The organism is Fictibacillus halophilus (genome assembly GCF_042680145.1).
Lineage (GTDB): Bacteria > Bacillota > Bacilli > Bacillales > Fictibacillaceae > Fictibacillus > Fictibacillus halophilus_A.
Genome location: NZ_JBHTNQ010000001.1, coordinates 519044 through 743679, shown reverse-complemented (window position 1 = coordinate 743679; position 224636 = coordinate 519044). Strand labels below are relative to the sequence as shown.

At 39.0% G+C, this 224636-nt stretch carries 253 protein-coding genes, 3 pseudogenes, 2 riboswitches and 1 other annotated feature (2 of these 259 running past the window's edge); of the genes and pseudogenes, 83 read left to right on the top strand and 173 right to left on the bottom strand.

The genetic code is table 11. The features are described from left to right. Positions 1-100, bottom strand: the 5' end (the start) of a protein-coding gene (locus tag ACFQ4X_RS03925; RefSeq protein WP_379833253.1) for a S8 family peptidase. Its footprint begins 1061 nt before the window's first position; 100 of the gene's 1161 nt are visible here — the first part of the coding sequence; its start codon is at positions 98-100; the stop codon falls past the left edge of the window. 516 nt (positions 101-616) lie between these two features. Here ACFQ4X_RS03925 and ACFQ4X_RS03920 point away from each other — a divergent pair. After that, positions 617-1114, top strand: coding sequence for a peroxiredoxin family protein (locus ACFQ4X_RS03920; RefSeq protein WP_379833252.1), 498 nt, complete (start codon positions 617-619; stop codon positions 1112-1114). Positions 1115-1284: 170 nt separating this feature from the next. Here ACFQ4X_RS03920 and paaI read toward each other — a convergent pair whose 3' ends face one another. After that, positions 1285-1737: a hydroxyphenylacetyl-CoA thioesterase PaaI gene (gene paaI / locus ACFQ4X_RS03915; RefSeq protein ID WP_379833251.1), complete on the bottom strand. Its 453-nt coding sequence runs from the start codon at positions 1735-1737 to the stop codon at positions 1285-1287. A 137-nt stretch (positions 1738-1874) separates the two neighbouring features. Between paaI and ACFQ4X_RS03910 the strand changes: the two genes are divergently transcribed. Then, positions 1875-2303, top strand: a complete 429-nt coding sequence (locus ACFQ4X_RS03910; protein ID WP_379833250.1) for a DUF4395 domain-containing protein — start codon at positions 1875-1877, stop codon at positions 2301-2303. 52 nt (positions 2304-2355) lie between these two features. On the opposite strand, the gene ACFQ4X_RS03905 is transcribed toward ACFQ4X_RS03910, so the two are convergent. Continuing rightward, positions 2356-3120, bottom strand: coding sequence for a class I SAM-dependent methyltransferase (locus tag ACFQ4X_RS03905; protein ID WP_379833249.1), 765 nt, complete (start codon positions 3118-3120; stop codon positions 2356-2358). Between the two features lie 505 nt (positions 3121-3625). Between ACFQ4X_RS03905 and ACFQ4X_RS03900 the strand changes: the two genes are divergently transcribed. From ACFQ4X_RS03900 to ACFQ4X_RS03885, 4 genes are all read left to right on the top strand, one after another. Beyond that, on the top strand, positions 3626-4066 hold the full coding sequence (locus ACFQ4X_RS03900) for a universal stress protein (protein ID WP_379833248.1): 441 nt from the start codon (positions 3626-3628) through the stop codon (positions 4064-4066). A 180-nt stretch (positions 4067-4246) separates the two neighbouring features. Then, positions 4247-4975, top strand: a complete 729-nt coding sequence (locus ACFQ4X_RS03895) for an ABC transporter ATP-binding protein (RefSeq protein ID WP_379833247.1) — start codon at positions 4247-4249, stop codon at positions 4973-4975. Further along, the gene (locus tag ACFQ4X_RS03890; RefSeq protein ID WP_379833246.1) at positions 4965-6002 is read left to right on the top strand and encodes an ABC transporter permease; all 1038 of its coding nucleotides are present in this window, start codon (positions 4965-4967) and stop codon (positions 6000-6002) included. The genes ACFQ4X_RS03895 and ACFQ4X_RS03890 overlap by 11 nt, the downstream gene beginning before the upstream one ends. A 66-nt stretch (positions 6003-6068) precedes the next feature. Then, positions 6069-6725 (top strand): TetR/AcrR family transcriptional regulator, encoded by a 657-nt coding sequence (locus ACFQ4X_RS03885; RefSeq protein WP_379833245.1) that lies wholly within the window; start codon positions 6069-6071, stop codon positions 6723-6725. A gap of 46 nt (positions 6726-6771) precedes the next feature. On the opposite strand, the gene ACFQ4X_RS03880 is transcribed toward ACFQ4X_RS03885, so the two are convergent. The 3 genes from ACFQ4X_RS03880 to ACFQ4X_RS03870 all read right to left on the bottom strand — a co-directional run bounded on the left by ACFQ4X_RS03880 (position 6772) and on the right by ACFQ4X_RS03870 (position 7750). Continuing rightward, positions 6772-6927: a hypothetical protein gene (locus ACFQ4X_RS03880; protein WP_379833244.1), complete on the bottom strand. Its 156-nt coding sequence runs from the start codon at positions 6925-6927 to the stop codon at positions 6772-6774. Between the two features lie 104 nt (positions 6928-7031). Continuing rightward, positions 7032-7319 carry a hypothetical protein gene (locus tag ACFQ4X_RS03875; protein WP_379833243.1) on the bottom strand — a complete coding sequence of 96 codons (288 nt, stop codon included), beginning with the start codon at positions 7317-7319 and terminating at the stop codon, positions 7032-7034. Positions 7320-7321: 2 nt separating this feature from the next. Continuing rightward, positions 7322-7750, bottom strand: a complete 429-nt coding sequence (locus ACFQ4X_RS03870) for a VOC family protein (RefSeq protein WP_379833242.1) — start codon at positions 7748-7750, stop codon at positions 7322-7324. 195 nt (positions 7751-7945) lie between these two features. Between ACFQ4X_RS03870 and ACFQ4X_RS03865 the strand changes: the two genes are divergently transcribed. Continuing rightward, positions 7946-8887, top strand: coding sequence for an MBL fold metallo-hydrolase (locus ACFQ4X_RS03865; RefSeq protein WP_379833241.1), 942 nt, complete (start codon positions 7946-7948; stop codon positions 8885-8887). Further along, complete coding sequence (locus ACFQ4X_RS03860; RefSeq protein ID WP_379833240.1) at positions 8880-9248, top strand: glyoxalase superfamily protein; 369 nt, start codon at positions 8880-8882, stop codon at positions 9246-9248. Before ACFQ4X_RS03865 ends, ACFQ4X_RS03860 begins: the two co-directional genes overlap by 8 nt. 447 nt (positions 9249-9695) lie before the next feature. On the opposite strand, the gene ACFQ4X_RS03855 is transcribed toward ACFQ4X_RS03860, so the two are convergent. Then, entirely contained in the window at positions 9696-10856 is a 1161-nt protein-coding gene (locus ACFQ4X_RS03855; RefSeq protein WP_379833239.1) for an acyl-CoA dehydrogenase family protein, read from the bottom strand. Positions 10857-11178: 322 nt separating this feature from the next. Here ACFQ4X_RS03855 and ACFQ4X_RS03850 point away from each other — a divergent pair, with 322 nt between their 5' ends. The 3 genes from ACFQ4X_RS03850 to ACFQ4X_RS03840 all read left to right on the top strand — a co-directional run bounded on the left by ACFQ4X_RS03850 (position 11179) and on the right by ACFQ4X_RS03840 (position 14395). After that, positions 11179-12234, top strand: coding sequence for a hypothetical protein (locus ACFQ4X_RS03850; protein ID WP_379833238.1), 1056 nt, complete (start codon positions 11179-11181; stop codon positions 12232-12234). A 72-nt stretch (positions 12235-12306) separates the two neighbouring features. Beyond that, on the top strand, positions 12307-12993 hold the full coding sequence (locus ACFQ4X_RS03845; protein ID WP_379833237.1) for a response regulator transcription factor: 687 nt from the start codon (positions 12307-12309) through the stop codon (positions 12991-12993). Continuing rightward, positions 12983-14395 (top strand): sensor histidine kinase, encoded by a 1413-nt coding sequence (locus tag ACFQ4X_RS03840; protein ID WP_379837026.1) that lies wholly within the window; start codon positions 12983-12985, stop codon positions 14393-14395. The genes ACFQ4X_RS03845 and ACFQ4X_RS03840 overlap by 11 nt, the downstream gene beginning before the upstream one ends. Positions 14396-14785: 390 nt before the next feature. Here the strand turns inward: ACFQ4X_RS03840 and ACFQ4X_RS03835 are convergent, their stop codons facing one another. Together ACFQ4X_RS03835 and ACFQ4X_RS03830 are read right to left on the bottom strand one after the other, a co-directional pair. After that, positions 14786-15031 carry a hypothetical protein gene (locus ACFQ4X_RS03835; RefSeq protein WP_379833236.1) on the bottom strand — a complete coding sequence of 82 codons (246 nt, stop codon included), beginning with the start codon at positions 15029-15031 and terminating at the stop codon, positions 14786-14788. Positions 15032-15082: 51 nt separating this feature from the next. Then, positions 15083-16369 carry an MFS transporter gene (locus ACFQ4X_RS03830; protein WP_379833235.1) on the bottom strand — a complete coding sequence of 429 codons (1287 nt, stop codon included), beginning with the start codon at positions 16367-16369 and terminating at the stop codon, positions 15083-15085. Positions 16370-16510: 141 nt separating this feature from the next. Here ACFQ4X_RS03830 and ACFQ4X_RS03825 point away from each other — a divergent pair, with 141 nt between their 5' ends. The 3 genes from ACFQ4X_RS03825 to ACFQ4X_RS03815 all read left to right on the top strand — a co-directional run bounded on the left by ACFQ4X_RS03825 (position 16511) and on the right by ACFQ4X_RS03815 (position 19236). Beyond that, positions 16511-17692 carry a DHH family phosphoesterase gene (locus ACFQ4X_RS03825; protein ID WP_379833234.1) on the top strand — a complete coding sequence of 394 codons (1182 nt, stop codon included), beginning with the start codon at positions 16511-16513 and terminating at the stop codon, positions 17690-17692. Between the two features lie 123 nt (positions 17693-17815). Further along, the gene (locus ACFQ4X_RS03820) at positions 17816-18466 is read left to right on the top strand and encodes a spore coat protein (RefSeq protein ID WP_379833233.1); all 651 of its coding nucleotides are present in this window, start codon (positions 17816-17818) and stop codon (positions 18464-18466) included. 2 nt (positions 18467-18468) lie between these two features. Beyond that, positions 18469-19236, top strand: a complete 768-nt coding sequence (locus ACFQ4X_RS03815; RefSeq protein ID WP_379833232.1) for an alpha/beta fold hydrolase — start codon at positions 18469-18471, stop codon at positions 19234-19236. A 43-nt stretch (positions 19237-19279) separates the two neighbouring features. Here ACFQ4X_RS03815 and ACFQ4X_RS03810 read toward each other — a convergent pair whose 3' ends face one another. From ACFQ4X_RS03810 to ACFQ4X_RS03800, 3 genes are read right to left on the bottom strand one after another with little or no spacing between them, the layout of a single operon-like run. Beyond that, on the bottom strand, positions 19280-20365 hold the full coding sequence (locus ACFQ4X_RS03810) for a Ger(x)C family spore germination protein (protein ID WP_379833231.1): 1086 nt from the start codon (positions 20363-20365) through the stop codon (positions 19280-19282). Then, the gene (locus ACFQ4X_RS03805) at positions 20362-21447 is read right to left on the bottom strand and encodes a GerAB/ArcD/ProY family transporter (protein WP_379833230.1); all 1086 of its coding nucleotides are present in this window, start codon (positions 21445-21447) and stop codon (positions 20362-20364) included. Before ACFQ4X_RS03805 ends, ACFQ4X_RS03810 begins: the two co-directional genes overlap by 4 nt. A gap of 18 nt (positions 21448-21465) precedes the next feature. Further along, positions 21466-22989, bottom strand: a complete 1524-nt coding sequence (locus ACFQ4X_RS03800) for a spore germination protein (protein ID WP_379833229.1) — start codon at positions 22987-22989, stop codon at positions 21466-21468. A 206-nt stretch (positions 22990-23195) separates the two neighbouring features. Between ACFQ4X_RS03800 and ACFQ4X_RS03795 the strand changes: the two genes are divergently transcribed. The 3 genes from ACFQ4X_RS03795 to ACFQ4X_RS03785 all read left to right on the top strand — a co-directional run bounded on the left by ACFQ4X_RS03795 (position 23196) and on the right by ACFQ4X_RS03785 (position 27477). Next, entirely contained in the window at positions 23196-24572 is a 1377-nt protein-coding gene (locus ACFQ4X_RS03795; RefSeq protein ID WP_379833228.1) for a sigma-54 interaction domain-containing protein, read from the top strand. A gap of 81 nt (positions 24573-24653) precedes the next feature. Further along, the gene (locus ACFQ4X_RS03790; protein ID WP_379833227.1) at positions 24654-25994 is read left to right on the top strand and encodes an aspartate aminotransferase family protein; all 1341 of its coding nucleotides are present in this window, start codon (positions 24654-24656) and stop codon (positions 25992-25994) included. A gap of 40 nt (positions 25995-26034) precedes the next feature. Then, positions 26035-27477 (top strand): sodium:solute symporter, encoded by a 1443-nt coding sequence (locus ACFQ4X_RS03785; protein ID WP_379833226.1) that lies wholly within the window; start codon positions 26035-26037, stop codon positions 27475-27477. Positions 27478-27512: 35 nt separating this feature from the next. Here the strand turns inward: ACFQ4X_RS03785 and ACFQ4X_RS03780 are convergent, their stop codons facing one another. The 3 genes from ACFQ4X_RS03780 to ACFQ4X_RS03770 all read right to left on the bottom strand — a co-directional run bounded on the left by ACFQ4X_RS03780 (position 27513) and on the right by ACFQ4X_RS03770 (position 28866). Further along, complete coding sequence (locus tag ACFQ4X_RS03780) at positions 27513-27899, bottom strand: hypothetical protein (protein ID WP_379833225.1); 387 nt, start codon at positions 27897-27899, stop codon at positions 27513-27515. Between the two features lie 56 nt (positions 27900-27955). Next, positions 27956-28276, bottom strand: a complete 321-nt coding sequence (locus ACFQ4X_RS03775; RefSeq protein WP_379833224.1) for a hypothetical protein — start codon at positions 28274-28276, stop codon at positions 27956-27958. A 95-nt stretch (positions 28277-28371) separates the two neighbouring features. Next, entirely contained in the window at positions 28372-28866 is a 495-nt protein-coding gene (locus ACFQ4X_RS03770) for a competence protein ComK (RefSeq protein WP_379833223.1), read from the bottom strand. A gap of 271 nt (positions 28867-29137) precedes the next feature. Here ACFQ4X_RS03770 and ACFQ4X_RS03765 point away from each other — a divergent pair, with 271 nt between their 5' ends. Further along, positions 29138-29932 carry a cyanophycinase gene (locus tag ACFQ4X_RS03765; protein ID WP_379833222.1) on the top strand — a complete coding sequence of 265 codons (795 nt, stop codon included), beginning with the start codon at positions 29138-29140 and terminating at the stop codon, positions 29930-29932. Between the two features lie 16 nt (positions 29933-29948). Beyond that, the gene (gene cphA / locus ACFQ4X_RS03760; RefSeq protein WP_379833221.1) at positions 29949-32579 is read left to right on the top strand and encodes a cyanophycin synthetase; all 2631 of its coding nucleotides are present in this window, start codon (positions 29949-29951) and stop codon (positions 32577-32579) included. 62 nt (positions 32580-32641) lie between these two features. Here cphA and ACFQ4X_RS03755 read toward each other — a convergent pair whose 3' ends face one another. The 12 genes from ACFQ4X_RS03755 to ACFQ4X_RS03700 all read right to left on the bottom strand — a co-directional run bounded on the left by ACFQ4X_RS03755 (position 32642) and on the right by ACFQ4X_RS03700 (position 38830). Further along, positions 32642-33382 carry a hypothetical protein gene (locus ACFQ4X_RS03755; protein ID WP_379833220.1) on the bottom strand — a complete coding sequence of 247 codons (741 nt, stop codon included), beginning with the start codon at positions 33380-33382 and terminating at the stop codon, positions 32642-32644. Continuing rightward, positions 33382-34050 carry a hypothetical protein gene (locus tag ACFQ4X_RS03750; protein ID WP_379833219.1) on the bottom strand — a complete coding sequence of 223 codons (669 nt, stop codon included), beginning with the start codon at positions 34048-34050 and terminating at the stop codon, positions 33382-33384. Before ACFQ4X_RS03750 ends, ACFQ4X_RS03755 begins: the two co-directional genes overlap by 1 nt. A gap of 157 nt (positions 34051-34207) precedes the next feature. Continuing rightward, complete coding sequence (galE, locus tag ACFQ4X_RS03745) at positions 34208-35236, bottom strand: UDP-glucose 4-epimerase GalE (RefSeq protein ID WP_379833218.1); 1029 nt, start codon at positions 35234-35236, stop codon at positions 34208-34210. A gap of 57 nt (positions 35237-35293) precedes the next feature. Next, positions 35294-35695, bottom strand: a complete 402-nt coding sequence (locus tag ACFQ4X_RS03740; protein ID WP_379833217.1) for a hypothetical protein — start codon at positions 35693-35695, stop codon at positions 35294-35296. A gap of 105 nt (positions 35696-35800) precedes the next feature. Beyond that, positions 35801-35965 carry a DUF3934 family protein gene (locus ACFQ4X_RS03735; RefSeq protein ID WP_379833216.1) on the bottom strand — a complete coding sequence of 55 codons (165 nt, stop codon included), beginning with the start codon at positions 35963-35965 and terminating at the stop codon, positions 35801-35803. Between the two features lie 63 nt (positions 35966-36028). After that, on the bottom strand, positions 36029-36430 hold the full coding sequence (locus tag ACFQ4X_RS03730; RefSeq protein WP_379833215.1) for an NUDIX hydrolase: 402 nt from the start codon (positions 36428-36430) through the stop codon (positions 36029-36031). Positions 36431-36476: 46 nt separating this feature from the next. Next, positions 36477-36842 (bottom strand): hypothetical protein, encoded by a 366-nt coding sequence (locus ACFQ4X_RS03725; protein ID WP_379833214.1) that lies wholly within the window; start codon positions 36840-36842, stop codon positions 36477-36479. 21 nt (positions 36843-36863) lie between these two features. Beyond that, positions 36864-37427, bottom strand: coding sequence for a GNAT family N-acetyltransferase (locus tag ACFQ4X_RS03720; RefSeq protein WP_379833213.1), 564 nt, complete (start codon positions 37425-37427; stop codon positions 36864-36866). Beyond that, positions 37411-37629, bottom strand: coding sequence for a DUF3951 domain-containing protein (locus ACFQ4X_RS03715; protein ID WP_379833212.1), 219 nt, complete (start codon positions 37627-37629; stop codon positions 37411-37413). Before ACFQ4X_RS03715 ends, ACFQ4X_RS03720 begins: the two co-directional genes overlap by 17 nt. A 12-nt stretch (positions 37630-37641) precedes the next feature. Then, positions 37642-37884, bottom strand: coding sequence for a hypothetical protein (locus tag ACFQ4X_RS03710; protein ID WP_379833211.1), 243 nt, complete (start codon positions 37882-37884; stop codon positions 37642-37644). Positions 37885-37907: 23 nt separating this feature from the next. Continuing rightward, entirely contained in the window at positions 37908-38327 is a 420-nt protein-coding gene (locus ACFQ4X_RS03705; RefSeq protein WP_379833210.1) for a GNAT family N-acetyltransferase, read from the bottom strand. 107 nt (positions 38328-38434) lie between these two features. Then, complete coding sequence (locus tag ACFQ4X_RS03700) at positions 38435-38830, bottom strand: DUF4362 domain-containing protein (protein WP_379833209.1); 396 nt, start codon at positions 38828-38830, stop codon at positions 38435-38437. A 133-nt stretch (positions 38831-38963) separates the two neighbouring features. On the opposite strand from ACFQ4X_RS03700, the gene ACFQ4X_RS03695 reads away from it, so the two are divergent. Then, positions 38964-39335, top strand: coding sequence for a cyclic-phosphate processing receiver domain-containing protein (locus ACFQ4X_RS03695; protein ID WP_379833208.1), 372 nt, complete (start codon positions 38964-38966; stop codon positions 39333-39335). 65 nt (positions 39336-39400) lie between these two features. On the opposite strand, the gene ACFQ4X_RS03690 is transcribed toward ACFQ4X_RS03695, so the two are convergent. From ACFQ4X_RS03690 to ACFQ4X_RS03660, 7 genes are all read right to left on the bottom strand, one after another. After that, positions 39401-40198: a protein phosphatase 2C domain-containing protein gene (locus ACFQ4X_RS03690; protein ID WP_379833207.1), complete on the bottom strand. Its 798-nt coding sequence runs from the start codon at positions 40196-40198 to the stop codon at positions 39401-39403. Next, complete coding sequence (locus ACFQ4X_RS03685) at positions 40191-40646, bottom strand: HIT family protein (RefSeq protein WP_379833206.1); 456 nt, start codon at positions 40644-40646, stop codon at positions 40191-40193. The genes ACFQ4X_RS03690 and ACFQ4X_RS03685 overlap by 8 nt, the downstream gene beginning before the upstream one ends. 45 nt (positions 40647-40691) lie before the next feature. Then, positions 40692-40912, bottom strand: a binding site (T-box leader). A 163-nt stretch (positions 40913-41075) separates the two neighbouring features. Beyond that, on the bottom strand, positions 41076-41330 hold the full coding sequence (locus ACFQ4X_RS03680; RefSeq protein ID WP_379833205.1) for a hypothetical protein: 255 nt from the start codon (positions 41328-41330) through the stop codon (positions 41076-41078). Between the two features lie 74 nt (positions 41331-41404). Beyond that, positions 41405-42034: a pyridoxamine 5'-phosphate oxidase family protein gene (locus ACFQ4X_RS03675; RefSeq protein WP_379833204.1), complete on the bottom strand. Its 630-nt coding sequence runs from the start codon at positions 42032-42034 to the stop codon at positions 41405-41407. A 21-nt stretch (positions 42035-42055) separates the two neighbouring features. Next, the gene (locus tag ACFQ4X_RS03670; protein WP_379833203.1) at positions 42056-42331 is read right to left on the bottom strand and encodes a hypothetical protein; all 276 of its coding nucleotides are present in this window, start codon (positions 42329-42331) and stop codon (positions 42056-42058) included. A gap of 20 nt (positions 42332-42351) precedes the next feature. Then, a complete protein-coding gene (locus tag ACFQ4X_RS03665; protein WP_379833202.1) occupies positions 42352-43077 on the bottom strand; it encodes a hypothetical protein in 726 nt (241 codons plus the stop codon). Positions 43078-43092: 15 nt separating this feature from the next. Continuing rightward, positions 43093-43542, bottom strand: coding sequence for a GNAT family N-acetyltransferase (locus tag ACFQ4X_RS03660; RefSeq protein WP_379833201.1), 450 nt, complete (start codon positions 43540-43542; stop codon positions 43093-43095). Between the two features lie 164 nt (positions 43543-43706). On the opposite strand from ACFQ4X_RS03660, the gene ACFQ4X_RS03655 reads away from it, so the two are divergent. After that, entirely contained in the window at positions 43707-44033 is a 327-nt protein-coding gene (locus ACFQ4X_RS03655; RefSeq protein ID WP_066288040.1) for a hypothetical protein, read from the top strand. 107 nt (positions 44034-44140) lie between these two features. Here the strand turns inward: ACFQ4X_RS03655 and ACFQ4X_RS03650 are convergent, their stop codons facing one another. The 6 genes from ACFQ4X_RS03650 to ACFQ4X_RS03625 form a co-directional block, all read right to left on the bottom strand. Further along, positions 44141-44665 (bottom strand): DUF3189 family protein, encoded by a 525-nt coding sequence (locus tag ACFQ4X_RS03650; RefSeq protein WP_379833200.1) that lies wholly within the window; start codon positions 44663-44665, stop codon positions 44141-44143. Between the two features lie 209 nt (positions 44666-44874). After that, the gene (locus tag ACFQ4X_RS03645; protein WP_379837024.1) at positions 44875-45258 is read right to left on the bottom strand and encodes a YkvA family protein; all 384 of its coding nucleotides are present in this window, start codon (positions 45256-45258) and stop codon (positions 44875-44877) included. A 167-nt stretch (positions 45259-45425) separates the two neighbouring features. Beyond that, positions 45426-46181 carry an anti-sigma factor domain-containing protein gene (locus ACFQ4X_RS03640; RefSeq protein ID WP_379833199.1) on the bottom strand — a complete coding sequence of 252 codons (756 nt, stop codon included), beginning with the start codon at positions 46179-46181 and terminating at the stop codon, positions 45426-45428. 2 nt (positions 46182-46183) lie between these two features. Then, a complete protein-coding gene (locus ACFQ4X_RS03635; protein WP_379833198.1) occupies positions 46184-46732 on the bottom strand; it encodes an RNA polymerase sigma factor in 549 nt (182 codons plus the stop codon). Positions 46733-46909: 177 nt separating this feature from the next. Beyond that, complete coding sequence (locus ACFQ4X_RS03630; RefSeq protein ID WP_379837022.1) at positions 46910-47533, bottom strand: class F sortase; 624 nt, start codon at positions 47531-47533, stop codon at positions 46910-46912. A 94-nt stretch (positions 47534-47627) separates the two neighbouring features. Next, on the bottom strand, positions 47628-48995 hold the full coding sequence (locus ACFQ4X_RS03625) for a copper amine oxidase (RefSeq protein ID WP_379833197.1): 1368 nt from the start codon (positions 48993-48995) through the stop codon (positions 47628-47630). A 677-nt stretch (positions 48996-49672) separates the two neighbouring features. On the opposite strand from ACFQ4X_RS03625, the gene ACFQ4X_RS03620 reads away from it, so the two are divergent. Next, positions 49673-51415 (top strand): ABC transporter ATP-binding protein, encoded by a 1743-nt coding sequence (locus ACFQ4X_RS03620; protein ID WP_379833196.1) that lies wholly within the window; start codon positions 49673-49675, stop codon positions 51413-51415. 43 nt (positions 51416-51458) lie between these two features. Here the strand turns inward: ACFQ4X_RS03620 and pheA are convergent, their stop codons facing one another. From pheA to ACFQ4X_RS03605, 3 genes are all read right to left on the bottom strand, one after another. Further along, the gene (pheA, locus tag ACFQ4X_RS03615; protein ID WP_379833195.1) at positions 51459-52283 is read right to left on the bottom strand and encodes a prephenate dehydratase; all 825 of its coding nucleotides are present in this window, start codon (positions 52281-52283) and stop codon (positions 51459-51461) included. Between the two features lie 200 nt (positions 52284-52483). Then, positions 52484-52627: a hypothetical protein gene (locus ACFQ4X_RS03610; RefSeq protein ID WP_379833194.1), complete on the bottom strand. Its 144-nt coding sequence runs from the start codon at positions 52625-52627 to the stop codon at positions 52484-52486. An 89-nt stretch (positions 52628-52716) separates the two neighbouring features. Further along, entirely contained in the window at positions 52717-53613 is an 897-nt protein-coding gene (locus ACFQ4X_RS03605; RefSeq protein ID WP_379833193.1) for a DMT family transporter, read from the bottom strand. A 123-nt stretch (positions 53614-53736) separates the two neighbouring features. On the opposite strand from ACFQ4X_RS03605, the gene ACFQ4X_RS03600 reads away from it, so the two are divergent. Beyond that, complete coding sequence (locus ACFQ4X_RS03600; protein ID WP_379833192.1) at positions 53737-54597, top strand: LysR family transcriptional regulator; 861 nt, start codon at positions 53737-53739, stop codon at positions 54595-54597. Between the two features lie 61 nt (positions 54598-54658). On the opposite strand, the gene ACFQ4X_RS03595 is transcribed toward ACFQ4X_RS03600, so the two are convergent. The 4 genes from ACFQ4X_RS03595 to ACFQ4X_RS03580 all read right to left on the bottom strand — a co-directional run bounded on the left by ACFQ4X_RS03595 (position 54659) and on the right by ACFQ4X_RS03580 (position 57968). Then, positions 54659-55102: an SRPBCC family protein gene (locus ACFQ4X_RS03595; RefSeq protein ID WP_379833191.1), complete on the bottom strand. Its 444-nt coding sequence runs from the start codon at positions 55100-55102 to the stop codon at positions 54659-54661. A 111-nt stretch (positions 55103-55213) separates the two neighbouring features. Continuing rightward, a complete protein-coding gene (locus tag ACFQ4X_RS03590; protein WP_379833190.1) occupies positions 55214-56560 on the bottom strand; it encodes a S8 family serine peptidase in 1347 nt (448 codons plus the stop codon). Positions 56561-56824: 264 nt separating this feature from the next. After that, complete coding sequence (locus ACFQ4X_RS03585; protein WP_379833189.1) at positions 56825-56998, bottom strand: hypothetical protein; 174 nt, start codon at positions 56996-56998, stop codon at positions 56825-56827. 91 nt (positions 56999-57089) lie between these two features. Next, the gene (locus ACFQ4X_RS03580; RefSeq protein WP_379833188.1) at positions 57090-57968 is read right to left on the bottom strand and encodes a LysR family transcriptional regulator; all 879 of its coding nucleotides are present in this window, start codon (positions 57966-57968) and stop codon (positions 57090-57092) included. A gap of 111 nt (positions 57969-58079) precedes the next feature. Between ACFQ4X_RS03580 and ACFQ4X_RS03575 the strand changes: the two genes are divergently transcribed. Further along, on the top strand, positions 58080-59171 hold the full coding sequence (locus tag ACFQ4X_RS03575; RefSeq protein ID WP_379833187.1) for a citrate/2-methylcitrate synthase: 1092 nt from the start codon (positions 58080-58082) through the stop codon (positions 59169-59171). A 47-nt stretch (positions 59172-59218) separates the two neighbouring features. Here ACFQ4X_RS03575 and ACFQ4X_RS03570 read toward each other — a convergent pair whose 3' ends face one another. The 4 genes from ACFQ4X_RS03570 to ACFQ4X_RS03555 all read right to left on the bottom strand — a co-directional run bounded on the left by ACFQ4X_RS03570 (position 59219) and on the right by ACFQ4X_RS03555 (position 61902). Next, entirely contained in the window at positions 59219-59725 is a 507-nt protein-coding gene (locus ACFQ4X_RS03570; RefSeq protein ID WP_379833186.1) for an SRPBCC domain-containing protein, read from the bottom strand. Positions 59726-59822: 97 nt separating this feature from the next. Beyond that, the gene (locus ACFQ4X_RS03565; RefSeq protein ID WP_379833185.1) at positions 59823-60155 is read right to left on the bottom strand and encodes an ArsR/SmtB family transcription factor; all 333 of its coding nucleotides are present in this window, start codon (positions 60153-60155) and stop codon (positions 59823-59825) included. A gap of 312 nt (positions 60156-60467) precedes the next feature. Beyond that, positions 60468-61376, bottom strand: coding sequence for an aminoglycoside phosphotransferase family protein (locus ACFQ4X_RS03560; RefSeq protein ID WP_379833184.1), 909 nt, complete (start codon positions 61374-61376; stop codon positions 60468-60470). Further along, entirely contained in the window at positions 61360-61902 is a 543-nt protein-coding gene (locus ACFQ4X_RS03555; protein WP_379833183.1) for an AAA family ATPase, read from the bottom strand. Before ACFQ4X_RS03555 ends, ACFQ4X_RS03560 begins: the two co-directional genes overlap by 17 nt. Positions 61903-62019: 117 nt before the next feature. Between ACFQ4X_RS03555 and ACFQ4X_RS03550 the strand changes: the two genes are divergently transcribed. Further along, the gene (locus ACFQ4X_RS03550; protein WP_379833182.1) at positions 62020-62667 is read left to right on the top strand and encodes a metallophosphoesterase family protein; all 648 of its coding nucleotides are present in this window, start codon (positions 62020-62022) and stop codon (positions 62665-62667) included. A 90-nt stretch (positions 62668-62757) separates the two neighbouring features. Next, the gene (locus ACFQ4X_RS03545) at positions 62758-63690 is read left to right on the top strand and encodes a sigma-70 family RNA polymerase sigma factor (protein ID WP_379833181.1); all 933 of its coding nucleotides are present in this window, start codon (positions 62758-62760) and stop codon (positions 63688-63690) included. Positions 63691-63736: 46 nt separating this feature from the next. On the opposite strand, the gene ACFQ4X_RS03540 is transcribed toward ACFQ4X_RS03545, so the two are convergent. The 5 genes from ACFQ4X_RS03540 to ACFQ4X_RS03520 form a co-directional block, all read right to left on the bottom strand. Then, positions 63737-64444, bottom strand: a complete 708-nt coding sequence (locus ACFQ4X_RS03540; RefSeq protein WP_379833180.1) for an alpha/beta hydrolase family protein — start codon at positions 64442-64444, stop codon at positions 63737-63739. A 13-nt stretch (positions 64445-64457) separates the two neighbouring features. Then, positions 64458-65018 (bottom strand): shikimate kinase, encoded by a 561-nt coding sequence (locus ACFQ4X_RS03535; protein WP_379833179.1) that lies wholly within the window; start codon positions 65016-65018, stop codon positions 64458-64460. A gap of 108 nt (positions 65019-65126) precedes the next feature. Further along, a complete protein-coding gene (locus ACFQ4X_RS03530; RefSeq protein ID WP_379833178.1) occupies positions 65127-65381 on the bottom strand; it encodes a hypothetical protein in 255 nt (84 codons plus the stop codon). Positions 65382-65412: 31 nt separating this feature from the next. Beyond that, positions 65413-65616: a DNA-directed RNA polymerase subunit alpha C-terminal domain-containing protein gene (locus ACFQ4X_RS03525; protein ID WP_379833177.1), complete on the bottom strand. Its 204-nt coding sequence runs from the start codon at positions 65614-65616 to the stop codon at positions 65413-65415. 22 nt (positions 65617-65638) lie between these two features. Further along, positions 65639-65884: a hypothetical protein gene (locus ACFQ4X_RS03520; RefSeq protein ID WP_379833176.1), complete on the bottom strand. Its 246-nt coding sequence runs from the start codon at positions 65882-65884 to the stop codon at positions 65639-65641. A 373-nt stretch (positions 65885-66257) separates the two neighbouring features. On the opposite strand from ACFQ4X_RS03520, the gene cyoE reads away from it, so the two are divergent. Continuing rightward, positions 66258-67166 carry a heme o synthase gene (cyoE, locus tag ACFQ4X_RS03515; RefSeq protein WP_379833175.1) on the top strand — a complete coding sequence of 303 codons (909 nt, stop codon included), beginning with the start codon at positions 66258-66260 and terminating at the stop codon, positions 67164-67166. 48 nt (positions 67167-67214) lie between these two features. On the opposite strand, the gene ACFQ4X_RS03510 is transcribed toward cyoE, so the two are convergent. The 4 genes from ACFQ4X_RS03510 to ACFQ4X_RS03495 form a co-directional block, all read right to left on the bottom strand. Beyond that, complete coding sequence (locus ACFQ4X_RS03510; protein WP_379833174.1) at positions 67215-68012, bottom strand: DUF817 domain-containing protein; 798 nt, start codon at positions 68010-68012, stop codon at positions 67215-67217. A gap of 41 nt (positions 68013-68053) precedes the next feature. After that, complete coding sequence (locus ACFQ4X_RS03505) at positions 68054-68272, bottom strand: helix-turn-helix domain-containing protein (protein ID WP_379833173.1); 219 nt, start codon at positions 68270-68272, stop codon at positions 68054-68056. A gap of 10 nt (positions 68273-68282) precedes the next feature. Then, complete coding sequence (locus ACFQ4X_RS03500; protein ID WP_379833172.1) at positions 68283-68762, bottom strand: DUF2975 domain-containing protein; 480 nt, start codon at positions 68760-68762, stop codon at positions 68283-68285. A gap of 245 nt (positions 68763-69007) precedes the next feature. After that, complete coding sequence (locus ACFQ4X_RS03495) at positions 69008-69373, bottom strand: group I truncated hemoglobin (protein ID WP_379833171.1); 366 nt, start codon at positions 69371-69373, stop codon at positions 69008-69010. 161 nt (positions 69374-69534) lie between these two features. Between ACFQ4X_RS03495 and ACFQ4X_RS03490 the strand changes: the two are divergent. Beyond that, positions 69535-70247 (top strand): annotated as a pseudogene (locus tag ACFQ4X_RS03490) (AAA family ATPase). A 264-nt stretch (positions 70248-70511) separates the two neighbouring features. On the opposite strand, the pseudogene ACFQ4X_RS03485 reads toward ACFQ4X_RS03490, so the two are convergent. The 3 genes and pseudogenes from ACFQ4X_RS03485 to ACFQ4X_RS03475 all read right to left on the bottom strand — a co-directional run. Continuing rightward, positions 70512-71267, bottom strand: a pseudogene (locus ACFQ4X_RS03485) (5'-methylthioadenosine/S-adenosylhomocysteine nucleosidase); the annotation flags it as partial. Positions 71268-71521: 254 nt separating this feature from the next. Further along, positions 71522-71625: riboswitch (purine riboswitch) on the bottom strand. A 92-nt stretch (positions 71626-71717) separates the two neighbouring features. Beyond that, the gene (locus ACFQ4X_RS03480; protein ID WP_379833170.1) at positions 71718-71918 is read right to left on the bottom strand and encodes a hypothetical protein; all 201 of its coding nucleotides are present in this window, start codon (positions 71916-71918) and stop codon (positions 71718-71720) included. A gap of 12 nt (positions 71919-71930) precedes the next feature. After that, positions 71931-72479 carry a GNAT family N-acetyltransferase gene (locus tag ACFQ4X_RS03475; RefSeq protein WP_379833169.1) on the bottom strand — a complete coding sequence of 183 codons (549 nt, stop codon included), beginning with the start codon at positions 72477-72479 and terminating at the stop codon, positions 71931-71933. A 159-nt stretch (positions 72480-72638) separates the two neighbouring features. On the opposite strand from ACFQ4X_RS03475, the gene ACFQ4X_RS03470 reads away from it, so the two are divergent. Continuing rightward, positions 72639-73718, top strand: coding sequence for a nitric oxide synthase oxygenase (locus ACFQ4X_RS03470; RefSeq protein ID WP_379833168.1), 1080 nt, complete (start codon positions 72639-72641; stop codon positions 73716-73718). Between the two features lie 72 nt (positions 73719-73790). On the opposite strand, the gene ACFQ4X_RS03465 is transcribed toward ACFQ4X_RS03470, so the two are convergent. The 4 genes from ACFQ4X_RS03465 to ACFQ4X_RS03450 form a co-directional block, all read right to left on the bottom strand. After that, positions 73791-74423 (bottom strand): LysE family translocator, encoded by a 633-nt coding sequence (locus ACFQ4X_RS03465; RefSeq protein WP_379833167.1) that lies wholly within the window; start codon positions 74421-74423, stop codon positions 73791-73793. Positions 74424-74767: 344 nt separating this feature from the next. Next, positions 74768-76009, bottom strand: coding sequence for a cation:proton antiporter (locus ACFQ4X_RS03460; RefSeq protein ID WP_379833166.1), 1242 nt, complete (start codon positions 76007-76009; stop codon positions 74768-74770). Next, positions 76006-76506 carry a cation:proton antiporter regulatory subunit gene (locus ACFQ4X_RS03455; RefSeq protein WP_379833165.1) on the bottom strand — a complete coding sequence of 167 codons (501 nt, stop codon included), beginning with the start codon at positions 76504-76506 and terminating at the stop codon, positions 76006-76008. Before ACFQ4X_RS03455 ends, ACFQ4X_RS03460 begins: the two co-directional genes overlap by 4 nt. A gap of 143 nt (positions 76507-76649) precedes the next feature. After that, on the bottom strand, positions 76650-76970 hold the full coding sequence (locus ACFQ4X_RS03450; RefSeq protein ID WP_379833164.1) for a hypothetical protein: 321 nt from the start codon (positions 76968-76970) through the stop codon (positions 76650-76652). Between the two features lie 236 nt (positions 76971-77206). Between ACFQ4X_RS03450 and gltP the strand changes: the two genes are divergently transcribed. Beyond that, the gene (gene gltP / locus ACFQ4X_RS03445) at positions 77207-78469 is read left to right on the top strand and encodes a glutamate/aspartate:proton symporter GltP (protein ID WP_379833163.1); all 1263 of its coding nucleotides are present in this window, start codon (positions 77207-77209) and stop codon (positions 78467-78469) included. 310 nt (positions 78470-78779) lie between these two features. Here gltP and ACFQ4X_RS03440 read toward each other — a convergent pair whose 3' ends face one another. Continuing rightward, positions 78780-80606 (bottom strand): APC family permease, encoded by a 1827-nt coding sequence (locus ACFQ4X_RS03440; protein WP_379833162.1) that lies wholly within the window; start codon positions 80604-80606, stop codon positions 78780-78782. 138 nt (positions 80607-80744) lie between these two features. Further along, positions 80745-80884, bottom strand: a riboswitch (cyclic di-AMP (ydaO/yuaA leader). A gap of 139 nt (positions 80885-81023) precedes the next feature. Here ACFQ4X_RS03440 and ACFQ4X_RS03435 point away from each other — a divergent pair. Then, positions 81024-81158, top strand: coding sequence for a hypothetical protein (locus ACFQ4X_RS03435; protein WP_379833161.1), 135 nt, complete (start codon positions 81024-81026; stop codon positions 81156-81158). Between the two features lie 128 nt (positions 81159-81286). Further along, a complete protein-coding gene (locus tag ACFQ4X_RS03430) occupies positions 81287-81949 on the top strand; it encodes an AraC family transcriptional regulator (RefSeq protein WP_379833160.1) in 663 nt (220 codons plus the stop codon). 24 nt (positions 81950-81973) lie between these two features. On the opposite strand, the gene ACFQ4X_RS03425 is transcribed toward ACFQ4X_RS03430, so the two are convergent. Continuing rightward, positions 81974-83461 (bottom strand): DHA2 family efflux MFS transporter permease subunit, encoded by a 1488-nt coding sequence (locus ACFQ4X_RS03425; protein WP_379833159.1) that lies wholly within the window; start codon positions 83459-83461, stop codon positions 81974-81976. Positions 83462-83874: 413 nt separating this feature from the next. On the opposite strand from ACFQ4X_RS03425, the gene ACFQ4X_RS03420 reads away from it, so the two are divergent. Further along, on the top strand, positions 83875-84315 hold the full coding sequence (locus ACFQ4X_RS03420) for a GNAT family N-acetyltransferase (RefSeq protein ID WP_379837020.1): 441 nt from the start codon (positions 83875-83877) through the stop codon (positions 84313-84315). Positions 84316-84435: 120 nt separating this feature from the next. Here the strand turns inward: ACFQ4X_RS03420 and ACFQ4X_RS03415 are convergent, their stop codons facing one another. After that, the gene (locus ACFQ4X_RS03415) at positions 84436-84756 is read right to left on the bottom strand and encodes an antibiotic biosynthesis monooxygenase family protein (protein WP_379833158.1); all 321 of its coding nucleotides are present in this window, start codon (positions 84754-84756) and stop codon (positions 84436-84438) included. 77 nt (positions 84757-84833) lie between these two features. On the opposite strand from ACFQ4X_RS03415, the gene ACFQ4X_RS03410 reads away from it, so the two are divergent. Beyond that, positions 84834-84977 carry a hypothetical protein gene (locus ACFQ4X_RS03410; RefSeq protein ID WP_379833157.1) on the top strand — a complete coding sequence of 48 codons (144 nt, stop codon included), beginning with the start codon at positions 84834-84836 and terminating at the stop codon, positions 84975-84977. Positions 84978-85060: 83 nt separating this feature from the next. On the opposite strand, the gene ACFQ4X_RS03405 is transcribed toward ACFQ4X_RS03410, so the two are convergent. Then, entirely contained in the window at positions 85061-85618 is a 558-nt protein-coding gene (locus tag ACFQ4X_RS03405; RefSeq protein ID WP_379833156.1) for a class I SAM-dependent methyltransferase, read from the bottom strand. A gap of 123 nt (positions 85619-85741) precedes the next feature. On the opposite strand from ACFQ4X_RS03405, the gene ACFQ4X_RS03400 reads away from it, so the two are divergent. The 4 genes from ACFQ4X_RS03400 (at position 85742) to ACFQ4X_RS03385 (ending at position 88123) form a co-directional block, all read left to right on the top strand. After that, positions 85742-86614, top strand: a complete 873-nt coding sequence (locus ACFQ4X_RS03400) for a phosphotransferase (RefSeq protein ID WP_379833155.1) — start codon at positions 85742-85744, stop codon at positions 86612-86614. A gap of 15 nt (positions 86615-86629) precedes the next feature. Next, on the top strand, positions 86630-87175 hold the full coding sequence (locus ACFQ4X_RS03395) for a GNAT family N-acetyltransferase (protein WP_379833154.1): 546 nt from the start codon (positions 86630-86632) through the stop codon (positions 87173-87175). Continuing rightward, on the top strand, positions 87166-87693 hold the full coding sequence (locus tag ACFQ4X_RS03390) for a GNAT family N-acetyltransferase (protein WP_379833153.1): 528 nt from the start codon (positions 87166-87168) through the stop codon (positions 87691-87693). The genes ACFQ4X_RS03395 and ACFQ4X_RS03390 overlap by 10 nt, the downstream gene beginning before the upstream one ends. Before the next feature lie 82 nt (positions 87694-87775). Continuing rightward, positions 87776-88123 carry a VOC family protein gene (locus tag ACFQ4X_RS03385; RefSeq protein ID WP_379833152.1) on the top strand — a complete coding sequence of 116 codons (348 nt, stop codon included), beginning with the start codon at positions 87776-87778 and terminating at the stop codon, positions 88121-88123. A gap of 107 nt (positions 88124-88230) precedes the next feature. On the opposite strand, the gene ACFQ4X_RS03380 is transcribed toward ACFQ4X_RS03385, so the two are convergent. After that, on the bottom strand, positions 88231-88761 hold the full coding sequence (locus tag ACFQ4X_RS03380) for a competence protein ComK (protein WP_379833151.1): 531 nt from the start codon (positions 88759-88761) through the stop codon (positions 88231-88233). Between the two features lie 248 nt (positions 88762-89009). Further along, positions 89010-90212 carry a metallophosphoesterase family protein gene (locus tag ACFQ4X_RS03375; RefSeq protein ID WP_379833150.1) on the bottom strand — a complete coding sequence of 401 codons (1203 nt, stop codon included), beginning with the start codon at positions 90210-90212 and terminating at the stop codon, positions 89010-89012. Between the two features lie 287 nt (positions 90213-90499). Between ACFQ4X_RS03375 and ACFQ4X_RS03370 the strand changes: the two genes are divergently transcribed. Then, positions 90500-91375 (top strand): STAS domain-containing protein, encoded by an 876-nt coding sequence (locus ACFQ4X_RS03370; protein WP_379833149.1) that lies wholly within the window; start codon positions 90500-90502, stop codon positions 91373-91375. 42 nt (positions 91376-91417) lie between these two features. On the opposite strand, the gene ACFQ4X_RS03365 is transcribed toward ACFQ4X_RS03370, so the two are convergent. After that, positions 91418-92137, bottom strand: coding sequence for a hypothetical protein (locus ACFQ4X_RS03365; protein WP_379833148.1), 720 nt, complete (start codon positions 92135-92137; stop codon positions 91418-91420). A gap of 138 nt (positions 92138-92275) precedes the next feature. Between ACFQ4X_RS03365 and ACFQ4X_RS03360 the strand changes: the two genes are divergently transcribed. The 3 genes from ACFQ4X_RS03360 to ACFQ4X_RS03350 all read left to right on the top strand — a co-directional run bounded on the left by ACFQ4X_RS03360 (position 92276) and on the right by ACFQ4X_RS03350 (position 93778). After that, positions 92276-92695 (top strand): SRPBCC family protein, encoded by a 420-nt coding sequence (locus ACFQ4X_RS03360; RefSeq protein ID WP_379833147.1) that lies wholly within the window; start codon positions 92276-92278, stop codon positions 92693-92695. Further along, the gene (locus tag ACFQ4X_RS03355) at positions 92696-93019 is read left to right on the top strand and encodes an ArsR/SmtB family transcription factor (RefSeq protein WP_379833146.1); all 324 of its coding nucleotides are present in this window, start codon (positions 92696-92698) and stop codon (positions 93017-93019) included. A gap of 252 nt (positions 93020-93271) precedes the next feature. Further along, positions 93272-93778 carry a DUF3231 family protein gene (locus tag ACFQ4X_RS03350; protein WP_379837018.1) on the top strand — a complete coding sequence of 169 codons (507 nt, stop codon included), beginning with the start codon at positions 93272-93274 and terminating at the stop codon, positions 93776-93778. 75 nt (positions 93779-93853) lie between these two features. On the opposite strand, the gene ACFQ4X_RS03345 is transcribed toward ACFQ4X_RS03350, so the two are convergent. From ACFQ4X_RS03345 to ACFQ4X_RS03295, 11 genes are all read right to left on the bottom strand, one after another. After that, complete coding sequence (locus tag ACFQ4X_RS03345; protein WP_379833145.1) at positions 93854-94003, bottom strand: DinB family protein; 150 nt, start codon at positions 94001-94003, stop codon at positions 93854-93856. A gap of 54 nt (positions 94004-94057) precedes the next feature. Then, on the bottom strand, positions 94058-94663 hold the full coding sequence (locus ACFQ4X_RS03340; RefSeq protein WP_379833144.1) for a GNAT family N-acetyltransferase: 606 nt from the start codon (positions 94661-94663) through the stop codon (positions 94058-94060). 165 nt (positions 94664-94828) lie between these two features. Beyond that, complete coding sequence (locus tag ACFQ4X_RS03335; protein ID WP_379833143.1) at positions 94829-95323, bottom strand: DinB family protein; 495 nt, start codon at positions 95321-95323, stop codon at positions 94829-94831. Between the two features lie 57 nt (positions 95324-95380). Beyond that, complete coding sequence (locus ACFQ4X_RS03330; RefSeq protein ID WP_379833142.1) at positions 95381-95962, bottom strand: MEDS domain-containing protein; 582 nt, start codon at positions 95960-95962, stop codon at positions 95381-95383. Between the two features lie 137 nt (positions 95963-96099). After that, a complete protein-coding gene (locus ACFQ4X_RS03325) occupies positions 96100-96696 on the bottom strand; it encodes a flavin reductase family protein (protein ID WP_379833141.1) in 597 nt (198 codons plus the stop codon). Next, complete coding sequence (locus tag ACFQ4X_RS03320) at positions 96686-97948, bottom strand: MFS transporter (protein ID WP_379833140.1); 1263 nt, start codon at positions 97946-97948, stop codon at positions 96686-96688. Before ACFQ4X_RS03320 ends, ACFQ4X_RS03325 begins: the two co-directional genes overlap by 11 nt. 30 nt (positions 97949-97978) lie before the next feature. Next, positions 97979-99487 (bottom strand): sodium:solute symporter family protein, encoded by a 1509-nt coding sequence (locus tag ACFQ4X_RS03315; RefSeq protein ID WP_379833139.1) that lies wholly within the window; start codon positions 99485-99487, stop codon positions 97979-97981. Beyond that, positions 99480-99746, bottom strand: coding sequence for a hypothetical protein (locus ACFQ4X_RS03310; RefSeq protein ID WP_066287847.1), 267 nt, complete (start codon positions 99744-99746; stop codon positions 99480-99482). The genes ACFQ4X_RS03315 and ACFQ4X_RS03310 overlap by 8 nt, the downstream gene beginning before the upstream one ends. Before the next feature lie 62 nt (positions 99747-99808). After that, a complete protein-coding gene (gene leuD / locus ACFQ4X_RS03305) occupies positions 99809-100432 on the bottom strand; it encodes a 3-isopropylmalate dehydratase small subunit (RefSeq protein WP_379837016.1) in 624 nt (207 codons plus the stop codon). Beyond that, positions 100432-101856, bottom strand: coding sequence for a 3-isopropylmalate dehydratase large subunit (gene leuC, locus ACFQ4X_RS03300; protein ID WP_379833138.1), 1425 nt, complete (start codon positions 101854-101856; stop codon positions 100432-100434). Before leuC ends, leuD begins: the two co-directional genes overlap by 1 nt. 18 nt (positions 101857-101874) lie before the next feature. Next, on the bottom strand, positions 101875-103074 hold the full coding sequence (locus ACFQ4X_RS03295) for a CaiB/BaiF CoA transferase family protein (RefSeq protein ID WP_379833137.1): 1200 nt from the start codon (positions 103072-103074) through the stop codon (positions 101875-101877). Positions 103075-103292: 218 nt separating this feature from the next. Between ACFQ4X_RS03295 and ACFQ4X_RS03290 the strand changes: the two genes are divergently transcribed. Next, the gene (locus ACFQ4X_RS03290; RefSeq protein ID WP_379833136.1) at positions 103293-103967 is read left to right on the top strand and encodes a GntR family transcriptional regulator; all 675 of its coding nucleotides are present in this window, start codon (positions 103293-103295) and stop codon (positions 103965-103967) included. After that, a complete protein-coding gene (locus tag ACFQ4X_RS03285; protein ID WP_379833135.1) occupies positions 103960-104841 on the top strand; it encodes a hydroxymethylglutaryl-CoA lyase in 882 nt (293 codons plus the stop codon). The genes ACFQ4X_RS03290 and ACFQ4X_RS03285 overlap by 8 nt, the downstream gene beginning before the upstream one ends. Positions 104842-105171: 330 nt before the next feature. On the opposite strand, the gene ACFQ4X_RS03280 is transcribed toward ACFQ4X_RS03285, so the two are convergent. The 9 genes from ACFQ4X_RS03280 to ACFQ4X_RS03240 form a co-directional block, all read right to left on the bottom strand. Then, the gene (locus tag ACFQ4X_RS03280) at positions 105172-105975 is read right to left on the bottom strand and encodes a hypothetical protein (protein ID WP_379833134.1); all 804 of its coding nucleotides are present in this window, start codon (positions 105973-105975) and stop codon (positions 105172-105174) included. Between the two features lie 16 nt (positions 105976-105991). Further along, positions 105992-109411: a hypothetical protein gene (locus tag ACFQ4X_RS03275; protein ID WP_379833133.1), complete on the bottom strand. Its 3420-nt coding sequence runs from the start codon at positions 109409-109411 to the stop codon at positions 105992-105994. Next, complete coding sequence (locus ACFQ4X_RS03270; protein ID WP_379833132.1) at positions 109408-110286, bottom strand: DUF4007 family protein; 879 nt, start codon at positions 110284-110286, stop codon at positions 109408-109410. The genes ACFQ4X_RS03275 and ACFQ4X_RS03270 overlap by 4 nt, the downstream gene beginning before the upstream one ends. Before the next feature lie 94 nt (positions 110287-110380). Further along, complete coding sequence (locus ACFQ4X_RS03265; protein WP_379833131.1) at positions 110381-115495, bottom strand: FtsK/SpoIIIE domain-containing protein; 5115 nt, start codon at positions 115493-115495, stop codon at positions 110381-110383. Beyond that, entirely contained in the window at positions 115492-117036 is a 1545-nt protein-coding gene (locus ACFQ4X_RS03260) for a hypothetical protein (protein ID WP_379833130.1), read from the bottom strand. Before ACFQ4X_RS03260 ends, ACFQ4X_RS03265 begins: the two co-directional genes overlap by 4 nt. Positions 117037-117048: 12 nt before the next feature. Next, positions 117049-118734: a hypothetical protein gene (locus ACFQ4X_RS03255; RefSeq protein ID WP_379833129.1), complete on the bottom strand. Its 1686-nt coding sequence runs from the start codon at positions 118732-118734 to the stop codon at positions 117049-117051. A gap of 203 nt (positions 118735-118937) precedes the next feature. Further along, the gene (locus tag ACFQ4X_RS03250) at positions 118938-119552 is read right to left on the bottom strand and encodes a PH domain-containing protein (protein ID WP_379833128.1); all 615 of its coding nucleotides are present in this window, start codon (positions 119550-119552) and stop codon (positions 118938-118940) included. Between the two features lie 12 nt (positions 119553-119564). Continuing rightward, entirely contained in the window at positions 119565-120770 is a 1206-nt protein-coding gene (locus tag ACFQ4X_RS03245; RefSeq protein WP_379833127.1) for a YHYH domain-containing protein, read from the bottom strand. 160 nt (positions 120771-120930) lie between these two features. After that, complete coding sequence (locus ACFQ4X_RS03240) at positions 120931-121755, bottom strand: alpha/beta fold hydrolase (RefSeq protein ID WP_379833126.1); 825 nt, start codon at positions 121753-121755, stop codon at positions 120931-120933. 114 nt (positions 121756-121869) lie between these two features. On the opposite strand from ACFQ4X_RS03240, the gene ACFQ4X_RS03235 reads away from it, so the two are divergent. Further along, entirely contained in the window at positions 121870-122061 is a 192-nt protein-coding gene (locus ACFQ4X_RS03235; protein WP_379833125.1) for a hypothetical protein, read from the top strand. Between the two features lie 68 nt (positions 122062-122129). Here the strand turns inward: ACFQ4X_RS03235 and ACFQ4X_RS03230 are convergent, their stop codons facing one another. Then, positions 122130-122513 carry a hotdog domain-containing protein gene (locus ACFQ4X_RS03230; RefSeq protein ID WP_379833124.1) on the bottom strand — a complete coding sequence of 128 codons (384 nt, stop codon included), beginning with the start codon at positions 122511-122513 and terminating at the stop codon, positions 122130-122132. A gap of 32 nt (positions 122514-122545) precedes the next feature. Next, positions 122546-122791, bottom strand: a complete 246-nt coding sequence (locus ACFQ4X_RS03225) for a hypothetical protein (RefSeq protein ID WP_379837014.1) — start codon at positions 122789-122791, stop codon at positions 122546-122548. A 129-nt stretch (positions 122792-122920) separates the two neighbouring features. Between ACFQ4X_RS03225 and ACFQ4X_RS03220 the strand changes: the two genes are divergently transcribed. Continuing rightward, positions 122921-123049 (top strand): hypothetical protein, encoded by a 129-nt coding sequence (locus ACFQ4X_RS03220; protein WP_379833123.1) that lies wholly within the window; start codon positions 122921-122923, stop codon positions 123047-123049. A 52-nt stretch (positions 123050-123101) separates the two neighbouring features. On the opposite strand, the gene ACFQ4X_RS03215 is transcribed toward ACFQ4X_RS03220, so the two are convergent. Further along, positions 123102-123245 carry a hypothetical protein gene (locus ACFQ4X_RS03215; RefSeq protein ID WP_379833122.1) on the bottom strand — a complete coding sequence of 48 codons (144 nt, stop codon included), beginning with the start codon at positions 123243-123245 and terminating at the stop codon, positions 123102-123104. Positions 123246-123424: 179 nt separating this feature from the next. On the opposite strand from ACFQ4X_RS03215, the gene ACFQ4X_RS03210 reads away from it, so the two are divergent. Further along, a complete protein-coding gene (locus ACFQ4X_RS03210; RefSeq protein ID WP_379833121.1) occupies positions 123425-124417 on the top strand; it encodes a Gfo/Idh/MocA family protein in 993 nt (330 codons plus the stop codon). Between the two features lie 198 nt (positions 124418-124615). Here ACFQ4X_RS03210 and ACFQ4X_RS03205 read toward each other — a convergent pair whose 3' ends face one another. From ACFQ4X_RS03205 to ACFQ4X_RS03120, 18 genes and pseudogenes are all read right to left on the bottom strand, one after another. Next, positions 124616-125002: a GNAT family N-acetyltransferase gene (locus tag ACFQ4X_RS03205; RefSeq protein ID WP_379837012.1), complete on the bottom strand. Its 387-nt coding sequence runs from the start codon at positions 125000-125002 to the stop codon at positions 124616-124618. 198 nt (positions 125003-125200) lie between these two features. Beyond that, positions 125201-125491, bottom strand: a complete 291-nt coding sequence (locus ACFQ4X_RS03200) for a hypothetical protein (protein ID WP_379833120.1) — start codon at positions 125489-125491, stop codon at positions 125201-125203. A 169-nt stretch (positions 125492-125660) separates the two neighbouring features. Then, a complete protein-coding gene (locus tag ACFQ4X_RS03195) occupies positions 125661-126005 on the bottom strand; it encodes a n-acetylglutamate synthase (protein ID WP_379833119.1) in 345 nt (114 codons plus the stop codon). Between the two features lie 164 nt (positions 126006-126169). Beyond that, the gene (locus ACFQ4X_RS03190) at positions 126170-127114 is read right to left on the bottom strand and encodes an NAD-dependent epimerase/dehydratase family protein (RefSeq protein ID WP_379833118.1); all 945 of its coding nucleotides are present in this window, start codon (positions 127112-127114) and stop codon (positions 126170-126172) included. 55 nt (positions 127115-127169) lie between these two features. Next, entirely contained in the window at positions 127170-127742 is a 573-nt protein-coding gene (locus tag ACFQ4X_RS03185; protein WP_379833117.1) for a TetR/AcrR family transcriptional regulator, read from the bottom strand. Between the two features lie 146 nt (positions 127743-127888). After that, positions 127889-128272 (bottom strand): annotated as a pseudogene (locus ACFQ4X_RS03180) (DUF4181 domain-containing protein). Between the two features lie 93 nt (positions 128273-128365). Beyond that, positions 128366-128932 (bottom strand): AAA family ATPase, encoded by a 567-nt coding sequence (locus ACFQ4X_RS03175; protein WP_379833116.1) that lies wholly within the window; start codon positions 128930-128932, stop codon positions 128366-128368. 17 nt (positions 128933-128949) lie between these two features. Beyond that, entirely contained in the window at positions 128950-129399 is a 450-nt protein-coding gene (locus ACFQ4X_RS03170; RefSeq protein ID WP_379833115.1) for a hypothetical protein, read from the bottom strand. Positions 129400-129464: 65 nt separating this feature from the next. Continuing rightward, the gene (locus ACFQ4X_RS03165) at positions 129465-129821 is read right to left on the bottom strand and encodes a YunG family protein (RefSeq protein WP_379837010.1); all 357 of its coding nucleotides are present in this window, start codon (positions 129819-129821) and stop codon (positions 129465-129467) included. Positions 129822-129917: 96 nt separating this feature from the next. Further along, a complete protein-coding gene (locus ACFQ4X_RS03160) occupies positions 129918-130370 on the bottom strand; it encodes a hypothetical protein (protein WP_379833114.1) in 453 nt (150 codons plus the stop codon). A gap of 256 nt (positions 130371-130626) precedes the next feature. Continuing rightward, positions 130627-131220 (bottom strand): GNAT family N-acetyltransferase, encoded by a 594-nt coding sequence (locus ACFQ4X_RS03155; RefSeq protein ID WP_379833113.1) that lies wholly within the window; start codon positions 131218-131220, stop codon positions 130627-130629. Between the two features lie 72 nt (positions 131221-131292). Further along, entirely contained in the window at positions 131293-131937 is a 645-nt protein-coding gene (locus ACFQ4X_RS03150) for an HAD family hydrolase (RefSeq protein ID WP_379833112.1), read from the bottom strand. A gap of 33 nt (positions 131938-131970) precedes the next feature. Beyond that, a complete protein-coding gene (locus ACFQ4X_RS03145) occupies positions 131971-132282 on the bottom strand; it encodes a hypothetical protein (protein WP_379833111.1) in 312 nt (103 codons plus the stop codon). 9 nt (positions 132283-132291) lie between these two features. Beyond that, a complete protein-coding gene (locus tag ACFQ4X_RS03140) occupies positions 132292-132777 on the bottom strand; it encodes an NUDIX hydrolase (RefSeq protein WP_379833110.1) in 486 nt (161 codons plus the stop codon). A gap of 108 nt (positions 132778-132885) precedes the next feature. Further along, positions 132886-133473, bottom strand: coding sequence for a GNAT family N-acetyltransferase (locus ACFQ4X_RS03135; protein WP_379833109.1), 588 nt, complete (start codon positions 133471-133473; stop codon positions 132886-132888). Between the two features lie 39 nt (positions 133474-133512). Continuing rightward, positions 133513-134268: a hypothetical protein gene (locus ACFQ4X_RS03130; RefSeq protein ID WP_379833108.1), complete on the bottom strand. Its 756-nt coding sequence runs from the start codon at positions 134266-134268 to the stop codon at positions 133513-133515. A gap of 82 nt (positions 134269-134350) precedes the next feature. Further along, the gene (locus ACFQ4X_RS03125) at positions 134351-134710 is read right to left on the bottom strand and encodes a VOC family protein (protein ID WP_379833107.1); all 360 of its coding nucleotides are present in this window, start codon (positions 134708-134710) and stop codon (positions 134351-134353) included. 153 nt (positions 134711-134863) lie between these two features. Further along, positions 134864-135658: a DUF2935 domain-containing protein gene (locus ACFQ4X_RS03120; RefSeq protein ID WP_379833106.1), complete on the bottom strand. Its 795-nt coding sequence runs from the start codon at positions 135656-135658 to the stop codon at positions 134864-134866. A gap of 194 nt (positions 135659-135852) precedes the next feature. On the opposite strand from ACFQ4X_RS03120, the gene ACFQ4X_RS03115 reads away from it, so the two are divergent. Continuing rightward, a complete protein-coding gene (locus ACFQ4X_RS03115) occupies positions 135853-136200 on the top strand; it encodes a hypothetical protein (protein ID WP_379833105.1) in 348 nt (115 codons plus the stop codon). A 63-nt stretch (positions 136201-136263) separates the two neighbouring features. Here ACFQ4X_RS03115 and ACFQ4X_RS03110 read toward each other — a convergent pair whose 3' ends face one another. Both ACFQ4X_RS03110 and ACFQ4X_RS03105 read right to left on the bottom strand, forming a co-directional pair. Further along, positions 136264-137724, bottom strand: a complete 1461-nt coding sequence (locus ACFQ4X_RS03110) for a protein adenylyltransferase SelO (protein WP_379833104.1) — start codon at positions 137722-137724, stop codon at positions 136264-136266. A gap of 164 nt (positions 137725-137888) precedes the next feature. Beyond that, a complete protein-coding gene (locus tag ACFQ4X_RS03105) occupies positions 137889-138353 on the bottom strand; it encodes a DinB family protein (RefSeq protein WP_379833103.1) in 465 nt (154 codons plus the stop codon). Between the two features lie 170 nt (positions 138354-138523). On the opposite strand from ACFQ4X_RS03105, the gene ACFQ4X_RS03100 reads away from it, so the two are divergent. After that, positions 138524-139447 carry a S66 peptidase family protein gene (locus tag ACFQ4X_RS03100; RefSeq protein ID WP_379833102.1) on the top strand — a complete coding sequence of 308 codons (924 nt, stop codon included), beginning with the start codon at positions 138524-138526 and terminating at the stop codon, positions 139445-139447. 181 nt (positions 139448-139628) lie between these two features. Here ACFQ4X_RS03100 and ACFQ4X_RS03095 read toward each other — a convergent pair whose 3' ends face one another. The 5 genes from ACFQ4X_RS03095 to ACFQ4X_RS03075 form a co-directional block, all read right to left on the bottom strand. Further along, complete coding sequence (locus tag ACFQ4X_RS03095; RefSeq protein ID WP_379837008.1) at positions 139629-140282, bottom strand: DsbA family oxidoreductase; 654 nt, start codon at positions 140280-140282, stop codon at positions 139629-139631. Positions 140283-140474: 192 nt separating this feature from the next. Then, positions 140475-141587 (bottom strand): hypothetical protein, encoded by a 1113-nt coding sequence (locus tag ACFQ4X_RS03090; protein WP_379833101.1) that lies wholly within the window; start codon positions 141585-141587, stop codon positions 140475-140477. After that, complete coding sequence (locus ACFQ4X_RS03085; RefSeq protein WP_379833100.1) at positions 141584-142456, bottom strand: ABC transporter ATP-binding protein; 873 nt, start codon at positions 142454-142456, stop codon at positions 141584-141586. Before ACFQ4X_RS03085 ends, ACFQ4X_RS03090 begins: the two co-directional genes overlap by 4 nt. Beyond that, complete coding sequence (locus ACFQ4X_RS03080; RefSeq protein ID WP_379833099.1) at positions 142440-143255, bottom strand: hypothetical protein; 816 nt, start codon at positions 143253-143255, stop codon at positions 142440-142442. The genes ACFQ4X_RS03085 and ACFQ4X_RS03080 overlap by 17 nt, the downstream gene beginning before the upstream one ends. Beyond that, positions 143224-143799: an RNA polymerase sigma factor gene (locus ACFQ4X_RS03075; protein WP_379833098.1), complete on the bottom strand. Its 576-nt coding sequence runs from the start codon at positions 143797-143799 to the stop codon at positions 143224-143226. The genes ACFQ4X_RS03080 and ACFQ4X_RS03075 overlap by 32 nt, the downstream gene beginning before the upstream one ends. A gap of 485 nt (positions 143800-144284) precedes the next feature. Here ACFQ4X_RS03075 and ACFQ4X_RS03070 point away from each other — a divergent pair, with 485 nt between their 5' ends. From ACFQ4X_RS03070 to ACFQ4X_RS03055, 4 genes are all read left to right on the top strand, one after another. Further along, the gene (locus ACFQ4X_RS03070) at positions 144285-144455 is read left to right on the top strand and encodes a hypothetical protein (protein WP_379833097.1); all 171 of its coding nucleotides are present in this window, start codon (positions 144285-144287) and stop codon (positions 144453-144455) included. 369 nt (positions 144456-144824) lie between these two features. Next, positions 144825-146660 (top strand): bacteriocin maturation protein, encoded by a 1836-nt coding sequence (locus ACFQ4X_RS03065; protein WP_379833096.1) that lies wholly within the window; start codon positions 144825-144827, stop codon positions 146658-146660. Continuing rightward, entirely contained in the window at positions 146657-148597 is a 1941-nt protein-coding gene (locus ACFQ4X_RS03060) for a TOMM precursor leader peptide-binding protein (RefSeq protein ID WP_379833095.1), read from the top strand. The genes ACFQ4X_RS03065 and ACFQ4X_RS03060 overlap by 4 nt, the downstream gene beginning before the upstream one ends. Before the next feature lie 21 nt (positions 148598-148618). After that, positions 148619-150172: a SagB family peptide dehydrogenase gene (locus ACFQ4X_RS03055; protein ID WP_379833094.1), complete on the top strand. Its 1554-nt coding sequence runs from the start codon at positions 148619-148621 to the stop codon at positions 150170-150172. 60 nt (positions 150173-150232) lie between these two features. Here the strand turns inward: ACFQ4X_RS03055 and ACFQ4X_RS03050 are convergent, their stop codons facing one another. From ACFQ4X_RS03050 to ACFQ4X_RS03005, 10 genes are all read right to left on the bottom strand, one after another. Further along, complete coding sequence (locus ACFQ4X_RS03050; protein ID WP_379833093.1) at positions 150233-150604, bottom strand: VOC family protein; 372 nt, start codon at positions 150602-150604, stop codon at positions 150233-150235. An 81-nt stretch (positions 150605-150685) separates the two neighbouring features. After that, positions 150686-151294, bottom strand: a complete 609-nt coding sequence (locus ACFQ4X_RS03045; protein ID WP_379833092.1) for a DedA family protein — start codon at positions 151292-151294, stop codon at positions 150686-150688. A 302-nt stretch (positions 151295-151596) separates the two neighbouring features. Next, entirely contained in the window at positions 151597-151740 is a 144-nt protein-coding gene (locus ACFQ4X_RS03040) for a hypothetical protein (protein WP_379833091.1), read from the bottom strand. Between the two features lie 89 nt (positions 151741-151829). Beyond that, positions 151830-152060, bottom strand: coding sequence for a hypothetical protein (locus ACFQ4X_RS03035; RefSeq protein WP_379833090.1), 231 nt, complete (start codon positions 152058-152060; stop codon positions 151830-151832). Positions 152061-152154: 94 nt separating this feature from the next. Beyond that, on the bottom strand, positions 152155-152457 hold the full coding sequence (locus ACFQ4X_RS03030; RefSeq protein ID WP_379833089.1) for a hypothetical protein: 303 nt from the start codon (positions 152455-152457) through the stop codon (positions 152155-152157). Positions 152458-152748: 291 nt separating this feature from the next. Next, positions 152749-153123 carry a YciI family protein gene (locus tag ACFQ4X_RS03025; RefSeq protein WP_379833088.1) on the bottom strand — a complete coding sequence of 125 codons (375 nt, stop codon included), beginning with the start codon at positions 153121-153123 and terminating at the stop codon, positions 152749-152751. A gap of 90 nt (positions 153124-153213) precedes the next feature. Beyond that, the gene (locus ACFQ4X_RS03020; protein WP_379833087.1) at positions 153214-154464 is read right to left on the bottom strand and encodes an RNA polymerase sigma factor; all 1251 of its coding nucleotides are present in this window, start codon (positions 154462-154464) and stop codon (positions 153214-153216) included. Continuing rightward, positions 154464-154874 carry a YciI family protein gene (locus ACFQ4X_RS03015; RefSeq protein ID WP_379833086.1) on the bottom strand — a complete coding sequence of 137 codons (411 nt, stop codon included), beginning with the start codon at positions 154872-154874 and terminating at the stop codon, positions 154464-154466. Before ACFQ4X_RS03015 ends, ACFQ4X_RS03020 begins: the two co-directional genes overlap by 1 nt. Positions 154875-155390: 516 nt before the next feature. Next, entirely contained in the window at positions 155391-156347 is a 957-nt protein-coding gene (locus ACFQ4X_RS03010) for a phosphotransferase (RefSeq protein WP_379833085.1), read from the bottom strand. A 133-nt stretch (positions 156348-156480) separates the two neighbouring features. Next, complete coding sequence (locus ACFQ4X_RS03005) at positions 156481-156918, bottom strand: nuclear transport factor 2 family protein (protein WP_379833084.1); 438 nt, start codon at positions 156916-156918, stop codon at positions 156481-156483. A gap of 381 nt (positions 156919-157299) precedes the next feature. Here ACFQ4X_RS03005 and ACFQ4X_RS03000 point away from each other — a divergent pair, with 381 nt between their 5' ends. After that, positions 157300-157950: a FusB/FusC family EF-G-binding protein gene (locus tag ACFQ4X_RS03000; RefSeq protein WP_379833083.1), complete on the top strand. Its 651-nt coding sequence runs from the start codon at positions 157300-157302 to the stop codon at positions 157948-157950. A 228-nt stretch (positions 157951-158178) separates the two neighbouring features. Here the strand turns inward: ACFQ4X_RS03000 and ACFQ4X_RS02995 are convergent, their stop codons facing one another. From ACFQ4X_RS02995 to ACFQ4X_RS02980, 4 genes are all read right to left on the bottom strand, one after another. Continuing rightward, complete coding sequence (locus ACFQ4X_RS02995) at positions 158179-158565, bottom strand: DUF1259 domain-containing protein (RefSeq protein ID WP_379833082.1); 387 nt, start codon at positions 158563-158565, stop codon at positions 158179-158181. Positions 158566-158983: 418 nt separating this feature from the next. Beyond that, the gene (locus tag ACFQ4X_RS02990) at positions 158984-159523 is read right to left on the bottom strand and encodes a GNAT family N-acetyltransferase (protein ID WP_379833081.1); all 540 of its coding nucleotides are present in this window, start codon (positions 159521-159523) and stop codon (positions 158984-158986) included. A gap of 234 nt (positions 159524-159757) precedes the next feature. Beyond that, positions 159758-159925 (bottom strand): imidazoleglycerol-phosphate dehydratase, encoded by a 168-nt coding sequence (locus tag ACFQ4X_RS02985; protein ID WP_379833080.1) that lies wholly within the window; start codon positions 159923-159925, stop codon positions 159758-159760. Positions 159926-160060: 135 nt separating this feature from the next. Beyond that, complete coding sequence (locus ACFQ4X_RS02980) at positions 160061-161581, bottom strand: MDR family MFS transporter (protein WP_379833079.1); 1521 nt, start codon at positions 161579-161581, stop codon at positions 160061-160063. Positions 161582-161747: 166 nt separating this feature from the next. Between ACFQ4X_RS02980 and ACFQ4X_RS02975 the strand changes: the two genes are divergently transcribed. The 6 genes from ACFQ4X_RS02975 to ACFQ4X_RS02950 all read left to right on the top strand — a co-directional run bounded on the left by ACFQ4X_RS02975 (position 161748) and on the right by ACFQ4X_RS02950 (position 167860). Then, positions 161748-162617, top strand: a complete 870-nt coding sequence (locus ACFQ4X_RS02975; RefSeq protein ID WP_379833078.1) for a TetR/AcrR family transcriptional regulator — start codon at positions 161748-161750, stop codon at positions 162615-162617. A gap of 113 nt (positions 162618-162730) precedes the next feature. Then, positions 162731-162871, top strand: coding sequence for a hypothetical protein (locus tag ACFQ4X_RS02970; RefSeq protein WP_379833077.1), 141 nt, complete (start codon positions 162731-162733; stop codon positions 162869-162871). Positions 162872-163040: 169 nt separating this feature from the next. Continuing rightward, entirely contained in the window at positions 163041-164090 is a 1050-nt protein-coding gene (locus ACFQ4X_RS02965) for an NAD(P)/FAD-dependent oxidoreductase (protein WP_379833076.1), read from the top strand. A gap of 339 nt (positions 164091-164429) precedes the next feature. Then, on the top strand, positions 164430-165740 hold the full coding sequence (locus ACFQ4X_RS02960; protein WP_379833075.1) for a spore germination protein: 1311 nt from the start codon (positions 164430-164432) through the stop codon (positions 165738-165740). Between the two features lies 1 nt (position 165741). Beyond that, complete coding sequence (locus ACFQ4X_RS02955; RefSeq protein ID WP_379833074.1) at positions 165742-166821, top strand: GerAB/ArcD/ProY family transporter; 1080 nt, start codon at positions 165742-165744, stop codon at positions 166819-166821. Further along, a complete protein-coding gene (locus ACFQ4X_RS02950; RefSeq protein ID WP_379833073.1) occupies positions 166811-167860 on the top strand; it encodes a Ger(x)C family spore germination protein in 1050 nt (349 codons plus the stop codon). The genes ACFQ4X_RS02955 and ACFQ4X_RS02950 overlap by 11 nt, the downstream gene beginning before the upstream one ends. A 155-nt stretch (positions 167861-168015) precedes the next feature. Here the strand turns inward: ACFQ4X_RS02950 and ACFQ4X_RS02945 are convergent, their stop codons facing one another. The 10 genes from ACFQ4X_RS02945 to ACFQ4X_RS02900 all read right to left on the bottom strand — a co-directional run bounded on the left by ACFQ4X_RS02945 (position 168016) and on the right by ACFQ4X_RS02900 (position 175978). Beyond that, positions 168016-169023 carry a FecCD family ABC transporter permease gene (locus ACFQ4X_RS02945; protein ID WP_379833072.1) on the bottom strand — a complete coding sequence of 336 codons (1008 nt, stop codon included), beginning with the start codon at positions 169021-169023 and terminating at the stop codon, positions 168016-168018. Then, positions 169020-170063 carry a FecCD family ABC transporter permease gene (locus ACFQ4X_RS02940; RefSeq protein WP_379833071.1) on the bottom strand — a complete coding sequence of 348 codons (1044 nt, stop codon included), beginning with the start codon at positions 170061-170063 and terminating at the stop codon, positions 169020-169022. The genes ACFQ4X_RS02945 and ACFQ4X_RS02940 overlap by 4 nt, the downstream gene beginning before the upstream one ends. Before the next feature lie 225 nt (positions 170064-170288). After that, the gene (locus tag ACFQ4X_RS02935) at positions 170289-171233 is read right to left on the bottom strand and encodes an iron-hydroxamate ABC transporter substrate-binding protein (RefSeq protein ID WP_379833070.1); all 945 of its coding nucleotides are present in this window, start codon (positions 171231-171233) and stop codon (positions 170289-170291) included. Positions 171234-171302: 69 nt separating this feature from the next. Beyond that, positions 171303-172115, bottom strand: coding sequence for an ABC transporter ATP-binding protein (locus ACFQ4X_RS02930; RefSeq protein ID WP_379833069.1), 813 nt, complete (start codon positions 172113-172115; stop codon positions 171303-171305). Between the two features lie 449 nt (positions 172116-172564). Then, positions 172565-173410, bottom strand: a complete 846-nt coding sequence (locus tag ACFQ4X_RS02925; protein WP_379833068.1) for a cupin domain-containing protein — start codon at positions 173408-173410, stop codon at positions 172565-172567. 209 nt (positions 173411-173619) lie between these two features. Then, on the bottom strand, positions 173620-174255 hold the full coding sequence (locus tag ACFQ4X_RS02920; protein WP_379833067.1) for a pentapeptide repeat-containing protein: 636 nt from the start codon (positions 174253-174255) through the stop codon (positions 173620-173622). 200 nt (positions 174256-174455) lie between these two features. Then, complete coding sequence (locus tag ACFQ4X_RS02915) at positions 174456-174593, bottom strand: hypothetical protein (RefSeq protein WP_379833066.1); 138 nt, start codon at positions 174591-174593, stop codon at positions 174456-174458. A gap of 76 nt (positions 174594-174669) precedes the next feature. Beyond that, positions 174670-174876, bottom strand: a complete 207-nt coding sequence (locus tag ACFQ4X_RS02910; RefSeq protein WP_379833065.1) for a hypothetical protein — start codon at positions 174874-174876, stop codon at positions 174670-174672. Between the two features lie 64 nt (positions 174877-174940). Continuing rightward, positions 174941-175450 carry a hypothetical protein gene (locus tag ACFQ4X_RS02905; protein ID WP_379833064.1) on the bottom strand — a complete coding sequence of 170 codons (510 nt, stop codon included), beginning with the start codon at positions 175448-175450 and terminating at the stop codon, positions 174941-174943. A gap of 18 nt (positions 175451-175468) precedes the next feature. Further along, on the bottom strand, positions 175469-175978 hold the full coding sequence (locus tag ACFQ4X_RS02900) for a hypothetical protein (RefSeq protein WP_379833063.1): 510 nt from the start codon (positions 175976-175978) through the stop codon (positions 175469-175471). Positions 175979-176114: 136 nt separating this feature from the next. On the opposite strand from ACFQ4X_RS02900, the gene ACFQ4X_RS02895 reads away from it, so the two are divergent. From ACFQ4X_RS02895 to ACFQ4X_RS02885, 3 genes are all read left to right on the top strand, one after another. Next, positions 176115-178331 carry an FUSC family protein gene (locus tag ACFQ4X_RS02895; protein WP_379833062.1) on the top strand — a complete coding sequence of 739 codons (2217 nt, stop codon included), beginning with the start codon at positions 176115-176117 and terminating at the stop codon, positions 178329-178331. 448 nt (positions 178332-178779) lie between these two features. Further along, positions 178780-182505: a S8 family peptidase gene (locus tag ACFQ4X_RS02890; RefSeq protein WP_379833061.1), complete on the top strand. Its 3726-nt coding sequence runs from the start codon at positions 178780-178782 to the stop codon at positions 182503-182505. 151 nt (positions 182506-182656) lie between these two features. Beyond that, complete coding sequence (locus ACFQ4X_RS02885; protein WP_379833060.1) at positions 182657-182851, top strand: YfhD family protein; 195 nt, start codon at positions 182657-182659, stop codon at positions 182849-182851. Between the two features lie 85 nt (positions 182852-182936). Here ACFQ4X_RS02885 and mngB read toward each other — a convergent pair whose 3' ends face one another. The 3 genes from mngB to ACFQ4X_RS02870 all read right to left on the bottom strand — a co-directional run bounded on the left by mngB (position 182937) and on the right by ACFQ4X_RS02870 (position 188338). Continuing rightward, positions 182937-185537 (bottom strand): mannosylglycerate hydrolase, encoded by a 2601-nt coding sequence (gene mngB / locus ACFQ4X_RS02880; RefSeq protein ID WP_379833059.1) that lies wholly within the window; start codon positions 185535-185537, stop codon positions 182937-182939. A 15-nt stretch (positions 185538-185552) separates the two neighbouring features. Next, a complete protein-coding gene (gene mngA, locus ACFQ4X_RS02875) occupies positions 185553-187472 on the bottom strand; it encodes a PTS 2-O-a-mannosyl-D-glycerate transporter subunit IIABC (RefSeq protein WP_379833058.1) in 1920 nt (639 codons plus the stop codon). 131 nt (positions 187473-187603) lie between these two features. Next, a complete protein-coding gene (locus tag ACFQ4X_RS02870; protein ID WP_379833057.1) occupies positions 187604-188338 on the bottom strand; it encodes a MurR/RpiR family transcriptional regulator in 735 nt (244 codons plus the stop codon). A gap of 481 nt (positions 188339-188819) precedes the next feature. Here ACFQ4X_RS02870 and ACFQ4X_RS02865 point away from each other — a divergent pair, with 481 nt between their 5' ends. Beyond that, positions 188820-190280, top strand: coding sequence for an MDR family MFS transporter (locus tag ACFQ4X_RS02865; RefSeq protein WP_379833056.1), 1461 nt, complete (start codon positions 188820-188822; stop codon positions 190278-190280). A gap of 242 nt (positions 190281-190522) precedes the next feature. Next, positions 190523-191308 (top strand): lipase family protein, encoded by a 786-nt coding sequence (locus tag ACFQ4X_RS02860; protein ID WP_379833055.1) that lies wholly within the window; start codon positions 190523-190525, stop codon positions 191306-191308. 54 nt (positions 191309-191362) lie between these two features. Here ACFQ4X_RS02860 and ACFQ4X_RS02855 read toward each other — a convergent pair whose 3' ends face one another. Beyond that, a complete protein-coding gene (locus ACFQ4X_RS02855) occupies positions 191363-191491 on the bottom strand; it encodes a DUF4023 domain-containing protein (RefSeq protein ID WP_077362638.1) in 129 nt (42 codons plus the stop codon). 276 nt (positions 191492-191767) lie between these two features. Between ACFQ4X_RS02855 and ACFQ4X_RS02850 the strand changes: the two genes are divergently transcribed. Continuing rightward, positions 191768-192388 carry a cell wall hydrolase gene (locus ACFQ4X_RS02850; RefSeq protein WP_379833054.1) on the top strand — a complete coding sequence of 207 codons (621 nt, stop codon included), beginning with the start codon at positions 191768-191770 and terminating at the stop codon, positions 192386-192388. Positions 192389-192430: 42 nt separating this feature from the next. Here ACFQ4X_RS02850 and ACFQ4X_RS02845 read toward each other — a convergent pair whose 3' ends face one another. Then, positions 192431-192934 carry a DinB family protein gene (locus ACFQ4X_RS02845; RefSeq protein WP_379833053.1) on the bottom strand — a complete coding sequence of 168 codons (504 nt, stop codon included), beginning with the start codon at positions 192932-192934 and terminating at the stop codon, positions 192431-192433. A gap of 91 nt (positions 192935-193025) precedes the next feature. Beyond that, complete coding sequence (locus ACFQ4X_RS02840) at positions 193026-193916, bottom strand: hypothetical protein (protein ID WP_379833052.1); 891 nt, start codon at positions 193914-193916, stop codon at positions 193026-193028. A 203-nt stretch (positions 193917-194119) separates the two neighbouring features. Between ACFQ4X_RS02840 and ACFQ4X_RS02835 the strand changes: the two genes are divergently transcribed. The 3 genes from ACFQ4X_RS02835 to ACFQ4X_RS02825 are packed head-to-tail and all read left to right on the top strand — an operon-like array spanning position 194120 to position 195812. Beyond that, entirely contained in the window at positions 194120-194545 is a 426-nt protein-coding gene (locus ACFQ4X_RS02835) for a DMT family transporter (RefSeq protein ID WP_379833051.1), read from the top strand. 52 nt (positions 194546-194597) lie between these two features. Next, positions 194598-195302 (top strand): Crp/Fnr family transcriptional regulator, encoded by a 705-nt coding sequence (locus ACFQ4X_RS02830; RefSeq protein WP_379833050.1) that lies wholly within the window; start codon positions 194598-194600, stop codon positions 195300-195302. Between the two features lie 15 nt (positions 195303-195317). Beyond that, positions 195318-195812 (top strand): DMT family transporter, encoded by a 495-nt coding sequence (locus tag ACFQ4X_RS02825; protein WP_379833049.1) that lies wholly within the window; start codon positions 195318-195320, stop codon positions 195810-195812. A 71-nt stretch (positions 195813-195883) separates the two neighbouring features. Here ACFQ4X_RS02825 and ACFQ4X_RS02820 read toward each other — a convergent pair whose 3' ends face one another. From ACFQ4X_RS02820 to ACFQ4X_RS02810, 3 genes are all read right to left on the bottom strand, one after another. After that, positions 195884-197209 carry a gluconate:H+ symporter gene (locus ACFQ4X_RS02820; RefSeq protein ID WP_379833048.1) on the bottom strand — a complete coding sequence of 442 codons (1326 nt, stop codon included), beginning with the start codon at positions 197207-197209 and terminating at the stop codon, positions 195884-195886. A 208-nt stretch (positions 197210-197417) separates the two neighbouring features. Further along, on the bottom strand, positions 197418-197984 hold the full coding sequence (locus tag ACFQ4X_RS02815; protein WP_379833047.1) for a GNAT family N-acetyltransferase: 567 nt from the start codon (positions 197982-197984) through the stop codon (positions 197418-197420). A 618-nt stretch (positions 197985-198602) separates the two neighbouring features. Continuing rightward, positions 198603-199259, bottom strand: coding sequence for a C40 family peptidase (locus ACFQ4X_RS02810; protein WP_379833046.1), 657 nt, complete (start codon positions 199257-199259; stop codon positions 198603-198605). A 273-nt stretch (positions 199260-199532) separates the two neighbouring features. Here ACFQ4X_RS02810 and ACFQ4X_RS02805 point away from each other — a divergent pair, with 273 nt between their 5' ends. Further along, the gene (locus tag ACFQ4X_RS02805; RefSeq protein ID WP_379833045.1) at positions 199533-199817 is read left to right on the top strand and encodes a hypothetical protein; all 285 of its coding nucleotides are present in this window, start codon (positions 199533-199535) and stop codon (positions 199815-199817) included. A gap of 50 nt (positions 199818-199867) precedes the next feature. Beyond that, on the top strand, positions 199868-200161 hold the full coding sequence (locus ACFQ4X_RS02800) for a hypothetical protein (protein WP_379833044.1): 294 nt from the start codon (positions 199868-199870) through the stop codon (positions 200159-200161). A 10-nt stretch (positions 200162-200171) separates the two neighbouring features. On the opposite strand, the gene ACFQ4X_RS02795 is transcribed toward ACFQ4X_RS02800, so the two are convergent. Next, positions 200172-201221: an alkene reductase gene (locus tag ACFQ4X_RS02795; RefSeq protein ID WP_379833043.1), complete on the bottom strand. Its 1050-nt coding sequence runs from the start codon at positions 201219-201221 to the stop codon at positions 200172-200174. A gap of 139 nt (positions 201222-201360) precedes the next feature. On the opposite strand from ACFQ4X_RS02795, the gene ACFQ4X_RS02790 reads away from it, so the two are divergent. After that, positions 201361-201801 (top strand): Lrp/AsnC family transcriptional regulator, encoded by a 441-nt coding sequence (locus ACFQ4X_RS02790; RefSeq protein ID WP_379833042.1) that lies wholly within the window; start codon positions 201361-201363, stop codon positions 201799-201801. 8 nt (positions 201802-201809) lie between these two features. Further along, entirely contained in the window at positions 201810-202649 is an 840-nt protein-coding gene (locus ACFQ4X_RS02785) for an SDR family oxidoreductase (RefSeq protein ID WP_379833041.1), read from the top strand. 35 nt (positions 202650-202684) lie between these two features. On the opposite strand, the gene ACFQ4X_RS02780 is transcribed toward ACFQ4X_RS02785, so the two are convergent. Next, a complete protein-coding gene (locus ACFQ4X_RS02780) occupies positions 202685-203503 on the bottom strand; it encodes an STAS domain-containing protein (RefSeq protein WP_379833040.1) in 819 nt (272 codons plus the stop codon). Positions 203504-203689: 186 nt separating this feature from the next. On the opposite strand from ACFQ4X_RS02780, the gene ACFQ4X_RS02775 reads away from it, so the two are divergent. After that, entirely contained in the window at positions 203690-204481 is a 792-nt protein-coding gene (locus ACFQ4X_RS02775; protein ID WP_379833039.1) for a TIGR00266 family protein, read from the top strand. Between the two features lie 316 nt (positions 204482-204797). On the opposite strand, the gene ACFQ4X_RS02770 is transcribed toward ACFQ4X_RS02775, so the two are convergent. Then, entirely contained in the window at positions 204798-205817 is a 1020-nt protein-coding gene (locus ACFQ4X_RS02770) for a S66 family peptidase (RefSeq protein ID WP_379833038.1), read from the bottom strand. Positions 205818-205949: 132 nt separating this feature from the next. Between ACFQ4X_RS02770 and ACFQ4X_RS02765 the strand changes: the two genes are divergently transcribed. After that, complete coding sequence (locus ACFQ4X_RS02765; protein ID WP_379833037.1) at positions 205950-206321, top strand: hypothetical protein; 372 nt, start codon at positions 205950-205952, stop codon at positions 206319-206321. A gap of 24 nt (positions 206322-206345) precedes the next feature. Here the strand turns inward: ACFQ4X_RS02765 and ACFQ4X_RS02760 are convergent, their stop codons facing one another. From ACFQ4X_RS02760 to ACFQ4X_RS02750, 3 genes are all read right to left on the bottom strand, one after another. Further along, the gene (locus ACFQ4X_RS02760) at positions 206346-206738 is read right to left on the bottom strand and encodes a VOC family protein (protein ID WP_379833036.1); all 393 of its coding nucleotides are present in this window, start codon (positions 206736-206738) and stop codon (positions 206346-206348) included. 316 nt (positions 206739-207054) lie between these two features. Beyond that, positions 207055-208371: an amino acid permease gene (locus ACFQ4X_RS02755; protein ID WP_379837006.1), complete on the bottom strand. Its 1317-nt coding sequence runs from the start codon at positions 208369-208371 to the stop codon at positions 207055-207057. A 140-nt stretch (positions 208372-208511) separates the two neighbouring features. Continuing rightward, positions 208512-209138, bottom strand: coding sequence for a LysE family transporter (locus ACFQ4X_RS02750; RefSeq protein WP_379833035.1), 627 nt, complete (start codon positions 209136-209138; stop codon positions 208512-208514). Between the two features lie 109 nt (positions 209139-209247). On the opposite strand from ACFQ4X_RS02750, the gene ACFQ4X_RS02745 reads away from it, so the two are divergent. Further along, positions 209248-209511: a hypothetical protein gene (locus ACFQ4X_RS02745; RefSeq protein WP_379833034.1), complete on the top strand. Its 264-nt coding sequence runs from the start codon at positions 209248-209250 to the stop codon at positions 209509-209511. A 107-nt stretch (positions 209512-209618) separates the two neighbouring features. On the opposite strand, the gene ACFQ4X_RS02740 is transcribed toward ACFQ4X_RS02745, so the two are convergent. Continuing rightward, the gene (locus ACFQ4X_RS02740; protein ID WP_379833033.1) at positions 209619-209846 is read right to left on the bottom strand and encodes a hypothetical protein; all 228 of its coding nucleotides are present in this window, start codon (positions 209844-209846) and stop codon (positions 209619-209621) included. A gap of 143 nt (positions 209847-209989) precedes the next feature. Here ACFQ4X_RS02740 and ACFQ4X_RS02735 point away from each other — a divergent pair, with 143 nt between their 5' ends. Further along, positions 209990-210826, top strand: a complete 837-nt coding sequence (locus tag ACFQ4X_RS02735) for a deoxyribonuclease IV (RefSeq protein WP_379833032.1) — start codon at positions 209990-209992, stop codon at positions 210824-210826. A 1-nt stretch (position 210827) separates the two neighbouring features. Beyond that, complete coding sequence (locus tag ACFQ4X_RS02730; protein ID WP_379833031.1) at positions 210828-211103, top strand: hypothetical protein; 276 nt, start codon at positions 210828-210830, stop codon at positions 211101-211103. A gap of 87 nt (positions 211104-211190) precedes the next feature. Here ACFQ4X_RS02730 and ACFQ4X_RS02725 read toward each other — a convergent pair whose 3' ends face one another. Then, positions 211191-211643: an SRPBCC family protein gene (locus tag ACFQ4X_RS02725; RefSeq protein ID WP_379833030.1), complete on the bottom strand. Its 453-nt coding sequence runs from the start codon at positions 211641-211643 to the stop codon at positions 211191-211193. A gap of 18 nt (positions 211644-211661) precedes the next feature. Next, positions 211662-212147, bottom strand: coding sequence for a DinB family protein (locus ACFQ4X_RS02720; RefSeq protein ID WP_379833029.1), 486 nt, complete (start codon positions 212145-212147; stop codon positions 211662-211664). 166 nt (positions 212148-212313) lie between these two features. Here ACFQ4X_RS02720 and ACFQ4X_RS02715 point away from each other — a divergent pair, with 166 nt between their 5' ends. The 4 genes from ACFQ4X_RS02715 to ACFQ4X_RS02700 are packed head-to-tail and all read left to right on the top strand — an operon-like array spanning position 212314 to position 216460. Then, complete coding sequence (locus tag ACFQ4X_RS02715) at positions 212314-213903, top strand: spore germination protein (protein ID WP_379833028.1); 1590 nt, start codon at positions 212314-212316, stop codon at positions 213901-213903. A 15-nt stretch (positions 213904-213918) separates the two neighbouring features. Then, positions 213919-215124, top strand: coding sequence for a Ger(x)C family spore germination protein (locus tag ACFQ4X_RS02710; protein WP_379833027.1), 1206 nt, complete (start codon positions 213919-213921; stop codon positions 215122-215124). A 4-nt stretch (positions 215125-215128) separates the two neighbouring features. Beyond that, positions 215129-215350, top strand: a complete 222-nt coding sequence (locus tag ACFQ4X_RS02705; RefSeq protein WP_379833026.1) for a hypothetical protein — start codon at positions 215129-215131, stop codon at positions 215348-215350. Between the two features lie 21 nt (positions 215351-215371). After that, complete coding sequence (locus ACFQ4X_RS02700) at positions 215372-216460, top strand: GerAB/ArcD/ProY family transporter (protein ID WP_379833025.1); 1089 nt, start codon at positions 215372-215374, stop codon at positions 216458-216460. 169 nt (positions 216461-216629) lie between these two features. Here ACFQ4X_RS02700 and ACFQ4X_RS02695 read toward each other — a convergent pair whose 3' ends face one another. From ACFQ4X_RS02695 to ACFQ4X_RS02665, 7 genes are all read right to left on the bottom strand, one after another. Further along, positions 216630-217646 (bottom strand): Gfo/Idh/MocA family protein, encoded by a 1017-nt coding sequence (locus ACFQ4X_RS02695; protein ID WP_379833024.1) that lies wholly within the window; start codon positions 217644-217646, stop codon positions 216630-216632. Between the two features lie 543 nt (positions 217647-218189). Then, positions 218190-219029 carry a KPN_02809 family neutral zinc metallopeptidase gene (gene ypfJ / locus ACFQ4X_RS02690; RefSeq protein WP_379833023.1) on the bottom strand — a complete coding sequence of 280 codons (840 nt, stop codon included), beginning with the start codon at positions 219027-219029 and terminating at the stop codon, positions 218190-218192. A gap of 100 nt (positions 219030-219129) precedes the next feature. After that, the gene (locus ACFQ4X_RS02685; RefSeq protein ID WP_379833022.1) at positions 219130-220374 is read right to left on the bottom strand and encodes an erythromycin esterase family protein; all 1245 of its coding nucleotides are present in this window, start codon (positions 220372-220374) and stop codon (positions 219130-219132) included. Positions 220375-220472: 98 nt separating this feature from the next. Beyond that, complete coding sequence (locus ACFQ4X_RS02680) at positions 220473-220769, bottom strand: rhodanese-like domain-containing protein (RefSeq protein ID WP_379833021.1); 297 nt, start codon at positions 220767-220769, stop codon at positions 220473-220475. A gap of 16 nt (positions 220770-220785) precedes the next feature. Continuing rightward, positions 220786-221145 (bottom strand): rhodanese-like domain-containing protein, encoded by a 360-nt coding sequence (locus ACFQ4X_RS02675; protein WP_379833020.1) that lies wholly within the window; start codon positions 221143-221145, stop codon positions 220786-220788. 124 nt (positions 221146-221269) lie between these two features. After that, the gene (locus tag ACFQ4X_RS02670) at positions 221270-221776 is read right to left on the bottom strand and encodes a GNAT family N-acetyltransferase (RefSeq protein WP_379833019.1); all 507 of its coding nucleotides are present in this window, start codon (positions 221774-221776) and stop codon (positions 221270-221272) included. 412 nt (positions 221777-222188) lie between these two features. After that, positions 222189-223271, bottom strand: coding sequence for a GGDEF domain-containing protein (locus ACFQ4X_RS02665; RefSeq protein ID WP_379833018.1), 1083 nt, complete (start codon positions 223269-223271; stop codon positions 222189-222191). Positions 223272-223453: 182 nt separating this feature from the next. Between ACFQ4X_RS02665 and ACFQ4X_RS02660 the strand changes: the two genes are divergently transcribed. Then, entirely contained in the window at positions 223454-224002 is a 549-nt protein-coding gene (locus tag ACFQ4X_RS02660) for a hypothetical protein (RefSeq protein WP_379833017.1), read from the top strand. Positions 224003-224046: 44 nt separating this feature from the next. Here the strand turns inward: ACFQ4X_RS02660 and ACFQ4X_RS02655 are convergent, their stop codons facing one another. Both ACFQ4X_RS02655 and ACFQ4X_RS02650 read right to left on the bottom strand, forming a co-directional pair. Further along, positions 224047-224628 carry a TetR family transcriptional regulator gene (locus tag ACFQ4X_RS02655; protein ID WP_379833016.1) on the bottom strand — a complete coding sequence of 194 codons (582 nt, stop codon included), beginning with the start codon at positions 224626-224628 and terminating at the stop codon, positions 224047-224049. A 3-nt stretch (positions 224629-224631) separates the two neighbouring features. Then, a protein-coding gene (locus ACFQ4X_RS02650; protein ID WP_379833015.1) for an aldo/keto reductase crosses the window boundary here: on the bottom strand, positions 224632-224636 show its final stretch. Its footprint extends 985 nt past the window's final position; 5 of the gene's 990 nt are visible here — the last part of the coding sequence; its start codon lies off the right edge, out of view — the gene reads right to left on this strand; it ends in the stop codon at positions 224632-224634.

The window sequence follows — 224636 nt, the reverse complement described above, 5'->3', positions numbered from 1 at the left end:
CATTCGCCTTTACTTCGGTACTTTTCGCCGCTGAAGCCGGTGATGCAAGAGATACAACTAATGGTAGTACTGCTGCCATAGTGGCAATCTTCTTAAACATTTACTTCACTCCTTAAAATTTTGTTGTCGTCGACAATTTCTAATATAGGGGTGAAATAACTGAAAATAAAGAAAAATTTTACTATTCTAGCAAAAACAAATAGATACTACTAATTTTTAAAAGTTTTAACTTAAAATAGGAATAAAGTCATTGTAATTACTTTTCATTTTTTGAATCTTTTTACATAGAGACGTAGAATATACCTAGAGTCGGGGACTATTTTTATTAATCCAAAAGTTTAACGATACCCTAATTCTATTAGCTTTTTTTTACAAGTTTTACGAAAAAATTGTTTATTCAAGTTGGTGAATTCCTTATAAGCTTGCAGCAAAAGCTGAGTACCGCTTTTAGGAATACTGTTTACTTGAAATGGAATTTTTTTTAAATGTTTCATTTTCTTTCAATGGTATTTTCACAGTACTATTACTCATAATACAGGTTGTTTGGACAAATGGTTTAAATCTCATGATTAGAGGTATACCTAAAGAAGAGTCTAATGATTTGGAGGGATGTTATATGTTAAAAGCAGGCGATAAGGCACCAGATTTTACTCTAAAGAGCGAGACTGGAGAACCGTTTTCTTTTCATCAGCACCTGGAGAAAGATGATCGTTTCCATCTGCTCGTTTTCTTTCGGGGAGAATGGTGTCCGGTATGTAACGATCAGTTAAAAGAGCTTGAGCAGAACATCGACACCTTTAATGAATTAAACACACACATACTAGCGATTTCGACCGATGAATCGAAAAATTTGAATAAAATGAAGGAAACTCATTCTCTCTCTTTCCCTGTATTCAGTGATCCTGAGAGAGCGGCTGCAGAACCCTATGGTGTCCAATATCATACAGGTCAGCTGTATGAAGATCACGGCGAACACGGTGAACCGGCACTGTTTTTAGTTGATGACCAAAAACGTGTGCTTTACTTCGATATTCAGACGGGACCTTTTGGCCGGCCGACTGCCGAGGATTTAAGAAAGACGATCAAATATATCAAGAAAACTTTGCAGAAATAAAAAAACGGAGTGAAGGCGAAAGTGCCTCACTCCGTTTTCTGTTTCTTAAAATGGTAAAACAAACCAAATTATGTGATGATAGCGAATTTTTATGTGATGAGCAGCGTTTTTTATGTGATTAAACTAGATTTTTATGTGATCATCACAACTTTTTATGTGATTATTCCCCGCTACTCCTCTTCGCTTCCTACAAAATAGTCATTCTTCCTGTAGGAAAGCGCACTCAGATGTGCTACTATCTCTTTTTCGTTCTCAACCGTCACTTCATACCAAGATGTGCGATGATTCCGCTTGATTTCCTTCGCTTTTGCCGTTATTTTATCCCCTTTTTGGCAAGCTGCTAAATAACCGATATTCACCGACAGCCCAACCGATGTTTTTCCATATGAATTACATGCCACTGCAAACACAAAATCGGCGATCGCAAAAAGCACTGCTCCATGCGCTGTTCCATGTGCGTTCAGCATGTTCTCCGTTATCGTCATCTCAGCCTCTGCACTCCCTGGCCCCATTTCTGTCAGTTCAATTCCAAGCCACTGGGCAAACGTGTCTTGATTCAGCTTTTCACGGATTTCCTCAGCATATTGAAAATGGACCTCTGTATCATCTCTTTTTATCTTCATCCGTATCACCTCTTATAAATGATTCTTTTTATCCGTTATAATCCCCTTCTTAAATTTAATAGTGCTTAACACTTCACATATCGACCGAATACACTTACACTATAATAACTAAACCTATAAGAAAGGTCGGAATTACTATGACAAACAGCCCCGCTTCTATCCCTAGACCTTTAGTCCGCACGAATCAATGGTTTATTTTTTTATCAGTTGCAGCCACATGGCTCACTGGTCAAGCTTGGATTCTTTTATTACCGCTTATCGCAGGATTACTTGGAATGTTCTTTAACTTTAATCCGGTGATGAGGTTTGCAGCATTATTTTTGAAAAAGAAACCATCTGAATATATACCTGAAGAAAAAGATCAGCAGCAATTTAACCAGCTTATCGCCATTACCCTATTAGCTATAGGATTCATCGGATACACACTGAATTGGACTGTGCTCGCTGTAGCAGCAACTGCAATGGTAGCAGCTGCATCATTCATCGCTATATTAGGATTTTGCGTTGGCTGCTTTATCCGTTTTAGATGGCAGCAGTATCGGTATCAGAAAACACAAAAACAGTAATAATTTTCGAATAAAAAACCATTCGCTCATAAAAGCAAATGGTTTTTCTTCTTTATTTTGTTGCTTCAAAAACAAAGCTTTGACGGGCGTGAGTCGGTTTCTTTCCATACTCGAAGTCAGCACTCACTGAAACATTTTTAAAACCAACGCTCTCCATAATCAGCTTTAGTTCTTCAATTCCGTACCAGCGAATTGCAAAACGCTGCAGTTCTGTCTGTATAAGACTTCCCTGACGCCATTTTTCGTATTTCAGATAGGATACTTTGTACTGTTCGAAGAAGTTCACTTCTACGAGCTTATCTTCCATTGTAATGATGTCCCCGTTCGGGCAGTCTACCGTTAATGTACGAAGCACTTTTCCAGCTTCGAAATTATCGGTCGGCAGGAAGATATCCAAGATCAAACGGCCGCCATCCTCAAGATTTTCATACATCTGCTCCAATGCCTGACGTGACTCTTCTCGCTTTTCAATCAGTAAAAATGAGCCTCCAGGTATTATGATATTCTTATATTTTTGAGGCAGATCGAGTATCTGAAGATTACTTTGATAAAGGTTAGCAGATAATCCTTTGGCGTCGATTCGCTTTTGACAAGAAGCCAGCATCTCAGCAGAATAGTCCATTCCATCAACGTGAAGTCCTGCTTCCAATAGCGGAATGATTACACGGCCGGATCCAACCATGGCCTCCAAGGTGCGTCCGCCGCTTTCCTTCAGTCTGCTCGTGTAGTACTCGATGTCCCCGCCAAAAGACTGTCCAACTTTTTTTGTAAGATCATAAACTTCTGTACAAAGCTCTCCATAATTGCTAAAAGACATAAATTAATTCCCCCATTAGTGTTTTTACACGGAGGGTCATTGTTAACAAAATTTAACCCTTCCGCACCATCATCATTTGAACATAGCTAATATTGTTTTTTAACATCTTTAACCCCTCATTTCTTGTAATATAGGTTAATTATGATTTTTCCAGAAATTTTCGTCAATATTATTTCAAGGTTGTTTTCTAAAATTGTTGCTTTTGGATATTTTTTCAATGTACATCTTTGAAGAGTTGATTGGAGCGCAAGGTGCGAGACTCCTGCGGGATCAGCGGGACAGGTGAGACCCCGGCAGGCTTGATTAGCCTAGGGGGGCTCACCGCACGCCCCGCGGAAAGCGAGCATCCTGGAGTGGAAATCAACGTCTCCTAATAGCATCAAAGACTCCAAAAAGGGACTCATTCAAATAGCAAAAGTTTGTGATATTTATCACATACAAATATCTTCTAACACCTTATGCTTAAATCAGTTCCAAAATATAAAAAGTGTAGGGAGGATTTAAGATGAATAACATACAAACCATCCTTGTTGCTTATGACGGATCACAGGAAAGCCAAAAAGCATTAGACTTTGCAGTGGAATTTGCGAACGAAAGAAAAGACGTTGAACTTCACCTTGTCACGGTTTACCAGCCTGTTTATACGATGGTATATACGTACGCAAACTATCCTGTTGAACAAGCATCCTACGAATTAAAAGAAAGAAACGAAGCGATCATCCAGAATGTCAAAACAGAAATCAGCCTAAAAACAGATCACCCAATCGTTGCAAAAGCGATTGAAGGACACCCAGGAAACGTACTTACCCACTATGCATCCTTAAATGGAATCGATTTAATAGTGATCGGCAGCCGCGGGTTAAGCGGTGTGAAAGAATTGTTCTTAGGAAGTGTCAGCCATTACGTGGTTCAAAAAGCTGAATGTCCAGTACTGGTTATTAAGTAACGTTTAGAACGATGAATACCCCCTCAAACATATGAAGATCCCTTATTTTCCGGGGATCTCTTTTTATGTCGAAAAAATGAGTGAGTACTCACTTGACAACTTTCTATCCCCTCACATATGCTAAAAATAGAAAATGAGTGATTACTCACTTCTTATAGTTACCCATTAAGGAGGTTCCATATGAACGCTGTTATACACGTATCCGATGTATCAAAAAACTATGGTTCACAGCAGGTTTTAGAAAATATTTCGTTTAACATTGAAAAGAATGAGATTTACGGATTACTAGGTCCATCCGGTGCCGGGAAAACGACTCTCGTTAAAATGATTGCAGGGATTGAAACTCCAACAAAAGGCAGCATTAAAGTACTCGACACACTCATGCCTAATCTTCATAACATGACGCACATTGGTTTTATGGCTCAATCTGACGCACTTTATGTTGAATTGAGCGGCAAAGAAAATCTGGAATTCTTCGCTTCCATTTACGGTTTAAAAGGACAAAAGCAAAAAGAACGTATCGAACACGCTGCTTCCCTAGTAAACCTTACTGAATTTTTAAAGAAGCCTGTTCATCAATACTCAGGAGGAATGAAAAGACGCTTATCACTAGCTGCAGCCCTTCTTCATGAACCCGAGATCTTAATACTAGATGAACCTACTGTTGGAATTGATCCTGTTCTTCGCCAGTCAATCTGGAACGAACTTTACAAACTAAGTGACGCTGGTACAACGATACTTGTCACGACACACGTGATGGATGAAGCAGAGAAATGCGGCCAGCTTGGTATGTTGCGTGATGGAAGATTAATAGCTTCAGGCTCGCCTCAGCAGCTGAAAGAATCCACAGCCAGTGCAACGATTGAAGATGCTTTTCTTTATTACGGAGGTGTCCGAAATGAGAACTAGAGCCTTAGTAAAACGGATTATCCGGCAGTTCATCCGGGATAAACGAACGCTTGCCATGATGTTCCTGGCACCATTACTCATCTTATCGCTTGTTAATCTCGTTTTTTCTGGAAATGATTATGACCCTGAGATCGCTGTAATAAGCAGTACAGAACAGATTGCTTCACAACTCGAGAAGGCTGATAATTCTTTTACAGCCTATGAAAATAAAAAACTAGCAGCCGAAGACTTAGAGAATGAAAAACTGGATGCAATCGTTGAGATCAACCCGCCATCAACGAAAATCACGCTGGAAGGCAGCAATCCAACAGCTAACAAAGCGGTTATGATGACTGTGGAAAAAACGCTGAAGTCATTGACTCCGCAAAGCAATCAGCAAAACTCGATGGAAACAGAAATCGACTACCTGCACGGATCGGCTGATATGGAATCCTTCGACTACATTGGACCGTTTCTAATCGGATTCTTCATATTCTTTTTCGTATTCCTGATCGCTGGTGTTTCATTTTTGCGCGAAAGAACGACAGGCACGCTGGAACGATTGCTTGCTACACCGATGCGCCGCTGGGAAATGGTTGCTGGATATGTTTTAGGTTTCGGGATTTTCACCATTATCCAATCAGCAATCATCGTCTCGTTCTCGATCTATGTTCTCGATATCATGATGGCAGGTTCCATCTGGTTCGTTATCTTGATCACACTCATGCTTGCTGTAACAGCTCTTTCACTTGGAACACTGCTATCAGCTTTTGCAAAAAACGAGCTGCAGATGATACAGTTCATACCGCTTGTCGTCGTTCCGCAAGTGTTCTTCTCAGGACTCTTTAACATCGAAACCATGGCTGACTGGCTCCAGCCGCTTAGCTATCTCATGCCATTAACTTACGGTGGTCAGGCGATTCGCGACGTAATGATCCAAGGCGGCGGATGGTCAGAGATCTATGATGAAGTTCTTGTTCTCGCCGGCTTTTCGTTGCTCTTTATGGTATTAAACGTTTTGGCGTTAAAAAAACACAGAAAGCTGTAACCGTTTGTCCACTGATGAAAAATGTGTCTATAATAAAAGAAACGTACGTTTAAAGGAGAAACACTCATGTCCGATCAAGAATGGATTAAAGAGCTGATGAATGACACCGAAGACACTGTCATTAGTGAAAAGCAGCAAAAAATATTAGCAGCGGCGATTGATACTTTTTCAGAAAAAGGATTTGCAGCATCATCCACAAGTGAAATCGCAAAGAAAGCAGGGGTTGCTGAAGGTACGATCTTCCGCCACTACAAAACGAAAAAGGAACTTCTTTTAGCGATCGTTACGCCGACAATGGCAAAGTTCGCAGCTCCTTTCTTTATAAAAACTTTTGCAAAAGAAGTCTTTGAGAAGGAGTATGAGCATTACGAGGATTTCTTAAGAATGATCGCGAAGAATCGTCTGGAGTTCGTAAAAAAACATTTCTCGGTATTAAAAATTTTCATTCAAGAGATTGCGTTTCACGACGAGCTTCGCGAACCCTATCAGAAGCTTTTCAATGAGCACGTATACGGGAAGTTTAAGAAAATCATTGAGCACTTTCAGGAAAAGGGAGAAATCATTGACTTGCCTCCTGAAACCATCATACGCATGTCAGCTTCAAGCATCATCGGTTACATTCTCCCCCGCTTCCTTCTTTTTCCTAACCAGGAGTGGGATGATGATAAAGAGATTGAACACATCGTTGAATTTGTGATGTACGGATTAAGCGGAAAACGATAAGTGCATACAGAAACCCGCTCATTTACTGGAGCGGGTTTTGTTTATCTTATAACACGTGTTCATTGCTGACGATTGTCGTGCTGATCGGAGTATAGTGAGACAGGTTCACAGCTTTATCACCGATTGTAGGAGACAATGCTATTGCGGAAGGACCAAGCAATAAATACCCGCAAATGAATACGAGCACAAGTCTCTTTTTCATACTCTCACCTCCTCAGCACATTTTTAGAAAGAAAAAAGAACCTTGAGACTTCATCCCTGGTTCCCCTATTTTCTTTCTATGAAATTTCCCTTTTCTCATAAAACTCAAGCATGATTTTTTCTTCGAATCGGTTTGAATGTGTTTTTTTCTTTTAGGAGGATAACAAATAGTGAGACAGCAAGAAGCAAAAGAATCGTGCCTGTTCCTAAAAAGCCATTAGCGTAAGTCGGTATATCGGCGGTTGCCACTTTATCATTGATTTCCATTCCTAAGAAATAAACGCCGATACCATCACCGTCTACGGTTTCCTCTCCAATCGCTCTTAGAGATAGACCTTGCGTCAACAACAGAACGCCTAAAAAAGAGAAGATAATGCCGGTCACCCATCTCATTTTTAAACCTCCTCATAAAAAGAAGCACGCATGTTTTTAAATACAGGACTTAATTCACTCCATACATCAAACTTGTTTCCGTCGGGATCGCTGAAAACAAAATTCTCCCCCGCATGACCGCGGTCCTCAATTTCACCAGTTTCTATGCCTTGACCTTTAAATTCCTCATGCAATTTATAAAGGATATCAATTCCGTCGACTTCAAACGTTAAACTAAACCTTTCATTGCCTTTGTAATCTGTGAAGTTAGTATTCTCGTTTTGCTTCGCCTTCACAAGAAAAAAGCTTTGATTAGCTAGATTAATTATTGCTTTGTCTTCATCCTGATAATTAATTTCAGCTCCCAGTTTCTCAGCATACCATTTAGCTGATAAGTTTGGATTCCGAACTGGCACATACGTAGTACCTACTCGTATTAGTTTTTCTTTCAATTGATTGCCCCTCCTTTAATAAACTATAAATTGAATCACAGCCGCCCAATGATCAGCATCCCATAAAGAACACCGCATAGTTTCATAGTGTCCTCCCTTTCCTTTACAATTCTTTTTTCTGGAATAAAAATCCTTCATAAACAGAAAGGGATCTGCAGGTTAGGAAGAGAAAATTTAATGTTAGGAGGTTATTACATGATTCTGACTGAAAATAAACATTTTGAACTTCATAAAGTAAAAGAAGGTATATATGCAGCGATTGCTAAGGATTGCGGCGGTGCCGTTGGAAATGCAGGTTTCATAGATTTGGGTGATAAAACTGTCGTATTTGACACATTCAATACACAGCAAGCAGCACTGGAATTAAAGAAGTGTGCAGAAGAGATGACAAATAGGTCTGTTTCCTGGGTTATGAACAGTCATTACCATGGAGACCACATTCGCGGAAATCAGGTTTTCCCGTCCAGTAACCTGATTTCAAGTGAGTTAACCTACAAAAAAATGAAGGACACTCAGCCTGAACGTATTAGGGGACAGAAGCAAGATATCGCTGGATTAGAAAATTACATACAAAAGTTACAAAACGAATATAACGAGACAAAAGTTCAAAAGACACTTACACAGATTCATTTTTTACAAGAAATCTTAGCGTCCTTGCCAACCTTGACGCTAACTCTCCCTTCTTGTACGTTCCTTGAAGCTTTTACCATTCATGGTACTGAACGGACAGCTCAGCTTTTTACAAGAGGTGCTGGTCATTCGCCTTGTGATGCGTTTTTATATATACCAGAAGATGAAGTCATTTTTATGGGAGATTTATTATTCGTCCAAACACATCCTTCGTTCTTTGATGAATCCAATCTGGATAACTGGATGCATACGCTGCAAGAATTGAGTACCTGGAATATTCAAACAGCCGTACCTGGACATGGTCCATTAGGTACAAAATCAGATTTTTATCAAATTATTCAATACATAAAAGACGTAAAGAGGCTAGCTGAGAGTGAAAAAGATGTGGAAGACATAATAATCCCTTCTCCCTATAAAGATTGGGCTCTGAAAGAACTCTTTGTAACAAACCTAAAACAATTAAAACAACTCTTAAAAAACAAAATGGAGGCCTCTTTACATGATTAAAGCAAAGAGCATTACTCCGGTCCTTCGAATATTTGACGTAGAAAAAGCAAAAGAATTTTATTTAGACTTTTTGGAGTTTCACCTAGACTGGGAGCACCGGTATGAAGAAGATTATCCTTTATATATGCAAGTGTCATCAGGTTCTTGCCAATTGCATCTCTCAGAACATTATGGTGATTCCAGCCCTGGCATCAAAATTCGAATACAAGTTGAAGAAATTGAAGAGCTGCACAATAAACTGCTTTCGAAAAAATACAAGTATGCAAGACCTGGATTAGAAACCGCTCATGGCCATTTGGAAATCAGGATTGGAGACCCCTTCGGAAATAACCTTTGCTTTTACGAGCCTCAACAGAGGTAGGGTATAATACTTCATAATGTGGATGTCCCTTCTGATTATTTTTAGAAGGGATATTTCAATTTCCACTCGGAAAATAAGCTGATTTCACAAAGAACTAATCAAGTCAGGTTGAACACATCGTAAAACGTTCAAATCAGGTGCAGTTTCGGGTGTCGAAACTGTTTTCAGATGATCCCTTAAGGGGTATTCAGTCTTATCCAAGAGTTTGATTCCAGAAAAAGCGGCATCAATCCAGAAATTCGGCCAGTTTATCCACGAGTTTTAGCCCTCAATCAAAAAGTTTCATCTGTTTATCCACGAGTCTACAATCCTCGACAAATCCTGCCCCTTTACATACCCCCTCCCCATTTTATCGAACAGCAAAAAAGCCCTCCAGCTCCATGATGAGCTGAAAGGCTTTGAAAATTGTCGATACGGTAGATTTGCACGTTTAAGTGCAAATTACAGCTATTTATTTAAAGCTCTCTTCGCCAGTGAACTGATTACCATATCATCCATCGGCGGGTTATGAAGTCCAGCACGCACATCTCGATAGTGCCGCTGCAACGGACTCGACATGGCCAAGCTTCTTGCTCCCACAATCCGCATCGCCAGATCTACTACTTTTGCAGCCGAATTCGTTGCCACATGCTTAACTGCCATGAGTGAAGGTCCCATTTCCATTCTCGATTCAGGCTCATTCACCCATTTTGCAGCCGTTGTATATAGAAGCTCTCTTGCCTTAAAGAGTTCGAGCTCCATTTCACCGATCTTGCGTTGAACTTCAGGAACCTCCGCAATAGCTCCCGGCAAACTATTCGGTTTATAGCTTTTTGCAAAGCTCACTGCTTCATTTCTTGCAGCAACTGCTACGCCAAGATAACAAGCCGGTATGTGGAGAAGCCACGCTTTTGGCAGATCCAGTTTCCCGCGTTCTTCTTCAACTAGAGCATCTCCCCTAACTTTTACATCCTTCATAACGAGGTCATCGCTTCTGGTTCCCCTCATTGCGACTGTATCCCACGTCTCTTCTATAGATACCCCTTCTTGCTTCATATCAATTAAGAAGTTTCCTTTTTTCCCCGTGCCACCAATTTGTGCAGAAACAATGGCATAATCTAATGCAGGCGCCATTGATGTGAAAGTCTTAGTACCATTGATCACCCAGTCATCACCTTGCCCGGCAGCTTTTGTTTGCGGCATCCCGCCGCGTGTCGGGCTGCCTGTCGCAGGTTCAGATGCCGCACGATTTACAAGGGCTTGATCGTTTACTACTTTTTCGCATAATAAACGGAACGTCTCTTCCTTCCACGTTCGCTCTTCGGCTAGTTCGAGAAAACAGCCAAGATGCCATCCGAGGCACAATGCTGTTGCTGCATCTCCAGCTGCGATTCTTTCTTGTAAAAGTACAAACTCATATAAACTCAGCCCTTCTCCGCCAAACTCTTTCGGTATCGTTAACGACAGGTATCCTGCCTTTTTAAGCTCATCTACATTTTCAAACGGAAAACTGCCATCACGGTCATGTTTATCAGCTCGCTCTGCAAACTTACTAGCCAAAATATCTATTTTGCTAAACCACTTCTGCTGCGTTTCATTTTTTATATATGCATCATATAAATAACTCACAAAACTACAATCCCTTCCTAACAAATCAGAATACTGTGTTTTAAAATATAGTGTATGCCTTTTACATAAAAATCGGCAAGGTATATGACCCATACTTCCCTTTTGACATCTTCCTGACACATTACTTCTTTATACTTTTAATGAAATTGTCCTTATTTGATTGGAAATGCTTGCTTCATTTTTGCTTTCAAAAAATGATTAATATATTTTTTTATTTTCTTTCTCCTGACATTGTGCTGACATCTTCAGTGGTTACATTAAATGTACAAGGTTCGAACCTTTAGAAAAAACTACTCAAAACCATCCAGGAGGAAAACATTTCATGAAAAAATCAGTAATCGGTTTTACAATCGCAGGCGCATTATTAGCAGGAGGCTATGCAACCACTTCCCTTGCAGCAGACAACGATCAGACTGCTTCTGCAGAGTCATCATCGAAAAAATGGGAGATGAAGATGAAAGGACACGGCCATTTTGGAGGTGGCTTCTTAAAAGGAGACTCAGAGGATTTACTTGCAAAAGCAAAAGAATTTGGAATCAGTACGAGTGGTAAAGACGCAGAAACGCTGATGAAAGAAATTCGTACAGAGCAAATCAAACAGGAAGCGAAAGAATTAGGAATTAAGACTTCCGGAAAAGATGTTGAAACTTTGGCTGAAGAAGTACAGCTCGCAAAACTTAAGAAAAAAGCGAAGAATCTAGGAATCTCTACAAGCAATAAGGATGCTAGTGAACTGCACGATGCGATTCACTTAGCTCAATTGAAAAAAGAAGCAAAGAAACTTGGTGTTTCAACAGATGGAAAAGATGCTGAAACATTGAGACAAGATATCAGACAAGCTTCACTTAACAAACAAGCGAAGGAACTTGGCATCTCAATAGACGGAAAAGACCTTCAAACCCTTCAACAGGAAGTGATGACTGCATCGATTAAGAAAGAAGCGAAAGAGTTAGGAATATCGACAGACGGTAAGGAAATGAGAGAACTGGCTCATGAGGTAATGTCTGCAAAAGTTAAAGCAGAAGCTAAAATACTGAATATCACAATCGACGGGAAAGCGATTCCTGAAATTGCGATAGAAGTGCAAGAGAAAAAAGTGCAGAACCTGGCAAAGGAACTAGGCATCACTACAAAAGACAAATCAACTCGCGAATTAATTGAAGCGATCCAAGAGAAAGATGCGGATAAGCTTGAAGCATTGCGCGGTGATGATATCTTCCTACCTTTTGGAAAAGGCGGGTTTGGCCCAGGTGGTCATCATGGTAAAGGAAAGCATCATGAAGGCGGAAAACGATTTGGTCCAGACGCTCCTCCATCAGCTGATGTACAGCCGCAACTAAACGAAGAAAGTCCTGCTGAAACCGGAAATGAAATTTAAATTTTCATCAAGTCCCCAGTCTATAAAACTGGGGATTTTTCAAGTATAGTATGGATAATAGGAGGAGCTGCCATGAGAACAATTTTGTTAGTTGAAGATGAAGAAACCATCTCAAGAGTTTTGACCGTGTACTTAAAACATGAAGGCTATGAAGTGCTTCAGGCATTTGATGGTAAATCGGCACTTCATATGTTTACTGAACATACTCCTAATCTCGTACTATTGGATGTAATGCTCCCAGATCGAGATGGCTGGAGCATACTGCAAGAAATACGCGAAAACAGCTCTTGTCCCGTTATCATGCTGACTGCTCTTGGAGACATCGATTACCGTTTAAAAGGATTGAACCAAGGCGCAGACGATTATATAACAAAGCCCTTCATCGGAGAAGAAGTCATTGCAAGGGTTAATGCAGTATTGCGCCGATCTGCAAATGTTTTAGAGACAGATAATATTAAGCAATATGGATCACTTAGCCTTAATCTGGATTCTCATGTTGTCAAAATAAATGGCGAACATGTAGTTCTTACACCGAAAGATCTTTCCCTGCTCTTCTTTTTAGCAGGAAGACCAAACCGGACATTTACGAGAGACAATTTGATCGAGCAAGTTTGGGGATTAGACTATGACGGCAGTGAACGCGCAGTAGACTTAGCGATAAAACGAATCAGACAAGCATTGGCATCATGGCCAGGTTCACAAGGAGAAATACGTACACTTAGGGGATTGGGGTATCAGTTCTGTGTCTATGAAAAATAAAGAGCGCACAACATTGTTAAGGTATTGGACAACAAGATATTTGTTTACCCTTTTCATCGGACTGCTGATCCTTGGCGTCTCTTCTTTATGGTGGATCAGACATACCACCCTTGAGAACCGATTAACCCTCATGGAATATGTGGCAGCTGAAACGGCAGACCGAATCGCATCAACAGACAGAAATAAAGACTACAACCTATTCAACAAGAAACTCGATGACAGAGCCAAAGTCCTTCAAATGGACAGACCGCCAGAGTTTTTTATAACAGATATGGATGGCAATGTCCTAAATTCAAAACCTCTTCATAAAGGACTTATGCCTAAAGAACATCAATTTCATAATCTCCAGAAGATCCCTTCTGACATTTTAGAAAATAATAAAACGGTACAAAAATTACAACTAAATGATACCCGTGTATATGCAGTGAAAAAGCCGATTGTCTATGAAAACAATCAAGCTGGCTGGGTTCTTGTCGTGCAAAACGCCTCAGAATTAACAGATGTTGAGCAAGAATACCGATTGCCAATTATCTTACTGATCGGGTTGGGATTGCTCGGATGGATCGTCATTTATCTATTGACTAACAAAATTTTAAAACCGATTCACAATGTGGCATTTGCTGCTTCCCAGATCAGAGATGGCAATTACGATATCAATTTAAACACGGATGATGCCAAAGAAAAGGAAATCCATGAATTATTAACATCTTTTGAAGAGATGACGAACAGGCTGACTCAGCTCGAAACTCTTCGCGCAGAACTGCTAGCAGGTGTTACTCATGACCTAAAAACACCTGTCACTTCAATCAGCGGCCTCGTTCAGGCTGTAAGGGACGAGATTGTTTCTGGCGATGAACAGAAAGAATTTTTAGAGATTACGATGAAAGAAGTTCACCGATTACAAAGAATGATTGAAGATCTCCTTGATTACAACTACCTTTCAGCCGGAGCGTTTTCTATCAGAACGGAAGAAACCAATATGAATGAACTTCTGAAAGAAATTGTACATCACTGGAAAATCACGTTGAATGAGGATTTTGAGATCATGCTGATCGTTCCCGAAGAAATTGTATACAGAGAAACTGACCCGCTTCGATTACAGCAGATCTTGATCAACCTTTTAAATAACGCTTATCAAGCACTTGGAAAGGATGGCTCAATTACTGTATCCCTATCAAAGAAAACAATCGATGTTCATGATACAGGATCAGGCATTCCTGAAGAAGAACAGCCATATATTTTCGAACGTTTCTTCCGAGGTGAAAAGAAAAAGTTAAAAGTCAGAGGACTTGGACTAGGGTTACCCTTTAGCAGAATGCTTGCAAAAGCCTTGGGTGCAGAACTCGTTATGAAGTCAAGTTCACCAAAAGGAACGACTTTTTCAATACTTTGGAAAAAATAGACTACAAAAAAGTTTACAAGAACACTTGTTCGTGTTATTCTGAATACAGGTTAGATATTCCAACGACTAACCTCCCCACCAGCGAGACCGGCCATCCCAGCCGGTCGTTTTTTAAAATTAAAGGGACTACTCTATAAGGCTTTTAAGTATTTTGATCTCTCTCTTCATTGACAAGTTGATTGGAGTGCAAGGTGCGAGACTCCTGCGGGATCAGTGGGACAGGTGAGACTCCTAATGACGCAGTCAAGGAGGCTCACCGCCCGCCCCGCGGCAAGCGAGCATCCTAGAGCGGAAATCAACTACTTACAATAGCAACAATGTTTACGAAAACAGCTTTCTAAATAAAAAAAAGGCTCTGCATACACTGAACTCTGCAGAAACCTTCTCATACTAATATCTAAAATCCATTCGCTGCCTTTTCACCCACAGCCAACCACCTGTGATGAGATGAATAACTATCACAACTAATACTGCACCATATCTTTCCGTAATCCAGCCTACAAACCAAACTAACGGCAATGTTAATAACAAGTTCACAAACATTAACACCCACGATGTCCTGGCGATGGCCACGATAAAAAGAACGATAGGCAAAATAATAAAAAACCAAAATAGAATACTTTGAAATAATGCCATAACTTCCCCTCCGCTTTTCATTATATAAGGGGTTCGTTACTTTCACCAGCTTTACACTGGTACTTTTTCTTTCAGATCCATATCAGTTGTTTCTTCTGTTTCTTCAACATCATATTTAGGCAATGTGAACATATAGAACAAGCCAACAATGAAAAGTGCTCCACCTACTACCCAGAATAGCGCTTCAACCGATAAAAATTTAGGAAAAAACGCTGCGATCAACGCAAGTGTGACCGTGTGTGAAAGCATAGTAATCGGTGTGATTGCACCTTGAACACGTCCCATCATCTTTGGATCCACGATTTTTGGCAGCCATCCGCCTAAACCAATGTTTACAAGCGGGATACCAAGCCCCATTAGAGCGGTAAAAATAAAGAAAACCCAAATGTTCTCAGCTAAGGCACAAAGACCAATTGCTAAACCACTTGCAAAAAGACCAATAATAATAGCCGTTGAGAGCTTTATCTTCTTAGCAAGCATCGAACAAATTACACTCCCAGCTAGGACTGACACACCAAACACAACACCCATCCACATCATCATTTGCTCATAATTTTCAGGTGCAAGTTTGTATTTCATGATAAATGCTGGCATGACCGATAATCCGCCATTTACTACACCAAACAAGAAAAAACCAAAAATTAAAGACATCAGCAATTTAGAGTTCTTTATATAGGAGAAGCCTGCACCGAAATCTTTCCATACCATCCCGATATTAATATCTTTAAACTTATGTTTTCCATTAGGCAAACGCACTTCTTCATTCACTTTCATGCTCATAATTAACAATGCTGATATCACATATGTAGCAAGGTCAAAAGCGATTGCTCCTTGAATACCGACACTCCAATAAATAAAGATCGCAAGCATATTTCCGAATAGCATGAACATACTTCCAACCATTTGATTTAATCCTGCAGCAATCGCATATTCATCTTTTGACAAAATCCCTTGTACCATGGCTTGATCCGCTGGGAAGAAGAACTTGCCGACGGCACTTCGCAAAAATAGAATCGCGAATATTAACGGCATCCAATCCAGCCATATTGCACCCATCAATACCAAACAAAGAACAGCACAAATCCAGTCACAATATAAAGCGATCTTCTGACGGTCCATCCTGTCGGCAAGCACACCAACAATAAAAAAGACTGCTAATGTAGGCAGTGAATACATCAACTCTGCCAGCGTCGCATAAAACGGCTGTTCGCTAAACTTATCCAGCAAATAAAACATAAATGCTGTAACACCGATAATGCTTCCCATCATTGATGTAAATCCAGCTAAAAAAAGCTTCCTGAAGTTCCGGTTCTGAAATATTTTCAGAAAATCCTTCATTTAAAAACCCCCAATTTGTATGTAACAATGTTCTACTACCATTTTCTACCTAATTCCATCTTTTGTAAATGTTTTTTTAGGTTGAACTTTCCGCATTATGACGATACTCTAGACAGAGAGCAAAATAGAGAGGATACTAACATGATTCATTTATTTTCACACAATGATTTAGACGGTAAATCGTGCGGCTACTTGGCACAGCTAGCATTTGGAGACAACTGCAAAATTTCTTATTGTTCACATGGAACGATCAACGACCGTGTGGAACAGCTTCTGGATAACCCAAAAGAACGAAAAACAGAAATTATTATTACAGATATCGCTGTAAACGAAGAATTAATGATGCGTCTCGACGAACGTTCCAATGCTGGTGGAAAAGTTAAACTGATCGACCACCATGCAACAGCACTTCACTTTAACGGATTTGACTGGGGACATGTTCAAGTTCGCTATGACGATGATCGCCTGACTTGCGCAACTTCACTTTTTTATGAGTATTTATTGGAGAACGGCAAGCTGAAAGACACAGGCGCTCTAAAAGAATATGTAGAGCTAGTCAGACTTTATGACACGTGGGAATGGTTTGATCAAAAGGTTGAAGCAAAACGTCTTAATGACCTATTCTTCATTCTTCCTCCGGATAAGTTTGAAGCACAGATCATGGAACGCCTAAAGGGTGACTCATTCGAGTTCTCTGAAACGGAAACAACGATCCTTGATTTAGAAGAAGAAAATATTGCTGATTACATTAAGAAAAAGCAGCGGCAAATGGTTGAGATCTGGGACACTTGGTCTTTAGGTGAAGGATCTGAAGAGAAGACTTACAAGATCGGTATTCTGCATGCTGAACGTTATCATTCAGAACTCGGCAACGAGATCAACCGTGAGAATCCTCACTTAGATCTAATCGTGATCTTGAACATCGCAAACAAACGTATTGGACTACGTACCATTCATGAAGAAGTGGATTGCTCGATTTACGCGAAGCAGTATGGAGGCGGCGGACATCCTAAAGCATCTGGAGGAACAATGACACCAGAAGCATTTGAGAAGTTTGTTGTAGCAGCTTTCCAAGAACAGGCGCGCAGAATTGATGCTCCGAAGAACGAACAAAACGTTAAAGAAAACCCAGATGGAACCATGTACGTGAATAAATACCAGGACGTTTCAAAGATCTACTCAGATGATAACGAAACTTGGCTGATCACACATAAAACACATCCAGTCGAAGAGACGTTTGATAGTTTTCAAGCAGCTGAAAACTATGTGAAACGCCATTTTGAAGGCTGGCTGATGCGTGATGACGAAGTAAACAATAATTAAAAAAGACTGGCTCAGAAAGGTTGTAACTGCAACCAAAATGAGCCAGTTTTTTTGATTTGTACACATGATTGATCTAAAACTAGGTATCCTAATGACGTAATAAAAATATTAGGAGGAAGCCATATGCCTAACCAAAATCAAAATCAAATGCAAAACAGGACTCAAATGCCGCAAAATATGATGGGAAATCAAGCTTTGAATAAAAACCATGGCGGCCATGAGTTGTTTGATGCACATGAAATCATTGCTGGCATTATTAGCATGCTTGATCAATATCAAATGTATGACCAGCACATTAAGGACCCGATTTTAAAAGATATTAATCATCGGCAGTCCGCATTTGTAACCCAAATGTACAATACAATCGTTGATTGCTTCAGTACTGGACAAGACCCGAAAGTTCCGACTCAGCAATATAAAATGAACCAAAACAATGATGTTGTTTATGGAATCAAACCGGGCCAGCCGAAAAAGCCAAATCAGTCTGTGAACGACCTTTCAGACAAAGGATTATCTGCGTACATGTTAGGAAACACAAAGTCATTAGCTACTCTTTTAGCAATGACAGCACTCGAGATGACAAACCCTGTATTACGCCGTGTTGTCGCAGATAGTGTTCCAAACTTCATTGAAATGAGCTACGAGATATTCCTTTATCAAAATAAACATGGATATTATCAGGTTCCTCAATTAAAAGATCAGGATATGACGGCGATGCTTCAAAGTTATGCTCAAGTTCCACAGCCAAACAACCAAGGGAATATGCCTCATTAAAGATGGCTTACTTTGAAACAGCAGATGGCGTTTCTTTATATTACCGTGTAAAAGGAGACGGGGTGCCTATCATCTTTATTCACCCTCCCCTCCTTACATCTGAAAATTTCACTTATCAGGTAGACGAATTATCCAAAAGCTACAAGGTGATCACTTTTGATATTAGAGGCCACGGTAAAAGTTATTATTCAAGCGTACCACTCACTTATCCCTTAATCTCAGAAGATATTCAGCAGCTCCTGGATCATCTCGGAATAGACAAAACCTACGTATGCGGTTACTCCACAGGCGGCTCAATTGTCTTGGAGTTTTTACTTACATTATCGGAACGTGCTCTTGGCGGAATTATCGTAAGCGGTATGTCTGAAGCATATGGTGTCTTAAAAGATAAAATAGAGTTGGGGAGATCTCTAGCTGCACAAGATGCCGTACCGCTCATTGCGTTATCTGTTTCCAAAACGAACTCAAATAATAACGAGATGTTTCAGCTGTTATTAACATCGTCATTAAAGGGCAACGCAATAAATATCGAGCAGTACTATGCGTACAGTTTAAAATACAATTGTACAAATCAGCTCCATACCATCAATCTCCCAGTTCTGCTCGTATACGGGAAAAAAGATCATCAGTTCCATCCGTATGCCAAACTGCTTCATAGAAAATTAGAGCACAATCAATTAAAAATCATTGATCATGTGAAACATCAAATTCCTACAAAAGCTGCGAATGAACTGAATCAATTCATAAAAGAATTCATTTCAAATCAATAAACTCATATAAAAAAGGACATTCCAAAACGGAAAGTCCTTTTATTTATTCCACAATCCCAGTATGGACAATGTTTAGTTTCACTTGAACGTTCACGGACACATCAGGATACATTTCCTCCCATTTCTTTAAGGTGAAATTCCGGTAGTGAGCTTCATATTGTGCCCCTAATCCTAATGGGTCTACACGATTCTCTTGGAAAGTTTTTATGATTCGTTCCGCATCTCTTTCAATACTCTTTGTAATTTCCTTTTCAAATTTTTTAACCCTTGGTACAACGGTAGTGTGCTTTTTACTTGTGTACTCCAGAACCCTAGCATTCATTTTGACTTGAATGAGAAATTCGGGAATGCTGTCTTTTACTGTTACCTTGTATTTTGGGGATGCTTTAACATTACTGATTACTACAAATTCATCATTATTCAACTTAAATTGATGGGCCCCCATAATAAATTTTTCTTTTATGATTTTAAAGATAAACATATCATTGACGGGAAGAGTTATTTTTAATTGATCTTTATCAAATACAGCTAACCCGTTTATTTTAATGTTATCTTTCACTTTTTTAATTAATGGTAAATAGGGATCGGTGCCGTCATCATAAAAATTGTAAGTAAAAACAGTATAATCTGATGAGGGCAACTCCCCATCTTCAATATTTTGTTCAAGCATTTCCTGCAGGTATAACGGTATATTCGCTTCACTTTCTGTTTTCATGGAAAGAAGTTCCGTAGCCTTTCCGTCCACGACAGCTAATTGAACCAGGTTTCCAATAGAAGGTGACCTGCCGAATGTATCAATTAGAGGATAAATACCTTCCTCCGCCATTTCCCTGCCGAATAAAACGGTACGCAGCTGTCCATTCACTAATGGGTATTCCACTTCATTTTTTGATTTGTCAATAATCTTACGAGCCGTTTCCCCTTCAGCTTTTAGCACTCGTATAGTTGATGATTCGTTCATTTTATATTCTGGGAAAAGAATAGTCCCAAGCATTTTATTCCCCTCTGCCTTATCAAATCCCAATCCTTGAACCATACTGATTTCATTAATATTTACGGATGGAACCACCTGACAGCCCGTTAAAAGGTAGACCATAATCAACCCCATAAAAAAATAATATATCCTCATCTCTCTTCCCTCCTCTTTTTCAGTATGAAAAGAATCCAGAGGAGAGGGATGTACAAATAAAATAATCCGATTGAAGCCTGTGCTATAGAATCGATATATCGGTTAAGCACATAACGGTCATTAATTAATTCAGAAAGTAAAAAAACGACTAACAAGAGGGGTATTAAGGTATTTCGTTGTTTTGTTTTCATGATCAATTTCATCCCTCTGCTCGAAGCCCAAAACAATAAGGTCAGGATAGCTACAATATTAATCAGATATAAGGAAATCAGAATATATTCAAACCTTTCTATAAAAGAAAAGCGGAGCAGTTTAATGATATAAAACCTTGCCCAAATGGTGTGATCCAATTGTTTTTCGCTAACAAAAAGGAATGTTGTTACTGCCGATATCGTATAAAGAATGGTTGTATAACCCAATCCAAGATGTGCAAATTTTTGCGATTTATTAACGTTTCTTATAAAAGGAAAAACCATAAGCAAGACCTCAAATCCTGCTAATGAATAACTTGATGCCCTCGCTGACTTTAATAAGTCAATGAAGGAATGATCAAATACGGGCAGCAGGTTATCCCAATGTGTATATGCATTAGGCAGATGAAAAATATATGTGTAAAAGCTTATGGAATAGATAACCGTTACAAAACAGATCCCTGCAATTACCCGGAATCCACCTGAAGTGATGTAATAAGTTAGCAACAGAATCAATGATGCCAAAATCCATGTTGGCAGTGTCGGGAACATCCAGACTTGAATAACCTCAATATAACCTCGAAGTACGGATACAGCAGCAAGGGTGTAATACACCATAATGATCCCGCTCAATCCCCCGCCAATTTTCTTACCAAACATTTGCTTATGAACTTCAACGATATCTCCACCTGCAGACTTTAAAAGATGAAACATGATCCAAACGATCAATTGTGTGACTGCGCCAGCTATTAAAACACTGATCCAAGCATCATAGCCGGCATACTTTGCAATAATTCTATGAAAACCCACTACCCCGATCCCTATTTGTGAAGCCACAATGATAAAGAAAAGGAGATAGGGAGATACCTGATGTCTAATGTTCACCTGCATAGAACGATTTCCTTTCCGTTATTCGTCAAAATCAGACGGTGGTCCTGGATTTTTAAGATTATTTGTAAAACGATTTACTCTTTGAGGACGAGCATTATCCGGGTTTGTTTTTTGCTTTGAAAACGGTAATCGCAGCCACAGGTCATTATTCATATTTCTACGAAAAGGATAAAAACCGACATACGGTCTGCCAAGGGAGGATAGACGCAATAAATGGGCCAGGACACAGATAAGTCCAAAGACAATTCCTAAAATCCCCAATAATTGTGCCAGGAAAATAATGGGGTATTTGATAATCCTTACGGTGTTATTAAATTTATAGATGGCAGAAGTATAGGCGGCCAGAGCGCCAAGTCCTACCAAAATCAACAAGATACTGCTTGTTAGCTTGGCTTCTACAACGGCTTGACCGATAACAATTCCTCCAACTACGCCAAGTGTGGAACCAACTTTTATTGGCAGGCGAAGTCCTGCCTCTTTTACAAGTTCCACACTTATTTCTAAGATCAACACTTCAATAATCGGCGGAAATGGAACAGCAGCTCTTGAAGATACTAAAGACTCAAGCAGCTTAGATGGAATCAGTTCATAGTGATAAGTCAAAACCGCAATGTATGCGGGTGTAAGAATGATGGATACAAAAAGCCCTGCCATCCTTAACAATCTAAAAAAATTAGCAATGATCCATGGTACATAATAATCTTCCATGGCGTTGACTGCTTCTCCCAATGTAATCGGGGCAATCAAAACGTCAGGTGACCCATCGACAACGATAATGATCTTTCCCTCCGTTAAAGCTGCCGCTGTACGGTCACTTCTCTCAGTCGGGATAATCTGTGGGAACAGGGAGTTGGAATTATCTTCTATCATGGATGCTAAATAAGCGCTGTCTGAAACATGATCATATTGGATATCTTGTATCCGTTGAAGGACGGTTTCAATGTTATCCTTGTTAGCTATAGAACCCATATACATGACGGCTACTTTTGTAGAAGAAATCTCTCCGACTTGCAGCTCTTTAATCTGAAGGTCTGATGTAGGCAATCTCTTTCGGATTAAATTTATATTTATATCGAGCTCTTCCACAAACCCCGCTTGTGATCCCAGGGCAGTAGCTTCCATGACAGGTGTGGATATATCCCTAAACTTTGTATTGGCAATATTGACTAGAAGGCATTCCTCATCATTCTTATGTAAACGAATAGCTGCGAATCCGCGCAGCAGCATTTTTTTTATGTGCTGGGCATCCGATGTTATGATGATTTGCTGAATTGGAATCTTACTTTTCAATTCAGAAAGTGATGAATGTCCCGCCAAGTAAGGCATGACATCTCTATGCAGGATTTCAGACATTACCAGTGTCCGATAATAAGAAACCCAGAAAGGCTCATACTCGTTGGTCGAAGTATGATCGTTTACGAAATCAGCGGATTGAGAAAGTTCTTCGAGCCAATTCATTTGCGCGGGAGATTCAATAGGCAGTGCTAGTTTCTCGTTCTTCTGCTCGTTTTCTCCTCGTTTCTTAAACCACTTCTTGAACATACTTATCCCTCAATTTGAGTTTTTTTATAGTGTTCATTAGGAATGGATTCAATATGCATATATAGCAAAAAAACGCTTAGAATCACTTAAAAAAATAAGCCGTTCTTCCAGTGTTCAGAAATGGTTATCTAAGCTATAATTATTCAAAAACAAATAATTATTCAGAATTGAATAATTATTGCAAGTACTTGAAAGGAGCGAAAGTTTTGAGCCCTTCTTCTGTATGGAACGAAAATGAACAGATCCTTCATTCTTTGAAAGATGATATTTTAGTAACAAATGTGGACGGAATTATTTTAAAGGTTAGCGAGGTTACAGGTAAGATTTACGGTGTAGATTCTGAGAGCCTGATCGGAAAATCAGTTTATGATTTAGAAGCACAAGGCTTATTTTCCCCCATTTTAACGCCAATGGTTGTGAAGGAAAATAAGAAAATCACATTTGTTCAAACAACGAATAAAGGGAAAAAACTTCTCGTTACCGGCATCCCGGTTTATAACGAAAATGGCGTTTTATACAGAGTCGTAAGTTATTCACATGACATTACCGAGTTAGTTAAATACAAAGATTTTCTTATGAATATGGAAGAAGAAATGGAACGTGTAAAAAGCGAACTTGGTCACTTGAGAAATAAGCAGCTTCATGATGCAGGAATCATTGCGAATAGTGAAGAGATGAAGAAAGTAATTAGTACCGCTCTCCAATTATCAGAAGTCGATGTTAATGCACTAATCCTTGGAGAGTCGGGTGTCGGGAAATCACTTCTGGCAAAATTTATACATAATAAAAGCCATCGCAAAAGCGGTCCTTTTATAGAAGTAAATTGTGGAGCAATACCTGATTCTTTATTTGAAGCAGAATTATTCGGTTACGAAGCTGGCGCATTTACAGGAGCTAATCAAAAAGGCAAACGCGGCCTGATCGAACTTTCTAATGGCGGCACGCTTTTTTTAGATGAAATTGGTGAACTCTCTCTCCCCCACCAGGTAAAAGTATTAAAGGTTATACAAGAAAAACAGTTTTACCGAGTTGGCGGAACAAAGCCGATCCATGTTGATTTCCGTTTAATTTCTGCCACCAACAAAGATTTATCGCAGGCTATAAGTGAAAAATTGTTCAGAGAAGATCTTTATTTTCGGTTGAACGTTGTCCCTGTTACGATCCCGCCACTCAGAAAAAGAACGGAAGATATTGTGCCATTAATACATCTTTTGTTGCAGAAATTTGGAGAAAAATACAACAGAGAACGAAAATTAGATGAGGCTGTTATCCATCACCTTCTTCATTACCAATGGAAAGGTAATGTTCGAGAACTAATAAATATTATGGAGCGTTTAGTGGTTATCTCACCTTCTACTCTGATAACAGTTGAACAGCTGCCTGAACATATTAAAGAAACTCTGCCCGCCACGACTTCCAACTTGACAGATTCACAAAACCTAAAAGAAATGATAGAAGAAACGGAGAAACAAATCTTGTTAAACGCACGAAAAAGATACAAAACAACCGTCCGAATGGCAGAAGCTCTTGGCATCAGCCAGCCTTCTATCGTAAGAAAAATGAAAAAGTATCAGATAATTTAAATAATTGGCACAGAACTTGCATGGAATTCATTATAAGAAGTTACAATACACCCAGATTGTAATATCCAAGGAGGTAATATTGTGTCAGCAAACTGGAATTACCTTGTACATGAAATGCCCGATTTATTAGCACCGAGTATGGCGAAGGATCACCCTAATCTGCCTGTCATAAAGGCTGAAGGCTGTTATTATTATGGATTGGATGGCAAACAGTATCTGGATTTCACTTCAGGAATTGCTACAGCCAATACCGGGCACCGTCACCCTAAAGTAGTACAAGCCATTAAAGATGCTGCAGATCACCTCATGCATGGTCCTTCAGGAGTGATTATGTATGAATCTATTTTAAAACTGGCAAAAGAACTATCGGATATCCTCCCTGGGGACCTGGATTGTTTCTTCTTTGCTAACAGTGGTACGGAAGCAATTGAAGGAGCGATCAAACTAGCCAAGCATGTAACAAAACGACCTTATGTTGTCTCATTCATAGGGTGTTTCCACGGACGGTCACTTGGTGCTTTAAGTGTGACGACATCTAAAGCCAAGTATCGTAAATTTCTTCAGCCAAATGGATTGGTGTACCAAGTCCCTTATGCAAATGCAAAAGGATGTCCGGATGGAATGGACGCTGAAGAGTATGTCGTTGAAAAGCTGGTCAATGATTTCGAAACCCTTTTCAATCACCAAGTTACACCTGAAGAAGTAGCTTGTGTGATTGTTGAACCGGTTCTTGGAGAAGGCGGCTATATTGTTCCTCCGAGCGGATGGTTGAAGAAAATCAGGGAAATTTGCAATCAGCACGGGATTCTTCTTATTTTTGATGAGGTTCAAACCGGTTTCGGAAGAACAGGAGAATGGTTTGCCGCCCAAGCTTTGGATGTCACACCAGACATTATGGCGATCGCAAAAGGAATTGCTTCAGGACTTCCTCTAAGTGCAACAGTAGCATCAAAAGAATTAATGAAACAATGGCCACTTGGAAGTCATGGAACGACATTTGGAGGAAACCCCATTGCATGTGAAGCAGCACTTGCTACGCTCAAGGTTTTAAAAGAAGAAAAATTGGTTGAGAATGCGAAAAAAATGGGAGCTTATGCCGCCGAGAAGCTAAAGCATATTCAAGAAAAATATCCTGTGATCGGAAGTGTGCGGTCTATTGGTCTAATGATTGGTATTGAAATCGTGGATCCGCTGACCGGAAAGGCTGATGGGAATGGATTAATAAACATACTTGATAAATGTCTGGAAAAAGGGGTTCTGTTTTACTTATGCGGAAACAGTGGTGAAGTTATTCGGATGATTCCTCCCCTTACTATTACAAAAGAACAAATTGATCAAGGTCTTGCCGTTCTTGAGACTGCCGTTGCAGAACACCTTAACGAACTTAAGTCAGAATTAAGCGTGCAGTACCAAAACGTATAAAATTGATAAAAGCTTTAAATAAAAAAGGAGGTAGTTAATCATGCAAGCCCTTGATACTGTTGTAATACTTTTGTATTTCGCAATTTTAATCGGTGCTGGAATCATCGGTTCAACGAAAGCAAAAACATCTGAGGATTTTGCACTTGCCGGACGAAATTTAGGTATGTTTATGTATTTGGGCTGTTTGTCTGCTGTTATTCTTGGCGGTGCTGCAACAATTGGAACGACGAAGCTAGGTTACCAGTTTGGTATATCTGGCATCTGGTTTGTCTCCATGATCGGTTTAGGCATTATCATTCTAGGTACTATTTTTATTAAAAAGATTGATTCTTTGCGAGTTACAACAATTAGTGAGCTTTTAGGAAAAAGGTATAAATCCGAGACACGTTTGCTTAGTGCGATCGTTGCCTCTATCTATACACTCATGATCGCGGTTACACAAGTGATTGGTATGGGAACCATTATCAATGTTCTCTTAGGTTGGAACTTAACTACTTCTATGCTTGTTGGCGGGGGAATTGTTCTTTTTTATACGATACTCGGCGGTATGTGGAGTGTTACGGTAACGGATATTATTCAATTTGTTATTATGACGATCGGTATTTTCTTTATCATGGTTCCTATGAGTCTTGCAGAAGTTGACGGGTTTAGCCAGTTAATATCTAAACTTCCAGAAGCCCACCTTAGCTTTACATCTATAGGTTATCAACAAATCTTTCAGTACTTCTTATTGTTTGCACTAGGAATGGTCGTTTCACAAGATATATGGCAAAGGGTATTTACGGCTAAATCAGGAAAAATTGCCAGAAACGGTTCTATTTTTGCTGGTGTCTACAGTTTTGCTTACGCTATTGCGGGAAGCATTATCGGGATGTGTGCGTTTATTGTAATCCCAAATTTGGAGAATCCACAAAACACATTTGCAACAATGGCTCTTACCATTTTACCGACTGGAATATTAGGTCTTGTCCTTGCCAGTGTTTGTTCTGCTTTAATGTCAACAGCTTCGGGATCGCTACTTGCTTCCTCAACTCTGATTACGAACGATATAATAAAGCAATATTTTCTTAAAAACATGTCAGATAAGCAGCTTTTGCTTGCATCAAGGGTTACTACGCTACTCGTAGGTTTGATCGCCATTACCTTTTCCATATGGATACAGGATGTCCTTGTCGCTCTTGACGTGGCTTATGCCATCTTATCGGGTGCTATTTTCATCCCATTGGTCATGACGTTCTTTTGGAAACGAGCTACACCAAATTCAGGATTTTACGCCATTTTAATTAGTACAATCGTTGTTATTGCCGGATTATTTCTAGAAGGATTAACTTCTACAAACCCTATTCTCTACGGCATGTCTGCAGGATTAATAAGTTTAGTAGGCATTTCGTTGTTTACAAGACCTGCTGATGATTCTGAGTTTGCCACTCCTTTTGACGAAGACTATGAAGAAGAAAGTGAAGATGCAAGAAAAGAAGCATAATAAACATGGCCTTCCTTTAATTTAGGAAGGCTTTTTTATCCTTCACCTATTCCTAAATACTTGGTTAGCTTTCCATCAATCTCGACAAGCAAAACATCTTGTCTTTCATTGGCTGTATATATTTTAGCACTGACCGGCAGTTTATTCGCCATACCATTTTTATACTCATAATCTTTTGGATTCATTGATATAGAAGTAATTTCACCTATCTCTCTATTTTTCGTTAAAGTTAATTCCTCCACCCAATCTATATTGGTTTGGTACACGGTGTTGTCCCATAAAAAAATGTCAGCTTCGGGATCTAGTGTTAATACTTCTTCAACATCTGGTTTACTTGTAGAATGGACTGTCACTTCATTTTCAACGCAGCCTGATAATAGGACCAGCATCGAAAGAAACACATTTATAAACATAAATTTCATATTCTTCACCTCATACTTACTGACGACAAAAGATGCATTATGGTTTCCCTCTTTTATTACATGAAATAATTTTTATAATAAATAAAAATACCGATCAACGAGGCAATAGTATATAGAAGGGCTGCGTAATAAGCGAAGGTCGGTTTGAATGTCTGCTTCTCTTCTTCAACCTTTATTCCTGTTACAGCTTGTGTTTGTATACGTACCATGTTAGATGACAAACCGCCAGTTGAAGTGAAAAAACGTATGATAATTGCAGAAGCTAATCCTACAAACAAAGCAAGGTCAATAAAGTTCCAGCCCACAATTCGAGCCAGCACATAATTAACTGCAGCCATCAGAATGAGTGTGACAATTGAAATGATGATATTTTTCATCACTATCTCCTCCTCTTATAACTAACTACGATTTAAAAGGAAGAAAGTTCATAAAATAACGCCCGTGCGATTCCATTCGCACCAGGCGTTATCTATTAATATCTCATATTTCTTTCACTCACTCGTTCACTTAATATATATCGGTATTGTGCGGTTCGGAAAAGTTTTGCCTCTAATGCATGTTTGGACTGGGGTAAGATCAAATTTGCGGTGTTCTTAAAGTGGACGCTGCACGTGTCAGAGTCTACGGATTCGATTCGTTGCACATGTGACTGTGATAACCAGATGCACGTTTCATTTTTAGGTGATTCTACAGGAAAAAAGAAAATGCCTAATTCGAGGTTGATCATGATTGGGGATAAACTCACATAGCCCATAGAGCGGCGGACAGCTTCTCGCCTGCCTTCATAACTGGAGCCGAAGAATAAACAGCTTTCATTAATGATTTTTATTGGACTGAGTGCGACTCTTTCATTCTTTTCTGATTCCAATATTTCGGTATGCACTACACCGAACTCATTGTAAAACGGCAAGAGTGCCATCGTGCTTGTGTTAATTTCGTAGGAACCTAGAAGCATTGTTTTTTCCATCTATACATCCTCCTATTTTCTATTTTGTTCTACCTTCTCTCCTTTTCATTATTTTGAAAGCAAAAAACTTCCAGTAGGTAAATTATACTAAGTCTTTAGACAGGAATCTAGCTATTTTTACAAAAATTTTAACAATTTAAATATTCAGTAAAAAATTCCCTCATTTTGGTTTGAACGAAGACGATTAGTGGTATACATAACAGGGCGAAATTGCTTGCTAATTTCGACCTATATTTCCAACTACTACATTTATCAAAGAGGCTGATGAAAGATGGCAAAAGGTGATCTGTTGATCATTGGTGGCAATGAAGACAAAAGCGATAAGAAAATGATCCTCTCCAGGTTCGCTGCATTATGTAAGAACCGTCCAGGTCCAATCGGGATTCTGACAACAGCATCCGGCTTTCCGGAAGAAGTGGGCAGCGAATATCATGAACTGTTTCACACTTTACATGGTACAAAGCCACTGCTTTTCCATTTGGATTCCCGTGAAAAAGCGGAGGATTCTGAATTGCCCGAGCAGCTCTCAACTCTGTCCGGTTTGTTCATGACAGGAGGAGATCAGCTGAGACTGACAAGTATTCTTGGCGGCACCACATTTTACAAACACCTTTTTCAGGAATGGAAGGGCGGATTAACCATCGGCGGAACGAGTGCTGGTGCAGCTGTTATGAGCAGATTGATGATTATCTCATCTAAGCTTTTTGAAAAAGAGGACGTTTCTGTTTTGGAAATGGGCTCTGGCTTTGGATTTTTAGAAGACGTGATCATTGATCAGCATTTTTCCCAACGCGACCGTTTCAGCAGGCTGATGCGCGCCATCGCGTTAAATCCTCAGATCATTGGCATCGGTATCGATGAAAACACGGCAATCTGGGTACATAACGATGGCGAACAGTTCGAAGTAATTGGCGAATACAACGTCAGCATCTTCGACGGCAAAACATCAACTTATGTAGATGTTGCTGAAAACAAAGGAAACATGACGATTTCCGATATCCGCTTCCATACATTGGGTGCGGGCGCGGTTTTTAATTTACACAAACGAGAATTAATCATCTCTTAAGGAGCGAGCGTAATAAATGAAAATCAATCGCGTGAATTATTTAACGGGACCTAATCTTTACAGCTTCAAACCAACCATCTGGATTGAGCTTGATATAGAAGAATTTGAAGAAAAACCGTCCAACCTATTACCGGGTTTTACAGATAAATTATTAAAAGTTATCCCTTCCCTTCATACTCACACGTGTTCGAGAGGCTATGCCGGCGGATTTGTGGAACGTCTTCATGAAGGCACGTGGATGGGACATATTTTAGAACATATTGCGTTAGAGATTCAGCATCTTGCTGGTATTAAAGTCAAACGAGGCAAGACGATTACTAGTGAGCGAAAAGGAATCTACTTTGTTACGTATGATTATGTAGAACCGAAGTCAGGCTATTATGCGTTTGAAGCAGCGATTGAAATCGTAACGGCTATTCTTGAAGGAAATGAGATCAGCGCTGAGTCCTATATAAAGCACACTTCTGACCTTTATCATCTGCATAAATTAGGTCCGAGTACAGAAGCGATCTACCATGCAGCTCGAAGCCGCAAAATCCCAGTGGAACGAATCGGAACAAACAGTTACTTAAGACTTGGAACCGGAAAAAAACAAAAATCCGTGCAAGCAACGATTTCTAGTCAGACCTCTTATTTAGCCGTTGAAAATTCGTGTGATAAAGATATGACGAAGACATTATTAAAAGGCGCGGGTCTTCCTGTTCCAGTGGGCGATGTTGTGTCCAATGAATATGAACTTCTTCAGGCAGCTGAGAAGATCGGTTATCCCCTTGTTATCAAACCGCTTAACGGGCGGCAAGGTCAAAATATCGTGACCGACATACAAAATGATGAAGATCTGTTAGCAGCCTTTCGTGTTGTGTACAGTGACGGAACACAGTACATTCTCGAACGTTATTATTCTGGCAACGACTACCGCTTTTTTGTAGTAAACGGTGAATTAGTTGCTGCGAGCCTGCGGCTTCCCCCGATCGTAACAGGAGACGGCTACAAAACAATCGGTGATTTAATTGATGAAGAAAATCTGGATCCATTGCGGGGCGATGGTCATGAAAAAGCGATGAGCAAGATTCCGCTGGATGAACGAACAGTCGTGCATTTAGAAAAATGCGGCTACTCTCTTCAATCCGTTTTGAAAAAAGGACAAGCCCTTGAAGTCCTTGGAAACGCGAATCTTTCAACAGGCGGATCTGCGATTGATGTAACGGATGAAGTTCACCCTTCTTACCGTAAAATGGCTATTGAAGCTGCAGCTGCTGTCGGTCTTGATATCGCTGGCATCGATATCCTTTCAACAGATATAACCGTTCCTTTTGTAGATGGTGAAGCTGCTATTTTAGAAGTGAACGCAGCTCCAGGTATCCGTATGCACCTCTACCCTTCAAAAGGGAAAAGCCGTGATGCCGGCGGAGCAATTGTTGATTACTTGTTCTCATCACGTGAAGAAGCCGCGATTCCCGTGGTGGCTGTAACAGGAACGAACGGCAAAACGACGACTTCCCGATTAGTTGCGCACCTTTTACAAAAAGAAAATGTAACAGTCGGTTTTACATGCTCTGATGGAGTATGGGTCGGCGATCAGCAGCTGGACTCAGGCGACTGCAGCGGACCGAGAAGTGCCCGCAAAGTGTTGTCACACCCAGCCGTTGATGTTGCGGTACTTGAAACAGCCCGCGGAGGCATGCTTCGTGAAGGTCTTGCTTTCCGTTATTGTGATGTTGGCATCGTAACAAACGTGAGTGAAGATCATCTTGGCTTAAATGGCGTCGAAACATTAGACGATCTGAAAAGATTAAAACAAACCGTGGCTGAAGTAGTACTGCCTGAAGGGACATGCGTGTTGAATGCCGATGATCCACGTTGTGTGGACATGGCACAGCACACGAACGGTGAAGTCGTCTTCTTCTCGCTGTCCGTCATGAATCCCGAGATCCAGAAGGGACTAAAGAACGGCGCAAAAGTATGGTATCTGGAAAATGACTGGGTAATGTTCAGTGAGAACGGCAAGGCAGAAAGATTCCTTCCTGTTTCTCATATCCCGTTAACGATTAATGGTGCAGCCCGCCATAATGTTGCGAACGTACTTGGAGCACTTGCTGCTGCTCATTCATTAGGACGTCCATTATCTGAACTGCGCAGCAAAGTGATTACGTTCCTTCCGACTGAGAACCAAAACCGCGGACGCTTTAACGTGGAGAACATCCATGACCGGACAATTGTGATAGATTATGCTCACAATCCAGCAGGTCTTAAAGCTTTGTTTGAAACCGTGGATCAGCTAAGAAATGGCGGTCGTGTGATTACGGTTGGATCAGCAGCGGGTGATAGACAGGACCATAACATTCAAGAGATGGGCCGCATCTTTGGCACCCATTCTGATATTTTAATCATTAAAGAAGATGTGAATTTAAGAGGACGCACACCTGGCGAAACGGTTCATCTTCTCTACACCGGTGTAAAGGAATCAAAAAATAAAACGGCTGTTCATGTTTATCCTAAAGAACCTGAAGCGATGCTCCAGGCATGGGAGCGATCACAGCCCGGCGATACACTCGTATTCTTGTACGACGAGTATCCATCCATTCAAGGCATTTTACAGAGAATCAAAGCCTCTGAATCTGTTTCCGTTTTACAGAAAGCAGAATAATAGAGTAGAAAAAGAAAACCAGTGCATGATCCCTGAGCAGGGAAATGCACTGGTTTTTTTGATTATTGAGATTCCAGGTCGTGATTATTCATCCATCGCACAAAATCCAATTCGATATCATCAACCGTAAATGAATAGCCGTTTACAGAATGCTCTATTATAGCTTCCTTACCTGTTTTATCATAAGGCATCCAAGCAAAATATAAGTGACGATCCAGATCAAAGTCATCGAATAAACTCTGCTTAACAGATGATTCTATTTTTACAAAAGAATCTACTACAGATATCCATTCATTTGGTAGCTTTTGAGAGCCGTAAGAAGCTGCAGTGATAGTTATTTTCTTTTCCATCTGAACTTTTGGATAATAGTATTCTATACCATTAGAAACTTGGAAACTTCTTTCTCTATTTAAATAAAATTTCATATGATCTACCTTATCATCCTTATGAAGATTCCAGACCAAACGATACGTAGAAGGATCATTTTTATTAATCTTCCATATCATTGGTTCACCAGTATTATCTATATTAAGCACTTTCCATTTCGTTCTTTGCCATTCCCAATAACTCGTTCCATAATCTCCATTTGTTGTGATAAAAGGTACAAAAAAGTGTTTATCATCTACAGCTACTTTATCTTGTATTTGTTTAACTTTCATATTGGATTGAGTATTGTTTATTTCTAACGCCAATTCTTTATCAGAAAGAAAAGCCGAAGGAGACTTAGGATAATACCAATAGGTAACGACTCCTAAAAGAACAATTAAACCTAATCCTATAATTAATTTCATTCTCTTCTTCATTACTTATCCCCTCCTTCTAAAATGGAGGTATATACCCTGTAAAAATGTTGTTTGTTTTGGGTCAATACTAACAATCCTTTTCCATCTTCTTGAACATAAATAATTGCGTTGGTGCCACTTCCCCATTTTGTTTTTGTACCTGTAAGCTGATAAGGGAATCGCTCTTTTCGGTCTTTAGGCTCTATCTCCACTACCGAATTGTAATACCAATCTTCACTGGGTATTGGCTCTTTTTTCATTGTATTCAGTTGATTTTTAAGCATTTTTTTGTTTAGTGTTTTTTCGCCTCCAGACGGATGAATGTTCACCAAATGAGCTTCTTCTACATCCGCTAAGTATGTCGTTATTTCATTTTCAGGATAAAGGGCATTCTGAATCGGAATAGATAAAAAAGAGGATGCAAGAAATATAAAATTTGCAAAGAATCCTAGCCACACAAAACGCCGGTACCTCACCCACTTTTCAATTTTGTTTCTGTAGATAAAATACAAAATCCAAACACCAAGCGGAAGGATTGGGATTTTAACAAAAGTATCAAATAAATTTAAATGAAATGAAAATGAAAAAAGACCAACGATTATAACAATAATTGCTTTCCACTTCTTCGGTTTTTCATCTTGTTTTTTATAGATGCGATAAGCAAGAACCCCAATCGCGATAATTGCCAAGATATCCATCAACATAGATGGAAAATGAAAATGAAAATAATACTCGATGATCAGCACCCCTTTTACTTAAAAAACTATCTATATACCAAACTATGTATGTAATTACAATTATTGCATATGTACCACTCTACTTCTATCCTTCCTATAAAAAAACAGCTCAATTGGCAGAAATGCCTTGAGCTGTTTTAGAATGCTGAACGACACTAAAAGACTCTGATTTGTTTTTATGCCAGTTCCAAGCATGAGTTACGATGGTTTTCAAATCAGGATATCTTGGATGCCACTTCAATTCATTCTGTGCCTTTCGTGAAGAGGCAACCAATACCGCTGGATCACCCGGTCTTCTTTGTGCTGTTTCTATCTTGATTTCATGCTGCGTAACTTTGCGGCACGTTTGTATTACTTCTTTTACTGAAAATCCTTTTCCGTTCCCAAGATTATAAATTCCGCTCTCTTTAGTATTTCTGATCTTTTGTAAGGCGCAATAATGAGCATTCGCCAGGTCCATGACATGAACATAATCCCGGACACATGTGCCATCTGGAGTAGGGTAATCATCACCAAACACAGTTACGTTCTCCCTTTGACCTAATGCCGCTTGCAATACAATCGGAATGAGATGCGTTTCTGGATTGTGCTCTTCCCCAATACGTCCTTCAGGGTCTGCTCCAGCTGCATTAAAGTAGCGGAGTGCAACGGACTTTATGCCATGTGCTTTATCCGCCCAATGGAGCATTTTCTCTATCGCAAGCTTGGTTTCTCCATAAGGATTTGTCGGGATTGCAGGATCTTCCTCTTTTACCGGAACGTGTTTCGGCTCTCCGTAAACTGCCGCCGTTGAAGAAAATACGATTCTTTTTACATTGTTTTTGTTCATTACTTTTAGCAGAGAAAGTGTTCCAGCCACATTGTTTTCATAATAGGATAGCGGATCTTTCATGCTTTCACCCACAAGGGAATTAGCCGCAAAATGGATCACCGCATCAATCTTGTGATTTTGGCAAATGTAGCTCAGCAGCTGCTCGTCATGTAAGCTTCCCATGTAAAAAGGAATGTCGTTTAAAACAGATTGCCGATGGCCAGTTAATAGATTATCCATCACAACAACAGGTTCACCTTTTTCTTTCAGGTATAGAACCGTGTGGCTGCCGATGTACCCTGCCCCGCCTGTTACTAAGATTGTCATATTTCTATCACTCTCCATAACAAATAGGGTGACTTTTTGATATAAGTCACCCCTCTTTTATTTAAGTGTTTTAACAACAATCGCTTGTGATGCACTTTTGATTAGGCAGCCTTCCAAGTCTTCCTCTTTTATTAATCCAAGCGTGAGAGCAGACTTCACTTTTTCTTCATCAGGTTTTGGAACGTGATGAATTAGATCGGTCATGTTTAATTCTGTAAGCCGGTGGACCGTCTTCTCATCATTAAACTTTTCCGACTTTCGAATTTGTCTTTGCAGCTTGTAATTGTTGACGGTAACCTCGCCTTTTTCGTTTGGGCCAACCAGGTTATCAAAATAAATATGGAAGACTTTCTTAAGTTCATCCAGTTCCTTTTCGAGCTCTTTCTTCTTGGCACTTAGTGTGTTGTATTTAATGACCAGGTCTTCAGAGATCGTGTAATCCGTTTTATTTACAGACACTGCTCGTCCTCCCCCAATACCATTAGATAGTTCATTTTATTGTGGCAGGGGAGGAAATATACCAAATGAAAAAGCCAACTCACTTTTATGGTGAGCTGGCTCCTATTAATCGTTTTGTTCTGTTTCTTTATCTATCTTTTTCGTACCTTTACTTACATACGGTTTTGGACCTTTTTTCTTGCTGCTTGATTTCCAGCGGTTCCAGCCCTTTTTGCCAGTTCCCTGACCTACTCCAGTCTTTTTCTTGCTATTAGCTTTTGCTTTACTCATCATAATCACTCCATGCACATTCTATTACACAGTATAGAGCAGAAATGTGGATTTTACTACAAGTCATTCAAATATACATAGGTTACTTTTCAAATTTTGATAAGCATCGTCAATTCGTTTACGATTCCATGCGTGGAGCTGATGTGGTAATTGTTCTCTAGGATAGAAGCCGATTTCCTCAATTTCGTCATTTTTAGTCCGATTTTCTTGTCCGTTTATAGTGGCTCGAAATAAAAACACAAGGTCGTTCTTTATTGGTGCAGAATAGATCGAGATTAGATGAGAAACGTCTACATTATAGCCCGTTTCTTCAAGAACCTCCCGCTTAACTCCATCAATAGGCGATTCGTTTGCTTCAAGATGACCTCCCGGCAGTGTCCAATTGCGCGATCCATATTTTATTTTAACAAGCAGGATACGGTTGTGTTTATCGAATATAGCAGCGAAAACGCCTACACTAGGCATGGCGGTACCCTCCTCTTGGTGTAAACTGAGAAATTGTTCGGTTAACTCATTTTTTTATAATGACTTCCCTTAACTTCTCGGCATCAGCTTGGTCCAGCTTCCCGTACCTATGTTTGTTTGGATCAACAATTTCCGCTACTGAGTCCTTATTAAACCAAATCTTATACTCTTCTAATCTTTCCGGCTCGTTCGGATTATATTGGTAGAAAAATGTAAGCATCATATCTTCTTTTCTGTCCATCTGGACTTTTGCGTTGTCCCATTTTACTTGCCTAAAGAAAGAGGCAATTGTTTGAACCCGATCTTCTTCCGTTATCATATGTTCTCCGGAATGATCTTCACCGATTTGATAATCCACTCGAATTAGTTTTTCATTATTACATGCAACTAAACTCATCAACACAAATAACATTACAACCCACTTTTTCATAAATTAATCAGCCGGATTGATAATCGCCATCTGCTGGTGGTCTTCCCACTTGCCATTGATCTTCACATTTTTGCGGGCAAGCCCTTCTTTTTCGAAGCCTGCTTTTTCTAAGACACGAATCGACCCAATGTTACGAGGCATGACTCCTGCTTCAACCCTGTGCAGCTTCAATTCCTCGAAAGCATACTTCACGATCAGCTTCACCGCTTCAGTTGTATAGCCTTTTCTATTGTGCCTCTTATCTAAAAAATACCCGACAAACGCACTTTGAATGGATCCGCGCATAACTGCAAACAGATTAATCGTACCAATCAAATCATCTTCATTTGTAAAAATACCAAAAAAGTAATCGAGATCCTGTTTAGCATTCTCAGCAAACATTTGAAGTCTTTTCCGATGAGTTTCAAGCGTATAGAAATCTTTAGCACGTTCCATCGCATACTTCTCAAAAAACTCTTTGTTTTCCACCTGTACCTGCAGCAGTTCTTCAGCATCATCCACATTAAGTAATCGAATATAAATGTTCTGTCCAGATAACTTTTGCTTCATATCAATACTTTGGTTCATTTCCATTCCTCGTTTCTTCTCTATATTCAATCTCATGTTTTGTATCGTAGATCGGCTGGTCTTTCATCACATCAATTTGCCTTCCCATCGTGATATCATCATATGGTGTGTATTTATTTGAAGGCATCTTTCGTTTAACGATGATGCGGTAGAGGATGAGACCAAACACTACCGCATAAAAGATAATTCCAGCAACCGTCATACCTCAACCACCCTATTTTTTTGAAGCATCTTTTTCATTGCCTCTTTTAAAGTTGCCTGTCACTTTAGCAAGAATCAGCTGCACCTCGTGATCGGTTGCGGCTTGTTCAATCCTTTTAATGATCTTCTCCGCTTCTTTTCCCTTTAAGGTTGTTACTTGTTTGCCATGATAATCAATAAAGACCATGTTATTCTTCGTGACTCTATAAGTAAAAACCTCTTCTTCTAGCCGTTTTCGTTTATCGATATTCCCCAATTCGTTAATCACCTCTTAAATTGTCAGAGTTTATGGCTAAATACTTCCTGCCATTTTATATTTTCATAACCGATACTTTTATAAAATTGATGGGCTTCATTTCTATGTCCACCTGAACGGAGCCGAACTTCAGGATATCCCTTTTCCATTGCCCATTCCTCTGCTTTTCTCATTAACTTCTTGCCGATTCCCTTACCTCTATATTCTGTATCAACCACTAATCCACCAATTTCGCCATATTCTAGCTGAATGATGCTCTTTCCAAACACATGCATCCAGCCGCAAATCGAGTTATCGAGTTCATACAAAAAGATTATGCTGTCTTTCTCCAGATTAATCTTTTCAAGTCGATCTTCTACTTGTTCAGCACTAACTTGGTTACCAAGCTGTATACAAAGTCTGGCAATCTCTTTGGCATCCGCTATCATTGCAGGTCGAATCATCTAGAACTCACCTTCTGTCATTAGGGGTTTACCATATATTTCTATTGTATTTGATTATTTCCTTTTACAAATTAAAGCCAGCCATCAGAAAAAGGTATGCTTTTTGTTTATTTTTTTAATGTTAATAATTCCATTTCTCCAGTAAAATCACCTGTGCATTGTTTCAGAATATACCTTTTTTCTAATTCATTTTCTTCAACGAAAATACCTTCGCATTGGTATTCTTCAATAAAATTTTTATCTACACTTCTGTGAACATTCAAATAGTCCCCATTAAAAGTTATTTTTTCAAATAACTTTTGCCCTTCAATACCATAACTAATAACATTTATTTTTGCTTTCTTTTGGTCTTTTACATTACTGACAAATGTATTTAATGCATTTATATTTTTAATGCTGCCGTGTTCGTTTACCACTCTTTCGCCATTATTTAATTGAATTTCTTGACATCCTGTTCCAAGAAGCAACAGAAGTACAGTACCAAGTAGCACATATTTCTCCATATAGGGCACCTTCCAATAATTCTTAGTGTCTTTTTCATCACTACCAAAAGTATGTTATAATAGTTATATTACAAAAACTTAGGGCTTTCGACTTTTCTTAGTCACCCTCCGTTCTTCGAAGGGAGTGCAAGAAATGGAGAAAATCAGTGTATTTATGGATGACTACCGGAGTCCGCCAGAGGGTTATGTGTTTGTCGAAACCATCGATGAATGTATTGAACTCTTGCGAAACTTCGACATCGAACATCTGTCATTAGATCATGACCTTATAAGTAAAACAAGAAATGGTACAATGCTCATTCAAATGATGATTGACGAGAAACTTTTCGCAAACCGTATTACCATACACTCCGCCAATTCAGTCGCCGGAAAAGGCATGTATAACCACTTAAAACAAGCACAAAAAGATCTTATTATGCCGCCAACCATTATCGTGTCCTTACGACCTTTGCCTCTCAAATTCATCCCGCCACGTGTTCTGCAGCATTATATGGACGTCATGTAACTCACAATCCCTTATACACAATGCTTAAACAAATAAACTGAGGAAACAGCCACAGTTTACAAACATTAAAGATCACTTGGCATAGTGGCCGTTTCCTCAATTTGAACGGACCAAGAGATAATCGTCGTACTGTCCCTCACATCTTTCATTCTAACTTCTTCTAATAATTCCCGGACACCTTCTGGAACACTTACACCATTAAAAATACCTTCTACCGCTTCAGGATCTGCATACGTTACACCAGGACATTCGGTCAATCCATCTGTTGTCATAAAAATCAGGCTTTCACCTTGTCTTAATTCTTTCTTGCCGGTGCTGTAGCAAGGTACTGGCATCTCAAACGTGTTTACCTCACCCACCCATTCGTAAAAACTTCTCTGGTTCAGCTGCCTCTCACCAAGTGCGATTAATTCAGGATGAAACACGTGCAGGATGCAGTCTCCTACTGAAAACCACCACAAGTATTTTTCTTTCCGGATAACAATCATACAAGCGGTTTCTCCCGTAGTTTTACGACAAGCTTCCATAAAGTCCTGCGCCTGAAAAATATCTAAAATGAGAGAGTCCATTTTTCTTAATGCCTCACCTGCTGGCAGCATCAGCACCTTCTGAATCTCATCCTTCTTTTTGTTAAAATGATCAACCACCAGCTCCACACTAGCAGCGGTCTTGTGGCCATCAAGGATCATTGTAAATTCCCAATCTCCGCTCTCATTTACCCAAACTAAACAACCGTCTTCGTTTTTGTATTGACCGGCAGAAGAGTTTCCGCCGAATCTTCCTACTGCCACATTTTCAACCAAGCTTACATCTAATTCATCAACGAAATGCTTGTCACTGCCTACCCAGCTCAATTCACTCATAAGGGTTCTCCTCCAAATAACTCTTTATCCGCTCACACACCTTTATGATTTCAGCGTTTTTACCGAATGGAGCTTCCGGCCAGTCGTACACTTCCCAAGGACCCCAGTATTCTTCAGGTGTATTTGGATAACGCGGGATGATATGCATATGAAGATGCGGAACGGAATTACCAGAAACAGCTGCATAGATGTGCTCCGCATTTTCTGTCTCCTTTATCGCTTTACTCACTCTTGCCATAATAACACCGAACGCTTTTGCCTCATCAAAGGTCATATCACCTAGAGAAGGAGCGTGCCGCTTCAAATCAATCATAATATGACCAAGATAAGATGGTTTGCCACCCTTATCGATATGACCGACATATACGAACTCATCCTCATAGATCATGACGCCTGAAGTTTGAATATCCCCTTTATGTTTGTTGCAAATAAAACAGCTCTCACTCATCTGCACTCTCTCCCCTATATAAATATAAAAAGCCCATCATCTCTATAAAGAGACGATAGGCTGTTCCTAACGTGGTACCACTCTTCTTGGTTTGCTGTAAAAATACAAACCTTCTCAAGACTCCTTCACGGGAGTTAACCGTTCAGATCTACATCTCAACCTGACCGCTCCTAGGCGAGTTCAGGAAATCTATCGGCTGCCTTTCACCAAATCGGCAGCTCTCTACACAACAGAAAATCCTTACTACTCCTAATCAAAGCGTTTATGTTATGGAAAACTTTTACTAATCATAAGAGTATTTGAAAATTCTGTCAAGAATATTTCCTATTTTAGTTGAAGACTCTTCCATTTATCTAAAGGTAATCCATCCACTATATAGCTTCTTAACGCGAAACGCTTAATAGTAATCCTTATTTGGCAAAGTCTTATCTAGGGTTCTCGAAAAAGTTTTCTCTGTTTCATATAATCAACAGCCTTTGTTTTATTCTTTTGTTTCAAAATATGTTCTTCTTCGTTTTTTTCTCTATAATAGGCAGTGAATTTATCTTTAGAAAGAACACCTTCCGATATAGCTTTATTAACTGCACAATGCGGCTCTTTGGTATGAGTGCAATTAGTAAACTTACACATTCTAGATAAATCTAGAATGTCTTCAAATACAAAATCCAATTTATCTTCATTCATTTTTTATACCTCAATCTATCTATTAAATGATGGCTTCTCTTATTCCACGAACCTGCTACGTTTGTGAAAGAACCCTAGTAAAGCTTATTCTTATAACCATCTAATAGAGCTTCTGCCACTACATCTTCTGTCATGCCCGGAAGGTTCACATGATCAGCTAATATCTTTGCGGCATTTGGCAATTCCTCTTTAGACGACCACTTACCTGGTTCCCAAAGACTTGAACGTTTGAAGGCTTTGCCGCAGTGCATGAAACATTGCTCAACTTTTACAACGATCCCTAGAAGAGGTGCTTTACCGTTAACCGCCATTTTTTCTAAAATATCTTCATCGCGAATTATTATGGCTTCCCCATTGATTCGAAGTGTTTCATCCATGCCAGGTATAAGAAAAAGCAAACCAACATTAGGATTGCTAAGGATGTTGAAGATCGAATCTACACGCTTGTTCCCCGGACGATCCGGAATGATGAGGTGCTGATCATCTAAAACATACACGAATCCAGGTGCGTCACCTCGAGGCGAACTGTCACAGTTTCCTTCAGCATCTGACGTCGCAAGCACTAAAAAAGGAGACTTCCCTATGAATTCCCTGCAATGCTCATCAATAGTAGAAATCACCTTGTTTTGTCCTCTCAAACTAGGACTTCCTAATAAACTTCTCAATTCTTCTTGGCTTGTAATACGCTCTTTAAAATTCGTCATCGTAAAAAGGTCACCATCCGTTTATTTTATTGAAGCTCGATGAACTTCATCCTTTTTTACATAAATATCGTACTGCGTATTGTCGTTAAAAGAACGCTCACGATCAAATTGGAGTGGAACCTTAACTTTATATTTAATACCATCAGACTGTAATTGTGAGACGACTTTAAAGTAATTTTCCTGCCCAAATGCTGTATAGTAAAGCTTCCAGTTCCTATTTAAATACATCTTTATAAAGGAACCGATAATGATACCGCCTAAAACGATAATAAGATAAGCCCAACCAATACCTGGCATTATGAACGCTCTCCCTTCATTTACAATCCATTATGGCTTTCATCATAAAGTGTTGAAGATCCCCGTTCTACTTTATATGAAATAAACCATGGACCGCCTGCATCCTCGTCTCTCCACGTCTCAGTAAAAGTTACGATATACACTTCATCCCCAATCTCCTCTACACTCGTTTCTCTTATAGCGTTCCCAACCGTAATGACGCCTTCTTCTTTCGGAAACTTATCAACTATGGTTCCTTCACCTGACGTTGCAAACTCAACTGCATCCTCTGCTGTAAAAGGTGGTAGATCAGGTGATATGAAGCTGAGGGAAGACCAAATCATCACAAAAAGAGTAATAGGAGTTAGCATGAGCATCATGATTGGTTTCTCTTTTTTTATACGATAAAGAATCCACCTGTCGATGGATGCATAAAGTAGTGCCGATCCTACTCCAAACACGGCAAGAATTGGTGCATCGAGCATAATCAGGCCAAAAACACCGTGAAGCAAAATGTATATTAGAATGTTCATTTTGAACCATCTGTTCATAACGAACTCAATTACGGCAGAGACCAGAGTCCCATAAACCAGTATGATTACTCCCCCATACGATCCGTACAGCATCGCTGCTAATAAAAAAGACTCTCCATAGTCTGATGTACCGCTAACATCATCATTTATATATATGCCCGCTAGAATCATTGCCAGAGTGATCGTTGTTATGATCGTCGACATCATTTTTCTTTGGAAGAAGTTTTCTTGCAAGTGCTGAACCCCTCTCTATAGATGTCTCAACTTCCACTTCAGCATATTTTCATCTGTACCCGTTCTTTCAAACCCTAGTTTTTCTAAAACTTTTATCGAAGCAATGTTGTCCTCTAGACATTCGGCGACAACTTTACGTACGAGTTTCGTAGATAACGCCCAATCTATGATTCCTTTAACCGCTTCTGTCGCATAGCCTTTTCCCTGTGCTGAAGGAATGATGCCATAACCGATTTCAACCGTTTGATCCACCGGTTTCCCTTTGAATCCGATATCTCCAATAATCTTCCCAGTCTCTTTTTCAATCACAAACCAAACGCCCCAGCCAAGCAGACTCTCATCCTCTTTTAAATCCGTAAGATAACTCTTAATAAAGCCATGAATCTCGTAATCTCCCGGGGAAAGCTTCTCTACAAGCTGTTGATCCACGGGAATAATCGTAAGTCTTTCAGTTTCTAGTTTCATTGTGAAATTAACCCTCTCTAAGTGTACTTACCTCAATCATATGGTTATGGAAAAATTTAGTCAATGCAAGAAAATACCCCCATAAAAGAGCTTCTCATTATAAATAGTGTATTGAGTACATAAAAAGTTAGACTTACGAATGAACTGCTGTAAGGAGGCAAAAGATGGAGCCGTATGTAAAAGATGCTCTGCTTGAATGGAAAGAAGAGATTGAAAAACAAAAGAAAGAAATTGATGAAGAGTACGAGAATGTTAAGACTGAACTTCAACTTTATTCTTATAAATTCGGAATCACGAAACAAGTCATTCAATCCACCATCAACGAGGAAATGATCAAAAACATTAAGAAGACTTACCAACAGCCGTTTGAAGAAAAATACAATGAGCTGAAGGAACAGCTGAAGAAGCTTGAGCAAAAACGCAGTGTATTCAACATGTTTGTCGAAAAGATCGAGATTGCCAGTGTGAAGGATACGAACGAACAAAGATAGCTTGGGGGATACCCCAAGCTTTTTAATTGCTTATGAATTCACTTTGAATGATGCCACATAAAAAAGCCCCTAACAAAGTGAGGAGCATTTTTCCTGAAAAAGATGTTTTAACTAACTTCCGTGATTAAAAGTTCTTTTTTATTGTCTATGATAAGGACCTGTTCAGAGGATTTATTAGCCATTTCTTTTGTATGTTCAACAAGATAAGCGATTTGAGCAGAAGCTTGTTTAGCACCCATCACTAGTAAAGGTACTCCAATAAAATCAATACCTAGTCTTCTTGAAAAAAATCCTCCAACCGTCATAGATAAAGGAACCGTCGGTGATGTGTTTGAAAAGATTAATTGTTCCTCTGTTCCATTTCTTTTCTGGAGAATTTCAAACATATCCTTTATACCAGGTACGAAGATTTTAGAATTCCCTCGTCCGACTGTATAAACGGAATGTCCTTCCTCATCTAGTCCGTGAAAGATGATCCTTCCCATATCTGATGTGTTCAATTTGTTGAAATACTCTACATTCAATATCTGTTCTCTTGTAAGCTTAGCATGAGAAGGTAACTTTTTCAGATGGAAAGCAGCTGCTAATGCCGTAGTATGTGTTCCGCCAAAATCATTATAGATAAAAATCATCTTATACATCTCCTATGATTCATTCATCCATAATTATCGCCTTTTGACAGGTTTATATACTTACTAGATTTTCAAGGCTTTTATGACTTCACATACGTGCAAATCATCTTTCATTCTTTTTATCGAGTGCCATGCAATCTCTTTAAGATTTTGATTATCAAGTGCTTTATTGAAAAAAAAAGCGTCTCCCAGGTGGAGAACCGCTTTCGTTATTTAATGTATTGAAATATAGCCATACTGCTCCAGATAAAAATAATCATCCAAAAGATAATGATTAAAGTGCCGACTAGCCAATTCTTCGGTTTACCTTTTACCATCAACTCTTCTGCTTTTTCTTCACAGTCCTTGATTACCGCGTTAGGTATCATCTTTAAAGCAAGCTTGATTCCTAAAGGAACAATAATAATGTCATCAAGATAACCCAACACAGGGATAAAGTCAGGAATTAAATCAATCGGACTGAATGCATACGCTACAACACATGCCGTAAATACCTTTGCATACCAAGGTACTCTAGAATCTTTATAAGCAAAGTAAAGAACAAATACATACTTTTTTAGATTTCTTGCCCAGGCTTTAATTTTGTTAAGCATTTTTTTCTCCAGTTCTAGATAGTGTCCTTGTGACCAGTTTTTTTCTGATCTCGTCAACAACCATTTCTCCTCTATACTATAAAGCATATAAAATATGGATTTACAATAAATCACACGACAATCAGCGTGTGATTTATAGCTTTAATTTATGTTGTAGTTAAATTTAATTACAGATTCGAAGCCATCACGATCGTGCCTTTAGGCTGCTTGCTGTCTGGTGTCGGCTCATGTGATATGGCGACTGCGTCCCATTTGTGCTCACCAGGGAAATTGACTGGGAACACGACTGCACCATTTCCTTTTTCATCAGGAATAAACGTGCCTGCCCTGTACTTTTTATCTCCTTCAATAAGCCAAACTTGATAAACTTCTTTCCCTTTTACTTGGGACATATTATGCGTTTGAACAACGAGATTCATCTTCTCATCTTCCTGAACCATAGAGGCGATTCCAGCAGAATCCGTTTCTTCTGAAGCAAGCTGAACAGATTTAAAGGTTTTGCTCATTTGCTCCTCAATCACTTGTTCATTCTTCTCGTTTTCTGCGAATAAATAAGCGTTCATTCCAAGAGACAGAAGTAGACCTGCAGCTAATAAGCCTGTCAGCCATCCGTTTTTCTTTCTTGGTGTTTCACTTCTCACAGAATCAATATCTAAAACAGGCGCTGCCGGGCGATTTGTTTCTTCTTTTTCTACAGACTGCTCATTTTCGAAGACGTTTGTTAAAATGCGCTGCTTCATTCCATTAGGAGGTTCGATCTCATCTGATAAATAAGGAAGGTCAGAAGTTAGTTCCTGCCACTCAGCCAACTCATCCTGACAAGGCGAGCAGTCTTGCAAATGAGATTCAAAGGCAGCCTTTTCTTCATCGGAAAGAATCCCGTTATAATAATCCAAAAGCTGATCACACATTTTCTTATCCATGTTTACCGCCCCCCCTTTACATACGTATTTTTTAAATGTTTCAATGCAAGCCGTATCCTTCCTTTTACTGTGCCGAGCGGAAGTTTCTGTTTATCTGCAATATCAGCCTGCGAATAACCCTTAAAGTAAAACAGATCCACAATTTCTTGCTGTTCTGTCGTCAGTTGACCAACAGCTTCTTTTAAAGCCGTTCGTTCTTCGTTCCAGGTTACGGTTTCTTCTAAACTTTCCGTTCGTTCTATATCAATGTCTTTTTCCATCAATTCAACTTGATTATTTGTTTGTTTTCTCAATATGTCTATACAGACGTTTCTAGTAACCGTTAATAGCCATGAAGAAAACTTTCCTTTATGTTCAGCGTAGATGCCTTTTTTCCGCCATAGCTTCATAAAAACATCTTGAACGGCTTCTTCGGAAAGTTCTTTTTGTTTGAGTATTTTATATGAGAATGAAAACAACAGTTTTTCATACCGGTCATATAACTGCTCAAGGGCTTCTTTATTTTCTTCTTGAACTAGCTGGTAAAGCTCGTTATCAGAAATTCTACCCATCCTTTGTCTCCTTCTGTTCATGATTCCTTCATTATAGCGAAATCAGGCAATATTTGTCTTATCTGGTGATGCAGGATGTATGAAGCTAACGTTTTTATTCTTTTTACGGATCACTTTATTTTCATCCTTTCCATGTATACAATAGAAAAACCGCTCTCAACAAGAGAACGGGTAATGCTAACGATTTTTCAATTCCGTATAAACAACTAATCGTTCTTCATGTGTCCCTTCATCCCGATTGAAGTTTCCAGTACACGTGATCAGATTCAGTTTGCTGCCATACGAGTAGTCAAATATTTTATCGACAGGAGCGTTTTTTCTGTCGTATTTTTCTTTTCCGGTCACTACAAATGTAAGTGGCTTTCCGTCATTATCCTTAACAATGACTTCATCACCTTTATCAAGATCTTCTAATTTATAAAAAACAGCTGGACCTGTCTTGCTGTCCACATGTCCTGCCATGACGGCATTTCCTGGTGAACCAGGTTTTGCACCTTCCCCAAACCATCCGACTGTATCAAACCCTTTCGGCACACCCATCTGTCCATTCCCCATCCTGCCGACTTTTTCAATCTCTGTGTTTACATTTAGAGCAGGAATTTCAATAGAAGCTGGTACGATTCCTTCGTTATCCGCTTTTAACTTTAAACCTTCTGGCGGTGTCAGTTCTGTTGAAGAGGATGCAATCTGCTGTTTCTCTTCGCTTGTTTCGGAAGTTTTCACCTTATTCACTGTCTCATTCGCCTTTTCTTTAGCAGAAGGTTCCTTATTCGAACAGCCGCTTATAAAAAGGGCTATCATAATTAGTCCTAAAAAGTAATGCATATCAATCGTCCTTCCCATCTTAATAGATAGAAAAGAAGGAGGACTGTATCGTCCCCCATTCTTTACCTTATTAGTTGTTTGATGCTTTCTTGCGAAGAATCATCGTTCCTGCAATAGAAGCTAGTAAGAAGCCGAAGAAGCTCCACATAACTGCATCGTTGTTCGTTTGGCTCATGCCACCCATACCTGTTTTCGGCATTTCAGATGGCTTTTCGCCTGCAAACTTTTCAGGGAACTGATCGACGATCGCACCTGACATCGCCTGACCTACACCGAACATGTGTCCATACGCTTCAGAGATGTTTTTGTAAGCTGCAGGGTAGTCTTTTCCTGTGTAACTGTTGAACGCTGCGAGCAGCTGATCAACGTGTACCTTTAAGCCTTCCTCTAAGTCAGCGGCTTTTAGACGTCCTTCAGTAGCTGTGTCTAAGAATTTTGCCTGTTCAACGCGGTATTGATCTAATTCCTTAATCGCTTGCTGTTTGCCTTCTTCATTGTTTTCAGCGGTCGCTGTCACATAATCTACAAAGTAACCAATGTGGCTGCTCCAGATTTCTTTAAATTGAGCTGCACCTTCAGCACCATATACAGATTCTACTGCTGCCGTTATGTCATCTGTGTTTTCGTTCAGTTCAGCAGCTGCCGCTTCAAAGTCTTTCGCACCATCAATACCTTTTTGCATCGTTAATGCGGCTAGCGCGGCGTGTGTTGAGAACACACTGTTCAAGTCAGCACGAAGGTCCGCTGCAGGTGTATCAACTGATTTATTTTCGAACTTCTCAGGGAACTGATCTGTGATCGCCCAAGATAAACCTTTTCCAGTCATGAACATGTGGTTCATCGCTTCTGTAATATTGTCGTACGCTTTGTCGTAGTCACCTGTTCTGTAGCTTTCGAATGCCCAAACAAGTTGATCCACGTGTACTTTTAAACCTTCTTCAAGGTCTTTTGCTTTTAATCGTCCTTCAGTTGCTTTATCAAGGAAATCAGCTTGCGTCACACGGTATTCATCAAGTTCCGCTAGAGCTTGCTTTCTTCCATCTTCATTATTTTCAGCCGTTGCGGTTACATAATCTACAAAATAGCCAATGTGGCTGCTCCAGATTTCTTTAAACTGTGCTCCAGCTTCTTCACCATAAACGGAAGCTACCGCTTTTGAAAGAGCTTCTGTGTTTTGGTTGAGCTGACCTGCAGCTGCTTCGAAATCTTCTTTTCCGTCAATTCCTTTTTGCATCGCCACTACAGCTAAGAATGCATGCTCGGATAAAAGAGTGTCTAACGATGCACGAAGATCGATGGCAGGGTTCGTTACCTCAGCAGACATATGACCCTTGCTATGGCTTTCGTGACCATGCGCATCTGCTACGCTAAAAGTAGGGATTAATAAAGATACACTTAATGGAACAGCAATTAATGCTTTTTTCATTTTCTTGTTCATGGTTAACTCTCTCCTTTTTTTGAACATTTTTTGATAGATTCATAAGGCTAACGGAGAGAGTTTTAATTTGGATCACTCATTTAGAAAAATTTTTGATTTTTTTATAGATAAATAGATTTTACGGTACGTGTTCTCGTAAATTATTACACGTACGCTCAAGATTACCGCGCTACGCTCAGAATAGCTGAGTTACGCTCAAACTTGCTGATCTACGCTCAAATCAGCCGAGTTCCGCTCAAAACATTAAGTTTTACGGTACGTGTTCTTACATTCATTACACGTTCACGCAAGATTACTGAGTTTTCACGCCAACCGCTCTGATTTTCACGCAGGAATCCTATTTTTCACGCAAAACCAGTCCCGTTCCACGCCAAATACTCACCGTTTCACGCAGCGAACCTGTGAATCCTCAATTTACACTGCGAAAAACAGTGCTAATAAACAGTTTTCAGTTAATTACAAAAATTTAATGTTCTTTCAGATATAAAATGATCTAAAATAGATGTATCACCAAATAAGGAGGCTATTTACATGAGAAAAATTAAGAATCAAACCGTGCAAACATATAAGGGTGGAACCGGTTAACGAAGAAATTCGCCGCTTATCGTTTGGATTCTCTTAACGGTGTACTCCTCCCTTATATGTGTTTATTTAAATAACACATAAAGGGGTAAATCATGCATTTTCCAATTAAAAAATTTTTCTCCTATTACAAACCGTATCTAAAGATATTTCTTTTCGTATTAGCCTGTGCCTTACTTGTATCTTCTGTGACTTTGGCATTTCCGCTGCTCGTCCGGTACATTACGAAAGATGTGCTCGAGGGTAATATGTCTGAGGCTTTAAGTGAAGTGTATTGGATTGGCGGACTGATGCTTGTTTTAGCAGTGATTCAGAATATAGCAAACTACTTTCTGGACTATAAAGGTCATGAAGTCGGAGCTCTTATGGAAAGAGATCTGCGCAGCGAACTATTTGCACAAATGCAAAAACTTTCCTTTAGCTTTTACGATAAAGAACGGACCGGCCAGCTTATGTCCAGGGTAACGACCGATCTTCTCATGCTTGCAGAGCTGTATCATCACGGACCAGAAGATTATGTAAAGTACTTGACCCGATTTATTGGAGCGTTTGTAATTTTGTTCTTTATTAACGCACCATTAACGATTGCTGTATTCTGTTTTTTGCCCTTCTTAGGAGCCTTTGCACTGTACTTTAATAAGAAGCTGAACAGATCTTTTAAAGAAAATAAAGAGCGGATCGCCGACGTAAATGCACAGGTAGAAGATAGTCTCTCGGGAATCCGTGCCGTACAATCATTTGCTAACGAACACCTCGAAATCGAAAAGTTCAGCCGGGAAAACAATCGTTTTCTTGATAGCCGAAGGAATACGTATAAAGGTGAAGCGTACTTTTACAACGGAGTAGAAACATTTATTCAGCTTATTACAATCGCGGTAATCGTCTTTGGAAGTGCCAGTATTGTTAGCCAGAAGTTAGATTTAGCAGACTTAATCACATTCTTGCTGTATATCAACTTTATGATCGAGCCCATTCAAAAACTGACCCATATGACCACACAGTTTCAAGAAGGAATAACCGGTTTTCAGCGGTTTATAGAAATTATGAATTTGAAGCCGGCTATTGAAAACAAACCTAATGCTGTTATTCTGTCTGACGTTGATGGTGATTTGGAGTTCCATCAAGTATCTTTCCGTTATGAAGACCATACGGAATATGTCCTAAAGGGGCTGTCACTGCATGTGAAGCCAGGCGAATACGTAGCCTTGGTGGGTCCATCTGGTGCAGGAAAAACGACTTTGTGCTCACTCATCCCCCGCTTTTATGATGTGACATGTGGAAATGTCTTTCTTGACGGGATCGACGTACGTGATATTGACCTCCAGTCATTAAGAAAAACTATCGGGATCGTACAGCAAGACGTTTACCTGTTTGCAGGAACCGTTATGGAAAATATTCGCTATGGATATCCAGAGGCGACTGATGAAGAAGTTATTGCGGCTGCTAAGCATGCAAATGCCCATGACTTTATCATAAGTTTGCCAAACGGCTACCATTCTGAAATTGGCCAGCGAGGGGTTAAACTCTCTGGCGGTCAAAAGCAGCGGTTAAGTATCGCACGGGTTTTCTTAAAGAATCCGCCCGTTCTCATTTTAGATGAGGCAACGAGTGCCCTTGATAACGAAAGTGAAAGTATCATTAAAGAATCACTAGAATCGTTAGCTAAAGGACGGACAACAATTGTCATCGCCCATCGCCTTTCCACTATACGAAATGCTGAACGGATTATCGTGCTGACGGAGGATGGAATTGCCGAGCAGGGCACTCATGACATGCTGCTCAAACGCGGTGGCGTGTATGCTCACCTGTATTCCAAACAATTTGAGTTACAAGCGTAAAAAAATCGGCGCACTCTTTAACATAAGAGTGGCCGATTTTCATTTATAATTTCGTTGTATTGTAACTGCCTAAAACTCGAACATCATGTCCATAAGCTTCTAAGATCGCAATTGCTTTTGTCATTTTCATTTCATGCAACCCGTTTTGTGTTTCAATAAAAAAGTGATAGGTCCCTAATTGCTTTTTCGTTGGACGAGACTCAATCCAGGACAAATTGATAGAAAGTGCAGTAAATACGTTCAGGATGGATGACAGTACTCCTGAATAATCCTCCGTTGGCGAGATCAACATCATTGTCTTCGTTCGATCTTCCCTTTGTTTAATAGGATCTTTGCTGATTACGACGAAACGGGTATGGTTGTTGCTGCAATCTTGGATGCCGCTTTTCGTAATCTGCAGATTAAACACTTCAGCCGCATATTTGGAAGCAATCGCTGCAACATCTTTTCTTTCTTGGTTCTTAACCGCTTGAGCAGCTGCAGACGTGCTGTCAAACTGCCTGCTTTTCACTTTAGATTCTCTGATGAAATCACGGCACTGAGCAAGCGCTGGAACGATGGACCAGACTTCACGCACTTCATCTAGTGAGGCTCCTTTTAAAGTGAGAAGATGCAGGGAAACTGGGAAAATCAATTCTGCTTCGACAAACAAATCGTAAGTTAATAGGCCATCAGCTGTTATATTGATCGTTCCCTCAATAGAATTTTCGATCGGAACAATCCCTTTATCCGCCTTGCCTTCCCCTACTGCTTCTAGTACATCAACAATTGAATCACTCTTATACCACTCAATATCATTACTTGTAAAATAACGAAAGGCAGCTTCTTCTGAGAAACTTCCTTGAGGACCTAAGTATGCTACTTTCATGATTAGAACACGCCTGCCTTTTTCTTTTCGTTTCAGTATACATGTATTGACTAAATACACCAACTATATTAATAAAAATTGCTATTAATTTTATTAATCAAACGAAAAGCACCGCTTGCCCATCAAGTGAACTTATATCAAGATTTCCTCTTTGATATAGAACTTCAGCTAAGGTGAGCAGTGCTACTGAATTTCTTTAACTATTTCTTCTCTAAGCTCTCTGCAATTCTTTTTAATGATTGATTCATTTGATACAACATAACAAGAACAAATATAGTCAGACCAATTGGTAAAATAAAAGAAAAAAGTCCCATTAATGGTAGCCAAGTTCCTGCTGATTCCATAAAATTTTCCCCCTTGTAAATACAAAGCTTTCTTTAACACTAATAATAACATTTATTGGAAAAGCAGTATTCATTTTTTAAAACTCCAGCTATTTCATTATGCTGCTCTTTACTTTCATCATTCTTAAGTCAGCACGTTTTCTAAATGTAACGGTGGCCGTGAATACTCCTAATAAAATGATTAACGCACCAGTATATCCTCGCAAACCCATGTTTTCCTGAAGAAAAATGAATGCAAAAATGGCGGCAAAGATCGGTTCGAGTGAAAAAAGAAATCCAGTGCTCTCTGGCGTTGTGTATTTTTGAGCGATGGACTGCATAACAAATCCATATGCTGAACAAATGAATGTCAGCCCGAGTATGGCGACCCAATGAATCATCGTCTGAGGTAAAACAGGCACTTCTAAAATAAAAGTTCCGACAGTCGCAAACAAGGCGGCAAATCCAAGCTGATAGATTCCCAGCTGCAAGGTATTTCCCTCTCTTGCAAAATGATTGGTTACAATGATATGGACTGCATACAAAAATGCAGCGATTAAACACAGCACCGAACCAAACGCTAACGTAAAATCTTCTCCGATGGTTAGTAGAGCTAAGCCGATTGTAACAAATGCAACTCCCAAACTGATTTTTCTGCTTGGCAGCTTCCTTGTAATGAACGCCTGAAGAATTGGCACTAAGATCACCGTTGAACTAATCAAAAAGCCAGCCGATGAAGCCGTCGTATGTTTGATACCATACATAAGCGTAATGAAGATCCCCCATAGCAAAAAACCAAGAATAGAACTATATTTCAACGTTCTAGCATCTGTTTGAAATACTTTTTTCCGGAAGATCAGCACCATCATGATAAAAGCGATCCCGAATCGTAATGCCACAATGGTTAAGGCAGGGATTGTATCTATTACTAGTTTCATAAAAATATAAGACATTCCCCATCCCATAGAAACAGAAACTAAAATCCAGTTCGCTTGTTTAGGTGTCATGCAGCAGCCCCTAACCCCTCATGTGTTTTTAGATTGGATTTATCGTATCACCTCCCTTTCCATTAATAAAACGAATATTTATAATAGAACCATTAGGAATTCTAATGCAAAGGAGAAAAAGGGATGAATGCATATTACGCATTTATAAAAGCGATCGAAACAGGCAGTTTCACGAAAGCCGCTGAAGAACTAGGCTACACCCAATCAGCTATCAGTCAGATGGTTCATTCATTAGAAGAAGAACTTTCTACGATTCTAATTTTACGATCTCGAACGGGTATTACATTGACTCCTGACGGTGAGGAGTTTTTGCCATACATTAAGAAAATCTGCAATTCACACAGGGAATTAAAAGAAAAGATGAAAGAGATGGAAGGGCTTGAGAGCGGGCTTATCCGAATCGGCGTATTTTCAAGTGTTTCCTGCCACTGGCTGCCAAGTTTGATGAAAGATTTTAAGGTGCAGTACCCCGCCGTTCATTTCGAACTGCATCAAGGTGATTACACAGAGATCTCCAATTGGATTAAAGAAGGCAGCGTTGACCTTGGCTTCGTGAACCCGAAAGCCGTAACAAACCTGAATATGATTCCCTTGCAAGACGATGAAATGTTAGCTGTATTGCCTAGAGATCATCGGTTGGCAGAGCAGCATGAAGTTTCATTAAAAGAGTTGTTGAAGGAACCTTATATCCTTTTAGATGAAGGAGAAATAAGTGAGCCGTTAACGATTTTTCAACAAAATAACTTTGAACCCAGCATTCAATACCGGGTACACGATGATTATACGATTATGTCTATGATCGAACAGGGTCTGGGAATTTCGATCCTGCCAAAGCTTGTTTTACATCGGTGTCCTTATCATATCGTGACTAAAAGAATATACCCTTCCTTTGCCCGGACAATCAGTTTGGCTTATAAGGATAAAAGAGTTCTGCCGATCGCGAGCAGATATTTTATTGACTTTATTATTGAAAGATATAGATAAGCATATATAAACATAAAAAAGAGTAACCACTTTCGCTTAAGCAGTTACTCTTTAAAATTTCTTAATGGATTAACGATGCTCGTAAAGTATTTACATCATTTTCTAAATACCCCTTTAAACAGGTCAACGTGTAAACCCAGCCTTCTTTTTGGCCCATCATTTTGTTAACAACGTCAGGATCATCTTCTTTTAAACCTGATTCCACCACTTCAATTTTTGTACTTTCATCATCCAATTCAGTCAGTGTGATGGTTACAATAGAACCTTCATCATGTTCTGCTCCCCAGGAAAAAACGATTCTCTTATTTTCCTCTATCTCTAAAACTTTTATTGCTCCTTCTGCATTGTATTCGTCATATCTTAAAATAACTGTTCTGCCTTGACTCCATCTTTCAGAACTGGAGGAAAACCAAAAGCCTCCTATTTTCTCTGGATCTACAATGGCTTCAAAAACATCAGCAGCAGGCTTCACAATTTTCATTTTTGTAATTACTTGGGTATCCATAATAATAACTCTCCTATTCTGTTTTCCTATTTTTTTATTAAAATGATCACATACTTCCATTCTACCAAACAAAAAAGCGGGGCAATATGCTGCCTCCGCTTCTAGTTTGTATTAATTTAACGCATTAACAGCATTAATTAATCCAAATCCTGATTCTCCATCATAACCTGCTTTAAATACATCTTCAGAAGAAGATTGAATGATGCTCTTAACCTGTGCTGGGTTCAGCTTATCTTTCCCGTGCTGTGCAATGATGACACCCGCAAGTGCAGCCGTTTTTGGTGCCGCCATGGAAGTTCCGCCTTTATAGCCGTACCCTCCACCAGGAATAGTTGCTAAACATAGATAAGTATTATCTCTACCAGCACCAGTTGCAGGATCGTAGTTAGGTCCAAGATCTCCACCCGGAGCCAGGACATCAATCTTCCCTACACCATAGTTCGAGTAGAATGCTAAGTTCTTTAGTGCTCCGCCTGCTGAGACCCTGATCATAGTCTGGCTGCTTGGGCTGCGGTGTGTTGCTCCATTGTCATCACCTGATAGTTTTCCAGGCGAACTGATATCAACAGCATTGTTTCCAGCAGACCCTACTACTGTTACCCCTTTATTAATTGCATACTGAATGGCTCTATTAAACAATCGAACATCAGCTACGACATCTTTTGTAGCATAGTCTGGATTTTGGAACCAGTCATATCCGCCTAGTGACATGTTTACAACATCTACATTGTCATCAGCAGCAGTCATTAATGCTTCAGCAATATGAGATGTTTCCGCTCCGCCAGTTGGTCCAAATACACGGTAAGCAGCCACTTTTAAGTCAGGCCCAATCCCCATTGTACGTCCTTTAGCAGCAATGGAACCAGCAACGTGTGTTCCGTGTGAATTTTGATCCATCGCATCAGGATATCCTGGAACAAAGGATTTACCGTAGGCATAATTATCTTTTAAGTCAGGGTGATTGTAGTCAATACCTGTATCAATTACCCCAACTACAATATCTTTTCCATCTACAGATTTACCCGTTCCGCCTGGCAGGGTCCACGACTCTCCATCATGAGTAACCTGTTTAATATCCCACTGTAAGCTATTATAAAGATCTGCACCTGCACCATACGAACTTACTAGAGCTGCTTCTTCAATAGCTGCTGTCTCAGGCTGCACAATATTTTGAACACCTGCATCTAGTACGGTACTAGATTTTTTGATTTCTGAGAGGAAGTTTGGATTACTAGAAACAACTTCAACGACACCTAGCTTGTCCAATCTGGATTCGATTTGTCCTCCAGCTTTTGAGATTTCATTACCAAACCCTGAAGGTAATTTCGCTTGCTCCTTAAAAATAACTATGTATTTCTTTTCCTGACCATTTTCAGCATTTACATTACCACCGCTGCTAAAGGTCATTGTTGCTCCAAGTGTTAGAGCTAGTGCACCAGCTAAAATCTTCTTTTTCATCCAATTACTACCTCCTTTGAACTAATACTTTTATTATAGTGATATTTATAATTTTTACAATTAAGATTCTGAAAATTAGTAATTTTCAGTTTAAAATACCTATGCGTATAAGTCTAAAGGTACATATAAATGAAATCAAAGATTTGATTATAATAGGCAAAAATAACTATCAATCAAAAATAAAGTGGAGTGTACGTTTTGCTGTGACAAAAAATAAAAAACAAAAAAAGCCGCATGATCTGCGACCTTTTTCCTTTTTCATAATTAACCTGTGATACTTCTTTCAATGGCTTCATCCCAACTCGGAAAATAATGAAGCGCATTTCTCATGAGTTGAGGATTTGTTTTCTTCACTTGCTTTTTATTCAAATTCGTACCTTTTGCCTTTAAACCTTGAATCTCCAATAAGACTTCCTCTGAGCTCATATTTACTTCCATAGATACGTCCTCCTTTAGTTGTCTTATCTTCATTCATTTACAACAATAGAGGATATTATACCTTATTTATTCAACTCTGTTCCTGGTTTAATTAAAAACGGAATTGAGAAACGAATTCTACAAATTCATTCTGTCTTGTATGTTCATACTTCATGAGGGCATATGCATTGGCATCAGGTAATGAAATGGAGTGACAATCCACCTCTAATAACGTGCCCTCCAGCAATTCTCTCCGCACGGTTGAGATTGGCAAAAATGAAACACCTAGTCCTTCTTTAATAAATCTTTTTGTGATATGTACCTGGGAAACTTTCATCATTCTTTGAGAGGGATAAACACTTTTAATCTTCTTTAACAAGGCATCCCAATAACCTGGGTGATTGTTCGTAAGCAAATAATTGTTGTTTAATACTTCCGCTTCATCAAGTGGCGGTGCGGATTCTGAATCTCTTCCGTCCTGTGCCGTCACAAGGATCACTTTGTCTTGATACAAAGGTTTGCACACGAGTTCTGGATCCGTACTATTCAAACAGGACAAGCCGATATCTACTTCCTCCTCCAGAACCGCTTTTTCAATATCAATAGATTCAATGATCTTCACGTTGATTTCAACATTTGGATTTTTGCTTAAGTATCGTTTTAACACAGAAGGCAGAATCGTATCGGCGATGAGCGGCGAGATGGCGATGGAGAACTGGGAAGTATAGCCTTGACTAAGTGATTTCATGTCCTCTAATCCCCTCTGGTAAACGCGGATCAGTTCCTTCGCATGAACGAGGTATCGCTTGCCTTCTTCTGTCAGTTTTATTCGTTTTCCGTCTCTATGAAAAAGAACAGCACCCACTTCTTTTTCTAATGCCTTGATATGAACCGTTACAGAAGGCTGAGAAATGTATAGAATTTCTGCTGTTCTTCTAAAATTTTCACATTCTGCTGCAGTTATGAAAGTAGTGAGCCAGTTAAACTCCATCTTCTCTCCCCCCTTATTAAAAATAGTAAACAAACTATTTAAAAAGATTTAATTTTCTTAATTACTAATCTACCATACAATGATATCAAACAACTGGAAGGAGATGAAGATATGCAAAAAGGATTAAAGGGCATTATTGCTGCCGAAACAGCTATCAGTCATATCGATGGGGATGAGGGAAGACTTATTTACCGGGGCTATGAAATAAATGAACTGAACAAATATAGCTTTGAAGAAGTTGCTTATCTTTTATGGTACGGGAGATTCGCAACGGATGAAGAATTGAATCATACAAAAGAAGAATTGCGTAAAAATCGTGATCTGGACCAACACCTCATAGAAATCCTGAACTCACTCCCAACAAATATGGATATGATGAGTGTTTTAAGAACAGTCATTTCTGCATCGGGGACTTCAGACTTTAACTGGAAACCTACCATCTCACAAGCTATGAAACTTACATCAATCATTCCAACAATCATTGCCTATAGAAAAAGAAATACAGAAGGTCTTCCGTTTATTCCACCTCGTCAAGATTTGTCTCACGTGGAAAACTACCTTTACATGCTAAATGGCATCGTTCCAAATCCTGCCCAAGTTAAAGCACTTGAAAGCTACATGATCTTAACATTGGAACATGGAATGAACGCATCCACCTTCTCTGCCAGAGTTACGGCTTCAACTGAATCCGATCTCGTATCTGCTATTACTTCTGCTATAGGAACCATGAAAGGACCGCTACACGGTGGTGCTCCATCTGGCGTAATTGACCTTTTAAACGAAGTTGCATTAGTTGGAGATGCCGAACGAGTCATTCGAAAAAAGCTTGATCAAAAAGAAAAACTAATGGGGTTCGGACATCGTGTGTATAAAACCCATGACCCGAGAAGTATAGCTTTGAAGGAAACCCTGCTTGAACTAGTCGGTCAGGACGAATGGCTGGATTTGGCGATTGAAGTTGAAGAGATTGCCGTTAAGCTTCTGGAAGAATACAAACCAGGCAGATCACTTTATACGAATGTAGAATTTTATGCAGCGGCTATCATGAAATCCATTCATTTGGATCCATCACTGTTTACCCCTACCTTCACTGCCAGCAGAATTGTAGGGTGGACGGCACATGTTTTGGAACAGTCAGAGGACAATACCATTTTCAGACCACAATCTAGCTATGTAGGCAAATTGAAAAGCAGTCATGTTTAAATGGAAAAGGCGCACTGACCACTTCAGGACAGTACGCCTTACTTAATCTATTGAATTCGTTCCAAGTGTGCCTCGAGTTTATCCCACGTTTCTGTCAAACCTTGAACCACACCCATATCCATCACTGACTTCAATGCTTCCTCTGAAGAGAACTGTGTATGGCTCACGATTTTTGTCTTTCCTTCGTGTTCAATCAGTGTTAATGTAACTTTCATTCCTGGCATCGTTTCGTTTATTGTTCCTTCTTCGTCCGAGAAGAAATCTTCGTAAACAATTCGCTCGGGCTCTAAGATTTCTTTGTAAAACGATTTCCCCCATGATTTCATGTCACCGTTTGGAGATTCCATGCAATAATGCCACGACCCGCCTTCACGGAAATCCATCTTACTTACTGGCAGCGTCCAATGATTTGGTCCCCACCACTTCGTTAGGTGTTCAGATTCCGAAAGAACCTGAAAAACAAGTTCCCTTGAAGCATCAAAAACGCGTGTGAAAATTAAATTATTGCCTTCAACCGTTGTTGTCATTGAATTCTTAACATTACTTTCAGCCATTTTATTTCCTCCTAAAAGTTATTGTTTTAAAGAACTGTACAACTGAAAACGGGCCTCCCTTAATTTGGTGGTCAGGAAAGAAAGTGGAGCTATCAAACTATTCGCTTCGTTTATTCTTTTCTTTCCTTTGAAGTTCCTGCAGATAATCGTCCAATCGATCAAACCGGTCCTCCCAAAGCTTTTGAAAGGATTGAACCCATTCGTTCATTTCCTTGAGCGGTTCCGCTTTTAATTTGTAATAGCGTCGATTGGCGATCGGCTGCACTTCGACGAGCCCGGCTTCACTAAGTACTCGGAGGTGTTTGGAAACTTGAGGCTGATTCATTCCAAGTTTGTCGGTGATCTCTCCTACTGTTAAGGAACCATCACGCAATAGTTCAACAATTTGCAGGCGGTTTGGCTCGGCGAGAGCATTTAATATTGTCTTCATGTTTATAATATACATCACAAGGAATATACGTGTAAAGGAATATTTAAAAATAATTTAAATTTTTCTTCGACAATTTTCAGTTTTACGGTACGTGTTCTTATATTTATTACACGTTCGCCCAATAACTCTGAGTTACACCCCGACTCACCTATGTTTCACCCCATTATGGTGCAGCTCCACCCCGTTCCCCCTAGTTACACCCCATAACTCCTTCGTTCCACCCGATCCACTTATGAAAGCTACTTTATATGAACAAAGACTGCCAAATTAAGTACTCAAGAAGTACTTAAGGGCAGCCTTTATTAAAAAGTATTAATGCGATATGTTTTCTTTGGATAGAAGCTCTTTAAATACATCAATCGTGCTTAAAAACGCTTCATTGTAATTTCCGTCCTCTATCGTCCAGCATGTCGATAAAACTGCATGAGAGAACCCCCTTAACAACACTCTCTCTTTGTCCAGGTTAAGTTCTTTCACGAAAATATCTATACGTTTTTCAATGGTATCTTTTACATTCGTCTCAGGCAGTTTGTTTAACAGATATTGAATCACATCATACTCCCTGTCTCCGATTAAACCTTTTGGATCAATTGCCACCCAAGAATCGCCATTCCTAAGTATGTTGTAATGATGCAGGTCGCCATGCAGCAAGTAAGGATTGCTTATTTGACTATTTAGCTGTTCAAAAATAAGAAGTGCTTCTTGAAGCGTTTCTTTGGAAATTTGCTTCAAGCCATTCGGATTGTTTTGGGTGATGCGTTTCAAACTATTTTCCCGATCGGTTACAGTTTGTATATCGGTATCCTCTGGTGCTGCGATCCACAAGCTTTTCATGATTTGTGCAGCAATAAAGGCAGCTTCCTCATCACTATCGATTTCCGCTAGTGTAATACCAGGGCTCAATCGTTCCAAAATCATAATTCCGCTGTCTACATCATATTCCAAAAGCTTAACCATCCCCTTGCCCTTCATTAGTTTAATTGTCTCAAGTTCAGCAAGAAATTCTTTTCGAGAAAGTACAACCTTCAGTACCACTTCTTCTCCATTGTTTCTGATAGCAGGTGCGACAAAATTGTAGGATAGATCAAAAGGATTTTGGATTTTGAGCTCCCACCGCTCCTCATAGTCAGCAATCCTCTTATCAAAATTTATCATCCACACTTCGGCTTTTTCTTTATGTATACTTTTCATGGCACTGATAAATTTATCTGGTAATTTCATAGTTTCTCTCCAAAATGTAATGAATAACTTCATCAATATAGTTATCTATTGGTAAGTTCGTATTTATCTCTAAATACTTGTGATCCGAAGGCTTTTTGCTATTATACAAGCCATAATTGAACATCTCCTGATTCGCTTCTTTAATTTGGCTGATCATTCGATTACGGTTCCTTAACCTTTCATTGATTTGATCAAAATCATTTAAAATACATTCAATATACTTATAACTAGCTTCATATTTTTTTGCTAGTTCGGTACCTTTTTCTATCATTTCTTTATAAAAACAAGGACTGTCAAATATTACGCTATTGCCATGAGATAACTGAGATTCAATTAAAGACCAATCAATATTATATGATATCTTTCCTGCTAGTTTCGGGTCCAATGTGTCTTCATCTATAGAATGCAACAATGCAGACTTTACAATATCATGATCAATCACAACCGCACCTGTACGTTTACCTATTTCTCTAGCAAGTGTGGACTTACCTGCACCTGGAAAACCGGCCATTTGAATAAAAAACATGTTCTGCACCTCGTTTTAAAATGTTTTATATTACAGTAAGCAAATATGTATTTAGAGGAAAATGAACTATTAAAGAGAATACATCTACTTCGATTATATAAAAAAGGAGTATGTACATTGAATTATTTTGTAATAGGTGATGTCCATGGCTGTTATCACACCTTTAAGAATATGATAAACAAATATTGGAACAAAGAAAATGAAATGCTGATTCAGCTTGGGGATTTAATAGACAGAGGAAGAAATTCACCACAGATGGTCCAGCTGGCTATCCAATTAAGTGCTGACTTCCCTGATCAAGTAACGTTTTTAAAAGGAAATCATGAGTTTGAAATCATTGATCATTTTACAAATCAGCCCAACACAAATTGGTTAAGCCAATGCGGAGAAGAAACCCTCAGGCAATATGAAAAAATAAACAGAGATTGCGAGAGTGATGTTAGCTGGTTAAGCGATCTCCCGCTGTATTGGGAAAATAAGCATATTTTTATAAGCCACGCAGGAATTTCTGAACAAATAGAAAATCCCTTCGACGAGAATGATGAGTTTGGGGTTCTGTGGAATCGAAGTCCTTTGAAAAACATCGGTAAACTACAAATTATAGGTCACACTCCAACCGACCGGCCAAAATATGATGTGACTAGCAACGCTTGGTCCATTGATACTGGTGCTGCTTATTTAGGATATTTAACTGGAGTCAAAATAAAATCTAATGGAGAAATAATCAAGTTTATAAGAGAAGACACGGATCCAAAAGACAAATAAACATGAATAAATTTTCATAAAAAGCGTCTAATTCTCTTCAGCGTATTCGTTATACATATAGATCGCAAATTTCTATAGGAGGTTTTATTTTTGCCACAATTAAAAACAAACAGTGTGTATGAACAGTCACGTGAGCTTCAGCAACAATTTCAGTCCATGATTGATGAAATGGGAAGTGATCTTTGGAATTACTGCCGTTATTTGACGGGCTCGCCTTGGGATGGGGAAGATTTATTTCAGGAAACGGTACTTAAGGCAATGGGTGGACTTTTTACGCGTTGGCATCCTACGAACCTAAAATCTTACTTGTACAGAATGGCAACCAACACCTGGATCGACCATTGCAGAAGAGAAAAGCGAAAACTAGGTTCTTTAGATGAAGCGGAGGAACCACAAGAAACTTTCACCGACTCTCTTGAATTAGAAGAAGCTCTCGAAAAGCTGTATCACCTTTTCACACCGAGACAGACTGCTGTTTTCCTGCTCATGGAAGTCTTTTACTTTAAAGCAGAAGAAGTGGCCAGTATCATCAAGACGACTCCTGGCGCAGTTTATGCCACAACCCGCCGTATGAAGGAAAAACTTAAAAACGATGCACCTTCACCATCTAAACAACCAAATGAATCAAAGGGACAAAAAGACGAAATTATCTCTGCCTATTTAAAAGCCTTTAATCAAGGAGATCTAGATGGGATACTGGAGCTATTCGGTGACCATGTACATTATGAAGCATCTTTAGGATTCTTAGAGACGACAAAAGATGAAATGCGAGAAGGCTCTCTCCTGTATGGATTACCTCGTCACCACGCAAAGGAATTTATATTATGGGGGAAACCTGTAATCATAGTGTTAGCTGATTCAGATCAAGGACCTCTCGTACACGACATACAATATCAAGGTGTAGAAAACGGTAAGATCGTTTACCACAGAAGCTACTTCTTCAGAAAGGAATTTATCCTTGCGACATCAAAAGAATTAGGAATCCCTCCTCAGCTGGATAAAGCACCCTTAAACTGGACGTAAAATCAAAGAGAAAAAAGCCGGTTCAAAAGACTAGAATCGGCTTTATTTATCCTATTTGTTTAATCCACTGAATGACTTCATCCACCATTTCAGAAGTGAACTTATGATTAACATTGTTATGAATATTAAAATTAACTCTTATATCATTTTGTAAGAGATACTCATAAAAATGCTTTTGCCCTTCAATCGGTACTATCGTATCTCCATCCCCATGGATCAGGAGTACAGGAGAATTACCTTTCACTTTCCCTATAGGGTCATACTTTTTAAACAGGTCTAATTCTGCTCCGGACGGAAAATCTCGATTATCCATCTTTCTAAATAATTTTTCTGTAAACAGGAAAGATCCTGAACCGTTCACACAGACTAACCCCGCAATTTCAGGGTTAGCCGCATAAATACCACTGGCAATAAATCCTCCCATTGAACTCCCTACTAGAATAAGTTTCTTCTTCTTTAGGTTTAATGCTTTTGTAAAGTCTTCAAACTCATTAATACTTTTAAAAATTGTCTCCCAAAAGTATTTCTGCATCGTTTTCTTATCAAAAGGGTTCTCCAATGGGGACCGCGTGTCATGATAGATTAACTCTGGAACTATCGTGTTAAACCCTTCATTCGCTGTTCCTTCTGCCATTTCATAAAAGCTTTGGCCGCTGCCACCCCAGCCATGATAAATAATCACTGTGTACTCTTTTTCATTTTCTTTTTCCGGTTGAAACAAGGTAACTGGAAAATCTTTATGCTGCATCTTCATTTCATTAATCCTTTCAAAGGTTGAAGTGTTCTTTTATTTGTTTAGCCACTTCTTCCGGACTCAAATCTTTGTTATTGATACGCAGGTAATTTTCTTTTTTTATCTCGCCTTCAAAAGAATTCATCCGGTATTTGTCCATTGAAGTTTTCAAATCATTTTCAGACCATTCGATGTTTCGTTTCGTCGGTTTGTGTTCCAACCGGTGAGGAGTTGTGTTTCGTTTCAGCCTCTCATCCAGATCCGTCTCCAGTTCAACAAAATAGATGTCTGCCCCCTTAGATTCAAAAATTCCGCAAACATCCTCAACAAACTTCCAATCCGACTCATAATTAAAGGCCCATACATATGTAAAAATCATTCCATAGTTCTCGCTTTTGGCAAACTCCTTAAATATCTCAGATCGAAAAAGGTTCACGAGCCTTTTCCCTTCCTTCGTCCCATAATCAAAAAACTTTGTTACGAGATCGATCGTCATATGATTATGAAAGAGCTTCAGTTCGGTAACCTTCTCTAATTCATGCCCAACAGTCATTTTACCAACAGCTTGAGGACCGAATAACAAAACCAGCTTCATGATGCTTCCCCCATTTATAAAAAGTATTACTCCATATTCTACTATCTATTTACGACATAAAAAGCGCTCTGAGGAAAAAATCTAAGCGCTTATCCCATTTCATTATAATTAAGCTTGCTTCTCTATAATCGTTGTGATGACGACCGATAAAATAAAACCTGTAATTAATATAGATATACCAAGCCATAAAGGCATTCTTTTCTCCAGGTAACCAATTTTGCCGAATATGAAAACGATAAGACCTACTAATCCTCCTACTAATAGTGCTTTTTGCCATACATCCCAATGTTCAGGAAATAAAGATTCTAAGACGGTGCCTGTAAACATGATTAAAGTAAATACTAAAGGTATTCTTAATGCCAAACCACTTCTCCCCTTTATAAAAAATCGTTACCTACTCTTTAGCAAATGACAATCCGTTTTCCTTTAACACATCACTAATCTGCTGCATTGCCTTTGGTCCCATTCCATGCAGTTTCATGAGTTCCGCTTCTGTCATTTTAGTTAGTTGTTCAAGATGAGTAATCCCAGCTCCATTAAGCGCCCGTTGAGCTGGTTTTGCCAGTTTGGCTGATAAAGCTGTTTTTGATCGGTTCATTTCTTCTCAACTCCTAAAATAATTAAATACCGAAAAACGAAACAATCCCTAATATAAAAATAATTAAAAGAATAGCAAGACCACTAAAAGCAATGTTTTTCCATGTTCCTTTTGTACTTAACAGAGCACAAATTAGTGAAAGTGATACACCAGTTATTAAAAGGTTTGTACCGCTTTGCCCGCTAACCTTCCCCACAAAAAAGAACTGGAGAATTAAAAAGGTAACAATCAAAATCAGGATTGAAGCTAAACCTAAGTATTTTCTCATTTCATTCTCCCCTTTTAAACATAGCTATTTCAACTTTTCTATATCGGCTGCAGCACGTTATTAAAGCTTCGTAATCATTCTTTGATAAATAATCTTTTGTTTCTTAGAGTAAGCGATATTCTGATCAGCTGTATTCTTTTTCTACAAAAATCTCAAAACTCCCTCTTTTCCCCAAGTAACAAAGCAAACTACCCTATCACATAACCATCACAGAACCCTCACAAAACGTTCACAAAACTCTTTTGTAATGTGCATCCTGTTGTTCTATCATTTGTACTGGGAAAAGATTTAGTGCTTTAATAGAGATGTATTTAAGGTTACAATTAATTGGTTAACCTATAGAGATAAATATATGAAGATGGTGTCTTGTAGAATGGAAAGAACTATGGAAAAACAAAAGTTGTCAGCAATCCTGGGACAGACAGTAAAAACAGGGATTATTAAATCAAACCTTGTTCCGATGTTCGCTGGATTGACCCTGGCTTTATATACGTACGATATTGATCCTGGTGATAAACTGTTAGATGTCTTATTCGTCCTGATCGGTACAATCCTTGTGATTGGTGCTGCGGGGACGTTTAATAATATTTATGACCGCGATATCGATTCCATTATGGAAAGAACAAAAGTAAGACCGACAGTCACGGGTGAAATCAAGGTGCGATCGGCATTATCGCTCGGGATCGCAATGGCAGTTCTCGGCATGATTGCTCTTGCTTTTACTACTCCGCTCGCTGCATTGTTGGGTTTTCTTGGTTTGTTCTTTTACGTTGTACCCTATACAATGCTAACGAAACGAAGAACGATCTATAATACAGAGGTTGGCTCAATTTCAGGTGCCATGCCTCCTCTGATCGGCTGGGCTGCGATGACCGGAACCCTTACTCACCCAGCCATTGCTGCACTATTTATCATTCAAGTAATCTGGCAGATGCCGCACTTTTATGCGATTGCGATCCGCCGACACGATGAATACAAAGCAGCGAGAATTCCGATGCTTCCGGTTGTAAAAGGTGTTAAGAGAACGTATATTCAAACCAACATTTACTTAGTACTTTTGAGCTTAACAAGTTTTCTCTTCTTGCCTTTGAGCCTGGGTCTGACACTTGTTGCCCTTTTACTAAATGTTGGCTGGCTCGTACTCAGCATCTACGGCTATAAGAAAAATAAGGATTCAGAGAAATGGGCAAAACTGCTCTTCATCTACTCACTGATCCACATGACAATCCTGTTTTCAACAGTTATCGTTTACTCCCTAGTGGGAATTTTCATCCTTAAATAGTAAGCAAAAAAGCCTGGGCAGCCAGGCTTTTTTTATTTACAAAATTTATTATTGAATTTTAATAGCCTGACTAACAACTACCATCTCTGAATTGTCCTTAACCCGCTTTAACGTTGCTACGATAAGAAAGCTGACGATCACTAACAAGAGCCATGAACTCACCTTTCCAAGATGCACGAGATTCCATGCTTCGGTTTGGTTCGGGTATTCCCAAGCTCCAAAGAAAGTTGCAATATTTTCGGCTATCCATATAAAAAATCCGATCAGCACGAAAGAAAGTGCGAGTGGCATACGGTAACGAGTCCCATTAACTTCGTATGTAACCCATGATTGCCAAAAGACGATGATGACAAGTCCAGATAACCACCAACGAACGTCAATCCAATAATGGTGGGTGAAAAAATTTAAATATATCGCAGCTGCGAGTGATACAACTGCCAAAAATGGAGGCCACTTCACCAATTCAACATTAAATCTCCTCCACGCCTGGCAAAGATAACTTGCTACGCTCGCATACATGAATCCGCTGTACAAAGGCACTCCAGCTATTTTGGAATATCCTTCTCCTGGATAAGACCAAGAGCCCATGTGCACCTTAAAAAGTTCAAGAGCAAGACCAATAAGGTGGAACAAAGTGATAACCTTTAGTTCATCCCTAGTTTCAAGACCAGAACGCACCATCCACCACTGCATTAGAAGACAAATGATAAGAAGCCAATCATAACGCGGCAGGATGGGAAGCGGTAGGATCTGTGTAATAGCCAATGAGGCAAATATAACAACAGGAAACAAACAGGATAGTGCTTGCTCCCAACCAAAACGAACGAGCTGTTCTAGTGCTCTCATGATTTATGCCTCCGCAGATTTTTTTATAGATATAGAACGCCTTAACGGCTGTCTTCATCACTTTTGTATTCTAAAATATCCCCAGGCTGACATTCTAATGCCTTACAGATCGCCTCTAAGGTGGAAAGCCGAATGGCTTTTGCTTTTCCATTTTTCAATATAGAAAGGTTAGCCATTGTTATTCCAACCCTCTCTGAAAGTTCGGTTACACTCATTTTCCTTTTAGCCAGCATTACATCAATATTGATTATAATCGCCAATGTTTTCACCTCAGACTGTTAAATCATTTTCTGATTTTATATCGATCGCATTTTTTAACAACTTTTGAAGAACAGCGGCAAAGACTGCAATCACCATGCTGCCAAAAATAATGACCATTCCGATTAATATCATACCTGGGGCATCGTCTACCTCCGCCATAAGATATATGAGTGGCATAAATAGCACAAATAAGGCACTGATGGTGATGGCACAGTATTTGATATTCTGTATAGATCTTACTGATAATTCCGAGAAGGCTTCGTTCTTGTCAATGTAGCTTAAAAGTTTAAAAGTTTGGAACAGTGCTGCGAAAAATACGATTGCTGCTGCATACAGCCCTATTAAAAAGGGATATTGCAAAAAATCTACCTTTGGATTTAATTCCGCAAAAAATTCAGCGATCTCAGGCAATACAAATATACACAAAGCAATAACAGGAAGTCCCATAAGAACAATAACAAATTTCAAAAAGAATGTTTCTCTTTTCATAAAAAGCACCTCAACTCTTTATTATTCATTTTATTCTAATACACAATTTATCGTTTTACAATAAATTAATATTGATTTATATTATATTATTATTGAAATGAATTTATGCTCTTGAATAAAAACATAAAATAAAAAGCATTCCTTATTTAAGGAAATGCTCTTTAAAGTCTTAAAACTTATTCAATTAATAACATGCGCAGCTAACCTGCTTAATGTTATGCATCCATCGTATTCCACTGCACCTTTTATTTATACAGAATATCATCTCTTAGTGATGCAACTCTAGTTAAGGCAGTATCAATATCTGACTCCGGCACACCGAAATGAGCAAGTGCATCGTGCAGATGTGTGGCGATCGCATTAAAATGCTCTGGCTGCAGGTTCATTCCTTCATGAGCTTTTGCCATTGACTTTCCTGTGTAGTTTTTTGGACCGCCTAGTGCGAAGCTGATGAATTTCGTCTGATGGCTTTTTTGTTTTTCCATGTCAACGCCTTCAAAGAAATGGTTCACCGTATCATCTTTTAACACTAGCTCGTTATAAAAGTAATCCACTACCTTGGCGATCGCTTCTTCGCCGCCCACTTTTTCATATAGATTTTGTTCCAACATAAAAGCTCCTCTCATTGGTGATTTTGACATACTTCATTATCTTTACCCTTTTTAATAGTTTGAACAAGGAAATATCAAATTTTAAGCCAAAAGTCCTTTTTGCATTTTGGCTGCAAGGAACAATCATGATACGATAAATTAAAAAAACTCAGGTGATTCTTATGTTTCTAAAAAGAATTCAAGTTCAGCATGAAAAGGTTCCATCAAAAAATAAATATCCTTTCACCATCCCATCCATAAAAAATTTGGATCAGCTAGAAATAAAAAACAACATTACCTTTTTTGTAGGTGAAAATGGAACGGGTAAGTCAACATTCCTGGAAGCCATTGCAGACAAATGCGGATTTAATACAGCTGGAGGCGGACGCAATAACTACTATGAAGTAGATTCTGCTGAATCAGCGTTAGGAGATTACATCAGACTATCCTGGATGCCTAAAGTAACAAACGGATTCTTTCTTCGTGCAGAATCCTTTTATCATTTTGCTTCTCATATTGATCAAGTTGATGCTAACTATGCCTATGCGGTCGATCTTTGCATAAGCAATCACACGGCGAATCTTTTTTGTCGCTTTTTCTGAACCGATTTAAGGGAAAAGCTATTTATCTGTTAGATGAACCAGAGGCTGCACTATCACCTCAGCGGCAGCTCTCTTTTCTTAAAATCCTTCATGAATTAGCAGCATCTGGTGACAGTCAATTTATTATCGCTACACATTCTCCCATTCTTCTTGGATATCCGGATGCCACGATTTACAGTTTTGATGACGGCTCCATTCAGGAGATTGATTATGAGATGACGGATCACTATCAGATTACGAGTTATTTTCTTCAGCACAGAGAGAAAATGTTAAAAGACCTGTTTAATGAGTAAAACGCTTGGAGCAAACTGTGCTCCAAGCGTTAATTTATGGTGCGAAAAATATAGTTATGATGATTTATGATCCTTCAAATTATTTTATGAGCCTTTAAAATATTTTATGGTCCTTCAAATTTTTTTATGGTCCTTCAAATTGATTTATAGGCTTATCGACAAACTACGATTCCTGCACAACTCGGCTGCAGGATTAGCAAATGTACACAACAAAAACAAAAATCCCGCAGAATGAATGCACGGGATTTAGCAGCTCTATTTACCTTACTTTGCTGCAATATATTCTTTTACAACTTCGTACACATAATCTTGGTTCGCCGCTGCTGTAGTCGGATCGTATTTTCCGCCGTTCGTTTTATTGTTTGATAAAACGCGGATACCCAAGAAAGCTACATCATACGCTTTAGAGATTTGTGCAGCTGAGGCCCCTTCCATCTCTTCAACGGATGTTCCAAAGTTCTCGTGGAACCACTGGATGCGGTCGACTTCATTGTTCCAAACGTCTGCAGAACCAATCGTCCCTTCTACCACTTTTCCTTTTGTATATTTGTCTTTAACAGCATGTGCTGCTGCAAGCAACTTTTCGTCACCTTCAAAATAACGAGCTTTCTCTGCATTCGGATCTTCTCCCGCACTTCCTTCTGAAGCCATCAAGTCCATCGGAATCCAAGAAGTCGGTTCAATCCCCTCGTTCTCTTCTAAATGAGGCGTTTTTAATGAACCTAGATTTACTGTTCTTTTCCCCAGTACGATATCAAAAACATTCAGGTTCGGATCGTGGCCGCCAGATGTTCCTTGATTGATGATCGCTGCTGGATCATATTTTTCAATAGCAATGGCAGTAGCTGCTGCCGTATTCTCCATACCTTTTCCTGTTTTCGCTACGATTACCGGATAGTTGTCCAGTTTTCCTTTATAAAATACAAAGTTTCCTGATCTCTCTACTTTCACATTGTCTAAACGCTTTGCAAAGTACTCAGCTTCAATCGGCATCGGACCTTGGATAATAATCGGCTGTCTTGGTTTTTCTTTACCTGAAGCATGATCTGAAAAGTTAAGAACTGCCAGTGCCGTTACAAATAGTACAGCTGCAATAGCCAGTAATGTGTACTTCTTCCCCATTCGTTTCATCATCGTTGTCTCTCCTCCGTTGTCATAAATCACTCATAAATCTGCTCAAACAAAAAAGCCTAGAGTAATAGAATGTATCTACCTCTAGACCACTGGAGTTAAAGTAAAAGAATAGGATTCGCCGCTCAAACAAAAAACAACAGCAATTCAGCACTTCAACTCGTAGTCCAGTTCTTTCATTGGGAACCGGGTAGAAACACTCAGACCATATTACCGAGCATATACGAGTAATTCGTTTTTCAAGTTTAACACTTTGCAAATATAGCAAACTCCTTCATAAAATTCAACCTAAAACTGAATATTAATCCAAAAAAACTAAATATCGTTCGTGTTTTATCCTTAGCCAATCACGAGTACATAAATAATCCCGAACCATCCTAAATAAAATAGACTCGACCACATATCCAGCGGTTCAGTGAAAAAGGCAAAAGTCATGATGACCCTTTCCTTTTTCGTTTCAGCTTTTATAAAATGAAAAATAAAAAGAGATAAGGAGAGTACAATTAAAACGATGCTTCCTGCAAGTATCATTGTATTCATGAATACACCCGTTTAAATATGAAGATCTTCTTTTAAAAGTGAATATATATATAAGTCATCAAATTTACCGCACGTAAATTCATAATGCCTCAACAAACCTTCTCTTTGAAAGCCAGCCTTCTCCACCAATCTTTGAGATGGAAGATTAGCAGGTTCAATGAGGGCTTCGACGCGCTCTAACTCCAGATGCTGAAATCCGTACCTCACAACTGCTTCCAATGCTTCAGAAGCGATTCCTTTTCCCCAGTACTCTTTGCTCAACTCAAAACCTGCTTCTGATCGAAAATGCTTGGGTACCCTGTTCAGAAACCCGCAGCTTCCTATCACTCTACCATCTTCTTTCAGAGTGATTCCCCATCTGATCCCCGTGCCATTTTTAACGATAGATTCATACCAGGCGATTTCATCATGCGCATCTTCAATAGATTCAAAGGGTTCTAACCCCATGTGTTTTACAACGTCTGGATCAGACAAATAGAGGAGTATATCTTCTGCATCAGCTTTGGTTACTGCTCTTAAAATCAATCGCTCGGTCTCAATAATCGGAAATTGGTTGTTCATATTCGATATCTCCTTTTTCTCTCATTCTTGTCAGTCTTTTATGTAATTCCCAAAGTGCTGTTCGATTGCCATGTACGTTTTTTGTAACAGTTTCAAGCGGTAAACACGGTAAAACTCGGCTATTATAATAATAACTTATTTTTAGCTGGGGGCTTTATTTTGGAAACCAATCTTTTACAAGAAGCAAAAGACTTTATCATTTCCTGCTATCAGGAGTTAAATAGACCACAGATTGAGTTCGAGGAACGAATAGACTCGATCACGAAACAGATCGAATCGGCAGGTAGCTACGAGCACACTTCATTTGAAATTGATCATGGAGCAAAAGTGGCTTGGCGCAATAGCAATCGATGCATCGGACGGCTTTTCTGGGATCAGATGCACACCTTTGATAAAAGGCAATTGAAGACAGAAGAAGAGATTTTTGAGGCGATCCTAGAGCACATGGCGTACGCGACAAATGGTGGGCGAATCCGTCCTTCGATTACGGTCTTCGCACCGCAAAAAGAAAATCAACGTATCCGCATCTGGAACCATCAGCTGATTCGATATGCCGGCTACACCACACCGGATGGCATAATAGGTGACCGCGCTTCCATCTCTTTTACAGAAAAATGCATGGAGCTTGGCTGGGAGCCAAAGTACGGAAAGTTCGATATTTTGCCGATTGTTATTCAGATCAACGATCATGCACCTAAACTGTTTGAACTGCCAGAAGATACTGCTCTTGAAGTAGAGATCCGCCACCCTGAATATAAATGGTTTGAAGATCTGCACCTTAAATGGCATGGTGTCCCTTTCATTTCAAATATGGCTCTCGAGATTGGAGGGATCCATTATACCGCCGCTCCTTTTAACGGATGGTATATGGGTACGGAGATCGGCGCGCGTAATCTGGCGGATGAAGAACGGTACAACATGTTGCCGCAGATCGCTTCACTCATGGGGCTCGATACAAAAAGTTCGATCTCATTATGGAAGGATAAAGCTCTTGTTGAGCTTAACATCGCCGTACTGCACTCATTCCGCGAAGACGGCGTCAGCATCGTTGACCATCATACGGCGGCACAGCAGTTTAAGAAGTTTGAAGAAAAAGAGATCGAGAGCGGCAGACCGGTTACCGGCAACTGGGCATGGCTCATTCCACCGATGTCACCTGCCACGACACATATCTTTCATAAGCCTTATAAGAACGATGTCGTTAAACCGAATTATTTTTATCAGCCTAGACCTTATTAATCAATAAAATAGACTTTATACAAAGACCCTTGATCGATGTCGATCAAGGGTCTTTCTTTAACAACAAATAGCTTAAGTATGGGACTTTTCTAGTGCTAGTTTGATTCCAAATCCTATCAATATTGTACCTGTGATTCCTTCAATCATATTTTGTGCTTTAGGTCTTTTCATAAATGCACTAATCTGATTAATTAAATAGACATAAAGTAAAAACCATATGGAAGTCAAAACAGTATAAGTGACACCCATTATTAGAAAGGGGATGAAGGTATTGCTTCCTGGATCAACGAATTGAGGCAAAAAGGTTAAGAAAAATACAGCAACTTTTGGATTGAGGATATTAGTAAGGAACCCTTGTTTAAAACAAGATGCGTTTCCGTATTGTTTATCTATGTTCATCTCAACACTTGCTGCTTCTTCTCTTTTCTTCAAAAACCATAATGTTTTAACACCCAGATAAATTAAGTAAACAGCACCAACGTATTTGAAAACAGAAAATAATAACGCTGATTTAACAATGATTGCTGAAAGTCCTAATACAGCAGCAGAAGTATGGATGAGAAGCGCACAACAAGTCCCTAAAGCTGTTTTCAGACCTCCACTTTTCCCAACGGTGAGCGTATTTTTGGTAGCAATGGCAGTATCGGGACCGGGTAAAATAATTAAAAAAATACACATAAGGACAAACAAATAAAAGTTTTCCATTTTAGCATCACCTTTCTAATTATAATAAGACCTTCTGAATATATGATTCTTCCAATTTATTATAAATAGAAATTGAAATCAAATATTATTTGATTAGCTTGTTTGATTACTAAAAGCACTATGGATTTATTATTGTTACGTAACAAAAAAAACCAAATCAACTATGTGATTTGGTTTTTTTTTGATTTTATAATTAGGAAAGCTTAAAGTAACCCTTATTATATATGCTTCAAAAATTCAAGTAAACTTGGGTACTGATGCTCTGGTATTGAAAGATTATAAAAATGTGTACAGATCACCACTAAAACAACCATAAGAACACTAAACCAAATGATTTCTTTCATCTATACTGTGTCCTTCCTTCTATTTACTTTCTTTTTTATCTGTGGATTTTCTGTCTTCCACTTAAAAATCCCATTTAAAAACGTATAGATTCTCTTTGATTCCTTTGTAAGTAATGGGCCAAGGATGGCGAGAATCAGTACATAGAGTGCGGAGAATGGTTTTAATATTGATGCTAACCCGCCGGCCATTCCAATGTTGGCTACGATTATGGAAAACTCTCCTCTTGAAACAATCGTTAAGCCGATGTTTGATGAAGCTTTATGAGAAAGCCCCGCTTTCCTTCCCGCGATCATTCCAGCTGCAAAGTTCCCTATGATCGTGATTACAACGGCCCCTAAGGCGAGCCAAACTGCACCGCCAAGCGTGAATGGATCTATACTTAAACCAAAGCTGAAGAAAAAGATGGCTCCGAAAAAATCTCTAAACGGAATGACCAGTTTTTCAATTCGTTCACTGTGCTCTGTCTCAGAGAACACCAATCCGAGAAGAAGTGCACCGATCGCCTCAGCAACATGAATGGTCTCTGAGAATCCGGCGATAAAGAACAAAGAGGCGAAGATCACAATGATAAAAATTTCATTAGACGTAATATTAAGAAGCTTGTTTAAATGTTTGGTACATGTTCTGGCAATGATAAAGAACAAAATCATATATCCAAACGCGATCAAAATGGACTTAGCTACTCCTAATACTGATGTAGCATCTCCTAATACCAAACCTGAAATGATCGACAAGTAAACCGCTAAGAAGATATCCTCAAACATGATTATTCCTAGAATCAGTTCCGTTTCAGGATTCGCTGTTCGCCTCAGATCAACGATGACCTTTGCAACAATGGCACTCGATGAAATGGTTATGATTCCAGCGATGATCAGAACTTCTAATAAGGGAAAGCCCATGATTAAGGCGTAGATGAGTCCTAACGAAAAGTTAATTAGGATATAAATACTGCCTCCTACAGCAATATTTTTTCCTGACCGCACTAATTTCCCTACTGAAAATTCTAAGCCGAGGTAGAACAGAAGAAATAATACACCCACTCTTCCGAAGAAGGTTATGATTTCATTACTGTTAATAAACGTGAAGTCCAATACCCCGACAACAGGTGCATGCGGTCCAACAATCATCCCAAAAATGATAAGGAACGGAATGATGGAAAAGTTTAATTTGTTTGCAAGCAAAGCGGCAATGGAGATGATAATCAGAGCCGTCCCTACTTCAAGTACGAGGTGATTTGTCATTCACTCTTCTCCCCAGCAGAGAACATCTCTCTTATGATTCTTTTCACACCATGTCTTTCTCCTGAAATAACAAGCATGTCACCTTCATGGATCATAGTTTCAGGTCCAGGGTTCAATATCTTCTCATTTCCTTTAACAATGGCAATAACAGATACTTCATATTTTTGACGGATGTCTAATTCTCCAATTGTCCGATTGACGGAGAATGATCCAGGTTCGATTCTATACCATTCAATCATCAGTTCATCAAAAGCCATTTCAATGTTTTCGATCGCTTTTGGCCGATAGATGATACCGCCGATAATCGCTGCAAACTGTCTTGACTCCGTATCACTCAAGGTTACAGAAGACAAACTCTCTTCATAATCATTTTTATCAAAATGGTAGATTTCTCGTCGGCCATCATCATGAACGATCACCACCACTTTATCTCCATTTGCAATTTCCACTTCAAACTTTCTGCCGATTCCGGGTAATTCGATTTCTTTTACGATCATAACAATCTCCTTTTTTTCTTATTTAGGCATGACAAATAAACGTTCGAACATTCGCTTTTCCGAACGGTTAATCATTTATTCTTTACCAAATAAACCCTTGCTGTTAATGGATTTTTCAAAGGAAAAATGGGATATTATGATCGTCAGAGGTAATTCGATTGGAATTGATAAGGGGTAAGAAATACGGCTTTCTTGTGAATGTGATCACTAGACAGCTGAAATTTAAACTCGACCTGTTCTTGCAGCAGCATAGTGCTGTTTAACTGAATTGCTATGATTCCCTTTTTTAATTTCTTACTTTTCGTTGGGTATTCGCCAATAATCGTAGAATCATCGAACGACGAAGAGGATAATTCAATCACGTCGTTTAGAGGTGTCGATGATAAGTTTTCCATATTATAGTTTGGAAATAGGGATGTGCCAATGAACACATACAGCAATGCCAATAATAAAAATCTATGCAATTCTTACTCCCCCCTTTCTACATTTTATTTTATCATAAAAATACACGTCAATGAAGTAAAGCGAAAAAGCCGCTATTACCTGCTTTCACCATACTTTTTTTAACGTAAAAAAATTTTTGCTGCCTTAAAAATAATTACAACTGGCAATATTTAAGTTTGACATTCATTCAATTTTCTGACTAAAATATTCTTCATGTGGACAACTAGACTAAACATCATGAAGAAGGTGAATCAAATTGAAGAAGGTAAGAATTAGTTTAGCATGGCAAATTCTGATTGGACTTGCATTCGGGATTCTGATCGGTGCGTTGTTTTACGGAAACGAAACCGTACAAGGCTATCTGCAGCCTATTGGAGATATTTTTATCCGATTGATTAAAATGATTGTTGTACCTATCGTTGTTTCCAGCTTGATTGTTGGTGTAGCAAGTGTTGGGGACATCAAACAATTAGGACGTCTTGGCGGAAAAACCATTCTATATTTTGAAATCATTACAACTTTAGCGATCGTGATCGGTCTATTTATCGCAAACATCTTCCAGCCTGGTGCAGGCGTGGACATGAAATCGTTATCAAAAGGGGATATCTCCAGTTACGTAGAAACAACTGAATCTGTTGAAAGTCATGGATTTGCTGAGACATTCTTGAATATCGTTCCAACTAACCTCTTTGAATCATTAGCTCAAGGAGATATGCTGGCAATCATCTTCTTCTCCGTTTTATTCGGTTTAGGAATTGCAGCAATCGGTGAAAGAGGTAAGCCTGTATTAGCGTTCTTCCAAGGAACAGCTGATGCCATGTTCTATATCACAAACCAGATCATGAAGCTCGCTCCATTCGGTGTATTTGCACTAATCGGAGTGACAGTATCTAAATTCGGTGTAGAATCATTAGTACCATTAAGTAAGCTTGTTTTAGTCGTATACGGCGCGATGTTCTTCTTTGTAATCGTCGTATTAGGCGCAGTGGCTGCGATGGTTAAAGTAAACATCTTTACGTTAATCAAAATTTTAAAAGATGAACTGATCCTGGCGTATTCTACAGCAAGCTCAGAAACTGTACTTCCGAAATTGATGGAGAAAATGGAGAAGTTCGGCTGTCCGAAAGCCATCACTTCATTCGTTATTCCAACTGGTTATTCGTTTAACCTTGATGGATCTACTCTATATCAGGCAATAGCAGCATTGTTTATTGCTCAAATGTACGGCATCGAACTTACAATTGCTGAACAGATCTCGTTATTACTCGTATTAATGGTGACGTCTAAAGGAATCGCAGGAGTTCCTGGCGTATCCTTCGTTGTACTTTTAGCAACACTAGGTTCAGTTGGAATACCGCTTGAAGGTTTAGCCTTTATCGCTGGTATTGACCGAATCCTTGATATGGCCCGTACGGCAGTAAACGTAGTCGGTAACTCACTGGCTGCCGTAGTGATGTCTAAGTGGGAAGGCAAGTTCAACACGATAAAAGCTCAAGAATACCAAAGAGAAGTAAGCTAACAATATTAAAAAACCGTGTCGGCAGTGAATGCTGGCACGGTTTTTTTGGACTTGATTATGGTTGTTTTTAGCTCGATGTTATTGGAAGGTTGATCTCCGCTCCAGGATGCTCGCTTTCCGCGAAAGTGTTGCTCCTGTGTCTTCAAGAAAATCCTGCCGAAGCAAGTTTCCTCGTCGCATGCCTTGCGAGAAGAATACTCATGTAGCTGGCACGCTGCTCCCGCAGGAGTCGAGCACCTTGCGCTCCAATCAATATGCCAATGAAGAATCATGAAAATAATCAAGAGCAACAACCTTTTAGAATACACCCTTATTTTTTAAGATGAAACGGGACGGTTGCGATGACTATGTCTCTTTTGTATAACAAGTACGACCGAATCAAAAGACTGGATTGGTTGTGAAGGATATTGTGCCAGCCTTTTTTCGGTATGAATTGCGGAATGACAACCGTTACCTGATAGTCATTTTCCTTTGCTTTATTAGCAACGGTATCGACGAATTTGGTCAATGGTCCTAATATACTTCTATAATAAGAATGCAAGGTGACCAGTCTAATATCAGGCTGCCACTGTTCCCATTTCTCCTCAAACTTCTTTTGGTCTTCCCTTCCAAAGGATACATTTACCGCAATAATTTGATCAGGGTTTAATGATTTGGCGTACCTTAACGTGTTGTCTACCACATGGGTCATACCGGCAACTGGTACAATCATTACATTCCCTTTGATTTCGAGTGCTGGTTCACATGTAGTCAATCTGAGCTGGTCTCCTACCGCTTCATAATGCTTTTTAATTCTGTGGAAAATAAGCACGATGATCGGCAAGAACACAAGAATCGACCATACTTGTGAAAATTTCGTCAAGAAGAACATCATAGTAACAATGAAGCTGATAAGTGCACCTGTTGTGTTAATAATAAACTTCGGCACCCATCCTTCTGGTTTTTCGCGAAGCCATTTCAACATCATCCCTGTTTGCGATAATGTAAAAGGTACGAATACACCTACAGCATACAACGGGATCAGATGCTCTGTTTCCGCATGGAACGCAACGATCAGGAATATTGAGGCTAATCCAAGAATGATAATTCCGTTTGAATACCCTAGTCGGTCTCCTCTTACTAAAAACATTCGAGGAATAAACTTATCTTTTGCCAGGTTCACAGCAAGCAGCGGAAACGCAGAATACCCAGTGTTGGCTGCCAGGATTAAAATCAATGCCGTTGTCCCCTGGATAAAGAAGTACATGAAGTTACGCCCGAATGTTTCTTCTGCGATTTGAGAAACGACTGTTACCTCTGCTTTTGGGACAATTCCATAAAAATACGCTAACGTTACAATTCCCGAGAAAAGAATGGCCAAAAGTGCTCCCATCATCATTAACGTGCGGGCAGCGTTCACTGGTGCAGGGTCTTTGAAGTTAGGAATTGCATTCGAGATCGCTTCAACCCCTGTAAGAGCTGAACTCCCTGAAGCAAATGCTCTCAAGAGTATAAACAATGAAATTCCAGCAACAGGTGTTCCAATTGGAGCATGGAGATCCTGTGGAACGTCACCCGTAAGGATGTTAAAGATACCAACACCAATCAATATGAATAGGGCCAGAACAAACAGGTATACAGGATAAGCCAAAACAGATGCTGATTCGGTAACTCCCCTTAAATTTAAGACAGTAAGGAAGATAACGAAAACGATCGCAATCTCAACATTATAATCGTGTAAAGTTGGAAAAGCAGATGTTATCGCATCAGTTCCTGCCGATACACTTACCGCTACCGTTAAAATATAGTCAACGAGCAGCGATCCCCCTGCTACCAAGCCTGGATTGACGCCTAAGTTAGTCTTGGAAACGACATAGGCACCGCCCCCATGTGGATAAGCATAAATGATTTGTCGGTATGACATGATAAGAGCAGTCAAAAGAAATAATACACCTGCTGCGATCGGAATCGAATACCAAAAAGCAGCTGCTCCCACCGTGATAAGGACGATTAAAATCTGTTCAGGACCATAGGCCACTGATGAAAGGGCATCTGATGAAAGGATTGCTAATGCCTTCGTTTTATTGATTTTTTGCTCACCTAACTCGGCTGATTTTAAAGGCCGGCCGATTAGGAGTCGTTTTATGTTTGTGAACATCTTTCTTCTCTCCGTCCGGAAGTTATCTTTTTCTTCTTCATCTTTTCCTTATGAACACTTTTTAAAAACAAAAAAAATCCGCAAGCCATCACGAAAAATGACCTGCAGACCTTAAATTTTAGGATCCACAAGTTCCACCTTCCTTCTCATAAACGCTTACGGAGTTAGCTGTCGGATTCGGGCCTTTGAGTAGCCCTACCTAAAAAGGATTCACCCCAGGATTATTGAAAATCCGTGGTTGGGTCCCCCGCACCTAATGGTTTCAGCGATTTAGAAATTTGAAACTGTGATAATAATACTCCTGCTTTTTAAAAAAGTAAATAACATTTTTATGTAGAATAAGTATAAGAGAAATTGTACATAGTGATGATAATTGCCCGAGTATTTAAAAATGACCTTTACTACAAGGAGTTTACTATGTCAAAAGAGAAAAACCCCTTATTCTCCGATGAAGAATTAACTGACTTAGCCCAAGAAATTAATGAGCAATACGGTAATGATGAGCAACATGAAGACTTTTCGGATTCAAATGAGATAAAGTCCGAAATATGAAAACTTAAAGAATCGAAAAAAGCACTGTTAAACGCAGTGTTTTTTGTTTACTCTTTAACACTTGATTATTTTCAGGTAAATGAGGAAGATTAGGGTGTACTCTTAATGACTTACAGGAGGCGATATGCATGATCCGAGCTCATAAACTACATATTTTAAACGGACAAGAAATGTACAGGCATTTCACAAACGAACACTTCCTTGAAGATGAAATGAAGCTCCCTTTTAACGAAGCGATGTGCTACGGAAACACGATAGAAGACATTTTTTCAAAAGAATTTGCAGAGATTCGCTCAAAGGTTCACCATGTTACACGTGATGAGTATGCCGAGGTCACGCTACAACCTCTGTTGCCTCTTTTTAATAACAAATTTGAAAAAATCGAGTTATGGTTTGATTCTGATATGTTTTGTCAGATTAATTACTTAACGATTCTTGCCTCGCTGGATCAGGCCAATTATCTAAGTACGATTACGCTTCATATTGTAGATAATCAGTTTGAACCTATCGAAGTTTATTCCTTACAAGCTCAAGGATATTATGAACTTTACAAACAGGTTTTGATTCATAAGACGAGCCCTGGGACGATTGATCTTCCCCCGTTAAAGAAGGGAGTCGAGCTATATTTAAATTACCTAAAAGAAGACAGTGCTATCATGCTGTACATCCAACAAAATCAACATCTCTCAGATGATGAACTTGCAGCTGAACTTCTCAAAAATTTTAAAGAGTACGGTTTAGGGGATCTGCAATACTTGGATATGATTAAAAAAAGCCGATTATCTCTGTAAAAATTGAGATAGCCGGCTTGCTTTTTAGTTTGCAGTTCCTTGCTCTGCTTTCATTGCATGAGCCTGCGGGACCGCTCGTTTAATAAATAACGAAACGATCCATGCGATCGCAACTAGCCCAAAAGCGAGTAAGAATGCGCTTTTCATTCCAGCAATCATGGCTAGGATCTGAATGGTAACTCCATCTTCCTTCATTCCTTGACTCTCCAAAAAACGAGCAGAACTATTGGTCATGATCGAAACAAGTAATGCCGTTCCAACCGCACCCGCTACCTGCTGAAGTGTACTGATGATTGCCGTCCCATGTGGATATAACGGTGGCGGCAATTCGTTTAGAGCGTTGGTCATAATCGGCATCATTACCATTGAAATACCTAACATCAATAGTGTATTGAAAATCATGATGGTGATGTAAGGAGTGGTTAAATCAATAAAAGCAAACTGCCAAAGCGTATTGGCAATCAGCCCTAATCCGATTAGAGCAAGCCACTTAGCACCGAATCTATCAAATAAACGGCCTGTTATCGGAGACATAATCCCCATGACAACACCGCCTGGAAGCATGATCAAACCTGCTTTCAATGGACTGTATCCCAACGCGTTCTGAAGGAAGATCGGCAGCAGCATCATAGCTGAAAACATCGCCATCATAACAATCATCATGATTAGTGTCGACATCCTAAAAATGCTGTACTTAAACGTCCGAAGATTAAGTAACGGCTCTGAAATCGTTAATTGCCTCCAAGTAAACAACACTAATGAAACAACTCCAATTGCAATTGGAAGCAAAACGTCATTGCTCGACCAGCCTCCATGTCCTTCACCTGAACTGCTGAAACCATACACAATACCCCCGAACCCTAATGTTGAGAGCAGCAGCGAGATCAGATCGACTTTTGGATTCGTCGTTTCGGTAACGTTCTTAAGTTTTACAAAGGCAAATACGATAACTAGCAATGCGATAGGCAGCACGCCGTAAAAGAGTACCCGCCAGCTGAAATGCTCGACAATAATCCCTGAAAGAGTAGGTCCGATCGCAGGAGCAAACGTAATGACAATACCAATGGTCCCCATGGCCGATCCCCTTTTTTCAAAAGGGACGACAGAAAATACGACGTTTGTTAGTAATGGAAACAGCAATCCAGTACCTGCCGCTTGAAGAAGCCTTCCTACCAAAAGAAATTCGATCCCTGGTGCAATTGCCGCAATAAATGTTCCCAATGTAAACAATGACATCGCTCCGAGAAACAAGCTTCTTGTTGTAAATCGCTGAATGAGATAAGCAGTAACCGGGATAAGAACTCCAATAACAAGAAGGTATCCAGTCGTGAGCCATTGAGCTGTACTCGGTTCGATTCCGAAGTCAGCCATTATTTTTGTCAAAGCAACGTTAAGCAGTGTTTCATTCAAGATGGCTACAAATACACCGAGAATCATAATCATAACCAATAAAAAATTCCCTCTGCTCCCGAACGTTCCCTCAGTTTCAGTAGAATGATCTTGATTTTTCACTTTTTCTCCTTTCATTCAAATGGTGTGCACAATCTCTCGCAACCCATTGAAATGATTATTATTGTTGGTTCTTTGTTAGTAATGAAAAAAGCAGTATGAGGATTAACACATTTTCAACAGAACAAACATTCGCATTCAATACTATCACAATTATGAAGAAACTGACAATCATCCTTTTGTTGGAATTCCGCAATAAAAAACACACTTCCTAAAGAAAGAAGTGCGTGGCATTTAGATTTAAAAATTAACCTTGTAAATTAACGAATACGCTACATCGCCTCTGCGCATTTTATTCACTACTGTTTTTCTGATCTATATCTTTAATAATAACTATCATTTATACTTTTTTATAGGCTATTTATAACATTCGAACTAATCATTTTAATGAAATCGGAGGGATTACTGTGAAAGATATGAAAGACGAAAAATATACCGCATCGGTAGAAGACAGAGATTCTGATTTAGACAAACGACTTTCGGATGAACTGGATAAGGTAAACGCTGCAGCGACAGCAGGGGTCGATGCTGCAAAGGAGATAACCGTAAAGATATTAGACGATTCAGGTGAGCTTGCAGCAGGCATGAGCGGATGGAGCTGGGGTGTTGCAGCAGGAATAGGAATGACTTGGGTACGTGAAGATACACGCGGAGATGGCCTCGGTTCAAAACTGCTGAAGGAATTTGAGGCTGAAGCGCTAGCGCGAGGCTGCACCCACGTGTTTACAACCTCCTTCACCTTTCAAGCACCCGGCTTTTACGAGCGACACGGATACACAGAAATTTTTCGTTGGGAAGGCGTTCCTACTCCGAACGCTGCAGACGTGCACTTTCGTAAGGAATTACGCAGAACATAAAGTAGATGGGCATAGATCGAAGCTTTGAAGCTAGGAAAAAACGAAAAAAAGCCCCATTGCTGATGAAGAACAGCTTCTTTTGCTATTTACATTGTAAAGAGAAATAGAATATATAAAATCTCAAAAAGAATAATCCTTCTCTACTTTGCTGATTCTAACTGAATAATTCTTGTACCACTCGGATTTCCCTTTTTCTTGGGCGATCTTATGTGCTGCATGTTCTTTCCACTCTTGAATCACATCTAATGAATCCCAATAAGAAACAGTGATTCCTAATTCGGCATCACGGGCACTTTCTATACCAAGAAATCCTTTTTCTTTTGATGCGAACTCAACCATTTTCTGTGCCATTGTTCCATATCCTGTATCTACATCTGTTCGTTTAGATGTAAAGATAACCGCATAATAAGGTGGTTCAGGTGTTTTTGCAAAGTTACTCATGTACATTCCTCCAAACGTTTGAATACACGGCTTCATTCGTGGCAAGACTAATTTTTATAAAGGAGAGATGAAGACATATGAACAATAAAGACTTCAAAGCAGCAAATCTATCAGAAAATCTGGTAGACGAAATTCAGTCCCTTGAAGAGAAGATCAGCCAGCAAGCGAACAAAAAAGTTGTCGTTATCGCCTATGAACAAGGTTCAGAGGGAAACCTGTAAAGAGAAATAGACGCCTATTTCTCTTTTTTTATTTCACTAATGTCTTCTTTGCAAAAGAATAGTTTCGGTACGATTGTAATATTTTATAGCTTAACCGCATCTATGATTAGCGATGGAAAAGCGAGTTTTTCCTGATTTCTAGGATCGATTTTCTTAGAACGAAAAATGACTCCATCCTGTTCATTCCAGTCAGACTGATGGAATTCCCCTTCTTCATCACAATACTCTACCAATGTCACTTCAAACCCTGCAGCCTCAAACATATTTGTTAGCGTCTGATAGTTGTAGACGATCTTATGACTTGCCGCTGGGTGGTCTTTCGGTCCTGGACCGCCAATCTGTACAATTCTCTGATATTCATCATCTCTGAAATAGCCATCTGGCACTGCACAGCGAATATAACCGGACGGCTTTAAATAGTCATAGCAAAGCCTTGCAGCAGCTATCCCTTCTTCAAACGTAAGGTGTTCCCAAACATGTTCAGCTAAGATAGCGGTTATCGAATTTGGTTGAAATCTATTATTCCATGTGCCAGCATCCAGTAAATTCAGTTCCGTTTCTTGTGTATGCATCCAGCCGGGATTGTTCATATATTCCCCTGCACCAATAACAATCTTGATATCTTGATGAGAAACAGCCATTTGGTTTAATCCCCCAATTTCTTTTTTACTGAAAGATTAATAATTCGTTAACTTCTTTCTATCTCCTTTATCAATTATAAAAACATTGGAGAATTGTGTTAAATTGGAAGTGGAGGTGTTTTTATGGACATCAAGACGATTATCGACGAGATCACGAATATTGGAATCTCAAAAACAATAATAGAAACGAAGCAGTTAAGCGGCGGCACAACGAGTAAACTATATCTGCTGTGTGACAGCGAAAACAGAAAATACGTTGTGAAGTTTAATGAACCCCACGTATTAAAGGCAGAGTCTCATTATCTAGCATTTTATAAAAATGTGGATTTCCTGCCTGATCTTTTATATAAAGAGCCTGCTTATCGTTACATCGTTTATTCATTTGTTGCTGGCTCTGTGAATTATCCTAGAAAAAATAAAAAGGAAATGCTTCAGGCATTGGTGCAACATTTGATCAACCACTACAAGTCTGTTACTGTTCCTGCTGGCTGGGGCTGGGTGGATGAACTGACAGATTCATGGCAAAGTTTCTTACTAAGCAGAGTCAATGAGTCATCCACGACATTAGAGACTTATCTTGAAAAAGAGGATCTTCATCTTGTTCTTGAACTGGTGAACAGCACTAACAGGAACAGGGAGCTAAAGGACCCATTTTTGCTGCATGGGGATTGCGGTGTACATAATTTTATTTTTAACGAGGAGAAATTAGATGGGGTGATCGATCCGACTCCTGTATACGGTGAGCCGGTTTACGATCTCATCTACGCGTTTTGTTCTTCACCGGATGATTTAACAAAAGAAACGATCAGCTCGGCTGTGAGTCTTTTACAAACATACGAAAACAAGAATGATAGACTTGTGCACGAGGAAGTTCTAATTGGTTTGTATTTCAGAATGGCAACATGTGTCAGGCACCATCCCGAAGATCTTGTGGAATACCTTAAAGCTTGGGACTATTGGAAAAACGTTGTTAAAACGGCTTCCTTGAAAAAATAGCTTGGAGGAAAGGATATGTCTTACAGCGATAAAGCATTAACCATTAGATCCATAACTCACGAGGACTTACCAAAACTATGGGAACTGATCTATAAAGAAGAATCTCCTGAATGGAAAAAGTGGGATGCTCCATACTACGAACATAAGCATGTTCCTTTTGAACAGTTCATGAAACAAAAAGAAAAGTACGTCCAGTCAGAAAGCCGCTGGGCGATCACAGTAAATGAAGAAGTGATCGGAACGGTAAGCTACTATTGGGAGCACAAACCTTCTAACTGGCTTGAGATGGGTATCGGTATCTATGATCCTACGTTCTGGAGTGGCGGATACGGTACCAGAGCTCTTCGGCTTTGGATCCATCATTTGTTTACAACCATGCCGCTCGTTCGGGTTGGTTATACGACATGGTCTGGGAACGAAAGAATGGTAAAAGTCGGGGAAAAATTCGGAATGACGATGGAAGCGAGACTCCGAAAGTGCCGGTATTATAATGGCGAATACTATGATTCTATTAGGATGGGACTGCTTCGAGAAGAGTGGGAGGAAAGCCAGTGTATCTAAAAACAGAAAGGTTATTAATACGAAACTTTGAAGTTAACGATTGGGAAGTTGTACATGAGTATACTTCTGATCACAATGTTATGAAATATATACCTGAAGGAGTTCTTTCTGAAGAAGACACAAAGGAATTCATAAATAAAAATACAGGTAACGATCCTGAAAAGTATGCTGTGGTACTGGTAGATGAAAATACTCTAATCGGACACATCGCTTTCCATAAATATTTTGGTGATCATACTTACGAAATCGGCTGGGTGTTTAATCCTAAATACTACAATAAAGGATATGCATCAGAAGCAGCCGAAGCAGTATTGAAATATGGATTTGAAAGTATGAACTTGCATCGAATTATCGCAACATGTCAACCCGAGAATCCTCCCTCCTACCGAGTAATGGAGAAGATAGGAATGAGAAGAGAAGGTTACTTCAAGAAGTGCATTCCCCATGGAGACGAATGGTGGGATGAGTATTATTACGCTATTTTAAAAGAAGAATGGAATAAAAAAAGGAAGCTCTGAGTTTTTTGTGTACAGTTTAAGGTGTGTTTTCCTCTGTGAATTCCATTACTAAAAATTTGATGACAGACAGGAGTTAGATAAGATGATAAAAGGTTTCGGAGGAATATTTTGGAGGACTAAAAATCTCGAAGTTGTAAAAAAATGGTACAGTGAAGTGTTAAAGATTGAAATAGAAAATTGGAATGGGGCTGTGATAAAACCCCAATTAGGAAATGAAACTATCTTTTCTTTCTTTACCGAGGATAACAATTATTTTCCAACTGAACAACAAGTGATGTTAAATTTCCAAGTACATAATCTAAACGAGACTATTAAGTATCTTGAACAAATTGGTGTTCCTCTTGTAAAGAAAAAAGAGATTAGTGAATTCGGAAAGTTTATTTGGATTGAAGATCCTGAAGGTCGACTGGTCGAGCTTTGGGAGAAATAGCGAGTTGTAATTCATTTTGCTATTTGAATTCTCAAATGTGAACAATTCATAACATGCAAAAACGCCTGATACACTTCGCATCAGGCGCTTTTTACATAATTTAAGTTCTATGTAAGGACCGGGTCACGATCTCTTTCTCGTTCTCGTTCTCTGTCATTTGTTCGATTAACAAGAACACTTCTGTATTGAGCTGCTCGATGGAGTTTTCCTACTAAGGAAGCGCGGGTATTAGCGATGGGCAAATCCATGCCGTTTGAAAAAATAACGCTGGCACGCTTATGACCAGTCCTATCAATTCTTCGGATGTGCGGCTGTGCAAGCCATATGCAGGTATCATTTCGTGGTGATTGGATTGGAAAAAAATACAGGTCAAGCTTTGAGTCGATCATAATGGGAGCAAAGCACATCTTGCCCATATTAATGCGTGCTGCTTCCTTCTTTCCATCATAGGAACCACCATAGTACAGGCAGTTATCTTTGATGATGCGAAAAGGTTTCTTTTCGACCAGGATTACTGCTTCACGTTCATACACTTCCGAACACACAGCACCTTTCTCATTGATAAATGGAACGATTGCCATTGTGTCACCGTTGATCTCGTAATCCTTAACCTTCTCATGCGTCATTGTTAATTTCATTAATTTCCTCCTGCGTTTCAGTTTTTGTTTTTTAATTTACCAACTAAACTATCAACTACCCCATTTAACCTCCTATTTAATTTTTATAGTACAAAATACCCCTTAAGTTGTACTATATAGTAAGATGTTACCATGACATTTTATGTAAGTCTACCTTTTTCGTCATAAATTTTCAAAATATTTAGAAATTCTTATATTTTCAACAAAAAAGAAAAAGCCTGAGATTATTATCTCGGGCTTTTCGTCTATTAAACTTCGATTATATTCTTACCTTTTCTTTTTTCTTCAATCGGTGCTGGATCTATACTCTGATCATTTGCTGTCAGGTCGATCCCATAATCCTTGGCGAACACCATGTGCGTATCGGATAGAACGTTCTCGTTATTCAAATCAAGATTGAACACTCTTGCCCCGCGAAGTCTGTTCTTCTCAGCACCTGGGAGTCCGTATGCGCCAAATCCTGTGCTTCCGCTATAACCGAGCATGATGCCGTAATAGTTTCCAGCATACGTATTGATATGATCATGTCCGCAGAAAACTCCTTTAACGTCTCCTCTATGCTGCATGGCCGAAAACAAACCGCTGTTGAACGGTCCCGGACACTCATCTTCGTTTCTTTCACCCGTGATCTGATGCTTTTCCACTGCACGGGAATGATCCGCTTCCGTCCGGCTGTCAACGCTCGCATACCACATATAACGGTGCTCCCATAATGGAATATGTATGAACATGAGGGAAGGCACTTTATATCCAAACCTGTTCTCAATTCTTTGAGTCGTTTCATTATACCAGCTTACTTGGTCAAATCGAAGCCAGTCCCATGTCGGATAACCTTCAAAGTCTTGTCCGGCAATCGTTTTAGGTGCATATCTTCCTGCGTCCAACAGCCATAAGTTGAACACTGCTTTCTTTCCCTGTGCATCCCAAATGAGTAAGTTCATGTTTCCTGTTCCTGTAATATTTGCTCCTTTATCGTTCAAATTATGTTTGTACGAACGATAAAAATTCAGCATTTCACTTTCATCAATACCGCTTTTTTGCGTAGAATCTTCATCGTGGTTGCCAAACGTAACGGCCCACTTGATTCCGCGCTTTTCCATAGGCTGGGCAATATTGTTCATCGCCTGCTTCATCTCAAGAGGTGTATCACATCCGCCAGTAATATTGTCACCATTCAATACAACAAAGTCAGGTTTCTCTGCATCCAGCACTTTTCCCATAAGCTCTAGCGTACGGCGGTCAATGCGTTCATCATCTTGTGTATCATTGAACTGAACGACCTTGAACTTACCGTTTGAATGGAATCGAAGAACTTTTTCTTCATGACTATCAGCATGTGCTGCTTTGGTAAAGAGTGAAGTTGTGTCACCAAGCGAGCCAATTGTTAACGCAAGCGTACTCGCTCCGCCAATCTTAATAAAATCACGACGATTTACTTGTTTTGAACTCATTCCAAACCCCTCCATGTTATGTACTGGTTTACCACTGATAGCGTACCAACTCAATTTGGAGGAAGTGTTTAGTTACTGTTAAGGTTGTTCAATGATTAAATAAAAGAATTTTTACATGAAGAAGCCCCCATAAAATAGGAAAAAGGAAAATCGCACAAACAAAAGAAGGACAAATGTTTCTTGTATTGAATTTTTAATATAAAAACAATCTTCATTGTTCCATTTCATAACAAGTTCATCTCTTTGTCATACGTAACCATCCTTATTCTTATTGGAGGCTATTGAAAATGGAACTTAAAAAAGAAGCGTTTGTAAAAGTCGGACAAGCTTTAGTAGAACAAGCACCCCTATTATCTAATAAAATCTTAGCTCAGCGTTTTGACAGGCACCCGCAAATGTCAGGTCTGCCTCATGATCGGAAACAATCTTTGGCTTATATTCAAGAATTTATAAAGCTGCTCGGATCAACCTTAACACTCGAAGGTGATCAGGCTGAAATTGTATTGATGAACTGGGCTGAACAGACCGCATTGTATGCTGTAGATTACGGACAATCACTGGATGTAGCCATGCAGCCGCTGCCTTTTATTAGAAAAGAAATACTAATATTAATTGAAGACCTTGCCATAATAGAATCTTTTTCTGTCAAAGATGTTATGTGTGTCATCAAAAATATTGATATAAATCTGGACTTCGCCTCACATACTTTTAGTGAGACGTATGTGAAAAATCATCAGATGATCGTCAATGAAAAAAATCAAGCACTTCATGAGTTATCAGCACCAATCGTTCCTCTTTTTGATGGAATAGGTGTCCTGCCATTAATAGGTGAAATTGACCATGAGCGGGCACAGATTCTCCAGATCAGAACGCTGGAGCGTTGTGTGGAAAATAAAATATTTTCACTTGTGATCGACTTGTCAGGGGTTCACACCTTAACACCTGAAGTGCTTCAGAGTATATTCTTACTGATCGATTCGTTGCGCCTTCTCGGTGTACGGGTCATTGTCACCGGAATCCGTCCAGAGATTGCGCTAACTGCTTCTTCGTTCGGAATAAATATGCGCGATGTCCAGACCAATGGGAATCTAAAGCAAGCATTATCTGCCTTAGGCTATGGGAAATTGATTGATAACAAAAACAGACCACCAGTCCTACGTTGAGGAATGGTGGTCCTTTCTTTTTTTCGACCTCGATTCATGTGTTTAATCTATAGAAGCATATTCCTTCTTAATAATGTCAGCGATTGCTTCATTTCCAACTGCACCCGAATGAAAGACTTTGGAATCCAGATCATACGATTGTCTAAAGGTGATGCCGTTCGTTAACTCAAACTCCAAGAAAATCATTTTATTCTCATCCCATTTATTATCTAACTTCTGGGGATCTTGCAGCTTGAGTGGGAGCCATTCCTTCAGAAACGCCTCTGTGGATGAAGGAGTAAACGTATGGATTCTCCTGCCATCTAGCGTACTTTCAATATGGATGTCTTTCACTAAGCCTTGTATCGGATAAAGCTCTCCGATCGTTTTGGCTTTTTCATTTCGATCCACGACAAATACTCTACTCGCCGATAAGACATCTTTGTTATAAGTCACTACAGCAAGTGACGGTGGAATATCCTTGATAGCATAAATCTTTGTACCTTCTTCAAGCAGCGTCGCGTCGTTATTTTTCATCTGATAACCTTCGCACACGTCACCCGCCATCTTATACTTCACTTCACCAAGGAGCTTCCCTTTTTCCACTAGTACTTCTTCCTTATCATCAGGATCAGGAAAATCATGCTGGTAATGGATATCATTAATCATCAACGTATCCGCCCATTTAGCTTCCACCGGTGTACAATCTCCAAATGTACTTCTGCAGGATGTTAACAAAGATAGTATGGTAATGAATAAAAGAAATGTTACAACATGCTTCATGAGCTTCCTCCAAAAAAATTCAATAAAAGTGTATTTCTCCAAAAAGGTAATATATCCCTTTATATTGACACGTAACCAAAAGGTGTTATATTCTAAACATGAAACCAAATGGTTATATATAATTGAGGAGATGAACATATGGCAGCATTACAGGATATTAAACAAACCGTAGTATTTAACGCACCAATTCAAAAAGTGTGGGACTCTGTATCCACAGCTGAAGGCATGTCATCTTGGTTCATGCCGAACGACTTTAAGGCGATTGAAGGACACGAGTTTCATATCCAGTCCCCTTTTGGGCCATCACCGTGTAAAGTGCTCATGATCGATGAACCACACAAGCTTTCTTTTAGTTGGGATACAGATGGCTGGGTAGTTACCTTTTTATTAAAAGAACAAGGTGACCAGACAGAGTTCACTCTCATTCATGGCGGATGGAAAGACGAAGATGCGATTGTTGGCAAGGCAGGCGAGAAGAGTTCAGTTATTCGTGACCGCATGAACGGCGGCTGGGTTGGCATTGTCCATGAAAGACTGAAAAAGGTAGTTGAGAGTTAAGTGGCAGCATCTGCTGAAAAACATGATGTCTTTAAAGCGATCGCTGATCCTACAAGACGCGAAGTCCTACGGCTGCTCGCAGAAAGTGAACGGCCGATCTCAGAGATCACGTCACACTTTTCAATGAGCCGAACCGCTGTAACAAAGCATCTGAATATCTTAACAGAAGCTGAGCTGATCTCTGGTCGGAAAGAAGGCCGCGAAAAGATCTACCAGCTGCATCCTGAACCGCTGACTGAAGTGAAGCAGTGGCTTTCCTATTACGAGAAGTTCTGGGAGAACAAGCTGTCTATGCTGAAACATCTGGTTGAGGAAGAAAAATAAAGAGAAAGAGACGAATTAAAATGCAAGCATTCCCGCATTTTTAATTCAGTCTCTTTTATTAATTGGAGTACTTTAACACCATAAATCAGTGACCTAACGTACATGACCACGCTTGTTATTCACCCAATCGTTTTTTCATTTAAATTCCCACTGAGTATAAAAGAGAAAATAATTCCCATACTATCTTTTGTTACGTTTTTCTATAAAAGGAGAAAGTAAATGAATCTCAAACAAAATATTAGGAGTGTTGTTATGGGAATCTTAAGTGGGAATCCAAAAGATGAGCCAATGCACTATGGAGAAATATATGGAGCTTGGACACATCTACTAACAAACCACGGAATGATTGCTGGATACCAAGTATATGTTAATCACACAGGCGATAGTAATCTAAAAAAGTTGGTTGAAGAAGCGATTGAGGGACTTAAAAATGAGAATAAGCAAATTGAAGAGTTACTAAAAGCAAATGGCATTGGTTTACCACCTGCTCCACCTGAGCGTCCAGTAGCTAAATTAGAAGATATTCCACCAGGTGCAAGATTCCTTGATCCTGAAATCAGTGCTTCAGTATCAAAAGATGTAGCAGCTGGACTTGTGGCTTGCAGTTCTATGATCGGACAAAGCATTCGTGAAGACATTGGAGTTATGTACGGACAATTTCATTTAGCAAAAGCACAATTTGGTGCTAAAATGCTAAAGTTGAATAAAGAAAAAGGTTGGTTAGTACCCCCTCCATTACAAGTCAAAGCAAGTGAGTAACTTAAAAAGAGCAAAGATTTCTTTGCTCTTTTTTGCATTATTCAAGAGAACTTTTTTGATTTTTTCAACCTAGTTTTATTTTTGTAAAAACTGAACTTCAGGTTCAATAAGGTCTGTTTCCGGCGGGTTATAACCAAGCTGTCTGCCTATCTTTACAATCTGCTCTTTATGGTGGAACTCGTGTGTCATGGTGTAGGTGAATAACCATAATACCGTTGGCTTCAAGGTTTCTGCATTTTTGATTCAGTCTCTTTTTTTACTAAGAATTGTAAACCTTTATTAGCTAGAGATATATGATTCTTCTTTATCTTTGAATCTTTGTTTTATAGTACCCCAATCATCCTTAATAATGGAATAAAGAACGGTATTTCTTATAAATCCATCTTCAAGGATCTTCTCATTCCTCAGAACTCCCTCTCTTACAGCACCCAGTCGTTCTATAGCTTTTTGTGAGCGGATGTTCCGTTCATCTGTTTTGAACTGCACCCTTATAAACCCTAATTCCTCAAAACAATATTGCAGAAGTAAATACTTACAAGCAGAGTTTACAAATGTCCGTTGAAATTTAGGTGCATACCAAGTTGCGCCTAACTCACACGATTTATGGTTAAAATCTATCTCATATAGACTAGTAGTGCCCACAACTTCATTAGTATCCTTGAGAATGACCACAAAAGGTAATGCCTTCATTTGTTCTCTCAGCTTTATTTTACTGGCTACATTCTCAACCATATCTGACTCTTCTTTAACTTTTTTTAGCATGAAATCCCATACTTCAAGTGAATTAATATGAAATAAATCTTTAGCATGTTCGATTTGTAAAGGCAGCAGCTTTATTCGATTGTTCTCTAATACAGGGAAATCTAAAAATATTTGATGATTCAAGCAAACCTCTCCTAACCATGAATGTAGATACACAATTTCTAAAATCATTTATTCCATAAAAAAAGCATTTCTCCTTCTTGAAGAAATGCAGTCGAATATTGAATAAGAATTACCCCGATTAGATGGCTGTTTGTAAAGCTATATTCTTTTTCAGCCTAGTATCTTTTACTTTTGTACAACTTGAATTTCAGGTTCAATGAGGTCCGTCTCTGGCGGGATATACCCGAGTTGCCGGCCTATCTTTACAATTTGTCCTTTGTGATGAAATTCGTGAGTTGTTGTATGCGTATAAAGCCATAGTGCAGTGAATTCTGCGCTAGCACCACTCCTAAAGGTTACTTGAATGGACTCATTCCAGTTTCCTTTAAATCTATTCAGAAACTCATGAATCAGAGCATCTGTTTCTTTAAAAAGTTCACGCATTTCTTGCACGGTGCGAACAGATTCTGGCGTTATTTCGGCAAGTGGTTTTCCAAGCGCACGATCCCCAAGCCATCCTCGGTAGCAATTTACTACATGAACATGCAGGCTGCGAACAGAATCTCCGCCAAAGCTATCTAGCTCTTTCACATAATCCTCAGGGGACATCGTTTCACAATAACGAAATAATATTTCCCTTGAACGTTGAATCCAATCATACTGACTTACGAATACATCCATCTTCCCGCTCTCCTTTTTAAAATGGAATAATCATGATGATTCTCGTGGTGTATGATTTTATACACATTGCACCGGTCTCAATTCCTTAGAGATACAAAGCAAATCCTCGTCGGTCATATAGTACCGGTGACAGCTCAACAATGTCTGTCTCAAGTGCGGAGGTACACGCCTTTCATCATAGGCACAAACCGAAGTCGTCCCGAACTCAATGACCGTCTTATCTACTTCCTTTTCATACTCACCGACGTAATACGTGATTTGTTCCTGATTCGCCCATTCCACATGAGCCCACGTTCGAATGGAAACTTTTTGATTTATGAAGGGTTCAACAAACTTTTTAAAGTAAGAGATGATTGTAGCGGAATTAAAATCCCCTTTAAAACAATAGAAATCAAAATTGTTCACGCGATGAACTTTCTCAAAATCTTCGTTTTTCAGTTCGTTCCGCAGCTGTCTTTCAATCATTGGATAAACTCTGTCGTTCTCGATTACGATGACATGATCTCCTTGTTCGATCCCCGCGATGATATAGGAGACGGTGTTTTGAATATAGAATTCTTCACTCTGATATTCATAAAAGATATGACCGCCATTTGATTGCTGTAACTTTTTCGTCTGTTCCGTAATCTTTTCCCGCAATGCTGCAACCTCCTATTCAACTTATTTTCTTTAAGTATAGTGGATTTTAATAGAATAATATAGTTACGATGTTAATCACTTAACAGTTTTAACATAAAAAAAGCTTAAAGAGGTTTTTTCCCCTTTAAGCTTGATTTTTATCTAGGCAACGAAAAGAATTTCGTACTCTCGCTATAGTTCCCTGCAAATCTTCCGAGCGGCTGCAATTTTTCTAGATCTACTTTATAATTACCAAGATAATAGTCGTCATTGATATGATATCGAACCATTCTTCCAATCACCAAGTGATCGCTGCCCAGCTGAATGACCTGCTCTAACTGACACTCCATCTGGATCGGCGCTTCTTTAACGCGCTTTGGTTTTACAATCGTGCTGTCCAATGTTGTGAGTCCTGCTGCTTCAAATTCATCCACGTCACTCGGGAGGTTCTCAGATGTTTTCTGCATCTCATTCCCCAAGGATGACGGGACCACATTGATAACGAACTCTTTTTGATTCCGTATGTTTACGAGTGTATCTTTTTCCGTTCCTTCTCTTTCTCCCACTCCAGGTCCAATCGATATACAAAGCATAGGAGGGTTTCTCGAGGCTACGTTAAAAAAGCTGAACGGTGCCAGGTTGACCACTCCCTCTATTGAAATGGTCGATACCCAGGCGATCGGTCTTGGCACGACTGAGCCAATCAATAGTTTGTATACATCCTTTTCTGACAGCTCTTTCGGATCAAATTGCACGTTCACTCACCCTCGCTTTTCTCTTTTTATTAACACTTAACAAAACTAGTAGAATCGCAAAAACGATACATAACATTCCTGTGATAAAAAACCAGCCTGATGTGTAGCTGCCGTTCAAATCCACCATAAAGCCGAAGACAGGCGGAGCGGCAATGACCCCAAGTGACCCGATCGTAATGCTTAACCCACTCGAAATCCCGGCTTGTTCAGGCGGAACGAGTTCACTCGCCAGGTTCATCCAGATGCCGTTGAACCCGGAAACCGCAAACCCAAAGACTGCGATGATCGGAACAAGCAATCCAAACGGCGTATGTTCAGGCAACAATGCCAAGGTACTGCTCGACAGTGCAGAAATAATGACGATCACTATGACAATAATCACACGTTCCCCGTAAAAAATTCTGTCACTGATCACACCCCACGCGACCCTTCCAAACGAACCGCATGCTTCTGATATTACGAGCAATAAACCCGACAAAAACAGCGATATTCCCATTTTCTCGTAAGCAAAGAGCACGAGATACGTGTTCAGGCACATCTGCGCTCCGTTCAGTCCGAGTGCACTTAGACTTACAAGCAAGAGAGGTTTGTTCTGAATCATTTTCCACATCGATTTATAAAAAAAAGACAGCCGCTGATCACTTCTCCCTTGTGGTGCGGACTCTGAATCGCGGTATTGAAAAAAAGATATAACTCCGATCAGAATCAAGAGCAAGGCTGCGCCGATTACAGCTGTCCGCCAGCCATAAGATACTGCGATAGGCAGCAGGATCACGGCCGATAATGCAGATCCGAGCGTGACGCCCATCTGTTTGATTCCCATCGCAGTGCCTCGCTGTGTTTGAGTGAACCAATAGATGATTCCTCTGTTCGATACCGGGTGCATGGCTCCATATCCAACCCCGCCGATGACCACGAATATGAGCATCGACCAGAAATGTGTAAAAAAGGTCGAGAACATGAACCCAACCCCTAAACACAAGGACAGAGCAAGAAGTAGTTTCCGGGATCCGAGCCGGTCCACTAAGAAACCCGCCGGGATGGAAGCCAATGCCTGTCCTAAAAAGAGACCCGCCGGAAGCATGCCGATTTGAGCTTTAGTCAGCGACAGATCTGCTCCAATCAAAACCCCAAGCGGGACAAGTCCGCGTCCTACAAAGGCAACCAATATTTGAACAATCAAGAGCCAGATCAGCATCTGCCAATGCGGCTCAAGACGACTACGCTTAACGCTCAAACTCAAATTTGCCATGTCAGCTTCAACTCTTTTTTATCTATTGTATTATGCTTCAAGCTCCAGTACTGCAAGTTCGTCCTTCTTCAATGATTTTTCAGCAGAGACCGTAACTAGCATCGAGCCAACAATACAAACGGCAAAGTTTATCGTAAGCCCGATCACTCCGCCATGGATGCCGAACACCGTCTTATAGCCGGTTAACGTTAACAACCCTGCTACGATAGCACCTATAAGCATTCCCCAGAACACAGGTTTTGCGGCAAGACGTTTCCAGTAGAGACCGAGAACAAACGCAGGGAATACTTGCACTAAGAGCTCAAACTTTAACACAAAAATCTGATATAGAGTTCCTGGAGGATTCCATGCAATCATTAAAAGGAAGAAGATCGCGATGATGCCACCGATTTTCCCTACCATTACTTTCTTGTGTTCAGTAGCTCCTGGATTTACAAACTTACCGTATACATCGTTTGATAACATCGATGAAAAACTCAGCAGCACAGAGTCTGCCGTAGAGATAATCGCCGCAACGATTCCACCGAAGAAGATGATCATCATCCAATAATAAAATCCATTAATCGCAGCGATTTTATTCGCCATCAACCCTACTAACTGTTCAGAGCCGGCTGTATCCAATCCCGGGAAAAGCATGATTCCGATGATCCCGACAACAAACACAAGACCCGTTGTGATCGGCGGCATCCACGCCATACGAGCGAAAGACTTCTTTAACGTTCTTTCACTTTCAGCAGAATAGATACGCTGAACCGCATGCGGATAGATAGAAGCCCCGAGCCCGACAAGCACGAGCATACTGAACCAGTTCACCGACACTTCCATCGCCGGTACACCGAGTTTTGCAGGTTCATTATCTGCAATGTATCTCGTTACTTCAGCAAAATTCCCTCCAACCAAGTACAGAGCACCCGCCAAGAATACGAAGATTCCAATCATTAGGACAATACCTTGCATAACGTCCGTGAACGCAACGGCTTTCATACCACCCATCCACTCATAGGCAAGCATGACGAGAACGAAAACGACAACCGCAATCTCATAAGGAATAGTACCGCCTGTCATTCCGGCAACAGCTTGCCCGATCGCGACCAGCTGTTCCAATAGATAGTTTCCTAGACCCCAAAGCATCAAGAAGATACTAAGCAACGTTACCGCCTTCGATTTAAAACGAAACTCCAGCCAATCGGTCGGCGTTACAAAGTTCCGGCGCTTTGACACTACATAAAGTCTTGGTGCAAACAAGAGATAGATTCCGATGATGATCGTCATAAACGAGATCGACTGCAGCCACGAGAATCCTGTCCGATAACCAGTCGGTGCATAACCGACGATCGTGTTTCCGCTGTACTGAGTCGCATAGAGGGTGAAGAACAGTGCGATAAAACCTAGATTTCGTCCTGCTAAATAATAGCCTGATAGACTATGATGAAGGTCCGTATCTCCTTTACCAGAATAATACCCAATTACAAGCATCACTATCGCGAACACACTCAAGATGATAATGCCGTCCATGCCGGCAAAAACTAAGTTATCCATGCTTCACATCCTCCTTTCTCTTAGCGTTTTCCTCTTCCTCCTCAACGATGTTCCATTGAGAGATACAGAGCCAACTTAGATAAGCTCCCATGATGAGTGTGAAAAAAGTAGAGATAAATGCCCAGAGCGGGAACCCAAAGACAAAAGGTTCAACTGCCCCCTTCGGAAAATACCAGGGAACGATCAATACAACGTTGATAAACAACAGAATCCAAATCCATTTTTTACGGATGGGTTCTTTTACTGACTTGGTTTTCATATCATATCCTCCTTAAAAAAAATAAGTTCTATGGAGCTGATAATCTATGATGCACTACAGCCTTAGATGGAAGCCTTTTCATTTTTTTCTATTGTGTAATAAATGCGGTGCTGTTCTTCAAAACTCTTAATCTTATCCTGAAATTCCAATGTTGAACCGATCTCATCGAGACCCTTTTGAAGGAGCCGTTTCCGATATGGCGTAACCTCGAAATACGCTTCAAAACCATGTGAATCTATCACTCTTTGACTCTCTAGATCAACGGATAACTGGTATCCTCGCTTCTCATTCGTTCGCTGAAACAATTCATCCAAATCCTGCTCTGATAGAACAATGGGCAGGATCCCATTCTTAAAACAGTTGTTATAAAAGATGTCTGCGAATGATGGGGCGATGATCACCCGAAAACCATAGTCAGATAGAGCCCATGGTGCATGTTCACGAGACGAGCCGCATCCAAAGTTCTTTCGCGCGAGCAGAACAGACGCTCCTTGATAACGGTCCTCGTTCAGAATAAAATCTTGTCTTTCATTTCCGTTTTCAAATCGCCAGTCATAGAACAGAAACTGCCCGTAGCCTGTTCGCTCGGTTCGTTTTAGAAACTGCTTCGGAATGATGGCGTCCGTATCGACGTTATCCACATCAAGCGGTACAGCCGTTCCGGTAAATGAAGTAAAAGGTTCCATCAAGAGCCCACCTCCTCACGTTCTTTTGTCACCCAATTTCTTACATCCACAAAATGTCCTTTGATCGCTGCAGCAGCTGCCATCTCCGGACTCACCAGATGTGTACGTGCTCCTTTTCCTTGTCTGCCTTCAAAGTTTCGGTTTGAAGTTGAAGCACATCGCTCCCCTTCAAGCACGATATCCTCGTTCATCCCAAGGCACATGCTACATCCTGATTCACGCCAATCAAAACCAGCTTTAATAAAAACTTGATCCAGACCTTCTTCCTCAGCCTGACGTTTTACAGTCTGTGAACCTGGAACGACGAGTGCATGTACGGAATCCGCCACTCTGTAACCACTTACGATTTTAGCCGCTTTTCTGAGGTCTTCAATCCGGCTGTTCGTACACGACCCGATGAATACTTTATCTAGTTTTATTGAGTCAAACGGCGTTCCTGATTCCAGTCCCATATACTGAAGAGCTTTCTCTGCGGCTTTTCTTTGGCTGATCGGCAAATCTTCTGGTGATGGCACGACATCTGTGATTCCGGCACCTTGACCAGGATTCGTTCCCCACGTCACTTGCGGCACCACTTCACTAGCATCATATTCAACGGTTTGGTCAAAAACGGCATCATAATCTGTGTACAATAACCGCCATTCTGATAAGGCTTCTTCCCACAGTTCTCCTTTTGGAGCGTACTGTTTATCCTTTAAATAGTGAAACGTAACGTCATCAGGCTGAATCAATCCGGCGCGTCCACCCATCTCGATCGACATGTTGCAGACCGTCATTCTCTCTTCCATCGTTAAGTTTTGGATGACTTCTCCTCTGTATTCGATCACGTGACCTGTCGCAAAATCGTGGCCGTACTTTCCGATGATAGAAAGAATTAAATCTTTAGCCGATGTTCCTTTTGGGAGCTCACCCGTAATGTTGATCGTGAGTGTCTTCGCCTTATCCTGCTTTAGAGTCTGTGTCGCTAAAACGTGTTCCACTTCACTCGTTCCGATTCCAAAAGCGAGTGCTCCAAACGCGCCATGTGTTGACGTATGACTGTCTCCGCATACAATCGTCTGACCGGGCTGTGTGATGCCAAGTTCAGGTGCGATCACATGGACGATTCCTTGGTTCTCGCTCTCGAGGTCAAACAGCTGGATCCCAAACTCCCTGCAGTTTTCTTCTAAGGTCTTCACCTGTTTCTTCGCCACTTCATCACGAAACGGAAGTGAACGGTCTGTTGTAGGAATGCTATGGTCCATCGTCGCAAGTGTGCGATCTGGGCGACTGACTACTCGGTTGTTCATCCGCAGTCCTTCAAATGCCTGCGGTGACGTTACTTCATGAATGAGGTGAAGATCGATATACAGAATGGATGGCTGATCTTCTCCTTGGTAGACCATATGCATGTCGTAAATTTTATCGTAAAGTGTCTTCCCCACGTTCTTCCCACCTCCGATTTAGATAACGCTCGCTTCTTTTAACCTCTCTACTTCCTCTTCACTGTATCCAAGCCAATTTCTATACACTTCATCGTTATGCTTGCCCATCACTTCAGGACCAACGTGGTTCACTTTCCCTGGTGTACGGCTAAGCTTCGGTACAATACCCGGCATCGGGAACTCACCTAACTCCGGATGCTCGACATTCACGATCATCTCGCGTTCTTGATAATGTGGATCTTCTAGGATTTCTTTTGCCGTATAGATGAGTCCGGATGGTACACCTTTTTCATCTAAAATTTCTAGTGCGTCTTTCGCATCGAGCGATTTCGTCCAATCCTCGATCAGCATATCAAGCACTTTCATGTTCTCGCCTCTAGCGTGATGTGTAGAGAATCTTGGGTCATCCGCAAGATACGACTGACCCATTGCTTCACATAATCGGCGGAACACACCGTCTGCATTTGCCCCGATCACGATATATGTCTTGTCCTTCGTAAAATAGATGTTCGATGGTGCGACACCCGGCAGGATGTTCCCCATACGTTCCCTGATATAGCCGGCAAACATATAATCCGGAATCAAACTTTCCATGACCGAAAAGACCGATTCATAGAGCGCCGTATCTACGACTTGCCCCACTCCAGAACGCTCTCTTTCATGCAGTGCGACTAAACAGCCGACCGTTGAAAAAAGTGCTGCAAGCGTATCACCAATTGACACTCCGATTCGTGACGGCGGACGGTCTGGAAAACCAGTGACATTCCGAAGGCCCCCCATCGCTTCCCCGACACTTCCGAAACCAGCGCGATGTTTATAAGGTCCCGTCTGTCCATATCCGGAGGTCCGGACCATGATGAGCTTCGGATTGATGGCAGATAACTCTTCATAGGAAAGGTTCCACTTCTCCATCGTTCCCGGACGAAAGTTCTCGATGATCACGTCCGCGTCTTTCACCATCTCTTTTAAGATGTTCTGACCTTCTTCTACTCTCAAGTTCAGTGTGATGGACTTTTTATTACGCGACTGAATCGGCCACCATAGTCCAACACCGTCTTTTGATTGTCCCCAGTTTCTCATCGGATCTGATTTACCCGGCGGCTCCACCTTGATCACTTCTGCCCCAAAGTCCGCTAACAGCCTCCCGGAAAAAGGACCGGCCAAAAGGGTTCCCAGCTCAATGACACGAATATCACCTAAAGGAAGTTGATCGGACATGTTATCCCTCCGTTTGTCTTATTTTTAGAAGAATCATAATTTTCTTAATCTTTATACCAAATTAACGCTTTGTATACAAAAGGTCAATGGGTAATTTTAATTTTATTTTAAAAACGTTCTTTAAACGTTGATTTTACGTCATTTATATTATATATTGTCAGAAAATTATTGCAACTTATCTTCCGTTTGTATACAATACGAGTTAAGGAGTGGTTTATATGGATGCCTATAAATATATAAAAGAAGCCATCATACACGGAAAATACGAGCCTGGGATGAGGCTTGGAGAGGAGTCTCTTGCGAAGGAACTAAAGCTGAGCCGGACACCGATACGTGAAGCCATCAAGCAGCTCGAGTCAGAAGGTCTTGTTACTCCGCTTAAACGCGGCGTAAGTGTTCGCCATTTCACACGGGAAGATATTCAGCAAATCTATGATCTTCGTACTCTATTAGAAGGTTACGCAGCGAGTCAGGCTGCACTTCATCGTACAGACGAGGATATCGAAAAGATGAAAGAAGCAAATGACCGTTATGAAGAAGCGATCAATCGTTATAAGGAAGCAGACTTAAATTCGATTAAAGAGATCGTGAACTTCAACCAGCAGTTTCACGAAGCTATTATTTCTGCATGTAACAACCCACATATCTACTTTCATCTATCAAAGGTAGTTGTCGTACCCCTCGTGTTCCGTTCATTCTATTGGTACAACGAGTTTGAGCTGAAGCGTTCTTTAGAAGTTCATAAAACGATCCTTTCGGCGATTCAGAATCAGGATTCCGAACGTGCACGTGTCGCCATGACCGAGCACATCTATCAAGGCCGTGATCAAGTACTTGCCCATCTGGAGGAAATCAAAAAAATTCATGTGTTGAAGGAGGATACTCATGATTGAAATCTGTGAAGTCGGACCGCGCGACGGGCTGCAGAACGAACCAAAGCTGGTCTCCACGGAAACGAAGGTTGAACTCATTAACAAGCTCATCGACTCAGGTATACGAATCATTGAAGCCGTATCATTCGTGAACAAAAAAGTCGTTCCACAGATGGCGGATGCCGAAGAAGTGATGCGTCTTGTTCCGAACCGAGACGATGTGCGTTATGCAGGACTTGTTCTTAGCCGATCAGGTCTTGAACGCGCGTTACATACTGACGTCGATTTCCTACATGTCGTCACCACGACTAGTGACTCTTTTAATCTACGAAACGCAAAACGAACAGTGGATCAGGCAGTTGAGGAACTGACGAAGGTCATTGAGGAAGGTGCCGCTTCAAAAGGAGTTGCCGGGGTTCTCGGAACAGCATTCGGATGTCCGTTTGAAGGAGAAGTTCCACTCAATAAAGTGTTGAAAGTTGCGGAATCTTTCTTAAAAGCTGGGTGTACCGAAATCAAACTTGCAGACACGACCGGAATGGCCAATCCCCTACAGGTGCAGAACGTAGTATTAGCTTTTCAGAAACAATTCGGCAAAGACCTGACACTCGGACTTCACTTCCACAACACACGTGGACTTGGCCTAGCCAATATCCTCGCTGGCTATCAAGCAGGTGTTACTCGTTTCGATTCATCAATCGGTGGATTAGGCGGCTGCCCATTTGCCCCAAAAGCCGTAGGTAATGTATGTACAGAAGATATGGTTAATATGTTTAAAGGAATGACTGCGGAAACAGGAGCAGATCTTGAGAGACTTATTGAAGCAGCAAAGTGGTTAGAGAGAAATATGGAACGGTCGTTGGATGGGATGTTGATGAAGGCAGGGATTGCATAAATTTATTGTATATAGCTTCAGAATTTAACCCCTGAAAGATATCAATCAACGGAGGCTATTCACATGAGAAAACCAGTATGTTGTATTAGATGCGGAATCAAACTTCATCCAACTGATTGGGAACTCCTAAAGTATAATAATCCAATGCCTATTTGTGATGAGTGTGACATTAAATATTCGACTGAAAACAATACATTAAAAATCATAATAGATCATTAAACGAAGAGGTTTTAAACTAAATGACTTAGCAGTTGAAATAGTAAAGGTCTGAGAGTTTATAATCTCAGACCTCTACTATTTAATAAGTCCAAATGTTCATGGTACACCGTTTTAAGAAAATGAACAAACACATGGAACTGTATCATCAACTTGTTTTAAGAAGTTATGAACACCTTCACGTTCCATTTTCATTCGATATTCTTTTAAAGTATAAGGTTTACCGTCTTTTTTTAGGATAGAAACATTCTTTTCAAAATGTTTTCTAAAGTTTTCTTCCATTTCTTCCTGTTTAGCATATTGGTCTGGCCATACATGATACAATTGTGCATAATGCTGAAATCCACCCCTAACACATCTACCGGCACAATTGGCATGTGAGAAGCCTAAATCGTACATCCTTGGAAGTTTGATACCCCAATCTTCCTCTATGATTCTTTTAACATTCATATCTTCTTTAAATGTTTCGATCATCGGAAATCTAGTTTCAACCGGCTCGATCGGAAAATGTTCGTAAAAGGATCGAAGATTATCTGAACGATGTGTCTCATGTGGTCCTATACCAAAGTATAAGATTGGTTCAAGACCACGTTCATTCCTCAGTTCATCTTCAATAAATATCATCGTTTGTTTTACTTTTAGTTCTTCGGAGCATTTTGCAAGTCTAGAATTTCCCAAAAAACGAATATCATAAAAAACTTCTTCTGGAGTTCGTCCATCTATTCTTTCAGTAATATCAATTCCTATATAATCCGCAACTTCATACATGAATCTATAATTATCTTCATCTTCCCAAAGAGTATTGGTAAAGAACAAGATACAGTTCTCTTTTCCATGTGCTTGTACCATTTGATAGGCTACATATGCACTGGACGCTCCCCCACTAAACATAGCGACATGGACAGGTTTTCTTTCCATCTAAACTGTCCCCTTTCTATTTTATAAACTCGTTTACTAACTTAAAAACAATGATCTCTACTTCTTCTTTTGAAACTGTTCTCCCAGCATTTTTAATAATACGGTTTACATTTTGATAAATCAGCTCAGACTTATGTGTCAACTGAACATTATTTATAATTTTTGTCTGATCACCAATTTTAATTTCAATACTGTTTTCATTATTTGATTCCGACAACTTATCATGCCAATATTTAATTTGAGATATAAACATCTCGAAGGTAGTGTCAGACCAATCTTTTCTTTCAACACCTACTACATTGAAAGACAATTCGTCAATCCATTCGTGACTCTTTGAGTTTAATATTGTTACTATTAAGTTGTTATTTTTTTTCGCTTCTTCACTCTGGTCCCAAGCCCAGTTCCAAAGTTCTTCATAATTTTTTGTACCAGAAAGTTTAAATAATTCATTTTTAATGAATTGTTCCTGGCGTGAATAATAATTTTCAATCTCTGTTTTAATAGATTTGAGATCAAATGCATCTTCATTAAATAAACGTTTTAAAGAGTCAAGTGATTTTTGAGGATCAACCTCTAGATATCTAATAATTTCTTTTAACTTAACAGCATGTTCATTCATATTCAATGTAATTTGCGCTACTCTAGGTAGAGATCTAAGCCAACTTAAAAGTACATGTTGTAAATATAGTGGATGATAAATAGAGATATCTTCTTGATTATCATTGAATAATTTATTTATATCATGTAATAGTGAATAATATTTTTCTTTAATTTCGAAGTAGCGGTATTCAAACTCAGTTTCTTCTTCAATCATACTATAAAGAAACTCACCATTAACTTCTGAGATATACATTCCGTTTCGGTAAAAAAGAATTTTATTCCAGTGCTCTTTTAGTAATGTTACTAGAAGGATAGGAATCAATGGTTTTCTAATACCAAATGGCTGTTCAGTAAAAATTTTTGTTATTTCTTGTAATGTTCCTTGATTGTTCTTTGAAATTACATTTATTAGTTCTTCTTTAAGTTTTGAAATATGTTTGTTCTGAATATTAGATAAATCGTTGATCTCAATTCCATTATTCTTTAAAAGTGTTGCATAAATCAAATAATCAGGTCCATTTCCCTCTATATCGAAACTACTTCCAGTACGATGATTGATAATGTAATCTACGACTTTAATTGCAGCCTTTTTCTGTACAGTTGTTATATTCCTTCTATTAAATGCATCATTTCTAACTTCCGGTGTATATGGATAGATCTTTGACATTAACTCTGATAAGAGATTTTCTAGAACAATTTTATTTTTAATTAATACTTTCTTATTATCGAATATCCATGTAATCTCATTTTTAAACGAACTATAGTTTAAGAGAATTTCATTAATTTCAAATTCAATATCTTCTAATGATAATAATAATTCTTTTCGTAAATCAGGATCTTCTTGCAAAAAGAATTTATCTTCTAAAAGATTGTTTACTATTGTATATCTTCTCAATGAAGGTTCTATGAGTTGATAATTGAATGAAGGTATCGCAAATATAACATCCTTATCATTCCAGTTTAATAGCTCATCTATTAAGTCTTGTTTATTAGTATTATTATCTAATAAAACGTTAATTAAGATTGAGTCTGCATTGTTCACCTTTTTTAACTGCTCCGTATCCACTATACCTTCTATTAAACTAGAAGCATAAATAGGTAACACGGAACAGAATCGTGTCATACTTTTTTGATAGTTATACTCATTCGCTAAGTAATATTTTGGCGTAATAAATTTCTGAATTAAGTCAAGCTGTTTTGCTTTAGATAAACTTAATTCTCTATCTTTCTCTTCTATAATTTCATCCACATTTACCGAACTACCATTAAAAAGTTCCCAATAACCATAAATTCTATTATATCGAACCGCTTTTAAATCTCTTAATTGGTTCAATTGAGAGTTTAATAACAAATTATAATCGAGTGCAAAAGATATAAATTCATCAGTTAATTTAAATTTTGCTTGAAGCCCACTAATATTCCACAGGGCTATAAATTTTATAAGTTGTACCTCTAGACTGTCTTCGTCAAAAGGTAGTTTTTGTATTACTTTTCTGTAAATTTTCAGCTCTTCTGGTATATTATCCATTGAAGAAGAACTAAAAAAGTAATCAAAAAGCTTATATGGCAAATATATACCATTGTCATTTTTAATATGGTCAACCAGACCACCAGCTTCATTACTTTCTAAAAATGTAAATAGAGTTCTTTCATTTTGAGCAAAAATATTAGACAAAACTGGCAACATATAAATTGTAACAGGATGCAGAGGATAGGAACCATCTACAACTATATTTTCAACCTCAACATTATTTAGCTCAGGGAATAGCGGAAACATTCTCAAGGCTGATAGCATCTGATCTTTATAATTTTTATCAGCTTTTACATGATATTTCTGCCTAAAGCTGCTAATGACTTCATGACTTAATCTTAGAAATGTAGAAGGATCGCTGTTAATACTATAACTTACGAACCTTTTTTCAATTCTTCCAAATTCATCGTTTAATTCCTCATTAAATTTAAAAGAATAATTTCTTAAGTTCTTATGTGTAATTAATAATAAGTGGGCTTGGTTTGAATAACTATTACAAAGTTCTGCTAAATCCTGGATGTCCTGCATCGCTTGGTGAATCTGTTTTTGATCAAGTGATTGTATAAAACGACCAAACTCATCATATATAAAGAAGATTCCTAGTTGTTTTTTGTTTAACTGATCAATAACATATTGAATCTGAGAAATAAAATCTTGATCAATAGTTATGTTAAAACGAGAGCCAGAAGTAAGATCAGGATAAATATCTTTAAACCACTGAATATGTCTATTATTATAACCCTGAACCCCTAAAATGAAATTTTCGAAGGTACCAAATTCTCGCTGGGCTTCTTGTTGAAACATTTTATAAGTTTGAGGATAATCTTCTTTCCATTTATTCACACTATCTAAAATACTTTGAATTACACCAGGAAGTACAACATCCAGCTTATTTTCATTTATTTCTCGTAACAAAGCTTTTATTATAGCTTGTCTAAAACTTCCTTCATTCCCGTTCAATAGAATAGGAATATAGGATGTTTTTAATTTTGAAACTTTTTGAAGACTTTCATGAATTTCATCATTTACTGTAGAGTATTTCTTAAGAAGTAATTTATATGTCTTTTTTTCAATATTCTTGGAAAGTAAAGCACTAAGTAATGTTGCTAAAAATGACTTCCCAGTTCCATATGCTCCTATAACAATATGGGATTTTGAACTCTCCGGATTAATAAAACCATTTAAAACCCCTGAAAAAGCATCGGCATGGGATGGAGTAGGTAAGTAACTTTTTAATAAAACTTGATTATTCTTATCTAATTTAATATTGACACTTGGTTTAAAAAATTGACTTGTAGTAATCATATTAATGCCTCAATCTTTCTTTGAAACTGTTCTTCTAAAAAGTTTATTGCTTTAATATCAGGTACTTGTACTGTATCAAGCTGATTAGTTCTAACGAATTTAATTCCGTTGTGTTTTTCATAAGAAAGTTGTTCGAGTGCTGAGACTATTTGGACTCTGCTAAGATTAAATGTTTTTCCCCATAAACCTTTCGTTTCATAGATTTGATCCACGGTAAGAGAATCAATCTCTTTACTTGAACAATAATCTAGAAGGACAAACATTAAAGCAATAAGTCCTACTTCTTCATATGTAGGTGAATATTTCATTATAATATTCTTTTTTTCTTTTATTAAATTGATTTTACTTAAAGGACTTTGTATAACTTCTTCTGGATCCACTGAATTTAGCCCAGCAGTATATAATTTAATTAAGCAGTCAATATCTTTTTTAAGAGAATTTAATGAAACTGTTTTATTTTCATTATGCTCGACCCATTGTTTAAATTGATTAATTAGTTCTTCTTTAGATGTAACGTTTTGTGTATATTCATTAAAAAACCAGTAAAAAACTGTACTAGGTTCTTTTTGTCTTGTTAAAAAGTAGTGAATGAGCGAGGCACTATCATTTAACTGTATAGATTTATCAAACTTATTAAGCATATTACCAAAATCGGTAATGTAATGAGATTTTTGTCTTTCTTTGCTAAATTCTTCTCCTATTACATTTGTTGCAACGGCCCAATACCTTAGAGATTGAACCATATTTTTCCCTAGACCAATCTTTTCGAACGCTTGTTTATCATAAAAAAATCTTTCATCATTACTAATTTCTTTAATAGCTTTTGGTAGCCATCTATCTCTCAAATAAAAACTTTGATGTTGTCCATAACCCATTACTTCTCATCCTTTAATTACTGGTGAAATTCCTCCAGTAGTATTAACGTTGAAAAGAAGGCATCTAGATTCTCACCTAGATGCTGTTCTTTCCTTAATTTTTAAAATAACTCAATAAAGCAGCTTTAACTTTAGGTGTTAGGAAAGGACTCTTTCCTCTTTCAATATTTCCGTATGACACCTTTGCAAGAAAATCTCCTTTTCCTGCCAAACGTTCAGCACCGTCAGAATCAAGAATTACTTGAGAGGCATTTGCATCAGCGGCACGAAGAGCTAACCTTGCCCCTAAATTATTTCTAATATTAGTATTAATAATATCTGCCTTAGGGTTCTGTGTGCATATTATTAAATGGATTCCTGCTGCCCTAGCTTTTTGACCAAGCCTTAATATCGCATTTTCAACGCGTTTAGAAACTTCTTTTTCTTGACTCATAAAGTCAGCAAATTCATCGAATACACAGACAAGTCTTGGTAAAATAACATCTTCAATTTCTTGATATTCCTCAAGGTTAGTTGCTCCCACTTCTGCAAACATCGAATATCGATGTTCCATTTCGTTAATGAGATTCTCTAGAGCAATTACTGACTCATTAATATCTGTAATAACCTTTTGTGTATGTTTTCTATTTTGATATATCGTAAATTCTACCTTTTTAGGATCAATAAATATAAATTCTACATTTTTAGGTTTATATAAACACATTAATCCTAAAATTACTGAATTAAGAGTAACACTTTTACCACTACCAGTAGTTCCACCAGTAAGCAAATGTGGTGTTGTAGAATCAGACAAATCAATATAAATAACTTTGTTTAATGGATCTAAACCAAGCGGAGCAATTAAATTGTTTTCTTTAATTTTATCTTGATGTTGTTTTCTTGTAAGTTTCATAAAATCTTCAAAGTAAATTGTATCAGGTTCTTCTCTTACAATATCAATATTAATTCCCTTACTATTAATAAAGATATGCGGTTCATTATTTAAACCTAACCAAAGTTGAATATCATTTCCACGAGAAGTAATTTTCTTTGCAGATACATCACTTGGAATTCCAATAATCATTCTTATAACGCTTGAACCAACAATTATTTCTTTAACCTTTATTGAAATACCATTCTTATTAAAATTTCGAATAAGTAAATTTTGGTATTGGTTCTTGATTTCAAAATAGTCATTAGTAGTAATCTTCTTACTAACATCTAGATCTTTTAATGCAATAATTTCAGGATAATGAATTTTAGAATCTTTACTTGGCTGTTTATCTTCAGAAATTGTTTTTTCTGTTACTTGCTCTTCCTTAACAGTTTCTTTGTTATTATGTTTTTCTTCTGAATAACCTTCATTTGATCCTGTCACTTCGGTACCTGTGCCTTGTTCTATTTCCTCCTTGTTGACATTTCTACTTTCATCAGTCCCATAATCAGATGGATCTTCAGCTGTTATTTTTAAAATTATTTCTTCATTTTTCAATTGTTCTTCCAAACTAGTAACATCGTTAAGTTCCTCATAAGATGGTTGCTGACTCTCATGAGCACCTAGTTCTTTCAAGATATAATATCGGTTAAATAAATTTGTTGTATATTCTTCATCAACTTCTTGAAACATTCCATCTTTAACTTTCTCAAAACTATATTCAGATAAATTAGATGTGTAGCAATATACATCTACACTAGCTTTAAATTCTACATTAATATCTTTTGTATTTGTATACTGAAGTTTTGTTAATACATCAGCCTCTTCAGTCGAGTAAGAATCTTTTTCAATAAAGTAATGTAGTAATTCTTCTTTCCAGAAAGCTGAATCGGTTTTTAATTTAGAGAAATTAAATATACTCTCATAAAGTTGTTTTCCTGCTTGAATTTGCTTCAAGCTATCTGCTCTTTCACGGTCAAAAATTCTATGATTTATAAACTTTAACTCTTTCAACTCAAAAGTAATATTAATTTTTCCTGAATCATTAATTTTGATTGTAGTTAATACTAGATCTGGTCTTCTTTTATTGTTAGCAAACCATGGGAGTTCATCACAAATTGACCAGACCGATAATCCCTTATCTTCTTTTTTATTGTTTTTGATCGAAAGATAAGTAGCCATCATCTCATGTGCATACTTACCCGGACCAATAACTTTTAAGACAAGCGCTCCTGAAATTTCTTTTACTAAATTTACAGACTCAACTACTTTTTCATTCGATATATCTTCATTTTTTAATATTTCTTTTAGTTTTCTAGTTAACCTATCATAGTAAGCATAATCATTAACTTTCGAACTTAATTTTCTAACATACTGGGATGATGACAATATTAATTTATAATTTTTATTAACACCTGCTTTGGATTTGTATTGAATAATCTGAGCTTTGGAAGATGCTTTTTGTAATAGCGATTTATCTAAAAATCTGTCCATTATCATGATCCAGTTAAAGTTATCATGCATAAAATCTATTAGTGTATTATCAGAAAAATTTGTTATAGCAATTTTGTTTTTAAGCACATAAAGTTCATTTTGATCAGGCATAGTACTGCTTTGTATAATATATTGTAATTGATAAAAATCTTGCTGAACTTTTGGTAAATGTTCGCTTACAAATGGAATCCTTTTTATAGCCTCTTTGTCTAACAAAGGTTCTTTAAATGGTTTTACAAACCAATCATCTTTCAACACAGGAGAAATTTTGTCAAATCCATACTTAATTTGATTGCTATGACCAAAGTAATCAGTTAATACTACTAAGTCAGCATCAATCATATGTTGCTTTATATGATTAGAAATATCAGATATTTTATCTCCGGAAATTACTTTCAATTCTACGATAGGAAATTTCCCTTGATCCGCAGGCTTTATGAACTCTTCACGCTGAGCTATCCATTTGTTTAACTTCTGATGTAAAGTAGCTGCTTGTGTACTATGAACACTAATTTTTAACTTTGTGATCCCTTTCAAATTTTTATTAAGTGTTTCTATTGAGCTAATCACAACATCTGCGCTTTGACAGTACAAAAACAATAAATCTAAACCATCTTTTGCGTACGGATATACCTCTAGATAATTTTTCGAAACCTTCAGCAGTTCTTCTGAAAATTCTTTAGCCAAATGATCCTGATTTTTTACTGGGGCAGTATTTAATGTAAAGAATCCCTCCCCCATCCGTTCGCTAACTTCAATTAAAAACGATTCGTCCCCATCACTAGTAAAATACCTAGGAGCTAAATACATTGTTTGTTCTGCTGCATACTCTAAGTATTCATTAAGTTTCAATATTTCTAAATCATTTGCTACAGCCTTCGAGATCCAAGTTTGAATTTGTTCATTAATTTTAATAAATCGATGTAAATAGCTTAATAAACGTATGGGGTTTAACACAGTAATTATTCTTTCTTCGGAATATCCTGGTTCATTAATTTTACAATTTAGAGTATCAATAGCCCCCATAATATTTAGGGATCTATAAATTTCTTTAGAAACTGAAACAGATTGATAGATATTTTTCGTATAAGTTTCAACGCGTTCTTCAAGACTTTTTACAGAAACTGAGAATATTCCATTTGCATTTAATCCGTTTAATAAGCGAATGTAATAATCTGAAAATTCATTTAGATTATTAATAGCAACTTTCATTTCCTCATTCTTCGCAGCAATATATAAATCTGCATTTTCACTTATATATTTATTTGTATCTAGCACTTCTACTTCGTTTTCCAAATAGTTTTTTATATAAGGAATCTTACCTTCATCAACAAATTGGATTAACTGGTACAAGTTATTATCATTGAAATTTAGAAGCTTTACTTTATTCTGTTTTTGAAATTTATCCCCGATAAATAAACTTAGTCCTAAAGTAATCTCATTTTCTTTACACGTTTCATCACAAACAGATGGAACTGATTCATTTTCAAAGGTGAAATCAGGTAATACTTTATCTATATTTAGTAAGTATATTTCAATTAGTTTTTTTACTCTCGTACTAATTTTTTTACTTAATAGACTAATTGTAAAGTTTACGTTTTCTTCATTTATCGAATCCATATGTTCTTCAATTAAGTTAAAAGATTCATTTAATAGTGCATGTGATAAGTCTTCATATTCTGAAGGATGTCTTAACTTGTCAACAACTCGATTTATACTCTTAATAATACCAGGGGTCTTATCCAGAACTGCAGAAAATTCATCAATAAATTCTTGGATTTTTTCTGGATCTTCTTTATTTTCAAGTGCTTCTATTCCCTGGTCCACTTGCCTTTTTTCTTCCTTATTTAACTCTTCTATTGCAAATATATCTTTAACTTTAGTTACTAAGTCTTTATCTTTTTCTTTAAACTTAAAGAGATAATCAACAAATTCATATTCATAATTTAATAATTTTTTTGATTTATGATTCAAAAATTCAATTGCATCATTTCTAAAATCTTTAACATCAATATCTTCCAAGTAATCATTTTGACTATCTTCTGAATCTAAAAAACTATACACTTTATCTAGCAATTTCTCTGTATCCATTGTAGATGAAGCAGTTTGTAAGTTGGATAAAAAGAAATTATTTTTAATTCTAGGATAACTTGAATCGCTTAAAATCAGGTGTGAATCCTTAAATAGATTTAGTTCAGGAAGATGTTTTTGAATCCTTTGAACTATTGAAGGAAGTTGATCATTTTCTTCATTTAAAATAGCAGCTATAAAATTAACTAAATCCAATAACTGTGGTTCATTAATTTTATTGAATAAATTAAAGAATGTTTTAATATCGTCAATTTCCTCAGCTGCAAGCTTGAAATTACTAGAAAGAATCGAATATAAATTAGTTAACCCTTCTTTTGATATCAGATAAGACTCGTCTATTGAATACAAATTTTCTAGACTTTGGGCTTCAGGGGTATTCTCATTAATAATTAATACTAAAGCTTCACCAAATCCTGTGTTATTTCTTAGCCAAGTGCTAGTTTCACTTTCTCTGTAACTAAAATCTTCAAAACCTTGAATTGGAGTTATGGTTCTTATAGTTGGTTTATAGTAATTGGCTAATTCTAGCGATGAATCTTTAATTTCTTTTAAAATAGAAATTACTTGGTCTTCAGTAAAACCAGAAACCTTAATAAATATTTTTTCTGTATTAACATTCTTTTGTTCTCTGAAGTGACTTATAAATATTCTTTTTATCCACTTTGCAATGAGCCCATTATTTGTTGTAATACTTTCATTTTTTGTAATCATGCAAGCACCTCTTCTTCAATGCTTTCAAAAGGATTATGGATCATGGCTGTAGCATCGGAGTATTCAATGAGAAGTCCATTTTGTTTTAATTTCTCCCGTAAGTAATTCTCATTCTTTTGGAAATAGCTAATGTTCAATCTAGATTTTGAATAAATACCACTTTCTTTAGCTTGTTTTTCTCCAATAACAAAACCATACTCCTTATACAGCAACTCAATAAACTCACTAAATTCCATTTCTTGTTTAGGATAAATGTTACAAAAAACTATGGTTTTTAAGAAATCATCAGACATAAAATAACGATATTTTGACCCTGTTCGGTATCCTCCGATTCCACCATCACGTACAATTCCCCTTACAATACTTAATTGGTGTTTTTTCAATTGATCTCCAACAACTTCCTTAACAACCACAAAAAGTTTGGATGAAACATCATCAATATTTTTACAGCTTTCTAACGTTTTCAATATTCTTTTCTTTCTGGCTTGCTGCAATGATTTCAATCCAATAACACTTAAGAATTCGTTTGGATTTTCTTTCCAAAAGGAAAGATTTCCCTCAATGTCACCTAGAGACTTGTAAAATAGGTTGTCAAATTCAACTTCAAACTTTTCTTTAACGTTTAACTCATTTTTTATAAAACTTTCTGAAGAAAGTTTTTGAATTTGTTTAGACTGACCATCCATACTATCTATAAAAAATAACGATCGTCCATTCATTTCCACTCTTTGTTGCATATATCTAAGTAATTGAAAACAAATTAAGCTTGTTAACAGTTTAAACATTTCATAAATATCAATATTAAGATTTAATAAATTATTTATTTCTCTAGCAAACTTAGGAAATAAATAATGATCACTTACTGGTAATTGTGGATATTCCCTTGTTTCATGATATTTTAATGGAGCTGGCTCAGTTTCTTTTTCATCAGCATCTAAAGCATTAGTAAATAATTTAGTAATACTATTAATTGATTTGTTTTTTTGTAACAATAATCTCATCTTAGTCTCTATTTTTTCTTTTAGCAGTACTTCATTTTGAGTTCCATATGCAAGCATTAGAAAGTATAATTCCCCACCTCTTGCAAAGAAATTCCTCTCAAAACTAATTGAGTTTTTATTCTTTCTCAACTCGAAAAATAATAATGATTCATGAATTGGATATAATGATTTAGCATACCAAGAACGATTAGCCTCTTTACCTCTACCATCATATAAAGGCACTTCTAAATTTCTAAAAAACTCTCTAACTACATCAATTTTTTCAGGATCTTCCATTAGTGAATAAAGAACTTTTTTTTGATCTACTGTTAATGACACTATATCGTTTTTACTACCTTCTTTATCTCCTTCAAATACAAACTGCCTAAATCCTGCAGTTTTTCTTCTATAATATCCGTTTGAATGTAAGTTATAATTAGTTCCGACTAAAACATTTAAAAATTCCAAAACATATTCAGGGCCTTTTTGTCCATCCATAAACCTGTGCCCCCAAATCGTACTTGCTAAAGTTGCAGAAAAACTTTCAACTCCAGAAGCCATATATATCATCTCCTAAGGAATCATTATTGTATCTTCAATATATAAACCTTTATTTTTATCCAACCGCAATACATTTAACTCATAATCATTTGGTTGACTAATCTGTATAAGTTCATTTTTGAAAGTATCAATCAAAATTTCAACTTCTTGTTGTAAAATGTTCAAAGTTGATCCACCGTTTACTCGCATTAAAAATTCAAATAAGAACAAGTTAAGTGATAACTCTAATTCATCATCAACTATCAATTTGAATACAGAAGATATTCTATCTAAATCCTCTCTTCCAACCTCTTGCTCAAGATTAATCCTTCTATTTTGGAAACTTTCATGTATCAATAAATTTTCACTTGTAGCAATTAATTGAACATTTCTTTGATTTTCAACTAACTTTTTTGAAAAAGCTCTATTTAAACCATTTGTTAGTTCTTTCCTTATTAAGTTTTGCTTTTGTTTATCATCAAATAGCTTTTCATAATCAGAAACATATTCAAAGGGCAGCAAAGCTTTAATATTTATATGTTCTGTATTATCTAATTCAAAAAATAATTTCCTTCTTAATTGAGGTATCCATTTAGTAACAAGTCCATGATCACTTGTTTTATTATGATCCCTGTAAAGCTTCAACTGTTTTAGAAAGTAACCAAATTGCAAGTCAATTGAGTCATTAAATATACTTTTATGATTTTGTTCTAAATCATTATTTCCAGAGATATCTCCATTGATAATAAAGTCATCCACGACGGAATGGGAATAAACTCCTGGATCAATTGATTTAAATATTTTCATAGCTTTCATTTCCGAAAAAGCTTCATGACTAACCCCATGCCCGAAAAAGTTTTGGTAATACACTTTTTTGGTTTGTTCTTCTAATTCTTGATAATCAGCTTTATAAATATCAGCACATGTATATCCACCTGTCAGTACGTAACTATTATGTATTAACATTTCTCTCATAGTTATATGAGTATTTAAATAATCTAAGATACGATACTGATTAACTATCGATTTTTGAACATTTTCTTCGGATGATTTTTTGTGATTATGAAAAATAATACATCTCTTATTTATCGGACATTCCTTACAAACATCCCAATTTTCTTCTTTGTTCCATTCTTTTAGTACTTTTTCTACATAAACAGATGAGGTTACATCTAATAAATTGATAATTGAAAACTGATTATCATTATTTTCATGTGTATGAAACCTAGATTTCACCATTTCTCGTAGTGCTTCTAATTCATCGTATTGACTTAAAAATTTTGAAAGCTTTCCTTCATTGGCTGCTATTAAGTAATAAATTTTTTCTTCATGTCCATTACTAACGTATTGGTTTAAACTATTTAACTCTCTGTATATTATTTCTTCCTTTAACTCTGAAAGATCTTTTACAATTCTCAGAATTCCTTTTGAAAAATTCAAATCTATAATTCCACTCTCTGGCCATTCATTTAATTTTTCTTTACTTAGTGAATTATAAATTTGACGACATAGTCTAGTTTTACCATCTCCGGCATTTCCTGTAAGTATTATACTTTGTGGATTGGTGTTAAAAATACTTTTCAAATATTCTTCTACTTTTGTTTTAATTGTAAATGTGAATTTTTCATTTGCATTTGTGTACTCATCATAAATCTTTGCATGATTAGGTGATAAAACATTAAATTGATCTAAATAGTAAACAAAATCGTTTTTTATCACAATATCTCTCCTCAATTGATTCTATTTCTTATTTTACTATACTTAAAAAATGATTTGGTGATTTTCTTCCTGAATACCCATATAAATTAAATGTGAACCACGAATAACTATTTTTCTCATATTTTATAGTATCAATAAACACCTACCAAAAAAAGTAATATATGAAAAAAACACTTGGAACTTTTCATCCAAGTATTTTTATTTCATATTTGATTTAATATCTTATTCCCAACACGAATCATCTGCTCTTTATCAAAAATTTCATCAAACTCAAGTCGTTTAACACCGTATTGCATGTAGAGACCTTTTTCCAGCATGCCGTCGTTGAACCATTTGATATCTTTGATGGTCTGATATCGAAATTTTTGTTGGAAGCTTAACGACTTATCTACAAACCATACTCGTTTGTTGGTAGCGATTAAATAACCTTTAATTTCTTTTTTACTGCTTTTATCGAACTCACAGAATAAGAAGGTTAATCCTTTTTCATCCGGCTCAAACACATTTCGTATAAGAGATTGAAAGAATGCCTTATTATTTTTCACTTCATTAAATTCGTAAGTCGTGTAAGAGTCATTTACTAGTGACTTTAATAGATTTTCAACTTCTTGTTTTTCTTTTGCTTTCTGTGCCTCAAGATGTCGTTGGCGTTCTTCAGCGGCTTGTTTTCTTTTCATACGCTTTTGTTCTTTCGCAGCTTCTTTATTACTTCGATAAGTTTGAACTTTTTCATTCACTAGGACATTATCTTGCTTCTTAGTCAAAAGCTTTACGAATAAATCTTCTGTTTTGTAACATATCTTTTGATAGATCCCCATCTTACTCTCTCCTTAAGCTACCATTTTACGAGCCACATAGAATCGTCTTCCTAACCAAGCAGCTATTCCTAAACCAAAAATCATTGTGTTTGCTTCATCAGCATCCTCTGCAGCTTGTTCTCCTAATCCATAGTGATGTTTAAACACCGTTTCTGCTTTCAGGTATTTTTGAGGGACTTCATACTTTTCTTCATTTAGACCCATCTCGTATGCTACTTTTTCTATTTTTCCGACTTCTTTATTGGATTCAAATCCTTCTTTATACCACTTAATATACTTTTCTTTTTCTAGAGCAGGCTTTTTATAAGAAATCATTGTAAATGCAGCATTATAGCCCATTTTTAAATACTTTTCTTTTAATTTCTTTTGGCCTTCCTCATATCCAGAAAGATATGCGCTTATTAAAGTTTGACTTGCATTTTCAGGAGTATTCTTAATATCTTTCGTTCCATCTTCAAGCCCTTTTTCTTGAAAACTAGCAATCTGTGCTTCTTCTTTTTCTTTTAAAGCTAGGTTAAAACCATTTTCGTATTCTTGTTTTAAAAGTGCGTTACCTTGATACTTTGCAGGCAGGACTAACTTATCTTGCTTCTTACCTGCTTCATATCCTTCTTTCTCAACAGCTTTTTTCTGCTCTTCAAACTTTTGCATTCCTTCAGTATACCCTTTAGAATAACCCGTGCTATAGCCAGATTGGTAAGCTGCTGAACCAGTAGAAGAATCGTTTTCCTCTGCACCTTTCATTCCATCAGCCAATCCTTTTTGATAGCCTACTTTTTCCCCTTTTGCTGAATCTTGCTGCTCAATCTGTTTTGGACTACCGTTAATTGTTGCCGTATCATATCCACTTGGAACTTCACATGGAATACCATCATCTACAACATTACCAAATCCATCTAATCTCTCCGGATCATTTGTCGCAGAATAACCTTTTGCATTCCAATAAGCTACTACTTCATCATAGTTAGCAAAATCTGAACAATCTTTAGCACTTCGAGTTGCTGGAGCAGGTTTAGGTGAGGGTGCCGGAGCTGGAGTTGAACCACCACTAGATCCTCCCCCATTATGATAATGATACCCCGTACATAATCCTTTTGCCTGAGACTTCGCTGAACAGTTATGTCCCCCGCTACCGTCAGTTCTTCCAGAGTGAGCAAACCCTTGATGAGGCAGTACTAAAATAAACAAAGCAATTAACACAAGTAAATATTTCTCCAATTTTCATTTCTCCCTTTTTAATACATTAGCATTCATTTCCAAAATTAATAATAATTCCTTTTGGAAGGTATTTCAAGAAAATATTTTAGTTAAAATATTCCTTTTTTCTATGCAAAAAGCCACCCTATTAAAGGTGACTTTCTCATTCCATACTTAAATTTTATATTCCAGTACTATAATTATACACACGATTCAACCACTCACTAATATGTACATTTAACAAATCTGCTTGCTCAATCTGCAAATTATGCCCCGCAGTATCTAGTATAGAAAACGTAGCTCTTGGATATTTATCAAGTATTTCGTATACATCTTGATATCCTGTAATGTGATCTTGCTTCCCCGCCAGAAACACACTTGGTTTCGGAAACACTTCTTGGTCGATTTTGAACGTGAATCCATAAGCTTGTGAGATTTTTTCTAAGAATGCTTGATCTGCTATCTTCATTCCGGCTACGACTTCTTCGTTATACCTTTTCCACGTGTATTCATTTAACTTCACGTGAATCCCTTTGAAGTCTTCTCTTTCTTCTTCTGTTAAGGTAGCGAGGAATTCCTCATCGATCTCTATGTTGGCATGCTCCGGTAGTGTTCTCTCGTTTTTATCAGGTATGATCATCGGACAGATAAACGCTGCACCCATTACTCGCTCAGGCATTTTCGCGATAACTCCCCTTGTGATGTAGCCGCCATAAGACTCTCCTGCAATCAAGAATGACTGGTTGGGCAATATCGTTTCAATGAACTGAACAACCGCCTCCAGCATCTCATCAGAGTTCTGAATAGATTCATAGTCTTTGGTCTGCCCCATTCCTGGCAGGTCGATATAGATGCGTCTGTATCCATACCTCACTTGAAAGATCGGTTCCATACAGCCTTTCATCAGACGATGATCAGGTGAGAATCCGTGGATCATGAGGATCGGTGTTCCAGATCCGATTTCTTCATAATAGATATCCGCTTTCTCTACTTTACAATAAGACATGGTTTACCACTCCTTTTTGCTTCGGTTACTCCATTCTTTAAAACCAATATTGAATCCTGCTCTTTTATGAATTGTGGTACTATAAAACAAACATAGCAATGAGGAGCGTTAACGGTGAAAGACTATTTTATCCGATTCATATTTAGCATTATGACGATGATCATCATTTATGGGATCTTCTACGTGTTTGGTTTGCACGACAAAACCTGGGCACCTTTTATTATCTTGCCTTTAGGCATCGCCGGAGGTCATGGTTCTATTTATTTTTATAAGATTATTCAGGAACAAAGAAACCAAATCAAATGAGCATACAGCACCGCGTTTGCGGTGTTTTTGTATATAAAAAACAGCTCAAATGTCATAAACCTGAGCTGCTAACTTGATAGGATGACTCCTGCAAAGCTTCCTCTTAATACATGTTTCTCATTTTGATTCGTGCAAAGGAAAGTGGCCATGATCGATGTTCGATTGTTATCTCTCGGTTCTAACTTTTCGATTCGCACTTCACATAAGATTGTATCTCCAGTAAAAACTGGTCTCAAAAACTCGAAGTTCATCGTACGAGCGAGCACATTGTTTTCTCCGCCAATTTTTGTTGGCAATGTAGCCGTCAACAACCCCTGGATAACAAGTCTCCCCTGTTCATCAGGGTGTATATGGTGATCTCCCTCATCCCAAGAGAGTTTTGTAAACATCTCAACATCTTCTTTTGTAAACATCCGTTCAAAAGTAATGATATTCCCAACTTTTAGTTTCACCCTGGACTCCCCTTTGGATTAAACATTAGTCCTTAACCACCAATTCCTTTTGCGAGCAATAAGAGAAAAGCAAAGGTCAAGACTGCTCCATTTAGTAGTACACCAAATATACCTGATAGCCACTTTTTCGATAGTACCGCTAGTACAACTCCGATTAATGAAAGTGAACCTAGAACGATAATACCTGTCGATAGATCCGCATTCGGTCCTCTCAATAGAAAAAATGAAACAACACTAGCGATAACCATGAGAAACGAAAAGACACCTAGTTTATTCATTTTTATCTTTCCCTTCAATCTCTTTAAATTATCTGTACTGTTATCATGATATTTTTCAAAAACTTCTCCTGTTGAAAGTAAATTCATTTACAATTACCATAACATAACAAATAAGCCAGGAGGAACAAATTGGAATTAACACACTGCCAGTCAATTTTGTTTCTGGCCTCGTCTGAAAAAACAGGTTCCATCATTCCAAGCAATATCATTCATGGAATCGTGAACAGGATCAGGATAACACTGTCAGTAAGCAGCTAGAATAGGAAAAGAGCCAGATCACGAATGATCTAAGCTCTTTTTTGTATGTCTTCTATTTCGGATTCAATGACGTAAGTTCGAATTCTGGCTTTTGCTTGTCTTGCTCAGAAATTGGTTTTTCACTTAGGACGTAGCTTGGTACTGGCAAATCTAAAGGCTTCGTAGTTAGCTGTTCATGGTTAGTGATTGTAAGCATAACTCATCCCTCCTTACCAGGTTTTACTTTCACTATACCCGGAATTATTATAGTATGAAACTTTTTTTGACAAAAACAGTCAATTGGTCCCAATGATTTGTCTTTAATATGACGAAAGGAGTAGAATACATAATATGAAAACGGTATGGCTTTTGCCTACCTTATTTTGAAGGGAATGAATGGTATTGAAATTTGGTGTCATCGGAACAAACTGGATTACTGAAAGTTTTATTACAGCAGCCAAAGAAGTTGAGGGTTTTAGGTTATCAGCGGTCTACTCCCGTACGGAACAGAAAGCGAAGGAATTTGCGGATAGGAATGGTGCTGAACATACGTTTACTGATGTAGAAGAAATGGCAGCGAGCGATGTGATCGACGCGGTTTACATTGCCAGCCCTAACTCGTTTCATGCTGAACAAGCCATCACGTTGATGAACCACGGCAAACATGTCATTTGTGAAAAGCCAATCGCTTCGAACGTGAAGGAACTCGAGAGCATGATTGCGGCTGCAAAAGAAAATAAGGTCCTATTGATGGAAGCGATGCGGTCTACGGTAACGCCGAACTTTAAGAGCGTTCAGGAGAACTTACATAAGATCGGCCCTGTCCGCCGTTATTTTGCGAGCTCGTGTCAGTACTCTTCCCGCTATGACAAGTACAAAGAAGGAACGGTGCTGAACGCGTTCAATCCTAAGTTTTCAAACGGATCGATGATGGACATCGGCATCTACTGTTTGTACCCGATGGTCGTTCTTTTCGGAAAGCCTGATTCCGTAAAAGCGAACGGATTTCTGTTGGAGTCTGGAGTGGACGGTGAAGGCAGCATCCTCTTGAACTATGGAGAAAAAGACGCAGTCGTCATGTACTCGAAGATCTCGAACTCGTACGTTCCGTCAGAGATTCAAGGCGAGAACGGAAGTATCCTGATCGACCACATCCAGGATATGTCGAAGATTGAGATCCGGTATAAAGACGGTTCGACTGAGGATATCACGGTAGAGCAAGACAAGCCGAAGATGTATTATGAAGCAAAAGAATTCATGGACCTTGTGAAAAAAGGTGAGCTGGAGTCGAAGGTGAATTCGCATGCGAACTCACTCGCTGTGATGGAGATCATGGATGAGGCTCGGAAGCAGATTGGACTCGTATTCCCTGCGGATTCCCGCAATTAATTATAAAACATTATACAAAGTGCTTAGCCGACCATTTATTTGTCTGGTCGGTTTTTTTATACCCTTTTCCATGAAACCCGTTAGCCAAAGTGAAGCAATTACAATAGCAAAAAATATGTTTTTCACTTTCAAAACATAACCTCTTTTTCTTAATCTGGCTTTATCTACACTAAAGAATTAATATTTATTACTCGCACATTATTTTGCTATCCATTCATATTGAATGTCTGGCAAATTTTCTTCATTTTCATGCCCTCTACCAATGATCTTAAAGCCATTTAACTCATAAAAGCGTTGGGCTTTTTTATTTATCTCGAATGTGTATAATGTTAATCTTCCTGAAGATTGTTCTTTCGCTTTTCTAAGGAAACTTTTCCCTATACCTTTACCTTGATAATCGTTATGAATATAGAGTTGGCTAATTTCCGATTCGTTATAGGCAATTATTCCGACCACGTTTTCATCCCATAAGGCTATATCAACTTGATATTCTTTATGTAAAATATGATTCAAAAAGTATAAATGGCTTTCAAAACTATGAACCTCTTTTTGACCAATCGCCTTGTACTTACTTTCTCTCCACATTTCAACTGTTTGTTCAGCATACTTAGATTCATAGGGAATAATAATAATTTTATGATCCAACCGAACACATCCTTTCGTCAGATTGGTATGGTTACCTTTCATATACTCCTCTTTAAGGTCTATAATGAAATAAAAATAGGTATCTATTAATCTTTTTTTTTGGTGGTGTGAAGAAAACTCAATACTATTTCCTAGTAACTATGAGATTATATTTCTATTCTCATTCTTTACGAAAAGAAAGGATATAAAGTACGTAAGAATAGCTGTTAATATACCTGTTCCAAACAGGATGCTTCCGATAATGACAAAGTTATTTTTATATGTGTCAACAACTCGATTATACTGATCAGTATCAGCAACGCCAGCTTGATCATGAAGCCAAGAATCGCCCATAGAAGTCCCAAAATAGTTACTTGAAAACATCAGAACTAATCCCGCTATCGCTAACAGAGATGAAATAATACTTAATTCTTTGATCTTATTATCCAACGATATCCCTCCAACGAGATTCTTTTTTACCAATCCTTTTTCTAAGTTATTCGTTTAAACATACTTTATATTCGTTAACATTCCCTTTAATTCAATAAAAAAGAGCACTTCTCCTTCTTGAAGAAATGCTCCGCTTTCACGTTTGCTTCTATTACCTTTTGTAACAGTGTTATTTTTTAACTTCTTCAATAATGGAATGTCCCTCAGTAGCTTCTGAATCAAGCCATTTCCAATTCTCGTACAGCCTGATTCGCCCGTCTGGTAAGATTTCAGGAGTAGAAATACATTGTCCGCCTCTTATTTCATTTTTGGTATTCACGTGGTTATACCTAAACTCTAAATAGCCGTTTTCCTTTACGATCCCAACCAATGTTCCTTTTATAATTTCCCCACCACTATAAGTTGCTGTGATGATCTGACCCTCTTGTTCATATGCAAAAAAGGTCTTTGAAGAAACTTCTCCATTGTCTGTATTTTCTACTGAGACAAAGCTGCGACCATTATAATCTATCATCTCGTTGCTCCTCTCCGAATTTATTTTTACAATCATATCATTTTTTCTTGAGAAGACCATTTATTTGTCCATCATTATAAACAATCACCTTACTTCAATAAAAGAACACTTCTCCTTCTTGAAGAAATGCTCATATTGTTAGGAGATATACTAACAAAAGAAAATCATTGGGATACTTCACTTCGTTTCATATGATCAATCGTATGTTTAAGACCTTCTGAATATGGCGTACGTGGAACTGGTCCGATCAACTTTTCATATTTTTCACCGTTTAATACAACCGGATCTTCATTTAAATAAAACATTTCAACCGCTTCTCTCATCTGATGATTAAACAAGCCTAAAAGCCTGATCATATTCTTCGTAACGGTTGATACACCCTTTTGAAACCCAGTAATTTCTCGGCTTATTTGAATCAGTTCTTTACCGGAAACAACCCCGTATCCCGGTATATTCCATGTTTCGCCATATGCTTGTTCACGAAGCGACAAATTAACAATTGCTTTTGCTCCATCTGGCGTATAAATGAATTCTCTAGCTATATTTTGATTTCCAACAAAACTGGCTTTTTTGTCTTCCACGATGTTACTTAGTGTGTAATTCAAGAGTGTGTTTTCTGCATATGGTCCGTAAAAGTCTGGAAAGTGCGCAATCAATGCAGCAACGTTCGATTGCATGACCATGTTTTCTAGATCAAGCCGAATCCTTCCTTTCTTTGTATTTGGATTTTTCACCATAGTTTCCCGAACCTCTTTCCCCCTACTACGTCCATACGCATAAATGTTATCTACAATAGCAAGCTTTGCATCATGCTTCTCAGCGGTTTGAAGGATATTAGACATCATAATCGGAAGTTTCACTTCCCACTCACTATATGGAAGGTTTGCTGACTGAAAAATAATGTCTGTGTCTTTTGCTGCATGCTCTAAATCCACTAAACGAAATATATCGCCTGAACAGATAGTGACATTCGGATCGTTATGAAAAAGTTTCTCTAATTTCACGCGATTGCGGGCAAATGTATTCACCTGTATTCCCCTGCGTGATAATTCCTTTACAATCGAATACCCCATTCCTCCTGATGCCCCAATAACTAAAGCTCTTTTCATTTTCATTTCCTCCTTTTTATTAACCATTGGTCAATTATTGATAAAAATAAAAAGATTAATCTACTAATCTTTTCATTAAAAACTCTGCGTGTACCTCAGCAAAACCCTTTACTTCATCATAGTTCACAACATGACGGCAATAATGAGTGACAAAACCATGCAATGATAAAAAAAGACTAAATATCTCTTGAAGTGTAATTGGCTTATCACATAAATCAAAAATACTGTGAGCAAATTTCTCATAGCTTTTATTTGGGCTCTGATTGATAAAATTTCGAACTTCTTCATCTTTGATTAAAAACATGATTTCATAATGGTTTTGATGTGTAAGACCAAATTCAATGAAAGCCAAAATAATGTTTTTCAGTTTACTCTTGTTGTCTACCTTCTGTTCTAACACATCATCCAGGATCTGATTCAACATAGCAAAGTGATCTTCAACTAAGGCATAAAACAACTCCGCCTTATTTTTAAAATGGTAGTAAAGTGCACCATGACTATACTCTAATTCTTTTGCTATTTGTCTCATGGATACATGCTGATAGCCATTTTTAACAAATAGATCTCTTGCAGCGTTCATAATCATTTGTCGTGTAAGTTCTTGTCTAACCTTTTTCCTTGGTGACATAGCTTCTTCTCCTTATTGACCACTGTTCAATTATTATATTATCCCTTCACTCACAAACTGTCAAATAAATGAAATTCAGTGTCGGCATTAAAAAAGTGCACACTCCTTTTAAAGAAATGTACACCTATTGTTTGTAAAAAAATAATTCAACTGTAACCACTAATCAACCCAAAAAAGTTAGTCGTAAATGTTAAAAGTAACAACGTGGATATAAACACTAATCGAACAATCGTGAACTTATAATCATTTCTATTCTCAGCATATTTCCGCTCCATCAAAGCTCTTGCAGCTTCCGTAACGATGATAAAAATAAATAGAACCACGTATGTTTCCAAAAATCAGATTTTCTCTAAACCTTTTTGAATACGTATTATGTTAATAATCGCACTGATAATCAGTATGACAAGGAACGTAATTCTGATGATCCTGTCTATTTTTTTGTGGTTATTATGTACATGGTTATCTGAAAAGAACTTCTTCTTTTCAACATTAAGCCACTTTCTCGTTAGTTTATTAAATATGTATATCAATAGGCCATATAATGCAATGAGCAGGAATACTTTCAACCAAAAATGTTCCAACACTGTTTCCTCCTTTATTTAACATCCGAGCAGGTCTCATTATCAAATACCAACATGTTGTGCCAAGTTAACAATTATTTCAATAACAGATCGAATATCATCAGAGTTTTTGATTACAAATAAATGATTCGCTTCTCCTTCTACCGGGGCTAAAATGTCTCCTTTGTTTGTCTCATTCTCTTGTCGAGTCAGAACTTCCTCAAACGTTGAAGCGACCCGTAATACATTTTTACTTCGATTGCTCTTTGCAATTCTCTCTTCAAGAACATGAGTTGGAATTTCAAAGTTTACTAGTATACTTGTAAATCCTTTTTCATGGTAATAAGCTAGCTGGTCCAACCTGCTTTTACGACTTCTGTGGGAGTTACAACGAATGATATGGCAATTCGTTTCATTAACTGCATAATCCACAATCGTTTTTGTGATCGCATACTTGATTACATTCGGTCCTTGCTTCGGTAACAATGTTTGGTAATAAGAATGCAAGAATTCAGCATGGTTATCTTGATCGATCACAACTGAGTTATGTAGTTCTTTTTCTAATGCCTTTGCAAAAGTAGTTTTTCCACTATGTGTCTTGCCGACTGTCATGATTACTAGTCTATTCATAAATGAGCCTTTTTCCTTTATCTTTTTATTTTCTTCAACACGAATATAATTAGAAAAATTGTAATGGTAGACAGGATTAAAAGTGTTGCAGTCATGTCTGGACTTTTATCTTCTGAAGAGTCTTCGTTTCCAAACGTATACTCTTTCTCTCTTACAGCCTTTTTATATTTTCCGCTGCCGTCTTCCACCGCAATGGCTTCATCTGTACTAACATTCTTAATAGAGTAATACTTGGTTCCTTTCTCATAAACATTTGAAAAGTTGCCAGACTGCTGGTACATATCTGAATATCTCGTAACTCGCCCGATCTCTTTATCTACCTCTGTAACATACTCATCATTGACGATATAAATGTAACCATCCCAAACGACAAACGGATAGGCCCAGGAAGTTGCAAATGATTTAAATGGAACGACCAATGCACAAAACATACCAATAAATAACAAAAAAGAGAGTTTGTGTTTCATAGTAATCCCTCCTGAGAAAAATCTAACTTTAAATGAGGTAATGCACCCAATTCATAAACATCAGTTTATGTGGATAATTTACTCAGCTGTACCTCAACACTATTTTTGAGATAGTTATACTGATTAAGGTTTGTGTCCATGAATGCCTCTTCTCTGTTTGATGGGATGTCCTCATAATTTATGCTTTCACTGAATTGAGATTCTGTAAAATCATAGCGTTTATGATCAATAACATTATAAAAATGCCACCCCTCAGCTAACCGAGTTTTGTGAATTTCCCCACCTAAAGTATCATGAATAACTAAAGATGTTACTCCGCATTGTCCTTTCGCTGGATTTTCCAAACTCCATTTGGAACTTGATTCTAATGACCACGCATTATTTAAAGCATTCAATAGCTGTACTTTGGTAACGGTTGAAATTGTACCGATCGTTTTATCATTTAGTTTAAGGAGATGAACTACATTTCTTTTCTTCACATTACCCCTCCAAAAGATCACAGTATATTAACCCAGCTATTATTCACCCAAATGATTTTCGATTGTATTTTTCAAATCTTTACTTTCAATGTAATAAACATATATGCCATCTTTGAAACTACTTCCCGAAGCAATGACTTTAAATGTATTTTCTCCTTTGTACCCAATATAGAAATTGTTTCCCGATGATTTTTCATCAACATTAATATAAGAAGCTGAGATTTTTTCTTCTAAGTTTCCATCCGTTAAAATAGGTTCCTTGTTCTCTTTTTCTTCTGAGAGAAATTTTGCATTATTATATTCCTCTTCTAGTTTTTTTAATAAGTTTTTGTTTTTCATAAGACGAATGTCTTTTACTAAATTTCCGTTCACATGTATTTTAAGAGTTCCAAAAGTAATGTTGTCTATATCGATCTTTTTAATCCCTTTGTCTGAACAAGCTGTATTTATAACTAGTAGTGTAATAATGAAAAAGAATAAAAGTTTCCTCAATCCCATCCCTCACCTATTTCTATCTGAATTTCTCAACAAAAAATGTAAACCTGCAAAAAACAAACCATAAAAGGTAACTTTAATGATAGACATTTGCTCCATCAGAGGTGTATCGGTTGATCGGTTTGAAATAAAGACAGACCACCAACTTGGTTCGGGGTATTGATGTGATAGGATGATCCAGAAACAAAAAAATAGAAACACAAAAATCCAATAAAGCTTCATAATATCCCTATCTTTCTGACAGATTTATTTTTCAGCAAACTCTATAGGATTGGGATAAATGTTGATGCTTCAAATAATCTTCTTGAAGAATGCCATACACCGCACAATCCTTATATTCATTCTTGCTATTGCAGATCATATGTCTGATTACTCCCTCTTGTTCCATCCCAACCTTCCTCATAATTCTGCCTGAAGCTGGGTTATCGGTGTTATGAGCTGCTGATATCTTATGAATATTCATCGTCCTGAAACCAAATGCCACAACCGCTCTCAAGGCTTCGGTTCCATAGCCTTTGTTCCACCATTTGTATCCGAGTGAGTAGCTTACCTCACAGTTCTCAGTGGCACTGTCAAAATCATATAGATCAATCTCTCCAATAAGTTCACCGGTCTCTTTCAGCTCAATAGCCCAGTAACAAAACTCCTTACTTTCATATTGGGTTGCGATTTTAGATACTCTCTCTATTGTTTCCGAAATGGATTTGTGTGCAGGGTTGATGCGATTGTCAGCGACTCGTTCATCTGACAGCCAATGGTCAAAAGCACTTTGAACATCCGTCATTTCAAACTTTCTTAGGATTAAACGTTCTGTTTCTATTTTCGGGGTTCCTGTAAAATCGATCATTTTCACCTTCTAAAATTTCTTTTTTACATTATTTTACTCTAAAAGTTCAATTAAAAGGTGCACTTCTCCTTCTTAGAGAACTGCACCACTTTCTTCAGATAAATAAAGTTTTACGAGATCATCGAATGTATTGATAGACTCGTCATAATCATTTACCTGTCCAAATCCATATTTGGCATAAACAAAAGGAACTCCAGCGTATTTCGCTGCTTTTAAATCTCCTTCTGTATCCCCTACATATATAGGATCAGATAGGTTATTTCTTTGGATAATCAGTTTAATATTCTCTCCTTTTGAAAGTCCGGTTCTTCCTGGATTCTCATAATCTAGGAAATACTTTTCCAACTTATGAAACTCATAAAAGGATTCGATGTAGCCATCCTGACAGTTACTTACGATATAAAGCTTGTATTTTTCTGAAAGCTTTTTCAGTACATCCTCTACATGGGGATAAAGATTACCACCTTGTTTCTTTAAATATCCCTGCTCGGTATCACAGCACTCTTTAATGACTTGTGCACGGATCTCCTCATTTAAATCAGGAAATAACTTTACACTGATCTCATGCATTTGTAATCCCATAGTACTTTCAAAATCAGTCCGTGTTAGTTCTCGCTTAATTTGTTCGTGTTCTTTGATACGGCTATTCCACGCATTCAGAACGGTATCGATCGGATCCCAAATGGTCCCATCTAGATCAAAAATGATGCTATCCATATACTTTTTCACCTCTTTCTGCTAATTCACAACTCAAGGTCCTGTACCCGCTGAAACTACCTCATATCCTTTATCGTTTTTCTTCACATAAAATATGGTTGGTGTCATTCCTGTTGCACTATCGAAATCGTGCCAGGTTACGTCGAACCTTTCACCATATTCGGGATCATTGCCATTCTCTTCTATGTACGCTATAAAACTCTGATAGGGATGTCCTCTCTTTACTAGATCTGCCCGAATGGCTGATTTCTGACTGTCGCTGTCATGAAAGGATGGTGCCAGCAGCGGAGGAAAGATAAATAAACTTAGAATGATGAATAATACAAGAAATATCTTTCTATTCACTCAAACTACCTAAACGGTCCTTTCCAGTTTCAATTTAAATTCCGGTTTTGTCACATAGTCCTTGTAGTGAATGCTTCCATTTTTTTTTAAGAAATCTTTTAATCTCGTTCGGATCGCTTCGTCTTTTACGAAATCTAATACCTGGTCTATTGGCACCCAGCGGCTTTCAGTGGTTTCGCCTTCTTGTATATTCAATTCTCCTCCGATTGGTTTGCAGACGAAGTCAAACATCACCTTTGTTGGAATGTTCGTAACCCCGTCGTACCCTATGTATTCACATGTGTTGGAATAGACTCCTGATAGATGTGAAACCTCAATGTCGATCCCGCTTTCTTCCTTCGTTTCTCTGATGACTGCATCCATAAGGCTTTCCCCGTTTTCCACCTGCCCGCCTGGGAACACCCAGCCTTCATGATGTGTTTTAACCAATAAAATATTTCCATGATCATCTTCTACCCATGCGCCTACTGCTACGATATGAGTTGGCATCGCCATAAATGTTACCTCCTATGATTCTCTGATTCTATAATCATCATAGAATGTATTTGAATTTATTTACATAACAGGAAGATGATAGTTACATGATAAAAAAACAGCACTTCATCAAGAAGGCTGTTTCGCGTGTTGCGTGTTCACTTGTTTATTCTTTGCCCATTCATCTGCTAAAAGGCCATAAATGATGTGGTCCACGTAATGGTCGTATAGCCATTCCGCTTGTCTGATCTTACCCTCTTCCGTAAATCCGAGTCTCTCAGGAATCGCCCGGCTTTTTCTATTACCTTCTGCAACTCTTATCTCAATTCGGTTAAGATTCAGTTCATTAAATCCATATTCGATAAACCCTTTACAAGCTTTTGTCATGATTCCGTTCCCTTGAAACTCTTTCCCTAACCAATAGCCCATAACCCCAATTTTGTGGAGTTTATTTATTTCGTTAAATCCAATAGTACCAGCAATTTTTCCTTGATATAAAATGGCCGCCGATTTTGGGTAACCACCAGTTTCAATAACACCTTTTAACGTTGCTTGAATAAACTCTCTCGTATCTTCTACTTTGTTTGTATAATCAAGCCAGCCTAACCATTCTTTAAGATAGTCTTTAGAATTCATGGTTAAATTGAAAAGCTCATCTGAATCATTAATATTTAACGATCTTAAAGCGATATTTTCATCAATTTTATATAAAAACATCGAAAGCCCCCTTTTTGTCTAATGTTACCATATGCTTGTTTACTTCGAATACTTCTTTAAAGCATCATATAAAAAGTCTTTATTGTAATTGGATTTTTGATGGATCACGTTAACCCAATGCTCAATAGAATCCGTTTGTTCCTCTTGATGCAATCCATCATTCGTACTGAGAAAGCTCTCCCAGTTATAAAATTCCCAGTGAGCCACTTCAGATTTATAAGGAATTCTGCACTCAAATAGAGGAATTGGATGGATATGATTTTGCGAAAACTCTGCAGCCTGCATAAAATCATTCATATCAATGGGCTCTAGATTGAACGTTTGAGTGGACTTTTTCCCGTTTGGCCGATGGTAAAGGATTTCGATAAAGCCGTTATTCTCGGGTTGCACCTGTATCTTTGCCCCCGGAAAAAAGCCACTCAGTTTCTCGTTCGTGTAATCTTCAGTACTTGTATCCACCAATATCGGAGTTAACCACTGGTCTCCAAGGTCACATATATACCGTCTGCCATTTTCGTCTAGAGCAATAACAGCCACATGTGCCTTTTCCGTATTAAACTTTGAACCGATCGGATAGGCTTTTATCCCATCTTTTTTGAATTCATCCAGCAGCCAAAGGGCCAGATCAAAACAATTACCCGTAATACCGTATTGCTCTCGATGCTCTTTCATCTGGGAAACATCTCTTTGTTTCTTTTGAGTTCCTTGGTCAAAATACCAAGCCTTCGTAAGTGTTTCCATCGGGAAACTATCAAACTTCTTCCATGTATGTAAAATGCTTTTTGTAGGAAACATGTTTTCCCCCTGATCTTCTCTTTATAAAAATCTATAGCAAATAAAAAAGCAAGAGTCATGGGACTCGAGCTTCATCCATTTTTTAATCAAACTGTAAGTATTCTAAAGTATTGCCGAATGGATCTCGGAAACTGATATATTTTCCTGGCGGACATGGTGTTGGCTCTTCAATGATAAAGTTAACGTTATGTTCTTTTAAGTGGTTCACTGTTTGCTCGATGTCTTCTGTCTTAAGAGCTAATACAACTCCAGAAGAATGATTGACTGCATTAAACGCATGGTTTTCTTTTTCCTCTAGAACGATCGGCAGGTCACCATGAACGAGAGTTACAATCTTGGAACTGTACTCTTTGTTGACTTCAAATCCTAGTACCGTTGTATAAAAGTGGATGGCATCCTTCATATTAGGTACGTAAATTCCAATAACACATACTTGAGTCATTTTTTTGCTCCTTTATTCCTTTATTTGTTAATTATCCTATTTACTTATTCTCTTAATTTAAATGATCCCCTTCTTCCATATATCTTTTATAAAAAAACAAACTCGGGTCTTAGTGACCCGAGCTTACTCTATATTATTAGTACATTATTCATATTAACGCTGGCTTGTATTTAGACTGGACTCAAATAAATCTATGATTTCTAAAAATCGTTCTGCTTCCCTAAAAGTATGATCTGCTAGAAGTGGATGGATATTGCTCTTGATTCGGCATGCTTCTATTAGCTCTCTTGCTGTCTTTTTAAAATCCCTTAAAGAGGTAACGGAAACTTTATTTTGGTCTAAAAATTGACTTAATAATGGTTTAGTTTCAGATTGCGGCCGCATCGAATCTAAGTCAATCGCTTGAAAAAGGAGTTGGTCAAAATCGTGGCTAAACTCTCTAGCTTGTTCAACTAACTTTCTCTCAGAAGGGTCTAATAGATGTCCGATAAACTTTGCATGATCCGCCATGATTCTTAAAAAGAATACATTTTCTTGAATCACTTCATTGGGTTTTGGGACTAATACCCCTTCATTTAGTTCTTTTAATCGATTGGCAAAGTAGGCGGCTTCCCTGCTAATATGGTCAACCAATAATGGAAAATTGTTAGTACGAATCACACAGCGCAACGTCAAATTTAATACCTTCCTTTTGTAGCTCCATATTGCAGCCGCCGCTTGATAGACCTCCGTGTTAAACGCTTTAACCTGATTTAGATCTGAGTTCACATTAAATCTGGATAACTTCTCCTCAATTCTTTCAAATACAGTGATGAATTGTCGTGCTTCATCGATTAATTGTTTTTGTTCATAAGTGAACCCCAAGCTTAGAAATAGAGCATGCTCCTTCATTATTCTAGACCAAAATTGTATTTCATCTAGAGACCTAGCCACTATCGGATTCGCCATTGTATCCCCTCACAGTCTTAATGCTGTTTCCCTTCTCATGTATATTATTGGTCTCCATTACAAATGCACAAAAAAACAAATTCGTTCATTGGTACTATTTACAAACTTTCTAACAGCGGACCAGCACCATTTTAAAAATGCCCGGATATAATAATTTTGTTTCGATCTAAGTTACCAAAAAGGAGCGCGATTCAATGATTGAAAGAACTATGATGGAGCAATGCCAAAAACATATAGGCAGCCATATGTTGCTTGAAACCACTGATGGACGAACTATTGATGGCATCATAGAAAGTACGGATGACCAGGGAGTAACGATGATGGTCGCCGAAGAGATGAATAGTGTAGAACGAGAGTATATTTTTACTGGTGACGATGATTATGATGATGATTTCAGACGTCGACCAAGGTTTCGAAGATTTCGCCGAAGAAGGTTTCCATTTCCTTTTATAAGAAGAATATTTTATTATCCATACTACTATCCTTATTATCCATACTATTATCCGCCCGGTTACGCTCCACCTTATGCATATCCTTATTAAATTTCAAAAAAAGCTTGAATCTCTAATAAAGAGATCAAGCTTTTTCTATGGTATTCATGAGTATCATGTTCCGCAAAACGTTCGGTAAAGTCCTTCCGTTTCAGGTGGCAGCTCGCAATACTTTTCTTGTTCCGGCAAGTACTCAAAAGGCTTTGATAGAGCATTAAGCAGCTTCTCCATCACACTGTAATCACCATCTTGCACCGCGGCATTCAGTGCCTCTTCTACCCGGTGGTTTCGTGGAATAACTGACGGATTGATGCTTCTCATTAGTTGATTCGCTTCCTCATTTGACTCCTGCTGCCTGCCTCGTCTTTCTTGCCACTTTTTATCCCATTCGCCAAAGTCTGAGCTGGCAAACAGCTTCGTATTGTCCTTTTTATCTAATGTTAACGCAAGGAACGTATTGGTATAGTCTGCATCGTACTCTTTCATTAAATGTAAGAGTTCCTTAATCAGTGCTTCGTCCTCTTTCTCCTCATGAAATAACCCTAGTTTCACTCGCATTCCTGCAAGCCAATCGCTGTTGAAACGGCTGCCAAAATCAGAAAGTGCGTCTTGAGCAAGTTCTACAGCCTGCTCTTGATCATCATGGAACAGCGGCAATAGTGTTTCAGCAAACCGTGCCAGATTCCAGCCAGCGATACTCGGCTGGTTGCCATATGCATAACGGCCTTGGACATCTATGGAACTGAACACTGTCGCTGGATCATACGTATCCATGAACGCACATGGGCCGTAATCGATCGTTTCCCCGCTGATCGTCATGTTATCGGTGTTCATTACTCCGTGAATGAAACCGATCAGCTGCCACTTGGCTATTAATGATGCCTGACGTTTAATAACTTCCTTATAAAAACTTAGGTATTTATTTTCGTCGTCTTTCACTTTTGGATAATGACGCTCGATGGCATAGTCAGCCAGAGCCTGAAGTTCCTCAACACTTCCCCATTGACGCGCGAACTCGAATGTTCCAACACGAAGGTGACTGGAAGCAACGCGAGTCATGATCGCTCCAGGAAGATTCGTCTCGCGAATAACCGGTTCACCGGTTGTCACAACCGCCAGACTTCGGGTGGTAGGGATCCCCAGACCATGCATCGCTTCACTGATGATGTACTCCCTCAGCATCGGTCCAAGTGCAGCCCGCCCATCTCCACCGCGGGAATAAGGTGTTCTCCCTGAACCTTTTAACTGAATATCGAAACGTTCCCCATTTGGATTAATCTGCTCACCAACCATGAGTGCCCGGCCGTCACCTAACATTGTAAAGTTTCCAAACTGATGACCGGCATAGGCTTGAGCAAGTGACGAACCGCCTTCAGGGACTTTATTGCCTGCGAATACTTGAAGGGCATCTTCACCTTGAAGTGCCTCAACATTCAATCCTAAGTCTTTTGCAAGAGATTCATTCAATACTACTAGCTTTGGTGCTTGAACTGGGTTTGGGTTGATCGTTGAATAAAACTTTTCAGGCAGACTTGCATAACTATTTTCTAGGTTCCATCCTGATTTTATTGTCATGATGTCTCCTTTCCTTTTTCTATTATGAAATACTTATCTATCTCCACATTAACATAATAAAATTTACTTGAGTCTCTTTCTGCCTCCCCATTATTCCCTTTTCATGCAAAATAAATAAACGCCCGATAAAAAGCGGGCGTTGTGAAATAAAGTATATATACAGGTTAACGATGGGATGGCCAGGACCCTTGCATCTTTCTAATTTGAATAATCTGACCTGTATGATAGGCGTCGTGGAGGAAGATGTCCAGCAGCTTACCTTCAAGTTGTTCAATCTCTTCTTCGGGAGTTTTAATCAGCAGCTGGCGTAAATTGTGATAAACCTCCTCGGCACGTTTAACAATTTTATTCCACTCTGCATCATCATTAGACTGTTCAGTTAGGGAGAAGGTTTGATCACCATCGAGATTATTTTTCCACTCAATACCCTGCATGTTGGACACAAGTCTCTCTTTGTAATAGATGAGATGATTCACGTTCTCCCAAATTGTTTTGGTTGCCTCTCCCGCTGGTCTCCACATGGCTTGTTCTGCCGTAATCCCTTCGATTGCGTGTTTTAGCGGAGCATACCAACTCTCCTTTTCATACGTTGAATCTAGTACATTTAAAAGCAAGTCAATTCGTTTCAAAGTCATTTCCTCCTTACCTTCCCTAAATGCTTTATTGGCATACGATTACCTTTCTTGTTTTGGATCGTTTATTCCTTCATTAAATTCTCTGCGTTTTATGTACTGACACACTTTTTATTGAATATAAATAGAATTGGAGCTTTGTGTTTTACAGAGGGGAGAGGCAGGAGATGGCGATTAAACCGCGACAGCTGCAACGGGGTGACACGATTGGGATTGTTACTTTAGGAAGCCCGTTGGATGCCAATACGATTAATCAGGGGATCAATACTTTAAGAAATATGGGGTTCCAAGTGATTTTGGGTGATCACGTATATGCCTCTAACGGTTTTCTAGCGGGGACGCCTGAGCAGCAGGCCGCGGATTTGATGTCCATGTTTGAAAATCCCCAAGTGAAATTGGTCTTGCCTACAAGGGGCGGTGTGGGTGTAGCCAGCATCCTTCCTTATTTGGATTTTCCTCTTATTAGCGAAAATCCTAAATTGATTTCGGGTTACAGCGACATCACTATCCTGCTGAATGTTCTTTACCAATATGCGAATCTCGTTACCTTCCATAGCTTAATGCTCCTTGATTTCAAACCGGATACTCCTGACTATAACTATAACCAGTTCTTTAATGCCACTACACGTTTGACAGCACCTTGGTCAATCAATAACCCTCCAGGAATCCCGCTAGTCAGTAAAGTTCCTGGCAATGTAACGGGTCCAATAGTAGGCGGTAATCTCACATCATTTGTAGGCACTTTAGGAACGCCCTATGAGATTGACACAAAGGGTAAAATTTTACTTATTGAAGATACACATGAACCGGTAAATACAATTTTCCGATACGTAAATCATTTGAAGCTAGCTGGTAAGTTTGATGATTGCATCGGAATTATTATGGGAGAATGCACGAATTGTAATCCTGCGTACGGGAAAACGTTCGAAAATGTGATTGATGAATTTATCGTTCCGCTAGGCAAACCACTAATGACGAACTTGACGAGCGGACATGGGTTCTATAAAGCAGCAGTACCTTTTGGGGTAAACGTGAACATGAATACGACTAACCGCACGATTACTGTGATGGAACCGACTGTGATTGCTTAGGTTTTTTTGACCCCAAAATGTGAGGACTTATAAATTTTTTTGAGGACTTATAAAAAAATTTGAAGACTTTTAAATTTATTTTAAGACTTATAAATGGTATTCAGGATTAATAGCAATTCTAATACACTTATAAAAAAGTGCACTTCTCCTTCATTAGGAAAAGTGCACTGTTATTTGCTAGCTATTTTTGAGGAATGTCACATCCATCGTCATCACACGATACACCGTCTTCGCTGTCTATAGAAGTAACCTCATCCTCTGCGATGATTTTTTTCAAAGCGTTCACAAACACTTCCGTTGGCTGGGCACCAGTAAGGGCGTATTTTTTATTAATCAAAAAGAATGGTACTCCCGTAATCCCATACTGCTGACCTGTTTGCTGATCTGCACGTACAGCGTCTGCCATCTCATTACTTGAGAGCATCTTCTCTACTTCTTCCCGGTTCAATCCGACATCAGCTGCAAGCTCCGCTAATGTTTCATGATCTCCAATGTGTTTGGATTCAGTGAAGTAAGCACGCAGAATACGATCCGTCATCTCATGCATTAAGCCGTGATCTTTGGCAAGCATCGTTATACGGTGAGCATCAAACGTGTTGGTTAAGATTAAGGTATCAAACTTAAAATCTACCCCAGCTTCTTTCCCCATCTGTGTCATGTTCTCTGTGTTTGCTTTTGCTGTCTCTATACTCATGCCATATTTCTTAGCTAGTTTTTCGTACATATTATCCTTAACATCGCGTTCCATGGTTGGATCCAACTCGAAGCATCGATAAGTCACTTCGATTGGGTGGTCAATCTGCTTAATAGCGTCCTCCAGACGCTTTTTGCCAATATAGCAGAATGGTCAGGCGAAGTCAGTCCACATTTCAATATGCATATCCTATCCCTCCAATTACTGTTTTCATCTTCAGTATAGAAGGAATCCTGGGATTTTACACGTGATGTGATTCTAGACAAAAAATACGGTATAGGGTAGGGGTCTGACCCCTACCCTATACCGTATTTTAAACTGCTGTCTCGTAAACTATATGGTTACTTCCTTATTCTTTATCACTTTACTGCTTACTATCACTACGACTGATGAAACGAAAAGGATCCATATTAATGCAACAACTGGATATAGAAGCGGAATCCCAAATAGATTGACCGTGTTAAAGTGATGGAACAAAAATTCAACTTTCATGATATAGAGGAATGAGAAACTGAACACATCGTCTAACCAGGTTGGAAGATTCATTGATTCAACAAACCAGTAAGGCAATGCGAAAATAACACCATTGATCATAAAAGAAATGAATGAATTCTTGCATAGAGATGAGACTAGGATGATCAATAAGGCAAAACTGAATGCTGCAAGCAGGTGAATACCTAACTGTATGAGATGAAACTCTATTAGTGTAAAACTATAGTTTGAAAAGAAATAAGTCGGCATATTCTGAATCGGACTCGTCCAGCCGTCATATCCAAATCTAATTCCATTACATATTAAATTAAAGGTCTCGGTGATCAGTACGATGGAGCATGCGTAAATGAGCGCCGCCATGATTTTAGACCACAGCAGACTTTCTCTTCCTTTACTAGAGCTTAAAATATACCGGTCCACCTTGGAGCTGTATTCTTGGGTATAGGTCGTCGAAAGCCCGATTAAAAGCATAGCTCCTGTTATTAGAAGAGCATATGTACTTGCATAGTCAACCGTTTCCCTTGGCCCTTCATTATATGAGAAATAGGACAAATCTACTTTTTGAATCATAGATTTCTCAAGTTCGGTGTTGTAATTATTGTCTTGCTGAATCTCTTTGTACCTGTTCTTCAGCCTTTGTTCTGAATTTTTTATAAAGGCAATTGTTTCATATATACCGGATTGGGTCTGTTCTTGATCGGTAATAATATGACCGCTTTGCCCGCCTTCTGCTCTTTGATCCAGCACTTTCATCAGGTTCTGGTATTCTTTTTCAGCGAGCTCAATTTTTTCTTTTGTAATTGGTCCTTCCCAATCCTTATACAGCTGCCTTTCCATTTCTGTACTATGATTGAACGTAAATCCCGTTGAGAAAAGAAGCAATAAGAAAAACGTGATATAAACCGTTCGTTGTTTAAAGATCTTGTAGAGTTCAAATTCCATGAGCTGCTTCACGCCGTTTCCTCCTCATCAAAGTAGTATAAATACAAGTCTTCGAGATTTGGAACATCATGTTGTGCGTTTTGCTGAGGCTGATCATCACTTAGAATGCGAAGCTGGAACTTATCATCTATGCGTGCGATGTTACCCACTTTGTATTCGGATTGGAATCTAGGGACATCTTTCTCTTCAATAACTAGCGTCCACACTTTGTCTTCAATCCCTTTTAACAAAGTTTGAGGTGTTTCCTTTTTCACAAGCTGACCTTCCTTTAAAATCAATACTTCTTTCGCAATAAATTCAATGTCTGAAACGATATGAGTGGATAGAAGAACAATTCGATTGGTTGAGATCTTAGACAAAAGATTTCTGAATCGGATTCTTTCCTTTGGATCCAGACCTGCCGTCGGTTCATCTACGATTAAAATCTTCGGATCGTTCAATAACGCCTGTGCAATCCCGATACGGCGCTTCATTCCACCGGAGAAACCGCCTATCTTTTTACGGTGATGATCTGATAACCCTACTAACTCTAATACTTCCTCTACTTTCTCATTTGTTTCATCTTTCGGCAGCCCTTTTAAAGCAGCGATGTATTTCAGGAATTTTTTCGCTGTAAAGTTTTTGTAGTAGCCGACATGCTGAGGCAAATAGCCGATCAGCTCCCGGTACTTCTCATTCATTTCCGCGATATCTTGCCCGTTCAAGAGCACACGGCCGGAACTTGGTTTCATCACACTCGCCAGTATACGCATCAGCGTCGTCTTACCAGACCCGTTTGCCCCTAGAATTCCATAAACGCCTGTTGTAAGTTCCAGATTGATATCATTTAGCGCATTTTTATCCTTGAAAATCTTCGTTATGTTCTCAATGGTTAACTTCATATATAACACCTCTTTTATAAATGTGGACTGCCTTAAACAACGAAAGAATCAACGCTATGGCACTTGCGGTTACATACAGTTCTGCTGGCAGTGACTCTAATTTTTCAATGATTCGCGGCTGGCTTAAGTATCCGCTGACAGTCAGCCATATTACCATGCCTGCCGTTATGGCATAAATCTGCCGGTACCTGCTCACAAAAAGCAACGAAAGTGCAGATATGAACGTAAACGGTGTGATCCAGTATAAAAGCATCTTAGAAATCAAAACCTCTTGATGAAACAGCCCTAAACTCACGGTAATTAAAAGGTTAACAAAGAGGTTGAACCCGCCAACAACGAGCATCTTCGAGAGCATAATTTCCTGAAAGTTATACTTATAAGACATTTCCAGTTCTGCCATGCCGGCATTCCTGCTCTTTAACACTTCGATTAAACCCATAATCGTCGTGATAGGCGCGAACATCATGACCATCGCATATGGATCTACTTGCATGAGAAGTACACCAGATAGTGCAGCGGCGATTAATAATCCATTAGCGACCCAGAACAAAGAGCTCATATAGAAGACTTCTTGATAGGCTTGCTTCGTGATGACAGCCATTCCTCTAAAAGCTGCTCTCCACTTATTTTTCCGAACCGGAACATACGGTTTCATCGCATCGATCGTCATCATGATCTGCTCTTCCGCTGGGTATTCCACATCGTATTCATCTAACAAACTGCCAATCTCCTGTTCTAAGTCTTCTATATGATGTTCCACATTTTTATCACAAGTATGGTGTAGTTTTCTGCTCTTCATCTTCAACACCTCGCTTTAAGAGTTTGGCTAGCTTGCCTAGCCCTTGATGCAATCTCGATTTAACCGTCGAGACATTCGTTTCCGTCACATCCGCTATTTCTTTTATTTTCATGTGGTGAAAATACTTTAGCAGGACTGCCTCCCGCTGATGTTCGGGAAGGGTGTTAACGGCTGTTTTTACTTGTTCTCGTATTTCTTTCCGTTCAAATATGTAAGGAATATGGCTTCGGTCACACACAAGCGCTTCATTTAATTCCGCTTGCTTTGATGTCTGCTTAAAGTCGGAGCTTCTCCAATAATCCCTGCAATGATTGACGGCGATCGTATACAGCCAGCTTGAAAACTTGCCTTTATTGGAATACGACTGGATTCGCTGAATGACTTTTATAAAAATTTCCTGAGTTAGATCGTACGCCGTTTCCTTGTTTCCGACTTTACGGTAAACATATGCGAAGATCTGTTTATAATATTTTCGTGTTAAGACCTCCATGGCCGCTTGGCTGCCGGCTAAGATCTCTTTAACGAGCTGTTCATCTTCAGGCATTTTTATCACCTCATTCATTAAGACGGGATATATTTCAAAAGGATTTAAATTTATAAAAAAAGAGCTGTTTTATCCAGCTCATTAGTTGTCGTTTATGTATTCAATTACAATTATTTCAAAATATGACACTTAGTACAATGACTGATTTGACTATAGAACCTTTCCCACTCCTGTCTTTACACCCAATCCAGTAACTCGGGACAGGCAAATTCCATATTTTAATATGAGGAAATCGAGAAGAGATTTTCACGTAAACTTGCGATTAATCTTAACTCGTTATTAATAGTACAAACAATTCAAGGAGGTGTTCTTATTGGATAATAAACACCAATGGAATCTGGATGGCTTAAGCACGGGTGACTTTCAGGTCAGTGGCGGTAACCCGCATCATCCACAAGATCCGCGTGAACAAGATCCCCGTATTTTTGTCGGCACCTGTGTCGGCCTTTGTGTAATCGGAATCTGTTTTAACTTTTGCGGAGGTTGTGGCGGATGTTTCGGATGCGGCGGATGTGCTGGACGTTGCGGTGGATGTGCCGGATGTGGCGGTTGCGCTGGTCGTTGTGGTGGCTGCGGCGGACGATGCGGTGGTTGCGGCGGCGGACGTTGTGGTGGACATTAATCACATCGTGAGACATGATAATATGCTGCTTTAATTAAGAAAAAGGACTTTAAGCTGACTCAAAAGGTACATAAAATGGCCTTTGATGTCAGCTTTTTCATATTTTTGTGGTGTTTTATCGGAGAAAATTGTCATTCTTAGGTGCAAGTGTATGCGGCTGAGCGAAACAAAGGCTTTCTTGCGTGAAACGAGAACTAGTTGGCGTGAAACTAGAGCAATCTCGCGTGGAACGGAGACTAGTTGGTGTGAAACGACAGTGATTCTGCGTGAACGTGTAATAAATATAAGAACGCGTACCGTAAAACCCGCCCATCGTATCCTCCTTGCAAACTTTTTTAAATACATAATGGACAAAAGGTATCCATATGAATAGATGATGAGCTTTTCATGGAGGAGTGGTCGTATGAACAAAGTAAATCCTTCTATGTGCTTAAAGGTGAAAAAAGATCTCTTTATTTATCCAGAACCAAATAAAGGGGTATATCTCAGGAACAATGTCACCTCTGTACGAATGGAAGGAAGCACGATAGAAAAGTGGCTTGAGAAGTTAATCCCCATGATGGATGGAAGTCTGACGCTCGGCGAAATAACAAACGGTTTACCAGAGCCCTATAAGGAGCAAGTGTACAAGATTTCGGACGTGTTATTTGATAATGGTTTTGTACGTGATGTCAGCCAGGATCTTCCCCACCAGCTTTCCGAGTCTATACTTACAAAATACGCTTCACAGATTGAATACATCAATCATTTAAAAGACTCTGGCACATATCGGTTCCAAAAGTACCGTGACACAAAGGTAGCTGTGCTGAGTTCTGGTTCCCTTCTTTACTCTCTTGTCCAATCACTGATTGATTCAGGTCTTCCTGCGTTCAGCATCTTTCCAGCTCAAAGGACAGATGAAAACAGACTGCATAAAATGATAGCTGATGCGAAGGCGGCAGATCCCACTACCTTAATTTCCATCATACCGTTAGAGAAAAACAGTGAAAACTTGCAGCCGTTTGACTATATCATCTACGGTTCAGAAGGAAATGATTTGAATCAACTACGCACAATACAAGAATTTTGCAAGAAACAAGGCAAGACATTTTTACCTGTTACGATTGAGAAAAATACTGCATTTGCGGGACCAATAGTTACTGTTGAATCCAGTGCGTGCTGGAATTCCGCTTATCGCCGGCTGCATCAAACGGAAGAAACAATAAGCTACTCATCTTCGTCAACCGCTGTTTCCTTGTTAGCGAACGTGGCTGTTTTTGAACTTTTCAAAATGATTACCGGTGTTCAGGAAAAAAACAAAGATAGTCTGATCTACAGACTTAACCAGGAAACACTCAAGGGGAGCTGGCACCCTGTTATTCCTCATCCTCATGTGACGGAAAACATAAAAGCAGTGCCCATTCCAGACCCACTGCTGCACATGCTGGACACAAACCATCCACAAAAAGATTTCCAATCGTTGTTTTATCAGATCACTTCAAAAGAAACCGGGATTTTTCAAACGTGGGAAGAAGAAGATTTACTGCAGCTTCCTTTATCCCAATGCAAAGTTACAGTAGCGGATCCTCGCACAGAGATTGTCTGTTCAGGACTTACGCATGATGAAGCAAGAACTGAGGCTGGTCTCTCAGGGATTGAAACATATGTAAAAAGTTTATATCAGGACGGTTCTCACTCTTTGGCCGCTGGTGCTGGTCAAACGGCAGTGGAAGGTATGTGCAGAGCTTTGCAAAACAGTCTTCATGAAGCATTTGTTAAGTCAAAGGAATATGCCGCTTTATCTAAAATGGACGTAGGCAGTATACATGATGAGCGATGCCGCTTTTTGATAAGGTCTCTGTCTGTGTTTTGTCCGGAAACAAAAGTTTATAGCGGTGATAAAGTGTTCGGTTTTCCTGTCGTCTGGGTGCATGCCAATGACCACTGGTACGGTAGTGCAGGTTTGAATAGTAAGATGGCTTTAGAGAGAGCATTTAAAACGGCTTTGATAGACACGCAAAGTAATGAATACCTATTTAACCCCTATGGTGTTAGGGTAAATTCCATTCCGTGTGAAACGCAATTACAGGTCATTTCCTTGGATGAACAGTCCCTTCACGAAACTTTTGCTTCAGCACTTCAAACGCTAGAAAATAATAATTTGCGGCCACAGTTCTTCTTGTTGCAAGCCGAAACCATCCTTAATGAACATACAGCCGGAATATTCGGTGTCACACTGTTCGAGGAGGAACAGTCATGAAACACTCCATCGCTATTATTGGAAACGGGCAGTTAGCTGACTATGTATCTATGAATTTACGTGAAACCTATCAAATTACACGCTGGGCTTCTGTAGAAGAAGCCGTTCCAAATAAAGAAAATTTGGCATTGGTGCTTCACGACTCGTGGGATCCGGCTGAACATTTAAAAGCTGAAGAAGCATTCGGTTCGCGAGGTATCCCATGGCTCCGGGCATTCTTTTCCTTTGGTGAAGCGAACATCGGTCCGCTTGTTGTGCCTGATGAACCTGGCTGTTCGCAGTGTGCCGACCTTCGGCATTTTATGACGGGACCAGACCGAAGAGAACATTTTCAGATTAAAGAATACAAGCTGAATGCGATTGAGAGCTTACGAGATCCGTGGGCCACTAATCTCGGAATCTCCCAAACTGCTGCTCTCATTCAAGGTGAGATTCATTCTTTTTTAAATGGAGAAAAAGCACATACAGTGAATCACGTCCTCTTGCTGCACTTGAACACGTTCAGGCTATCCCGCCATTTCTTTTTACCTGACCCGTATTGTTCTGTTTGCGGCGGCCTGCCGGAGGATACAGCGGATTCCGCAAAAATCACTTTGAAGCAAAGCCTGAAAACTTCGATGGAAAGTTACCGGTGCCGTTCGATCGAGGAACTCCAGAAAGTACTCAGCAAAGACTACTTGGACAGCCGGACGGGTGTTTTAAATTTTAAACGATATGATTACCTGTCCCCTTTTGCAGACACCGTCGTCAATCTTCCATTATTGTCGGGTAACGAATTGAACGCAGGACGCACCCATTCTTATGCACAGAGTGAGCTCTCCGGTATTTTAGAGGGACTCGAGAGATATTGCGGCTATGCGCCACGAGGTAAACGAACGACGGTGTATGAACCTTATTCAAAGGTAGAGAAGTATGCGCTGGATCCTGAATCGATCGGCGTTCATACGAAGGAACAATATGAGAGACCTCATTTTCCATTTGAGCCTTTGGACCGTGACCGATCTGTTCATTGGGTTTGGGGTTTTTCGCTATCAGAGGACCGGCCGATTCTAGTTCCTGAGACGTTCGCATATTACAGCTTAGGCGGCGGAGAAGGATTTGTGTACGAAACATCGAACGGCTGTGCAGTTGGCGGCAGTTTGGAGGAAGCGATTTTATACGGAATCTTCGAGATCGTTGAGCGGGATGCGTTTCTAATGGCATGGTACGGGCAGCTTCCTATTCCCCGCCTGGATAGCAAAACGATCGATGACACAGAACTGCAGCTCATGCTCCACCGCCTCCAGAGTATAACGGGGTATGAAATTCATCTGTTTAATGCCACGACGGAGAATGGCATTCCGAGCATTTGGGCGATGGCTAAGAATACGAAGGATGATGGATTGAATCTGCTATGTGCAGCGGGTGCCCACCTCGATCCTATTCGAGCCGTAAAAGGAGCCGTTCAAGAACTCTCCGGCATGCTGCTAAACATGGATGATGTGTTTGTAAAGAACCGCAAAAAATATGAAAAGATGCTTCGCGACTCGTATCTTGTCCGCCACATGGAAGATCATTCGATGCTGTACGGTTTAAAAGAAGCGGAGAAACGGATGTTCTTCCTGCTCGATAAACGAATGAATAGAAATTTTAAAGACGAATTTCAGCCAGTCCGCCAAACGACTGATTTGTTGGATGATTTAAATGGAGTCTTAGAAACGTTTAAAAAATTGAATCTAGAAGTCATTGTTGTCGATCAAACAGGACCTGAACTGAAGCGGAACGGACTGCACTGTGTAAAAGTCGTGATACCAGGGATGTTGCCGATGACATTCGGTCACCACTTGACTCGGCTAAAAGGACTTGATCGCGTTCTGACTGTGCCGGCAAAACTCGGTTACGTGAAACAGCCTCTCACCTATGGGGAGCTTAATCCGTATCCTCATCCATTTCCATAAGTTAGCCAAGGGGGAACTGTTATGAACCTCGATGAATTTTTGTATAAACTTCATTTCGAGACAGACAAGATAACACCCCCTGACTGGGAGGTGAACTGGGACGATGCGCCTCTTCCCTATAAACTGTATCGTGGATTGCCTGTTGTACATTTAGATTCAGATATTCCGGAAGTACTTGAACAAACGGCGAAACCAACTTTAAAAGACATCGGCCACTTTCTTTGGTATAGTTTTGGACTTACTCAAGTCAGCGAGTCGTTCCCTTTTCCTGGCCAATCGGACTCATGGACAGCATGCAGGCGTTTTGTCCCATCCGGCGGAGCGCTGTATCCAAGTGAACTTTATTTGTATTTAAAAATTGAAGATGTGGCTGCTGGAATATATCATTATGACGTCGCGCACCACCGTTTAGTTTGTTTGCGGGAAGGTAATTTTGATGATTATGTAAAGCAGGCACTCGGTAACCGCTGTGACGTCTCTTCTACTTTTGGAGCTGTTTTTATCTCGACTTTCTTTTGGAAGAACTTTTTCAAATATCATAACTTCTCTTACCGGCTTCAAGGTTTGGATGCTGGATTTGTGATCGGTCAGCTGCTTGAAGTCGGTCGGCGGCTCGGTTTTAAATCAGGTGTATATTATCAGTTCTTGGATCGTGCCATTAATCATCTGATTGGAATCAACGATCATGAAGAAAGTGTATATGCCGTGATTCCTCTTTCTGTTGATAAAAAAATGACCTGGTTTCGTGATGAAGCGCAAGATTCGGTATCTGCAGAAAAATTATGCTTTGAACTGAAACCGCTCCATCATCAGCATTACGTCCGGTCGAAGAAAATAAGAGAATACCCGATGCTGCTTAAGATGAATGAAGCATGCATGATGGATTTTTTTGCTTCTCCAATCACAATAAAAAAGACCCAGCATGAAGAACGAGGAAACCCGGTTATCAGGCTTCCTTCTGTAGATCGGTTATCCTACAAGTTCTCAACTGCATGCCGTAGCCGCTACTCACCTGGCCTGGATTTCGTCTTGAAGCCGATCAGCCTGAACACATTGTCTGCACTATTTTTTGAAACCATTTCTGCGAGTTCCTACCGAAATGATCTTGATCAAGGTCTTCAGCAGCTTCCTTACAGGGTATCTCTTACTCTTAGTGCATATAACATTGATGGTTTATCAAACGCCTTATACGCCTACGATGGTTCAGCGCATGTAATGAGAGGTATAGCTGAAGGAGATTTTCGCAACGCATTTCAAGACGGACTGTTAGCCGACTTTGTTAATACTGCACAGATTCCTCTAACCGTGAACATCGTTGGAAAACAGGATCATTATCGAAGTGCCTTTGGATATAGAGGGCATCGCATTCAGCACATGGAAACGGGTATTCTCTCTCATTCTTTGCTACTGGCCGCTTCGGCATTAAAATTAGGCGGGCATCCCATACTAGGATTTAATGTACCTTGGTATGATGAGCTCTTTCAACTGAATCAAAGTGGAAGAACCAGTCTGCTTCATATACCAATCGGGCATTATCGGCCAAATCCGAGATTGCAAGGAAGTTTGCACAACTAAAAAAAGCCTGAGATCATTTTCTCAGGCTTCTTTACGTCTATCTTTCTGGCTGGACTATGATTATCTATGCTGATCAAAAAGAATCGGATTCCCATCCGGATCTTCTATCATAAAACTTGCCGGTCCTTCGCTGCTTTCGTCAGCTTCAGTAAGCATTTTTACACCTTTAGCTTTAAGCTCCTTTTGAAGATCTCGAACGTCTGTAAAGGAATCGAGATTTTCGGCATTTTCATTCCAACCCGGATTGAATGTGAGAATGTTTTTTTCAAACATGCCTTGAAAAAGACCGATTACACAGCTTTCATTCTTTAAAATCAGCCAATTTTGTTCGATGTTTCCTCCAAGAGCTGTAAATCCTAATTTCTCGTAAAACTCTTTTGAAGCATGAATATCTTTTACCGTTAAACTTACAGAGAATGTACCTAGTTTCATAGTTCCTCCTATTAACGCTTGTTATTTTCTTACAACAAGTATAATCGAAATAATTTCATCTTCCAAAATTTTTTTCATTATTTATCTTTTTTGACGTTTCCTTATATAAAGTCCAATGAAAACAATGAATAACACGAACAACACAACATAAATCACTTTTGAATAAACATCCATGTAATGTGCGATAACATCCCACGATTCTCCAAAGTAAGCTCCCAGGTTCACGAGTACCACGTTCCAGATCAGTGTTCCAAGAGTAGTAAGCAATAGAAACACACTCATGTTCATGTTAGACATTCCAGCAGGGATGGATATCAAACTACGCACTAATGGAACAAACCGGCAAAAGAATACCGTCCAAGGACCATAACGGTCAAACCAGGCATCTGCTTTATGAATGTCGTCTTTCGTTAGACGCAGAATATGTCCCCAGCGATCAATGATCTTCTCCATTCTTTCAACATCCAGCTGTCGACCGATTCCGTAAAGCACTAAAGCACCTAGGACAGAACCCGCTGTTGCTGATAGGACAACTCCTAAAATATTCAGGTTTGCGGTTTGTGTCATAAACCCGCCAAACGTTAATATGATCTCCGACGGGATGGGCGGAAAAATATTTTCTAGCGCAATCAGCAGTAATATGCCAACATAGCCGAATTCGTTCATAATACTAGTTAACCAATTTTCCATCGTAAACTCCTTTAATTCAAACTAAGATGTGCACTTTTTAATAGGCTCAGTACAAGTACGTCTATTTTTAAGAAAAGTTTCTATTAAATTAAAGTTCTCTAAAAAAGCTTAGACGAAAAATAATCACGCTAACCAAAACCTCTATAATATGGAGGGAAAAAATAAGAGGCTTTAACTAAAAGCCCCCTTTCATCTATTAATAACCATTCCTAAATTTATAACAATATGAAAAACTATGGCAGGGTAAATACTATTGGTTTTCAAAGCCACTATTGCATAAAAAAGTCGTTATATCCTAGCATTTAGTTGTTTTTTCTCTCACGTACCAAATTTAAAATATCATTCTGTTCTTTCAACTTTTCAGTAATATCTACAAGTGTCGAGAAAATTAGCCATACAAAAATCCCGAAAAAGACTAATGGTATTATCGTTAGTAAGTCACTCATTATTAATTCCTCTTTCTATAATTATTTTAAGTATCAGTCCTTTATTTCAATAAAAAAGTGCACTTCTGCTTCTTAAAGAAATGCACCCGTTAGTTGAAGATTGGATGAAAAATTATTAATAGAGCTCCTAAAAATATAAATCCAACAATGACGATTAATCCACTTGTATCTATTAAGACACTTAATATTACCCATAAAAAATAGAGATTTTTATTTTTTGTACTTTTATCATTATTGTTTATGTAGGCTTCTTTAATTAGCCACCCTAAAATACTGCATCCAACAACAACCAATATAATGCCTATCGTCATTATTTTCATAAATACCCTCTTGACTATTTTTTATTATTTTCTTTAACTACTCAGCTTCGGTTAGTGAAAACGGCAGAAACGCACCCTTTTTGTTGAAGAAAGTTTAGTCCTTATCATTTTCCCATCTTAAAAAAGCCCAAAATTGTAACATCTCCATTTTTAAAGGGTATGAATGATTTAAATATTCCTCTTTAACTCCCTTAATCATTGGAAAGTTAGCTACTACCTCAGTACAGGCCATGGATAATAATTCCTTTTCCGCCTCTGAAGGTTCCCCATTAAAATAACCTGTCCAGTAAAGGGTTTCGTTATCTAACATTACAGTTAATCCTCTTAATTTTTGTGGAATAGCACCTAAAAGGGAGTAATGGCAACTTATTATTAAATCATCTATTGTTGTGTCCATTATTAAATACCCCCAGTGAATTTCAATTATTATAGCATTTCTTATTCAACAATCCTGCACGTTTGTTCAATAAGTTAAATTCAATAAAATAGGTGTTAACCCTTCATAAATTAACACACCTTATCGTTGAATATATGTTCACGGGAAATTATCGGAGGTTAAAAGTTTTTTTTGGAAGGAGCAAGCAGGAGTCTCACACCTTGCACTTTGATCGCTCATCATTGGTTAGAAAATTGCTTAAAATAAAAAAGAGGCACCCTCTATCACTAGGAAATGCCTTTTTATGGTAACTCATTTATCGTTCTTAAAGTAATGAACAGGACGAATTTCGATGCGCCAGCCAAACTCTTCCCCTCTGCTGATTTGTGTTGTCGGATGAAGAGAGGCTAGCTGGATCGCCTCATCCATGCCCTCTGCTTCAAAAATGAATATGCTGCCGATCAGCTCTTTCGTTTCTGTAAACGGGCCATCTGTTACGATTACCTTACCGTTCACACGGCGTAAGCTTTTGGTCTCTGACTCCAGACCTGCATCAATCAGCACCTTACCGCTTTCATAAAAATTCTCAACGACGGGCTGGCATTCACTCATAACGGCCTCAATCTCTGCCCTTGGGCGTGCATTCATTTTTTCAGGGTTGAAATAGCCCATACATAAAAATATCATATTCATCTCTCCTATATTACTCGAATTTTTTTGTATCTATTAATATGTCAATCATCAAACTGTAAAATCGACAAAACTTTAATATATTTTTTATTCCATACAAACTTTAGCCTGTTTCAATAGGAATTTCTGTTCCTGTACATTTTGTGTTAACGAAGCAGCACGCTGGAATTCTTCAAATGCTTCCCTCTTTCTCCCTAGCTTTAGGAGAAAATTGCCCTTTACGCTCGGAAGCAAATGATAGTTCTTTAACGTCTGCTCCAAAAGTAGAGAATCAACAATCTCCAACCCTGCCTCTGGCCCAAATGCCATCGATATAGCAACCGCACGATTCAATTCTACTATGGGAGAAGGTGCCACCTGGGCAAGGGCATCGTATAGGGCAGAAATTTCTTGCCAATCCGTTTCCGTTGCTGTTCGTGCCTTTGCGTGACAAGCAGCTATAGATGCTTGCAGTGAGTACGGACCATAGGTACCACCAATTTGCTCAATCCGCTTCAGCGCAGAAAAGCCACGGTGAATCAAAAGATCATCCCAAAGCACCCGATTCTGATCCTGAAGCAATATCGGCTCTCCCGATGGACCAATGCGCGCTTTGAAACGTGAGGCTTGGATTTCCATGAGGGCAATCAGGCCATGTACTTCCTGTTCCCCAGGGAGAATTACCGCCAAAATCCGGCCAAGACGAATGGCTTCATTACACAGTGTTGGACGAATCCAGTTCTCACCGCCGTTTGCAACGTATCCTTCATTAAACATGAGATAGATCACTTCCAGAACGGATGAAATACGGCTTGCAAGCTCAAGTCCATGGGGAACTTCTAAAGGTACCTTTGAAGCAGAAAGTGTACGCTTTGCTCTAACGATTCGTTGTGCAATGGTTGATTCCGACATAAGAAATGCTCTCGCAATTTCATCTGTCTTTAATCCGCATAACAGTTTAAGCGTTAGAGCGACACGAGCTTCCCTGGAAAGCACCGGATGACATGTGGTGAAGATGAGACGTAAAAGATCGTCATTGATCTCCTCTTCAATTGAATCAAAGTCCGTTTTTATTTTGAATTCCATATTGCGCCCGATTTCCTCATACTTTTGATCACGTAGTTTGTTTCGACGCAGATGATCAATCGCCCGACGTTTGGCAACAGTCATGAGCCAGGCTCCCGGTTTTTCCGGTATGCCTGACTCCGGCCATTTTTCAAGTGCAATGGCCAACGCATCTTGCGCTAAATCTTCTGCAATACTGACATCTTGAACAATTCGGGCAACTCCAGCAATGATTCTGGCTGATTCGACTGTCCAGACCCCTTCAATGGTTCGGTGAGTTCCGTATGTTGTCACTACTTTGATTTCTCGCTTAATTTAGCTTCTTTTGCCAACATTTCGGTCAGCTCTGGCGCCTCAAATACTTGACGCAATTCAATCTGACCCTCCCCATGTCCTTGCGGGTCCGGCATCCGCATGGCCCACTCAATGGCTTCTTCCCTCGACTTCACATCTATCAAAATGAAACCGGCAATCAATTCTTTGGTTTCCGTAAATGGGCCATCCGTAACCACCGGTTTTTCTCCTGGTTTCGGATACGAAATGCGAATCCCATTTGAACTTGGATGAAGTCCTTTAGCTGCAACCCGCACACCTGCCTTAACTAATTCCTCATTGTACTTCCTCATGGCTTCATTGAGCTCTGAGCTCGGGCGATTTCCAGCTTCCGAATTCTTCGAGGCTTTGACAATTAACATAAACAGCATAAATCTTCCTCCTTATTTTTAGTTAATTTCTTGTTAGAAGATCTTTTTTACTCGGCCTTTGTATAAATACAACGAACAAGAAAAAGCAAAATCGACAACAATCATAAAAAATCTTTGCCAAATTATCTAAATGGAAATATGGGCACGAGAGTATTATTTAATCCAAATAGATTAGCTGTTATTTCGCAGAAAAGCTTATACAGATCATGGTGACCATATTTAGACGTTTTTTTATAAGATTTGTACTGAATTTCGGATAGCAATACAATGTTTCACTTTTGTGTTAAATACTGAAACATCTTATTTTAGAAAAACTCCTCGTTAGTTTAATAAATTCAATAAAAAAGTGCATATCTCCTTTTTAGAGAAATGCACCCTTTTGCGGAATAAGAGTATGTAGGGTTAGCCCCAAAAGTTAAGGCGAATTTTTGTGAAAAAATTATTAAGAAACCATAATTTCACAATACCAATACCTGCAGCTAAACTGTAAATTATGAAAGAGTGCTTGGATAATAATTATAGGCTTCGGTACTCCAACAGTACCTGCAGCCACTGGGCAGGTCTCTTCTTGAACTCTTGGAGATCCTGATAAGGAAGAGTATATAGGTGCCAACCGATTCCTCGGTGAAGGCATCCGAGTTGATCAGAAACCTTCAACAGCTTTTCAAGTTCTTCCATTTTTCCAAAAGCAGTCCATGGCTCCAAATAATAAGGTCGGAATTCATTGGTCATGTCCAGCCACTCAGCATCATCCTCTATTAGCTCATAGAGGGAATTCCAAAAAATACGGGTGCTGAAGAATGGATGAGTGACAGAAGCGTCTCCCCAATCAATAAAAACAGATCTCCCATCTCGATCATAGATATTAGCTGTGTGTAAATCTCCATGATCAAGTGATGGCGGAATCAATCCCTCCATCAAATCGCACATTTCCATCAATTCAGACTTCAATTCAATGATGGTCTTTGTTTCTTCTGCACCAAGTCCTGTCTGGCACATCTCTTCCAGATGCTGGTCGATCTGTTTCTTCAGGATCGGGATTCTCCTGTCAGGAACACCTAGCTCAATAAGCTCTTGTACATGCTTTACTTCCTGCACCTGGAGCTCGGCATATTCCTGAAAAGCTCTCTGCCAAACTTTCTTATCTCTCTTTTGTCTTAATAGAGTTCCTCTTATCTCTTTCATTATTATCCATGGTTCTGTTGGATGAACCCCGATTATGTCAGCCGTTTTTCCTGGCTGACGTACTGATAGATATGCGCTAAGAGGACTTTCAAACGCCCATGCCTTCCCTGTTGACTTAAAGTAAAATGTCTCATTTTCTGCCGGTAGCCGAAGAACGACCTCGAGTCCGGATGATTTGACGGTTTCATAGTTTCCTGTAAAACGCTTATTTACCTTTTTAAATTCATCGGAAATCCATTGTTCAATTTTTTGTATGTATTCCGTTTCATCCTTTTTGTTATGAGTCACGAGCCGCCCACTCCATTCAAGATTTGATAATGGCATCACGTTTAACTGACATAAAAAAAACAACCTCCCAAATTACACATAACTTATCGCTTGCCGCGATGCAATTAACCGTACATAATATTTTGAGATCATATTACTTCAAATTAAAAATCCCCTTGCCAGTTTCCATACTTATCGGCAAAGATGAATGAAAATGGGTGATGGACCAGGATTCGCTTTCTTTTCTTAAACCAAATGTGAATCTGTTTGCTATCTGACGAAGTTTCTCTCCGGATTCTTTGTGAGCCGCAAAAGTAACAGCACAATGAATAAAAGCCAGATTCGCATTTTCTTCAATTACGAGATCAGCAAAATCTGTCTTGAGTAATACACCTTCTTCACTTAAACCATCAAACCACTCTTTCACGATTTCCTTCCATTGAGAAATACCCGTACACTCCCATTCTCCCCAACAATCATAAATATGGATGTCAGAATCGAAGGCAGATATAAATCTCTCAACGTCCTTCTCATAAATGGCCGACTTGTAGTTTTCCAGCACTTCTTGAACGGTATGAAAACGAATACTCATGGTCACATCTCCTTTATTATTCAACTGCCTTTTTATGAATAAAAGCAGTGTACTTTTCACCTTTCTATGTATTCTATTGAGTTATCTATTATCCTTTTCAAGCCATCTTCAGGTTAAAAACTCTGCTAAATTTTAGGATGTTTGAATTGCAGTTCACCAGAATACTTTTTATAATAACTAGTGATGAATGGAGTGTGATGGAAATGGCAAATCAGTTTGCCGTAATCAGAAGCTGCTCATGCAAAGCCTTATTGTTAGGGCGATACTTTGTATGGGCGGATCGTAAACGATATTGATTGTCGCCCAAGAGTAGTTATCGTTTCTAATAATGGGCTTTGCAGCTTGTTTTATTTTTTATTAAAACTAAGGAGCTGAAAAGCAATGAATACACCATTCATTAGAAACCATCAATATAACCTCATTAAAAAACAGGTCGTACATCTGCAGCATGCCTGCAATAACGGTGCTGACCCTAAAGTAATTGAAGCGGTAGAGTTCAATGCTTTATCCACTATTTTGGATTCGTTTCCGGAAATAACAGATTCTCAAAAACAGACATTAGAACAGTTTGTGGGATTGCGTAAGACGGAAGAGTTCCAGCAATATCTTTTTTCGCTGGAATCTTATATAGAGGCATTTTCACAAGTAACTGGAAAACAGATCATGAAGTTGTACCCGAAGATCAAAAAGTTAAAGACACCTAACTTAAGTACGATCGATTATCACAAGATCAGCTATTTGGGCTGGGTGGACATCGCCACTCAAAAACTATTTATCGTCTATCATCTGAACGGTCAAACGGTTGGTATTCAAGGTCGTTATACTCCTGCGAGCAAAGGGGTATGCTTTTTATGTAATGGGATTGGAGACGTAGCACTGTTTTCAGCGATCACGAAATCCAAACCAGCGAACGCATCACCTGATTACTATAAAGCGATCGGTAACTATATGTGCGTGGACAGCCATGAGTGCAACAAGAAGATTACGGATATTGCCGTATTGGAGAAGTTTCTTCAAGAGGTTCTCTACTAAGGATGGATAATAAAACCAGTTAAATGTGGAACCAACATCAAAACGACCTGATTTATGTCAGGTCGTTTTCTTATATTCTTATTCAGTTAAAGCACCCGATTGCTGAACAACCATCTCCTATTTTTATTTTAAATATTTATGGTATATGTCGGTTCACCAAATGTAAGGTCTTATCATCGATAAATCTAAGTTTACTATAAAATTCCTTCCCTGCTTCCAACTATACGACTAAAGACATCTTAACGCTCTTCTGACTTTCCTTGCAAAATCCAGTGGATCATCAACATCTTCAATATTAACGTAAATCAAATTCGGATCATCAAACAACCACTCGTTGTGTATTGACGAAACTTCTATTCCCTGATTAATAATTGCACCAACAAATCCAGCAACTTCTTTTTGCAAAAGTGCTATCCTTCCTAGACACAAAGCTCTTCCACAATTATCTCTTGATTCGTATGAGAAGGAAGTTGTAACTCTAAATCTTTTTCCCATGATTGTTGCATTAATATCATCTCGACTTATCGTTGCCACACATTTTCCACCGGCGAATCCAGCTTGTCCACCGATAATTCTTGCAAACTCTTGACAAGTTGATTCTTCATTCATCTTCATAAATTTATTCACTCCTATCACTATTATGTTATGAAGGATTGAATTAATTCGAAATGGACATTAATCTAATCGTTTACAAAAAAGATTTTGTTAAACTAACGAACGAAATTATATAAATCAGGTGCTGAAAGTGGTTTTTCACATCAAAAACTTTAAAAATAAAAAATCGCAGCGAATTCTACTGCGATTTTCTTTCCTAATATCTATACAATTTGGTCTAATCTTTTAAGAGTTCGTGGTTGTGCCAGGTCCTTAGTTAAATAGTTTCTAATGAAGGACATATCTGATTCCAGTTCACGCATGGTTCTTTGATTAGAATCAACTGTTTGAATAAAAAACTCATAAAAAACCTTATTCAACAATCCTCTACGTTTGTTCAATAAGAATGTTACCCACAAATTTCTGAGAGATACTATTATTAATATTCATTATTAATGATTGCAAGTACCTGATGGTCTTGCCACTTTCCGTTTATCAAATAATTTTTCTTGGCAATTCCCTCTTTATGAAACCCTGTCTTTTCCAATATTTTGATGGAACCTATGTTATGTGGCATTGCCTCAGCTTCGATTCGATGCAGCTTTAGTTGTTTGAATCCAAAGTCTACTATTAATGAAAGAGCTTCTGTCATATATCCCTTACCATTCAGTTCTTTATCAAGAGAAAATCCTACCATCCCTTTTTGGGCAGGACCTCTTTCTATCTTAATTAAATCAATTTGTCCAATTAATACATGGGATTCATTAAGGTAAATGCCAAAGGAATATCCTAAATCATTTTTTCTGTTTTCCTCTATTTTTTCTATTCTTTTCAATTGCCCTTCTAGAGTATAAAATTCAGGATCTCTTTTAGGATCATATTGACTAAAAAAATCTTTGTTTCTTATTTCAATATCTAATATGGATTTTACATCTCTAGTATTTAGGGGTTTAATATAGACATTCATACCTTTAAGCATCAAGTAGACCTCCAGCATACATTTGTCTTAATAAACCGCACTGTACTTTATTTCTATAAAAAAGAGCATTTCTCCTTTTGAAGAAATGCTCCCAATTCTTGAATAACATTATAAAAAAACTTAGCTCAAATGGAAATCCACACCATACTTTTGAATTGGTATGTGAATTAGCTGGCTATTTGCCTTACTTTTTTTGTTTTGAACTCCAAAAGAGACCCCTTACAAGCGCATGCTTTATTCGCTTTGTTTTGGTTTAGCCTTTGATTTACTGCCCTTTTTAGAACGATATTCGTTTCCTTTGTTATTATTGCCGCTGATCAGCTCACTGCTGAATTCTTGATCGTGCTGAGAGTGTGGTGAACCTTGATTTTGACTACCTTGGCTTCCATTGCGATTTGTCATCTCGTTTCCTCCTTTAATAAAAACTTCCTTTATAGTATTGCTTTTACGTTGCCGATTACTCATTTTTTAACTACATAAGAAAAGCTGACACAAAAAGTCCCATTCACGTCCCTTTTGTATCAGCTTTACTATTAATTAATTTGTTACTGGTTTAGATAATGGTTTGCCTTGATTCTCTATCTTTTTAACAGCTTCTGCACTTGTATCTACACGTTTTACGAACAGTGCTAATAATAATGCTACAACATTCATTCCTAAAGCAACGTAGAACGAATATTGAATTCCGGATAATAAAGCTTGCTGTGATAATGCAGCGGTTGAAGCTTCAGTAATGGTTGCAGGATCCACTCCGCTCATCAAGCTTTCTGCTTCCGTTTTGGTTACAGAGTTCATTAGCGTAACGAGGATTGCCGTTCCAATCGAACCTGATACTTGCTGAGCTGTATTATTTACGGCTGTACCGTGCGGATTGAGCTTCGTCGGCAGTTGGTTTAATCCGTTTGTCATGATCGGCATCATAACCATCGAAAGTCCGAACATACGCAGCGAGTAAACAAAGATGATATAAGAATACGCCGATTGAGCATCTAAGTTAGCCAGCATATAAGTGGAAACAGCTGTAATCGATAGTCCTACTACTGCCAAAGCACGCGGACCAAATTTATCGAACAGCTTTCCTGTAATAGGTGACATGACAGCCATTACGATCGCTCCTGGCAGCATCATCAAACCAGAATCTAATGGTGAAATGCCGCGAACACTTTGTACGTATGCCGGAGTTAAGATCATCCCTGAGAACATAGCTACTGCGTTTACAATCGCGATAATTGAAGCAAGAGCAAACATCGGATATTTATAAACACGAATATCTAATAACGGCTCCTCAAGTTTGAGTTGACGCAGCAAAAACAGAATTAATGCGATGCCACCCGTAATGAGTGTGCTGAGTACGATGGTATCCGTCCATCCATCGGAACTCGCGGTACTGCAACCGTATAAGATTCCCCCGAACCCGATACTTGATAATACAATGGATGCATAATCAAGTGTCGCCTTTTTGTTTTGAGGCATGACGTTATCCAGTTTCCAGACTGCGAATAATAAACTAATGATTGCTAAAGGCAAGATCATCTCAAAAAGCAAACGCCAGTCATAGTATTCTACGATATATCCAGATAATGTAGGTCCTATCGCTGGTGCTGTAATCATAACGAGACCAAAGATCCCCATCGCCATACCACGCTTTTCGCGCGGAAAGCTAACGAGCATGATGTTCATTAAAAGCGGCCCCATCACTGAAGAACCTGCTGCCTGAATCATACGTCCTGTCAGTAACAGACCAAAGTTTGGTGCGAAAGCGGAAATCGCCGTACCTACTGTAAAAATGACCATTGAAGCAATAAACAGCGCTCTATTTGAAAAACGTGTAATCAAGAACGCTGAAGCTGGAATCAATACGCCACTGACAAGCATGAACCCCGTTACCAGCCATTGTACCGTTGAGTAATCTTTTATCTCTAAATCCACCATAATGGTCGGAAGTGCGACGTTCAGCAGTGAATTGTTTAAAAATGAAACAAATGCTCCGACGAACAAGATAGCGAGCATTAAATAAGGAGGCTTTTTATGTTCTAAAGCTGTATCCGTATTTTTCATGTATTTTCCCCTCTGTTTTATAAAATTAATACTTAACTTTATTAAGTTTATACTCGAGGTTCAAAAAAGGCAACACTTTTATACCGACAGTCTAAAAAATATTGTTTTTCCATGAGAAGAAATTTATACTAGAAATAGAAGAAAACCAAGGGGATGGCATGAATACATGAACAATAAGAAAAGAAAAGTAGCTGACGTTGCATTAAAACTGTTTATAGAAAAAGGTATTCAGCAAACCTCTATACAGGAAATTATTGAAAAAGCGAACATCTCAAAAGGTACGTTTTATAATTATTTCTCCTCAAAGAATGATTGTGTTGCAGATATCCTGGAATTCCTGCGCTATGATGCAAGCCAGCAGCGGATCGCGCTGCAGATCGGTAAGGATCCCGGTGACCGCCAAGTTTTTATTGAGCAAATTACAACCATCATGCGTTTGAATCAAGAGCGAAATGTAACGCCGCTATTTGAGGCTATTCTGTCATCCAATGAAGCTGATCTCAAAAAACTAGTGATGCAGCACCGTGTTTATGAGATGGAATGGCTGTCGAATCGTTTTATAGATATTATGGGGGAAGACATCCGCGAGCATGCTTTTGAAGCGACCGTATTGTTTTTTGGCATGGTACACCACATGTTATTTACTCTGCGAGTTACGAACAGTACGTATTCATTAGATGAAGTGGTGGACACCCTATTGTCGTATATCGAACTAATCGCGCCGAAAATGATTATGAATGAGAAAATCATGCTGAATCATTCAGCCATTGATCTGCTGCGTACGAATATGAGTAAAAATGTCGTTACCAAGGACGATATCATGAAGCTGGCTGACCAGCTGCAAGAACATCACACCTTTAATGAAGAACAGCAAGATTTATTTGATGTAATCGTAAATGAATTACAGCGTGAACGGATGCGCAAAGTCGTCCTTCAGCCTCTGTTAAAACCTTTTCAGAAGCTATTCGACGAGACGCCTATTCAATCACAAGTACAAAAGTTTACGAACATGCTTTGGTATTTATTGAAGACTTAATAAAAAATAGATAAAGGAGGCTTGCCGGAGTAATCCCTTGCAGCCTCTTTTTGGATGGGATAAAAGATGTTTGAATACAAATAATAAATTCATCAATCATTTGGAGGTTTAGTATGCGTAATGAAACTGGCTTTGCTGCATTAATTTTCTTTACTATCCTAGGTCTTGTTTCTTCTTTTATCTTTGGTATAGTTCTTAATTCAAAAATAAATAAATTAAGTGAATCCGTAAAAAAAGCAGATAACAAAGGGTGACCTATAAATTTTTCCCCGCTAGGAATTAAGGGTCCATATTTTCATATAAAAAAAGTGACTTCATCTTAAGTAGTAAAACGCTCAAATTTCCATTGTAAAAATGTGAGATTCATTATATATTTAAATGAGAATGATAATCACTATTACTGCTTCCTGAGGAGGAACGCATATGGAAAACAGAGATATTTTTGATGTAACCATTATTGGCGGAGGGCCAGCAGGTCTTTATTCTGCCTTTTATAGCGGATTAAGAGAAATGAAGACAAAGATCATTGAGTTTCAGCCTCATTTAGGCGGTAAGATTCATGTATATCCTGAGAAAATGATCTGGGATGTTGGCGGCTATACCCCGCTCCCTGGTGCAAAGCTTATTGAAAAACTGGTTGAGCAAGGGTTAACGTTCAATCCGGAAGTGGTTTTAAATGAAAAAGTTGAATCGATGACGAAGGATGAAGACGGTATTTTTATTTTAAAAGGTGCCAGTGGAGAACTGCATTACTCAAAAACGGTAATCGTTGCAGTGGGAAGCGGTATTTTAAATCCGCAGAGACTTGATATTGAGGGCGCGGAAAGATTTGAAGTGTCTAATTTGAACTACACAGTAAAATCCCTTCAGCAATTTAAGGATAAGACAGTCGTTATTTCAGGCGGAGGTAATACTGCAATTGACTGGGCAAACGAATTAGTGCCGATCGCAAAAAAAGTTTACCTTACATATCGAAAAGGTACGTTAGCCGGACACGAGGCTCAAGTTACACAGCTTATGAACAGCTGCGCAGACTGCATTTTCAACACCTCGATCTCGAAGTTGTTTGCTTGTCCAAACCATGAGGTGATCGAGCAGATTGAGCTGACCAACCATGTGACCGGTGAGATTTCCTACCTCCCTATCGACGAAGTTATTATCAATCATGGGTACGAGCAGGATACATCCCTGCTTGGGAATAGCGACTTGAACATCAAACTCGCTGATAACTTTTATATTGCAGGAAACGCGAACAGTGAGTCTTCTGTCCCTGGAATGTATGCTGCAGGGGACATCCTGAAGCATGAAGGCAAGTTGAATTTGATCGCCGGAACGTTCCAAGACGCAGCCAATGCTGTAAACAAAGCGAAACAGTTTATCCAGCCAGATGCTCAAACTGTAGCGATGGTATCATCTCATAACGAGGTATTTAAAGAACGCAACCGCGAACTGGTAAAACTGATGATTCATTAAATAGCGTAAACTGATGCATAGTTAAAACGACCAGAATTGAACTGCACCCCAATTGTTAGACACATCTTACATAGTCCTGCTCTGCTTCAATAAAAAGGTGCTGATCTCCTTCTTGAAGAAATGCACCTTTTTTCTATGCATTACTTTCATAAGAAAATACCTTAAATTGAAGTGATCCCAAAATGTTAGATAGTATTTACAGGGCTAGAGTCCCGTATTTTAACGGACTCTAGCCTTGTAGTTTTGCCTGTTTTGGTTAGATATACATCAGTAATCGTATATAAACGCTCCTAGTTGCGCATAATTTTTTTAGATTACTATTTGTTAAGGGGCAAGTTAATGAGAAATATAGTGACAGAAATGGAATCCATGTTTTCCAATCACGATGATTTTTTTATCGAAGAAGAGCTAGTAGATAAAATAGAAATCTATCTTATTGGATTTAGTACGCTAGTTGATTTAACCAGGTCTAAATTATATCTTCAACAAATAGCAGTTTCGTCCCCTTCAGTAAAAGCACTTTTCAAAAACCTTAGTGACCAGATTAACGTTGATAAAGAAAAAATAATTGAAGCAGTATTAGATGGAAAATTAGTACTTTTTTCTGAAAATGGTGAATGGAATGCCATTGTTGACCCCATCTCCCAAAATCTGAAGAGAGGTATTGAAGAGCCTAAGAATGAAAGTGCTATTCAAACTTCAATGGATGCCTTTGGAGATGATATAAATGTTAATGTTGGAATGATCAGAAAAAGGTTGAGTACTGAACGCCTTTGCCATTGTTCCTATCAAGTTGGAGAGCTTGAAAAGAGAAAGCTATCAATGCTCTATATTAAAGGAAGTGCCCCTGGTGCTCTTGTTGACAGAGTCAATCAACAGTTAAGACAAATTAATTCAGATATTGAAACCATTGATGATCTAAATAGACATTTTGGTAAACGTAAGTTGAGTCCTGTCAGTCATTTGTTTTCTACTGAACTTCCAATTCAAGCCATCCATTCCTTAAAAAAGAACAGAATCGTTCTCTTTATTGATAATTGCCCCTTCGCGCTTGTTTTTCCTCATCTACTTTGGGACATGTTTAGTAGTGTCAACGATCGCAATTTTACTTTTTCACTGTCAATTATGCTTCGAGTCTTTAGAATTATTGGAGCTGTTGCAACACTTATACTTCCCGCTCTTTATGTCGCTTTGGTTTCAGTGAACCCTGAAGTATTTAAAACAGATCTTGCATTGTTTGTGATAAAAAGTAGGGAAGGTATTCCATTATCTGCGTTTCTTGAAACAATTGCTATGGTCGTTCTCGTGGATTTGATACTAGAGGCGATTGTGAGACTTCCTAAGAGCGTTGGTCCCGCTATTACAATGGTAGGAGGAATCATCTTGGGACAAGCAATGGTTGAGGCAAAGTTGGTCAGTAATTTATTAGTTATCGTGATTACCGCTGTTGTAATTGCCAGTTCAGCAGTAATCGGAATGCAAAACTCTTTGTACATTCGTTTACTAAAATATCCCATCTTAATCTTAGCTTCCATTTTTGGGATCCTAGGTGTTTGTACAGGTTTAATTTTCACAATCATATATTTAGCTAGCTTAACATCGAACGACATTCCATATACAACGTTTCGTATTGATGAAAAGGAGACATAAAGTGATTCGACCACTTCAAATTGGATTAACCTTCATTATCATACAGTTGAGTTTTGGTTATTTAATTTTTCCTGATCTCATATATGACTTAACCAATACAGCCCATTGGGCGTTGGTAATGTGCCATGGGATTGTCCAATTATTTTTAATTTGGATTTATTTTAAGGGTTTAAGTTATTTTCCCCAAAGTGATGTCGTTGATGTTTATTTTAAAATTGGTAGATGGGTGGCATTCCTATACTTCATCCCGTTTGTTATCAACTTAATCTTGATTGTTGCATTTAATAACCGTGTGCATACCGAAGTCATTATTTCAATATTTCTACCCCGTACCCCCTATTGGTCAATCTTGATACTACTATTTTTCATTTCGGCATATACAGCTACAAAAGGAATTGGAACCATTTTGCGCTGCTCGGTATTTCTCTCCTTCCTGGTTATTCCATTAGTGGTATTTAACATTTTTTCTTCTACAGTAAATTTTGATTTACACAATGTTTCGCAAGTTTGGGACTTACCTATTCAATCTTGGTTAGACATAAAATTTTTCTATCTTTTGGGATTATCTCCGTTTTTATTTTTAGGATTTATAACTCCTGAAACAAACTTATCATTTCGCAAGCTTATTGTAGCGTGGATAAGTGTATTACTATTTTTACTTTCAGTAGTCTATATACCGTTGTTTATCTTTGGACAAGAAACCGTTGTTAGACTCCCCAATCCTTTTTTAGAAGCGATGGATTCAGTAGACATTAGCTGGTTTTCGTTTAACCGGCAAACAGTGTTCTTTGGTGTATCTTTGGTCGGATTAGTGATATTCGCAAATGCAGTCATACTTTTGATGATCGGTCATGTCATGGAGAAAATGTTTCAATCTCGGAAAGTGAGAGCCCCTCATTGGATCATTGGTACTTCTATACTCTCCTTTATTTTCGCAGTGATTGTTCCGAATAAAATGTTGATTGAACAATACTTTTTGTGGAGTATAGGAGCTCAATCCTTTTTTATGGTTACTACTCCGTTTATCATTTTCATCTATGGTTTCCTGTCGAAAAGAGGCGTGTTGGAATATGAAAAGTAGAAGTTTCAAACTTTTTATAGGATTCATTTCAATAACTTTACTCTGTGGCTGTTGGGATATTAAAGATATAGATAAACGGGCCTTTCCTTTAGTTATGGGAATCTCCAAAGAAAACGATGAAGATTATAAAGTTACCTTGCAAATCCCTATCCCTCAAGAAGATAACCAATTATCAAGAACCGTTACAGCAAGTGGTGAAACCGTTGCAAGTGTACTTGGACAACTTCGTACAAACTTCGAAGATGCTATTGATTATTCGCAAATACGATTAATTGTCATTCAAAACAATCTGACAAAAAACCACCATGAGTTAAAGAAACTTATTAAGTTCCTAATGGTTTCGGAAGATATTCCATCAAGAGCGTTGGTATCCATTACAGATGATAACGTTGAGGATGTTTTATCAAATATTAATGAAAAATTAGGTGTACATGCTTCCTCTATATATGATTTTTTTAATAAAGGAGCTGGCTGGGCACCAGAGATCTTCAGTATCCCTATTTGGGAAGTATATCGAAGTCTATATTCATATACCAAAGATACAGCTATTCCTGTAGTTCGTTCGGGAAAAGATACAGTATTAACATTTGAAGGTGCAGCTATTATGAAAAAAGGAATACTAATTGAAATAATAAGCCCCGATGAAGGTCAATTAGTAAATGTGTTCCAAAACAAAAATGAAAAAGGAAGAATAGAGAGCCTCGGCTTTGCCAGTATTATAGTCACAAACAGTTCGATCCAAAATAAAACATCAATGAATAACAATACACCGCTGGTGACAAGTGACTTGAATTTAAAAATATACATTTTAGAAAGAAAAGCGGGAATCACAAATAGGAGAATTAAGAAGGAACTTGAAAGGGTTACTGAAAAGAGGTTTTACAACATACTTAAACAATCTCAGGAAAATCACACTGATATTTTTGGGTTTGGACAACAATTTCACCAGCAATTCTCATACAATGAACTAAAAGACTGGAGAAATGAATATTATCCCAACCTAAAAGTGAATTTTAAGGTCCATGCCAATATAGAATAATGATATTAATTTCGGATATCTCAAAAAAATTGTTCTGTTTTTTTAGAGGAACTTTCATTAATTTAAAGGGGTTCTGAAAAAGACGTTATAAATATAAAAAAGCTGCCCAGGTAAAGGAAGTAATTCATGTTCTTTAAAGGCAGCTTTCTTTTGTATTATTTTTTGGCTAGTAAATACATAAAATATGGCGCTCCAATAATGGTAACGATTATTCCGGCTGGAATACCGCTCGGATCAAGGATGACCCTTCCGATCGTGTCTGCAGCAAGGAGCAAGATTGCTCCGATTAATGCGGCAACCGGTAAAAATGCCTGATGCCGCGGACCAACGAGTGACCTTGCGATGTGAGGAGCCATCAGTCCAACAAAACCGATGCCCCCGCTCACCGCGACGGATGCAGACGCAAGTGCGACCGCGATCACAATCAAGATGATTCGCTCCCGCCCAACATTCACCCCAACCCCAATTGAAACATTTTCATGCAGGTTCAAGGTATTAAGCACATTTGACTTCATAATCGTGATTGGAATCAGGATTAAGATCCATGGCAGCAATGAAAGGACAAACGTCCAGTCATCACCCCAGATTCTTCCCGCCATCCAATTCGCCATAAACGTGTAGTCTTCCATATCTAACCTTGTTGATAAAGTAAGTGTTGCTCCATATAATGCTGCGGCCAGTCCAACCCCGACGAGCACAAGCCTCGTTGGCTCAACGCCCTCGCCTTTTATGTAAGACATAATGTAGATGACGGCTGCTGTTGCCATACCCCCTGCAAGAGCAAAGAGCGGCAGCACGTATAGGAAGTTCGATGTTTCAACCGTGAAAAACATGATATAAACCACGACCATCAAACCTGCACCGGCATTAATTCCTAAAATACCAGGGTCAGAAAGCGGGTTCTTCGTTAAACTTTGCAGGATGGCACCAGACACTGCAAGCCCCATCCCCGCTAAGATCGCTACAAATATTCTTGGCAGCCGAAACTCAAACAAGATCAAATTTTCTCGAGGTGTTCCCTGTCCAATCACTGTCCGAAACAGTTCGGCAGGAGTTAAAGAAGCAAAACCCGTCGCAACACTGATAATAAATACCGCGAAAAGCAAGACAATGGCTGCAATCATTATTATTCTAATTCTTTTATTCTGAGCCGTATTCATCATGACAGTTTTCTTCCTCCCTTTCTAGCAAGATAAAGGAAGAAAGGAACACCGATCATAGCGACGACCGCCCCGACTGGCGTTTCATAAGGAGCGTTAACCGTACGAGCAAAAGTATCTGCCAGCACCATCAGCACACTGCCGAACATCGCCGAGCATGGAATGATCCAGCGGTAATCCGTTCCAACAAGGAAACGTACGATGTGCGGAACCATTAATCCAATAAACGCAATGGCACCAACAAGAGAAACTGCTGCACCCGCAAGGATCAGCACAACCGTAATTAGTACAATTTTTGTTAGCAGAGTCCGCTGCCCCAGACCTCTTGCCACTTCTTCACCAAAACTCAGGATCGTAAGCTGTCTGGAAAACATAACAGCGATCAGAATTCCCGCAATAACTACAGGTACGATCAGCTTCAGCTGTGCCCAGTTTGTTCCTGAAACTCCGCCTGCTGTCCAGAAAGCAAGGTCTTGTGAAAGCTTAAAGTATAAAGCAATTCCCTCACCAAACGAAGAAAGCAGTGCAGAAACAGCTGCACCGGCTAACGTGATCCGGATGGGAGAAAGTCCTCCTCTGCTCATCGAGCCTAATCCGAACACCATTCCTGCACCTATTCCTGCACCAATAAAGGAAATCAGCATCACGGTAAAATAGTTTGCGCCTGTGTTAAAAGCGAACACACATGCAAGAGCTAAACTCGCACCTGCGTTCAACCCAAGTAAGCCAGGGTCTGCAAGGGGATTTCGCGTCATCCCCTGCATGATTGCACCACTGACCGCAAACGCCGCACCGACGATCGCAGCACCAAGCTCTCTCGGTAATCGAAGGCTCACTATGATACGGTCCGCTTCCCTGCTTGGATCATAGTTTAAGATAGAATTCCAAACTGTCGTAAAATTAATCTGAGCAGCACCTACTGAAATCGCAAGACCCATACTCGCGATTAAAAGGATCAATCCAAAAAGCAGAATAACTAACCCTACGGCAGGCCTCGAGTATACTTTATTATCTTTTATAAGCTTGGTCTTTGTTTTGAACATGGCCATTTTCCTTTTTGAGGCTTTTATTATTTAGCTCGTTTCAGTCCTTCATTGACAAAGTTGATTGGAGAGCAAGGCGCGAGACTCCTACGGGACGAGCGGTCAGGTGGAGACTCCTAATGGCGCAAAGCGGCAGGAGGCTCACCGCACGCCCCGTGGAAAGCGAGCAGCCTGGAGCGGAAATCAACTACTTACAATAGCTACAATAATTGCGAAAACAACCTATTATTTCTTTTTCGTTAATTCTTTTACAATGAAATCTAATTCTTTTTCTAGTGAGATCGGGTCATTGAAATAGAATGACTCTGAATCGAACTTAATTGCGTTTCCGTTCTTAACTGCCGGAAGCTCTTTCCAAACATCTGACTCCATAAATGAATTATCCGGGTTGCCAGCACCTGATCCAACAAAGATATAATCACCAGCATAGGTTGGGATTGTCTCAGTAGAAATTGCTTTCCAGCCAGGGCCGAATACATCTTCTTCTAGTTTTTTAGGAGCTTTTAGTTCAAGAGCTTGATAGATAACTTCTGTTCCACGGCCCCAGTTTTCACCGTAAACATACATGTCTTTTCCGTAAGCTTCCATTACCATGAACGTTTTATCTTCACCGATCGCGTCTTTTACTTTTTCACGAGCGTCAGCTGCTTTCTTATCCCAGTCTTTAACCCATGCTTTTGCTTCTTTTTCTTTGCCTACCATCTTACCAATCTCAACATGCTGCTCTTTGTAATCATACTTGTCATATGTCATCGTAGCCGTTGGAGCAATCTCTTCGTACTTCTTAATGTTCTTGTCATCTGAATACGTGATGATTAGATCTGGATTAAGTTCTAGAAGTTTTTCATAAGAATCTGCTGTTACCACTTCTGCTTTGTCCAGTTTGTTGCCATAGAATTTGTTTTGTTTCGGATATTCGTTTACCGCTATTGGCGTGATTCCTAAATCTAGCAAGTTACCAGCGTATGTAGCCGCCATCATCGCAACACGTTTTGGTTCAGCAGGAACTTCTACGTCACCATTCTCGCCTTTATAGATTCTAGTTTCTTTCTTGGAGTCTTTCTCTCCTGAGCTTGCGCCTTCTTCTGATTTATTTCCGCATGCAGCAAGTGCGAACACGAGCAGCATTGTCATAAAAGTTACTAATAGTTGTTTTGTGCGTTTGTTCATTTTGTTATCCCCCATATATTCGATAATAAAAATCATTCTCAATTAACAGTAAAAAAGAAAGGCGATCAATTACGCCAAGTTCTCAACTAACTGAACATTTTTGATAAGATCATACGTAAGACAAACAGGCTTTCTAGTTCTTGGATCAACGCCGATCTCAGCATCGATATTGAAAACGTTCCGAAGCACCTGACGTGTCATTACTTCCTCTGCCGTTCCCTCTTTCAGGATCGAGCCATCCTTCATCGCCACCATATGGTGAGCAAACCTCGCTGCATGATTCAAGTCATGAATCACCATCACGATCGTGCGTTTCTCATCACGGTTCAGCTGGTGCAATAACTCAAGGACTTCTAACTGATGAGACAGATCCAAGTATGTAGTCGGCTCATCCAGTAAAATAATATCAGTCTCTTGTGCTAAAGCCATCCCAATCCAGACGCGCTGACGCTGACCGCCTGAGAGTGCATCTACCGGACGGTCCTTAAACTCAGAAACACCCGTCACATGAAGAGCCCAGTCTATCACTTCAAAATCTTTCTTTGTCAGCTTTCCAAAGCCTTTTTGGTATGGAAACCTTCCGTAAGAAACGAGTTCTCCTACCGTAAGTCCTTCTGGTGAATCTGGAGACTGCGGCAAGATCGCCATCTTTTGTGCGATTTTCTTCGTTGATTCCTTACTAACGGCTTTACCATCTAAGTAAACAGCACCAGACTTCGGATTCAATATGCGCGACAACGTTTTCAAAACCGTTGATTTTCCGCAGCCATTCGGTCCAATAATCGTAGTGATCTTCCCATCTGGAATGGAAATGTTGAGATCTTTCACAATGTCCCGTTCACCATAAGCAATATGTAAGTGTTCCGCATACAGTCTGGACATGTTTTCGCCCTCCTTTTGTACTGGTTATAGCTAATGTATATTTTGTACTGGTTATAGCTAATGTATATTCCAATTGAAAATGATTATCAATCTCGTTTTTTCATTCTATTGGAATGCTTCGAGTGTGTCAATATGTTTTATAAAGTTTTCACAAAGTAGTTATTTTTGATTTACTGTTACGGTACGTGTTCTTTTATTTATTACACGTACGCTCAGGATTTGTAATGTACGCTCAAAACACATCGAGTACCGCTCCAAATGGCTTACGTTTCGCTCAGAATCTTGCCGCTACGCTCAAAAACACCTTGTTTACGCTCAATCAAGGGATTTCCTCCTGAAAAAATCCTCTTTCAGACTGCATAATAAGCTGTATTTAACAAAAAAAATGACACCAAAAGTTGAAATACACACTTTTGGGTCATTTATTGATAAAAAATTGAAATTTTTTTCTATTCACTCGCTTCAGCAGCCATGGCCGCTGCTTTTGTAGGGTGAACGGTTCCAAACGGGTGTTCAGGTGGCGCATAGATCGCGTAAAGTTTAATCGGTTTATCTCCTGTATTGGTTAGGTTGTGCCATTTTCCCGCAGGAATCATGATGGCAAAATCGTCATAAGCTTCCACTTGAAAGTTTAGTTGATCTTGGCTATCCCCCATTTGAACAATTCCTTGCCCTTCTTCTATACGCAGAAACTGATCGGTATTCGGATGAACCTCCAATCCGATGTCATCTCCAACGTCGATACTCATCAAGGTTACTTGCAAATGTTCACCAGTCCAGAGAGCCGTTCGGTACGTATTATTCACTTTAGATGCTTCATCAATATTAATAACTAACGGCTTCCCGCCATAATCTCTAATTTCTGCCGGTGTATCTCGATATAACCAATCCATTCGAGCAGCACTTTCCTTTTTTTCTGCGAAAACTTGCATGAATACTTGCTGGATATAAGGATTTTCACTGCGCTGACAGTGTTTCTGATATGCATGACAACCCTCTGCTTCCGCTTCATAAGCGATTCGCAATCCATCTTTGTAACTGTAGAAAGCCACCGGATCTATATGGTATTCGGGCTGTAATCCAGTAAGAGAACTATAAAGATCTGTAAATTGTTGCAGATGATTTTGTTTGCCTTCAAGTGCATAAAGAATGTGGTTCCTATGGTGCTGATTAGGCGCAGTATGTGCTAATCGCTGGTATAAATTGATCGCTGAAGCTTCTCTTTGGATCGCCATAAGTATAGATTCCGCTTGTGAATGGTTAAAACGGTAGAAAGAATTATACACGTTGCTCATTCCCTTCAAAGACTTATGGGATTATCATATGCCTAGGTCTAAAGAAGGTACCCCCTTCTCTTTCAGTGTGAATGGTGGTATACTAGTCTAGCGATGAGCTAATTTGCATAAGACGAGATTGACGCGCCTTTTTGGCAATGCACTATGTGGAGTGCTGTCTCTCGCCGCAATACGCATAAAAAGACGTCCTACTGGGCGTCTTTTTTCTTTTACTCTTTAATTTTAAGTCCTAACAATCTTGAAAATCCTATAGCTTGATTAGGTGAAACTTCGCATCCTTTTAAACTTTCAGCAGAGACATTTATTTGCTCGTAGGTGCACGTACTTATATCAATTCCTTTTAGAATCGTCTGTGTAAAATCCACATCATTCAGATCACAGCGACTAAAACGAACCTTATTCAATTTAGCATCAAAAAAATTAGCGCTTCTTAAAGACGTTTCCTCGAATCCAACTTGTTTGAAACGCGTCTCTGTAAAATTGCTTAAATTCAAATCGCAGTTTTCGAAGAGGACGTTACCAAGATTAGCTCCTGAAAAATCTGCACCTAAAAGTTTGCATTCCTTAAAGGTTACTCTATGTATAATCCCTTCACACATGCGTGTATTGGATAAATTACAGTTTTCAAAAACCACATCCGTCATATCGATGTTCATAAACGTACAATTAATGAAAGTTGTATTCTTAAAAATAACCTTTGAAAAGACAACTTTATCAATTACCTCATTGTCTGCTTGGGAGCTAACGACTGTACAGTTAATGAGTTCCGGCTCTTCTTCATAAAAAATATCATGGAAATTAGCACTCTTTAAATCAGAATGAATTTTGGGTGATTCAATTTTCATTTTTGACATATTCCACCTCTGTTTTCTTCTAACTGTTCATTAACTTTACAAGAAAACAAAAAGGTTTATAAGTCTTTATTTTTTCTCAAGATTGTGTGCAATGAGGTATAACTCAGTTCGTGCTGATAGGTAAAGTGATCATAGAAACTATAAATTTTGTGCTTATTTCAAACTGAATCTCCTGCTCAGAATCATAACTGTTAGTAACGTTGATTTTCTTTTATTTCTTCCAACAACTCTGCTATTTTTTCATTTTGTTTATGATTTTTTCTAAGCTGGCCTTCGATTCCTAGAAGTGTAAAAAAAATCAAAAGAAATGCAATGAGACCGTATATCACTGCCACCCCTCCTAGGTAGATCACATTTTCGGTTCACTTTGTTACTCCTCGAAATTTCTAATAGATCAAAGAATACTCATGTGCAACAAGCCGTCGCTCTTTTCAATTGATCCTTTGGAATATAGACTTCTCCCTGTTCCACCTTGTAATCAATCCCGCCATCCCTCAATCTCTCAATCACATTTTCTCCTGCTCCTCCCCAATGCAAGTACTCTCTGTTTTCATGATCTTGGCAAGCGGTTAATAGCAGTACTAATAATAAAATCAGGAATCTAGTAGTCATTCTAATTATTCTCCTTTAAAATCCGTTTCCTTGAAAAAGGAGTCTCGGGATCCTTCCTGCTGTATTAAGTAACTGCTCCTCCACTTGCACTGGAATTGTTGCGTTTTTCGATCGCATTGACGCCCATAACAACCGCGATTAGTTCTTCCGTTAATAGTGAATCCGAGTAATTCTTCAATTCGAAAGCTGCTGATTGGAAAAATCCGTTCACTTTCTTGAACGTAGCTACTTCCGCTTTATTCTCATCAAGAATTGTATATTCTTTTGAAAAAGCTGGTGATTCGATCTCATATGTAGCGTTATTGGTGAGATAATGGTACCGCTTTGAGAAAAAGGCAAAGGAGGATTTCACCTCGCCTAATTCATTCCCATCAGGCTTTTTGATACTCCATCTGTTTGAGAAAAAAGGAAAACTTCCTTCAACAACGACTGCTCCTTTTTCATTCTCCACATTCAAACTTGAACCGAACGCACTTTTTAAATCAATTTCTCCAAGTCTTTCTTGAGATTCATTGTAAATATCCGTTTTCCCCGAAGAGAAAAAATTGTCATTGAAATATACGCATTTATCCATGTTCAGCACTCCTTAATGTCATTCATAATATTCCATAGAATTTGCAGTCTCTACGAGGTCATCAATTGTGATTTCGGACCCCATCATCATTAAAGCGTAATAACGTTCATTTCTTTTCCATCGTATTTCTTTTGCTTTTGGTGTATCTACATCAATCGTCACTTTTGTACCGTCTTTAAGCTTTGTGGTTTTGAGCTTGCCTTCATTATGAAAGGTTGATTTTTTGTTATGAAACATGGTGACTTGCAGAAGCGTTCCGTCACCCTTTCCATAGAGTAATTCGGTATGATGAATCTCGCCTTTTGGATCACCAGGCGGGTCTCCTGCGTATATCAATTCCACGTTTTTAGGTTTGAATGGCAGTTTTTTTGGAGCAGCTAAATTTTCCTGTACACTCTCCGGCAATTCTTCTGCTACTTTCTTTACATGAGGGTGATCTTCTTTCAATTGTTCAACAGTAGCATTACCGTTTTCACTGCTGCATGCCGTTAGCAATAAAAGTAAACCTGCCATAATCATTTTTTTCATAGCCGCACCTCCTCCTCTCTATATTCCACTGATTGGAAGTATATTCCTTTCGAGTATTAAGTAAAATGCGCTCTGGTGTGCATGTTTAAAGGAGTAAAAGGAAATAACTTGGGATAATAAATAAGCATGTGGTAGCATGATACTTATTATTTATTGGGAGAAACGGGGTGATTTGATGAGACAGCTGCATAGAAAACACCATTGGCTCGGAAGGCTGCTCGCTTCGGACCCTGGGCTAATTCGCTTTTATAAAGCTGGCCGCGCGACGATCAGCCTGATTGCCTCAGTTTTTACAACATTATTAATCATGAGGGCTTTTGGCAATTCAGTGATAACACCTGCGATTGTTGCCGGTATGGTCGGATTGCTCGGAATCATGGCGGTCATGGATGACACGAAGGAAAAGATGAAGATTACCACCTTGCTGCTAGCTCCCTCTGCCATGTTCGGGATTACGATCGGCTCTCTATCTGGCAATGCGTATTATATTGATGTGATGATGATCATCATTATTTTCTGCAGCTTTTATTTGACCCGCTTTGGGGTGCGGTATTTTTCTCTATCGATGATTGCGTTTATGACGGTTTATATCTCGTCTGTTTTGAAGCTGCACAGCAACCAGCTGCCTTGGTTTTACGCTGGTATCACGATTGGTGTCCTCTATGCATATGTAGTGAATTTTATTCTTTTTCAAGGCACGGCAAAAAATCTAAAGAAAAGTATTCGTTCTTTTCATTTTCAGAGCAATCTTACGTTTAATCTTTTACTCAGCGCCATGAAGGACCCACAAGTAAGTCTAAAACGCAAAAAAGAGATTCAGAAGAATGTACTTAAGCTAAAAGAGTACGCTGTGATTGTGTCGGGATACATAAAAGCTGAAGATGTGGAAGAGATGTGGCCTGGTTTAACAACAGTCCAGCTGCGGTTATATGTATTTGATACGGGGATGCTTGCTGAAACATTATCTGATTCGATCCGGAGTTTAAAAAGTGCGGATGCCCAAGACCTTGAGGAGATTAGACCTCTGCTTATCGAGGTTACCCAGTCTCTTCGTGATGCGGAAGTGCTCGCGACGAATGCCGAAGAACAGAATTTAGAAGGAGCCGAACGGGCAGTTCAAAAGCTGCGTCTTATGATTCTGGACCTCTTGAATCGTGATCAAGAGCCAAAAGGCTGGGTATTTTTGATAAGACGTATTGAATCGATTGTGAACCATGTTATAGAAGGCGCTACTACGATACAGCAATCATTGCATAATAAAAAGACAATCCAAGCAGCGCCAGAAGAAGCTGAAGAAGAGTTAGAAGAAGATGCTCCAAAAGAAGAGACAGGTTTGAAGCCTTCCACAAAAAAAGCTTATCAGGCTTTAGCAGCTGGTATTCTGTCCATCATTATCGGGCAGCTCATCTCCCCTGCCCAGCCGTACTGGGTACTGCTTACTGCCTTTATTGTTCTGCTTGGAACAGAATCGATCGGCCGTATTTATACGAAAGGATTCCAGCGATCGCTAGGTACCATTATAGGAGCAGTGATCGGCTTTTTGATGGCAAAGCTGCTTTCTGGCCAGCCTGTAATTGAAGTCATCTTGCTCTTTGCCGTTATATTCCTAGCTTTTTATTTGCTCACCGTATCTTATACGATGATGAGCTTGTTCATAACAATGCTGATTGCGTTCATGTATGATATCTTACTTGGCGGTATTACGTTTGAGCTTATTGGTTCCCGTGTTCTCGATACGATCGCAGGTGCATTGATCGCACTTGTTGTTTCCACGATTATTTTTCCAAAGAAAACGAAACAAAAAGTGGCCGAATCGACCAATGAATTCTTAACTGAGCTTAAACCGTATGTTACAGAGTATGTAAGGAGTTTTCGTGAAGATGTGAACGTTAAAGAGCTTTCTGAAAAAGGATTTACACTGGATCAAAAGCTGCAGGCTATAAAGGATGAAGCTCAAACCCTAATGCAGCGGCCCGGATCGCCTGCACATACTGATATGACCAGGTGGTTCACGGTGCTGTCCGCCATCAATTATTATGCGAAGCATCTCGTTGCCTCATCCTATCGAAAAGGATTCGACTATCCAGAGGAATTGGTGGAAGTGTTTAAAAAGACCGAAGAAAAACTCGAGTCTAACATAGATACGCTGATGGAATTGCTGAAACAAGCTGAACTGGAAGAACCTCTTATGTACAGCCTTGAAAACGAACAGGAGCAGATCGAGCGTCTTGCTCCGAGCAGGAAACAATCTCAGCGTGACCTGATTCATCACCTCTATTATGTATGGCGCATCAACCATTCACTTTTAGAGCTAGGAACTGAACTAGGCGCAAAAGGGCTGTCCCAAAAGTAAGGTAAACTTACTTTTAGCAGCCCCTTTTTTATGAGCTAACAGATAAAAAAATATTCCATTTCTATACAAAATAGGCACTACTTTCCTTTTAAGGAGTGTCGATTTGTTTTTTTATCACCAAAAACCCCAACTCTTCTCATCGTTTTTGGTTCATTTGAATCAGATTTCCTGATTTCCCAAACAAAATTTGACTCGTTTTCTGTGAAAATAGGTCTCTAGCCCTTCATAAAAACCCCCTTTGTCAATCAAAACAAGTAACTATACAATTCAACTTAATTAGCAGTCCTCATCTAGAATCCTACCTCATCCAAAGTTCCGTCTTTTTCATCTTCATCTACTTGTATTGGAGGTGTTACATGTCTTAATCCTAGTAAACTCTTAATCTACATATTTACCTTCCAAAAACTTATCTCATCATACTATTTTATAACCACTAGGAGGATGTACCGTGAATCTATGGAATATGAAGAGGTTTTTTGCAGCTACCTTATCCACTGTTATGCTTTCATCACCTTTAACCAGCGTAACAGCGTTTAATCATTCAACAATAGATAAGGCGCTTGAAAAATCTGCATTTACACAGGAGAGCTCAGGTGAACAAACCATCACCTTGATTACTGGAGATATCGTTAAAATTACAACCATTGAAGGCGGAAAACAAATCATCAACGTGGAACCGGCTGACCGTAACGGATCAGGCGCTCAAGTTTTGACTGTCGGTGATAATACTTATGTTATTCCAACATCAGCGATGCCGTATGTAGCAGCAAACAAATTAGACAAGGACTTATTCAATGTCACTGAACTAATCAAGAATGGCTATGATGACAAAAAAATGAGTTCATTGCCTGTAATCGTTGAGTATGATGAATCTAAAGCAAGATCTGCTCAACAAAGTCAACCGACTCCTAAAGGAGCAAAAAAAGCTCGCGTGTTAGAGAGTATTAATGGCGCTGCTCTTTCGGCTTCTAAAAAGGATGCGGACACATTCTGGGAAGATATTACTCCTGAAGATGATTCAACACAAAAAACAGCGTCAGAATCTTTATCATTTGAACAAGGAATTGAAAAAATTTGGCTGGATGGACGAGTAGAAGCCAATTTAGAACAGAGTATTCCTCAAATCGGAGCCAACACTGTATGGGAGTCAGGTTTTACCGGCAAGGGAGTCAAAGTAGCCGTGCTTGACTCAGGAATTGATCCGAATCACCCTGATCTTTCTGGACAAATAGAAGAAGCGAAAAGTTTTGTACCTGGTGAGACAGTTGATGATAAACATGGACATGGTACACATGTTGCTTCGACTGTGTTAGGAACAGGTACAGCTTCTGAAGGGAAAAATAAAGGTGTTGCGCCTGAGGCTCGTTTATTAGTTGGTAAAGTGCTAAATGACGGAGGCAGCGGTTTAGATTCTTGGATCATCGACGGTATGGAATGGGCGTCTGATAACGCTAAAATCGTAAGTATGAGTCTTGGAAGCTCTGAACCTTCTGATGGAACAGATCCGATGGCTCAAGCTGTAAACCGCCTTAGTGAAGACAAAGGTACACTATTTGTTATCGCTGCCGGAAACGCAGGTTATGAAGGAGCAATCGGCTCACCAGGAGCTGCCGATGCTGCATTGACGATCGGAGCTGTCGATAAATCGGATAAGATTGCCTATTTCACATCAAAAGGACCTCGTTATGGGGATAAAGCAATAAAACCAGACTTGTCTGCACCAGGGGTTGGGATTGTTGCAGCTCGCTCTGCTCTTTCTTCAGGCACTGGTTCATATAGAAGCATGAATGGTACATCCATGGCAACACCGCACGTTGCTGGTGCTGCAGCCCTTCTATTACAGAAGAATCCGGATTGGACAGGTACTCAATTAAAAGAAGCTTTGATGAGTACCTCTAAGAAGTTAAATTATTCACCATATCATATTGGTACTGGCCGACTGGATGTTCCAGCAGCGGCAAACAGCACAGTCCGCGCAACCGGCTCTATCTCTTTCGGTTTCTTTGAATGGCCACATGATGATGCACAGCCTGTACAAAAAACAGTCACGTACACAAACGATGCTGACACAGCTGTAACGCTAAATCTGCAAGCTGATTTTAAAAATGCAAATGGCAATGCTGCACAAAGCGGCATGCTATCGTTGTCTGAGACACAGATCACGGTTCCGGCTAACGGCACAAAAATCGTAACTGTAACATTAGATCCGCAATTAGGTGAGTTAGGCAGTCGCTATGAAGGTCATTTAACGGCCTCTGATGCTGATGGTAAACAAGTGGCTCATACTTCGATGGGTATGGTAAAAGAAGAGGAAAAGTATACATTAACTTTAAACGCCAAAGACCGCGATGGTAACCCAACTCTTACGTATGCTGCACTATTCAGTAAAGACATGGACCCTGAGATCGTAGCAGTAAACGGCACAACTGAACTGCGCTTACGCCCAGGTACGTATTCCGCAATGTCTCTGATGGAAGTGGATACAAATACAGATCACCGCGGTATTGCATTAGTCGGTAATCCAGAGATTACATTAGATGGACCGCAAACTGTAGAACTTGATGCTTCAAAAGCTAAAGAAATTAAAGTTGAAGTGCCAAAGAACACGGAACCAAGCTATCAGCGTATGGAGTACTACCGTTCTATTGAAGGTAAAACAATGAGCCATATTAACTTATTGCCAGTATGGATCGATAAGATGTATGCTGCTCCAACGAAAGAAGTGGAAAACGGAGAGTTTGAATATTTGACTCGCTGGCGTTTAATCAAACCTTACCTTGAGATCAATTTTAAAGAGAAGGTACTTGACGATATTCCATTGGTAGGCAGTACACCTCTCGATGGTAAATATAACTTATCCACCGTCTATGCTGGAAAAGGAACAGCAGCTGATTATGAAAACACAGATGCAAAAGACAAGATTGTAGTTGTTGAACGAAACACAGAAGTGACTCCTCCTCAGCAATCCGTTGCGGCTCATGCTGCAGGTGCGAAACTGTTGATCATCGTCAATAATGAAGATAAAGAATTCAGCGTTTTTGCAGGAAATCCGGATTATACTGATATTCCGCTTGCTGTTGCCGGGATCAGTAAAAGTGAAGGCGACGAACTAATTAAGGCAGCGCTGTCAGGCAACTTGAACTTAAACGTTGAGGGTGAAGTAAACACTCCGTACGTCTATGATTTGATGGATGTTCACCAAGGCAGCATTCCGGAAGATCTTACCTATGCGCCAACTAATGAAGAATTAGTTAAGATTGATACGCGTTACAAATCAGATCGTGAAGCGCCTGGCGGAGAGTTCCGTTATGATCTGCGTCCACATACGTTTAGAGCAATTGGGTTTTTATACAAATTAGACCTCCCTTCTGTTCGTACAGAATGGGTATCAGCTATCAAAGATACTCGCTGGTATCACCATGCAGAAGTATTAGACAGCCATTGGGAAGTTCGCCAGCCGGCAGTTACGTATGAAAAAGGCGGTAAGCTTCAAGAAGATTGGTTCTCACCAGTCGTTCGTCCCCGTCTCGGAGTTGGTTATTGGACACCTAAGCGACAAGGAACCGGCTTCCAGTTTAACATCCCGGCCTGGGCAGATTCAGGAAATGGGTCTACAGGCGGTACCGGTTTTGATGAATCGGTTAAAAATCAAACACACAAGCTATACCAAGGAGATACTCTGATTAAAGAAGGAAAAGGCCAAGCATTAAATGTATTCAGCGGCATTTCTGAAGAACGAAAAGAATATCGCTTAGTAACCGATGCAAAGCGTGATCCGAATCGCTGGTCTACTTCTGTAAGTACTCATACAGAATGGACATTCTGGTCTGGAAAAGGTGAAACATTGCTACCGTTCTATTCACTTGATTACAAAGTAGATACTGATATGGACGGAAATATTCTGGCTGCACCATCCACTACGCTCGAACTATCTGTTGCTAAATTAGATGGTGTAGCAGGATACGGTAATTTGGAAGGTGCAACATTGGATGTTTCTTTTGACGAAGGTGAGTCATGGAAAACAGTATCCCTTGAGCGCACAGCTGATGATCGCTGGATTGCTAAAATCAATAATCCTAAAACAAGTAAATCTGTTTCCTTGCGAGCAGCAGCTTGGGATGATGAAGGGAATAAAATTTCTCAAGAAATCATCAAAGCTTATGGTTTAAAGTAAATTTAAGAACCGTTTGTTAAAACACTTCGTTTTAGCATGCGGTTCTTTTTATTCTGCACTTCTCTTCTTAATTAAAGTTCATTTCATAAAAAACACTCTGATTTCACAACCTATAGGTGAACAAAAATTCCAAGAGAGGATGTTACAAAGCATGAGACACCACCATCATAAGGGAAACAAGGATAAGAATATAACTTCCCTGCCTCAAGTTCCAAAGAATCAAATAGCAGATTCAAATAGTGAGGAATACGAATTTGCAAAAGAATTAAATGCTGAGTACGAATTCGAAAAGAAACCTGGTTTTGATACAACTGGAGTAAAACGGAAAGACGAAGACAAAGAATAAAAGAATTAACGACTGAGTTAAGTGAAGGTAGTAGTAAGAAAACAGCCTCAACCATTGGGTTGGGCTGTTTTTGTTTTGAATGTGGCTAGAACATGATTGACTTGACTTGATTTTCTTTTACACTTATTTGAACTTGGTTGTTTATCAATTCAAGCTCTTCTTGTCGCTTTTCATTTAAGTTTGTGACAGCAGCATATTCAGTTTCATGCGGGAGTTCATATGCTGCCTGTTTTTCTTCATTTGTTGAATTATAGAAGCGTAAAATCAATTTTTTCTCTTTTTCAGCCTTTTTCAAAGTACTCAATACGACGTTTGGTTCGACCTCATTAAATAAACTAAACGCTAGAGGTGTCTTTATTCCAGAGTTGTTAAGCTTCATGGCGTCGTGTGGAATTTTATTGTATGTTTCAACCGGTGTTAGATACTCTTTTGCAATTCGTGCCACGTTTGCTTCATGGGTGTGTGTTGAAATCGCAAAATCAATTGTTTGCTTTCCAATCATTTGAGAATCAGGAGTTGGTAATTTTATTCCAGATGGTCGTCCTGGTCTGCGCAGCATTTCTTCTTTACCAAGAAATCCGACACTCCTAAATAAAGTTATGGCAATGGTATCAAAATTTTCACCAGTGATTTCATATTCTCTAGTGCTATTTGTAAGAACACTTACACCATAATCATTATTTGAAAGACCCACATAGGTTAGCATCGGATAAATGGGATCTGGACGCTCATCCCAGTCTTCTTGTTCCCATACGTGTATGACAGGGTCTATTACAGGACGTTTGATTAAGCCGAATTGATTATCGGATAGCGAGAATGCCGACGCGATGTTTGTCGGAATCAATGCTCTAAGCCGATGATCCTTTGCATGATTGTTTATCTCCATTTTACAGTTGATTATGGGTTTATGATTTGGAACAGTAACAGTCATATGAATCTCAACTGAATTATCAATCTCCTTCAATTTTCTTTTCTCTAAATTTGAAGGGACATCTAATCTATAATCTATTTCGATTGTAGCTTCATAACGGTTTTGATTTATTTTTACAGCTGCATTTACTTGGTCACTATAGATCACGTCTTTATTTGGCAACGGTGAGAAATCATATTCATCTCCGTCATCTCCCTCATTTTCTAGGAGAAGAACATTCTCAAAAAGCTGCTTCAATTTTTTATCATAGATATTTAATGTTCCATTCGAATTAACCGTGACTTCGTAAAAGTCCGTATCCACTTTGTCCACTTTAGAGACAGAAGATGGGGTTTTCTGTTCACTTTCTGAAACGAAATACGTTTTATATCCCATTGCAGGAAGTGTTTCTTTAAATTGAATCGTATAGTTATAAAAAGGATCATAGTTACCATAATGTACGATCTGTCTATCAATTAGACCAGGATCCATGATTTCACTTTCAAGGATTTCGAAATCCAATTCATTGTCATCTTTATCTACTAATTTGAATGATTTTAACTTCGTTATCACATTAGTTGTAGTTACTTCGTTTCGTTCATAAGGCAATAAATTGAAAACCGTTAAGCGATCTTCTTGTTTTTGAGTATCTAAGCTATCGACGATTTTACGCTTATAAAATTTAATCAACTGATCGACTTTTTCTTCAGCTAGGAAAAAACGATTGCATATTTCTCTGTGCACTTTATCAGAACAGCAGCAACCGATACTGTCGTGTGCATGATTCTTCATGATCTCCTTCCAAATCAGCTCGATTAGACCATGATGATATTCAAATCCAAGGCTATATGCAACTGAAGCTAAAGGTTCTAATAGATTTGTGATTTTATTTTCGATTCTTGTGTTCGCAGCTTTAATATCCATTCGAGTCGAGTAGATACTGCGATGTACTCTCATGTATTTACCATCTAAAAACTCACCTTTTAAAGTTGGAAGATCCTGCTGCTTCTCAATTTCTGCAAACACATTTTCATATTTACTTAGGAAAAATTCCCGGTCTGGGTAAAGTTTCCGCAACTTCTCGATTACCTCAAAAATATTCTTTTGAATGGGCATTTGATCATGACCATTAGGTAAAATGATGTTTTCTGTCGTGGCGCCACGATCTAAAACAGTGAAGTACTTATCCATCCGCTTTTGAAGGGCTTCTTCGTCCTCTGGTAAATACTTGCCTATCGCATAACCTAGAGGGAATAATTGTACAAGTACATTCGATCCATCCTCTGTTTGCCAATTGAACTCCGTTTTGTCCGTACCATGGCGCTCTGAAGTCCCCCGCCAAAAGATGGAATAGTTAATATCAAACCCATTATAGATCATAGGCATCTGTGCGGATTGTCCAAATGAATCAGGGAGATAGCCAATTCGCATAAAGTCTCCATACTCTTCGCAATCTTTTATTCCGTATAATAGATTCCGAACGATTGATTCAGCTCCGACAATCATCTCGTCTGTCTGTGTATACCAAGGACCGATAATTAACCGGCCCTCTTGAACAAGTTTTTTCACACGTTGTTTATTTTGTGGTTTGACCGCAAAGTAGTCTTCTAATATGGAAGTTTGTCCATCCAAAACATAATAAGGATAATTCGGATTACTTTCTAACATATCCATGATTTCTTCCATATTGTTAACTAATAAAATTCTAGATTCTTCTGTTGAGAAATACCATTCTCTGTCCCAGTGCATATGTGGAACGATATGAACATTTTTCATACTATTCTCCTCCATCTATGCTGCTTTTTTCTGTGAAATTTCATTCTTTTTGTATTTACGAGTAAGAATCAGCAGAACCATTGAAATAAATGCTCCGATAAGTGCAGCCCCAAACCAAATGGAGGCTGCAAATAAAAGTGAGTTCCCCTGCAGCAGGGCAAGTGAGAAAATACCTGCACCCGGAACATTTAAACCGATATCAAAATAAGCAACGATTGCACCTGTAACAGCTGATCCTGCAATCAATGACGGTATAACTCGCAATGGATCATTAATCATGAACGGGATGGCACCTTCTGTTATCCCCGCTAAGCCGAGCAGCCAGGTTTGCTTACCTACCTCTTGTTCTTGTTTCGTAAAATATTTTTTCCCGATAATCGTTGCGCCTGTTACTGAGAATGCTGAAACCATCTTGACAGAGGCAAACGCCGCATATGGAACGATATTTCCACTCGCCATTGCACCAATACAAAACGTGTACGCCGCTTTATTTATTGGACCTCCAAGGTCAAACGAAACCATAGCTCCGATGATCGCACCTAATATTATTGCGTTTGAACCACTCATGCCTTCAAGCCATTGAATAAGTCCTTCATTTACAAATGCCAATGGTTTTCCGATCACAAACAACATGATCGAACCAACAACTAGTGTTCCAATTACAGGATAGAACCAGAAGCTTACAAAGCCAGCGAATGTCCCTTTTGGCTTTACGGTCTGTTTCAAATATTTTAAAAAGTAACCCGCTAATAAACCGCCGAGCATACCACCCAAAAATCCGCTTCCAATTAAGTTTGCCGCAACTCCTGCCGCAAAGCCTGGTCCTAAAGCTGGTTTATCTGCAATAGAGTAAGCCATATAAGCAGCTAGAATTGGAATCATCAGCTGACCTAAAAGCGTGCCGCCGAGCTGTCGCAACAGCCATAACCATGAACCCTCTGTATCATAAAGTTCTTGAAGCCCAAACGCTTGAGAAATAAACACTGCAGCTGCTAGAGTCATTCCACCTGCAACAATGATTGGAATGATATATGAGATTCCGGTTAATAGGGAATCCTTAATCTCTGTTTTTACTGATTTTTGTTCTGTGTGATCATCAAGGGAATGATCAGCAGGAATATTTTTGGGTTGATTTTCAGCTTTTGTTAACGCTTTTTGTAAAATAGCTTTAGCATTTCTTAGTGGTTCTGCAACTGAAGTTTTCACCTTGGGAAGATGTTTAAAGCGTTCTTCGTCCTTTACAGCAACATCTACCGCAAACACCACTGCATCTGCTTGTTGCAATTGAACCTTAGTAAAGCGGTCTTCTATTCCATTTGCGCCTTGCTTTTCAACGAATACACGAATACCCATTTCATTACCGGCTTTTACTAAAGCTTCTGCTGCCATATAGGTGTGTGCTATTCCAGCTGGACAAGCTGTTATCGCCAGCACGGTTTTATTAAGATCATGAGTACTTTTCGTTTTTTCAGTTTCATGCGATTGATCTAGACGATCATATAATTCTTTATTTGTTTGTGCCTGCAGCAAATTATTTTTATATTCTTCATTTGATAATCTTGTTACGAGTTCTGATAAAAGGGAAAGATGTGTTGATCCTTCTTCTTCTTTTGGAATCGCTAACAAAATTACTAATTCTACTTGGTTTTCAGGATCGATACTCTCCCAATCCCCAATAGGTCTTTCTAATGTAGCAACAGCGAATACTGCTTCTTTTACTGCTGATGATTTTCCATGAGGAATCGCTAAACCGCCTTCAAATCCAGTCGGTGAAAGTGATTCCCTATCCATAACAGCCCTGTAAAACTCCTCTTCTGAATGAAGCTTACCCTCTGCCATCAACTGCTTAATGAGATATTTTATTACCTCATCTTTGGAACCAAACGATTTTTTTGTATTAAGCAAGGATACTGATGTTAATTTTTTTAACAACATTTTTGTAACCCCTTTCAATTTTCCGTGTTCCACTTTGGTTACATACTAGCAAAAAAAAATAAGAAGTTGAATTCTTCTTATTTGTACACAGATATTTTATTTTCTACGTTCTTTTTGTGTATTTATACACATCATCTATCGGCATTCCAATAGTATTCAGAAAATGCCCGTACAATCAGCATAACCGGTGTTTTATCCGTAATGTTATAATCGTTAAATTTTATGGCTGGAGAATAGCAAAACAAATTAACGTCTGCTAAATATTGAAGCGTATTTTTGTTAAAGTGGGTAAGAGAAATAATACGACTGCCTTTTTCCTTTGCAATCTTAGCGACATCTAAAACCTGTTTGGTTTCACCAGACAAAGAGATGAGAAACAGAACATCTGACGTTTCCAGCTGGTTTACTTCATGAAGCATATCATGTCTATGGTTATAATATTCCCCATGCTTCCCCACAACTTTAAGGTTCTTTACTATCATTTCACAAAAAGGCGCTGTATCACCAACTGCAAAGAAAAGAACACGACGTGCCTCTTGAATTGCCTTTGTTGCGGAAGCAAATTTATTTTTATCGATCAATTCTATTGTCTTGTAAATGTTGAAAATGAGTTGGTCTTCTGACTGTTCAGCTTTCGGTGTTTTAATTTCTTCCTTAAGGTTAATTTTCATCTCAGAGAATCCATCATAACCTAACTTTTTTGTTAATCTCGTAATTGTATTTGGTACAGTGTAGAGTTTAGACGCTAAATGCTGAATAGATAAGGAGATTGCTTCTTCTTTGTTGTTGATTATATATTCGATAATTTGATCTTCTGTATCATTAAGTTTGTATTCATATTTATGAACTCGTTCTTCAAATAACATGATTTATAGGAACACCTTCTTACTTTATTAATAAGTAAGGTTATTATATCCGAAACGTGAAGAAATCCGAAATTATGCATTCATAACAAAGAGAAGCGGATGCTTCTTCCTCTTTTGTTTTACAAGTACGTGTTCTAATTTGTTTTTACGGTACGTGTTCTTTTATTTATTACACGTACGCTCAACATTGTCCTCTCTTCGCTCAAAATCACTGACATACGCTCGGAATAGTCTTCTTACGCTCAAAATGTGTCACCTACGCTCAGAATGGTCTCCTGTTCGCTCAAACTGCAGATCCGTTTGCTGTACAACGCATATTTTCTCCTCAAACTTCCTCCGTTTTAACCTCATCACACAGTAAAGGATTACATAATAGCTTAAAACAGCCTTTAATGGTAATATATTTCTTTGTTGTGATGAACGTTTTAATCGTTTTATTCATTTTATAGATGTTTTGCCTGTTTTTTTGAGGAGGAATCATATGAAAAAACAAATTATGACCGCGTTGTTGCTTGTTACTGTTCTCGCGGCGATGGAAGGAACGATCGTTAGTACCGCCGTACCAAGAATAACGAGCGATCTTTCGGGGATTGAGCTCGTGAGCTGGGTATATGCAGTGTACATGCTCGCGACTGCTGTATCGACACCGATTTATGGTAAGCTCGCAGACTTGTTCGGCCGGAAGAAGGTTATCTTATCAGGAATCGTCCTTTTTTTAGTAGGATCAGCCCTCTGTGGAATTGCCATGTCGATGGAACAGCTCATCTTCTATCGCGCGATTCAAGGTCTTGGTGCCGGAGCTGTTATGCCGATCACGATGACAATTATCGGAGACCTCTATTCGGAGGCAAAGGACAGAGCGAAAGCACAAGGATGGATCTCTGCGGTTTGGGGAGTGGCTGGCGTTTTAGGACCACTGATGGGCGGCTTTTTAGTTGATACACTTTCCTGGCGGTACATCTTTTTCTTAAATATTCCGTTCGGTCTTCTTGCGTTCTTCATGCTTGTCGTTAACTATAAGGAAGATCTTACAAAAGGAAAACCTTACATTGATTACAAGGGTGCCGTCACCTTCTCGCTCGGGACAATCGCTTTCCTGTATGCCCTCTTAACCGGAAGCCAGACGCAGGAATGGACGAGCCCGACGATCCTCGGACTTTTCATCTTTGCACTAATCACGTTTATTGTTTTTGTGAGAATCGAATTAAAATCGCCGGAACCCCTTATTCCGCTTAATTTGTTTAAAAATCGAAGTGTTCTGATCGTGAACACGTTAACGCTCATTGTCGGTGCTATTATTATCTGTATCACGATTTACTTGCCGATCTGGAGTCAGGGAGTTATGGGAAAAACTGCAACACAAGCTGGATTCATCCTTATGCCTTTACCGGTATTCTGGACACTTGGCTCGCTGATTGTCGGGAATATTGTTGGCCGGATTAAAGATAACTGGATCATCACGCTCGGATTAACGGTTGTTACTGCTGCGTCTTTCATCTTTTTCTCCCTAACTGCACATTCTCCAGCTTTCTTGATCTATGTAGCATCAGGTGTGCTGGGACTCGGAATGGGGCTGATGATGCCTGTCTTTATGCTGATTATCCAGTCTTCGGTTCCCTCTAGCAAAAGAGGTGTGGCTGTTGCGTCGAACACCTTTACAAATACGTTCAGTCAGACACTTGGTTCAGCCGTGTTCGGAACGATTTTCAACATTATTACTCTTTCAAAAGCAGAGAAAGCAGGTCAAAGCAATCTCAATCTGAACGCATCCTTTGAGCATGGCAGTCTTCCGACGGAAAAGCTGATTCAGCTTCAAGAGATACTGGCTTCAGGCATTCATGCGATCTATGGCGTGATGCTGCTGCTCGTAATTATAGGTGTCGGGATTTCTTTCTTGCTTGTAAAACAAAGGGACCAATCCGTTGAGGAATCTTCATATTAATGCAAAAAACACGCTTGGAAATAATCCAGGCGTGTTTGTTTTCATTCAAGGTGTCATATATAAATGACTATTTTTGGATTGATGGGCAAATTTCGTGGATTAAATGCCAAAACTTTTGGATTCACAGACCAAACTTTTAGATTCACCACCGAAATTTGTGGATATCTATCATATCCGTCTATACCTCGCCGCATCCTCCCTCATATACTATTACATCTAGTATTCTGAGGGGAGTGGTGCTTATGGGTAAAGAAGTTTATGAATATGATGGTCACCTTGCTATGTTTATGGCTGTCATGTGTCATCAAGCTTATCAATTAAGTGACGGAAAAACGTTCACACTCCCAAGCGGATATTCTCTGAAGTGCTCTATCCCTTCTGTTTCAGGTGAGATATTCGGTTTTATCGCAGAATCTGATGATCACGTTGTCGTCGTTTTTCGCGGAACTTCAACGGTAAATAACGTATCCTCCTACTTAGATATCCCTCAAGTTACGTACCCCTTTGTGAAAAACAGCGGTAAAACGCACCGCGGAATCACCCGCATCTATTCAGCAGCCCGAAGCATTATTTTAACAGTCCTAATGAGACTTTCCCCAGAGAAAAAACTGCTTGTGACAGGCCATAGCCTCGGTGCTTGTCTGGCTACACTTTTCACATTAGATGCTGCTGTGAACACACCTTTTAACAACCCTATTCTTTACACCTTTGCTAGTTTGCCGATCGGAAACACGGAGTTCGTCAGGAGATTTTATAAAGAAGTCAAAAACAGCGTGCGTATCATAAATGTTTACGACACCGTTACGAACCATATAACGCCTTTATTATTTCGGAAAGAGCCTCTCATGAACATGCCAGTCGGAGAGGAGTTTCGTTTGAATTTTGAAAACTGCAGCGTCAGATTGAATCATAAGATCGTATGCTACTTTAATCAATTACGTAAGATTTATCCGAGTTTTGCGAAAAAAATGTGCAAAGAGAATCCTGGTTTCTGCCCGGATACGTCTAGGTGCAGTGGAGATTTTTAAACCATAAAAAAACCACAGTGGCGTTAACGTTTCACTGTGGCTGATACATAGATTTTACTTGTTTGTACTATGCTGCTTGTTCGGCAATTTTTGTCCAGGATTACCTTTACCCTGCTTTTTGTTCTTTTCTTGTTTCTCCTGATCATCATGCAATTTTTCTACAAAATCACTCGTGTTTTCCATCTTTTTAGCCTCCTATGGATTATTCATTTGTTACTATTTCCCTTTAGGAGGAAATTACTCATTTTCGTTTCCTAAGATAGAACAATTCCCTAATTTACCCTATGCTTTCATATTAAAAACCTGTACAAAGCATAGTTAGTAGAATAGTACAGGAATTTGTCACAACTTCCTACTTTTAGCGTGTATTTTAAAATTTGGAAAAATAGAGCAAGTGCTTCATGCCCGCTCTTCTCACAACTGATAATATATAGAAAAAAGTGGAGAAAGGAGCCAATAATGAAAAATTTTATTAGGAAGGTTATTCTTTTATTTATTTTAGCCACAGCGCTTTTTGTACCTGCAAATGTACAAGCTCACAGTCTTTTAAAGGTCGGAAATCAAGGATATGAGGTGTCAGAGCTTCAACAAAACTTGAAAGACATGGGTTTCTTTTATGGTCCTGTTACCGGTTATTATGGTCCTCTTACACAGAGAGCTGTCATGGATTTTCAGTATAAATCCAATCTGTCTTCTGATGGTGTAGCAGGTCCAGCAACCTTTTTGATGCTAAATGAAGCGAAAAAAATGGCAAGAGTCGTCCATGGCGAAGCAAGAGGTGAGTCATACATAGGAAAAGTTGCGGTTGCGGCTGTTATTTTGAATCGAATTGATGATTCCGCATTCCCTGATAATGTCGGTGATGTCATTCATCAGACGAATGCTTTTACTGCGGTTCATGATGGACAATATAATTTGAAGCCTAATAGCTATGCTTATCGTGCTGTATTCGATGCTATGCAAGGCTGGGATCCTACATACGGTTCCGTTTATTATTACAACCCTGACCTTGCAACGAACACCTGGATTTTTTCCAGACAATCTGTAACGAAGATCGGCAACCATCTTTTTGCCAGGTAACGACGAAACCTCCTTCTTTTGTTTTAGAAGGAGGTTTGTCTTTTATTTCACTAAAAGCCTTTGTTCGAGCTCACTCTTCTGTCTCAGGTGATGACGAAAATGCATGCCGATTAATTCGTACCATTCCCGTGCGTTAAGCCATCCAAAGCCACCATGTTTTATTTTGTAGTTTGGATTTATAGTATCTACTTTTCCTTCCCAATCTTTCATCCTTTCAATAACATGATCAACTCTCCGCATGAGTTCTTCATTGGTTTCTGAATTATTTGGAGGAGCATTCATCTCATCTGGCAAACGGATTTTAATTGGCGGGAATCCTCCATTTTCAAATAGTTTCTCACCAAATTCCGTCTTTCCATGCGTTTGCTCTTCGCCTGCTGCTGCACAGGATTCTACCTGATCAAGGTATTCATGAGCTACAAGAATCACATGGTCGTACATTTGACATAATGACCAAACCCCAGCCTCAGGTATATGTCTCAGCTGCTCCACAGAATAGTTCTGAAGGTCACTTTTGTATGTTTCGATCAATTGAAGATCATCCATATAAAAACCACCTTTAACGTTTTATAGTTAGTTCAAACTTCGCCGCAAAAAAGAAACCTCCTTCTAAATTTAGAAAGAGGTCCTTCATTATTTATTGAAAGGTCTTGCTGACTTGAATGAATTCACGATAGCCTGAACGTGTTAAGTGATAATGGGAATCCAAGAGACCATCTCGAACTAATGAATCAAGTGTTTCGGTTGGTATAACATCTATTACTGCATCTAATCGTTGATTGAGATCCTCTAGTGATGCGTTTTTCAGTGTAACAGGATTCAGCATGCGAACAATTCCCTCAATTCTTGAATCTCTTTTTTGGAACAATTGAGGCGTTTTCTTGAAAACATTTTGAATGCGTTCTTTAAACTGGTTCAGTTCTTGTTTGGTGTTAAAGGATTCTGTTTCTTTTTCTCTGATTCTTTCATTAAAATATTTCATTTCTTCTTCGTTTAATTGAGCTCTAGTAAATAATTCATTGTAGATTTGTGTTTTATCCATTTCGATTTTTTCAAGCTCTTCTTCTTTAATGCGTTTTGTTTCAAAGATTTCTTCAGAGATTTCGTCTTCTTTTTCCTCTAGGGACTCTTCTTCCGTTTCCTCTGCTGCTACGACTGCTTCTGTTTCTTCCACTTTTTCTTCAAAAAGTTCCAGCTGTTTCTGCTCTGGCTCTGCCACTTCTTCCTCGGCTATTTGTACTTCGGGCTGTTGGATTGGTCTGCCCTTTGTATAAGCTTCCATCATTTTCTCCAGCTTATTGATTTTGTTGAAATAGATTAATGTAACCGCGATTGCAAATAACGAGCAAAACAATGAGATGAAATCCGAAAAACGGAAAACGAATGGGGCCGTTGCAATTTTGTAAAATAACAATAATGCGAAGCCACCGATAATAATAATCTTGAGCCAGCTTTCACGGTTCTTGATCTCATCTGATTTCGGTTCTTGATTTTTATTTTTGTTTGATAGCATTGGAATACGTTTCATAAAATTACCTCTTTCGTAGAGATTTTCGTGCAGCTTTTTATTTTAAACGATAACTTTGGAAGTGAAAAGCGAAAACACTAAATCATCATATCGTTATCATCTCTTTATCAGAACAAAATTATCTAGCTTTAGGACATATGTCCTTCCCAACGTATGTGGATATGTTTTTTAATTAGATAAGATTTGAATTGGGGAGTGAGACGATGAGAGGAATTATTTTTGCATTTTTAGCCGGGGGCTTTATCACGCTGCAAGGTGTAGCGAATTCCCGCATCAGTCAAGACATCGGCCCTTGGCAAGCTGCGACAGTTACCCAGTTAACTGGCTTCCTGATGGCATTATTGATAGTCATGATCGTTCGAGACGGAAAATGGAAAAGATTTAAAGAAGTGAGACCTTTATATCTAACTGGCGGTTCTTTTGCGGCTGTTGTCATTTACGGAAATATTTTCGGGATCAAAGAAATCGGTGTTACTCTGACGATTGCAGTTATCCTGATTGCACAGCTGGCTATCACTTTTTTAATCGATGGTAAAGGCTGGTTCGGAGTATTGAGACAAAAGATGAGACTTCCACAGTTTATCGGGATCGGAATGATGATCGCCGGCGTGGTGATTCTGAAGTTTTGATGATATGATTTTTGAAAATAAGTGCTGAAAAGTCATGGGGTGAAGTACAGGAATGATAGAGATTCAGGATCGTGAAATGCTGGAGCATTATTTGAAGACACAAAGAATCGAGAATATTTTTAACGATGAAGTAAAGCCTCATTTATCATTATTCAGCTTTGATCATGGTGAGTTGATCTGTTCTCAAGGGGATCCCGCTGATTGTTTGTATGTACTTGTTAAAGGTAAGGTGAAGATTTTCACCACTTCCCCAGAAGGGAAAACGCTCATCCTTTCCTTTAAAAAGCCGCTGGATTCCATTGGTGATATTGAGTACGTGCAGCATGGGACCGAATTTATTAATACGGTTGAGGCTGTGTCAAATGTTCACATGATCGGTGTTCACCACCGCTGGCTGAGGAAGTACGCGAGTGATCATACCCCTCTCCTTAAATTTTTGCTTGAAGTAATCACGCAAAAGTTTTTTATAAAATCCAGTTCGTTAAGCTTTAACCTTCTGTATCCGGTTGAAGTGCGATTCGCCAGTTACCTTCTTTCTGTTTGTTTTGAAGAAAATGAAACTCTCGCGACTGGCCGTTTAAGCACAGCCAATTTAATGGATGCAGCGAATCTAATCGGTACAAGCTACAGGCATTTGAACCGCGTAATTCAGCATCTTTCAAAAGACGGACTCATTGAACGTCATAAAGGTTTTATATTAGTGAAGGACAAAGATGGTTTAAGTGCGATCGCCGGTCACAATAACATCTATGAATAGAAAGGAGCGATTGTTATGTTCTTAGGATTGTTCTTTGCGGTCTTAGCCGGATTGCTGGTTGGTCTGCAAAACATTTTTAACGCCAAAGTCAATGAACAGGCTGGTACATGGGCCACGACTGCCTTGGTATTGGGTTTGGGGTTCTTGGCTTCCATGACGCTTGGTCTTGTTTTTGAAGGCAGCGGTTTATTTATGTTGGATAACATGAAAACATGGCACTGGTTCAGCGGCATGATCGGAGTTGGCGTGGTCGTTTGTCTCGTAAAGGGAACTCGATTGCTCGGACCTACTTATGCTATCGCAATTGTGCTTACCTCACAGCTTGGATTTGCTTTATTGTGGGACTCACTCGGCTGGTTTGGCTTAGAGAAGATTCCTTTTACGTTTCAGCAGCTGGTCGGTGTACTGGTGATTGCTGGAGGTGTAATCGTGTTTAAGTTTAGCAGCACGGAGAAGAAAGAGGTTGAACAGGTTCAAAAACCATTGAAACAATATTCAGTGGGCAGATAAGCTGGCGAAAAGCGAGTCCTGCAGTGGTAATTAACCTCTTTCAAAAGCACCAAAGTTTAGGATAACAGCTTTTATATAAATACATTAAGCAGCAAAGCACCTGCAAATGCGGTTAAGGAAAGAATGGTTTCCAGCACGGTCAACGTTTTGAAGGTTTCTGTAATGGTTAATCCAAGATATTCTTTTACCATCCAAAAGCCTGGGTCGTTTACATGCGAAAACATCATTGATCCTGCACCTGTTGCAATAACGAGTAATTCCAAATTGACTCCGGACATATGTTCAATGATCGGAGAAACAATTCCGGCAGCCGTTGTTAAGGCGACCGTTGCTGAGCCTGTCGCTATTCGAATTAAGCTTGCAATGATAAAGGCCATCACTAGCGGAGACAGGGATAGATTTTCAGACATGCTCCCCATTGTCTCACCGACACCACTTTCAATTAATATCTGTTTAAATCCACCGCCTGCTCCGATAATTAATATGATTGAACCTACAGGCAGCAAGCTCTCCTCCGTGAATTTTGAAATTAGATCTCTGTCCATCCCTTTACGGAAGCCGAGAAAATAGTATGCTGCAAATACCGCAATTAATAATGCAATTACCGGATTTCCTATAAGTACAAAGAATTTCTGCAAGCTTTCTGGAAGCTGTACATATGGTGCTATTGCAGCGAAAATCATAAGAATGACTGGCAGTAAAACAATGAAGAAAGACATACCTGAGCTAGGCAGTTCTTTTGCATCCGTATCGATGCGGATTAATTCCGGTTCTTTTTCGGGAACAACGCGTTTGTACACCCATTTTGCAAACAAAGGACCTGCAATAACTGCAGCAATAAGTGCGATTACAAGAGAGTAAAGAAGAACCAACCCAAGATTGGCATCATATATGCTGATAGCAGCGAGTGCGCCAGGACGCGGTGGAACAAGGCCGTCCACGATAGATAGACTTGCAATAACCGGCAAGGCGATCAATAAAATATTTTGCTTCGTTGTTTTATGTAACGAAATGACTAAAGGCAATAAAATTAAAATGCCTACTTCGAAAAATATAGGAATACCGATAATAAAACCTGAAAGCAGCATAGCCCACGGCAAGCGTTTCACTCCAAAAATCCGTACAAAGTAATTACCGATCTGAAGTCCTGCTCCCGATTCTGAAAGCATTTTTCCTAAAATTGTACCTAATGCCAATATCCCGACCAGATGTCCTAAGACTTCTCCAATTCCGGTTTCGTAAGCGGTTACAATTTTGTCAACGGATAGTCCAGCCATCAGAGCCAAAAATAAACTGGCGACTGTTAAGCTGAGAAAAGCATGCCATTTAAGCCAGGATACGGTTACGATAACAATGACGATAGCTGCTAACGTAACAAGCAGTAAATAAATCTCCATCGCTTATCATTCCACCTTCCTTGTATAAACACACAGTACCCAATTAAAAGTGCTTTGGCAATGGTAAGGAGGGATTAATAAAGAAGATCAAAATATTTGTAAGTGTGTCAATTTGGATTCATTTAATAGGTTTATTCAGCAATAGTACCCTTTTCTTGAAGACTTGTATTGAGATAATTCTTTTTAGCTGCCTTTAATTTAAGCGATGTTAATTTATTTTAGAATAAATACAAGTGTCAGTCAGCTGGCTGCCATCTGCGGATAGATCCTCATTCCTTAAAGTACCTTCCAATATAAAACCAAGTTTTTCCGGTATAAAGCGACTTTTAAGGTTTCTTGATTCACATCTTATTTCAATTCTATTAAATGCGAGGTGATTTAATCCGAAGTTAGCTAACTCCTTTACTGCTTCCGTCATATATCCATTACCGCTATATTTTGTATTAATCCAGTATCCCATTTCACCTTTTGGAATGTCCCAGTCAATCCTATGAAGGCTCGCCGTTCCAATTAAGTCCTTGCCGCCACCTTTATCAAAGATAAGAAAACGAAAACTTTCTCTTTTTAAAAAATTTATATGAGCATTCCTTAACATGATCTCTGTTTCTTCAACAGTAGGAAGTTCTTGGAAAAGTGACAACCACGCTTTTAATTCATAAAAGGAATCTCTAATTGCTTCATACACAATTTCTCCGTCTCCAGTTTGATGTGGTGCTCGAAGAATTAGCCTTTCGGTTTCTATTTGTAAAGGAATATCTAATAACAAAGGGTTCATTTGATTTTCCCTCTCCTTGATTATTTTAGATTAGTAATAAAAAGCAGTAAGAGTATTTCTCCTTCTTAAAGATATGCACCCGTTTAGTTTAACAAGATTTTGCAATTGCTTAAATATTTAATATGAAATTTCCCCCATAAATGGATATGAGTATGTAGAAAATGGTTAGTATCTGAAGCGTAAACTTAGATAATAATTTATTACAGAACTTATATGTTAAATAAGTCACTAAAGCTGATAGGAAAGGACTAAAAGCGAATACTGAGGTATATAGGAAAGCCCCATATTCCATTGATTGCATTGATTCAGCAAAATATATATTGGAAGAAATCCATACAAAGAACATCCACCAACTGATTAAGGATGAGATTGTAAAAATCAAATTTTTCATCGTTTTACCCCTTTGTACTTTTGAACATAATTCTACAAATAAAGAGGTATTTCCTTGTTCAACAATCCTGCTCGTTTGTGGAATAAAATCCACTCGTTATAAATGGATGATTTCAAGAGCCATTATCGGCATTTTTAACGTGTGAAATTTAGTCTATGCGGGTATACAAAAAAACAAGGCCGCATGCAGCAACCTTGTTTCTTTTTTTGTCCATCTTATTTTATTTTTTATTCGTAGCTTTTAGCTCCGATATATTTATCGCTCCAGTAAGAGCTATTAAGGTCATCTGATGTAACACCATTTGATGAAGATGCGTGCCAGAATTCGCCGTTACCAACGTATACACCAGCATGGCTTGGTCCGTCTCCTTCTAAGTTAAAGAACACGATGTCACCAACTGCCGGCTCATCTACACTAGTTCCTTCTGCATAGATTTCATCTACCGTTCTCGGCAAATCGATGTTTTCTGCTTCATCAAACACTTGATTTAAGTATCCGCTGCAGTCAAAGCCTTCTTCAGCTGTTTCTCCGCCCCACGTATATTTTGTGCCTTCATATTTTTTCGCTACTTCGACGATATTTGAATCGTTACTTTCTCCATCAACACCCAGCGCTTTAAATGTTTCATCTCCAGCGATTCCATCTACCGTAATTCCTTTAGCTTCTTGGAACTTTTTCACGGCATCCGTCGTATAGTCGCCATAGTAAGTAGTTGTTTTGCTATATGAAAAATATCCTTTGTTGTCTAAAATCTCTTGAAGTTCTTGTACGTCTGCATGAGTCGTTCCAGGTTCCAGAGTCTGATCTCCTACTGCTGCATGACCTGTCGCTGGATTGAATGCTACAACACCTGCTAATGCTAAACCTGCTGTTAGTTTCTTCAAACTACCATCCCCTTTTTATTTGATACGCCGATCTCTTTTTGATCTGACCTGTCCCATACTAACAGGTGGAGATGACAGTGAGATTTTAGAGCAGTTACAGGGGAATAACAATTTTGGCCAAATGTATGATAAATCACATATTGTAATATTGGAAGGAAATAGGTGCCTAATAAAGAAAATAAAAGAAGATAAAAAGAAGTTGCGAGAAAAGGAGACTGATAAGATGCATAAACAAGTTCCGAGGATGAAGCAGCTTATTGCTGGTACGATTTTTTGAAAAGAGCTGCCCTATTTTTATTCCTTATCTATTCTTTAACCGGTTGTGACTCTAATGAAACTCATACATTATCAGGTGAGATTACAGGAATTAATAAAGAAGAAAAAATCATTCAAATTGACGGTAAAGCTATTAAGCTCTATTTTGTAGATGCTTACGAAATCGACCAAAAGGTGACAGTAACTTTCATAGATAAAACACCGCAGAAAGACTGCTGGTGCCCCGATGATTTTGAAGTGAAAGATATTAAGGTCCTTAAGGATGATAACAGGAAAGATTAACTCCAAATTGTATAGAGTGTAGTATAGAGTAAAATGAAGGAGGCATCTATTTGGAGTTCCCATTCATTCACACTAACTTTTGGGATGCATTGATTGCTGTATCTTCCATCATTGTTCTAATCGAGATCCTTAAAATTTTTCTTCCTCCGATTTCTTCTTTAATTCCTGCAATCGCTAATTTCATAGGTCTTGTCATTTCTATATTTATAGCTCACCCTCACAGTCTTTGGACTGGCATCGTTATGGGAATCGTTTATGGCATTGCAGCAGTGGGGGCTTATGCTTCATTTGTTAAGCTAGTAAGCAGCTATCGAAACAAAATACCTGCTGATCTATACAAATGAGTAATGAAAATTAAACAAGCTGCGATAAATGTTTGGTCTTATTATAGATTTCTAGTTCAGAGTTCGTTATTAATCTTTCAACAAAGTCCGGATTGGCTAGCAGTGGCCGTCCAAACGCCGCTAAATCAATCAAGCCGTTTTCTATTGCCTCGTTGGCGGTATTTGGGTTAAGATCTCCGACTCCGATACTAATTCCGGACCAGTATTTACGGACAAGCTCATGAAGTTTCTTTTCCTTGCTGACGAATCGGGTAAAATGATTGGTTGACGGATGGAGTATTTCTACTCCCGTTTCCTTAAATGCATCAACATATAATTTTAGGGTTTCTTCAGGGTTATCCCATTTAAAATCAGGCAGATCATCTTTTAATTCCGAAAAACGGATAACTGTTCGATTGCTCCCAGCTTCCTGCATAACTGCTTGAGTAACTTCTTTCATGAACGTCAATCGCTGTTTTTGATTACCACCATAACGATCTGTTCGATGATTGGTAACATCTGAGTTAAACTGATCGATCAGGTAACCATGAGCACCATGAATTTCAACACCATCGAACCCTGCCAGCATTGCATTACGCGAAGCTTTTGCATATTGCCGAATTACTTCCTTAATATCATCAACTGACATTTCTTCAGGTATATCAAAGGGCTCTCCAAATCGATGAACCTTTCCTTTTGCTCGTATTTGAGATGGTGCTTGTGGCGGAAATCCCCCAGTGACTTGATGATGAGTCAGTCTTCCAATATGCCATAATTGAGCGATTATTGTCCCGCCTTCTTTATGCACTGCATTTGTTACCTTTTCCCAGCCTTTGACCTGTCCCACTGTGTAGAGGCCTGGCAAATTAAATGTTCCTTTTCCCCGCTGACTTACAATAATTCCTTCTGTAATAATCAAGCCTATCCCATCTGCCGCCCTTTTTCTGTAGTATTCAACCACATCATCCCCGACGATACCTGTTTGATCATCTGCAAAACACCTCGTCATTGGAGCCATAACAATTCGGTTTCTGAGCTTCCACGATCCGATATTGACCGGTTCTAATAATTTTCTATTCATATATACTCATCCCTTTCACTATCCATTTTATGAAGAATCTAATCATCCTTACAGTTAGTAATAAATGTATTTTATTGAGATTTCTTATAAAATAAAGATAAATATCTAGAATCACATTTAAAATAAAGGAGACTCACAAATGGACAGTGTAGATAAACAAATCTTACTTATTCTGCAGGAGGAAGCACGTATTTCAATGACTGAGCTCGGAAAACAGGTCGCATTATCTCAGCCTGCGGTGACTGAACGAGTCAAGAGGCTAGAGGAAAAAGGAATGATTGATCATTATCGAGCGGTGATTAATGCGAAAAAAGTAAACAAATCTACTACTGCTTTCCTTTTATTCCATACAAAGAATTGTGAAAAGTTCATTGAATTTTGTACGCAATCTCCTGATGTAGTGGAACTTCATAGAATTAGCGGCCAATATAATTACTTGTTAAAAATAGTTACAGAGTCTATGCAATCACTCGAAGATTTTATTAACGCAAGTGGAATACACGGTGATTCTACAACGCTCATCGTGCTGTCGTCACCAATTCCATTAAAAAATACAATTCCGATTGTGGAAGAAGAATAGGAGAATCAATGAAAAGAAAAATAGCCATAGTGACCGGTACTTCCAGCGGATTCGGCATGTTGTGTGCAGTTGAACTCGCGAAGGCCGGTTTTGAAGTGATCAGTACGGTGAGAAGTTTGGATAAAGCGGAGAATCTATTGCGTTTGGCGGATGAAAAAAGGGTGTCTGACTTCATTCAGCTGCAAACTCTCGATGTGACATCAGAGGAATCGGTTCGTTCATTTGCAGCGTACCTTTCAAAGTTTCCTAGTATTAATGTGCTCGTGAACAACGCAGGGTTTGCACTTGGCGGTTTTTGTGAAGAACTTTCGGTGGATGAATACCGGCTGCAGTTTGAGACGAACGTCTTTGGCGTGATCGCTGTGACACAAACTGTACTTCCGATAATGAGGAAAAATCGGACAGGCAAGATCATCAACATGAGCAGCATATCTGGAAAATTTGGTTTTCCGGGGTTGTCCCCTTACACCGCGTCTAAGCATGCTCTTGAAGGATTGAGTGAAAGTCTTCGATTGGAATTAAAACCGTTTGGCATCGATGTTATCCTTGTTGAACCCGGCTCTTACCAAACAAACATCTGGTCATCGATTGACAATACCACGATCAACTATGACTCCCCTTATCACTTTTATATGGAGAGTCTGCTGAGTGAGATCGAATCTGGAAAAAACGGTCATGGAAATCCGCTTGAAGTGGCAAGACTTGTAGCTAAGATTGCATTACAAAAAAAGAATCCGAAACTTAGGTATCCAATTGGGAAAGGCATAAAGGTGAGCCTTTTCATGAAGTCGATCCTGCCGTGGAGTTTATTAGAAAAAGCTGTATTAAAGAAACTGCTAAGAAAATAAAACAAGGTCACCTTTATAGGCAACCTTGTTTTTTCTTATCTTAGATAATCTTCTAAAGCTTGCTGAAGGGTAGCTTTTGTCTGTGCTTTACTGTCGAATGTTAACCCGATGCTCGTCACTTTGCGTACGATTTCTGGACGCAGGCCGGTGATTACACACTCACAACCCATCATGTTCGCTCCTTCGATTACCTTCATCATATGTTCGATCACTTCAGTCTCCATTTGAGCGATACCAGATAGATCAATGACTAACGTTCCGATGCGAAGTCTGCTGATTTCCATCAGAACCTTTTCTTCAATCGTGTCCGTTCTATATGTATCAATATTTCCGATTAGAGGAAGGACACAAACTGTTGAAGTGATCGGAATAATTGGAACAGAGAGATTTTCAACGAGCGCTCGCTGTGATTCAATCAGCTTATCTTTGTACTCAGAATAACTCAAGAATAATTCGTTTAAAAACTTGTCAATGCGGTCGTTAATTTGTCTTTCAATATTATAAAATCTGTCACTGTCTATATCAACCTGATTTAATATATCAAATTCTTGCAAGTACTTCCAGATGGTTCTGCGGATAGCTTGTACCCACTCAAGTTTGAATGCTAGCGTGAGGCTATGCGAAGCCCACGAAACACCTTCTATTTTTGCAAATGCTTCTAATTCATCGTCTTTTCCCTGGATCGTGTACATCACTAGTTTATGAGCATTGGATAATAAATCGATATTTCCGATCAGCTGAATTTCTTCAATTTTACCACGAACATTTCGGGCTTCACTTAATAGGGATTCTTGGAACTCTTGTCTGTTATTTGTAAAATAATCAATATAATCTTTCTCCAAGGTTAAACCCATCGTGTTCACTCCTGTAATTGTTTTTTGAAATTTCTACCTTCTATTGTACCATTTCCTTAAAATAAAGAAAAAGAATTTGGAAGTTGAAAATATTTCCACGCTTAAGTAAGTATTTTGAAACCATTTTTCTATCTGAAACGTAATTTACTTAGTTTAACGAAAATGATCTTAATTGGAGGAAATAATATGAACAATCACGAAATTGATTTTAAAATTTACGGAGATGACATGCAGTTTGTTGAAGTGGAGCTCGATCCAAAAGAAACGGTGATTGCAGAAGCCGGTGCGCTGATGATGATGGAAGACGGCATCGAGATGGAAACCATCTTTGGTGACGGTTCTTCAGGCGGCGGAAGCGGTTTGATGGGCAAGCTGTTCAGTGCCGGTAAGCGTGTACTGACGGGTGAGAGCCTGTTCATGACAACATTCACAAATGACGCACATGGGAAGAAGCACGTCTCTTTCGCTTCTCCTTATCCCGGTAAAATCATACCGATGGATTTGAGTGAGCTTGGCGGAAAAGTGATCTGTCAAAAAGATGCATTCTTGGCTGCTGCTAAAGGAGTTTCTGTAGGAATTGAGTTTCAGCGTAAGATCGGCGCTGGGTTCTTTGGTGGAGAAGGCTTTATTATGCAGAAGCTTGAAGGTGACGGCATGGCTTTCGTTCATGCTGGCGGAACGATTCACAAAAAAGAACTATCACCGGGCGAAGTGCTCCGCGTCGATACAGGTTGCTTAGTTGCAATGACAAGCGGTGTCAATTACAACATCGAGATGGTGAAAGGCGTGAAAACGGCATTATTTGGAGGGGAAGGGTTATTCTTCGCAACATTAAGAGGACCAGGAACAGTCTGGATCCAGTCTCTTCCATTCAGCCGATTAGCGAGCCGAGTTTTCGCAGCTGCACCACACCGAGGCGGCTCTAGTGATGAAGGCAGCTTAGCTAAAGGCGTGTTCGGCATGTTAAATGGTGATTGATTGGTAGATTTTAAAAGTGGAGAAAGCTGGCTCGGATGACGAGCCAGCTTTTTGTTTCCTTTTTGCACACATATATTTTTAATTGCTCAAACTAAAGGGTAAACACAAAAATGAAAGGAGAAGATGACGTATGGTTGAATTAATAGCTTTTATTGCAATTCTTCTATTATTTTTGGTATTAAGATTTTTTCTTTATTTACATTTTTTTAAGAAAGAAGGTAAAAAGAAGCCATACAAAAAAGTAATAACGGTACTCATTTTAGTTGGACTAGCAAAAGTGTTAAGTGAGATAATTTTTTAATAATCTACAATTATTTTATGTTCTAAAATGCAGCAAAACAGTGCCCTTACCCTCACCATCTGCTTCTACTTCTGCATTGGCCCCATTTATGAATGTATTTTGGGGCGGCTGATGACCGCAGTCTATGTCATAGATGACAGGAACACCCAGTTCATCTGACAAGTCCCGATAAACATCTTCTATTAAATAGTCTTCCACTGGTTGGTTTGCATCACTTCTTCCGAATAATATACCAGAACAGCCTTCAAACCACCCTGCTAGCTTCATATGCACCAGTGTTCTTCTCAAATCTGTTGTATTCATCTCACAATTTTCAAAGTACCACAGGATCGGTTCATCATTTATAAACTGCTTACGGAAAGTCTTCACATCACCAAATGGGGTTCCTATCAAATGCCTGATGATATCAATACATCCGCCGAGCAAGCGGCCTTCAACCTTTTCTTTTGCCCCTGAGACTGTCTTCCAGCTCGTTTCTTCTGTCAGATGAAAGATACATGGGGTTGGGTTCGCATGGTCCCACGCCTTTTGATATTTAGAGGATGAGTGCTGAAGTACGGATTCCCCTTCTTTTGTCGCAAGCACCTTCTCCCACATCGCTGTTGTTTCATCAGAGTATTCCCCTCTAACATCAACGAAGTTTGTTCCGTTCGCTGTCGCGATTCCTGTTTTCAGCGTAATTGCAAGCATCAGTGCGCTTGTATCGGAATACCCGAGAATCCACTTCTTTTTAAGAGAAGTAAAATCTACATGCTCGATCATCTCAATGAGCAGTTCGCCGCCCCATGGAGGAATGATTATGTCTATGGATTCGTCTGCCATCATCTGATTAAACTCATCTGCTCTTACTTTCGCTGGTGCAGACTTTGCTTTCTCTTGTGTCCAGACCGTATCACCCACTGTTACCTGATAGCCCCTCTTCTCCATTCGATCACATGCCTGCTTGAACATGTCATGCAAAAAGGAAGGCACTCCTGAAGATGGTGCTGTTACACCGATCATTGCATTATCTTTTAAAATTGGATATTTGATCATGTTTGCTCATCTCTCTTTTCATTTTCATTCGTTAACACTGCTTTTTAAATTTAGGCTGACGTACAAGCTACTCATTCGAAGTGTACAACATATCCATATCATAGAGTCATCAGACAAGGAGGTGAATTGTTCATGTATAACCATCCTTTTTACCATCAGAACCATGATTCGCATGAGGAACCTATGTATGTTGATCGTCCGAATGGCGATGAAGATGAGGGGCCTTTTGGACCGCCGCCTCAATATTTTCAACAGTCGCAAATTCCTCAGCCGTTTTTCACATCCAGCTACCAGCCTCCGCAGCTTCGGGCAAGAATCTGTGCCTGTCTTGGAAATTGGGGCTTGATGGGGTTAAGACGCCAAGGTCAGTTCGGAAGAGACTTTTGGTTCTTCCCAACAGAGATCCGCAGAAACAGTGTTACCGGATATATTTGGGCAGGCGGACGCCGCCAGCGAGTGCGTTATGGGTATTCCCAAATTAGAAATTTTGTTTGTTTTGGATAAAAAGCAGGCGCAATTCCCTGCTTTTTATTTTTGAGGAAGACTCAACTGCCAAGAAACACCGTATGGATCCTGCATCCAGCCGAATTTTTCATAGCCAGGAATCTCCCCTAGCTCCATGAGAACAGAGCCACCATGAGACAATTTTTCAAAAAGACCGCTTACCTCATCCAAAGAATCGCACGTAACAAAAAGCGATATAGATGGAGTGAACGTAAAATCATGGTTGATCGGACTGTCGATACACATATACGTTTGTCCCTTTAGAGTAAATGTCGCATGAAGTACCTTTCCGTTTTCTTGATGAAGGACGTTCGTAATTTCTGAGTCATCGAATAAAGATATATAAAAGTTCATCGCCTCTTCTGCTTGCCCAGTAAACATGAGGAATGTAGTGATTTTTTGATTGCCAGCTGTCATATGTATCTTCTCCTTTGAAAAAAATCGTTGTTTTATATGATTCGATTTTCGAGGAGAGAAGTCCTTTACAATTTATTAAGAAGAGTTTTTACGGTACGTGATCTAATATTTATTACACGTACGCCCAATAACTAACTGTTTTCGCCCCAACTTATCGTGCTTACACCCGGTACACCTTTCGTTTCACCCTGAATATATGCAGGTTCGCCCCATGCACCTCCCGTTTCGCCCCTGGAATCTTTTTAAAGCAAAAAATCAGCTTTGAAAAGCAAAAAACTGCCTTCCTAAGAACACATCGTGTACGTAAGAGACAGTTTTATTTGGATATTGTATGTTTTCTTTGGATAATGATTGCGACTGTGCCAATTAATGCTGAAATTGCTAAACTTACATAAAGCCCGGGGCGAATGGTGTGCTCGAACCACGTTCCTGTTACAGCCGCAAATATAAATACGATCGCAATTATGGCGATTACCCTGGCCCACGCTTTTTGCTTAAGGATCTTCATAGCTGAAAAGATGATGAAAAGCCAATTGAATAAAAGAAGGATTCCTGCGGCTGTTGTGATATATTCGTATATCCTCCCTGGAAGAAGGAGCGCTGTGATGATGCTTGCTAATAATCCCACGGCTCCAAGTCCCATTGCCGCCAGCGGAAGCTCTTTGTATTTAATCTTTATTGCAAATAGCTTTGGAGCATCTCCATCCTCTGCTAACGATTGTAAGAGGTTTGTTACACCGAACAAGGCAGCAGCCATCGCTGAAAATCCGGCCACGATAATCGCTCCATTAAAGACATGAGGAAAGAAAGATAGATGATATCGTTTCATTGCAGTTACGAAAGGACTTTCTTTATGATCGAAAACTTCCATACCAACCGTTGTTACGGCCAATCCAATAGAAAGTACATAAATAATTGTTAAAATCAAAAGCATAATGCTTCCTGCTTTCGTTGCATCTTCTGTATTTTTTAACTGCATCGCCATCATACCGATTACTTCAATCCCGCCAAATGCATAAAACGCATAAATCAGTGACGACCAGAATCCTTTTAGCCCTTCGGCAAAATATCCATCGAAGTTATTTGGAATGGATAAATCATATGATTTTCCATCGACTATCCCGATGAGCCCTGCTATTGCTAAAATGATGAACATGACAATTGCAGCGACTTTTATGACAGCAAGCAGGTTTTCCACTTGGTCAAATTTCTCCGTTCCTGCTAAAACCACAATGATTGCCAAGACAGCATACCCAGCTGCAAACACCCATAACGGAATTTGAGGAAACCAGAACTGCGAAAGGATCGAAAGTGCCGTGAGCTGACTACCCATGATCAATATACTGGATACCCAATAATTCCACCCGCAGCTGAATCCTGCCCATCTCCCAAAGGCTTGTGAAGCGTAATAACAAAATGACCCTTTTTGAGGATCAGCTGCTGTCATCTTAGCAAGAAGCTGAAATACGATGTATGTACCAATTGCAGCTAATAAAAATGAAAAAACGATCGATGGACCTGTCAGCTGTATTCCAATGGTTGACCCAAGAAAATAACCTGTTCCGATCGTACAGCCGACTCCTATCAGAGAAAGCTGCCACCATGACATTTTCTTGACTTCTGATTTGTCCATCTTGGGCTGCACCGGCCCATTACAGTTAGAATTCTTCACAATAATACCCTCCTGCTGCTCACGTATTATTGTTCAAACTTAACTTATCGAATATGCATACTCAAAAAGAAAAAACCACCCAAGTCTGACCTTGAGCTGCCTTAAAAGAACAAAAACGCTATTCCTTGATACCCGAAGTAAACGCCAAAGCCAATCAATGATAATCCTGACAGCTTAGATATTACACCTAAAATCCGGTCAGCCAAGAGTTTTCGAAAACTGCTTGAAACAAGCGCCATCGTAAAATCCCACACTAATATCCCTGCAAATATGGCTCCACTGTAAAGCATCAAACTCTCAAAGCTGTACTTTGCGGCAGTTTCCGCAAGTATAGAACCATAAATTCCTAACCAAAATAAGATGGTAAGAGGATTTGTTAACGACATGAGAAAACCTGCAAAAAAGCTTTTTCCGATATGTACCGTGTAATTCCTTTCGCTGCTCATTTCTTTTGTCGCTTTTTTAAACGTCTCTATCCCGGTGTATAAAAGAACAAAACAACCGAAAAGCCATAGAAAAGACTTCATAAATGCTGTATCGATATAACTTACGAGTCCCATATATACCAAGAGCATGTACAGTCCATCTGCCATAGTAGCTCCCAGTCCGACCATCCATGCTTGCCAGAAACCATATTTAATTCCGCGGTCCATCTGAGCCGCATTAACTGGACCGATTGGTGCTGCGAGTGATATGCCTAACAAAACATATTTTAGTATAAGAAACATTGGAGACCTCCACGATAGAAGAAGATGGACAACTCTGCATGTCTTCATCTTATTCGTCAGGAGATTTATTCAGACCATAATTCATTTTAAAAAAAGGAGAAACAAACCCATGGAACAAAACTTAGGTCCTAAGGTACAAGAAGTGTTAGACCATGTGAAACGTGCTGATGAAGCCATGATCGAAGCGCAGGCAAACGCAGCACCGAATTGTTTTCAGACTGCTAAAATCTGGCTCGAAACCGCTCAGCAATCGCTCCATTCTGCTGGAGAAGGAACGACTGAGGAAGAGAAAAAGCAGCTTCTGCACGCTAAAGAATATTTGCGACACCTTCATGAAACACAAGCTGCTCTGCAAGAAACACGATATGATTGATAAAAAGATCCCTCATGACGTATACATGAGGGATTTACTTTTTTCTAATCTACATATGTGACACATCAAAACAAGACCGCCTCCTGGCAGCCTTGTCATTTGGCATTCTATGAAAATAACTTTCGGATAGATTGAGATTGGTTAACGGTTTCACTTTTCACATCTACGTTTAGTTTTCGGATATTATCGCAATAAATATGAAGTCTTTTTGCTTTGTCAGCGTTGAGATAAGAGGCGTAGTTATCCAGCTTATCTACTTCGCGGAGTACGTCTTCTTTTGTGTCTGCTTTCTCAATCCTGCTGCAGCAAGAGCTGATTTGATCATAAACAGACATGCTATCCACCTCCTTTATGGTTTGTATCAATATTCCCTTCCCACTTTTTTTAAAACTAAGACCATTGGACTGAAATTCGCATATCATCTTTCAAATATGGAAACTTTATACTTATCATTTGCTGAACGGAAGAAGGGATTATTGTGCGATTCGGGTGTCATGTCAGTATTAGAAACGGTTATATTGGAGCTGCAAAACATGCTTTTTCTTTAGGTGCCCGCGCATATCAATACTTCCCAAAAAATCCGCGCAGTCTGTCTGTGAAAGATTTTAATAGAGGGGACGCAGCCAGCTGTAAAGCATTCTGTCTGGAAAATGATCTAATCTCGGTTGCTCATACTCCCTACCCGACCAGCCTTACTCCTTCTGACAACAAAAAAGAGATTACGTTACAGTCTTTGCAGAATGATTTAGAGATTGCTGATGCGTGCGGGTCTGCAGGTGTTGTTGTGCATTTCGGCAGTCCGATTCCTGGTGAAGATCCACTTGCAAGCTATCAGCTGATGATACACATGCTGAATGCTGTTCTTAAGGATTGGGATGGAAACTGCAAAATTTTATTAGAAAATAATGCGGGACGGCCGGGTTCGATGGGTACAACGATAGAGGAGCTTGTCCAAGTTCGGAATCTAGGTGAGCATCCTGAGAAAATCGGCTTTTGTCTGGATACATGCCATGCATTTGCAAGCGGTTTGTGGAATGGACATAACTGGGATGAGCTCGAGGAAAAAGGTACGGAGTTAGGTTACTTTGAACATTTGCTGGCTGTTCATTTGAATAATTCCAGATATCCTTCAGGTGAAGGAAAAGACCGTCATGCGAATATTTTTCACAACGGTCATATTTCAGAGGAGCAGTTTTCTAAACTCGTTCTTTCTCGTATATTGAAAGATGTTCCGTTCATATTGGAGACTCCATCCGAATACGGGATTACACATCGTGAAGAGATTAAAGAGTTGTATGAGAAGTGGGGTACATAGAATGTTAAGAGATTTATTGAACTTCTTTTTACGGCTAAATTCTCCTCGTATGTTCATTGGATTGGATACTAAAACAATCGACCGGCATATTCAGGTGCTGAACGAACATCGATGGTTTAGCAAAATATATGAAGACGCAAACTATCGAAAGCTATTTTTCACCAATGTTCATGTGCGTCGTTATTTAGAAAGTAAACGACGTGTTAGTAAACTGATCAATAATCCTTACGCTCGTGAAAAATTTATTATTTTCCTAGAAAAACAAAGAAAACGATAAACATTTTCATTAAAAAACGGCAAGAACTCTATTGATAATAGAGTTAGCCGTTTATTTTAACATCTGTTCCTTTAAATTCCCACTTCATCACAAACTCAAAGCCGGCAGCGTTTTCCCCAATTCGAGGAATGTCTTTAAGTTGCTTAATATCGCTGGCCAGCCATTGTTAACACCTTCGAACGTACCTTCTTTTTCAACAAAGTCTATCTTCACAAGGTTTTCATGAATCACTGTGAGTTTTACCGTAGAGTCCATATGTTGCAGCTTAAAAGTCACCACTGTCGGGCTTTCGCGGGGAGTGTCATCATTTTTACTTGTCCATGTAAATGAAAGTTCGTGAGCCGGATCATATTTTAATACACTGCCCTCATCCGTAACCTCTCCATTACGGGAGTATGTAACACTTGATCCTTCTTCCCAGTTTGATTCTACTCTTGTTCCAAAAAAGTATTGTTCCGAAATATCTCCTTCAGTTAATGCCTCCCATACTTTTTCTGGTGAAGCACCGATATATGTGACATATACATATTTTGATTCCATTATGATGTTCCTCCTTTTTTAATGAACGCCCTTCTTCGGATCCCAGTTTCCATTGGTTTTACGAATCTCTACAATTTGACCAATATGGTAAGCGTTATGGATATTGATATTTGCAAGAACCGAGTACCAAGGGTCATGCCTGTCCTCATGTGCAGACCGTTCAAACACATCATCTTCTGCATCTTTTACAGCATTTGCCCACTCTTTCAGTATCCGATAAAGCTGGGTTTTCGTTTCTTCCCAGTCCTGATTGGTTTCGCTATGAAACGTCTCATCATTGCTTTCAATCTTTTTTGAAGTCGGATTTCCCTTAAACCTGCTCAAATAACGCTCGTTCCAAAAGATTAAGTGATTTACAATCTCCCAAATTGAGTTGCTGATACCATTTTTCTCGTTCGCCTGCTCCGACGTCAATCCATCCAGTGCCCGTTCAACTGGGACAAACCAGTTCGGCTCATTATGATTGGCTGCCATCTGCCTTAACAGAATTGTTTTCTGATCCATGATAAAAACCTCCTGTACAAAATGATCATCAGGTATCATTTCTTCATACTAACTGGAACTCCTTTAATTCGACTTCTTTCCCTACATTTTTTCCGATCGCAATCTTAAGAATAATCGGGCACTCTCTTGGTAAAAATACCAAAAAACCTGTACGGGAGTTTTGCAGATGGTATTTAAGAAAAGGGCGCTCAAGAAACTCGTAAAAGATAAAAATGAAACTGATGCCCCGACGCAACTTGAGAATCCAAAAAATGAAGCTCCGCCTGAGGATGCTTTGTCTACCGAGCTGAACCAGAACGTACAGTATCTTCAACAAACGTTCGGTAACAGTTCCGACCTCTCATTTTCAGATTTTGAGCTAGGTAATAAAAAAGCAGTTTTGATCTATTTAAATGGTCTTGTTGACAAGATGATTATCATTCACTTTTTCGAAAACATAAGCAGATCAGAGCATCTGATTAAACACTCGGAGTTTTTAACAGAAACATTAGAAGCTTCTGATTTTATGAAACAGTTTTTTGCACCTGCAAACAAAGTAAAAGAAGTTCAACTTTACAAAGAAGTCGTTACAGCCATACTCTCGGGAAACGCTGTTTTGCTAGTGGATTCAATTTCAAATGCTCTCGTAATTAACGCGAAAGGCTGGAGAGATCGGGATGTTTCAGAGTCAGCAACAGAAAATGTAGTTCGTGGTCCGAAAGAAGCTTTTACGGAAAATATTCAGACCAATACGGCATTAGTCAGAAGGAAAATCAAAGATCCGAGACTGTGGGTGGAAAAGAAAGAGATCGGAAACATTACTCAAACAAGTATATCCGTCATGTACATTCATAGCATCGCTAATGACAAAATCGTTAAAGAAGTACATGAACGCCTCGAAAGAATAGACATTGATGGAATTTTAGAGAGTAACTATATTGAAGAATTTATCCAAGACGAAGTATATACACCCTTTCCTACTGTTTTTAATACGGAAAGACCCGATGTAGTTGCTGCTGCTCTTTTAGAAGGACGCATCGCGATCTTTATCGATGGAACACCATTTGTTTTATTGGTTCCCGCTTTGTTTACACATTTCTTTCAGGCTGCAGAAGATTATTATCAGCGCTGGGATATCTCTACCCTGTTAAGATTGCTTCGTGTTACAGCTTATTTTATTTCATTGCTTGGTCCTTCTGTCTATATCGCGATCATTAATTTTCACCAGGAGATGCTTCCGACACCTCTCTTGATCAGTCTTGCAGCACAAAGAGAAGGCGTTCCATTCCCTGCCTTAATTGAGGCTTTGATCATGGAAGTCACCCTTGAAATTTTGCGGGAAGCTGGACTTCGGCTCCCAAAAGCAATCGGTCAGACGGTTTCCATTGTTGGTGCTTTAGTTATTGGACAGGCTGCCGTTGAAGCTGGAATCATATCAGCTGCCATGGTTATCGTCGTTTCCATCACTGCAATCTCTAACTTTATTCTGCCTGCTTATAATATGGGAATTGCTGTCCGTATTTTAAGATTTTTATTTATGTTCCTTGCGGGATCTTTCGGGCTTTATGGCATTGCAGCCGGAATATTTGCATTGTCGCTGCACCTTTGCAGTCTAAGATCTTTTGGGATTCCTTACATGGAGCCGCTCGCCCCATATATCGGATCAGATATGAAAGATACATTATGGAGAAAGCCAAGGTGGAAATTAGTCACACGTCCACGATTAATTAATCAAACGAATGTTCTTAGAGAAACAGTGACACCAAAAGATAAGTAGAAAGGAGCATGAAGGGTGAAACTTACAAGAAAATGTCTGGTTCCGGTTTGTGCCCTCATGCTTATTCTGACGGGCTGCTGGAACAATAGGGAAATTGAAGACATAGGGATTGCCGTCGCAATGGGCATAGATAAAGTGGACAACCAATATGTTGTGACGGTTCAGCTCGTAAATCCATCGTCAATCTCTGCAAGGACGGGTGATTCATCCAGAGCGCCAATTGTAACTTATCAGGAAAAAGGCAAAACAATTTTTGATGCCATAAGACGGCTTACGAAAACAGCTCCAAGAAAAACTTTTTATCCTCACTTGAAGATGTTAGTAATAGGTGAAAAACTTGCGCGTGAAGGTTTTGCAAACTCACTTGACCTGCTTGCACGCGACCCTGAGTTTCGTTCAGATTTTTATGTAGTGGTAGCGAAAGATCATAGAGCAGATCAAGTTTTAAATGTTCTAGTTCCGGTAGAAAAAATCGCAGCACAAAACATGTATTCGAAGCTAAAAACTTCAGCAGATGTATTTGCTCCAACCCTAGCTCTTACTTTTGGAGACTTGCTTCATGACCTCACAAGTCCGGGAAAACAGCCCGTGATTACAGGCATTCAGCTTACTGGAGAGCCTCTTGAGGGTGAAAAGATGGAGAACCTACAGAGAGTAAACCCGAAAGTCCGCTTAAAATACACGAATATAGCTGTGTTTAAGGTGGATAAGTTAAAAGGCTGGCTGAATGAAAAAGAAAGTAAAGGCTACAATTACATACAGAATAATGTAAAAAGTACGATCGTAACCGTACCGTGTTTTACGAACAAAAAAGAATATTTATCAGTCGAGCTAATTGATTCAGATACAAAACTAAAAACCAATTCTATGAATAGCCACCCTGAAATGAGTGTTTCTGTTAAGACAGACGCAAATATTGCAGAGGTTGGATGTTCAATTGATCTAACAAAGCAAGAAACAATAAATAGAATTGAGAAGTTAGTTGAGAAAGATATCAACGGCAAGATCAGATCTGCTATTAAAACTGCTCAGCAAAAGTACAAACTAGACTTCCTAGGATTCGGAGAAGTTGTACACCGTTCTGAACCAAAGTATTGGAAACGTGTAAAAAAAGACTGGGATAAAGAATTTGTTAACATTCCAATAAAAAGTAAAGTGCGTGTTCACATTCATAAGCTAGGAAAAAGAAGCAACTCTTATATTAATGAGTTGAAGGAGTAACAACATGGTTTACACAATCATTTCATTGCTGATCATTGGAGCTATTCTTTTTATTGATAAACGTAAATTAAAAAAGCACAAAAATTCCAGAAAAGATCTATGGGTGTACTTTGGGATTCTAGGGTTCGGCTCTGTTTTATTGCTTATCCACAGTTCAGGTAGAACTCTCCCTACGCCTCTTTATTGGATTTCCGCGGTATTAAAGCCGATTATTAGCATTTTTTAAAGAAAGGATGGGGTGGTTATCATGCTTGAAAACGGCAAAATAAGTGTGCGTCAGTTTACGGTATTAGTAGCTCTTTATACGGTAGGCACTGCGATCTTAATCATCCCTTCCATTCTTGCTGCAAAAGCGATGCAGGATATATGGATTGCTGGTTTGATCGGTCTCGGTTCCGGGTTAGGGTTGGTATTTTTTTATTGGAAAATAGCTGAACGCTTCCAGTTTATGAATCTGGTTGAGATTCTCGAAAAGTGCTTTGGGAAATGGATTGGAAAGGCTGTCGCATTTTCGTATTTTACCTTCTATATTTTCATTCTTTCTACATTTGTGCTGCGGGATATCGGCGACTTCATGCTGACTGTTATGATGGTAGAAACACCTATAGAGGCCATACATATCATTTTTTTAGGTGTCGTACTTTATGGTGTCAAACTCGGTCTAGAAACTTTTACAAGAACGACTGAACTGTTTCTTCCCTGGATTGTACTCTTGTTGGTTGTATTATTCATAACACTCCTTCCGCAAATCGAGTATACTAACATACTTCCTGTAATGGAAAATGGCATCCAGCCTGTTCTAAGATCATCACTCTCATTTATCGTATTTCCTTTTCTGGAATTGGTGGTCTTTTTGATGATTATTCCTTATGTGAATGAGCCGAAAAAGACGAAAAAAGCCTTTCTGCTCGGCACTGCCCTTGGAGGCGGCTTACTTATATTGATCGCTACGCTTTCTATTCTCGTGATCGGTGTCACCGAAACTGCACGAAGCATCTATCCAACGTATGATTTATCTAAAACAATCAACATCCGAGAGTTTTTCCAGCGTGTAGAAGCATTTATGGCTCTCATCTGGTTCATTACCGTTTTTGTAAAACTTGTCGTTTTGACATATGCTCTATCCTTAGGGATGGCTTCAGTGTTTAATGTTCAGGATTATAAACTTTTAACGTTACCGATCGGACTTTTGTTATATATCGTGTCTCTTGTTATCTTTCCAAGCTCAACATACCTTATTGAATTCACACCGACTTATGACTTTTATGCGGTACTATGGGGGCTCATGCCCGTGTCCATTTGGCTCGTTTCACTAGTACGAGGCAAACCTGTGTAAAAGAAAGGTGTTTCCTTAAACTTTGATGTTTTTGAATGTAGTTGATTTCCGTTCGAGGCACTCCAATCTACTTATCAATGAAGTGGAAAAAAGTGATCATAAGTAACACTCTTTTAAAACAGAGCCAAAAGAAAAAAGAGCTTTAATAGCAAGCTCTTTTTTCGTGTATTTAAATTCCTTGCTTTATTCCGAGCTGAGACAGTAGCACCCGGCGGCCTTCTCGACTTGAGATCGCCGCCGCTTCATTAATTGCAGTAAGGTTAAGTACGTCTTCTTTCGTAACCGAAGGCTTACTTCCATTCTGGATGGCTTGCACCCATTGTTCCATCGCTGAATGAATGGGTTCTGGCAGCTTTTCTGCAGTCACCCACTCATCGGTGCCAAGGTGTTTGCTTTTAATTCGTATGTTCTGACCTTCAATCATGAGTGTTCCTTCAGTTCCATAAAGCTCCAGCTGCTGCGGACTTCCGTATGATAGAAAGCCTGTTTCGATCATCCCCATCGCACCTGATTCATACTCGACCATCACCACCGCGTTATCATCTACCCCGAGATCATAAAAGTGGTTCAGTTTCCCGTTCAATGCTTTTACTTTTCCGCCTAGCCGGTTTGTTAAGTAGATGGGATGAGCACCAAGGTCGATCAACGCACCGCCACCGCACTCCTCTTTGTTGTAAAAGTGCTCCGGCAGCCAGCCCTTCGGATTTTCTTTTGAAGGTACTGAACCATTATGCGCAACCCGGCATCTGATGTATGTAATGTCTCCGAGCAAGCCTTTGTCGACGGTTTCTTGCGCATATAAATAAAAGCTCTCTGTCAGCCTTGGAAGATTGACCATCAGCTGAACGTTGTTTTTTTCAACCGCATTATAAATTTCTTCAACCTCATCCACCGTGAAAGCCAGCACCTTTTCTGTGAAAATATGTTTTCCATGGTTGGCGGCAGCGATGATGATGTCCTTGTGACGGTTCGTGGCTGTAGTTACAATCACTCCATCGATCTCAGGGTTCGATAAAACGTCATCTAGGTTTGGCTCAAAATGAACTTTTAATTCACTTGCCCATTCCATGCCCCGTTCATGATTTTCATCCCAGACCATTTTTATAGAGATCGATTCATTTTCGTGCGCTTCGCGTGCATAATCTACCGCGTGCACATGCCATTTGCTGAGTAGAGCTACGTTCATTGATCATCACTCCTTATCAGTTAATAGCTTTATTATGACATATGTTCATTGAAGCCTCCCGCTTTTCTTCGAGAGCTTTTATAAATTCCTCAAGGAACAGGCTAAGTTGCGATTTATTGAAATAATGTGCGATTATTCTAATTAACGTGCGATTCCGAAAAAATCATTACAAAACGTCCTTTAGAAAAGGCTCTTTTCTAAACGATTGTTGCTTTTGCTTCATTTCTTTCATTCTCTTCATTGGCAAGTTGATTGGAGAGCAAGGTGCAAGACTCCTGCGGGATCAGTGTGACAGGTGAGACTCCTATGGACGCAAAGCGTCGAGGAGGCTCACCGCACGCCCCGCGGAAAGCGAGCAACCTGGAGCGGAAATCAACCACTTTCAAGAGCAACAAAGTTTGCGAAAACAGCTTTAGAAAAAGACACTTCCCTTATTTGTACTTCTCAAATTAACAACACCACTAAATCATATTTATTATTAAAGTTCATTAAAAAAGCTGACCCCAATCGGTCAGCTTTTTCCAACAATAATCCGTTCTTCACTTAAAGCTCCTTCGCTTTAAACGTATCTCCACCCTCGATCGTTCCATTTTTAAATCCTTTATGGAACCATCGTTTCCGCTGTTCAGATGTACCATGAGTAAAACTTTCTGGAACGACGTAGCCTTGATGTTTCTTTTGAAGGGTATCATCACCTACAGCACTCGCTGCGGTCAGTGCTTCTTCTAGATCTCCTTCTTCCAAAACATTCATATCCTGCGCATGATTCGCCCAGACACCTGCGTAATAATCTGCCTGTAGTTCGAATCTAACCTGGTATCTGTTAAAAGCTTCTTTACTGAGTTTTGAGCGCATATCCTGGAGCTCTTGGGATTTCCCTAAAAGTGTCTGAACATGATGTCCTACTTCATGGGCAATAACATAAGCCATTGCGAAATCTCCTGGTGCATCATACTTACTTTGAAGCTCCTGATAAAAACTTAGGTCTATGTAGAGCTTTTGGTCACCTGGGCAATAAAAGGGGCCGACAGATGAACCCGCTGCTCCGCAGGCGGACTGGACACTGCCAGAATATAAGACAAGCTTTGGTTCTTTATAGGTCATGCCTTCTTCACGGAAGACATCTGTCCAGACGTCTTCCGTATCCGCTAGAACGACAGAAACGAACTGAGCATCTTCTTTTTCTTTTTCCGTTTCTTCATAAGGAACATTCTCCTCCGTTCCGGTGATTCCACCTAGAAGATCTCCGGGATTTCCACCTAATAAAGTTATGATTAAGACGATGATAAGACCGCCGACTCCGCCTCCAACCGCTAGTCCTTTACCACCCATCCCTCTCCGATCTTCAACGTTCGCACTTCCGCGTCTGCCTCGCCATTTCATCTTGTATCCTCCTCATTCATATCAAACTTTATTTTAATAGTTTGTATACCCCAAGTTTTATAAAATTAGACGAGTCTATTTTTTATTAAGCTTTTTATAATTAAAGAGGATGAAGTGCATTTGAATGGTTAATAAAAACAAAAGCATCATACCGATTTGAAAGACTTGTTGGAACATAGTTGCCAAGATGCTCAAATTGAGGGTTGTACACGACTCCGATGGCTCTATGTCCTCTTACTTCTTGCAGTTTTTCGTGATGTTGTTTCAGTATTACGATCTGGTCATGTGCACCTGCAGCATAAAAAACCCCTTCCCAAGTGTCTGGTGGTGCTGGCGGTACTATAATTTTTTTATAAGGTTCCCCCCATTCATCTCCTGCGATCACGGTACCTCTATGAGTACCAAAACCTACTGCAAATACATCCTCTGGCGCATGGTTTTCACGAATTAATTGACCTACGTTCACCATGCCCTCCTCAGCCATATTAGTAGCCCGTGCATCACCGATATGTGTGTTGTGTTCCCAAATGATTACCTTTGCGTCACTGCCATGAAAGTCCATCAGTCGTTCCACTGCTTCTGCCATGTGTCGATCTCTGATGTTCCATGTTTCTGCATCTCCTTTCACCATAGATCGGTAATAATGTTCAGCGTGTGCAGCAACCAGTGCATTAAGTTCCAAGCTAAGACCGCCCTCAGGATCCTCATCGTATATATCCCGATTCGTCTGAATTTCAACAAGAAGCTTGATCACTTCATCCTCACAGCTTTCAGAAAGATAACCCGCCGACATTGCGTAAGTTTGTTCATCTTTTTCAAACGGCTGAAAACAAGAAAAAGCTTTTTTGGCAGACTCAACTCTTTCCGAGTCATGCTTTTCTAGATATCGTATAATCTCTTCCATTGATTCAAAAAGGCTATACATATCAATACCGAAAAAACCGACCTTTTTTTGCCTCGACTGCTGATCGTTATGTTTTTTCAGCCAAGTTGTAAAATCGAGAATTTCTTTGTTTGCCCACATCCAAGACGGCCAGCGTGTAAAACTGTGTTTTAATAGAAAGTCCAATCGAGGCTGATTTGCGTAGTAGCCCTTTATGTAACGATTAATCCGATAACATGAGGGCCAGTCTCCTTCCACAGCAATAAACGAAAAGCCTTTTTCTTGGATTAGCTTTTTAGAAAGTTCAGCACGTATAGTGTAAAATTCAGACGTTCCATGCGATGCTTCTCCCAATAGAACATACCGCGAGTCGCCAATCTCACTTACAATGGCATCCAGATCTATGTGGTTATTTAACCGGACCATATGTTTCCTTAGATAATCCCACAACGTTTTTTCCATATTTCCACCCGCTTTCTACCTGTACTATAACCAGCAAAGTTTCTTCTTAAACAGAAACGAAAAAACAGAGTGCTTATCGCACTCTGTTTAAGTTTGAGCTATTCAGTCTTTCCTTCATATGAGTCCATTCCGCCTGTCATGTTAATCACTTTGAAACCATGGCTATCCAGCAGCTGGCATGCGCGACCGCTTCTGCCTCCAGAACGGCATACCATTACATATTCTTTAGATTTATCTAATTCGTGCATACGAAATTCTAATAATCCTAGAGGGATATGTGTGATCCCAGGAATTTTACGCGCCTTCACTTCATCCACTTCACGTACATCAATGATATTTAACGCTTTTCCTTCATTCAACTTCGCTTCTACTTCTTTAGCTGTTAATTGCTTCATTATGTTTTCCTCCTTTTTATCTCCAGGCGCTGACTCCGCCTTTTACGTTTGTTACATTTTTAAAACCTGACTTAACTAGGATCTTGCTCGCCTTTTGGCTTCTCATACCGCTTTGGCAGATCACTACTACTTCCTTGTCCTTTGAAAGCTTATCTGTTTTTTGAGCTAATTGGTGCAGCGGCATATTCTTAAAACCAGGAATATGATACCCGTTAAACTCCCCTTGTGTACGAACATCAATAAATTGTTTTTTCTTATCTTTTAGTTCCCCTTTTAGTTCTTGAGTTGAGATATTTTTTACACCTTTAGTCGGTATAAAACGTTGAGCGACAAACAAAATAATAAGACCAAAAAGAATATAATTAAGGTATTCCAATCTGTTTTCCACCTTCCTATGATTTGTATCAACTTTGTATTTTAATCTTTATTTATTAATGACATCGTATACCCGTAGGGGTATATTGTCAACTCTAAAAAACGAAGAGAAACCTCTCTTCGCTCTAATTATATATATTTTTATAATAAAGAATCGTTGTATCTAGTGTCCCTGTTTCAGACTGAGCAAAGTTGGGAATACGCCCCGCTTCGATGAAACCAATCGATTGATAGAGAAGGTTGGACGGATCTCCCTCTCTCGTATCTAAAACCAGTAATGTTCTGCCTTCCTGCTTCGCCCGCTTTTCGATCTCTTTCATTAACTGACGTGCAATTCCTTTTTGACGATGTGATGGATGCGTCATTAGCTTTGCTACTTCTGCTCTGTGCGTGCCGTTTGGCTTTGTGCATAAGTGGAGCTGAACAGTCCCTGCAATCTTTCCTTCTATTTTCGCTGCTAAAAAAATAGTTTCAGGTGCAGCACAGCCTCTCCAAAATTCATCGGCATGTTCTTTTTTAAGCGGAGGCAAAAATCCGATTGAAGCTCCATCATGGACCACTTTTATTAAAAGGTCAGAAAGCTCCTCTACATGTTCATCTATATTACTGACATTAATAATCTCCACACCCATGCCCCTTTTTCTTTTTTCTATATTTTAATTTTATAAGGGGTAACCTTACAATCTTTTTGTAAGATTTTCTGACAAAGATTTTAGAAAACATTTAAGCAATTGCTAAAGAAAGAAAAAGCAATAGGGACTAGCATTTGTCTTAATTAATAAAAGCTGTTTTCGCAGACTTTGATGTTCTTGAAAGTGGTTGATTTCCGCTCCAGGATGCTCACTTTCCTAGGGGTGTGCGGTGAGCCTCCTCGACGCTTTACGTCCTTAGGAGTCTCACCTGTCCCACTAATCCCTCAGGAGTCTCGCACCTTGCACTCTAATCAACTTGCCAACGAAGAGAATGAATGAAAGAACCAAAAGCAACAATCTTTTATAAAAGAGCCTTAATAAAAAACCAAGAGAATGATCCCTTGGTTTATGATTAATAGTGGGCAACACATAACATGTTTCTCCCTGACCGTTTTGCTTCATATAATGCTTTGTCTGCATCGTTTATGATCAAACCTGCTTCTTTGGTCGTATCCGAGTAACACGATACTCCAATAGAAACGGTCAAGTTAATCGTACCGCCTTGAGTTAAAGAAAATGTATTATCTTCGACCGTTTTCCTGATTCTCTCACCAATCTGAACGGCCTGATCTAAGGGACAATCCAGCAGTAACACTGTAAATTCTTCCCCGCCGTTACGGCTGACGATATCAAACGTTCGTGTACAAGAACGAAGTATGTGTCCAAGCTCTTTTAGTACAACATCTCCTTCTGCATGGCCATATGTATCATTAATTTTTTTGAAAAAGTCGATATCAATATAAAGCAATGATAACTTTTTCTTCTTTTTTTCAAGTTCCTTAAGAGTTTGGTTAAAAATTTCATCAAACTTTCTTACATTGTTTAATCCAGTTAAAGGATCAATCGTAGATTCAGCTTTGTACTTATTGAAAAGCTCTTGGCTTTTACGTAAGAACGTAACCGTATTAAAAGCGATATATCCAGAAAGATATGAAGCGATCCAATAGATAGGCAGCAGTGTTATAAGAAAGTTAATATCCTTTATGAGATAGATGAACAAGATGCTGGCTGATACATTTGTAAAGGTCAGCATGAGAAGCTGTTTCATCTGTTTTGATAAATTCGAATTTGAAATCAAAACCGAAAAAATCGCGACCAAAACCACTAGTATAGATGAAGCGTAAGAAGAGATATTGATTCCGATTAAAAAGCGGCCGACGATGATCATTAGCATCGAAATAAAAGCTGGAACCGCTCCGCCAAAGTAGGCTAATAATATAATAGGTATAAGGCGGAGATCAATAATTGTCGTTCCGATGTTTATACTGTAGTGCATCAATACGTTGCCTAATATTCCGCCAAAGATCCCAGATTGCGTTTTTATCTTATTAGAGGACCTGGTCGTTAATGGAGATCGATTTGAAACCTGCGTATATAAAAATAATAACGAGATAAGTATCGCGAGGTTCGCAAAAAGATCTTTAATAATTATCATTTTTTCATCACCAACTAGTAAAATACCACACTTCTTATCCAAAAACTAACATTAATTCCAAATAAATTGTTACATTATGTATTTCACTTTTCCTTTTGGCATCAAAAAGACGAACCATTCGCGATTAAAGAGAAAAGCCTATATGATGTATATATGAAAAAACACTAACAGGAGTGTGCTAATTGACTAAAATACTATTAATTGGCAGTGGTCATGCCCACTTATCAATTCTTCGCCGTCTATTAAATGAGAAATCCAACAATTACGAAGTTACACTGATCTCTCCTTCTAAAGAAGATGTCCAGATTGATTTAGAATCTTTAAGTGAAAAAGCATCTGTGTCTTTTATAGAAGACACGATTATCTCGTTTGACCCACTGCAAAAAATGCTGCTGGGCTTTTCAGGTGAGATCTACCGTTTTGATGTGATTTCTTTTGATATTGATATGAAGTTCTCCCTATTTAGGCAAGCACTGGTTCCCGTTGTTGAAGATGGGACAATGCTTGTGGAAGACACTCTGCAAAATTCTGAATATCGGTTTCTATTTGGCGCTGGCAATTGTGTTTCAATAGTTGGACAATCCAAGAACGCTGAATCCACAGACAAACAAGGCTATATGTTGTGGAACAATATGAAAAGGTATATTTCGGGTCAAAAGCTTAAATCACTGAACAGTGGTTATAACCATACCCCTTTCACTGATTGGTTAAGACGTTTGTTTAGAATATAAACAGAAAAACACCACTTGTTTTTTTAGTGGTGTTTTCGTTTTGCCTATTTTTTTAAAAATCCCGACACAAGCAGGTTCCATACTTGTTCAAACTCATTCTTAATTGACTCAGATAACCATTCCTTAGCCAGTGCAGGATGATGAAAGCGAGCGGTCGCGAAAAATATAGCGGAAGCTTGCTCACGTGCATCGCCGCTTTGAAACTCTCCAGCTTGAATGCCTTCCCCTACAATTTGAGTAAGCTGGGAAATAAGATCGTTAATATGTTTCCCAATGCTTTCAACCGATTCCTCTGCGAGCGCATTATACATCGCAAACAACTCAGGGTCTTCTAGTGCTTTTGATTGTTTAATGTGAATCAGCTTTTCCAGCCACTTCCGCGTTTTATCGAGAGCACTGCCGTCGTTTTCAACGATTGCTGAAAGCGGTGTGGAAACTTCATGCAGCCAGCGTTCAGCAACTGCCTCTTTTAACGCAGCCTTGCTGGAAAAATGCCGGTAAAGTGTTCCATGACTTACACCAAGAGCACGGGCTACATCAACAACTGATGTTTTATCAAGACCAAAACGGCGAAGTACTTGTTCAGTTGTATCTAAAATTTGTTCCCTCGTTAAAGGTCCTGCCATTCTTTATT

What these genes read in the sequence shown, in the direction of transcription:
- ACFQ4X_RS02985 (WP_379833080.1), bottom strand. Translation starts at nt 159,925, where the DNA reads ATGACAAATCGCAATGGAAGCCAAGGTAGTCAAAATCAAGGTTCACCA.
- ACFQ4X_RS03375 (WP_379833150.1), bottom strand. Translation starts at nt 90,212, where the DNA reads ATGAGTTCAAAACAAGTAAATCGTCGTGATTTTATTAAGATTGGCGGA.
- ACFQ4X_RS03195 (WP_379833119.1), bottom strand. Translation starts at nt 126,005, where the DNA reads ATGATAGATTATAATGGTCGCAGCTTTGTCTCAGTAGAAAATACAGAC.
- ACFQ4X_RS03810 (WP_379833231.1), bottom strand. Translation starts at nt 20,365, where the DNA reads ATGAGGATATATTATTTTTTTATGGGGTTGATTATGGTCTACCTTTTA.
- ACFQ4X_RS03420 (WP_379837020.1), top strand. Translation starts at nt 83,875, where the DNA reads ATGAAAGACGAAAAATATACCGCATCGGTAGAAGACAGAGATTCTGAT.
- ACFQ4X_RS02775 (WP_379833039.1), top strand. Translation starts at nt 203,690, where the DNA reads ATGAACAATCACGAAATTGATTTTAAAATTTACGGAGATGACATGCAG.
- ACFQ4X_RS02860 (WP_379833055.1), top strand. Translation starts at nt 190,523, where the DNA reads ATGGGTAAAGAAGTTTATGAATATGATGGTCACCTTGCTATGTTTATG.
- ACFQ4X_RS03060 (WP_379833095.1), top strand. Translation starts at nt 146,657, where the DNA reads ATGAAACACTCCATCGCTATTATTGGAAACGGGCAGTTAGCTGACTAT.
- leuD (WP_379837016.1), bottom strand. Translation starts at nt 100,432, where the DNA reads ATGGAACCTTTTACTTCATTTACCGGAACGGCTGTACCGCTTGATGTG.
- ACFQ4X_RS02870 (WP_379833057.1), bottom strand. Translation starts at nt 188,338, where the DNA reads ATGTTATTTGAAGAACGAGTTCATAAATATGAATACAAACTTAATGAT.
- ACFQ4X_RS03680 (WP_379833205.1), bottom strand. Translation starts at nt 41,330, where the DNA reads ATGAATGAAGATAAATTGGATTTTGTATTTGAAGACATTCTAGATTTA.
- ACFQ4X_RS03280 (WP_379833134.1), bottom strand. Translation starts at nt 105,975, where the DNA reads ATGGAAAGAAAACCTGTCCATGTCGCTATGTTTAGTGGGGGAGCGTCC.
- ACFQ4X_RS03115 (WP_379833105.1), top strand. Translation starts at nt 135,853, where the DNA reads ATGATTGAAAGAACTATGATGGAGCAATGCCAAAAACATATAGGCAGC.
- ACFQ4X_RS03605 (WP_379833193.1), bottom strand. Translation starts at nt 53,613, where the DNA reads ATGACACCTAAACAAGCGAACTGGATTTTAGTTTCTGTTTCTATGGGA.
- pheA (WP_379833195.1), bottom strand. Translation starts at nt 52,283, where the DNA reads ATGAAAGTAGCATACTTAGGTCCTCAAGGAAGTTTCTCAGAAGAAGCT.
- ACFQ4X_RS03645 (WP_379837024.1), bottom strand. Translation starts at nt 45,258, where the DNA reads ATGCTTAACAAAATTAAAGCCTGGGCAAGAAATCTAAAAAAGTATGTA.
- cyoE (WP_379833175.1), top strand. Translation starts at nt 66,258, where the DNA reads ATGGAAAGAACTATGGAAAAACAAAAGTTGTCAGCAATCCTGGGACAG.
- ACFQ4X_RS03735 (WP_379833216.1), bottom strand. Translation starts at nt 35,965, where the DNA reads ATGAGTAAAGCAAAAGCTAATAGCAAGAAAAAGACTGGAGTAGGTCAG.
- ACFQ4X_RS03000 (WP_379833083.1), top strand. Translation starts at nt 157,300, where the DNA reads ATGAATACACCATTCATTAGAAACCATCAATATAACCTCATTAAAAAA.
- ACFQ4X_RS03110 (WP_379833104.1), bottom strand. Translation starts at nt 137,724, where the DNA reads ATGACAATAAAATCAGGATGGAACCTAGAAAATAGTTATGCAAGTCTG.
- ACFQ4X_RS03560 (WP_379833184.1), bottom strand. Translation starts at nt 61,376, where the DNA reads ATGAAATTACCAGATAAATTTATCAGTGCCATGAAAAGTATACATAAA.
- ACFQ4X_RS02700 (WP_379833025.1), top strand. Translation starts at nt 215,372, where the DNA reads ATGCTTGAAAACGGCAAAATAAGTGTGCGTCAGTTTACGGTATTAGTA.
- ACFQ4X_RS03415 (WP_379833158.1), bottom strand. Translation starts at nt 84,756, where the DNA reads ATGAGTAACTTTGCAAAAACACCTGAACCACCTTATTATGCGGTTATC.
- ACFQ4X_RS02670 (WP_379833019.1), bottom strand. Translation starts at nt 221,776, where the DNA reads ATGGGTGTGGAGATTATTAATGTCAGTAATATAGATGAACATGTAGAG.
- ACFQ4X_RS03360 (WP_379833147.1), top strand. Translation starts at nt 92,276, where the DNA reads ATGGCAGCATTACAGGATATTAAACAAACCGTAGTATTTAACGCACCA.
- ACFQ4X_RS03455 (WP_379833165.1), bottom strand. Translation starts at nt 76,506, where the DNA reads ATGATCGTAAAAGAAATCGAATTACCCGGAATCGGCAGAAAGTTTGAA.
- ACFQ4X_RS02940 (WP_379833071.1), bottom strand. Translation starts at nt 170,063, where the DNA reads ATGTTCAAAACAAAGACCAAGCTTATAAAAGATAATAAAGTATACTCG.
- ACFQ4X_RS03495 (WP_379833171.1), bottom strand. Translation starts at nt 69,373, where the DNA reads ATGTTGGAACAAAATCTATATGAAAAAGTGGGCGGCGAAGAAGCGATC.
- ACFQ4X_RS03800 (WP_379833229.1), bottom strand. Translation starts at nt 22,989, where the DNA reads ATGTTCAAGAAGTGGTTTAAGAAACGAGGAGAAAACGAGCAGAAGAAC.
- ACFQ4X_RS02885 (WP_379833060.1), top strand. Translation starts at nt 182,657, where the DNA reads ATGAGACACCACCATCATAAGGGAAACAAGGATAAGAATATAACTTCC.
- ACFQ4X_RS03535 (WP_379833179.1), bottom strand. Translation starts at nt 65,018, where the DNA reads ATGAAGCTGGTTTTGTTATTCGGTCCTCAAGCTGTTGGTAAAATGACT.
- ACFQ4X_RS03005 (WP_379833084.1), bottom strand. Translation starts at nt 156,918, where the DNA reads ATGAGTATTCGTTTTCATACCGTTCAAGAAGTGCTGGAAAACTACAAG.
- ACFQ4X_RS03570 (WP_379833186.1), bottom strand. Translation starts at nt 59,725, where the DNA reads ATGGCTGAAAGTAATGTTAAGAATTCAATGACAACAACGGTTGAAGGC.
- ACFQ4X_RS03265 (WP_379833131.1), bottom strand. Translation starts at nt 115,495, where the DNA reads ATGATTACAAAAAATGAAAGTATTACAACAAATAATGGGCTCATTGCA.
- ACFQ4X_RS02970 (WP_379833077.1), top strand. Translation starts at nt 162,731, where the DNA reads ATGCGTAATGAAACTGGCTTTGCTGCATTAATTTTCTTTACTATCCTA.
- ACFQ4X_RS03695 (WP_379833208.1), top strand. Translation starts at nt 38,964, where the DNA reads ATGGAGAAAATCAGTGTATTTATGGATGACTACCGGAGTCCGCCAGAG.
- ACFQ4X_RS03290 (WP_379833136.1), top strand. Translation starts at nt 103,293, where the DNA reads ATGGATGCCTATAAATATATAAAAGAAGCCATCATACACGGAAAATAC.
- ACFQ4X_RS03385 (WP_379833152.1), top strand. Translation starts at nt 87,776, where the DNA reads ATGATAAAAGGTTTCGGAGGAATATTTTGGAGGACTAAAAATCTCGAA.
- ACFQ4X_RS03465 (WP_379833167.1), bottom strand. Translation starts at nt 74,423, where the DNA reads ATGGAAAACTTTTATTTGTTTGTCCTTATGTGTATTTTTTTAATTATT.
- ACFQ4X_RS02965 (WP_379833076.1), top strand. Translation starts at nt 163,041, where the DNA reads ATGGAAAACAGAGATATTTTTGATGTAACCATTATTGGCGGAGGGCCA.
- ACFQ4X_RS03525 (WP_379833177.1), bottom strand. Translation starts at nt 65,616, where the DNA reads ATGAACCGATCAAAAACAGCTTTATCAGCCAAACTGGCAAAACCAGCT.
- ACFQ4X_RS03920 (WP_379833252.1), top strand. Translation starts at nt 617, where the DNA reads ATGTTAAAAGCAGGCGATAAGGCACCAGATTTTACTCTAAAGAGCGAG.
- ACFQ4X_RS03150 (WP_379833112.1), bottom strand. Translation starts at nt 131,937, where the DNA reads ATGGATAGCATCATTTTTGATCTAGATGGGACCATTTGGGATCCGATC.
- ACFQ4X_RS03055 (WP_379833094.1), top strand. Translation starts at nt 148,619, where the DNA reads ATGAACCTCGATGAATTTTTGTATAAACTTCATTTCGAGACAGACAAG.
- ACFQ4X_RS02740 (WP_379833033.1), bottom strand. Translation starts at nt 209,846, where the DNA reads ATGTCTGTTTATGATCAAATCAGCTCTTGCTGCAGCAGGATTGAGAAA.
- ACFQ4X_RS03720 (WP_379833213.1), bottom strand. Translation starts at nt 37,427, where the DNA reads ATGAACCAAAGTATTGATATGAAGCAAAAGTTATCTGGACAGAACATT.
- ACFQ4X_RS02680 (WP_379833021.1), bottom strand. Translation starts at nt 220,769, where the DNA reads ATGAAGCAATTAACAGCTAAAGAAGTAGAAGCGAAGTTGAATGAAGGA.
- ACFQ4X_RS03175 (WP_379833116.1), bottom strand. Translation starts at nt 128,932, where the DNA reads ATGAATAGACTAGTAATCATGACAGTCGGCAAGACACATAGTGGAAAA.
- ACFQ4X_RS02840 (WP_379833052.1), bottom strand. Translation starts at nt 193,916, where the DNA reads ATGAAACGTATTCCAATGCTATCAAACAAAAATAAAAATCAAGAACCG.
- ACFQ4X_RS03865 (WP_379833241.1), top strand. Translation starts at nt 7,946, where the DNA reads ATGATTCTGACTGAAAATAAACATTTTGAACTTCATAAAGTAAAAGAA.
- ACFQ4X_RS03475 (WP_379833169.1), bottom strand. Translation starts at nt 72,479, where the DNA reads ATGAACAACCAATTTCCGATTATTGAGACCGAGCGATTGATTTTAAGA.
- ACFQ4X_RS02925 (WP_379833068.1), bottom strand. Translation starts at nt 173,410, where the DNA reads ATGAGCAACGTGTATAATTCTTTCTACCGTTTTAACCATTCACAAGCG.
- ACFQ4X_RS03100 (WP_379833102.1), top strand. Translation starts at nt 138,524, where the DNA reads ATGGCGATTAAACCGCGACAGCTGCAACGGGGTGACACGATTGGGATT.
- ACFQ4X_RS03135 (WP_379833109.1), bottom strand. Translation starts at nt 133,473, where the DNA reads ATGTTTTTATATAAAATTGATGAAAATATCGCTTTAAGATCGTTAAAT.
- ACFQ4X_RS03285 (WP_379833135.1), top strand. Translation starts at nt 103,960, where the DNA reads ATGATTGAAATCTGTGAAGTCGGACCGCGCGACGGGCTGCAGAACGAA.
- ACFQ4X_RS02930 (WP_379833069.1), bottom strand. Translation starts at nt 172,115, where the DNA reads ATGTCCAGACTGTATGCGGAACACTTACATATTGCTTATGGTGAACGG.
- ACFQ4X_RS03380 (WP_379833151.1), bottom strand. Translation starts at nt 88,761, where the DNA reads ATGAAATTAACAATGACGCATGAGAAGGTTAAGGATTACGAGATCAAC.
- ACFQ4X_RS03065 (WP_379833096.1), top strand. Translation starts at nt 144,825, where the DNA reads ATGAACAAAGTAAATCCTTCTATGTGCTTAAAGGTGAAAAAAGATCTC.
- ACFQ4X_RS02760 (WP_379833036.1), bottom strand. Translation starts at nt 206,738, where the DNA reads ATGACAGCTGGCAATCAAAAAATCACTACATTCCTCATGTTTACTGGG.
- ACFQ4X_RS03835 (WP_379833236.1), bottom strand. Translation starts at nt 15,031, where the DNA reads ATGGCATTATTTCAAAGTATTCTATTTTGGTTTTTTATTATTTTGCCT.
- ACFQ4X_RS02795 (WP_379833043.1), bottom strand. Translation starts at nt 201,221, where the DNA reads ATGAATAGAAAATTATTAGAACCGGTCAATATCGGATCGTGGAAGCTC.
- ACFQ4X_RS03880 (WP_379833244.1), bottom strand. Translation starts at nt 6,927, where the DNA reads ATGAAAAAGAGACTTGTGCTCGTATTCATTTGCGGGTATTTATTGCTT.
- ACFQ4X_RS03685 (WP_379833206.1), bottom strand. Translation starts at nt 40,646, where the DNA reads ATGAGTGAGAGCTGTTTTATTTGCAACAAACATAAAGGGGATATTCAA.
- ACFQ4X_RS03900 (WP_379833248.1), top strand. Translation starts at nt 3,626, where the DNA reads ATGAATAACATACAAACCATCCTTGTTGCTTATGACGGATCACAGGAA.
- mngA (WP_379833058.1), bottom strand. Translation starts at nt 187,472, where the DNA reads ATGTTGTTAAAAAAATTAACATCAGTATCCTTGCTTAATACAAAAAAA.
- ACFQ4X_RS02960 (WP_379833075.1), top strand. Translation starts at nt 164,430, where the DNA reads ATGAGAAATATAGTGACAGAAATGGAATCCATGTTTTCCAATCACGAT.
- ACFQ4X_RS03045 (WP_379833092.1), bottom strand. Translation starts at nt 151,294, where the DNA reads ATGGAAAATTGGTTAACTAGTATTATGAACGAATTCGGCTATGTTGGC.
- ACFQ4X_RS03640 (WP_379833199.1), bottom strand. Translation starts at nt 46,181, where the DNA reads ATGGATAAGAAAATGTGTGATCAGCTTTTGGATTATTATAACGGGATT.
- ACFQ4X_RS02835 (WP_379833051.1), top strand. Translation starts at nt 194,120, where the DNA reads ATGAGAGGAATTATTTTTGCATTTTTAGCCGGGGGCTTTATCACGCTG.
- ACFQ4X_RS03250 (WP_379833128.1), bottom strand. Translation starts at nt 119,552, where the DNA reads ATGGGGATCTATCAAAAGATATGTTACAAAACAGAAGATTTATTCGTA.
- ACFQ4X_RS03595 (WP_379833191.1), bottom strand. Translation starts at nt 55,102, where the DNA reads ATGGATACCCAAGTAATTACAAAAATGAAAATTGTGAAGCCTGCTGCT.
- ACFQ4X_RS03650 (WP_379833200.1), bottom strand. Translation starts at nt 44,665, where the DNA reads ATGATTTTTATCTATAATGATTTTGGCGGAACACATACTACGGCATTA.
- ACFQ4X_RS03875 (WP_379833243.1), bottom strand. Translation starts at nt 7,319, where the DNA reads ATGAGATGGGTGACCGGCATTATCTTCTCTTTTTTAGGCGTTCTGTTG.
- ACFQ4X_RS02765 (WP_379833037.1), top strand. Translation starts at nt 205,950, where the DNA reads ATGTATAACCATCCTTTTTACCATCAGAACCATGATTCGCATGAGGAA.
- ACFQ4X_RS03580 (WP_379833188.1), bottom strand. Translation starts at nt 57,968, where the DNA reads ATGGAGTTTAACTGGCTCACTACTTTCATAACTGCAGCAGAATGTGAA.
- ACFQ4X_RS03395 (WP_379833154.1), top strand. Translation starts at nt 86,630, where the DNA reads ATGTCTTACAGCGATAAAGCATTAACCATTAGATCCATAACTCACGAG.
- ACFQ4X_RS03540 (WP_379833180.1), bottom strand. Translation starts at nt 64,444, where the DNA reads ATGAAGATGCAGCATAAAGATTTTCCAGTTACCTTGTTTCAACCGGAA.
- ACFQ4X_RS03780 (WP_379833225.1), bottom strand. Translation starts at nt 27,899, where the DNA reads ATGAAATTTATGTTTATAAATGTGTTTCTTTCGATGCTGGTCCTATTA.
- ACFQ4X_RS02975 (WP_379833078.1), top strand. Translation starts at nt 161,748, where the DNA reads ATGAACAATAAGAAAAGAAAAGTAGCTGACGTTGCATTAAAACTGTTT.
- ACFQ4X_RS02780 (WP_379833040.1), bottom strand. Translation starts at nt 203,503, where the DNA reads ATGGGTTTAACCTTGGAGAAAGATTATATTGATTATTTTACAAATAAC.
- ACFQ4X_RS02995 (WP_379833082.1), bottom strand. Translation starts at nt 158,565, where the DNA reads ATGAAGATGAATGAAGAATCAACTTGTCAAGAGTTTGCAAGAATTATC.
- ACFQ4X_RS02745 (WP_379833034.1), top strand. Translation starts at nt 209,248, where the DNA reads ATGGAACAAAACTTAGGTCCTAAGGTACAAGAAGTGTTAGACCATGTG.
- ACFQ4X_RS03205 (WP_379837012.1), bottom strand. Translation starts at nt 125,002, where the DNA reads ATGTGGAGAGAAAGTAAGTACAAGGCGATTGGTCAAAAAGAGGTTCAT.
- galE (WP_379833218.1), bottom strand. Translation starts at nt 35,236, where the DNA reads ATGACAATCTTAGTAACAGGCGGGGCAGGGTACATCGGCAGCCACACG.
- ACFQ4X_RS03660 (WP_379833201.1), bottom strand. Translation starts at nt 43,542, where the DNA reads ATGAAACTAGAAACTGAAAGACTTACGATTATTCCCGTGGATCAACAG.
- ACFQ4X_RS02900 (WP_379833063.1), bottom strand. Translation starts at nt 175,978, where the DNA reads ATGAAAAAAATGATTATGGCAGGTTTACTTTTATTGCTAACGGCATGC.
- ACFQ4X_RS03725 (WP_379833214.1), bottom strand. Translation starts at nt 36,842, where the DNA reads ATGTTATTTGTGTTGATGAGTTTAGTTGCATGTAATAATGAAAAACTA.
- ACFQ4X_RS03625 (WP_379833197.1), bottom strand. Translation starts at nt 48,995, where the DNA reads ATGAACAAGAAAATGAAAAAAGCATTAATTGCTGTTCCATTAAGTGTA.
- ACFQ4X_RS03850 (WP_379833238.1), top strand. Translation starts at nt 11,179, where the DNA reads ATGAAAAAATCAGTAATCGGTTTTACAATCGCAGGCGCATTATTAGCA.
- ACFQ4X_RS03155 (WP_379833113.1), bottom strand. Translation starts at nt 131,220, where the DNA reads ATGATCGATTTTACAGGAACCCCGAAAATAGAAACAGAACGTTTAATC.
- ACFQ4X_RS03050 (WP_379833093.1), bottom strand. Translation starts at nt 150,604, where the DNA reads ATGAAACTAGGTACATTCTCTGTAAGTTTAACGGTAAAAGATATTCAT.
- ACFQ4X_RS03185 (WP_379833117.1), bottom strand. Translation starts at nt 127,742, where the DNA reads ATGTCACCAAGGAAAAAGGTTAGACAAGAACTTACACGACAAATGATT.
- ACFQ4X_RS03435 (WP_379833161.1), top strand. Translation starts at nt 81,024, where the DNA reads ATGTCAAAAGAGAAAAACCCCTTATTCTCCGATGAAGAATTAACTGAC.
- ACFQ4X_RS03815 (WP_379833232.1), top strand. Translation starts at nt 18,469, where the DNA reads ATGGCTTACTTTGAAACAGCAGATGGCGTTTCTTTATATTACCGTGTA.
- ACFQ4X_RS03130 (WP_379833108.1), bottom strand. Translation starts at nt 134,268, where the DNA reads ATGTTTCCTACAAAAAGCATTTTACATACATGGAAGAAGTTTGATAGT.
- ACFQ4X_RS03670 (WP_379833203.1), bottom strand. Translation starts at nt 42,331, where the DNA reads ATGCCAGGTATTGGTTGGGCTTATCTTATTATCGTTTTAGGCGGTATC.
- ACFQ4X_RS03275 (WP_379833133.1), bottom strand. Translation starts at nt 109,411, where the DNA reads ATGATTACTACAAGTCAATTTTTTAAACCAAGTGTCAATATTAAATTA.
- ACFQ4X_RS03350 (WP_379837018.1), top strand. Translation starts at nt 93,272, where the DNA reads ATGGGAATCTTAAGTGGGAATCCAAAAGATGAGCCAATGCACTATGGA.
- ACFQ4X_RS02845 (WP_379833053.1), bottom strand. Translation starts at nt 192,934, where the DNA reads ATGGATGATCTTCAATTGATCGAAACATACAAAAGTGACCTTCAGAAC.
- ACFQ4X_RS02825 (WP_379833049.1), top strand. Translation starts at nt 195,318, where the DNA reads ATGTTCTTAGGATTGTTCTTTGCGGTCTTAGCCGGATTGCTGGTTGGT.
- ACFQ4X_RS03075 (WP_379833098.1), bottom strand. Translation starts at nt 143,799, where the DNA reads ATGCCTGAAGATGAACAGCTCGTTAAAGAGATCTTAGCCGGCAGCCAA.
- ACFQ4X_RS03240 (WP_379833126.1), bottom strand. Translation starts at nt 121,755, where the DNA reads ATGTCTTATTGTAAAGTAGAGAAAGCGGATATCTATTATGAAGAAATC.
- ypfJ (WP_379833023.1), bottom strand. Translation starts at nt 219,029, where the DNA reads ATGAAATGGCGAGGCAGACGCGGAAGTGCGAACGTTGAAGATCGGAGA.
- ACFQ4X_RS02820 (WP_379833048.1), bottom strand. Translation starts at nt 197,209, where the DNA reads ATGGAGATTTATTTACTGCTTGTTACGTTAGCAGCTATCGTCATTGTT.
- ACFQ4X_RS03590 (WP_379833190.1), bottom strand. Translation starts at nt 56,560, where the DNA reads ATGAAAAAGAAGATTTTAGCTGGTGCACTAGCTCTAACACTTGGAGCA.
- ACFQ4X_RS03025 (WP_379833088.1), bottom strand. Translation starts at nt 153,123, where the DNA reads ATGATATTTTTATGTATGGGCTATTTCAACCCTGAAAAAATGAATGCA.
- ACFQ4X_RS03785 (WP_379833226.1), top strand. Translation starts at nt 26,035, where the DNA reads ATGCAAGCCCTTGATACTGTTGTAATACTTTTGTATTTCGCAATTTTA.
- ACFQ4X_RS03320 (WP_379833140.1), bottom strand. Translation starts at nt 97,948, where the DNA reads ATGGCAAATTTGAGTTTGAGCGTTAAGCGTAGTCGTCTTGAGCCGCAT.
- ACFQ4X_RS03410 (WP_379833157.1), top strand. Translation starts at nt 84,834, where the DNA reads ATGAACAATAAAGACTTCAAAGCAGCAAATCTATCAGAAAATCTGGTA.
- ACFQ4X_RS03845 (WP_379833237.1), top strand. Translation starts at nt 12,307, where the DNA reads ATGAGAACAATTTTGTTAGTTGAAGATGAAGAAACCATCTCAAGAGTT.
- ACFQ4X_RS02950 (WP_379833073.1), top strand. Translation starts at nt 166,811, where the DNA reads ATGAAAAGTAGAAGTTTCAAACTTTTTATAGGATTCATTTCAATAACT.
- ACFQ4X_RS02830 (WP_379833050.1), top strand. Translation starts at nt 194,598, where the DNA reads ATGATAGAGATTCAGGATCGTGAAATGCTGGAGCATTATTTGAAGACA.
- ACFQ4X_RS03085 (WP_379833100.1), bottom strand. Translation starts at nt 142,456, where the DNA reads ATGAAGTTAACCATTGAGAACATAACGAAGATTTTCAAGGATAAAAAT.
- ACFQ4X_RS03335 (WP_379833143.1), bottom strand. Translation starts at nt 95,323, where the DNA reads ATGGATGTATTCGTAAGTCAGTATGATTGGATTCAACGTTCAAGGGAA.
- ACFQ4X_RS03460 (WP_379833166.1), bottom strand. Translation starts at nt 76,009, where the DNA reads ATGACAAATCACCTCGTACTTGAAGTAGGGACGGCTCTGATTATCATC.
- ACFQ4X_RS03370 (WP_379833149.1), top strand. Translation starts at nt 90,500, where the DNA reads ATGGAACTTAAAAAAGAAGCGTTTGTAAAAGTCGGACAAGCTTTAGTA.
- ACFQ4X_RS03775 (WP_379833224.1), bottom strand. Translation starts at nt 28,276, where the DNA reads ATGAAAAATATCATCATTTCAATTGTCACACTCATTCTGATGGCTGCA.
- ACFQ4X_RS03015 (WP_379833086.1), bottom strand. Translation starts at nt 154,874, where the DNA reads ATGCTGTTTATGTTAATTGTCAAAGCCTCGAAGAATTCGGAAGCTGGA.
- ACFQ4X_RS03430 (WP_379833160.1), top strand. Translation starts at nt 81,287, where the DNA reads ATGATCCGAGCTCATAAACTACATATTTTAAACGGACAAGAAATGTAC.
- ACFQ4X_RS03765 (WP_379833222.1), top strand. Translation starts at nt 29,138, where the DNA reads ATGGCAAAAGGTGATCTGTTGATCATTGGTGGCAATGAAGACAAAAGC.
- ACFQ4X_RS03480 (WP_379833170.1), bottom strand. Translation starts at nt 71,918, where the DNA reads ATGAATACAATGATACTTGCAGGAAGCATCGTTTTAATTGTACTCTCC.
- ACFQ4X_RS02755 (WP_379837006.1), bottom strand. Translation starts at nt 208,371, where the DNA reads ATGGACAAATCAGAAGTCAAGAAAATGTCATGGTGGCAGCTTTCTCTG.
- ACFQ4X_RS02785 (WP_379833041.1), top strand. Translation starts at nt 201,810, where the DNA reads ATGAAAAGAAAAATAGCCATAGTGACCGGTACTTCCAGCGGATTCGGC.
- ACFQ4X_RS03860 (WP_379833240.1), top strand. Translation starts at nt 8,880, where the DNA reads ATGATTAAAGCAAAGAGCATTACTCCGGTCCTTCGAATATTTGACGTA.
- ACFQ4X_RS02920 (WP_379833067.1), bottom strand. Translation starts at nt 174,255, where the DNA reads ATGAAAATTGAATCACCCAAAATTCATTCTGATTTAAAGAGTGCTAAT.
- ACFQ4X_RS03700 (WP_379833209.1), bottom strand. Translation starts at nt 38,830, where the DNA reads ATGGAGAAATATGTGCTACTTGGTACTGTACTTCTGTTGCTTCTTGGA.
- cphA (WP_379833221.1), top strand. Translation starts at nt 29,949, where the DNA reads ATGAAAATCAATCGCGTGAATTATTTAACGGGACCTAATCTTTACAGC.
- ACFQ4X_RS02905 (WP_379833064.1), bottom strand. Translation starts at nt 175,450, where the DNA reads ATGGATAAATGCGTATATTTCAATGACAATTTTTTCTCTTCGGGGAAA.
- ACFQ4X_RS03620 (WP_379833196.1), top strand. Translation starts at nt 49,673, where the DNA reads ATGCATTTTCCAATTAAAAAATTTTTCTCCTATTACAAACCGTATCTA.
- ACFQ4X_RS02665 (WP_379833018.1), bottom strand. Translation starts at nt 223,271, where the DNA reads ATGATAATTATTAAAGATCTTTTTGCGAACCTCGCGATACTTATCTCG.
- ACFQ4X_RS02655 (WP_379833016.1), bottom strand. Translation starts at nt 224,628, where the DNA reads ATGGCAGGACCTTTAACGAGGGAACAAATTTTAGATACAACTGAACAA.
- ACFQ4X_RS03730 (WP_379833215.1), bottom strand. Translation starts at nt 36,430, where the DNA reads ATGCCTAGTGTAGGCGTTTTCGCTGCTATATTCGATAAACACAACCGT.
- ACFQ4X_RS03120 (WP_379833106.1), bottom strand. Translation starts at nt 135,658, where the DNA reads ATGGCGAATCCGATAGTGGCTAGGTCTCTAGATGAAATACAATTTTGG.
- ACFQ4X_RS03190 (WP_379833118.1), bottom strand. Translation starts at nt 127,114, where the DNA reads ATGAAAAGAGCTTTAGTTATTGGGGCATCAGGAGGAATGGGGTATTCG.
- ACFQ4X_RS03125 (WP_379833107.1), bottom strand. Translation starts at nt 134,710, where the DNA reads ATGACTCAAGTATGTGTTATTGGAATTTACGTACCTAATATGAAGGAT.
- ACFQ4X_RS03895 (WP_379833247.1), top strand. Translation starts at nt 4,247, where the DNA reads ATGAACGCTGTTATACACGTATCCGATGTATCAAAAAACTATGGTTCA.
- ACFQ4X_RS03565 (WP_379833185.1), bottom strand. Translation starts at nt 60,155, where the DNA reads ATGAAGACAATATTAAATGCTCTCGCCGAGCCAAACCGCCTGCAAATT.
- ACFQ4X_RS03825 (WP_379833234.1), top strand. Translation starts at nt 16,511, where the DNA reads ATGATTCATTTATTTTCACACAATGATTTAGACGGTAAATCGTGCGGC.
- ACFQ4X_RS03890 (WP_379833246.1), top strand. Translation starts at nt 4,965, where the DNA reads ATGAGAACTAGAGCCTTAGTAAAACGGATTATCCGGCAGTTCATCCGG.
- ACFQ4X_RS02715 (WP_379833028.1), top strand. Translation starts at nt 212,314, where the DNA reads ATGGTATTTAAGAAAAGGGCGCTCAAGAAACTCGTAAAAGATAAAAAT.
- ACFQ4X_RS02730 (WP_379833031.1), top strand. Translation starts at nt 210,828, where the DNA reads ATGTTAAGAGATTTATTGAACTTCTTTTTACGGCTAAATTCTCCTCGT.
- ACFQ4X_RS02685 (WP_379833022.1), bottom strand. Translation starts at nt 220,374, where the DNA reads ATGGAAAAAACGTTGTGGGATTATCTAAGGAAACATATGGTCCGGTTA.
- ACFQ4X_RS03310 (WP_066287847.1), bottom strand. Translation starts at nt 99,746, where the DNA reads ATGAAAACCAAGTCAGTAAAAGAACCCATCCGTAAAAAATGGATTTGG.
- ACFQ4X_RS02910 (WP_379833065.1), bottom strand. Translation starts at nt 174,876, where the DNA reads ATGACTACTAGATTCCTGATTTTATTATTAGTACTGCTATTAACCGCT.
- ACFQ4X_RS02725 (WP_379833030.1), bottom strand. Translation starts at nt 211,643, where the DNA reads ATGGAATCAAAATATGTATATGTCACATATATCGGTGCTTCACCAGAA.
- ACFQ4X_RS03365 (WP_379833148.1), bottom strand. Translation starts at nt 92,137, where the DNA reads ATGAAGCATGTTGTAACATTTCTTTTATTCATTACCATACTATCTTTG.
- ACFQ4X_RS03905 (WP_379833249.1), bottom strand. Translation starts at nt 3,120, where the DNA reads ATGTCTTTTAGCAATTATGGAGAGCTTTGTACAGAAGTTTATGATCTT.
- ACFQ4X_RS03600 (WP_379833192.1), top strand. Translation starts at nt 53,737, where the DNA reads ATGAATGCATATTACGCATTTATAAAAGCGATCGAAACAGGCAGTTTC.
- ACFQ4X_RS03655 (WP_066288040.1), top strand. Translation starts at nt 43,707, where the DNA reads ATGGAGCCGTATGTAAAAGATGCTCTGCTTGAATGGAAAGAAGAGATT.
- ACFQ4X_RS02750 (WP_379833035.1), bottom strand. Translation starts at nt 209,138, where the DNA reads ATGTTTCTTATACTAAAATATGTTTTGTTAGGCATATCACTCGCAGCA.
- ACFQ4X_RS03555 (WP_379833183.1), bottom strand. Translation starts at nt 61,902, where the DNA reads ATGTTTTTTATTCAAATGGCCGGTTTTCCAGGTGCAGGTAAGTCCACA.
- ACFQ4X_RS02815 (WP_379833047.1), bottom strand. Translation starts at nt 197,984, where the DNA reads ATGAACCCTTTGTTATTAGATATTCCTTTACAAATAGAAACCGAAAGG.
- ACFQ4X_RS03315 (WP_379833139.1), bottom strand. Translation starts at nt 99,487, where the DNA reads ATGGATAACTTAGTTTTTGCCGGCATGGACGGCATTATCATCTTGAGT.
- ACFQ4X_RS03080 (WP_379833099.1), bottom strand. Translation starts at nt 143,255, where the DNA reads ATGAAGAGCAGAAAACTACACCATACTTGTGATAAAAATGTGGAACAT.
- ACFQ4X_RS03140 (WP_379833110.1), bottom strand. Translation starts at nt 132,777, where the DNA reads ATGGCGATGCCAACTCATATCGTAGCAGTAGGCGCATGGGTAGAAGAT.
- ACFQ4X_RS03225 (WP_379837014.1), bottom strand. Translation starts at nt 122,791, where the DNA reads ATGAATAAACTAGGTGTCTTTTCGTTTCTCATGGTTATCGCTAGTGTT.
- ACFQ4X_RS03820 (WP_379833233.1), top strand. Translation starts at nt 17,816, where the DNA reads ATGCCTAACCAAAATCAAAATCAAATGCAAAACAGGACTCAAATGCCG.
- ACFQ4X_RS03575 (WP_379833187.1), top strand. Translation starts at nt 58,080, where the DNA reads ATGCAAAAAGGATTAAAGGGCATTATTGCTGCCGAAACAGCTATCAGT.
- ACFQ4X_RS03295 (WP_379833137.1), bottom strand. Translation starts at nt 103,074, where the DNA reads ATGTCCGATCAACTTCCTTTAGGTGATATTCGTGTCATTGAGCTGGGA.
- ACFQ4X_RS02850 (WP_379833054.1), top strand. Translation starts at nt 191,768, where the DNA reads ATGAAAAATTTTATTAGGAAGGTTATTCTTTTATTTATTTTAGCCACA.
- mngB (WP_379833059.1), bottom strand. Translation starts at nt 185,537, where the DNA reads ATGAAAAATGTTCATATCGTTCCACATATGCACTGGGACAGAGAATGG.
- ACFQ4X_RS03500 (WP_379833172.1), bottom strand. Translation starts at nt 68,762, where the DNA reads ATGAAAAGAGAAACATTCTTTTTGAAATTTGTTATTGTTCTTATGGGA.
- ACFQ4X_RS03690 (WP_379833207.1), bottom strand. Translation starts at nt 40,198, where the DNA reads ATGAGTGAATTGAGCTGGGTAGGCAGTGACAAGCATTTCGTTGATGAA.
- ACFQ4X_RS03755 (WP_379833220.1), bottom strand. Translation starts at nt 33,382, where the DNA reads ATGAAGAAGAGAATGAAATTAATTATAGGATTAGGTTTAATTGTTCTT.
- ACFQ4X_RS03040 (WP_379833091.1), bottom strand. Translation starts at nt 151,740, where the DNA reads ATGAGTGACTTACTAACGATAATACCATTAGTCTTTTTCGGGATTTTT.
- ACFQ4X_RS03170 (WP_379833115.1), bottom strand. Translation starts at nt 129,399, where the DNA reads ATGAAACACAAACTCTCTTTTTTGTTATTTATTGGTATGTTTTGTGCA.
- ACFQ4X_RS03630 (WP_379837022.1), bottom strand. Translation starts at nt 47,533, where the DNA reads ATGATAGCCCTTTTTATAAGCGGCTGTTCGAATAAGGAACCTTCTGCT.
- ACFQ4X_RS02705 (WP_379833026.1), top strand. Translation starts at nt 215,129, where the DNA reads ATGGTTTACACAATCATTTCATTGCTGATCATTGGAGCTATTCTTTTT.
- ACFQ4X_RS02855 (WP_077362638.1), bottom strand. Translation starts at nt 191,491, where the DNA reads ATGGAAAACACGAGTGATTTTGTAGAAAAATTGCATGATGATCAGGAG.
- ACFQ4X_RS03440 (WP_379833162.1), bottom strand. Translation starts at nt 80,606, where the DNA reads ATGTTCACAAACATAAAACGACTCCTAATCGGCCGGCCTTTAAAATCA.
- ACFQ4X_RS03770 (WP_379833223.1), bottom strand. Translation starts at nt 28,866, where the DNA reads ATGGAAAAAACAATGCTTCTAGGTTCCTACGAAATTAACACAAGCACG.
- ACFQ4X_RS03400 (WP_379833155.1), top strand. Translation starts at nt 85,742, where the DNA reads ATGGACATCAAGACGATTATCGACGAGATCACGAATATTGGAATCTCA.
- ACFQ4X_RS02865 (WP_379833056.1), top strand. Translation starts at nt 188,820, where the DNA reads ATGAAAAAACAAATTATGACCGCGTTGTTGCTTGTTACTGTTCTCGCG.
- ACFQ4X_RS03520 (WP_379833176.1), bottom strand. Translation starts at nt 65,884, where the DNA reads ATGAGAAAATACTTAGGTTTAGCTTCAATCCTGATTTTGATTGTTACC.
- ACFQ4X_RS03405 (WP_379833156.1), bottom strand. Translation starts at nt 85,618, where the DNA reads ATGGCTGTTTCTCATCAAGATATCAAGATTGTTATTGGTGCAGGGGAA.
- ACFQ4X_RS03910 (WP_379833250.1), top strand. Translation starts at nt 1,875, where the DNA reads ATGACAAACAGCCCCGCTTCTATCCCTAGACCTTTAGTCCGCACGAAT.
- ACFQ4X_RS03210 (WP_379833121.1), top strand. Translation starts at nt 123,425, where the DNA reads ATGGTATTGAAATTTGGTGTCATCGGAACAAACTGGATTACTGAAAGT.
- ACFQ4X_RS02980 (WP_379833079.1), bottom strand. Translation starts at nt 161,581, where the DNA reads ATGAAAAATACGGATACAGCTTTAGAACATAAAAAGCCTCCTTATTTA.
- ACFQ4X_RS02895 (WP_379833062.1), top strand. Translation starts at nt 176,115, where the DNA reads ATGATACTTATTATTTATTGGGAGAAACGGGGTGATTTGATGAGACAG.
- ACFQ4X_RS03585 (WP_379833189.1), bottom strand. Translation starts at nt 56,998, where the DNA reads ATGGAAGTAAATATGAGCTCAGAGGAAGTCTTATTGGAGATTCAAGGT.
- ACFQ4X_RS02935 (WP_379833070.1), bottom strand. Translation starts at nt 171,233, where the DNA reads ATGAACAAACGCACAAAACAACTATTAGTAACTTTTATGACAATGCTG.
- ACFQ4X_RS03215 (WP_379833122.1), bottom strand. Translation starts at nt 123,245, where the DNA reads ATGCTTACAATCACTAACCATGAACAGCTAACTACGAAGCCTTTAGAT.
- ACFQ4X_RS02790 (WP_379833042.1), top strand. Translation starts at nt 201,361, where the DNA reads ATGGACAGTGTAGATAAACAAATCTTACTTATTCTGCAGGAGGAAGCA.
- ACFQ4X_RS02720 (WP_379833029.1), bottom strand. Translation starts at nt 212,147, where the DNA reads ATGGATCAGAAAACAATTCTGTTAAGGCAGATGGCAGCCAATCATAAT.
- ACFQ4X_RS03270 (WP_379833132.1), bottom strand. Translation starts at nt 110,286, where the DNA reads ATGGGTTATGGACAACATCAAAGTTTTTATTTGAGAGATAGATGGCTA.
- ACFQ4X_RS03715 (WP_379833212.1), bottom strand. Translation starts at nt 37,629, where the DNA reads ATGACGGTTGCTGGAATTATCTTTTATGCGGTAGTGTTTGGTCTCATC.
- ACFQ4X_RS02695 (WP_379833024.1), bottom strand. Translation starts at nt 217,646, where the DNA reads ATGAACGTAGCTCTACTCAGCAAATGGCATGTGCACGCGGTAGATTAT.
- ACFQ4X_RS02945 (WP_379833072.1), bottom strand. Translation starts at nt 169,023, where the DNA reads ATGATGAATACGGCTCAGAATAAAAGAATTAGAATAATAATGATTGCA.
- ACFQ4X_RS03635 (WP_379833198.1), bottom strand. Translation starts at nt 46,732, where the DNA reads ATGGGTAGAATTTCTGATAACGAGCTTTACCAGCTAGTTCAAGAAGAA.
- ACFQ4X_RS03260 (WP_379833130.1), bottom strand. Translation starts at nt 117,036, where the DNA reads ATGGCTTCTGGAGTTGAAAGTTTTTCTGCAACTTTAGCAAGTACGATT.
- ACFQ4X_RS03840 (WP_379837026.1), top strand. Translation starts at nt 12,983, where the DNA reads ATGAAAAATAAAGAGCGCACAACATTGTTAAGGTATTGGACAACAAGA.
- ACFQ4X_RS03675 (WP_379833204.1), bottom strand. Translation starts at nt 42,034, where the DNA reads ATGACGAATTTTAAAGAGCGTATTACAAGCCAAGAAGAATTGAGAAGT.
- ACFQ4X_RS03510 (WP_379833174.1), bottom strand. Translation starts at nt 68,012, where the DNA reads ATGAGAGCACTAGAACAGCTCGTTCGTTTTGGTTGGGAGCAAGCACTA.
- ACFQ4X_RS03830 (WP_379833235.1), bottom strand. Translation starts at nt 16,369, where the DNA reads ATGAAGGATTTTCTGAAAATATTTCAGAACCGGAACTTCAGGAAGCTT.
- ACFQ4X_RS03610 (WP_379833194.1), bottom strand. Translation starts at nt 52,627, where the DNA reads ATGGAATCAGCAGGAACTTGGCTACCATTAATGGGACTTTTTTCTTTT.
- ACFQ4X_RS02990 (WP_379833081.1), bottom strand. Translation starts at nt 159,523, where the DNA reads ATGCTTAAAGGTATGAATGTCTATATTAAACCCCTAAATACTAGAGAT.
- ACFQ4X_RS03705 (WP_379833210.1), bottom strand. Translation starts at nt 38,327, where the DNA reads ATGATTCGACCTGCAATGATAGCGGATGCCAAAGAGATTGCCAGACTT.
- ACFQ4X_RS02770 (WP_379833038.1), bottom strand. Translation starts at nt 205,817, where the DNA reads ATGATCAAATATCCAATTTTAAAAGATAATGCAATGATCGGTGTAACA.
- ACFQ4X_RS03035 (WP_379833090.1), bottom strand. Translation starts at nt 152,060, where the DNA reads ATGAAAATAATGACGATAGGCATTATATTGGTTGTTGTTGGATGCAGT.
- ACFQ4X_RS03885 (WP_379833245.1), top strand. Translation starts at nt 6,069, where the DNA reads ATGTCCGATCAAGAATGGATTAAAGAGCTGATGAATGACACCGAAGAC.
- ACFQ4X_RS03805 (WP_379833230.1), bottom strand. Translation starts at nt 21,447, where the DNA reads ATGCAGGTGAACATTAGACATCAGGTATCTCCCTATCTCCTTTTCTTT.
- ACFQ4X_RS03030 (WP_379833089.1), bottom strand. Translation starts at nt 152,457, where the DNA reads ATGGACACAACAATAGATGATTTAATAATAAGTTGCCATTACTCCCTT.
- paaI (WP_379833251.1), bottom strand. Translation starts at nt 1,737, where the DNA reads ATGAAGATAAAAAGAGATGATACAGAGGTCCATTTTCAATATGCTGAG.